The sequence below is a fragment of the Paenibacillus sp. PCH8 genome (assembly GCF_002968835.1).
In the GTDB taxonomy this organism is placed as follows: Bacteria; Bacillota; Bacilli; order Paenibacillales; family Paenibacillaceae; genus Paenibacillus.
Window position 1 is genome coordinate 230,687 of record NZ_PKQK01000004.1, and the last position, 230,686, is coordinate 461,372.

Genomic DNA, 230,686 nt, shown 5'->3' on the forward strand with positions numbered 1-230,686 from the left:
CGGGCTATTGCTTCTCGCTCGCAGGTAAACTGTGGAAAGTGGAAGAGGTCGATCACAAGCACAAAGCTGTATATGTGAAGTCCGCCAAGGGTAAAGTGGATACGTTATGGCTTGGCGCGGGTGGAGACATTCATACGACGGTAGTACAGAAAATGCGTGAAGTATTATCCGAATCGGTGATCTATCCTTACCTGTCTCCACAAGCGGTTAATCGTCTGGAACGAGCACGTCGCCTCGCACGCGAGAGCGGATTGCTGAAGCAGGTTGTCATTCCGGCGGGCGGAGATTCCATGTATGTGCTTCCCTGGGTAGGAAGCAAGTCATTCCGTACATTAGAGAGACTTATGAAGCATAACTTGTCCGGTAAGCTTGCTTTGCGCTCGGTTGTACCCATGGAGCCGTATTATTTTGTCGTATCCGGCAAGGTTGATGAACGGACTTTGTTGGCCGAGATCATGAGTGAGTGTCGAACGGCAGAGGACGCATCTGCGTTACTTGCGGAAGACGAAGCACCTTATCTCGGCAAGTATGATGAATTCGTGGCACCACCTTTGATTCGTGAGGCATTTGCCGTGGATGGACTGGACTTGGATGGACTAAAAGCAGGTTTGCAGCAAACACTGGAATGGGACTCCGCGAATTTCGCCCATGAACCAAAGGAATAAAGGTAATCTGGGGATAAAAGCGATCGGAAGATCGTACTGCAATCATAGTGACCCGATGTAATATTCCTAATTTAAATTAAAATAGTGCATAGGGTTGACAGCTTCTCACCTCCCATGTAATATATGAAAAGTCGTCACACACGGAAAACACCAAATTGCATATATCATTTCGTATAACCTCGCAGGCCGAAAGTGTACACAGGGCGAGGGTCTCTACGGGAAGCCTATACTTCCTAACTACGATGCCAAGGAATCAAGTTATTCCTTGCTCGTAGTTAGGATTTTTTGCGTTTGGCTGGTGTCTGTGACCTTGGCATGAACCCAACATGCGGACGTATTTTTCAATCATCAGGAGGTTTATTCACGAATGAAATATTATCTGTCCGTTCTCGCAGGAGCGATGAGCTATGGCATATTATCCACGATTGTGGTTCTGGCTTACGGCGAAGGATACCAACTTGGAGAGGTTGTGGGAACACAACTGATTACAGGTTTTCTCCTGTCCTGGATGCTAGCGCTATACACACGAGTTAGATCTAAACGCAAGTCACAGGCTAATGGTAAAGCATCAGCAGCCGTATCACAGGTGTTCAAACGCTTAACGTGGAAACAACGCCTGATTTTGATGGCTGCCGGTACACCAACGGTCATTACAGGTCTCGTCTATTATCAGTCTTTGCGTTATATACCAGCGTCTCTTGCCATTATTCTGTTGTTTCAGTTTACATGGATTAGCGTATTGATTCAGGCTGTAAGCAAGCGTCAACGTCCAGACAAAGTTACGTTCATGACGTTAATCATTCTGTTCGGCGGAACTTTGCTGGCAGCGGGTTTCCTGGAACAGGGACTGGGTGAGTTTAATGGTCTGGGTATTGCTCTTGGACTGATGGCAGCGGTAAGTTACTCCCTGTTCGTATTGTTCAGCGGCAAAGCGGTACCTTCCGCGCATCCAGCCTTCCGCAGTGCGTGGATGGTTACAGGCGGATTGATCCTGCTCTGCATTTTATTCCCACCGACCTTCCTCTTTAACGGATTGATCTGGAGCCAGTTGCTTGTGTTCGGACTGCTGCTTGGATTCTTCGGTGCTTTCATTCCACCCGTTCTATTCGCGATTGGCGTTCCTCATATTGGCGGAGATATGGCCGGAATTCTGGGTGCAGTGGAGCTTCCGATTGCAGTGCTGCTGTCCTCTATCGTGCTCCATGAACATGTCAGTGGATTGCAATGGTTCGGGGTTATTGTCGTGCTGATTGGTGTAGCCCTGCCAGAGTTGTATAAATTACGGATGAGACGTAGTCGAAGTACACCGTCATATTCCTGAGTGAAGTAAGAAGTGGATATTGCGGTGGTTGAACGGGAATACAAGGATAAAAGCCTGAGAAATCAGGCTTTTTCTATTGGGAGTTTCTGTTCGGCAACAATAGCCCAGAGGGGTCATTTTCTTTGTCATGCGAATCAGGTATGCTTAATGGGTACATCCATTTGTAGATTAATCATGATGGGACATTGAATGAGGAGTGTTTATATGAATAGCTGGTTTAGAAAAGCATGGCCTTTGTTAACACTGGGTCTGGCTGTTGTTGTATTGCTTGGATCATTTTTGGTTTATTTTATGGGTAAAGACGTATCCCCGGGATCGGGTAGCGCGGTAACTGCACAAGCCGAGACACCGGAGGATTTGAAGGGATATGAAGTCATTGATGTGGACGTGAGTAACGATGGTTTTGGACCAGACGTTATCGAGGTGAAAGCGGGTGTGCCGACCAAAATCAACTTTATTCTGACCCGGTCGGTTACCCATGTCAAATCGGTGGGATCACAAAAGCTTGGCATGGATCTATACATGCAAAAGGGACCCAATTATTATACTGTCGACAAAGATCTGCCTAAGGGAGAATACGAAATTCACTGTGGTATGTACATGATATACGCAACGATTAAGGTCGTATAAGCAGAAGGAGCATGGTTTCGGGTCCCCGAACTTTGCTCCTTTTTTTGGTGCGTGATATCATGAGGGAGTGAGTAAAATCGATCTGGAGGTGGCGGAATGAAAGCGCTATTTATTGGAGGGACAGGCACCATCAGTACGGCGATTACGAAAATGCTTGCGAAGCAAGGCTGTGAACTTTATTTGATTAATCGAGGTAATCATAATGATGAGTTGCCTGCGGAGGTTAACGTACTTCAAGCGGATATGAATGACGAGACACGCGTAGCGGAACTGATTGCTGATCTCGAATTCGATGTTGTCGCAGACTTTATCGCCTTTGTACCGTCTCAATTGGAGCGAGATTACCGTTTGTTCAAGGATAAAACGAAGCAGTTTATTTTTATAAGTTCGGCGTCGGCGTACCAGACACCTTTGGCAGATTACCGGATCACGGAAGGAACGCCATTATCGAATCCATACTGGGAGTATTCCCGTAACAAGATTGCATGTGAAGATTACCTGATGAAGCAGTATCGAGAGCATGGATTCCCCGTGACCATTGTGCGTCCAAGTCATACGTACGGGGAGAAATCGGTACCTCTCGGTGTTCATGGGGCTCAAGGCAGTTGGCAGGTTCTGAAGCGCATTCTTGAAGGCAAACCTGTTATTATCCATGGAGATGGCACATCGCTGTGGACTATTACGCACAACACGGATTTTGCCAAAGGATTCATTGGACTGATGGGGAATATCCATGCGATTGGTGAGTCGGTACATATTACCTCGGACGAGTCAGTCACCTGGAATCAGATTCATGAAATTATTGCTGGCGTGCTCGGTGTTAAGCTTCATGCGGTTCATGTACCATCGGAGTTCTTGGCCGCATGCAGTGAACAGGATCTTCGCGGGGGTTTGCTGGGAGACAAGGCCAATACCGTTGTGTTCGATAACAGTAAGCTGAAGCGGCTTGTGCCGGAATTTGTAGCAACGACAAGAGCTGATCAGGGCATTCGGAGTACGATTGAGCACATTCTGGAGCATCCTGAATTACAGACCGAAGATCCGGAATTTGATGGTTGGTGTGACCGGGTCGTTGGAGCATTGGACGAAGCGTTATTGAAAATAAGAGATGAGAAGTGAGGCGTCTATATGTCCCAAACCGGTCATCAATTTGTAAAAGAAATGACTAAAACCGTCACATTGGACTATTTGTTGCACATTCCTGAAACCGAGGCCCCCTCTGCTGTCGACCAGAAGTGGCCCGTCATTTTATTTCTACATGGTGCTGGAGGACGAGGAAATAATCTGGAGATGGTCAAAGAAAATGGAATTCCACATATTGCTGACCAGGACAAAAGCTTCCCGTTTATTGTCATTTCCCCGCAATGTCCAGTGAACGAGTTGTGGGCGATGCAGAAAGAGGTCGTTATGGCGATTGTGGAACATGTATTGCAGAACTATCCTGCTGATCAGAACCGGGTATATCTTACTGGACTCAGCATGGGTGGGTACGGAGCATGGCATTTGCCAATGGATTATCCTGACGTATTTGCTGCCGTGGCTCCGATTTGCGGAGGAGCAGATCCATCCAAAGCGGAAGAATTGCAGCATGTACCGGTCTGGGCATTCCATGGGGCCAAGGACGACGTCGTATTGCTTTCGGAATCAGAGGGAATTGTGAATGCGCTCGAAGCGTTAAACGCAGATGTGAAGCTTACGGTATACCCCGAAGGCAATCATAATGCATGGACCGAGACGTACGACAATCCTGAACTGTACAAGTGGTTTCTCAGCCATACTTTATAAACTAATTATTCATGAACTGAAGTGATTTAGAATTCTTGAGTATTTACTTTCCTTATTTGAATCGTTATAATCAAGAAAAAATGACACTTGTTAGGGGAGGCACCCCAACTTAGGACTTCGTTCCTTTGTTGGGGTGCCTCCCTTTTTTGGTGTGCCAAAAAGGAGAGCAGACGTTGAAAAAATCAGGAAAACGAGTGAAGAAACAAGCGGAACAGCTAACCAAAGTGGTTTTGGCGTTTGCTTTATTATCGCCTCAAGCCCTGTTGCTTGAATGGGGTGCGAGCACTGTCATGGCTGAAAGTATTGAAACCATCGGAATTGTAACCGATACATCCGGAATGAAGGCAGTGCAATCCTCCAAGGTGAAAGTGGAGATGAACAGTGATGGTAAATACAGAATCGTATTACTGCCGAACACCAATGTATTTTACGGTGGCGATACAGGGAATGTATCTACCATTATCGACCACAATGGATCTCCGGTGAACTTCAAATCGTTGCCGCTTAATTATTACCGAATCAACAATAATGTGATTGAAATGTCCCGGCAAAAGGACAATGTCGAATACATTTTACGTGTATCCATTGTGAATGCCACGTCACAGGGAGGGTACATGAAGGTTGAACTGGAAGCCATCAACCGTAGTGGATCGGCACTGAGTTTGGGAGGAACGTTTTATTGGGATACGATGGTGAACGGCAATGACGCTTCCCCGTTTGAAGTCATAGAGAATGGATGGCGTAATTACAGTGGAGGTGTTCAGGTCACAGCTTTTTATGCCAATACGTACAATGTTGTGAATGCAGATCGCATATATATGGGCCAGTACAGTAGCCCGGACAGCGCCCAGCTAACAGGAGGTTCATCGCCTTCTGCGTTCAGTACGGGTCAGATCGTTACGTCGAGTGATACAGCTGCACAATTTTGGTGGAATGCCAAATCAACGGAGAATCAGGCTTCACGCAAATTTTCAACGATCGTGGGAATCGGCCCCCAAAATGTTCCCCCTTCATTTACACTAATGGCACCGGCTTCAGGTCAAACCTACTACAAAGGAGAGCAACTTCAGATCTCCGGTACAACGCGCGATACCGATGCAGGTGATCTGTTGACTGTTAAATGGTCGATTGATGGTGGGGCTGAGAATACGCTGACACAGATGACGGCTACAGGTTCGAATCAGAATTTCAACACCAACTATACATTGCCTGACACGCTTACAGACGGTACACATACGTTACAAGTATGGGTGATGGATGACAAGGGTGGGGTGTCCTCGGCAGGAACGGTTAACTTTACAGTGAGAAGTTTTGTTGTGCCGGGAACGCCAACATACACACTAGTTAACTCTAATAACCTGACAGTGAACTGGGATAAAAAAGCGAATGATGCATCGGTTACGTATGAGTTGAAGAATATGACAACGAATCAGATTTTCGATGCAGGTACATCGAACAGCCGTCAGATGACTGGATTGACTGCTAATACCAGCTATTCTTTTGCTGTTCGTGCCAAGAATTCAAGCGGCTCTTTCACGGGTTACTCCAGTCCAACCTCCAAGTATACATTGGCTAATCCGCCCTCTGTTGCGGCAGTGACTCAATCGGGGAACTCCGTTATAGCGAGTTGGAATCCTAACGGCAACCCTGCAGGCACCCATTACAAAACGGAAATTCGCAACTCTGGCGGGCAGGTCCTTGTCACAGGAACAACCTCTTCCACACGTACAGAGTTTACTCTGACCGGACTTGCGGACGGAAGATATGAAGTATATGCGGCTGCGCTAAATGGAGAAGGGATACAGACTTCGTATATATCTGCTGGTGGAATGATCAAAGATACGACGGGACCAACGGCCCCTTCTGTTACAGTCACTCCGTCCTCATGGACGAAGGAAGATGTTCTTGTCACTGTGGAAGAGGGGAAGGATGGCTTAAGTGGAACTCAGAGGACTGAAGTTAAAGTCGGTCTGACAGGAGAATGGCGTGAATACAGCAACCCGTTCACCGTGAGCAGAGAAGGCAATACCTCTGTTATTGCACGCAGTATTGATGCTTTCGGCAATACAGGACAGGAAACGGCTGTAACAGCCAGGGTAGACCGGACGGCACCAACGCCACCTGTCATTTCACTGAATCCCCCGGATGGACTAAAGCGTCGGTCGTTGTCACGTTAACGGAGGGTACAGACGAAGGAAGCGGAATGGGTCTGACGCAGTATAGGCTTGGAAGCGAGGCTGAATGGATTGATTACAAGAATCCCTTTACACTAAGTACCGAAGGCGTAACCGAAATTTACGCACGAAGTGTGGATCGGGCCGCCAATGTCAGTGCTTCCACTTCGGCAACGGCCAGCATTGACAAGACTGGGCCCGAAGTGCCTAGAATTACATTAAGTGAGCAGGACTGGGCGAATCAGGATGTAACTATTGCAATAACCAGTGGTGAAGATACAGGCAGCGGACTTGCCAAAAGCCAATATCGACTACATGAACAAGGCCCCTGGATCGATTACACCGGGGAAGTGAAGGTTACGGATGAGGGAGAGACGATCGTGTACGCGCGCTCTCTTGACCATGTAGGGAATATAAGCACAGTGGCACAGGTTACTGTTCGAATTGACAAGACAGCTCCAACCGAGCCAGTCATTCGTTTGAGCCAGAATGGGTGGAGCAAAGAAGATGTTCGCTTTACCATCGCTGGAAGTATGGATGAACGAGCAATTTCGTATGAATATAGCCTGGATGGTGCCCCTTATATAACAGGGAGCACGGGTACGGTGAGCACAAATGGGGCTACGATCATTCGAGCAAGAGCCAGGGATGCTGTTGGGAATGTGGGCAAGGAGGTCAGTCGTACCGCCTATGTGGATCAGGTTGCTCCAACAATTGCATATACACTGAACGGACAAGAATGGACGGAAACGGATATAGTCACTACAGTTCATTATGCCGATGCCCACTCAGGGGTTCAGGAGTTGGAACGATTCTATCAAGTGACGAACAGTACAGAGGCACCGGATCATTGGCTTGAAGCTCGCTCTGACGAGCATGAGATTTCCATTGAATCGGAAGGCATCTGGTACATCCATGCCAGAACAACAGACAGAGCAGGAAATACATATCAAACAACATCCTCACCTTATCAGATCCAACGCAAACCCCAGCAACCAAGTCAGGTAAGAGTGACACAGATCGGTGAGACCTCGGCTGAACTTACAGTGGACTTGCCGACAGGTGAAAGGTATACCGATGGATATCAGTATGAGATTACGAATAGAACGACAGGACAGACATGGACACTGGAGTATCCTAACCACAGCGTAAGCAATCATTCCCTAACCGGTGGTCAAGTGTATGAATATGAAGTGAGAGTGAGGAATCATACCGGAGTAAGTGATGCAGTAACCGTTCAGGTCTTGACCATTCCTGCGGCTCCAGGAACACTGCATGTGCGGAAAGTGGATTCCCAGCCAGATCTGGCCGAAATTCAATTTGATTCGGTTCCGGGGGCTGACGCTTATCGCATCATTGCAGATACTTCAGACGGGATCCCCGTATTTGATCAGACGGTATCTGATATTGCAAACCTTCCTTATATCAGCAACCTCGTTCCTGGAACCATTCATACCATTTCCGTAACGGCTATGAATGAGAGTGGTACAGGTGCAAGTAGCAGAACCGGATTCCTGACACTACCGGCAGCGCCCGGAGAGTTTATGGCGGTTCAGATCAGAGAGCATGATATCTCTTTAGCTTGGGAGACGGTAACTTCTGCAACATACTATGGACTTTCGCGCGATGGTTCACCCATATATGAAGGAGAACAGACGGAATATCTGGATACGGGTCTGGATAGCGGAACGGATTACAGCTACGAGCTAATTGCTGGCAATGAAACAGGGCCTGGACCACTCGCTGGATTACCTTTGCTCAAGACGTTACCTGGGCCGGTGTCCAGCTTAAATCTATCGGATGCTACCAGAACGAGCCTTCGTCTGGATTGGAACGCAGTAAGAGGAGCTGATCGATACGAATTGTGGGTGAACGGAGAGAAGAAGGGGACCATTCCTGCGGGAACCCAGGAATGGACCTTTGAGGGACTGGATTCTGGAACAACATATCAACTGGATGTACAGGCAGTGAACGGAAGTGGACAAGGAGTTCGCAGCTCAGTCGCAGGAACAACACTACCCGAGAGCCCAGCAGGACTCCACGTTGTGCAGGTAACGGAAAAAGGAGCAATCTTGAGTTGGGATCCCGTTGCAGGAGCAACAAAATATCGTGTGGTCATCAATGGGCAGAGCCATGAGGTATCAGACACACAACTAACAGTCCATCATCTGTCCAGTAGTCGTCAGTACACTTATGAAGTGCAGGCAGGAAATGCTGCCGGGTACAGTGCATCTACAAGCAGTACGGTTCTTACCCTGCCTAGCAGACCGGAAGGACTGAATGTCACGTGGACGGGTGAAACGGGTATGGGACTTACATGGCAAGCTGTAGAAACGGCAGATATCTATGTTGTGAGAATCAATGGATCCGAGGTGGGCAGAACATCGGAACTTGCTTACACGGCTGAAGGGTTGTTGCCCGGTACGGAGTATGCTTTGGAAGTGCAGGCCGTGAATAGTTCCGGTACTGGTGAAACTGCACAGCTCATCCGACTATCCAAACCGATGTCGCCTTCAGACGTGCTGGTTGACCCTGAGGTACATCGTGCGAAAGTCTCCTGGTCTGTCGTGGAAGGGGCTGCTGAATACGTGATTGAACAGGGAGGCCGGGAGATTTACAGAGGAATGGAGAATGAGGCCTCTATTTCGGGACTCCAGGATGGAACGTGGCATCACTATGTCCTTTGGGCGGTCAACAGTCAAAAGACTCGTTCTGAAGCGACGGATATCTCCGTGTTGACTTTGCCAGGCAAACCCGTTGAAGTTCGAGTACATGATGTGACACAGAATAGTCTCAGTCTGGATTTCAGCAACATAGGTGTTCAAGGAGCAGATCATTATATCATTGAACGAGATGGGAGAGGAATCGCACGGATGGATGCGAATGTAACCCGGTTCGAGGACAGGGATCTGTCGCCAGGAACGAAATATGCTTACGTAATCCGAGCAGTCAATGCAAGTGGTGCGAGTGAGCCGCTAGCCTTTGATAGGATGACTCAAACTTCACCCCTGATTGCAGAAGGCATTACGATAAATGCTGGAACGCATACGCTGGATCTGACATGGGAAGCTGTGAAGGGAGCGGCCGCTTATGACATTCGCAATCTGGGAACCGGAGAGGTGGAGAGCGTGTCGGAACCTTCTGTACATCTGACCAGTATGCTGGACGGCACAGCATATGAATTCGAACTCATCGCTATAAATGAAGAGGGGCATCGTTCAGATCCCGTTCGGGTTCAGGTTTTGACGAAGCCCATATCGCCTCAGACAGCGGGCATTGCTCACATAACAGATCAGACGGCGGCTCTGGACCTGACTGGAAGCTCCACACGTGGAGCGGAGCAATTCATTATTATCCGGGACGGCGTTGAAGTGGCTAAGGTTCCAGCAGATCAGACTGCATTTCAAGATATCGGACTAACACCCGGAGAGAGCTACACCTACACAATCAAAACATTCAATGCATCCGGAGAGAGCGATTCCGGTTTCGAAGTTCAGTTAAGAACTTTGCCTGCAACGATTACTGAAGCTTTGAATCCACGTATGATCGGCGAAAAGGATGGGCTTATCTCTTGGCAGAAGGTACAAGGTGCTGAGGGATATATCATACGTATCGGAGATCAAGTCTTCGCCACTATTGAAGAAGAGCACATCACGGAAGTAAGGTTAACTCATCTGGAGAGTGCAACATTATATGATCAGGTACAGATTATTCCTTATAATACGGCCGGTGCTGGAAGCCCAATGACTGTGACACCATTTTACACTTTGCCTCATGTTGACTCTTTGGAAATGAAGCTATATCCAGAGACAGATCACGTTAAACTGGAATGGGAATTCCCCTATATTAACGAGACATACATCGTACTACTTGACGGTACCGAGATCTATAGAGGCAAACAAAGAGAGTATGTCGCAGATCAACTGAATGCCGGTAAGTGGTACCAGATAGAAATGTTCACGGAGAATGATCAGGGAGATGCGTCGGCGAAGCTGGCATATTCAGTTCTAACCAAACCGGCTTCTCCCTCCAAAGTGGAGTATCACTCGGCAAAGGACCGCATTCGTCTTCTATTGGATCAGAGTCAGGTCGAAGGTGCCGAACAATTCATCATTGAGCGGGACGGTGTGGAAGTGGCTCGTGTTCCAGCAGATGAACTGTTCTATGATGATGCGGGGCTCGAACCAGGTGTAAATTATATCTATACGGTTAAAACCATGAATAGTACGGGCAGTAGTGATGGTGGTTATTATCTTACTACAATGACCTTGCCTGGTGGCGCGATTTCTCCTCCAGTTGTAGAGGGGCGTTCCACATATGGTGCCGACATCGTATGGGAACTGATTCCGGGTGCTGCGGGTTATCGAATCTTTCGCAATGAAGAACTTATGGCAACGACAATGGAAACTTCCATACATGTATCTGAATTAAACAGTGCTGAGCATTATGCTGACTTTTCAATCATTCCATTCAATGAGGCAGGGGACGGTGAGTCAGTTGAAGTTCCGACATTCGAGACGTTGCCATCCGGGGATCTGACAGTCGCAGCAATAGCGCTAGGGACCAGCACGATTAGGCTGAACTGGGAACTGGAAGGAAAGAATGAGGTGATTGTGATCACTCATAAAGATCGTGAGATATACCGTGGCACAGAACGAAGTTATATATGGACCGGACTGAATGCGGAGCAACAGTATGAGGTGGCTGTATGGACGGAGAATTCGGCGGGGAAAAGAGTGTAATTAAGACGGCAACAGCCACGACTATTCCATATCCACCTCCCGCTTGGAGCGGTGGCAGCGCAAGTGGAAGCACACCCGACACATCGGATCGTTCTGATGAGGCAAATCCTCGACCTGAACCGATAGAGCCACCTACGACATCGACGAAAAAGAGTATTAAATTTATCGATATTAGCCAAACGTTCAACAGAGACCAGATTACCTGGCTGGCAGAACAGAATATCATTCAAGGTGTCAGTGAAACTCGATTCGAACCACGTCGTCCCATCACACGTGCGGAATTCACCGCATTGATCGTGCGATTGATGGGTATTGAACCCACATGGAATGACCAGCATGGTTTTCAGGATGTGAACGATGAGGATTGGTTTGCAGCTGAGATTAAGGCAGCCGTTAATCGTGATATGGTTCATGGCATGGGGAATGGAAGATTCGCTCCGTATGCGCTGGTGACGCGGGAACAGGCATCCAAGATTATAGCGAATGTTGTCCGTAAAATCAGACCGGAACCACTGAATTCCGGAAGAAGTTTTACCGACCAGACCGATGTATCGGATTGGGCCAAAGAAGAAGTGCAGGAACTGGCAGGTATGTTCATGATTACAGGATATCAGGACGGCAGCTTCCGTCCCATGCAACATCTGAGCAGATCGGAAGCCGCAGCACTCATTTTCCGTTTGCAGAAACTGATTCAAGTCATGGATGAGAAAGAATCAAACAGATCGAGTGACGAACGGATCAGCGCTAGATCGTCAAATCTAGATTGAATTGAACTAGGGCGTGTCTCAAAACTCGCTGAAGTGCATCTTTTACCGCCTTTTCGCCCCCTGCTGCGTCACTTTCCCTTGACGTGCCCCGGCACGCCTGCGAAAAACTTCCTTGCTTGGAACGAAAATTCGGCAAAATCTGCTTTCTTCGGAGTTTTCAGACACGCCCTAATCCTCCCTAAGAGTGACATTACCGCTCGATTTGTTTTTAATGCTATAATAGGTTGCTAATATGATAAAAAGGGTAATGAACAATGGTGATGAATAATGAATAATAAATTTATCCGAATTTACGAAGATATTGCAGAACGAATTCGGACGGGTGAGATTGAGGCAGGCACATTGCTTCAATCCGAATTGGATCTATCGGAGAGATATCAAACGTCTCGAGAAACCATTCGCAAAGCGCTAAAAATGTTATACGAAGAAGGTTACATCCAGAAGATTCAAGGCAAAGGTTCGATTGTACTGGACATTCGCAAGATCGATTTTCCCATCTCAGGTTTGGTTAGTTTCAAGGAATTGGCCCAAAAAATGGGACATCGGGCTCAAACGTATGTGAAGGTTTTTGAGGAACAACCAGTGGATCAGACGCTGTACAAGAAGATTAACTTTGGTCTGAATGAACAGGTCTGGGAGATCAGACGTGTGCGGAAAGTGGATGGAGAACATGTCATTCTGGACAAGGACTACATCAGCCAGCGACTTGTTCCAGGGCTCAGCAGAGAGATCTGTAATGATTCTATCTATGCGTACATCGAACAAGAACTGGGACTATCCATTTCTTTTGCCAAGAAGGAGATCCTGGTGGAAGAACCCACCGCTGAGGACAGGGAACTACTTGACCTTGAAGGGTTCCACAATGTGGTTGTGGTGAGAAGCCAGGTGTACCTGGAGGATGCCAGTCAATTTCAGTACACCGAGTCGAGGCATCGACCGGACAAGTTCAGATTTGTGGATTTTGCACGCCGCAGATGAATTTCCATCAAATTCAACCAAAGAGAGTACCTTTCACTGGATTAGCCAGTGGACAGGTACTCTCTTTGGTTGTGGGGGAATCCGAAGATCGTCCATCAATAACCGCTTAATGTCAATGTCCTTCCCCCATGTCGGAGCGTATGATCAACATATACACGAGGGCAGGGAGTGAGGAAATTGAATGACGTGACAGCAAAGTCCAACGTTCGCATATGGGAAGAAACCAGAGATATTCCAACCTACGGTACAGGTAAACCGGACAAGAATCCGATGTTTCTTGAAAAGCGAATCTATCAGGGGAGCTCGGGTAAGGTGTACCCGCATCCAGTAATCGATAAGATTGAAGATGAGGCGAAAATGCAGTCCTATCGATTAATTATCCTCGAAAATGAATATGTTCGTATAGAGATGATGCCCGAACTCGGCGGCCGGATCTATCGTGCGCTTGATCGGACTAACAACTACGATTTTGTATATTATAACCGTGTTATAAAGCCGGCACTTGTGGGTCTGGCAGGGCCTTGGATTTCAGGAGGAATTGAATTCAATTGGCCGCAGCATCATCGCCCAAATACGTTTGGTCCAGTTGACTGTACATTTGACAGCAATGAAGATGGCAGCGCTACGGTGTGGATGGGTGAGATTGATCGTATGTATGGAACCAAAATGACCGCTGGCTTCACATTACATCCTGGCAAAGCTTATCTTGAAATCCACGCCGAGGTATACAATCGCACTAGCGAGCCTCAAACGTTCCTATGGTGGGCCAATCCGGCTGTAGCCGTCAACGATCACACCCAATCCGTGTTTCCTCCTGATGTGACGGCTGTGCTGGATCATGGCAAACGGGATGTATCCCGGTTCCCCATCGCAACAGGCACGTACTACAAGATGGACTATTCCGAAGGTGTGGATATCTCCCGATACAAAAACATACCCGTTCCGACATCTTACATGGCGTACAAGTCGGATTATAATTTTGTAGGCGGCTATGATCATGGTGTACAGGCAGGGTTGTTGCATGTAGCCAATCACCATGTCTCTCCGGGCAAGAAACAATGGACATGGGGAAATGGAGCATTCGGGCAAGCCTGGGACCGCCAATTAACGGATGAGGATGGACCTTATATTGAACTAATGACAGGACTCTATACCGATAATCAGCCTGATTTTACGTGGTTACAGCCTTATGAAGCTAAATCATTCAAGCAATATTTTATGCCATACAAAGGAATTGGAATGGTCAAAAATGCGACGATCGACGCTGCGGTTAATCTGGAATTGGATACATCAACAGGAATAGTAACGGTACTGGTCTATGCTACTTCCGTTTGGGACCAAGTGACAGTTGAGGTAAAAGGGCGAACCACAATGTATCTTCAGGATCGTTGTAACATTTCACCAACGCAACTATACAAGAAGACATTCCGATGGGGCGGGAACGATGAATGGCATCAGCTCAAGTTAAGTGTGTGTACAGCCGAAGGAAGATTGCTTGTGGATTATCAGCCTGAACGAACCAAAATTCAGGAAGTCCCGGATACAGCCAAGCCACTTCCGCTGCCATTCGAGATTCGGACGAACGAACAACTATACCTGGCTGGTCTTCATCTGGAGCAATATCGGCATGCCACTTATGAACCTGAACCATATTATCTCGAAGGGCTGCAGCGTGATGCAACGGATATCCGCCTAAACATTGCTTATGGCACATTGTTATTGCGAAGAGGCTTGTATCCAGAGGCGGAGATTCATTTCAGACAAGCCGTACAATCGCTTACGTGGAAGAACACGAATCCATATGACAGTGAAGCTTTCTACCAGCTGGGACTGTGTCTGAAAATGCAGGGAAAACAGGATGAAGCTTATGCGGCCTTGTACAAATCAGTATGGTCTGCACAGTATCAGGATACGGGTTATCATACACTCGCTCAGATCGACACGGCGCAGAATAGATTGAACGAAGCACTGGATCACATCGAACGTTCGCTGATTCGTAATTCCAGAAATTATAAAGCACGCCACCTGAAGGTGGCTCTGCTGCGGAGAATGAATCGGGAGGAAGAGGCGATTCAATACGCTCGCGAGACAATGAAGCTAGGCCCTGTTGAATTCGGTGCTGTGCATGAGTTAGTCCTGATCTACAGCCAATCCGCTTTGTTGTCAGATCAAGAACAAGCCGAAGAAGCACGGGACCATTTCCATCGTCTCATGCGAAGAGACGTTCACAATTATCTGAATGTAGCCGCGGATTACGCCGAAAGTGGGTTGTGGGAAGAGGCACAGATGGTGTTATCCCATGTGGAAACCGAAGTTTCGCAGACGTATCCCATGGTTGGTTATGCTCAGGCCCACTTGAATCGACAGATGGGTCAGGAAGATCAAGCCCGGAAATGTCAGAAGCAGGGGGAATCCGCTCAGACTGATTATTGTTTTCCCAACACGCCATTCGAACTATTGGTGCTCCAGGATGCACTCGCAGCTGATCCGAACGATGCACGTGCTCACTATTATGTGGGCAATTGGTTATATGATCATAAACGCTATGAGGAAGCAATCGTGCATTGGGAGAATTCGCGCAAGGCCGATGCTGCATGTCCAACCATACACCGCAATCTGGGTCTGGCTTATTACAACAAGCTGAATCAATCGGATCTTGCATTGCAATCATTGGAGGAAGCATTCCGATTAGATACACAAGATGCCCGGGTCTTCTATGAGTTGGATCAATTACGCAAGAAGTTGGGATATTCCTGTGAGCATCGAATCAAACTGCTCGAAGAACAGATGGAGTTGGTTCATCACCGTGATGATCTGTATATCGAGTGGGTGACACTTTTAAATATGCAGGGAAGTCATCAGGAAGCGTGGAACGCTCTCCAGACCAGGCGGTTTCATCCCTGGGAGGGTGGAGAAGGTAAGGTTACAGGACAATATGTGATAGCACTGACAGAACTGGCGAAGCAAAAGCTGGAAAAACAACAACCTGAGCAAGCAATGGAATTGTTGCATAAGGCTCTGGTATACCCGGAGAATCTGGGGGAGGGCAAGTTAGATGGAGTCGGAGACAATCCGTTGTACTTTTATCTGGGCTGTGCATATCAGCAAATGAACAAGGTACACTCAGCTGAGGAGAGTTTCCGCAGAGCATCAATCGGTCAGAATGAACCCGCAAGCGCGATGTTCTATAACGATCAACCGCCCGAATGGATTTATTACCAGGGTCTGGCCTGGCAGAAACTCGGCAATGCCAAGGAAGCAAGCAGACGGTTTAACAAACTGATTGATTATGCAGAGAGACATATGCATGATCACATCCGAATGGACTATTTCGCAGTGTCTTTACCGGATTTTCTCGTATTTGAAGATGATCTGGATCAGCGAAATGAAGAACATTGCCGCTACATGCGGTCACTGGGTCTTCTGGGCCTTGGCCGGATAAGTGAAGCCGAGCTTGAATTGAAACGTGTACTTATGAAAAATCCGAATCATCAAGGCGCATTCATCCATCTCTAAACGACTCAAGCGTATCCCATTATACCGAAGGAGATATATTCCATGAATGATAGTGTAGCAGGGACCCATATTCGCTTTATCCTGGATGTGGAAGACAAAGACATTCGTGCTGGTCGTATGACCGGCAATGGCGGCAAGAATCCACTGGGAGAGTCTTATGACTTTACCAACTATTATATGACTCATAACAACAAGCCTTGTATTCCCGTGGTCGGTGAATTTCATTTCTCCAGATTCGCATACCTGCAGTGGGAGGAAGAATTACTGAAGATGAAGGCAGGCGGCGTGAACATCATCGCTTCCTATGTCTTCTGGAATTACCATGAGGAGCAGGAAGGGGAGTTCGTATGGTCAGGCAATCTGAATCTGCGACACTTTGTCGATCTGTGTGGCAAACATCAGCTGCCTCTGATCGTGCGTATTGGTCCATTCTGTCACGGGGAGGTTCGCAATGGTGGAATGCCCGATTGGTTATTCAGTTATGCATTTGAAGTCAGATCCAATGATGAAGGATACCTGTACTATGCCAAGCGATTATATCGTGAGATCGCACGTCAGCTCAAAGGGTCTTTTTATCAGGAGGGCGGACCCGTTATAGGCGTACAGTTGGAAAATGAGTACATGCACGCCGGTGCACCGATGGATGCCTGGGGTTATATACGCGAAAAATACATTACGTCCGGCCGGGACGGACAGGAACATCTGAATGCACTTCGTCATATTGCCGAGGAAGCGGGCATGAGACCCATGTTCTATACGGCCACAGCCTGGGGCAAAGCTGCTGTTCCTGAAGATCGAACGTTACCGATGCTGGCGGGGTATGCCTACACACCATGGATTCCCAATCAGCCCCCGAGTCAGGAGTACTTATTCCGGGATCTGCACATGAATCCTGTTGAAGAAGTGGATTATGACAGTCTGGAGTATCCTGCTGCGTATTGCGAACTTGCTGGTGGAATGCAGGTCAGTTATCACGCTCGTCCGATTGTAGATGCGGACAGTGTTGAGGCTATGACCATTGTGAAGCTGGCGAACGGCAGCAACATGGTAGGCTATTATATGTATCATGGCGGTACTAATCCGGTAGGGAAACATTCTTATATGAATGAACAGGCATTGCCGAAAATGACGTATGACTACCAGGCTCCACTCGGAGAATTTGGACGTATTGGCGAATCATATGATCGAATTCGTACCTTATCCATGTTCCTGGAAGCCTATGGAGAACTGCTTGCTCCGATGGGTTGTGTTGTTCCGGAAGATCAGCAATCGTTAACCTCTGAGAATACGATCGATCTGCGCTGGTCTCTTCGTCAACAAGCAGGTTCAGGATTTCTGTTCATGAATAATTATCAGGATCATATGGATATGCCGAATCGTGATGTTCGACTGGAGCTGAATACACGGAATGGAGCAGCTTCATATCCAAGAGAAGGAACGATGCAGCTGAAATCCGGTATGGCAGCAATTCTGCCTTTTCATATGAACGTGAATGGTATGAAGATCATTAGTGCAACCGTTCAGCCACTGACCCGATTCATGGTGAATCAGGAACTTACTGCTGTCTTTTATGCGCATGCTGGAATGACTCCCGAGTATGTGATTGATGCATTATCTGTTATGAATGTGGAGATGCCTGAAGGAACCGTATCTGAACAAGAAAAAGAATATGTTATACACCCCGTGGCAGGCAAGGATCATTCTCTACGGATCACAACGGTAGACGGTGTGGTTATTCGCATCATAACGTTAACCCGTGAGGAAGCATTGCATGCCTACCGTTTTCGTGTGGGAGGGGAAGAGAGGCTTATGATTAGCAGCAGCCATCTGTATATACAGAATGAAATGCTCATATGTACCTCAGTGGATCACTCGGAGATGGACGTATCCTTCTATCCGGTACCAGAACACATTACCGCTTCTGACTACGCTGTGACATCGCAGTCAACGAAGGGATTATTCGGCACGTTCAACTTCAAGGTCACACCTTACCAATCTGTTACAGAGATCGAGTACCCGAAAGAGAATGCAGCTACGCTGAGAGTGGATACAGAGTGGCCGGAACAGGTAGATGATCTATGGCTTGAGATTGATTATGAGGGAGACGTTGCCATAGCATATATTCATAACCAGATGTTAACGGATCACATTCAATACGGACATGCATGGATGATTGGTCTGAAGCAATCCCGTCATTTGCTGGCTGATCATGCGTTGCGCCTGTCGATAACTCCGATTCGGAAAGGGACGACAGAAAGTTATGTGAATCAAGCTTATGTTGAGCGATTTAATGGAATCGAGATTGGAAGGTTCAATCAAATTCGGGTAGTACCACATTACCGGGTCGGCTTGGTGCTGGCATGATAAGCGAGACCATTGGTTAGGTTCAAGAGTTGACTGAGGTGCATTACACAGCAGAAGGTTCTTTCTCCGAGCGTAAGTGAGGGGAGGGGGCTTTTTTGCTGTGAATGGAACCGGATTATTCCTAATCATGGTAAAAACAACTTGACCAGTAAGCGTTTTCAATTTAATATATATTTGTTACCTTAACGATAAGGTATTTATTACTCATTTTATATAAATGAATAAAGTAAAGTCTTTATATTTATTTTATAAAAATACTTAAATAATTGAAGGTTTTAGTTAACTCGTTGCCTGGAGCAGGGTTAATTAAAATAAATAAAAAAATACAGGAGGTTTCAAACGAATGATTGATCTGAAAAAGTGTACAATCTTCACCATTATTGCTGCACTCATGTTCATGGCTCTGGGGAGTGCTGCGCCCAAAGCATCTGCTGCCACAGGTTTTTATGTAAGCGGTAACAAACTATATGATTCCACAGGTAAGGCTTTTGTGATGAGAGGAGTTAATCACGGGCATTCATGGTTCAAAAATGATCTGAATACAGCAATTCCTGCAATCGCCAAAACAGGTGCCAATACGGTACGCATTGTTCTTTCGAATGGTATCCAGTACACCAAAGATGATCTGAACTCTGTTAAAAATATTATCAACGTGGTCAACCAAAATAAAATGATAGCTGTACTTGAAGTACATGACGCTACAGGCAAGGATGATTATAATTCGCTGGACGCAGCGGTAAACTACTGGATTAGTATCAAGGAAGCCCTGATCGGGAAAGAGGATCGGGTCATTGTCAACATAGCCAACGAATGGTATGGAACGTGGAACGGAAGTGCGTGGGCGGATGGTTACAAAAAAGCCATTCCAAAACTTAGAAATGCGGGAATTAAAAATACGCTCATCGTGGATGCCGCAGGATGGGGCCAATACCCTCAATCCATTGTAGATTATGGACAAAGTGTATTTGCGGCCGATACACAGAAAAATACGGTATTCTCCATTCACATGTACGAGTATGCGGGTAAAGATGCAGCAACCGTCAAAGCCAATATGGAGAATGTGCTGAACAAAGGGTTGGCCGTGATCATCGGTGAATTCGGTGGATATCACACCAATGGTGATGTGGATGAGTATGCCATCATGAGATATGGTCAGGAAAAAGGAGTAGGCTGGCTTGCCTGGTCCTGGTACGGTAACAGTTCAGGTCTAGATTATCTGGATCTCGCTACCGGTCCGAACGGAAGCTTGACCAGCTTTGGCAACACGGTCGTCAATGATACCTATGGAATCAAAAACACTTCACAAAAAGCGGGGATTTTCTAATCCGCCTATGAAAGGGGGACGAAGCAGAGATTCATTCTGCCTTGTCCCTTTCGTGTTTTATGCGTATATTCACCTTTTAAGACAACCCCTTTTTGATCAATTTTTTTTGCTGGTATTTGGTAGAATCCATCTTTTGAATTTTTCCGTTTATATTTAAAAACTTTTGTTTTCAAAACAAAACAAAGATGATAAACTCAGAATAGGAATAAAACAAACATTATCGGAGGGAAACGAATGGTACAAAGTTTATGGAATGCATCGCAGGCTTCTGAGAAAACAACAGGACTTGAGCAACTGGTCTACCGATCCAACCTGATTGGAACCGATCGCAGTGTATGTAACATATACGGTGGCAATACGTCCACCAAAACGACGGAAAAGGATTTTCGTGGTCGTGAGGTAGAAGTAATGTATGTGAAAGGAAGCGGCTCTGATCTCGGTTCCATGGAAGGGAAGCATTTTACCGGGCTTGGACTTGATGATATCAGACCATTAATCGAACGTGAATCCATGTCGGATGAAGAGATGGTTGAATATCTGGGACATTGCATGATTGATGCCAAGCACCCGCGTGCTTCCATTGAGACTCTGCTGCATGCGTTCCTTCCGTATAAACATGTGGATCATACTCACCCGGATGCGATTATCAGTCTGTGCTGTGCGGATAATGGCAAGGAACTGGCGAGAGAGATTTACGGAGATCGTTTTGTATGGGTCCCTTATGTACGCCCAGGATTTACGTTATCCAAAATGATTGCTGAAAGCGTATTCTCAAATCCGAATGCCGAATTGGTACTGATGGAGAAGCATGGACTCGTGACCTGGGGAGAAACATCCGAGGAATGTTACGCTCAGACAATCAAGATTATTAATGAAGCGGAAGCCTTCATTGAAGCACGGGTGGATGAAGGAAACTTGTTCGGTGGTGTGAAGCACCCGGCACTTGCTGCTGATGTTCGTCGTCAGATTGCATCACGTGTGATGCCAACGATTCGTGGAGCCGTATCGGACAGCAAAAAAATGATTTTGTCTTTTGATGATCAGGATGATGTGCTTGCTTTTGTAGGTGGGGCAGATTCCCTGCCATTGTCTCAGGTAGGTGCGGCTTGCCCGGATCATCTGGTACATACCAAAGTGGTGCCACTGTTCATTGACTGGACACCGGATGCGGACGATATCGAAGGTTTGAAAACGAAGCTTGTGGAAGGCGTGGCCGCCTACAAAGAGCAATATCAGCAGTATTTTGAGAGCAACCAAAACGAAGGTGACGTCATGTTCGAAGCTGCACCTCGCGTGATTCTCATTCCGGGTGTAGGCATGATTAACACAGGCAAGAGTTGGGCGCTTTCCCAAGTAAGTGGTGCATTGTATCACAGAGCTATTGCTGTCATGCGTGGTGCGACAAGCCTGGGCGAATTCGTATCGCTCAGTGCGAACGAGTCCTATAATGTGGAATACTGGCCGCTGGAATTGTACAAATTGTCCCTGGCTCCGGCAGAAACAGAGTTCTCCCGCAAAGTAGCGTTTATTACAGGTGGAGCAGGTGGCATCGGAAGTGAAACGGCGCGTAGACTCGTATCCGAAGGCGCTCATGTCGTACTCGCAGATCTAAATCTGGAGGGTGCACAGAAAGTAGCACAGGAGATCAATGATCAATACGGTGTGAATCGTGCCTATGCGCTCCGAATGGACGTGACGGATGAGGAAGCTGTTCAATCCGCGTATGTTGATGTTTCGGTGCAATATGGCGGAGTGGACATTATCGTGAATAATGCCGGTTTGGCTACATCCAGCCCATTTGACGAAACATCCCTGAAAGAATGGAATCTGAACATGAATGTGCTGGGTACCGGATATTTTCTCGTGGCTCGCGAAGCGTTCAGACTGATGAAGCAACAGGGTATTGGCGGGAGCATGGTATTTATCGGGTCCAAAAACTCGGTGTATGCGGGTAAAAGTGCCTCTGCCTACAGCTCAGCCAAAGCGCTTGAAGCACATCTGGCACGTTGTATTGCAGCAGAAGGTGGAGAGTATGGCATTCGTGTTAACACAATTCTTCCGGATGCGATCCTGCAGGGTTCGGCGATCTGGAACGGCTCTTGGCGGAACGAACGTGCGGCAGCATACGGTATTGAACCAGATCAGTTGGAAGAATATTACCGCAAACGGACGACATTGCTCGTGAATATCTACCCAAGAGATATTGCGGAAGGGATTGCATTCTTTGCTTCTTCCAAATCCGAGAAAACAACCGGTTGCATGATGACCATTGATGGCGGTGTACCGGCAGCATTTACACGTTAAAAAGGAGGGTTCTTGCGGATGGAAAACCAAGTCAAGCAAGCGTATGAAGCAGCCAAGTCATTGTATGCCCAGCACGGAATTGATACGGACGAAGTATTGAACAGACTCGCGGAGATCAAAGTATCTGTACATTGCTGGCAAGGCGATGATGTGAAAGGCTTCCTGAACAAAGACGGTGAGCTGACGGGAGGCATTTCCGTTACAGGTCAGTATCCAGGGGCCGCGACAACACCTGCGGAACTTCGAGCCGATTTGGAACAAGCTTTTGCCTTGATTCCCGGTAAACATAAGGTCAATTTACACGCGATTTACACAGATACAGACGAGCAGGTTGAACTAGACCAGATCAAGCCTAAGCATTATGAGAATTGGGTGAAGTGGGCCAAAGAACAAGGACTCGGTCTGGACTTTAATCCAACATGCTTTTCCCATGAAAAATCAAGTGACGGGTTCACGCTCAGTCATCCAGACCCAGAGATTCGTAAGTTCTGGATCGATCACTGCAAGGCGTCCCGCCGGATCGGCGCATACTTTGGAGAACAGCTTGGTCAGACCTGCGTAACTAATGTATGGGTGCCGGACGGATTTAAGGATAATCCGGTTGACCGCATGACACCACGTAAACGTCTCAAAGATTCGCTGGATGAAGTATTCGGCGAACCACTTAATCCAGCGTATAATTTGGATGCGGTAGAGAGCAAGCTGTTTGGTCTCGGTTCAGAAGCCTATGTCGTGGGTTCCCATGAATTCTACATGGGTTATGGATTTCAAAATGATACGTTAATCTGCCTCGATGCGGGTCATTTCCATCCAACAGAGGTTATTTCCAACAAATTGTCATCCCTTGCTTTGTTTACAAGCGGCATTCTTCTTCACGTAAGCCGTCCGATGCGTTGGGACAGTGACCATGTGGTCATTATGGACGATGAGTTGCTGGAAATTGCCCGTGAACTGGTGCGACATGATCTACTGGCAACAACTCACATCGGACTGGATTTCTTTGATGCAAGCATCAACCGTGTAGCTGCTTGGGTCGTCGGTACACGCAACACGATTAAAGCGTTGCTGCGTGCAATGCTGGAACCGGTGGATGCCTTGAAACAGGCTGAACTGGAAGGCGATTACACCTTACGGCTTGCCTTAACGGAAGAATTCAAATCCTATCCATTTGGTGCGATCTGGGACTACTATTGTGCCCAGCAGGAAGTGCCTGTTCGCGAAAAGTGGATCACCGATATCAAAACCTATGAACAGAACGTATTGTTACAGCGCGATAAATCATGGGTATAAAAGGTTACAAGCCTACATTTCTATCATGAACCGTTGCGAGGCATTTGTTGCATCTATCATAATTCTTCTTACAAACCACTTCGGAATGAATATTCCGTGGTGGTTTTTTGATTCATAACCCCTCTGAAATGCATAAGTAAGGCGATAATTTCCATACTAGGAATATAGATCAGTGTCGCACAAAGTATGCCAAACAAAGGAGGATGAATAGACTTTGAATCTAGCCCACAACAAACTGTATATTGTTGCACTTGGCGGCGTGAATGAGATCGGGAAGAACATGTATTTCATTCAGTACAATAAAGACATCATTGTGATTGACTGTGGTTCGAAATTTCCCGATGAGACTTTGCCGGGGATCGATCTGATCATTCCGGATGTGACCTATCTGTTGGAGAATCTGGATAAGGTAAGAGCTCTTGTGGTTACCCACGGACACGAGGATCATATCGGGGGCATTCCCTATTTGTTAAAGCAAATGAATATACCTGTGTATGCATCCAGACTTACACGCGGATTAATTGAACTTAAACTGAAAGAGCATGGGCTGTTGCGCAAGGCTGATCTGTACACGATCGATGCAGAGTCCAGCATTACGTTGGGCGGTATCGAGGTATCCTTCTTCGCAACCAGTCATAGTATTCCCGACTGTCTCGGTATTTTCTTTCAGACCCCAGTCGGCAATGTGGTGCATACCGGAGATTTCAAATTCGATATGTCTCCTGTGAACGGCCCTTTCCCTGATCTGCACCGCATGGCCGAGATTGGCAAACAGGGTGTTCATGTATTGCTCTCCGAAAGTACCAATGCGGAAAGACCCGGATTCACGCCTTCGGAGCGCGTTGTGGGGGACCACATTCTGGATGCCTTTATCCGTGCGAAACAAAAGGTGTTCATCTCCACCTTTGCATCGAATGTCAGCAGGGTACAACAGATTGTAAATGCTACATTTGAGACGGGACGCAAACTGGCTTTACTGGGCAGAAGTATGGTGAATGTGGTGTCTGTCGCTAGTGATCTGGGTTACCTGCAAGTGCCCGAGGGGTTATTGATTGATGCGGTAGATTCAAATCAATTCCCACCTGAACAGGTCGTTGTATTATGTACAGGCAGTCAGGGAGAAGCGATGGCTGCATTGTCCCGGTTGGCAACGGGGAAACATCCTCATGTGAGAGTGGAGGCCGGAGATACGGTCATTATTGCGGCAGGTGCTATTCCTGGCAATGAACGTAATCTTGCTCATGTGATTGATAACCTGTATGTTCTTGGAGCGCGCGTAATGTATGGTTCAAGCGGAGCAGCAGGGATGCATGTGTCTGGACACGGCAGTCAGGAAGAACTCAAATTGATGATGACCCTGATGAAGCCGAATTATCTGATTCCGATCCACGGGGAGTTCCGCATGTTATATCAGCACAGACTGCTTGCCGAGTCGGTTGGCATAGAACGGGAGCATGTGTTTATCGTGAATAATGGAGATATGATCCAGTACAAAGATGGTAAGGCTTCTCCGGGCCCTAAAATTACGTCAGGAAATAGTCTCGTTGACGGCCTGATCTTAGGCGATGTGGGTAACATTGTACTGCGTGATCGCAGGCAACTGTCTTCCGACGGTATGCTGGTGATTGTGACCACACTGAGCAAAACGGAAAAACAAATGGTTGCCTCACCTGAGATCATTTCTAGAGGATTCGTATTTGTTAAAGATTCGGAAGAATTCATGCGTGAGATTCATGAGCTGGTACTAAGCCGGATGAATGAGCTGACCGGAGCGGGTGTGAATCAGTGGAATGTGATCAAGAGAAAGCTAAAAGACGAGATCGGACACTACATTTACGTGCAAACGAAGCGAAGACCCATGATCTTGCCTATTATTATTGAAGTATAATTTCAATTGGCGAAACAGATACGAAAAACCTTGATTCATAGGGGTTTGAATGGAACTCGTGTTAGTAACGACCACCATCTGACCAACAAAAGTTCAAATTTCTGGTTCTTTGGGATTGTTGTTCATTGCAGATTCAAAATTCTGTACAAGATTTTCTTGCATTTCAGGCAACACATGAGAATATGTGTTCAAAGTTATACTCACGTCAGAATGGCTTAAACGCTCGGCGTACCGTAGATCTGAATGAGTTTGATGGAACGGTTGCGGAGCTGAGGGCCAAGTATCCAAAGAAGAGAGTGCCAGTGAAGGAGGACAAGCCAGTGACACAGGAGAGAGACATTAACTTACCAAGCAAGTGGGCAGAAGCAACATGGAAGGAAGTAACGGAGAAGGGGTTCTTCGATGGTACACGTCAGGCACGCCCAATACTCGTGAGGAAATGGGTGTTGTCGTCAGTCGGTCGTTGAAAAAGATTAAAGCATAAAGGAGATTTATAGTAGTATAAATTAAATCCGATAGCATCGATAAATAAAAGGCACTGCTGGCATATACGCTGGCAGTTCCTTTTTTTGTTTTAAAATGATAGTTGTGATAACAAGAACATTTCTATTGTTTTTTATATATTATTCAATGTATTATCAGGGTAATTAGACCTAAAAAAAGGAAGTGTACAATGTCCCTGAGATGTACGATAGAACAGCAACTAGAAGAAATAAACTTCAGAATAAAATATTTCATTCTTGAATGCTCTTCATTAAACTATTTGGAAGACTCCGATGCAATTGTTAGTGAAGGAGTTCATCTATGGAATGACCTGGAGGAAAAGAGTCGTGAGATTCAGTATTCGCTTTTAAACGACTATAGAGGTTTCATTAATCAAAATATTGAATATATAGATGATAAACTTAGATCCCATTTCTTCGAAAGTGTCGAGCATGTTTGTGTACATATTGAACAAAATGATTTTGTATGGCACAACAATTTAGAAGATGTCTACACAACAATACAGAGGGAACTAAAGGTGCAATTTTATTTATTCACACAATCATTAAGTGCTGGCAAATAAAAGATCATGAGTCCCGAAAAATAAATCTGGGTTTTCTATACCGAGTAGCTTTACTTCAATTGGAGCAATTCTCGTTCTTTTTGTCTTATCAGTTATCATCTCTTTAGCATAATTCTTCAGATAAAATTTTGGGTTATGTCAGAAGTGAAGAATTAAATATTCTTACCACTCAGAGTTTGCGCGGACGCTGTTAGTATTATAATTCGAGCTGTCGTTTTGATAACTGTTATGTCATGCCCATTAACAGAAGCTTCTTGAGCCGATGCAGGTACAGCTAATGTTGCCAACAAGAATACTGAAGCAATAGCAGTTATTATTCGTTTCTTCATCCGAATAACCTCTCTTTACAAGCGTGATGGATTTAATTTCTCCAAATAATTAATAAATTATTCCATTGTGAATTAATAAGCATTTTTGAATAGGTTGTTAACGAATTAGGAACTATAATCCCGGTTGCAAATAATTAATGAGGGGACGGTTTTTGATGGGAATATTAAGTGGGAATCCAAAAAATGAACCTATGCATTACGGTGAAATCTTCAGTGTATGGCAATGTTCAACGGTTGCTAAGGGGGCCCTTTCCTTTTACCAAGCATTTTTGAATCATGCAGGAGATAAAGATTTAAAAAAAACATTGGAGGCACTGATTGATCAAGCTAAACTTGAGATTAAAGAGTGTGACACCCTCCTCACGGATAACGGAATCGCTCCAACGCCTGCTTTACCAGAAAGACCTCCAGTAAAACTGGAAGATATCCCTGTTGGTGCAAGGTTTACAGATCCTGAGATAGCTGCCAAAATTGCGTCTGATACTTCGATGGGATTGGTTGCTTGTAGTCAAGTTATGGGTCAATCCATTAGAGAGGATATTGGAGCCTTATTTGCGAAATATCACGTTACTAAAACCGCTTTAGGCTTTCGTATTCTACAAATGAGTAAAGAAAAAGGCTGGCTTATTCCTCCTCCTCTGCAAGTGAAAAGGCCCGAAGCTGTGGAGGCTTGAAAATTTTAACAATCCTCGATGCTAATAAAAGCTAGCAGGGATCTTATGTTTAATAATAAGAACCCCACTCTCTTATAGCTCGCAATGCCTGCTCCCCGCTGTGGGCTGCGGGGAGCAGGCAAATGTAATGTAGGGAATCAATGTTACAAGTTTATAAAGTATGTTTGTAGGATAGAATTGTATGAGACTCCTATCTCCTAATTAGCCTTTCGGAATAAGCCGATGGGCTTTTTTTCTTGTTGTATAAAGAACATTTGTTCGTATATAATACAAACAAACATTTTTATCGGAGGGATAAACATGCCAGTGAAATATTTAGGTTGTTTGGTCGAGATTATTTACGAGGACCAAAGTGGGAAGATCACGAAACGCCGTATCCAGGTCAAAAGCATCCGATTCGGAATGATTAAAGCGGATGATCTATTATCAGGTCAGCCACGGACATTTCGCGAATCAGGGTTACTGGCATGGCATCCGATAAAAACAGGGGAAGGGGCATAAACATACTAACGGATTATGAACGTAAGGTATTGAGAATCGTATACAACTTCAATAGCGGACGGCGGCGCTTGCCCACAGTCCACGAACTTACGGTCAAAACAGGCAAGGCTAGGTCTGATGTCATTGCCGCTTTGGACGCTCTTATTACATTTGAATACATACACTGGGACAGGTCCGACACATCAAAGATCATTATCCTGGAGGATTGGGAACGCGAGTCGGAGAAGCCGGTTTTGGACGAACAGGAAGTGCAGCTGATTGAGGAAGCTATCTTGAATCGTACCAGGAATGCAGATCTATCACGTTGACCGTATTTAATCCGTTCGACGATGAAATTCTGCGTAGGGTTGTCACATTGATTGATAAGCCGAACAGGAAAATCAAGCTTGTACGTGGCAATGAGGATTACAGTTGGCCTAGGATAGAAGAGATTATTTCAGCTTCAATATAAAATTAATGATATGTAAGATCCGTCCTGATGAATGTCGGACATACTCCTCTATTGAATGCTACATTCCTATCAAGTTTTTGCAGTATAATCGGACTCCTTTAAAATTTGGCTTAGTATACGGAGTTGAATCAATTCGCCATGTGTTCGTGATTCGAAGTATAATAAAAGGTAAACCAGTTTATGAAAATAAGAGGAGTCTTTATGAATAAAACGATTTCTGATATCGCTCAGATGGCAGGTGTGGCGAAGAGCACCGTCTCTCGTTTCCTGAATGGCGGATCGGTTAGTGAGGATACACGCCAGAGGATTGAGCGCATCATCAAACAATACAATTACGTTCCTAACACATTTGCACAGAGTCTCAAGGCGAAGAAGACCAGTATTATCGGTACAGTTGTACCACGACTCGATTCTTTTGCGACATCCCAGACACTGATCGGAATTGACGAAGAACTGCGGAGTAATCAGTATCAGATGCTGATTGCGAATACGAGTCAGGACATGCAGCGCGAAATTGATGCCATCTATGATTTTGCAAGACAGAAGGTGTCGGGTATTATTCTGTTGGCTGCTGAAGTGACTGATGCACATCTGAAGGCTGCTGAGGATATAGGCATCCCGGTGTTATTGGTGGGACAGCAGCATGAACAACTACATAGTCTGGTTCATAACGATGATCAGGCAGGTTATGAGATGGGCAGATATGTCGTAGAGCAGGGCCACCGTGAGATTGTGTATATGGGCGTTAGCGAGAAGGATCAGGCGGTAGGCATCCATCGCAGAGAGGGGTTTCAGCGAGCAATCACCGAGTGTGGTGAATGTGAGGTGAAGTATTATGAGACGAGCTTCAAGATGTCTGAAGCCATTGCCACTGCTGAAACTATATTGAAAGAGAGCACACCCACAATCATCGTGGGGGCTACGGATAATATCGCATTAGGTGTGATGAAGATTGCGTTCTCCAAGAAGATCCAAATACCGCAAGAGTTGTCCGTTACGGGATTTGGCGGATACGATATTACGGAGATGATTCATCCCACGCTGACAACCGTAAAATATCATTATTTGCAGGCTGGCCAAGTTGCAGCGAATCATATTATTCGTTTGGTCAAAGGGGAGTTGGTGGAGAAACGAACCGTACTCGATACAGAGCTTATTCTACGAGAAAGCGTTGACAAAGTATAAAACCATCCTTTATGATAATTCCATAGAACCGGTTCCATTGCGAGTATCCAATTCGGATATGCGAACACGGGCAGGCAGGAATGCCATATGGAATTATTTTTTTATGTCTATTGGAACCGGTTCCTACATTTTGAATGGAGAACAGCTATGAAAATGACTAGAGAGCAGCGCTACAGACGAATTGAGCAAGCTGAGCCTGGCGAGATTGCAAAGCTTGAAGCACAGATATCCGAGTGTCCATGGAGACAGAGCTACCACATTCAGCCCATAACGGGTCTGCTTAATGATCCTAACGGCTTTGCATATTATCAAGGCTACTATCATTTGTTCTATCAGTGGTTCCCGCTTGGAACAGAACATGGCATGAAATACTGGTATCATACTCGCTCGAAGAATCTGGTGAACTGGGAAAATGTCGGTATTGGAATCGAACCGGGTGACACGTATGACTCACATGGAGCTTATTCCGGTAGTGCGATTGAAAAAGAAGGCAAGCTTCACTTGCTGTACACAGGTAATACGAGGGATGAGGCTTGGGTCAGACATCCGTATCAATGCTTGGCAATCATGGATGAGAGGGGTTCAGTAACCAAACTCAATTATCCCGTGATCTCTTCGGTTCCACCCGGATATACGGAACATTTTAGAGATCCGAAGGTGTGGCAACAAGGCGAAACGTATTATTGTGTAATCGGTGCGCAAAGAACAGACGAGACGGGATGTACGGTGATGTATCGCTCAACTGATCTTAGAAAATGGGAATTCCTTGGTGAAATTCGTACGCAGCTAACCTCCTTTGGTTACATGTGGGAGTGCCCGGATTATATGGAGATGGACGAGAAAGGTGTGCTCATCTTTTCTCCACAAGGGATAGAAGCAGCAGGAGATCATTATCAGAATATTTTTCAGTCGGGTTATCTGATCGGTGAGCCGCTCAATCTCCAGACGAGAGAGTTCAATCATGGTGAATTTCAGGAGTTGGATCGTGGATTTGACTTCTATGCTCCGCAGACGATGCAGGACACGGACGGAAGACGTATTCTGGTTGGATGGATGGGACTTCCCGATCTGGAATATCCGACGGACGATAGTGGTTGGGCGCATTGTCTGACCATTCCTCGGCAGTTGTCACTCCGAGAAGGGAAGTTAATCCAACAACCAGTTGCAGAAATGGAGCAATTGCGCAAGCAAGAGGAAGGAACTCATATTCATGCAACGATTGATAATGAGGTTCGATCTTTCGCTGGTATGGATGGGATTGCTTATGAGCTGAAATGTGAGATAAGTCATGTGGATGCAGAGATGGTTGGCATTGAATTTCGGGCGAATGGAGCTGAGAGAACGGTCATTCAGTATGATTGTGTTCAGCAAAAAGTTGTTCTGGATCGGACCCTGTCTGGTGCCGAACTGGCAGAACAAAATGGTACGATACGGAGTTGCACGCTTACTGCAGAAGTAATTAAGTTCCATCTGTTCGTAGATGCATCTTCGGTCGAGATCTTTGTAAACGATGGGGAAGAGGTCTTTACCAGTCGAATTTTCCCAAGCCGGGAAAGTGTGGATATTCGTTTCTTTGCACACGGTGGCAAGGCTGATTTTGAAGCAACCCAATGGGATTATTAAGTACTACGTGAGAGGAATGAGATAACATGTCGGAGAATCAACGCATTGCCCAGGAAGTCATTCATGCCATCGGGGGCAAAGAGAATATCGCATCTTTTGCACATTGTGCAACACGTCTTCGGATCATGGTGAAAGATAAAGAGAAAATTGATCAGAAAACGGTCGAGAATATCGAGAAGGTGAAAGGTGCGTTTTTCAACTCGGGTCAATATCAGATTATCTTCGGGACGGGAACGGTGAATCGAATCTTTGAAGAGGTTGAGAAGCTGGGAATCGAAGGGTCGTCCAAGGATGATGTGAAGAGTCAGGGGAAAAAGGAAGGAAACGCCTTTCAGCGGGCTGTCCGTACGTTTGGTGACGTATTTGTACCTATTATTCCTGTACTGGTTGCCACAGGTTTGTTCATGGGATTGCGCGGATTACTTACCCAGAATGAAATTTTGGCGTTGTTCGGTGCAACACCTGATGATATCTCATCCAATTTCCTGTTATTCACTCAGATTCTGACGGATACGGCCTTTGCCTTCCTGCCTGCACTTGTAGCATGGTCCGCGTTCCGTGTATTCGGCGGAAGTCCGGTACTTGGTATCGTACTAGGACTAATGCTTGTTAATCCGGCATTACCAAATGCTTACGCGGTGGCAGATGGATCAGCACAGCCGCTGCATATGTTCGGCTTCATACCTGTTGTAGGATATCAGGGATCTGTTCTGCCCGCGTTCTTTGTGGGTTTGATTGGAGCGAAGTTCGAGAAGGTTCTAAGAAGACGCATACCTGAAGCGCTAGACTTGATTTTGACTCCTTTTATTACGTTAACGGTTATGATTACGCTCGGACTGTTTGCCATTGGTCCTGTGTTCCACTCTCTTGAAGAATGGGTTCTGCATGGAACAACGGCTGTATTGGATCTTCCATTCGGCATCGCTGGTATTATTATTGGTTTCTTCCATCAGATTGTCGTCGTTACAGGCGTGCATCACATCTTTAATTTCCTGGAAATTCAGCTGTTGGAAAAGACCGGATCCAATCCGTTCAACGCCATCATTACCTGTGCCATGGCAGCACAAGGAGCGGCTTGTCTCGCAGTTGGTCTGAAGACCAAAAATACCAAGCTCAAAGCACTGGCATTGCCTTCGTCCTTGTCTGCATTTCTGGGCATTACCGAGCCAGCCATCTTCGGTGTTAACTTGCGTTATATGAAACCCTTTATTATGGGGCTCGTTGGTGGTGGCGTAGGTGGTTTCATCGCTTCGTTGTTCCATCTGCAGGGTACAGGTATGGCAGTCACGGTTATTCCCGGAACGTTGCTCTATCTGAACAGCCAACTACCACTCTACATCTTGTCCAACGTGGTAGCGATGGCGGTTGCTTTTGCACTCACCTGGTTCTTTGGATACAAGGATCAACCGGTTGCAGAGGAGTCGGTGAGCCATGACAACAGTGGAGTATCATCAGCTGAAGATAATGCAATGGATTCTAATCCGCGCGCGAATTCAGTTACCGATGCTGTCACAAGCCATCGTCCTAAGGTGGATTTGATCGAAATCGCTTCACCAATGAACGGTACTATCGTTCCTCTGGAGCAGGTTCCTGACCCGGCGTTCTCGGAAAAACACATGGGTGAGGGCATTGCTATTGAGCCATCAGAAGGTAAAGTGTATGCGCCGTTTGATGGTGTCATCGCTCATGTCATGAACAAGAGTAAACATGCGGTGATTCTAGAGCATGAGACAGGTGTACAGATGCTGGTTCATATCGGAATTAATACGGTTGGACTGAAAGGAAACGGTTTTACCGCGCATGTGAATAGCGGAGATCGTGTCACTGCAGGACAATTGTTAATTGAATTCGATATGGATGTCATTCAGGCTGCGGGTCTGCCTGTAATTACACCTGTGCTGATTCCGAGCGGAAACGAAACCATTGCGACTGTTACAGCAACCTCATCAGGTCTTGCACAAGCCAATGGGGAAGCAGTTCTGGTAGTGAAATTTACTGAACCTCAATAAGTGACGTTTGAGAAAGCAAAGCAATGAGACATGGATGTATAAAATAAAAATCGCGAAAGGAAAAACGTTCTGTCTGAGCCGGGTGCTCCAGACAGAACGTTTTCTGATTCCACGGGATGTAGATTGAGTTGAGAACCCTTATAATTACTAAGAAGTTACGCCAACAACGCTGGTTCCATTTTTCGTGATTTTGTACGTCATCACATCGCCGTTCCAGAAGTGGAACTTGAGGGTAACTTCGCCGTCATTGGTTTCATTGAAGAAGTTAGGTTTCAACTCGATCACATTGCGATCGTAATCTGGGCTGAATGTATAGGAGAACTCTTTGAACGAAGTCCAGTTCTGTGGACCGGCGTTCTCTCCGTTGGCATATGCTGCTTCCATGGTAGCCAGTTGATTGCCGTTAAACGTAGTCGGAATGGCAAATGCACTGGTTGTACCCGTTGCATTGTTCAACTTAGGTGTGTCATATTTAATGATATTGAAGTTCCAATCATTACCTTGGTTGAATCCAGCTGTGAGCGTGGCATTTACGCCTAAATCACCAGAGGTTGTCAATTTGGTTAACAGATTGGATTTTAACGTAAGCACATCTTTTTTGATCGTATAGTCTTTACCTCTTACAAGAGGGGTAGTGCCATTTTTCAACGAATTGAATTTGTTCCCATTCAGATTGAGTTTTACCTTCTTATCTTGAATGGCTTCATTTTGTTTAAGATATACGAGATCCGTTTCGGCTGTGGATGAGCGACCTGTCCAGCTGGCTTTCATGGTATCAAATAATTCCTGATCAGACCAAGTAAAGCTTGTGCGACCGAAGTGTTGACCGTTATCCCACAACATCGTTGTCATCTGTTTTTGACGCAGATATTGTCCAACAAATTCGAAGAATTTCAGTTTTTCGCCTTGCTCAATGACACCTGTGTGTTGGTCAAAACCAAGCAAGCCATACTCACCAACGATAACCGGAATGCCTTTCGCTGTGAAAGCGTTGTATACTCGATCAAATGTGTCGGTAACGTCCTTCTGTACTTCCTCGTTATACTTGGTGTAACCTGCTATGTTCACACTGAATGGCCAGAACCCGTAGTAGTGAACGGTTGCAATAATATTGGAGTCATTCAATTTTTGAATGGTTTTATTTAATTCATCCAGATCCGATTGAGCTGAAGAGGTATGCATTGTTGGAAGGACAAGTGGACGTGTCTCGTTGTTTCCACCCGAAGTTCTTACGATTTTGTGAAAGGAAGTATTCAACTCGTCCAGCATGCGATATCCAATCGCTGCATCCGTTGTCCCGCCTTCGGAAAAGCGTGGTTCGTTAACACTCTCGAACATGAGCTTATCGGATGCATCTTTGAATTGGTCCGCAATCTGAGTCCAGGCAGTGTTGTAACGTGCAAGCGCGTTGTCATGATCTTTCTCCATGTAACTGATCCAACGCCATGAATCATGGTGAAGATTAATCATGACATAGAGATCGGCATCGAGGGCCCAGTTTACCACTTCTTGAACCCGGTTCATGTAAGCGGAATCAATTATGTAGTCGGGTGCTTTACCGATGTGGGCTTCCCAAGTCACAGGTATACGGATACTATTGTAGCCCTCACTTGCGATTGATTGGATCAGTTCCTTTGTGATGCGCGGGTTGCCCCAGGCTGTCTCATCCTCACCAACGGCATCGAGAGAGTTACCCAGATTCCAACCAGGCTCCATGGCGTTAACATAGGACTGCATTTTGCTCGGTGCTGCTGAAGTGCTCGCCTGTTCGCTATTGTCAGTTGCGGCAGAAGCCATAGCGGAAGAGAACAGAGACAGAATCATGGCAGTCACCAGTGTAAGAGAGAGGACTGGTTTACGGTTTTTTTTCATCTACATAGTCTCCTTATACGATAGAATGATTGAACTTTTGATACTGAAATCACCACCGATTTATGCACTGAAAGCGTTTTCGTAATTTACTATATCATGATTTAATTTTGGACAATACCTGAATAATTGGAATAAAAATCATGTGTAAATCAGTGATTTTGTCATACTCATCGATTGTGTAGTAAGCATTCATCTCATTGGAAATGAAAATCAGATGGTTGCTTTTTAATGATAATTAGATTTAAATACCCTTGGAGGGATGTCATATGAAACTGGACGCACATCAACATTTCTGGGAATACAATGTCGCCGAGTATGGATGGATTGGAGAAGAGATGAAATCCATTCGTCAATCTTTTCTTCCGGAGCATCTTGAACCTGTATTGATCCAATCAGGACTGGAAGGATGTATTGCGGTACAAGCCAGGCAATCACTGAACGAAACCCAATGGCTTCTGCAGTTGGCAGATCGACACGACTTTATCAAAGGTGTTGTCGGATGGTTGGATCTATGTTCGGAGGATGTTCGGGATCAGCTTGAACTGTTCGCGTCTAATCCGGCTTTCAAGGGAGTGCGCCATGTCGTTCAGGATGAACCTGATCTTCGGTATGTATTGAGAGAAGACTTTCAGCGTGGAATTTCATTGCTCAAAGAGTATGACTTGGCCTACGATCTGTTGGTATCCAAGGAGCAACTGCCTTATGCCGTTGAACTGGTTAAGACGTTTCCTGAACAGCGATTTGTACTTGATCATCTTGCCAAACCCGACATAAAATCAGGTATACTCTCACCCTGGAAAGAAGCACTGGAGTCATTGGCCGCACAACCGAATGCGTACTGCAAACTTTCAGGGATGGTGACGGAAGCAGACTGGGGAACTTGGACTACTAAGGACTTCACACCCTATCTGGATATCGCCATAGAAGCCTTTGGTGCAGAACGATTAATGTTCGGGTCCGACTGGCCAGTAAGCAACGTTTCAGCTGCGTATGCTGATGTATACGGTCTCATCACGGCTCACATTCATTCCTTATCTGAGTCAGATCAAGAGATGATTCTTGGTGACACATGTGCTGCATTCTATCGAATATCGTAGTGAGCAATCCATTGCTTAACCGGTTTCAAGAAGTTGACAACGGTTCTGATTCTTGTTAAAGTTTTATCCAATCCGCATAATTATGATCTGGGAATGTTACCGATACGGGCATAACCTGAGCTGGCTTGTTTACACGTAATCGTGTACCCAGGCTGGTTCGGGTTTTTTGTATTTAAGTTGAACAAACAATTTTACACGGGACGACTGCGCGGCCAGAACAATCTTCCGATCGCTGTTATTCCCAGATTTTTTGATCCCCTCTTTAAAGGGGAAATCCGGTGATAAATGCAAGTTTATGCTTGCGAAGTAGCTTTCCATTGAAAGCTTTTAGCTTCGCTTCTCCAGATTTTTTCTGTCCTCTCCGTTTATGTGTAATTGTGCAGTTCAACTTAAATAGTTTGTCTTATTAATATTTCTAAGCGGGTAGCTGAACTACATATTTGGAAGGAGAATGATGATGACGAATTTTAAATTTCCTACAGATTTTATGTGGGGTGGAGCCATTGCTGCCAATCAGGCGGAGGGCGCGTATCTGGAGGATGGCAAAGGACTGAGTATCGTTGACTTGCTGCCTACAGGAGAGAAGCGCAGAAGCATTATGAAAGGTCATGTTCCGGCCTTTACGCCGCTCGCTTCCGAGTTCTATCCTTCTCATGAAGCGATCGACTTCTATCACCGTTACCCTGAAGATATTGCTCTATTTGCCGAAATGGGATTCAAAGCACTGCGTGTCTCCATTGCCTGGGCACGGATTTTCCCGACAGGAGAAGATGCGCAGCCGAATGAAGCAGGATTGCAATTTTACGATAACCTGTTTGATGAATTGTTGAAGAACGGTATTGAACCTGTGGTTACATTGGCTCACTTCGATGTGCCTGTGCACCTGATCGAGAAGTACGGCAGCTGGAGAAGTCGTGAACTGGTAACGTTATTCGAGACATACGCTACAACGGTATTCACACGGTACCAAGACAAGGTGAAATACTGGATGACATTCAATGAGATCAACATGCTGCTTCATCTTCCGTTCCTTGGGGCGGGACTAGCGTTCAATGAAGGGGATAACATCAAGGAGATTCAATATCAGGCTGCTCATCATCAACTGGTTGCAAGTGCACTGGCAGTCAAGGCATGTCATGAGATTATCCCAGGTGCCATGATTGGTTGTATGCTTGCCGCAGGAAGTTTCTATCCGTATACCTGTAATCCGGAAGATGTATTCCAGGGTATGGAAAAAGATAGAGAGTCCTATTTCTTCATCGATGTGCAGTCACGTGGGGAATATCCGGGTTACGCCAAACGTTTCTTCAAGGATCACGAATTGAACATCGTTATGCAACCGGGTGATGAGGAAATCCTGAAGAATCATACCGTAGATTATATCGGTTTCAGCTACTATTCAAGTCGTACAACGAGTACCGATCCCGAAGTTATTAAAAATATGACAAGCGGTAATGTATTTGGCTCGGTAGCGAATCCATATCTGGCGAAGTCTGAATGGGGTTGGACGATTGATCCCAAAGGGTTCCGTATTACCGCCAATCAACTACATGATCGTTATCAGAAGCCACTCTTTGTTGTTGAGAACGGATTTGGTGCCAATGACGTGGTTACATCAGAAGGTGAATTGAATGACGCGTACCGGATTGACTACTTGAAACGGCATGTAGCTGAAATGGGTGAGGCCATTCAGGATGGGGTGAATATCATCGGTTACACCAGCTGGGGACCTATTGATATTGTGAGTGCTTCCTCAGGTGAGATGAGAAAACGCTATGGCTACATTTACGTGGATCGTAATAATGAAGGACATGGTGAGCTGACACGACTGAAGAAGAAGAGTTTTGATTGGTACAAAAACGTGATTGCATCCAACGGAACAAACCTGGGTGACGAGTAGTTTATATTTTTCTGAATTAAAATGGTCTTGTACAGCAATAAAACATCGGAAGTTTCATCTATATAAATTGAACTAAACATTTTACACAAAACGAAGAGGACAGAAAAAAGCTGGAGAAGCGAAGCTAAAAGCTTTCAATGGAAAGCTACTTCGCAAGCATAAACTCGCCTTTATCACCGGATTTTCCCTATAGAAAGGGAATCAAAAAATCCGGGGATAACAGCGATCGGAAGGTTGTTCTGTCATCGGAGTAGCTAGTGTAAATATTCTCAAGTTCAATTTATATAACCATGGGACTTCCGCTTGTCCTCACATTGAAAGCGTTGACATATAGTCAGGTTCGCGCTATACTTGACGCAATTATATCGTTTCTGGGATTGTTACTACACGACGTAGGCAAAACCTAAGCACCAAAAAAAGCAGACCACGATGTCTTGTTTATTTTGTGATGCTTGAGGTTTTTTTTGTATGCCCAAAAGACGATGTATAACTGCCAAGAGAGTGGAACGTGACGGGGGGATTGAAGTGAAAATAGCAAAGGTTATCAACAATAACGTCATTAGCATCTATCAGGCGGATGGAGCAGAGCTTGTGGTGATGGGACGTGGGATTGCCTTTAAGAAAAAGCCGGGGGACAAAGTAGACGAGACCCGCATCCAAAAAGTATTTGCATTGAAAAACAAACAAACATCCGATAATTTCAAAATGCTGCTGCGCGAAGTTCCGATGGAACTGATTGAAATTGTGGAAGAGATCATCACGTATGCGCGTGATCATCTGGGCCGAAAGCTGAATGAGAACATCTATGTATCCCTTACGGATCATATTAACTTTGCGATCGAGCGTTATCGGGAAGGTGTGGAGATCAAGAACGCCTTAATGTGGGAGATCAAGCAGTTGTACAAGCCCGAATTCGGACTTGGTCTGAGGACACTGGAACAGATCAACACTCGTATGAATATTGAGCTTCCGCCAGATGAAGCTGCTTATATTGCCCTTCATATTGTTAATGCAGAGATGAATGAAGAAGTCATTACGACGATGAATATTACGAAGTTTATCCAGCAAATTATTAATATAGCGAAATATCATTTTAAAATGGAATTCGACGAGGAATCTCTCAGTTATTTTCGCTTTATTACACATTTGAAGTTCTTCTCACAGCGTGTGCTCAGCGGTACGCATTACGACAACAACTATGATCATTTCTATGAGATGATTAAAAAGAAGCATCCAGATGCGGCAGCGTGTGCGGAGAAAATTGAGATGTTTGTCAAAAAGGAATATAACCATGAGCTGACCAATGAAGAAAAATTGTATCTGACGGTTCATATCGAACGAGTAGTCAATCGATAATAATAAAATGTTGACAAAAATGGTTTAATTATAATAATATGTGATTAACAGGAATTGAATACGATTTAACTGGGATTGTTACTGGTTATGCAGGCAAAACCTAAGTCATGAGAAGGTCAGGACCATTGTGTCAGTGTCCCCCTTACTCAAGGCTTAGGTTTTTTGCGTGCAAAAAATTCGGTAAAGAGCCTGTTTGAGAAAAAGTGGGGGTGCAGATCATGAGTCAAGAGAAACTGGCCAAAGAGATTGTAGAACTGGTCGGCGGTGAGAAAAATGTGGAATCACTGGTTCATTGTGCAACACGGTTACGGTTTGTATTGAAGGACGATGCCAAGGCAGACAAAGCCAAGCTGGAGAAAACAGAAGGAATCATCGCAGTCAAAGAAAATGGTGGACAGTTCCAGGTTGTTGTGGGAAACAAGGTGCCTGAAGTCTATAGTGCCATTGGACAGATCAGTAACATTCTGGACGATTCATCAGGTAAAGAAAAACCCCGTAAAGCAGCCAAAGGACTCGGGGGTATCATTGATATCATATCCAGCATTTTTGCACCTCTTCTCGGCGTTATGGCAGGAGCGGGTATTCTTAAAGGACTATTGCTCATCGCAAGTAATATCGGATGGCTCGAGACAACAGAAACCACATATAAGATCCTGTATGCAGCAGCAGACAGCCTGTTTTATTTCCTGCCTCTGTTGTTAGCGGTTACAACCGCTCGCAAATTCCAAGGAAACATGTTTGTCGCGATGACGATTGCGGGTGCGCTAATCTATCCTTCCATTATTGCAATGAAGGCAGAGGGAACACCTGTTGATTTCTTCGGTATTCCTGTAATCCTGATGAATTATTCATCTACGGTTATCCCTATCATTTTGGCTGTAATTGTGATGAGCAAACTGGAGAAATTCTTTAATAAAGCTCTACACGAGAGTGTGAAAAACTTTGTTACGCCTCTATTTTTGCTAGTGATCATGGTACCTTTAACATTGCTTGTATTCGGACCATTTGGAGTATACGTTGGTAATGGGATTGCGGCCGGACTGGTTGCTGCATTCGGATTCAGTCCATTGCTCGCTGGAGCCGTGATGGGGGCAAGTTGGCAGTTGCTCGTCATTTTCGGGATACACTGGGGTCTGATTCCTGTATTTATCAATAACGTTGCAGTATATGGACAAGATGGTGTGAAGCCGGCTGCGACAGCTTCGATTTTTGCCCAAACGGGTGCCGCATTTGGTGTTATGTTGAAAACGAAAAACAAAAAGCTGAAAACGCTGGCGGGATCATCTACATTGACAGCACTGTTCGGTATTACAGAACCTGCCATCTACGGTGTGACGTTACCACTGAAACGTCCATTCATCGCAGGGGTTATCGGCGGCGCTGTGGGTGGAGCAATTATTGGTCAGGCGGGTACACTGGCATTTGCATCCGGTGCACCGGGATTGCTGACCTTGCCAATCTTCTACGGGCCGGGTGGACAAGGCTTCCCTGGATTGATCCTGGGTATCACGGTATCGTTTGTTGTGTCAGCTGTACTGACGTACATTCTGGGCTTTAAAGATCCTGTTGAAGAAGAAACTAAAACCGAACCTGCTCCATCCGCTCAGCAACCTGTTCGTGCAACGAATGCTTCGGACGAAATTGTATTTAGCCCAATCGAAGGAACAATTGTGAATTTGTCGGAAGTTCCAGACCCGGCGTTTGCATCCGGAGCGATGGGTAAAGGGATTGCAATTGAGCCAACTGTGGGTAGAGTGGTAGCCCCTTTTGATGGTACAGTTACCGTTGCATTCAAGAAAAAACACGCTTTGGCTGTTGTATCAGACACCGGTGCCGAAATATTGGTTCACGTAGGTGTGGATACCGTTAAATTGGACGGACAGCATTTTGTTTCCCATATCAAAGAAGGGGATCGGGTTAAAGCGGGTGATCTGTTACTGGAATTCGATATTGCGCAGATTAAAGCTGCTGGCTATCATACGGTGACACCTATCATAGTAACGAATTCCGCCAACTACGAGGATGTGATCCCACAGGCTACAGGGCAGGTTCATTGTCAGGAGCTTCTATTGAAGATAAGTAGTGGTAACGGTCAGGAACAAGAGAGTAATTGATGTACTGATCTGATACTGTAGTGTTATCATCCCTCCGTTGACAGGGTGGAATTGGAAAATTATAATTAGGATTATGCATGGATCACAGGCTTTGCCTGTGATTTTTTGTTTTTCTTATCACGATTTCAATTATATATAACGTTCAATACAGACTATTGGAGGTACTGCTATGATGACGTTACTGTTCTATTGATACGAGCTGGCACGATAAGCTCGTATCGATAGTAGCGTGCTTCGCTATCGATACGAAATAAATTTTTATTTCGGAGGTAGCGAATATGGAGAAGATATGTTTTGAATTAGAACAGGTTGAGATGACCTATATGGATAGATTGGTACTGAGTATTGAGCGACTGGCTGTGCATCAACTGGATCGCATCGGTATAGTAGGTGGGAATGGTCAGGGTAAAAGTACGTTATTGAAACTCCTTGCGGGACAGATTCAACCCACTGCTGGAAAGGTAAAACGTTACGCAGAGTTTGGATATCTGGAACAGGTTGAACCACCCCAGCCTAATGAAAATCTGGAAGTTGACCGGGCTTTACTGAGTAAATTATCTATTCCTCAACACGGCCAGTCAGGGAGTGGCGGAGAACAAACCCGTCTAAAACTCGCTCAAATGTTCACTCATTATCACGAAGCATTGTTACTAGATGAACCAACAACACATCTGGATCAGGAGGGCATTGCATTCTTACTGGATGAGTTGCGTTTTTATTATGGGGCAATGGTGCTGATCAGTCATGATCGTGCAGTTCTGGATGAACTGGTAACCACGATCTGGGAGATTCATCAGGGAGAAGTGCGTGTATATTCCGGCAATTACAGTGACTATCAGGTACAGAAGAGGCTTGAGCGTGAACAGCAAAACCAGGCCCATGAACAATTCTCGAAGGAGAAAAGACGATTGGAGCTGGCCGCCCGGGAGAAGATGAAGAAAGCCGAGAAAATAACGCAGGCTGGAAGCATGTCCAAAAAAGAATCCAAGGCAAAAGCAAATCGGATGTTTGAGACGAAATCTAAAGGCACCAGCCAAAAAGCAGTACACCGAGCTGCCAAAGCGATTGAACAGCGTATGCAACAACTTCACGAGGTAAAAGCGGTGCAAGAGGAGCGGCCTATGATCTTCCGTCAACCGAAGACATTGGAGCTACACAACCGATTCCCGATTATGGCAGATCGCCTTACACTTAAGATAGAAGGCCACGTATTGCTGGAGGATGTAAGTTTTCAGGTCCCATTAAAACAAAAAATAGCGATAACCGGAGCCAATGGCAGTGGGAAAAGCACGTTGCTTAACCATGTTTTCCATGGGAGAGATCAGATCACCATGTCTCCAAAAGCAAAGCTTGGTTATTTTCAGCAAATGAGCTATCGTTTCACAACAAAAGAGACCGTATTACAATTCCTGAAGAATCGTTCGGAACATGAGGAATCAGAGCTGAGAAGTGCGTTGCACGCAATGCAGTTTACAGGGAATGACTTGCTCAAGAATGTTGGGACATTAAGCGGGGGAGAAGCGATTCGTCTTCAATTATGTCACTTGTTTCTTGGACAATATAACATTCTATTGTTGGATGAACCGACGAATTTTCTTGATATGCATGCATTGAAAGCGTTGGAGCGTTTTATTAAGGCTTATGAAGGAACGATTCTGTACGTATCTCATGATCAGAGGTTTATTGAAAATACAGCAGATCTACAATTTCAGATTTCAGAGCGTCAATTGCTTCAGGTAACTAGATAATAAACGAATAGAGGAAGAGAAGTAACGAAAACCGCCAAAGTGATTTTGGCGGTTTCGTCGTTTTCAAAGATAGACAGATCGGATACCTTATGTAGCTTCTGTTATGCATCAGCTTTTACTATGGTTGAATGCATGTTACCTGTGAGACGTTGAGGCGGAAATACCATGCGAACTGGTGCAATGATGATCGCAGCAAATACAGCTTTGACCAGATCCCCAATAATGTAAGGATAGAACCCTTGAATCATGGCCTCAGGTAGGTCCATTTTGTATGCGTAAGCAAGCCAAGGGACACCCGAGACGTACACAAGTAGTGAGCCAAATAGTTCAAATACAACAAAAGCGAGAATGAATCCTGTGACACCTTTGATATTGATTCGTGCAAGCAGCAGTCCAATGAATAATGCGGAGATCGGCCACATCATCACATACCCTCCGGTAGGTCCGAGTAATACCGCAAGTCCTCCGGTCCCGTGGAGCAAGGGGAATCCAAGCGCAGTGAGCAGAACAACCATTGTGACACTCAGAAAACCATAGAGTGGACCAAGTAATCCTCCGGCCAGCATGACAGCCAAAGTCTGTAATGTTATCGGTACAGGGGAGAAGCCAATAGGAATACTTATGTATCCAAAAAGGACCAAAATTGCGGCCATAAGTGCACTGAATACAATGCCTCGCAAAGATAATTTCATGTTTGAACAATCCTCTCCATTTTGGTAATATGATTGTTAACCAATTCTAAATGAGCGGTTAACGATTAGGATCGTACCACATAACCATAGAAAGGGAAAGGACTAATTTACGATGCAAGGCAACCTGCCAATAATTATATTAGAAGATGCTAGAGTGCATTATGCTTCCGAAGGTGGTCAAGTGAGAAAAGCGCTCGATGGAGTTTCACTCACGTTACACCAAGCAGAATGGATTAGTATTGTAGGGGCGAATGGCAGTGGGAAAAGTACGCTTGCTGGGCTACTCATCGGATTCATTCCATTATCGGGAGGGATACGGAATATCTCCGATAAACTTACCGTTCGGGGTGTATTGCAGCAACCGGATGCACAGGTACTGGGCGATACGATTGAAGAGGAGTTTCATTTTGCGCTGTCACCATTGATGGAGTCTGTAGAAGAGCAATTGGAGCACAGGCAGGATGCATTACATACCGTAGGACTTCAATTTCCCCCGGAGAAGGCCATTGCACAATTATCCGGTGGACAGAAACAACTGCTTAATATTGCCGTAGCGCTCGCGGCCAAACCGGATGTCTTGATTCTGGATGAGCCGACAGCCATGCTTGATCCGGAAGCAAGAGACCGTATCGAGGCCATCGTTCAGAAGATCACCCAACAGGGAACGACGGTAATCTGGATTACGCATCATCTGGAAGAAGCGACCTTGTGTGATCGAATTATTGCTATTGAAAAGGGACGTTGTGTATACAACGGGATGCCTGAGTCCTTTTACTATGAAAAAGAGACGAGTGAGAAGACTACCAGGGAAAATGTACAGCTATCTCCCTGTGAACGGTTAGGGTTGGACCCTCCTTTTACTGTGAAGACTGCGTTATTGCTCAAGCAAAAAGGCATGCCGCCACAAGCCATGCCACTGCGACCCGAGCAACTGGCTAAGGAGGTCGCACGTTGGAGATCCAATTAACCAATATACGTATAGAAGCATCGGATTCGAGCAAACGTGCACTGCTCGAAGATGTAACTGTTCACTTGAACAGTGGGGAAATCACCTTGCTGCTGGGCTGTACGGGTTCGGGGAAAACGACTTTATTACAGACACTGGCTGGTCTGAAGCCTCCTGATGCAGGCAATATTACACTGGATGGCACGCCTTTCTGGCGAGAAGGAAAAGTGCCGCATTCGATTTTATTGCAAATGGGGCTGGTATTTCAATTTCCGGAACAACAACTGTTCGCCCGAAGTATTCAGCGTGAATTCACATATTCTCTGCGTCCTTATCGACTTTCCGAGAACGAACAACAAGAGCAGATCACAAAAGCTCTCAACCAGTGGGACCCGCCAGTATCTCCGGAGCTGGAGCGGCGATTTCATCTGGACAGGTCGCCATTTGCACTAAGTGGGGGAGAGAAGCGCAGGCTTGGACTTGCTCTCGGAAGTGTGACCAATCCGTCATGGCTTTTGCTGGATGAGCCGAGCGCCGGTTTAGAAGCGCAAAGTGTGGGGCTTTTACTGGATGCATTGGAGCAACATCGTCTGGCAGACGGTGGGGTCGTGGTAGCAACCCATGATCTGGATACATTCTTGCCTTGTGCGAATCGGGTATTGTTATTGCAGGAAGGTCGTCTAATTGCTGATCTCACACCGCGAGAACTTCACGATAGGCCTGAATTGCTGGAGCAGACAGGGATCGGACTGCCACCTTCGATGCGACTAGCAGAGCAGTTTAGGGCTGCGGGTCTTGATCTGCCTTTTACCGCGATGACCCCGGAAGAGATGGCGGAAAGCATTGTTCAGTCTACGTTCGTTGAAGTGGGAATTCAGAACGAATCAAAAGCGGCATCGGGAGTAGCAATTACGGTGGCAGAGAGCGATATAATGGAGAATATAGAAGAGGACGATCCGAAGCTTCTTCCGAACACCTTGACTCATTCAAGCGGATTATATGGCGTTATGGACCCGCGTCTGAAATGGATTTTGTATATTTTGCTGGTCACCGCAGCGATGCTTCAACAGCGCTGGCTGGGATTGACGTTAACACTGGTGCCGGTAGTGGCCGCACTTGCTGTGCTTCCGCGTCAGACTTTAGCTGGCTGTATGAAGTTAATGAAGCCATTATTATTATTTTTCATCATATCAACGGCGCTATCTGGGACCACCCTTTCAACAGAGGGAGGAGGTCTGCACTTTGGCTTTTCCCTCATACAGGCAGAAGGCACTTTGCTGAATGTGTATCGTTTGTTTATCGTCACGTTGGCAAGTCTATGGTTTTCACTGACAACGCCTTATGGGCGAATGGTAGAAGGGCTGAACTGGGTACTCGGTATCGGTAAAAAAATTAAGTTGCCTGTAGCTTCGTTTGCACTTGCTGTATCGTTAATCTTTCGATTTATCCCGATGATCTGGAGTGAGTGGCAGCGATTCTCACTGATCGTACGAGCACGTGGGAAGGCAGCTTTAAGACCAAATACCGTGCGAATTCGTGACTTGGGTCCGATGGTGATTCCCTTGTTAATGGCGCTATTCCAACGTGCAGAGGATATGACCATTGCGATGGAAATGCGTAAAGTTAGAGAGAACTCTTTGCTTGGTGTACGTTCTTCGTTATTGGTATGGTCCAAGCGTGACACCTGGATTGGCATGGCTGGCCTCATTGGTTTTGTACTATTATTATGGATTCGCCAATGATGATGCATAATTTCGTGAGCGCTCGCTCACAATAAGTGTGCGTTGATCATCTGGAAGCGGATTAGGAGGGGCGAACGATGAAAGATAAGTTTTTGCGTGAAGAACGGCAAGAATATACCGATGTGTCTACGGTGGAGTCGCAGCGAAACGATATCACACTTGAAGAATTTCCGGAGGGCCTTACGGTTCATCTTTGTTATCCGAGTCTCTTGGAAAGAGTTCTCCGTGGCGGGTAGATCAGCGATCTGCACATCGTTTTGATTATGAAAATCATGAGCTTCATGAAGGAGAAATACGGGATTATCCGGGTCAGGATGTTTTCGAGCAATCGGTTCCAGATAACGTGTCCAAGCCTCAACACCCGGAAGAATCGTAATGAGTATGGATACAAAATAGAGCGTAGCCTCCGACAGGTTTGGTCCTGTTCGGGGCTATTTTCGTTGTGTTTATTTTGAGAACAAATCTCCTCTAATTCCACATTATGGGTTATTATATTTGTAGCTCGAAGTAAAAAAATTGTTTAATAGGCGGAGGTTTCGGAATGAGAGAGATCGATTATAGTCAATATTTCTGGCAGGATGATAAGATCAGATTACGCGCTTTGCGTGAGGAAGATTGGGAAGACCATTATTATAACCGCTTTGATACACCTGCCCGTCGGTTATTGGAGTGTGCAGTAGAGTTACCGCCAACTCATGTTGAAGCTAAGAATTTCATGGAAAACTTCTCTGATTTTTCTGTAGCCAAAGGACGGATCATGTTTACCATTGTAAATATGGATGGTGAGAATGTCGGAGGTGTGAATCTGAACAGCATTGATGAGAGGAACGGTACCTTTAGCATTGGAATTCAAATTGACAGGGATCATCGAGGAAAAGGATACGGAACCAGAGCCGTTCGAATCTTGTTGAACTATGCCTTCTTCGAGCGCAGGCTCAACAAATTTAATGATTATGTACTTCAAGGAAATGAACCTTCCGCAGCCATGATGAGAAAGCTTGGATGTGTGCAGGAAGGTGTGCGTCGCCAAGTGATCTATACCGATGGAAAATACCAGGATCTGATCCTCTTTGGATTAACCAAAGATGAGTTTATGGTTAAAGAAGGGCTTGTTTGAAGTATAAGCTAATAAGCTGAAATCAAGTATATGGTAGGAGGAATTATGAACCAACCCGTTCCAAACAATGAATTAATCATCGATTGCAAGGATATTTATTTACGCGAGTATCGACTTGAAGATTTGGAGAAATTGCAGGAAATTACGTGGCAACCCGAGGTGTACGAATTCCTACCGGGATGGAATGCTACGATTGAGGAGAGGGCCCTCTGGCTTACTGACTATGAAATACCTGAAAATCAGCGTTTTAAACAAGCTGTTTTGGCGGAGGGGATATCGGAGATTTGTATTTACGTATGGCTATCGTACTCAAAGAAAATGACGAGTTTATCGGATGGTGCTGTTCGGGGATCAAGGACGAACTGCCAGCACCCAATCGGGAGATTATGTACGGTATTTCAAAACATTTCAGGAACCGTGGCTATACAACGCAAGCTGTGAAAGGGATGACGGAGTATTTATTTGAGTACACAAACGTCGAGTTACTGAATGCCATCGCTTTGATTACCAATCAAGCATCCAATAAGGTAATACAGAAATGTAATTTTGAACGGTTAAATTTGATCGAGATCGAAAATGAATCGTATCACAATTACCAACTGCGGAAGCAACAAGGTCATTTTTAGTAGAACATAGTCCCATTGAAAATAGCTATAACATCAACATTTCGGATCAGGTTAGACAGTTATTGCTGGCTGCCTGATTATTTTCTGGTTTTATTTTATGTAACTATGTTTCTTTCATCAAGCTGATGGGATCAAGAGGTTATAAAACGGTGGGCTTGGCAAAAGAACATGCTTTCTAACATAAGATGCGAAAGTTTAGTCTATAGGACAAGGCTTATATTAATAATTTTCTCCGCGATAATAACGTTCCAGTTTGTTATCCAAATGAACAAGCTGCGCTTTTTTCTCCTCGATATCATTCAGCAACTTTTGCTTTTGATCTTCAATCAGTTGGGTTCTTTGCTTCAGGGTGGAGGTTCCTTCATTTACCTGATCATAGTACTTTTTGATGTCTTCCACACTCATCCCGGTTTCACGAAGACATTTGATAAAAACCAGCCAGTTCAGATCATCCTCCGAATAAAGACGGTTATTCTGCTCACTTCGCGCAGCAGGTTTCAACAGTCCCTTTCTTTCGTAAAAGCGGATCGCTCCGATCGAGACCTCGACTTTTTTCGCTACTTCTCCAATGCTTAACATGTTAAACCCCTTTTATAAAAAAAATTTGACCTACACTAAGTGTAGCATAGTAACTTATACATTGTTAATTATAAATCAAATCAGGGAAAGAAGGATTCGCATGAAAAAGACTGTCTTGGTAACCGGAGCAAATAAAGGAATTGGATATGAAATGGTAAAGCAGTTAGGTGAAGCAGGATGGAAAGTTATCCTTGGCGCACGCAGTGTCGAACGGGGCGAAGCAGCTGTTTCCGAGTTAACTTCCAGAGGATTAGACGTAGAATTTGTACAAATCGACATGAGTGACTTGAAAAGCATTGAACAGGCAGCCGATACGATTAACAAGACTTATCCCGCAATAAACCTTCTGATCAATAACGCGGGTATGCCGGGTGCTTTCTCTCATTCTTTTACGGATACCCAAGAGGAAGATTTGCGGAACGCCTTTGAAGTCAATTTTTTCGGCACCTTCCGTTTGAATCAGCGATTGTTCCCGTTAATCAAAGATAATGAAGGCACAATCATTAATGTATCGACCGACATGGCTTCTCTGGACCATATGCAAAATGCGGAATTTACGTTAAATGCCTTCGACTATAACTCATCCAAAACGGCCAACAGTGCCATGACACTTTCGATGGCTTATGAAGTCAAAAATAGCAGGGCTCAAGTCTTTGCGGTGACGCCCGGATTCACATCAACAGATCTTAACGGCAATGCCGAAGGCGGTAAATCAAAAGAAGCCGGCGCTGCGATTATTGTGGGCTATGCGACAGATGGCAAACGCCATAACGGGGAGTTCCTAGATGAGAACGGTGTGTACCCTTGGTAATTGACCGTTGCCAAGAGTAGCGATAGATTGAGATGAGTTTTAGCGTGTATTGGTATGCTCAAGCCTAAGCTCGAACCCAAGCACAAATTCAAGCAGCTACTAAATAAATCCCCCATTCATTTCTCAACCGAAATGAATGGGGATTCTTTATGCAATGAAAAGCCAGAAGTAAGATGAAGGAAAAGCAGCGTTTGGAGAGCTTGACTAGGAGCTTACATAAGCTACAAGTAGATATTACGTAGAGCTACGTGTAACTAACTTATAACCTTCGTATAACCAACTTATCGCTTACGTAGAGCGAGCGATCCGCTCAGCCTAGACTTCTGCCTTATACAGCGGCATTGAGATCATAAATTCAGTTCCCGAGCCTACTTGACTTTGTACTGTGATTTTCCCACCATGCGACTCCACAATCGAGCGGGTAATGGCTAGACCAAGACCTGCGCCCCCTTGTTTTCTCGAACGAGAACTGCTCGTGCGGTAAAATCGCTCAAAGATATGGGGCAGATGTGCAGGTTTAATGCCTGTGCCGTTATCCTTCACTGACAATTCAACCTTATGGTGCGTGGCATACAACGCTATGGAGATGGCTCCATGCTCTGGATCGGTGTGCTGCACCGCATTATGGAACAGATTCAGCACGACCTGCTTCAGTTTGTAAGGGTCAGCCAGCACATGGACTTCAGCTGTCAGATCGAGTTGAATAGCTCTTCGTTGAGCCATCATGGCAAGCTGTGATTGCATTTCGAGCAGCAGACTGTCCAGTTGAATGACTTCTTGTTCCTGCTTGGGAGCTTGATCCAGCTTGGTCAGGAGCAGTAAATCTCCAACTAGCTTGTTAATACGCAGCGATTCGCCATGCATGCTGTCCAGTGCTTTATACAATTGCTCTTGATTGGTCGCCGCACCCCGCTGTAGAACTTCAATGAAGCCGTGAATGGAGGTAAGGGGAGTACGCAATTCATGGGAAGCATCGGATAAGAAACGCTGCATCTGTTCTTTTGATTCCCGCTCCGCTTCAAACGAGTTTTCAAGTCTTTCAAGCATGCTATTAAATGAAAGTGCGAGCTGATCCACTTCCTCTTGTCCCTGAACGACGGGAAGGCGTATTGCGAGACTGCCTGCATCGATCTGCTGTACTTTATTCACCATGTTGGACAGGGGAACCAGCGTCCTGCGTAGCAGCTTAGTATATAGAATAAGACCGGCTATCATGGCCAGAAGCGATAACATGATAAAGATCAGAAGCTGTTTAATAATCAGATCTCTCAGTGGCTTCGTAGCCGTACCCATCTGGACCATCGGTAAGCCGCGATTGCGTGGACCGGGTGAGGCAAATACAATCAATTGCTCATTACCTTGGCTATCCGTTACGATCCGGTAGGGAATATGTTTGTGTTCTTTTAACTGAGCTGTAATGTCCTGATATTCAACAGTTGATAGATGAGGGGCATTCAGACCGTCATCCCCAAAAACATCCTGGAACGTACCTTGGTTATCAAACAGAGCCAGGGACCGGTCCGGAATATACAGCACCCGGTTACCAGATCCATTTCCTGCCTGTCCACCGAAAGGATTACCGGGAGAGCCGCTACGTGAAGGGATTCCGAGCCAAACCGGGGGCATGGACATGAGTTGTTCTTCCATGGTTTTCGCCTGATTGCGGTAGAGAAAGCTTTCCATGATCCAGAATTGCAGAATACCGATTAACAATAGCAGCCCGGCAAGCACGAACAGAGAACGTGAGAGTAATTGAGAACGCAGTGAACGCGGCCAGATCCATTGCTGAAGACGTCCTGAACGAAGTTTATTTTTCTTTGGCAGCGAGTTCATCAGAGATCCACCCTGTACCCGACACCCCGAAGCGTGCGAATGAGTCTGTGCTCTTTATCCCCGAGTTTGTCGCGCAAGGAGCGAACGTATACCTCCACAATATTTTCTTCTCCGCCAAAATCATACCCCCACACCCGGCTCAAAATGGTCGCTTTGCTGAGTACAATCCCGTGATTAAGCACTATAAATTTTAGTAGTTCATATTCGGTTGGTGACAGTTCCAGCACCTTATCCCTATAGGTAATCTCTCTGCGTTGATCGTCAATTCGGAATGGACCGTGGGTAACGGCCCCGATTAACAAAGGGAACTGATTACGCAGTCTGGCCTGAATCCGGGCGAGCAGTTCATCGAAGGCGAAGGGCTTGATCATGTAATCGTCAGCACCTAGCCACAGGCCTTTAACGCGATTCTCGACTTCATCCTTTGCTGTCAGCATAATTACTCCAACCTCTGCTCCGGTCTTGCGCAGGCGCTCGACGACTTCGAATCCATCCATCTCCGGCATCATGACATCCAGAATAGCCATATGCGGCCGGAATTCAAGCGCGAGTTCAAGCGCAGCTGCTCCATCCGGTGCGGTACGTACATCGAAGCCTTCATTACTTAATCCAAGCTCCAGAAATTGCAAAATATGTGGTTCATCATCAGCCAATAGTATTCTTATTCCGCTGCTTAGCTTCATAAATAGACGTCTCCTCTATGCTTGATTCCAGTATTCATCTAAACTTGTCCCTTCCAGCGAAGGGCTATATGTCATATTATCGCTTGCCAAACTGAAATTTAGCTGAAAGGATTGCACATTATCCTCAGACAACATTCAGCGGGCACTCATCCCAGCTTTATTTTGGTATGGCACAATAATAGACACGAAGAACTTGAAGGAGTGATTACCATTGAATAACACCAAAAGAAGGATGGACCTTGTCCTTCTGCCAATTGTATTATTGGCGGCATTTCTGAATGGATACGGCATCTGGAACGACCAATATGCCAATTCCTATTATACGACTGCCGTGGGGAGTATGCTCAGCAACTTCCATAACTTTTTCTATGCATCCCTCGACTCGGCAGGCTCGGTAACTGTAGATAAACCGCCTGTTGTCTTCTGGATACAGACGGCCTTTGCCTACGTATTCGGATTGCATGGATGGAGCGTTATTTTGCCGCAGGTACTAGCAGGAATTGGTTCGGTACTCCTGATTTATTTCATGGTGAAACCTACATATGGCCTTGCAGCAGCACGAATCTCGGCACTTACGATGGCGACAGTGCCTGTCGTGGCGGCAGTCAGTCGGACCAACAATATAGACAGTATGCTCGTGTTTACACTGCTGCTGGGTTCATGGTTTTTGTTCAAAGGCAGCAAACAAGGCAGTGCGTGGCGTATTCTGGTTGCCTTTGGGTTAATTGGCTTAGCCTTTAATATGAAAATGCTTCAAGCCTACATGATCCTCCCGGCTTTTTACTTGTTCTACCTGCTTGCATTTCAGGCGAAATGGAGAAGGAAGATCATACTGCTGATCGGCAGCACAGCGGTTCTGGCCGTGGTTTCCTTATCCTGGGCGGTCACCGTGGATTCTATACCGGAAGATCAGCGGCCTTATATCGGAAGCAGTGAAACAAACTCGGTAATGGAACTGGCATTTGGATATAACGGTCTGTCTCGCCTAACAGGTCAACAGAACACAGCAGGTAATGCAGGTATGCCAAACCCCGCTGATCCGGGAAATAATCAAAGCGACAGATCTTCGTCAACATCCGCTCCCGAATCTACTTCCGATTCGACGGGGAACAGCTCCGCTCCGCCTGGCAACTCACCGGATAATGGTGGTATGGGTGGAATGAACGGAATGACTATCCCAGGCGGTGAAATGCCTAATGGAAGAGACTTCGGTGGAGGTATGGGCGGCATGTTCGGTACCGGGGAAAAAGGTCCTCTGCGACTCTTCCAGACTGAACTCTCGGGCCAAGCCAGTTGGCTTTTGCCAATCGTACTGCTTGGATGCATTGCTATTTTTGCAGGGTTGAGACGGAGAAATATAACCGATAAGCATAAGGAAGCTTTGTTCTGGCTGGCTTGGTTACTACCGGTTGCTGCTTTCTTCAGTGTGGCAGGTTTCTTCCATCAGTATTATCTGATTATGCTTGCACCTCCAATCGCTGCGCTTACTGGCGCAGGATTTGTAGCCATGTGGACGGCCTATCGTGAACGTACGGGCTGGCAAGCTTGGTTACTACCAGCGTCTGTACTGCTGACCACCATTTTTGGCTGGTACATCATGCAGGTGTATGACGACACCATCGGAGCAGGCTGGTCCATTAGTGAATTAATCGCAGGTATTCTGATCACGCTCATCCTGGTTGTGATGCTTAATCGTTCACATCCATGGAAACAGGGCTTGATTATCGCAAGCTTCATGGTGATGCTGATTGGTCCAACCTATTGGGCATTCACGCCAATTACCTATGGTGGTAACAGCATGATTCCGGCAGCGGGTCCCACTGGGATGTTTGGGGGAATGGGTATGGGAATGGCAATGGGTGACCGACAAGATAACGGCAATGGCACCATGACTCCACCGAATGCATCAGACGATACGGATCAACAGATTCCATCTCCAAACAGCGGATCGGATGCTGACAGTGCCGGTACGGAAGCGCCACCGACAACTGGTGGAATCAGCAGTGGTGGTATGGGGAATGGGGGAGGAATGCCTATGACTGGTGGCCGGGGCGGAGCTGGAGGTATGAACGAAGAAGTAGATGCCACAACTCTGAATTATCTGAGAGAACACAACACGGGCGAAACCTATCTCTTTGCAACCACCAGTTATAATCAGGCGGCACCTTATATCATCGACGAGAATGAAGCAGTGATTACACTGGGCGGTTTCTCAGGCTCAGATCCGGTGTACACAACGGAAGAACTGGAACAACTCGTCAAGAGTGGGCAAGTGAAGTACTTCATGATTAGTGGCATGGGTGGCATGGGTGACCGAGGAGCGAACTCGGACATTAACGATTGGATCAAAGAGCACGGAACCGAGGTTCCAACCTCAGAATGGAAGACAAGCACGGGCACGGATAACACAGACACAGGTTTCGGAGCTGGATTCGGATTCGGCGGACAGACCACCTTGTATGAAGTGAAATTGTAAGAGTGAATCAGATGAACCAACAAACTGACATGGAAAACGTGAACGAAGTCCATTGGAAAAGGGAGGGAACGAACATGGCTCACACATACCGTTACAGCATTATTATTCCCATGTACAACGAGGAAGCGGTGATCGAGGAGACCTATCGACGTCTGAAGAAGGTCATGGGCAGTACAGGAGAGAGCTATGAACTGTTGTTTGTCAATGATGGCAGTATGGATCGAAGTGCACAGATGATCCGTGACTACGCCCGTTGGGACGAGAATGTGAAACTGATTGATTTTGCCCGTAACTTCGGTCATCAGATTGCAATTACTGCGGGTATGGATTATGCAGCGGGGGATGCGGTGGTTATTATTGATGCGGATCTTCAGGACCCTCCCGAACTGATCCTGGGCATGATTGCGAAATGGAAAGAGGGTTATGAAGTCGTGTATGCACGTCGCACCAGTCGAAGCGGGGAAACCCGCTTCAAGAAATGGTCGGCAAGTCTGTTCTATCGTGTACTTCGTGCCTCAACGGATACGGATATCCCGGTGGATACTGGAGATTTCCGGCTCATGGATCGCAAAGTATGTGATGAGATGAAACGTCTTCCAGAGAAGAATCGTTTTGTTCGCGGTCTGGTCAGTTGGGTGGGATTTCGTCAGACTGCCATTGAATACGAACGTGATGAACGTCTGGCAGGAGAAACGAAATATCCGCTGAAACGCATGCTGAAGCTGAGTCTGGATGGCATTACTTCATTTTCGTATAAACCGCTTAAGCTCGCAGGTTATGTAGGTGCAATCCTGTCAATAGGCGGATTCATCTATATGTTAACGGTAATTGTTTCGGCCATCTTTACGGATTCAACAATTAAGGGATGGCCATCCATTGTGAGTATCATGCTGATGTTTAACGGATTCATCCTGATCATGCTGGGCATTCTGGGCGAGTATGTTGGTCGAATCTATGATGAGACCAAGGCGCGTCCGCTATACATTGTGAGAGACGTGGTTCAGGCTGATAGCCAGCAAGGGCAATCCCGATTGACAGCCCGAGTTGCTCACCATGACTAATCGTCTGGTCACACTCTTCAAGTTCGGTATTGTGGGTGTCGCGAATACGGCAGTGGATGCGGTGGTGTTTGCTTTACTCGCAGTGGTCGGTGTACCGGTTCTGATTGCTCAAGTAATCTCGTACAGCTGCGGCGTTGCGAACAGTTATTGGCTGAATGGCAGGTGGACTTTTCGAGATGCGGCACTAGGCGGCGATAGAGCGCAACTTTTTCGTTTTCTAATCACCAATCTCATCGTTCTCGCGATATCAGCCCTGATTCTGATGACTTTGCACGACATGCTGGGTTGGAGTGTTGTGATGAGCAAGATACTAGCGACTTTGATAGGAATGGTTCTAAACTATCTGGCCAGCAGATATTGGGTGTTTCGTATAGCTACTTAGCTGCACACAGTGTGTGGCAATATAAATTGGAAGATGGCAAATGAAAGGAGTTTATGATGAAATGCGAATAAAAAAAGCAGTCATTCCGGCAGCGGGTCTCGGAACCCGTTTCCTGCCAGCGACCAAAGCACAGCCCAAAGAGATGTTACCGATCGTGGACAAACCGGCCATCCAATACATTGTTGAAGAAGCGGTGAAGTCAGGCATTGAGAATATCCTCATTGTGACTGGACGCAACAAAAAATCCATCGAGGATCATTTTGATAAATCGGTTGAACTTGAACATTCTTTATATGCCAAGGGCAAACAGTCTTTATTGGAAGAGGTGCAGGCCATCAGCGAGATGGCAAATATTCATTTTATTCGTCAAAAAGAACCACTTGGCCTGGGGCATGCGATTGGGTGTGCACGGCAATTTGTAGGAGATGATGCCTTCGCTGTACTGCTCGGAGATGACATTATGGTGTCTGATCCGCCTGCACTTGCACAGATGGTCCATCTCTATGAAAAGACAGGTAACCAGATCATCGGTGTCCGTCAGGTAGAGGCTGCAGATGTAAGCAAATATGGCATAATTGATTCGAATGGTGCAGAGGACCGGGTTCACCGGGTCACTAATCTGGTCGAAAAACCTTCCCTTGCAGAAGCACCATCCCGAACAGCGGTAATGGGACGATACATTCTGAAACCTTCCATCTTTCCCATTCTGGATCAAATCGAGAGAGGGGCTGGAGGGGAATATCAATTAACGGACGCCTTGAAAGAAGTAAGTCAGACGGAGGAACTGTTGGCTCTTGAACTGGAAGGGCGTCGCTACGATATTGGTGATCAGTTCGGATATATTCAGGCGATCTTGGAGATCGGACTGATGCGCAAGGAATTACAACCCATGCTGACACCATATCTTCAGAAGCTTGTAACCCAGTGGGCATAGGGATTGAGATGTGAATCAAATTCATAATACCTTTGGCTGCTTCAATCAGGGCTAGAAATAGATCAAAATGATTCAATTTGTCTATATCTAGTTACATAAATCCATTTTAGTGAGTTATGAAATTGATTCATGTAGCAGAGGTCTAGATCTGCTGTAGGACGGGGTCTCCTCCGTGCCATGGTTCTGTCATAGACTCCAGCATTGTACATTGCTTCCTGTAACGCTACAATGAGCAAGAAGTTCAAGTTGCTCTTTGAGGGGTGAGGAATCATGAATGAATCTATCATCAGGGACCTTATTAAGTATATGGACGTAGAGGACAACGCCGCCATTCAGTATATTCAGACTGAGCATCGGATGAAACTGGGACTCTTTTGGGGAATCAAGGAAGGCAGCCGCGTTCTGGAAATCGGGTGTGGTCAGGGAGATACAACAGCCGTGCTTGCACATCTGGTGGGGGAGCACGGGTACGTTCATGGTGTAGATATTGCACCAGAGGATTATGGTGCACCGCTGACCGTAGGGGAAGCGGCAGCCAAGCTGCGGAGATCTCCGCTGGGTCATCGAATTCGAATGGATTATGATTTCGACATTCTAAGTGATCAAGTTCAATTCTCCGAGAATGAGTTTGATGTGATTGTGCTATCCCATTGTTCTTGGTACTTGAAATCGTTTGACGAACTCGCCCAGATTTTTAGCAAGGTTAGGACGTGGGGACATCAGTTATGCTTCGCAGAATGGGATGCACGAATTACAGATGTGAACCAGCTCTCGCACTGGTTATCCGTTCTGATTCAGTCCCAGGTCGAATGTTACAAGGAGAACAGCTTCTCCAATGTGCGCACGCTCTTTACACCGGAGGATATCCAAGAGCTTGTCTCTGCGGCAGGCTGGACGATTAAGGAAGAGGCTTCAATCCATTCTCCCGAGCTGCAGGACGGTCGCTGGGAAACCGAAATGACACTGGCAGAAGCGCCTGTGGAATTGAAATTGCTTCCGATCCCGGACAAAGTAAAAACACTTCTTCTGTCCGAACTGAAATTACTCAGGACACATCATATCTCGGGGCCTGGGAGTCCGCTGGGAACGTATGCGATTGTTGCCAAAAAACAGTAAGGAAATAGCTATTTGCAGCAAATTATAAGAAAAAGTTCTGTCGACTTACTTTCACAGAAGACAGACCGCGTTTAGCTGAGGTTTTTCTTGGGATAATTGAATTGTTCAGCTCCGCTGAAAACGTATAAATTCCATGATCTAAAAAAAATGTGTTTACTTCATCACGGTAATTTTGATATTATAATCGCAATATCAAATGCGACGAAGAGACGAGTAGATAAAATTCATTCTTTCAAAGAGAGCTCCGGCAGCTGAAAAGGAGTAAAGAATCTTTTATTGAATAAAGACTCAGAGCAGCACATCGGAACTTAGCATTAAGGGATGGTGTGACAGGAGCTCCTGTTACAGAGCTAGAGTATGAACGGGATACAGCTACAACATGGTTGTAATCCTTTACTTGAAGAGGCGGATATGGTGACATATCGGCGAATCTGGGTGGTACCACGAGAGTTCAATCTCGTCCCTGAGACTATTGTCTTGGGGATGGGATTTTTTTGTTTTTTTCGGAGCTGTGACTACACGCTTTGAAATTGCCTGAATAGTGTTAATTAAGGAGTCCATTTCATAATACGTTTTTGGTAAGTTATGAGATTGATTCAAAGGGAAGAATTACTCAAACCGAAAGGAAATGATGATTGAATGTCAGCAAAATTGAAAGTCGGTATCGTCGGAGGAACGGGAATGGTAGGTCAGCGTTTTGTGGACCTGCTCGATCAACATCCATGGTTTGAAGTTACAGCAATTTCTGCAAGCGCCAATTCGGCAGGTAAAACTTATGAAGAATCCGTACAGGGCAGATGGAAACTCGCTGTTCCCATCCCGGAAGCCGTTAAAAAGATTATGGTGCAGGACGCTTCGCAAGTTGAAGCATTTGCAAGCCAGGTTGATTTTATATTCTGCGCGGTGGATATGAAAAAAAATGAAATTCAAGCCCTTGAAGAGGCTTATGCAAGAACAGGAACACCCGTCGTTTCCAATAACTCGGCTCACCGCTGGACGGCTGATGTACCTATGGTTGTTCCTGAGATTAATCCAGGGCATCTGGACGTCATTGAAGCACAGAGAAAACGTCTGGGCACCAAAACCGGATTCATTGCAGTGAAACCAAACTGCTCGATTCAGAGCTATGTGCCAGCACTGCATGCCTTGCGTGAGTTCAACCCGACTCAGGTCGTGGCTTCCACGTACCAAGCGATCTCGGGAGCGGGTAAAAACTTTACCGATTGGCCTGATATGCTGGACAACGTCATTCCATACATCGGTGGCGAAGAAGAGAAGAGTGAACAGGAGCCACTACGGATCTGGGGTAGCATCGAAAATAATCAGATCGTCAAAGCTTCTGCTCCTTTAATTACGACACAATGTATTCGTGTTCCGGTAACGGATGGACATCTGGCTACGGTTTTTGTTAACTTTGAGAAAAAACCAAGTAAAGACGAAATTCTGGATCGTTGGTTGCAGTTCAAAGGTCGCCCACAGGAGCTGGCTCTGCCAAGCGCACCAAAACAATTCATTACGTATTTTGAAGAAGAGAACAGACCGCAGACGAAACTGGATCGTGACATCGAACGTGGCATGGGTGTTTCCACAGGCAGACTGCGCGAAGATTCTCTGTATGATTACAAATTCGTAGGCTTGTCCCACAACACGCTGCGCGGAGCCGCCGGCGGTGCGGTTCTGATTGCGGAACTGCTCAAAGCTGAAGGATATATCCAGCCGAAATAAAAACACCTCATGAGGAGAGGCGAAATTGCCTCACTGAATAGAATAGATTACATGAAAACCATCACTTGTTGATGGTTTTTTTGTGCCTAAGTAAGGTTGTTAAGGTCAGTCCTACGCTAACCTGTAGCAAGATCACAGAAGATATAGCGACGAAAAACGCCGACAGAATTGTCGGCGCCGTTTGGTACTTCATACGAAAAGACAAGACAAAAAGCCATTTTAAAATACAATGCTAATCTGTGCCCAGATGGCTCCTGCCGGGCATTGGCCCGAAGCTATGGTTACAGGCAGGCTGCGACTCTTCAATCGGGATGACGGGCAATAGTTCACATCCTCGCGATTGGTTTCCCAATTGACTGGATTGGTCATATCTGGGATGCGTTGCTCCAAAATAGCCTGAAAGTCGATATATAACCATTAATTGATTATTTTTAATATGCACAAATGAAGCTATAAGATGCTCTTGAGTTTGTCGCTATTGCGGCAATACAGGAGCATTTTATTAAATTAATATGGGAAATATTTCATTGTAAATTCATGAGAATTAAGGTATTTTTATTTACGGTAAACGTTTCTTCTGAAGTTCAGAAGGATATTTCCTTAGAAGGTAGATTTTTTAAAAAAAGATGAAGAAAGGAGGACTTTATATTATGCAAGCAGTTCCTAATCAAGCCTTACATAAAGCAGGACCAAAGCCCGTCAGTTTTGGTAGTTGGATGCTTACGTTGTTCCTTATGATGATTCCGATTGTTAATATTATCATGTTGTTTGTTTGGGCATTCGGGGATTCGAATCCTTCCAAAGCCAATTATGCCAAAGCAGCGTTGTTATGGGCAGCTATCGGAATTGTAATCTATATTCTTATCATGGTTTTGGGTTTAACAGCAGTCCTTTCAGAAACTAACTACTAGGTTTACGAAAAGTAGCAGGATCATAGAAAGTATAGCAATAGCAATGCCAAAGGGGCTGTCTCAACAGCCCTTCAAAAGAATATGGATGAAAAACCATAACATCAACGCATGAAAAAGGGACGAAGCAGAGATTCATTCTGCCTTGTCCCTTTCGTGTTTTGTTGAGCACTTTGGCTAACGAACTGAGGTGACCCTATTGGGTGCATTTCAGTCCATTTGAAAATGTAACGAATCTGAGAAGCGCTATTTTCATGTTTTATGCGTGAATTCGCCTTTTATCCCAGTTTTCGGACGTAATAGCGTCGCTGAGATTCGTTACGTTTCTCACCTCTCCCAAATCACTAAAATAAGGCGTGTGAGATCCCTTAGAACATGGCATGGTTCTCTATATGGCTGTGGAGATTTAGAGAAGTTCCAACTTAACTAGCTTAGGCGTATGGAGGAAGCCTTTTGAGACAACCCCTTTTAATTGTTGCAGTATATTTTATGCTGCGGACGATTTATCCGTCTTCTGTAGGAGCTGCGAACGGCGCCCCAGCAAATAACCGGTTAGAGAGGCCAACATTTGCTGGAACACCATTCCGAGAACGACTGGGACAGCAACAGGTGCCGGGAAATAGGTAACGGCCAGGACAGCTCCTGCGCTAATGTTACGCATGCCCCGTTAAACACCAGAGCAACCTGATCGGCCTCATTCCAGCCCAGCAGTCGGGCTATAAAGTAGCTCAGGGCATAGCCGAATGAAGCGAGGAAAACAATGATAACGGCAAGACCAGCCAATCTCCAGTTGATATCAGCCAAATAAGGTGCGACGACAGACCCGTTAATCGCAACAACTGAGGCCATAAACAGTTTGGATAACGGATTCAACCTCGGCCCCCAGACCGGGACAATTGCACCTTTAGTCCACTCATTCAAAAGCATACCGAGCAGGGATGGCACAACGATCATCCAGAACAGACTGCTCATCATGGCTGCCGTATCCAGTGTGACACTGGTGCCGATGAGCAAAGATAACACGCCGGGGACAACAAAAGGAGCAAGCATGGTATCAATCAGGATGATGGAAAGCGTAAGTGCAATATTGCCCCGATATATACTGACCCAGATGAAACTGCTTATGCCTGTTGGAATAACGGCTGCCAGAACAAGGCCTGTTATGGTGTAAGCGTCCGTGGGAAAGACCAGGTGACCCAGACCCAGAGCGATTAAAGGCATCGCGAGATGCAGAATAAACAGACATACAAACAGCGGGAATGGCTTCTTCAGCACATTTACAAAATCCCGTATTCCAAGACTGATACTTCCTGCAAATGTCATGAATGCAAACAGCCATGGCGATAGAAAGGTATAAGAAGAAAGAAAACTCTCGCATAACACGCCAATAATAATGCTGATTGGGGTAATCAGTGGCATGATGCGGTTCAAGCGTTGGTTTAAGGCTTGAAGCATAGTCATGACATCCCTTTACCGTGTGATTCTACTATTATACATGTTAATCACGCTGGCTGCCGCCACATTTGCAACGAAGCAGTCTGAACAGGTATCATGGACTTGGAACAAGGATTTCGATTAGGAGAAGGGGAGATGATCATGTTCATAAGAAAAAGAAAGCACACGTTAATGATGACAGGCCTTATTGCATCGAGTATTCTGTTGATCTCGGCCTGTTCTGTCGTGGAACAAGCGAATCAAAGTTTAAATTATGTTAGTGGGGCTACTGATTATATAGAACAAGTATCAAGCGCCGGGGCTGATTTGCAAGAACTCGCGTCAGGTGCAGTAAATAATCCGGAGATCACGACTCAGATTCAGGAGAAAATTGATTTGATTCAAGCGGAAGCAAGCGAATTTTCTCAGTTGACGGCACCTGCGATAGGGGAAAGCATTCATGAGAATCTGGTCAGCTATAATACTCAGTTAACGGAAGTTGTAGGGAATTTCGAGAATACGATTGCAGAGCAAGGTTTTACGACGGAGAATTGGGAGAAGACTGGAATTCCTGAACTCATCACCAACATCAACAACCTGAGAGATCCGCTAAGCGGACTGGGGAATGAATAACGGAATTAAACGTATTATTATGAGAGACCGTGCAGGTTGACGTGCTCATCCTTTGAAAAGGCGGGAGATCGGAATGATTGAGTTTACCGATATATTCGCCTTGTATTCTTTTTAGATCTACGATCAGCTTTTAAGACAATAACACAAACACATACATATTTAGCTTCACACTAGCAAGACTATATCATGCCTAGATACAAATGATATGAATTTATTCACATATAGGATATCGATTATTCTATGTTGTTTGACAAGGATGTGACAGAGGCGTATGATGATCATATTGGTTAATATAATATAGTTACTTACTATAAGTTTTATGCTGAATCTAAATATTTTTGCCAAAGGAGAACTGCGTCATGACTGAACACAATGGAAAAGTAATCATTATTACAGGTGGAGCAAGTGGTATTGGTAAAGAGACAGCACTTCAACTTTCGGATCAAGGTGCAACTATTGTTGTCGCTGACTATAATGAAGATGGAGCGAAGAAACTTGCCGCAGAGATTGAAGCAGCAGGTGGAACAGCAGGCGCGTACAAAGTGGATGTATCCAAAGGGGACGAAATTAAAGCCTTGGTTGATTGGACAGTTCAGAAATATGGAACGTTGAACGGTATTTTCAATAACGCAGGCATTGGACTTGTGAAGCCGTTTCTGGAGATGGACCCGGAATCCTATCACAGAGTCATTGATGTAGATCAGCACAGTGTTTACTATGGCATGTATTATGGTGCGAAAAAAATGGTTGAATTGAATGTACAAGGTACCATTGTTAATACAGCTTCGATCTATGGAAGTGTTGCCGCAGTAGGCAGCTTCAACTACAATGCAGCCAAGGCTGCTGTTGTCATGATGTCCAAATCCGGTGCACTGGAACTGGCTGAGCATGGCATTCGTGTAGTCGGTGTAGCACCTGGCTTTATCGAAACACCGATTCTGGGTGATGACAAAGCCATGAAGGATGCGCTTGCTACTCAACATATGCGTGGAGAGCTTATTCAACCGGAAAAGGTAGCCAGTGTGGTTACATTCCTGTTCAGTGATGCAGCAAGTGCAGTGAACGGGACAACCGTAGCCGTAGATGATGGATTCCTCAGCTTCAAAACCAAGTAAGTAATCCAACTAGATTTAAGGGAACTCATCTCAAAAAAGCAGAAATAAACGGTGCAGAACGATTTATTCGTTTTGCACCGTTTTTGTATTTTCATTATCAAGTAATCGTAGCATGTGAGATGGAAATAAGTATGTCGAATCGTCCCGAAATTTCAGAGATCATGATACAATTAGCGAGACGGTCTGTTTATCATTCTGTGGTGTCATATACAATTCGAACACCCAGAGAGCCATAGCTCTCTTCTTTGTATTGACATTGGGAACACGTTTTTGTCGAGCATAGCGAATCGCTATGCACTTGTAATTTTTCGTTGCATTGTGGACATTTATTTTCAAAAAGAGTCTTCAACACGTTAAACATGCTTAATCACTCATTTCGGATTAATTTACTTGGTTTTCATTATAACCGATAATATTCGCCGTGTATACTGCTTTTGATTTGTATCGGAATGAGATCTAAATTGCACGAAAGGAAGCGCATAACCGATGGATCTTCTGCTTTTTGTCATCATGTTCATACTGGGTCTGGTCGGTTCATTCTTCTCCGGGTTGTTGGGTATTGGCGGGGCCATTATCAATTATCCGCTACTGTTATATGTTCCACCCTTAATGGGATTGGAGCCATTCTCAGCACATCAGGTATCATCAATCAGTATGTTTCAGGTGTTTTTTGCCTCATTTGCCGGTGTGATTGCATTCCGCAGAAAAGTAAAAACGGGTAGAAATGGTGGGGCTATCGTCCACAAGGGCTTAGTGCTGTACATGGGTTCCAGCATTCTTGCTGGCAGTCTAATCGGCGGTTTCATATCCGGTTATCTGGATGGAAGCATTATTAATCTGATCTATGGTATTCTGGCGATCTTCGCCATTGTATTAATGCTGATTCCTGGTAAAGGCAAGCTTGAGACGGCAGCCCCCCTGGAGTTTAACCAATGGATTGCGGCAGGCACTGCTTTGGCAGTAGGCATCGTTTCGGGAATTGTGGGCGCGGGCGGGGCCTTTATCCTGATTCCTATCATGCTGACGATCCTCAAGATCCCTGTACGCACGACGATTGCTTCTTCGCTAGCTATTGTGTTCATCTCCGCCATTGGTGGAGTTATAGGGAAAATTGTGGGTGGAGACATTCCGATTGAACCCATCATCTATACAGTGATTGGGAGTTTGCTGGGGCATCCCTGGGTTCAAAAGTTAGTTCAATGATCAATGTGAGGATACTTCGATATGCATTGATTGTACTTATTGCTTTTACGGCAGTCAAAGTCTGGTCATCCATTTTGTAAAATCAGTGCGTTAACACCAAGAGTGACGATTTCGTAACCAAACGGTTCGATTGCCGTATATAGGTTATGAACATGAGCAGACTGCATTGGATGCACCATCTAATGAGTTCCGTTTTCGTCCATGGAGCACCTCATACTCCTTATGGATACATGTTTAACATTAATAGAAGTTGAGGTATCCATCCTATGAATAACGTACTTACAGAACAGGCTGATGCAGGATATCGGCTAGCTGAGCAGAAGGCATTTCAATATTTCACTTCTCTTCATCAGCAACTTATGGATCATACGTATACGGCAGCACTTACACAGGATATTCATGTGTGGCAAAAAAAACATATTCATCGTTTTGCATGGCTCTCTCATATATTACCGGGCAAAAGAAAACCGGATTCCCGGGATATTCATAAATATATCTATTGGTTGAATGCTACAGGCAAGCTGGACGATTACCTGGATCGGAGTATCTCATATATATATATGAGGGACTTGGGTCAAGCGCTCGATTCTCCAAAGACGCAGGCTCGAATTCAGCACGTAGTTCAAGATACCAAAAAGTACTTTGTACGCTCTGCCAGCGATCGGCAGCAACAGCCTGACTTCATCAGTCCGGCTGCATTGTACCGATGGGGTCAGAAGGAGCATATCGAAACAGCAGTCATCTGGGTGATGAACAAATTAAAGAACGTTGCCTCGAACATCCCTAAGGAGCTGGATGCAGAGCAGGCGCAGCGGAAGCTTATCAAGATTATTCTCGGGGTTGTCCTTCATGTGGACGATGAGATGAACGAGCAGACACCGCCGGAGGAACGGGCTCGAAGATTCGATGCGGCGATCAGACTCGGTTATTCATACGGCTTAACGTATCCTTTTGTGGATGACTTGCTGGATTCCCAGGCGCTGACTGTTCAGGAAAAAGAACAATATTCCTTGATGATCCGAAATGCACTTCTTACGGGTGTCGTACCTGATCTGGGAGATTGGAAAGGCAGTAACCTTGAAGTGATTGAATATGTGCATTCCGAGCTTCGCGAAGCATTTGAGTATATCAAGAACTACCAACGCCCCGAGACACAACGTACGTTCTTGGAGCAATCCTATGTGTTCTTTCAGTCTCAGGAGATCGATCGCAATAAGAAATTATCCAACGCGCATTATACGAATGAAGAACTGTATATTCCGATTATTATCAAATCTTCTTCCTCTCGCTTGATCGTCCGATCAGTACTTAGCGCTCCGATGGATGAAGGATTCGATCTGCGCACGTTCTATTACGGAATATACAATCAGCTCGCTGATGACTTTGCCGATATGTTTGACGATATGGAAGAAGGGGCAGTGACCCCGTATACGTACTATTTGAAATACCGTGATCTGCGTCCCGATCTGATTAATCCTTATGAATTGTACTGGGCAGTCATCTCGCATCTGATCCATGAGGTCTACAACTCGGACGCCAAGACTCGCGAGGTCATACTGGATCGTGCCATTAACGGGTTGAAGCGTTGCAAGGAACGTCTGGGTCAGGAGAAATACGATGAAGTGATGACGATCTTTGCTTCTGGACAGCCTGACTTCAATCAACTGATTCAACAGATGGTGCGCAAAGCGGATGATGTCGACTTCCTCGACAAATTGTTACGGGATCAGGTCGTGCTTCAACTGAAGAGTGACAAGCAGGAGAAACAGGATTTCTTGCAGACCATCCGTACCGTTCGCGAACAGATTAATGTGGAGCTGCAGATTGCGAAACCCGGTGGACTTCCGGAGATGAAAAAGACGCTTATTGATGCAGCCAATTACAGCTTGCAGGGAGACGGCAAAAGGCTACGCCCCATTCTGACTTGGGTTATGGGTGTGCGTGAGTATGGACTAACTGAATCGTCCATCGTTCCACTATTAAGGTCGCTGGAGTACATGCACACCGCTTCATTGATCTTTGATGATCTGCCAACTCAGGATAATGCGTCGACAAGGCGTGGGCGTTCCACGCTTCATCAGGTACACAATAGCGCCACAGCAGAACTAACCGGTCTATTTCTCATCCAAAAGGCGATTGGTGAACAATCCGCTTTGAATCAATTTGATGCGGCAACCGTGCTTACACTGATTCAATACTCGGCTGAAAAAGCAGAGGATATGTGCATGGGCCAGGCAATGGATCTGAACTCAAAAGGAAAATCGTTGACGCTGGAGCAGCTTAACATGATCTGTTTTTACAAAACAGGCATAGCCTTTGAAGCCGCGCTTGTCATGCCAGCCATTCTGGCGCAAGTGAAGGAACCGGAGATGGCAACACTGAAGAAGTTCGCTTATCATGCGGGGATCGCCTTTCAGATCAAGGACGACTTGCTGGATTTCGAGGGAGATCATCTTGTTCTTGGTAAACCTTCTGGTCAGGATGAGCGGAACAATAATTCAACCTTTGTATCCATTCTTGGGGATGAAGGTGCCAAGAAAGAGATGTGGGAACATTATTGTCTTGCCACAGATGCATTACAAGAGATGCCAAACCCAATTCCTTTTTTGAGACATCTGTTGGATTATCTCGTTGGACGCGAGCGCTGACCGTTTTTTCTTACCAATCAAAAGTTTCACAGTTTTATAATATATAAGCGACCAAGGTCGGGGATTCCATACTTCTGGATTCTGGCCTTTTTTGCTTTAATGTCACAGATCCTTAAAGAAGTCGTGTTTCAACGATTGTAGTAATGGGTATAAAGCAAATACTGTGTTTACCTTTTAATATATTAATACTCCAAAAGGAGAGCTGAAGATGCAAGTTCATAAGGTCGACCATCACGAATTGTTCGAACAGATCTATAATCAAGCACCTATTGGAATTGCACTCATCGCGCCAACGGGACTTTGGATGAAAGTGAATTCTGCTTTTTGCGCTATGCTTGGGTATACAAGTGAAGAATTAATGCTTCTAAGTTATCAGGATATCACTCATCCCGAAGATTCTGCACAGGATTTAATGTATGAAAGTGAGTTGTTTACAGGTAAATCGAAGGAATATAAATACGAAAAGCGCTACATTCAAAAAAATGGTGATGTTTTATGGGTTTCTTTGCATATTTCATTGGCCCGGGACGAAAAGACCGGTGAGCCTCTTTATTTTATTTGCCACGCTGTAGACATTACGGATCGTAAATCGTCTGAACAAAAGCTGCTTCATAGTGAAGAGATGTTTAAGCTTATTTCTGACAATGCACAAGAAATCATCTATATCGCTTCTCTGGATGGTACATGTCACTTCTGCTCTCCCTCCATAGACAAACTGCTCGGTTATACGCCTAAAGAGGTGGTTGGTAAAAACAATAACGCTTATTTCCACCCACAGGATCTGGATCGAATTTCGCGGATGAACTTGAATACAGGTAATCTGTTGAATATAAGAGTCCGCCATAGGGATGGACAGTATCTTTGGTTTGAAACCACATACAAGATGATCGGAGACCCGGAACACGAACAGCTAATTCTTGCAATTGGACGAGATATATCGGAGCGAAAGAAACATGAAGATATCAGCGCAGAGGCTGAACGCATTGCAATAATTGGCAGTTGGGAGTGGGACATGATCGGCGACAGCATTTCAATATCCGATCAGATATTTGAGATATTTGAACTCGACCGAAATAATAAATATTACCGGGCTGAAGAGGTTTTCCAAGCCATGAATTCTACTGATGTGGCATCTTTGAAAGAAAAAATTGAATGTTTGAAAAAAGGGGAACCCCTTGATTATGAATACAGGCATATATCATTAGATGGCAGTGATAAGTATCTTCATCTACGGGGATTAATGACCTTTGATGAAGATTATCGGCCCATCCAGTTGAACGGAACTTTGCAGGATATCACCGAACGTAAACGTATTGAATTTAAACTTCAGGAATCGGTGGAACGCTATACTTCGCTCAAGAAATACAATCATGATGCCATCATCTCGTTCAACATGGATGGGGATATTATTAATGCCAATCCTGTAGCCATGAAAATGACGGGTTGCCCGGTTGCTGATATGATCGGGACAAGCATATGTAGATTCATCGGATTAAGCAATCTAGGACTTATCCTGAATAGCGATTATGGGATGGCGGAAAAAGAGATTAATACCATTCAACACATTGACGGTCATGAGACTGAAGTGTTGGCTACGCTTGCTCCGATCATTATTAACAAGACTAACGTTGGCTTCTACTTGATTGCGAAGGATATTACCGAGCAGAAAAAGCTTCTTGTGGCCAAAGAAACAGCGGAGAGAATGAACAAGGCCAAAAGCGAATTTTTAGCCATGATGAGCCACGAAATACGAACCCCCATGAACGGTGTAATTGGAATGACGGATCTGCTCCTGGATACGCCTGGACTTAGCGGGGAACAAAAGGAATATATCCAAATCATCCAGAAGAGTGGAGATTCCTTGCTGGCGATTATTAATGATATTCTGGATTTCTCCAAAATCGAGTCAGGTAAAACCGATCTGATTGATGATCCTTTTGATCTTGGAGAAATTGTGACGGAGACCGTGCAAATCGTAAAGCCACTGGCTCGCGAAAAGAAGCTGGAGATTCGTTTGTGCATAGATGAGGCCATACCGACTCCGGTGTATGGTGATGCATATCGTCTGAAACAGGTACTTACCAATATCATCGGCAATGCGGTCAAATTCACTGCAGAAGGCGGCGTGGAGATTGAAGTTGGGATTAAGGATCGGTGCGATCATAACGTGGAGCTTTATTTTAAGGTGAAGGATTCGGGGATTGGGATTCCGGTTGAGCAGAAACAACAATTGTTTGAACCCTTCTACCAACTGGAGAACTTTATGACTCGCAAACCTCAAGGTACCGGCTTGGGATTAGCCATTAGCAAGAAGTTGGTAGAGCTCATGGATGGAGACATCTGGATCGAGGAAAGCAATGACCCGGGGACAACATTTGTATTTACTGCCTGCTTTAAATTAAACAATAGTGAAGAGAGTGACAGGTTAGATCAACAGCAAAAAAAGAACAAAACTTCAGCCTTGCGGATTTTAATTGCAGAAGACAATGAGGTGAATCAGCTCGTCCTTAGCAGGATGATCGAGAAAAAAGGACACGTTGTGGATCATGTAATGGACGGTGTTGAGGCGGTCGAGGCGGTCAAACACAATTCATACGATATTATCTTTATGGATGTGCATATGCCAAGGCTTGATGGATTCGAAGCAACAAAAGCGATTAAAGAGTCTTTGCAGCCAGAAACATGTCCATATATTATTGCGGTAACTGCAAATGCCGTAAGAGGAGACATGGAGGCATGTTTGAAGGCAGGCATGGATGCGTATGTAAGCAAACCGATTAAAAGCGAGTCCATTATGCAGGTGATGGAGACCTATTATATGAAGAAACAGATCAATCGTGCGTAAACGGGAAACACACCATGTGGACTAAAGTAGCTTCAAATGTGACTTTTAGAATGGTTAACACTTGATCGGCAATAGAGCCGCTAACTTAACGTAATTAAGTTAGCGGTTTTTTGTTTTTTGGAAAAAACTCTTTACGGATTCTTAATCCACAGTTGGGAGATGTCCATATAACCGAATTCCGCTGTCTGCATACCGAAGATGCTCTGATCCAGCTCAGCCTGTTTGTTCATGTGACAGCCATGCAAGATCCAGCAGTGATCACGCAGTAAGGCTTCTGCTTCATCCAGAAGCGCCGTACGGTCTGCCTGATAGAGCTGGGCGAAATGATCCAGTTTGTCATCCAATAGGGATTGGAAAGCAGGAGACATGCATATATGAAAATGATTGGACACGTTTTTGAAAAAATGAATCATACCGTACTGCCAGTCTTCCTCCAGTATCTCTTCAGCCAAAATCAATTGCGCGTTCGTCGTTTCCTCCGTGTTGAAATAATCCACAACAGCCTGCATGCTGATGTTCAGACCGATAGACTGCGCACGACATTGGAGCCATTCCGCAACTTCTGAATCCTTATTCTGTTTATAGGATAATGTTATTGGTTCGCCTTGATAGCCACAGCTATGCAGTAATTCGCGAGCATGTTCAAGAGAGGTGGCGCTCCAGTCCTGGGATGCACTTCTCCAGGGCAGGAAGCTGTAGGCTGGTGTGATCCGATTCCCGCCGAGATCTCTGACAAGGGCAACCGAATCATAGACGATACGCAGTGCTTGTCGAAATTGGAGGTGATGATGGATGCCTTTCTTGCGAAAGTTAAACAGCATATACTGACAACCCAGCGCCGGATAATTGATACTGTTGGTGTGATCACAGTCTGTTGCCAGGCTCAATCGATCTGTGCCCGGTAGCTCATAGTAGCGATCATTCGGACTCAGGTCGGGCACGAACCAGAAATGGACTTGATCCAGATGCGGACGGATGCCGTAGTATGCATCGAAAGCGGCAAGCTCCAGCACATCTTCATTCTGCTCTGTGATCTGAAAGGGACCAGTACCCATCAAGGTATGGGCTCCATTGTAGTCGTAGGGCAGGATTGTCATTCGAATGCAACTGAATAGATGCAAGAAGAAGCGATTGGGACGATGTAGAACAAACTTGATGCAGTAATCGCCAGCAACTTCCGCACGTTCAATGTCACGATACAACCATATGGACGGACTATCCATTTCGATCAATCGTTGTAACGTAGCTTGTACATCCCGTGACGTCATAACTCGACCATTGTGGAAACGTATACCTTTGCGGAGATAGAAGATCCACATACGATGATCCTCACTGCATTCCCACATATGGGCCAATGCGGGTCGGAAGGATTCGGTCTTGGCATCATACGTAATTAAAGTATTACAGACCTGCCCCAGAAGATAGGTTTCAAATGCAGTATATACGAACGCGGGGTCCAAATCGCCCAGTCGGCGTGACCTCATGATACGCAGGATATCCTGACCAGAGGCCGTTTCATTCTGGCTGTGAAACCCCATCTGTTGATGGAGGGAGAACATGAGCTGTTCCCGCAACGTATTATCCATCTGAATGGTTCCAATCAGTTCAATGGCATCTTTCATTTTGCCTTTACCCAGGAGATCCGTAAAACTAGCTTCCAGTGCTTCATTCATACTGCGCAGCATGGTTAGCTCTGAATGGTGTCCCCGACCACGGCCGGGTTGCCAGTGAATGAAGCCTTGTTCCTCGAGTTTTCTCAGAATGAATTTGACATTACGAGGGGTGCAGCACAAGGCGGCGGACAGGCTGTCGATCGTTACGGCTACAGGTTCATGAAGCTTGAAAGACAGTTCTTCGGCCCCGGCGAGTCTTATAAAGTGTGTATGTATGGTATCCATTATCATGACTCCTCCAATAAAGGTGAAAAGTGCGATCATATGTTTACACTTTTACTTCCCCCTTTTATCCTTACAATTATACATTAGTAGAGGTTGTTCAAAAAGTCCGCTTTTGATTACGAAAGATGCCTAGCGACATCATCAGCATCGAATATGGAATTCAGCCGAAATGTCCGTTGCTCACGTAGTTTTCCTACGCTCCGCTACTCCATTTCTAGCTTCATCCCATCTTCTTGGTACTGAAAACCGGACTTTTTGAACATGCATTAGTAGAGGTAGTTCAAAAAGTCCGCTTTGAAGCATTTAGAATGAATAGGAGAAGTTCGTATGAAGCAATATCTTAGGCAAATTCACCCCTTGGCATGGACGATCATTATCGGAACCATGTTTGGACGTCTTGTGACGTCAATGAGTATCCCATTTCTATCCATCTATCTGACACGTGTATTGGAGGCTACCCCTACACAGACCGGAATTACCGTTGCGGTGAGTTCGCTGGCAGGTGTAATGGTTAGCTTCTACGGAGGTTATATCTCGGACCGGATTGGCCGCAAGATTGTGATGTTAATCTCGGTATTTAGCTGGGCAGGTGTGTTTTTCATATTTTCGGCAGCGGAACATCTATGGGTGTTCTTTGTTGCCAACACGCTAAACGGATTATGCCGTGCTGTATTTGAGCCCACCTCAAGAGCGCTCCTATCCGACATTACTTCTCCACAGAACAAATTGTTGGTGTTCAACCTCCGATATGCTGCGATTAATCTTGGTGTGGTCTTTGGGCCGATTATCGGCTTTCAGCTGGGATCATCTGAATCGACGTTCCCGTTTGTGATTTCCGGAATGGTATACATCGCATATGGACTTGTATTATTTCTGCAATTCAAGCTACAGCATGCCAATCTGCCTGAGCGTCACCAGGCAACCGCACCACGTTTGAGAGAAGCACTGATGACCACCGGTCGCGACAGGGTATTTCTGCCGGTGTTGATTGGTACCACATTTTGTGTGCTTGGTTATGGGCACTTCAGCTCAACGTTGGCACAGTATCTGGCGAGAAGTCCGATCTTTGAGAATGGGAGCCAGATGTTCTCGTACATGCTTTCCCTCAATGCGGTGACCGTACTGATTATTCAGTATCCACTGGTGCGAACCTTCCGTAATGTTCCACCGTTGGTGCCTCTGATTCTGGGAAACCTGCTGGTCGCAACCAGCTTGTTGATGGTCGGATTCGCCGAAGGTGTTCTCATGATGATGATGAGTGTCATACTATTTACCATTGGGGAAGTGCTGCTGTTCACAATGATGGATATGCTCATTGATCGGATTGCGAAGCCGGAATGGAAGGGAACGTATTTCGGGACCATCGGTTTCAATAATATCGGTAGTGTCATTGCTCCTGTCATGGGAGGGTTGCTGTTAAGTCAATTTGGAGCGGAGAATGGACTTGCCGTCTTTGTACCGATTGCGCTGATGACTGCGCTAGGAGTGCCTTTTCTTCTTATAGCACATAGACGTCTTGTCGCCAGAGAGAAGCAAACAGAGCATTCATTAATGAGTATATAGCGGAAACTTTAAAGGTTAATGACATGAATTAAATAACAAATCAGTTAATATTATCTTGACGGATGTGGAACAAGCGAATACAATAAACAACAAATATGTGAAACGGGTGGGATGATGGTTATGTTCATGGCAGAGCAGTTTCTGAATCGATAACTGAATACGCATGAGCATAGTGACACGAATCCAATTTTGTTGAAATGATCGCGTTGGGACAGTCATGTTTGTGCACCCCTGTCGTGAACGCTCATCATTAGTGCGATGCAGAGGAGAGTTTCGGGAATGCCTGGCATATTTCCCCAGCTATCTTATGATTATAAGCTGTAGATGAACATTAGTTCATCTATGGCTTTTTTGCATGCATTCCACCAATCTGTTCACATGGAAAGGAGCGTTTGGAGCGTTGTTTTATAATACCAGAATGTAAAAGAAGGAGAATGTACAATGGTCAATACACATTGTAAACATCAATCATGGATGGTCAATGCGAATTTTAATGAAATTATGTATGACTCATCTTAGTGGTCGAAACGGAATTCAAAAATACAGAACAACTATATAAAACGAACTTAATAATTACACGAGAACGGAGAGGACAGAAATAACATGAAGAAGCTTAGCGCTCGCCTTTATCACCGGATTTTCCCTTATAGAAAAGGGATCAAAAAAATCTGGGGATAACAGCGATCGAAAGGTTATTCTGTCATCGTAGTTACAGTGTAATGTTCTTTAGTTCATTTTATATAAATAAACCGATGAAGAGGTGGGGCCTGTGCCCAAAACAGAGAAAAGCTCCATGTCGTGGCTGCTGCGGGTTATTCCCTGGAATACCACGGTAGTTTTGTTCGCTCTGGCAGTCACTGCAGTGCTCTTGCTGGGTGTACATTACTATATGGAAGGTCTAATCAGTATCGGAACTTTATTTCTGATCTACCAATACACGCAGATGCTGAATGATCCCATTGAGATGCTTGGAGATCAGGTGCAGGAGTTCCAAAAAGCAAAATCCGGTATGCTTCGCTCCAGAGAGCTGCTGTCCATGCGAAGTGAGATTGAAGAAGGGAAAGAGGAGCAATTGCCTCAAGGCCCGCTAGGTCTGGAATTCAGCCAGGTTCACTTCAGTTATAACCCGGATAAACCCGTATTGCAGGACATTAATTTTACGATTAAACCAGGTGAACGTCTCGGTATCATTGGGCGAACCGGTAGCGGCAAATCGAGTCTCAGTCGCGTTCTCCTTCGCCTGTATAATCTCGATCGCGGCACGATCCGTGTAGGTGGAACAGATATTACGGAGCTTTCTTTACAAGCGCTCTATCGTCGGGTGGGCATGGTAACACAGGATGTGCAGCTGTTTGATGGCACACTGCGTGACAACCTGACCCTGTTCAATTCGGATGTCTCAGACCACATGATTAAGGAGACCACAGACCGACTTGGACTCAGTCAATGGATTGATTCCCAGCCTCAAGGGCTCGATACGTATCTGGCAGCCGGTGGAGCTTCATTGTCGGCAGGGGAAGCACAGTTGTTTGCCTTAACCCGCGTATTCTTGACCGAACCGAGTCTGGTTATTCTGGATGAGCCTTCGTCGCGTCTGGATGCTGCGACAGAAGGTATGTTGCAATCTGCGATTGACCAGTTAATGAAACAATCTACCGGAGTCATTATTGCTCACCGACTGGCTACGCTGGAGAAAGTAGACCGGATTATGGTGCTCGGGGATGGCAAGGTACTGGAATTTGGAGCGAGAGAAGAACTTGCCAGTAACCCGGCATCGCACTATGCCAGACTGCTCATTACAGGCCGAGAGGAGGAATTGGCATGACTGTAGCAGGATTTATAGGCCGTTTGTTTCGATTCAGGCCATTCTTGTTTGTAATCAATGGATTGTTATGGTGTATATTTCATTCCTTGCCGTTAGCTATTGGCATCGGGATGCAGTGGTTTTTTGATCGGACGACAGCGGGTTCAAATGACTATATGTGGCTCGCTGTGCCGCTCATCTTTATTGCTTTGGTCCGAATGGCAAGGGTGGGCACCTTTTTTGTAGCCTTCTATGCATGGGTTACGTATCTGTATCATGTTCAGGCGATTTTGCGAACCAACATGCTCGCAGGGATCATGCGCTGGCCTGGGCGTAATCTTCCGGCTTCACCAGGGGAGGCGATGAGTCGCTTTCGGGATGATGTGGATGAAGTCGTGGAGTATGTAGAATCATGGGTGGATTTCTGGGGACGGCTCGTATTTGCTGTCGTGTCCATCATCATTATGGCGAACATCAATTGGCAGATCACCATGGTCGCCGTATTACCATTGGTGGTCGTGACCTTGCTCAACAATCTGTCGGGGAATCGTGCTCGGAAGTATGCGCAAGTTAATCGCGAAGCGACTGGGCGAATTACGAGTTTTATTGCGGAGACGTTTGGAGCCGTTCAAGCCCTGAAACTGGGTCAGGCCGAAGAGAATGTCTCTACGCGATTTAATCAGTTGAATGAAGATCGTCGCCAGGCTGCACTTCGAGACAATCTGTTCAAGCAGTGGATGAGATCATTGAATCAGCATGTTCTAAGTATCTGTACCGGATTGATTCTACTGATGTGTGCCGCTGAGATGAAAGCAGGGAACTTTACGGTCGGTGATTTTGCCTTATTCACCAGTTACCTGGCCAATATCGGATTTAGCATCTCATTATTCGGTTATATGGTGTTTCAGCACAAAAGGCTCAAAGTATCCTATGATCGTATGCGTAAGCTATTTCGCCCAGGGGAAGAAGATCAGATCATGGATTCGAGAGAAATCTATCTGTATGATGATCCACCGGAGCTTGTAAGTGAACCGAGAGACCCCAAGGAGAAATTGCAATCTCTCGAGGTGAATAATCTGACGTATCAATATCCGAATTCTACAAATGGCATACAAGAGATCAGTTTCCGTCTGAAACGTGGACAATTTCTAGTCATTACGGGACGGATCGGATCAGGCAAATCCACACTTGTACGAACACTTCTAGGACTGTTGCCCAAGCAGAATGGAGATATTCTCTGGAATGGAGAAGCCGTTGATCCGGCCACGTTCCTGATGCCACCTAGAGCAGCGTATACCCCACAAGTGCCTAGATTATTCAGCGATACGCTGAAAGAAAATATAGTACAGGGCAAGCAGGGGAACATCGAGCAAGCTCTTGAAAAAGCCATTCGTCTGGCTGTGATGGAAAAGGATATCTCGCATCTGGATCAGGGGCTTGAGACCTCAGTTGGTCCCAGAGGGGTGATGCTGTCAGGCGGTCAGATTCAACGTGCGGCTACAGGACGCATGTTAATGACGGAGGCGGACCTGTTTATCTTTGACGATCTGTCCAGTGCACTGGATGTGGAGACAGAACAACAAGTATGGGAAGGATTGTTCCAAGAACCGGATGTCACCTGTATTGCGGTGTCTCACCGTAGGGCAGCACTTTCCAGAGCAGATCATATTATCGTTATGAAAGATGGACGCATTGAAGCGGAGGGAAGCTTGGTTGAATTGCTTGCCACCAATGAAGAGATGCAACTGTTGTGGCAAGGAGAGCAAACCCCTGCCAAAGTCGGATAGCTGTTGAATGTAGAAAAGAAAGACAATAAACAACAATGTAAAACGAAAAAAAGCCTTACAGACGACTCTTTGAAAGAGTACAGTCTGTAAGGCTTTTGTCGTTATAACGAGTGGAACGATGAAAAGTTTTTATCTCATCATTTGAGCGATCAAAGAATACGCAATGATAACCAGGAAGATAATAGTGATATGGTTAATGGAGAAGATAAACATCCGTTTGGACCATTTCTCGGTTTGCTCCCGATCGAAGGTTGCCACACTAAGAATGAGCCAAGCCAAAGTAACCAGAAATGCCACAATAGCGACCAATGGACTCATCGGCCAGAATAAAAAGCTGGAGATCAATAACAGCACCAGATACACATTCGTCTGGATGTATGTCCGTCTGATCCCTTTAACTACAGGTAGCATGGGAACACCAGCAGCTTTGTATTCGTCAAAGCGACGAATCGCAATTCCATAGAAGTGAGGCATCTGCCACAGGAGCATGGTAACGACTAATGCCCAGATCTCAAAATGTCCGAGTTCCGGAGAAATGGCTGCCCAGCCGATGAGCGGAGGAACCGCACCTGAAAGACTTCCTACTTCCGTATTGTAAATCGTTGTACGTTTGGTCCACATGGTGTAAGGGAACACGTAGAGCAGCAGACCCAGAATACCAAATACGGCAGCTGAGGGAGATGCGATATACAGCATGATACCCCCGATGATCGTAATGGCGATACCCAGGATTAGACCTGACTTGGTATCTACACGTCCGGTAACGGTAGGACGAGTCTTCGTGCGTTCCATAATCGCATCAATATCACGATCATACAGATTGTTAAACACCCCGGCAGCCCCGATAATGAGGGAAGACCCGATAAAGGAAAGGAAAATCGGTACAATATTAGCTAATATTGAAGCATTAAATACATATAAAGCCAAACTTAAACCGGCAAACATGGCGATCAGGTTGGACTTGATGATTCCAATTTTGATCGTATCGAAGAAAACTTTCGGAATTGAACTGTATTCCAGGCTGATATTGGTCTGTGAACCATTATTCAATGTTTTCAAATACTCACTTCCTATATCTATACTTATATAATATGTCGTTATTATAGCATTCAATGCACGATGTGATTTAATTAACGTTTTAGTATTTAAAATAATGTCATTTGATTGTGAACAATTTAAAAACAAGGTTCTTTTTAATTGTTTAAAAGTAATTTCTGTGTTACAGGAGAGAAATTGCTATCGTTATCTGTTAACAATCTGTTAAATCCGAGAGGAGCATTGAAAATATCTCTTGTAAAATGTTGCTGATTTGTTTATTGTAGATATAAGATGTCTTTAATAGTCTTGTTTAAAGATTCTTATGAATCTCCGAAAAACCTTTCATGAAGAAAGAGACGGCGGGGATTATTTTTAAAAACAAATTAGAGATATTAAGTATCTCGAAAGGATGAATAGAATGAATAATAACAATCAACTTCTGGATGTACTTATAGTGGGAGGGGGACCAGCGGGGCTTAATGCAGCGCTTGTACTTGGCAGGGCCCGTAAGAATGTAGTGGTTATTGACGATGAGAAGCCACGTAATTGGGTGACGCAAGAAACTCATGGGTTTCTGACGAGAGATGGGGCCAGTCCGCGTGAGTTCCGCAAAGCAGCCAAGGATCAGATTGCAGCGTACCCTTCCGTTCATTTTGCATCAGATACGGTAACAGCGATAACAGGTTACGATGGCGATTTTAGGGTCACGACTGCCCTGGGAGCAAGTTATCACACCAAAAAGATTTTGTTTGCGGTAGGTAAGAAAGATCTGCCTTTGGATATTAACGGATTAACAGAGGTGTACGGCAAAAGTGCATTTGTGTGTCCGTATTGTGATGGATGGGAATTAAAAGACCAGTCGCTTGTCATCATCGTTAATGGCGATAAGGCATTACATATGGCAAAAGTCATATCCGGCTGGACAGATCGTTATACGATCTGTACGAATGGATCAGATTCCTTAACCGATGAACAGCGTGAAGAGCTGAAGCAGCATAATGTACCTGTATTCGATGCACCCGTTCAATCCATTGACTCAGAAGAGGGAATGGTAAAGCAAGTTGTACTGAATGACGGTACAGCGATTCCATGCACAGGCATCTTCTTCCAACCCAAACTGTTCACCGGATCAGAACTGCCTAAGGCCATCGGTTGTGATATTACAGAATCAGGAACGGTTATCGTGGATGAATTTGGCAAAACGTCCGTATCAGGTGTGTACAGTGCTGGAGATGCAGCATCCGAGTTGTATCAGGCAATCACGGCTGCGTCTCTGGGAGCATTGTCTGCGGTAAGTATAAATAATGAATTGAATTTCGAGAAGTGGGATGAGCCAAGTCATCATTAGACCAAATGAATAAGCGTCATAGAACTATAGCGTCTTAGGTTCATACATTAGGGGATTGCATATGCAATCCTCTATTTGTTGTTATTCAATCTAAACGTTGAACAGTTGAATGAAAGTAATTCAGGTCGAAGAAAATTTGATTTTAAATTAATTTTGGTTTATTGTAATATCAAATGATACAAATTACTATCAATTATACAATTATCAAAGGAGAGATCACTTATGAATGAAAGCAGAACAGCCATCAAATGGCTAACGGATACTTTAATCCACGGCGTACAGATAAGAGGTGATCATCATGAGTGATGCAACTTACATTCCACAGCCCAAAATGTATGGCCCACTTGGCAATTTGCCTTTGATTGATAAAGATAAACCAACGTTATCGTTAGGCGTTCTGGCTGAACAGCATGGACCGATATATCGACTTACCGTTCCCGGTTATTCCGGTTTAATCGTATCTGGACCAGATCTTGTCGCTGAGTTATGCGATGTGTCCCGTTTTGACAAATTTGTATACAATGAACTCGAAAACGTACGTGCCTTTGGAGGGGATGGGTTATTCACAAGCAGAACATCAGAGCCCAACTGGAAAAAAGCCCATAACATTCTGCTTCCCACCTTCAGCAAGCAGGCCATGAAAGGCTATCATCCCATGATGGTCGATATTGCCGAACAGTTGATCAACAAGTGGGCACGCTTCAATTCCAACGATACGATTGATGTTGCGGACGATATGACACGCCTTACGTTGGATACCATTGGACTGTGTGGATTCAATTATCGTTTTAACAGCTTTTACAGACAGGACCACAGCCCCTTCATTGAAAGCATGGTTCGGGCGCTGAATGAAGCGATGCAGAAGAGCTCACGTTTGAAAATTCAGAATCTGCTGATGGTGAAAACCAAACGACAGTTCCAGGAGGATATTCAGACGATGTTCTCTCTGGTAGATCAGATTATAGAGGAACGTAAAGCGAGTTCAGCACCCGGAGAGGTCGACTTGCTCGCACGTATGTTGAATGGTAAAGATCCGGAGACTGGAGAAGTCCTGGATGATGAGAACATCCGTTATCAGATTATTACATTTCTCATTGCCGGACATGAAACGACAAGTGGTTTGTTATCTTTTGCCCTTTATTTTTTATTGAAAAATCCAGAATCTCTTCAAAAGGCGTATGACGAGGTAGATCAGATATTGGTCAGTGACTCACCACAATACGAAGAAATTCTTCAGCTTCCTTATATTCGTATGATTCTCAGTGAATCACTTCGCCTATGGCCAACAGCTCCGGGATTCGATGTATACGCCAAAGAAGACACTGTCATAGGTGGCAAATATCCCTTGAAGAAAGGAGAAAGTTGCAGTATTCTTTTGCCCCAGCTTCACCGTGACAGAGAGGCATGGGGAGAGGATGCGGAACTTTTCCGTCCAGAGCGATTCGAAGATACGACTAAGGTGCCTCATCATGCCTATAAGCCATTTGGCAATGGGGAACGAGCATGTATCGGCATGCAGTTTGCACTGTATGAAGCAACACTTGTGCTCGGCATGGTCCTCAAACATTTTGAGCTGATCGATTATAGCAACTATGAGTTGAATGTTAAACAGACGCTAACGTTGAAGCCGGGAGATTTCCGCATCCAGGTGAAAGCGCGCACGACTTCGCAAACGATGAATAAGGCTACTGTATATGCAGAAGAGAAACCTGCTCCTGTTGTTCATAAAAGTGTAGAAAGTTACAACCAAATGGGAGATACCCTCGCCGTTGAAGCAGATGGTAACCCACCGCTCCTGGTGTTATATGGTTCCAATCTGGGAACAGCAGAAGGCATTGCCAGAGAGCTTGTGGAGAAAGGTCGTTCGTATGGAATCCCAAGTGAAGCAGGCACTCTGAATGAGTGGATGGACCGTTTACCCCGTCAGGGTGTCGTTCTCATCGTCACTGCGTCGTATAATGGTAAACCTCCACAAAATGCTACGGCATTTGTAGACTGGTTGAAGGGAGCAGAATCAGAGGAAGCACGGATTGTGAACTATGCCGTTCTGGGCTGTGGAGATCGGAGCTGGTCCGTCACGTACCAGAGCATTCCACGATTAATAGATGAGAAGCTTGAAGAATTAGGGGGTAAAAGACTGTTATCCCGAGGTGAAGCCGATGCCGGAGGTGACATGGAGAAGCAAGTCGAAGCGTGGCAGCACATGTTGTGGCCTCAGGTGTTGAATGCTTTGGGAATCAAAGCGGAAGCGGTCAAACCTTCCGTGCCAAGTACAAGCAAACTTCAAATGAAGTTTGTCCGCGAAAAGGCGGATATGCCGCTTGCACGAACTTATGACGCCAGCTATGCCACGGTTGTGATGAATAAAGAGCTTCAGGAGCCGGGAAGTGGGAGAAGCACGCGTCACATCGAGGTGTTACTGCCTGAAGGTATGAATTATAGAGAAGGCGATCATCTCGGTGTTTTGCCTAATAATCAGAAGCGGAACGTGGATCGGATACTCAGCCGGTTCGGACTAAGTGGGAATGTTCAGATCCAATTAACTTCGGACGTCAGCCACCTTACGCACCTTCCCCTGAACCGTCCCGTCAAGGTGCATGAGTTGCTCACTCACTGTGTGGAATTGCAGATGGCTGTTACCAGAACGCAGTTGCAGGAGTTAGCTAATCATACGGTATGCCCACCTCATAAGCGTGAACTGGAAGGTATGTTGGACGAAAATAGCTACAGGGATTATATTCTTGCCAATCGAATCACCATGCTGGAACTGTTAGAAAAGTATGAGGCGTGTGAGCTGCCTTTTGAAAGGTTCCTTGAACTATTGCCTCCACTCAAGCCCAGATATTATTCAATATCTAGCTCGCCAAGCCTGAATTCCGAGCAAGCAAGTATAACCGTATCGGTTGTAAGAGAGCCTGCATGGAGTGGTAAGGGAGAGTATCTGGGAGTTGCATCATCGTATCTCGCCGGTTGTCAGTCTGGAGAACGTATTCTGATGTTTGTACGCACGCCTGAATCTGAATTTCATCTCTCGGAAGAGGCTGATGTTCCGATGATCATGGTGGGACCGGGAACGGGTGTTGCGCCGTTCATGGGTTTCCTCCAGGCAAGAGCTGTCATGAAACAGAGAGGTTTGCCACTGAGTGAGGCGCATTTGTTCTTCGGTTGCAGGAATGATTCAGATTATATATATCGTCAAGAGCTTCAACAATACGACCGAGAAGGGATCGTTAAGCTGCACACTGCTTTTTCTCGTGCGGAAGGCAAACCCAAAACGTACGTACAGGATCTGATGAAAGAGGATGCCGAGCAGTTGCTTCACATGCTGATAAACAAAGGGAAAATTTACGTATGCGGGGATGGAAGTCAGATGGCTCCTGCGGTGGAAGAGACTTTGCGGCAAGCGTATCAGGAGGTGCAAGGAGCAACGATGCAGCAAGCGAAAGACTGGATCATACAACTTCAGGCCGAAGGACGCTACGTGCAGGATGTGTGGGCAGGTAAACGAACAAGTGAATCTCCTAAAGCCGTGCATCAGGAGGTACATTAAGACGGAAATGACTCCGATATCTACTTTATACAATCCTTAATATACTCATACTAACAAACAGCCGCTTAATCTGGAGCTTTGTATCCAAATTAGCGGCTGTTTTGGTAATCTGATCAAGAGAAGTCGCTTGATTTATTTTCTCCCTCCTTAACTGTTAACGTTTACATTAAAAATCGATATAAAAATGATTGACAGTGCATATCTGAACGGGTTTAATTATATAGACCGATTGTTATAATTATCTGAAGGAAGTGGCTCCATTGAGTGAAAAGTCTAATGCTAGAGAGTCCATTGTCAGCACAGCAGCGAGACTGTTTTTTTCACAAGGATATCATGCGACCGGTCTGAATCAGATCATCAAGGAGAGCAGTACGCCGAAAGGGTCGTTGTATCATTATTTCCCGCAAGGCAAGGAAGAGCTCGCGCACGAGTGTATCCAAAAAGCCAATGAACATATCCTGCAGAAGTTTGAAGAAACCTTTGCAGCCCATGATAATACGGGAGATGGCATTCAGCGATTTATACACGATATGGCTCATGAAACGGAGGCAGCCGGCTTTACCGGATTTCTGCCATTCAGCTTCTGGGCAGCCGTGGAGACATCCTGTATTAGCCAACAGTTACGCATTGCCTGTCAGGGTGTATTTGCAGATTGGCAGGATGTTATTACGAAACATCTGATTCTGGATGGCATTGGTGAAGTGAAGGCGCGAGAGACATCGCTTCTGGTCATTTCCTTGATGGAGGGCGCACTGATTATCAGCCTGACGAATCAGGATAAACAGCCACTGCTGACGGCTGCTGATTATCTGTCGGTTGTGGTGAAGAATGCCAAGGAACTTCAATAATTTATACCAAGAGAAAGAGAACGTTTGAAACGTTTGAGGAGGATGGGATCGTGGAGGTTTCCATGAAGGCTGATTCTGCACAGGATCAAGAAGAAACTAAGCAATACAAGGTATTTCCGATTTTGTTCGCGATGCTGCTGAGCGGCTTTATTGGCTTGTTTGGAGAAACGGCATTAAATGTAGCTTTGACACCACTTATGGGTCTGCTTGAAGTAGGACCTACAACGATTCAATGGTTAACCACAGGTTACCTGCTTGTGTTGGGAATTCTGGTACCGGTGTCCGGTATGCTGTTGCAATGGTTTACCACAAGACAGCTGTTTACCACATCTTTGATTTTCTCGATTGCAGGAACATTTGTTGCTGCACTTGCACCTAGCTTCGAAATTCTGTTGGTGGCACGGGTACTGCAGGCGATAGGTACAGCTCTGTTGTTGCCACTAATGTTTAACACCATATTGGTTATTTTCCCGATTGAAAAACGTGGCGCGGCCATGGGACTGATCGGTCTGGTTATCATGTTTGCACCAGCAAGTGGTCCGAGTATCTCGGGTCTGATTCTGGCTAACCTCAGCTGGCACTGGATCTTCTGGATTTCCTTACCGTTCTTCCTGATCTCACTGGTGTGCGGCTTGCTGTTCTTGCCGAATATTTCGAAATTGACCAAGCCCAAAATTGATGTGTTATCCATCATTCTTTCTACATTGGGATTTGGTGGTATCGTATACGGCTTCAGTAGCGCAGGTGGACACGGTGAAACCGGAGGTGGCTGGACAAGTCCGATCGTTGTTGCCACACTGGTTATTGGTGTGCTGTCCTTGTTGTTGTTCAGCATCCGTCAGTTGAGAATGAAACAGCCGATGATGGATCTGCGGGTGTTCAAGTATCCGATGTTTACAGTCGGTTTGATTCTGGTCTTCATCTGTATGATGATGATTCTATCCTCCATGTTGATCTTGCCGATGTATCTGCAACAGGGTATGGCTGTTACGGCACTGACTGCTGGATTGGTCTTGCTACCAGGCAGTCTGTTGAATGGAATTTTATCTCCAATCATGGGACGTTTATTCGACAAGTTTGGTCCGAAATGGCTGGTTATTATCGGGATGGCTGTCGTGGCGGTTGTCTTGTTCTTGTACACTAGCATTGAAGCGACGACTTCCCTGGGTACGATTATTACGTTGCATGTATTCATGATGGTCGGTATTTCGATGATTATGATGCCTGCGCAGACCAATGGTCTGAACCAGTTGCCACGGGAGTATTATCCACACGGTACTGCGATCATGAACACGTTGCAACAGGTATCTGGAGCGATTGGTACAGCCGTTGCAGTAAGTATACTAAGCGCAGGACAGTCCAGCTTTTTGAGTGGGGTAGCGAATCCGGAGAGTCCGGAGAATCAACTGGCAGGTTTCACGTCAGGAGTACAGAATGCATTTGTCTTTGCTTTGGTTCTGGCAATTGTCGGCCTGATCACTTCACTCTTCGTGAAACGGGTCAAAGTTGGTTCCACAGCAGGGCAAAAAGGTCCTTCGCATTAATTAACATCAACAACCGGATATCATATAAGAGCGATGTGTTCCCAGAAGGATGGGACGCATCGTTTTTTTTGGTTTCAGAGAAATACTTCATGTTCCGGCAATATTTTATATGTTCATATTAAATGGCATACTAAAACCCCAAAGATATCGGATTATCTTTGGGGCTTTTTTCAACATATTCAAGTGGTCTTGTCTTAGTTCAACGGAATTTTATTTCTTCACCAAGGCCATGATTTCATTGGCAACGAGGTCAGGGCGATATTGGTGGACGTAATGATCAGTATCTTTAATCGTTACCTGCTTGGCCTCATTTGACCAGGACTTAAATTCAACTTGGGTCTTATCCCATTCGGGCTCACTGGCTCCCAAGTAATCAGCCGTCAGTATGGTGAGTGGGAACGGCAGAGTTTGCTTGTTTGCTACTAAGACTTTGGCATTGGCCGCTATTTCACGTAATTCATCGATCGTATTTTCATTACCATAGTTGTGCAACAACGCAGTGGTATCCAATTTCTTCAGTTCGTCAGGCACAAGTTTCAGTTCATTACGACTGGCATTGGATGTATCGACAACAAGATCAGACTGCATGGACAAGCGGAACAGTCCGGTCTGGATACGGAATTTATTAGCAAAACCACCAATGGTATCTGCCAAGGAATCATCGTCCTTCGAATAATATTCGGGACTTCCGCCATCAATCATGACGATGCCTTTCACGAGCTCTGGGTACTTTTGTGCAAAGCGGAGTGTCTCCAGCGAGCCGAGTGAATGACCGACCAGAACGTAAGGTGGCTTTTGTCCAGATACCTCCAATAACTCGTGTAATTCATCAGCTATCGTATCGACATCACGTTTCTTATCGGTCTGATCACTATATCCGTATCCAAAGCGATCATATACCGCAAATTTTGTGTTGGGAGCGAGCTTTTCATATAATGGATAATAATCCACATAGGGATTAGCGGTACCCCAGCCGGAGGCAAGCACTACGGTTACATCACCTTCTCCACCGGTGTATAAATGCATGTTATCACCGTGGACCTTGTACAACTTACCAGGGGGGACAAGTATTTTGGCATCCTGTCTTATACCCACTTGTTGGTAGATCACGCCAGTACTCAGTAGCAATAGAACGATTGCGAGGTCAAATATCAAAAATTTAACTAATCTTTTGCGCCATTTCTTCATGTTTTCTCACACACTCTCTCGATGTATTTTCTCTATTATATATGCCCAATCTTATACGAGAGAAAACAGTGTCTTAATTCTAGCTTAATTGATGGTATTATGAACATACAGGAATGGGTGTGCTCTTCCGCGAATTGAATAGTAACGAACAATGAATTAAGATTAAATTTATTATACGAACAGAAGGTATATACAATGACAAAATACGAGAATCAGATCCCGACATCCGTCGGCATGAGCTTCAAGTCTCTGATCAGCATGTTGAAAGATTCCATGAACGGCAAAGTGGAGCGCAGGCCATCGCGCACGATGCCCATGGAGATCGTTGAACCTGTTGAATCATTCCATGCATCCGATAAACCACAGGTTACATGGTTTGGCCATTCGGCCTTTTTGCTTGAGATCGAGGGTCACCGGTTGCTCTTTGATCCGATGTTGGGGAATCGTCCATCCCCGGTGTCTTGGGTAGGTACCAAACGTTACAGCACCAAGCTGCCAATTCAACCGGAGGATTTTCCAGCTCTTGATGCGATTATTATTTCGCATGACCATTATGATCATCTGGATTATGATTCCATTCGCAGATTAAAGGATAAAACAAAGCGATTTATCGTACCGCTTGGCATACGACGGCGTTTAATTCAACTGGGCGTGCCTTCAGAACAGATTACCGAGCATAACTGGTGGGATGAGTTATCCTTTAAGGGTCTAACATTGGCTTGCACGCCAGCTCGACATTTCTCGGGCAGGGGCTTGTTTGACCGCAATTCTAGCTTATGGTGTTCATGGGTTATTGCGGGACAGGAAACGAAGGTTTTCTTCAGCGGTGACAGCGGGTACGGGCCACATTTCAAGGAAATTGGCAATAAGTACGGGCCATTTGACCTGACTTTAATGGAATGTGGGCAATATGATGAGCGTTGGCCCAACATTCATATGATGCCGGAAGAAACGGTACAAGCACATTTGGATGTAGGCGGAAAATTACTGATTCCCGTTCATTGGGCAGCATTTACTCTTGCTTATCATGCCTGGAACGAACCGGTTGAGCGGATTACCCAGGCGGCACAGTTGTTGAAGGTTAATATTGCAACTCCCAAAATTGGCGAGAAGGTTGTGCTGAATTCGGAGGATTATCCCACAGATCCTTGGTGGAGACCGTAACAAGGATCAACATAAAAAGCGTTCAGCTCATCCAATGAGCGAACGCTTTTTCTTTTACTTTTTACATGAGGATCGATAGGGCACTGTAGATTAACAAAATCCCCATGACCATATTAACAGGACGTTCGTATTTCAATAAGAAGTTCTGGAATAACAGACCACCGAATGCCCAGGTCATGTTGGCACTAATGCCAATCAAGGTTAGCAGGAAGGAGAATACGATCAGTTGAACATGGGACTGCCCGAGAGGTAGTACAAACACCGAGATGGCAGTAAGACCATACAGAATGACTTTGGGATTAATGAATTGCAGGGTGAAACCGAACAGAAATGAATACTGATTCTTGTTATTCTCCTCTGCATCTTTAGGTGTACTTCGCATCATCTTAATGGCCAGATAGAGCATATACACACATCCCAGCAGGTTCAGGATGGGAGTGATTCTTGGGATGTACTGATGAAGAATAAGGTTGAAATAACTGCACAGAAACATAATAAGCAGGCAGCCGGCTGCTACACCACCAATAAAGGGCAGGGTCTTTCTGAATCCCATATTTCTGGCATGTGTCATGGAGAGGATGTTGTTAGGCCCGGGTGTAAATGAAGCTATTATTGCGTATGTCACTAAAGGTATGATGTTCATGTATCCTCCACATTTTCGTGATTTGTATGTTATAATAGTTCAATATGAACGTTATAACGCACGTTCTTTATTATTGTACATTATGTACGCTATAAAGCACAATACAATTATCATAATGAGGGGGATGGATTTTGCAAAACATCAATGTTACCCTTGCCCAGAACTTGAAGCAGATCAGGGAACAACGAAAGCTTAGTCTGGATAAGGTTGCTGACATGTCTGGCATTAGCAAGACCATGCTTGGTCAGATTGAACGCGGTGAGTCTAATCCATCGATTGCAACCGTATGGAAAATTGCCAATGGTCTGAAGGTTTCTTTTACCACATTGATTCATGAGCCGGAGTCGGACACGACCGTTATAACGACCGCTGACACTCAAATATTGTTGGAGGATGAGGGGCGCATTCGGATTTATCCGCATTTTCCTTTTGAAGAGGCACGTCGTTTTGAAATGTACATGATGGAGATGGATAAAGAGTCATCTATGAGCGCAGAACCGCACATTCAAGGTGCCGAAGAATTTATTACCGTGTATGAAGGGAACGTTATGATTCGGGTTGGAGCAGAAGACTACATGCTCAAACAAGGGGAGTCGATCCGGTTCAAAGCTGATAAACCTCATGCCTATAGCAACCCAGGTGCCGGGACCAACAAACTAAGTATGGTCATTCATTATTCGAAGTGATATGCAACGATCAGGATGGGATTGCAAATGAATGAACTGCATCCCCATGGTTAATCGTGTCTAACAAATGGGATGCAGTTCAGAATATCGGCTGCTTTATTCGTGTGTACGCTATGAATTCACAGCTTGTTACAAATTCCGAATCAAGGTTTTTCTTTGGCCTGACGCTGAATTTCTTTGGCTGTTAATGCTGTATCATACACTCTTATGTTATCCATGGAACCTTTATAGAAAGGGTCAGCTGCATAACGACTCTTGCCCACAAAAGCTTCCGTCACATGCAGATCCTTAGGATTAAACGTGATCTCGCTGCTGCTTGCTACGGATTGTCCATTCACATACAGGGTGCCTGTATCTTTTTGGAGTGTAACCGCCACATGGACCCATTGATTGGAAGGCAGTGGTTTCGTTGCAATCAAGCTCTGATCCCGACCTTGATCATGAATGATGAATTGCAGCGCTCCGTTATGTTGCGATGGCGTGAGGAACATATGACGGGTCAGGCCATTTCCAAAGTCGAAGATGCGCTGCCAGGAACCGCCGCTTCCCCAATTAATCCAAGCGCTAAACGTGAAATCCGTTGTATCTGTAATCAGTCCAGGCAACTGAATGTAACTGTCTGTCCCATTAAATGTGGCAGCTTGATTCTTACCACCTGTGCCAGAGCTGACCACGTTATAGGCTTGACCATGATATCCATTTTGACTATAATCCTGTGCAACCTTCGCAAGTTTCTTGTGTTCGAACGTGTACTCGCCTAGCAAAGGACTTACCGCTTGCTGTGGAATGATAACGTTGAACGTTTTGGAGCTTACCACGGTTCCTTTGCGAATCGTTGCCTTTAAAGAGACTTTGGCATCGCCTTTACCGGTTCGTGGACGTTGTACTATGCCTGTAGCGGATAGAGCCGAAGTGTTGGAGGATGTCCACGTAATCTCTGCATCACTTGTTGCCTTCGTAGGCAGAGAGAGGTTGAAGTACACATCGCCCGCATTGCCGACGCTTAGCTCTTTTTTCACTGCATCCACAATGTCCTGATCACTCCGTTCAACACGTTGACTTCCCCAGATGGCTAGGCCAGAGGAGGAGAGGGCGCTAAAGGCGAGGACTGTACTATGGGAATCTGGCTCCCATTCATGGGTGAAGACGCCTTTATACACAACTTGATCCGATGTGATCTGAACCTGGTTGCCTGCTTCGAGACTCCATCTTCCTGTCACGGCACCACGTATCTGGCCATCAGCTGTGAATTGAACGGTCTCGGATGGCTTGATCTCCGCCGTGATTTCCTTACCGTGATTCAGCCATTGATACTGACCTGCGATATCCTGAGTTGTCAGTGGAGTATGAAACTCTGGTAAGGCTGCATATCGATACGGAGAAACAACAGGCCAACCATCCACATTCATATGTATCTCATGTACGCGAACTTCGTGTTCTTCACCGCGTCCCGGAAAGCGGGAATGGAAGATCAGAAATGATTTGCCGGTCTCAGCATCGTAATAAGCGGAGTTATGTCCTGGCGATACATAGCCAGTTCCCGGGCCTGTGCCCGGATCACCGATCTGCCTCTGGAACAGGAAGTTCCCCATTAATTTGACACCATAAGGCTCGATAGAACGATCATCAAACAGCGGTTTGTTCTTATCGGCTTTTACGTTGATCATGTCGTTTCCTTCGGCATCGAGGAAAGGGCCATCCGGCGCTTTGGAGCGAGCTACGCGAATGTTATAACCCCCATTAGCATCCAGTCCGCCGTAAGACAGATACAGATAATAATAGTCAGTTTCGGGGCTGTACAGCATGTAAGGAGCTTCAATACGACTGTGATTGCCTCCGGTCAGCTTTTTGCCATATCCCTGATTCGGAAGCGGTTTGCCTGTCGTCTCATTCATCTCCAGAATGAAAATCCCTCCGGAATAAGAACCATACACCATCCACAGCTTGCCGTGTTTATCATAAAAGACATCAGGGTCAACGACATTCGGATGTTTCGTGGCATCGTAGATGGTTCCATCCTCACTGATCTGATCCCACATGCCGGATTTCAGCAGAATACCCTGATCTTTGTAAGGCCCTTCAATGTTGTCTGCAACAGCAACTCCAAGCGCCGATCGGGGAGAGTCTCCTTTGCATGCATTGTAGTACATATAAAATTTGCCGTCTGCCAGCTGAATGACATCTGCCGCCCACAGCGTATCTGTCTGCGCCCATTGCAGGGCTTCGGCGAACTCCTTGGTTACATTGGGAACAACGGGGTTGTTATCTGTGACACCCGAGGCGACTAAATCCCAGTTCAGAAAGTCTTTGGACTTCGCGACTTGCAGATGAGAGCCAAAAATATAAAACGTATCTTCCACCTTAATGACGGAAGGGTCATGAACGGAAACATTTTTAAATGCTGGAGCAGCAAGTATACTGGAGGAGGAGATGGTTGGTGCGTGTTTTGCTGTAGCCCCCGAACTCTCTGCAAAAATGGTGACGGGTGCCAAAGTTGTTGCTGTAAGTAATGCGGTGCTTAGTAAAGAACGGTTAAGTACGTTTATCCAATAAGGTTTCATACGTTTCCCCTTTCCTGATTAAAAATCAAGCGATTTCATTTATTATAATATCAATCAATTTATATATTTGTAAACCATAATGATGTTGGGAACGGAATCATAGTTTAGTTGGAGCAGCTCTTCCCCTAAGCAGGTAGAATGAGAAAATAGCGCACTTCCGTAACGGAGCGCGCCACTTTCTAGTCGTCTGATTATTTGCGTTTTAATAATAGAACTCCACTGATGTCCGATGTTTTATGACGGTACACCACTTTGAAGCCGATATCATTGTCCAGCAAGCAGTTCAGTGCATTGATTAATCGAGCGCCTGGAACCAGTGTGAACGTACAAGGAAACGTATTACCAATTACACGTACACTTTGGATTCTGCGCGCAGAACCGGGGACGAGTGGATTTCTTGACCAATAGATTAATACAAGATCCGGTTGTGAAACAGCATTTACACGAGTCATCCTGATCATCTCATTTCTATTAAGGTTCTTAATAGTAAATGAAACGTAGATGAAAAGGTGCTAGACCAAAGACATGCTGTTCAATAAACAGACGGATGTAACGGCATCTACGAAGGTCAGCCGGGACATACTGGACATGGGATGTGTAGCCGTCTACACTGTATAGAACAGACACAATAAGAAGGGATGGCCGATCCAGACATGTTGCAGAAATTTGGGTTCACACAATATGAAAGTCAGGTATACGAGGCCATATTCGCCCAGGATGAACCGCTTGATGCGACATCGATTGTGAATCACTCCAATGTACCCAAAGCCAAGATCTATGAAGTGCTCAATCGGCTGATCGACAAGGGAACGGTACTGACCACCATGGATGGAAAGAAAAAATTATATATGGCAGTGGATCTTCAGTCCATTATTCATAAGATCAAGGCTGATTTTGAGAAGGATATTGAGGAATTGAAGAGTTATAAAATCAAACGTTCATTCACAGATGAGCATATCTGGACCTTAAAAGATGAGTCGTCCATCGCATCAACCATTGAACAGCTGATTGAAGAAGCGGATTCATCCATTCTTTTTCTAGCCTGGAATGAGAGAATGGAGAGATATCGTGAACTGCTGGAGCAGAAGGAAAAGCAGGGCGTGTACGTTGAGGTGCTTGCTGTAGGAGGGCTGGAGACATCCTTAACCCACAAGTATTCGTTATTTCCTTTGCTTGAGGAACTTGAACCATCACAGCTGCTTATTGTGGATCACACCTACCTGCTGTTTGCTGGTGTGGAGCATGCTTCCTGGAGAGCGATCAAAACCATGTCCAAACCGATTGTGAAAGCCATGACCGATTATTTCTATCATGACGTGGCTCTAACACAAATTACGAAGAAATATGGGGACCAATTGTTACAGGATGCGGAAATCGAACGTCTGCTTGCCCGATTAATCTATTAGAAACGATTCTCTTGCAGAATCGTTTTTTTATTTTCTTGATGTCTGGTCTATGTTTGAAAATAATTATGAAAATGAGCATTGAATTTTTCTTCTTCATGGGTTACTATCGTAGTTGTAACTTTTGAGGAGGATTTTAAAAATGAACAAGAAAGTGTATGTTTTGGCAATTGCAGCATTCGTGGTGGGAACCGTTGAACTGATTTTGGGCGGGATTCTGGACCTCATTGCTACAGATCTTCACCTTTCCTTGGCGAAAGCCGGGTATTTAATTTCTATTTTCTCACTTGTCTATGCGTTATCTGCGCCGATTTTACTGAATATGACGGCCAGATTTGAGCGTAAAAAAGTATATATGTATACGTTATTTGTATTTCTGATCAGTAATCTGATCTCTGCATTCAGCGCAAACTTCTATATGTTATTGGCAGGAAGAGCGCTGGGAGCAGCTACGGGTTCGTTAATTTTTGTGCTTTCTCTGACCCTTGCAGCTCGTATTGTGGAGCCCCAGTATAAAGGACGTGCAGTGGGAATCATTACGATGGGGGGCAGCGCATCACTGATTCTGGGGGTGCCTATTGGTATCTATGTAGGCAACCTGGCAGGCTGGCGTGAGGTGTTTATGTTGATCGCCGTTCTGACTGCATTGGTCATGGTAGCTATTGGCATAGCCATGGATCGTGTCCAGCCTATACCTGCTGTATCTCTGAAGAAACAACTTACGGCTCTGTGGAATCCGAAAATGCTGGCGATCCATGCTACGACGTTACTTGTTCTGGCGGGTCACTTGACGTTATATGCGTATTTCACACCATTTCTCCAAGAAACGCTGGGAGCCAGCGCAACGATGGTTACCTTTATCTATATGATGTTCGGTATTGCTGCTGTCGCAGGGGAGGAATCGGAGGCATGTTATCCGATCGTTTGCACCCTGCTAAAGCGATCATCATTGTGCTGATTCCCTTTATAGTGACCATGGCGGTCATTCCGTTCAGCGTAGGATTACCTTTGATCGCCTTCTTACTGTTGTTAAGCATCTGGAGTGCACTGAGCTGGACGGTCACACCTGTGCAAAACAGTCTCATTATCAAAACTTCGCCAGAAACAGCCGAGACGCTAATTAGTACCAACTCGGGTATGGCACACGCGGGTATTGCGCTGGGTACGTATATTGGCGGAATGGTCATTGACCAATCATCCATCATAAATACCGGATGGGTAGGTTCTATTCTGATTCTACTTGGACTGGTAACTGCAATATATGCCATTAATGTCAAGGAGAAAACCGTTCAGGCGGTTGCAAGAGAGATCGAGGTTTAGCATTAAAATGAAAAAAGACTTCCTCTGGATAAACGGCTCAACCATCGTGTTAACGATGCCTGGTCCTGTTCTGCCGGAGGAAGAAATAGATGAATTAGATATGACGTTCAAGTAAAACTATTCACTTGATACGTTAGTCATTAGCGTTTCAGGCTTTTCCCATTGCTACTAATCACTTCTTTGTACCAATGGAAAGACTTCTTGCGGTAACGTTCCAACGTACCTGAACCGTCGTCATGACGGTCTACATAGATGTAGCCATAACGTTTCTTCAATTGAGCAGTGGACGCACTGACCACATCAATACATCCCCAAGAAGTGTAACCCATAACTTCAACGCCATCTTCAATGGCTTCACCAACCTGAACCAAGTGATCGTTCAAATACTTGATCCGGTAGTCATCCTCAACCGTTTTCTCGCCATCCGCACCGGTGATCAACTCATCCACTGCTCCAAGGCCATTTTCCACAATGAACAGCGGCTTCTGGTAACGGTCATAGAACATATTGAGTACATAACGCAATCCTTGCGGATCAATCTGCCAACCCCACTCACTTGCATCCAGATATGGATTAGGGTAACCACCAAGCAAGTTTCCTTCACCGGCAATCTGTTTAGCTGGATCAGCAGTCTGACATAGGCTCATATAGTAGCTGAAGGAGATAAAGTCTACCGTATGAAGCAGCATTTCTTCGTCGCCATCTTCCATATGAATCTGAATTCCGTTCTCACGGAAGTAGCGTTTCATGTATCCTGGGTAGCGGCCTCTAACATGCACATCACCGAAGAAATAATTGCTATGTTCGAATTCCATTACCTGGATCATGTCGTCTGGATGCGGCGTCAGCGGATACGTTGGCATGCTGAGCATCATACAACCAATCTGAGCATCGGGAATAATCTCATGACAGAGTTTAACGGCAGAAGCACTGGCTACAAATTCATGGTGAATGGCTTGATACAGATCCTGCTTGCTCAGTTTCTCTTTGGGTGTGTATATACCTCCGCTCATGAATGGTTCTTCAAGAATGGAATTGATTTCATTGAAAGTCAGCCAGTATTTCACCTTGTTCTTATACCGGTTAAAGACAGTAGTTGCGTAGCGCTCATAGAATCCAATCATCTTGCGGTTCACCCAGCCGTCGTATTCTTTGGACAGATGAAGAGGGGTCTCGTAATGGGACAACGTAACCAATGGCTCAATTCCATATTTATGGCATTCGTCAAAGAGGTTGTCGTAGAATTGCAAGCCTTCTTCATTCGGTTCGAGCTCGTCACCTTTCGGGAAGATTCGGGACCATGCAATGGACGTACGGAAAACTTTGAAGCCCATCTCGGCAAACAGTTTCACATCTTCCTTGTAACGGTTGTACAGATCGATACCAATCAGTTTCATATTATCTTCAGTCGGCTCTTCCGTGATGGGACCCTTGATGCCTTGGGGAGCTACATCCTGAGTAGAAAGACCTTTGCCGCCTTGATTGTATGCACCTTCAGCCTGATTGGCTGCAATTGCGCCACCCCACAGGAAGTTTTCCGGGAATTGAAATTGATTCAGAGCTTTGCTCATGTGTAAACGCTCCATTCGTCATATATTGTTGTATTTTCATTCATTATGCTTGGCATAAGAGAAGCTTAAACGTTGTAACGGGTTACACGTCAAGTTTTACTTTTGACCTATTTTTAAGGCATACTATTATTCGAAGCAGGGTAACAAGAAGGGAGTCTCCGATGTCCAAGTTCGATGAAATTATGAAACGATCTGGTTACTCAAGAGCGACAGTGTCGCGAGTAATCAATCATTCTCCACATGTTAGTGACGAAGCAAGACATATCATAACGAATATTATGAAAGAGTTGAATTATATTCCGAACCGGAATGCAGTATCATTATCTACAGGCAAGACCAAACAAATTGGCATCATAACGTCAACCATTGACGATCTCAGTCTCACCTTCATGAATCAGTTTATGGAAACAGCGATGGATTTCGGGTTTCAGACGATCGTCTATACTTCCCGTGGAAATAAGGAAATTGAGTTACAAGGATTTGAAGATCTGCGTAGCAAGCGGGTGGATGGACTCCTAATAGTTACTTGTGTTAACGATCCTCGCAAATTGAAAATGTATATGGAATATGGTCCGATTGTATCCTGGCAGCGAATGGGCAATGACGAGATTCCCTCGGTAGCCATGGATCAGGCGGAAGGATACAGATTAGCTCTGGAACATCTGGAATCGCGAGGATACACCAGAATAGCGAACGTATTTGGCAGAGTTGAAAGTTTAAATACGCAGAGCCGCCGTCAGGCTTACGAATCTTTTATGAAGAGCAGAGGTTGGCCTGTATGGGCTGAAGCGTATCAATATTCCGTATTTAGCTCATCCGATGGAGAAGAAGCGATGCGAAGAATAGCGGAGGGTCCGGAGCTTCCCCAGGCCGTATTATGTTCGAATGACTATGCAGCCATCGGTATCCTGAGTGAAGCACGTAAACGCAATATATTGGTTCCCGAACAACTCGCCATTGTTGGATTCGATGACATTGAGCTTTCCCGTATTCTCGGGATCACGACTATACACAATCCGATTGCAGAACAATCGACTCAGGCTTTTCACCAGTTGTGGGCAGTGCTTGGTCAACAGGAGTTGCAGACGAAACAACTGACATATCAACTGATTGAACGGGCAACGACTTAATATAGAACGAACACCTGGTGCGATGCGTGGGATCAGGTATTACGGATTCAATAATTATTCAAATTTGAAGCATTTCTGAATCGGAGTCATGCGGTATACTGAATAGGATCTCTACAAAGTCAAATCCATACGAGATGAGACCTGAGGTATTCATATCATGTTACAAGTTACATATTTCACAAACAATCTGCGAGAAAGGTGAGAATCGACTTTATGAAGACAGTGACAGGACGTTTCAGAATAGCGGGCATATGGGAGGGTGTATCCTTACTTCTGTTGATTTTTATTGCAATGCCTCTGAAATATTTTGCAGATATCTCTTCCGCTGTAGCCGTAATGGGCATGATTCATGGTGTTTTGTTTCCTTTGTACCTTATTGCGCTAGTGCACTTGGCTGTGGTCAAAAAGTGGAAGATAACGCGCTGGCTGATGGGTGGGATTGCAGGTTTTCTGCCTTTTGGAACTTTCCTATTCGAATCTTATCTTCGGAAGAGAGACTGGAAATAAAATTTAATAATAAGAAAAATCAAAGCAGACGAACCGTTTGGACGTGATCCAAATGGATTGTCTGCTGCTGACACGGTTGAAAGGGCTGAACTACATGCAAGATCAAGATATGTATCGGTTAACATCCATGGAAATGATTGAAAAGTTGATTCAACAACATGAGTTGGTTTTTCTGTATATTTCTCGACCAGAATGCAGTGTATGTCACGCTTTACTCCCCAAGATCCAAGCGTTGCTTCAAGCATATCCAAGGGTTCGATTCGGTCACATTAATGCTAATGAAGTGCAAGAAGTTGCATCCAGGTTTCATGTGTTTACAGCTCCGACCATGATCATGTTGGTGGAGCAGAAGGAGTACATTCGAGCGGATCGTTTCGTTCGCATGGATCGATTGGATGAGCAATTGCAACAGATTTGTACGATGTATGTTGAGAATAAGGAATAGGATGCTGGACTATGGGCAGCTCAACCATGAGCTGCTTTTTGATATGTTGAGTTGGGAATTCAGGAGGGAATGTCCGGTCCGCTAAATTAAAGGTTGCCATGAAAACGGTTTTATGATAATTTAAATAATATAAAAACGTTTTTATAGCAAAGGACCAAAACTATGGCAAAGATAACGATTAAAGATGTAGCGAGGGAAGCCGGCGTATCCATATCCACGGTCTCGAACGCCTTGAACGGCGTGGATGTCTTAAATCCGGAGACGAAATCGCATGTTCTGAAGGTGGCAGAGCGGTTAAACTATGTGCCCAACCTGAATGGCAAGCTGTTAAAGTCCGGTCAAACCAAAATGTTGGGATTCTTCACCACAAGTGTATCGGGTCCATATTTCTATAAGTTGGTGGAGTCGATGTCTCGTGAATGTGACCGGCTTGGTTATGGGCTGAATGTATTTGTAACCAAGGATAAACAGGTGATTATGAGTAACATTCTGGGTCGCCGGGTGGATGGCGTCATTATTTACGAAGAGCTTCGCATCGATGAGCAGGATATTATTGCGATGGAGAAAGATAAGATCAAGGCTGTTTTTCTGGATCGGATCTTTCAGAGCGATATGATGGGAAGCGTTATTTTTGATTCGTATGTGGCGGCTTACGAAGCAACCAAGTATCTCATTGGGCTTGGACATAAGAAAATAGCTTATATTTCGGGTGTGGATACGATGTTTGACAGTGTGCAACGTAGGGATGGATATCTGGCTGCCTTGCGTGAATACCAGCTTCCGGTAGACGAAGATTACATTATACAAGGGTATTTCGAGGAAGAGAGCACATATAGTGCTATCAAATCCTTTCTTCATCTGTATCCAGGCAAGCGACCTGATGCTTTTCTTGCAGGGAACGATCTGAGTGCAATTGGCTGTATTCATGCATTGAAGTCTGAGGGCTTTGAAGTGCCGCAGGATGTAAGTGTTGTAGGTTTTGACGATATTGATATCGCTCCGTATTTTTCCCCGCCGCTTACGACGGTAAGAAACCAAATTGCAAGGCAGGGCATTCTGGCAATCAAACAACTGGTGGGCATGATCAAGGAAAAAGAGCAAGGCGTTGCTCAAAAATTAGCAGGTGAGCTTGTGGTTAGAGGTTCAAGTCATGTGAAGATCGACCGGAATGATTATCGTACATAAGCTGAGGTATCGTATCCGGTCTTTTTTTACTTCAATGTGAATGAAGGGAGTTTTTATGCCAAGAAATAAAAACGTTTTTATGACGAGAAATACAATGCGGAGGGGAGTACAAGTACGTGGATAAATTAGCCGTCGAAACATCAACAGGTAAAAACACGATACATCCCAATGGGAAAAAGCCCATTGAACAACGGGTCAAAGAATTCGTAGTGGATTATCGAAGACAGTGGGAGATTCAATCCATGATTATCCCTGGCATCATTTTCATGATTATTTTCTGTTATGTTCCGATCTACGGTTTGACGATTGCTTTCAAGAACTACACGGTTATCGACACATTGGCTACCGCTCCTTGGGTTGGGCTAGATAATTTCAGAATCATTTGGTCCGACAAATACTTCTGGGATGCTGTGGTTAACACGCTGGGGATCAGTTTTTTGAAGCTGGGCATCGGTTTCGTCATTCCCATCATTCTCGCAATCATGATATACGAGTTAAACAGCGGACGCTTCAAAAAGTTTGTGCAAACGGTTTCATACTTACCTCACTTTTTGTCCTGGATTGTACTCGGGGCATGCTGATCACTTGGTTCGCAACAACCGGGCTATTTAATCAGTTGCTTCTTAGCCTGGGTGTGATCTCGCAACCACAGAACATTCTGCTGGATGCAGGCAAGTACTGGTGGATCGCCACTTTATCGGATATCTGGAAAGAGGCAGGTTGGGGAACCATTCTGTATCTGGCGATCATGGCGAAGATTGATCCAACGTATTATGAAGCGGCCAAAATCGATGGTGCAAGCCGACTCAGACAGATCTGGAATATTACACTGCCCAACATGAAATCAATCATCAGCCTAAATCTGATTCTAACTGTAAGCGGTTTATTGGGGTCCAATCTGGATCAGACACTGGTGCTGATGAACTCGCAGAACCGCGACAAAGCGGAAGTCATCAATTCGTACGTCTATCGTATGGGGATGTCTCAGGGTGATTTTTCATACGCAACGGCGGTAGGTTTGGGAGTCTCGATCATCTCTGTCATTCTGCTCGTCACGGCGAACAAAATCACAAGCAAATTAAATGATAATCAATCTGTGTTGTAGAAGGAGGCACCCCGCGTGAATGGAAAGGTGGCTAAAGAAGATCTCGATAGTCGAATCTTTGATACCTTAAATATGATTTTGCTCATTATCTGTACGGTTGTTATTCTGGTTCCTCTATGGAATGTCATCATCTCTTCATTTAGTTCGGGCAAGGCGCTGGCGGAAGGTGGATTCATCTTCTGGTCACCCGAGTTCTCGCTGGAGAACTACAGAGCTGTATTCAACGATCAGGGCATCTGGCAGGCATTTTTCATCTCGGTTTCCAAAACAACGATTGGCGTTGTTACACACGTATTCTTCTGTGCCATGGTTGGTTACGGTCTGAGCAAAAAGTACATAAGGGGTCGTAAATTATATGTTGCCATGGGTGTTATTACGATGTTCTTCTCCGGCGGCATGATCCCAACATACCTGTTAATCAAATCACTTGGACTGCTTAACAGCTTCTGGGTGTACATTATTCCGGCGTTATTCAGCTTCTATGATGTCGTGATTCTAATGAATTTCTTCCGAAATGTCCCGGATTCCCTGGAAGAGTCAGCCAAAATGGATGGCGCAGGGGATTGGCATATTTTCCTGAGAATATTCATCCCGCTCTCCATGCCTGCGATGGCTACTATTGCGCTGTTTAACGGGGTCGGTCAATGGAACGACTTCATGACGACCAAGTTGTACATTACCGATCAGTCGCTCTATCCACTTCAGATGATGCTATATGAGATTATCGTGCAGTCCCAGACACAATCCATGCAAAATGTCGGAGGTTCGGCTGTTATCGAAACAACGACGAAAGGAGTGCAGTTAGCCACCATTGTCATCACAACACTACCTATCGTACTGATCTATCCCATCGTTCAGAGATACTTTATCTCGGGAATGATGCTGGGAGCGGTCAAGGAATAGAAGAAACAAACACCCCATTATGAGGAGGAACAAAAACATGTTGAAGTTGAACAAGGCATCAGGCAAAAAAGGGATTAAAATGTTGGCAACACTGCTCACGGCCGTACTTATGATTACAGGTTGCAGCGGTGGATCTGGGGCTCCAGTGAAGGAAACTGGGTATCCATTGAAGATCGCTATACGGTTGACCCGACTAAGCCAGCTTGGCAACTGGATACAAAGGAAGAGGCTACTGACCTGACGTGGTACGTCAATGCAGACTGGTGGAACACCGATTTTGGCAAGGATATTGTCACCAAGAAAATCAAAGAGGATCTGAATATCAATATCAAATTCATCACAGGTGATGATACCAAGTTAAACACCTTTTTTGCCGGTGGAGATATGCCTGACATGCTGACGGTATTTGACTCGAATTCTCCTGTTGTGCAAAAAGCAGCAACCTGGGCTATGCCGCTGAATGATCTGGCCGAGAAATATGATCCTTACTTCAATACCGTTGCGGCCGCTGATACGCTCAACTGGTTCCAACTGGCAGATGGTAAAACCTATGGATATCCGAACTATTCCAACACACAAGCGGATTATGATAGTGGCAACATTCCAGCCAAAACGGCATTTGTCATTCGTAAGGATGTATACGAAGCTTTGGGTAGCCCTGTCATTGGAACACCTGAACAATTCGCGAGTGTCATGCAAGAAATCAAGCAAAAGTTCCCGACACTGATTCCATTTGGCTTCAATGCAGTCGGGGAAGGAACGGGTTCACTCGGGGATACGCTACAGGATTTCATTGGCGTTCCGCTGGAGACCGAATCGGGAGAGTTCTATGATCGCAATCAGGATGAAGATTACCTCACTTGGTTGAAGACACTTAACACGGTATACCGAGACGGAAATATCAGTGATGACAGTTTTGCTGATGATGGAACGGCCTTTGAGGAAAAGGTGAAATCCGGCAAATATGCGACCATGCTGCTTGACGGTACACCTCAGCAGGGAGGCAACCTGCAGATTTACATGAGCGCCAATCCAGGCAAGGATTATGTCGCCATTGATGGACCGCAGAGCATCAAGGGCAATGCACCCACGCTGAATCAATCCGGTATTACGGGTTGGATGATTAATTATATATCCAAGGACTGTGAAGATCCGGCCAAGGCCATTCAGATTTTTACCTACTTGCTGAGTGAAGAAGGCCAGACACTCATGAACTATGGCATTGAAGGTGAGACCTACCAAACTAAATCAGATGGTACCGTTGAATTACTGCCAGCTGTGAAAGATCTGCAATTGAATAATGCGGATAAATTCAAAAAAGACTATCGGATGGGTGAATTCATGTTCTTTGGTCATGACCGTCACAAGGCGCTCAGTGCAGATGCTTTCCCGGAAGCCATTAAACAGATGCAGGAGTGGGGCAAGGGCAAGCTGAAACCACATTTCATTCTGGAGAATATTAGTCCCGACCAAGGTACACCCGAAGCCCGTGCGTTATCGGCGATCAACGCCAAATGGAATACAACGCTGGTCAGTATGATACGATCCAAAGATGACGCATCTTTGGACAATGCACTGGCTGCTTACAAGTCTTTTTTAGGCGAAAACCGGTGGGAAGAGATCGTGAAGGTTCGCAGTGAAAAGATGAAGCAGAACAAAGAGAAACTGGCTATTCAATAAAGAAATCTGGAGGGAATCATATGTCCACATATAGAATCTATAAGTCCACGGGAGAAGATGAATTGTTCGTGCCTGTGTCTCAGGAGCAATTGAAACCGCTCGACTCCGATAAAGGAACGACAACAATCCTACTGAATGACCAGCTTACGTATCAGGAGATCGATGGATTTGGTGCTTCTTTTACCGATTCATCCGTCTACCTGATGAACCAAATATTGACTGAGGAGCAGCGGGATAAAGTGATGTCCCGACTGTTTCATCCAGAGAAGGGGATTGGGTTGTCGGTCATTCGTAATCCGATGGGGGCTTCGGACTATGCCAGAACGGTGTATAGTTATAACGACATGCCTGAACAGCAAACAGACGCGGAATTAACCCAATTCAGCATTTCACATGATGAAGAGGATGTTATTCCTTTAACGCAACAGGCTTTGGCATTGAATCCCGAATTGAAGCTGTTTGCTTCACCATGGAGTGCACCGGGGTGGATGAAAACGAGTGGGTCCATGATTACTGGACAATTGAAGCATGAATGGTACGCCGCTTATGCCGAATATTTCGTGAAATATATCCAAGCCTATGCAGCACATGGATTACCAATCCATGCGATTACGCCACAGAATGAAGCGCTCTATGAACCGGAGCATTATCCGGGTATGTTGATGCCAGCGGAATCGCAAGCAGACTTTATCCAAAATCATCTGAAACCAGCCTTTGTCAGAAACGGAATTTCAACCAAGATTCTCTGTTACGATCACAACTGGGATCAACCGGACTATCCACTGACTGTGCTCGAACAGGCGGGAAAGGACGTTGACGGAGTGGCCTGGCATTGGTATGGAGGTGATGCCTCTGCCCAAACGAAGGTGTATGAAGCTTTTGCGGGTAAAGAAGTACACTTCACTGAAGGCTCAGGCGGGGAGTGGATTCCGCCATTCGAGCAAGCCTTCTCGAATGTGATGCGGACGGGAATTCAGATCCTTCGTAATTACAGCAAGTCATTGGTACTATGGAATATGGCACTAAATGAGAACAATGGGCCGACCGTTCCTGGGTTTGGTCGCAGTACATGCCGTGGGATCGTGCAGGTGAATCAGCAAACGAAGGAACTCACGTATACACTTGATTATTATGCTCTGGCTCATTTCAGTGCTATAATCCGTCCGAAGGCTGTTCGGATTGAGTCAACATCCAGCGATTCATCCATATATTCCGTGGCTTTCAGAAATACAGATGGTTCAGTGGCGTTAGTTCTCTTCAATGATAAAGAAGTGAAGGGGAATGTGCAGGTTAAGCTTCGAGAAGAAGAAATGCTGCAGTTCCAATTGGAGAGCCAAAGTGCCCTATCCATGTTGATTCAACACGATCAGTAAAAAGCAGAGCATCAGGACTTGCGCCTTACGTTGTTCGTACCGTTTGTTGTTTGCGGTACTCCGTGGGAGTAAGTCCTGTATGCTTTTTGAATTGTCTGGAGAAATAATACAGGTCACTGAATCCGAGATGTTCGGCGATTGCCGTAATTGTGCTCGGGGTGCAGGTCAGAAGTTCCTTGGCCTTATTGATTTTTTTACCAGCTATGTAGAGGATCGGAGGCATGCCGATCTGCTGTTTGAAGAATCGAATGAAATAATTCGGATGCATGTAGGCGATCTGGGCCAAGTCCTGGACTGAAATATTGTCTTCGATGTTGGCATCAATGTAAGCCAGTATGGCAGACAGTTTCTCCATGACAGGCACATTGATAAATGAGATCTGATCCAGATCAAGGCTCATGATGTAGTGGGAAAGTAACTCCGTCAGTTTGCTCTTAGCCATCATATGAGCATAGACTTCATCGGATTTCGCATAGGTAAGGATGTCGCTGAAGATTTCCTGAATGAACTCAGGACGATCCATGGTACAGATATGGGGGAACTTCAGGATTTGGAAGAGATTGATTCCCCCAACCTTTGCGCTGAAGTGACACCAGTATTTGAGAAAAGGACGATCATTCATTACGGAGTAGGACTGTTGTATCCCTTCCGGCATTAAAATCAGCTGATTTGGAGCAGGGTAATGCTCCTCATTCCCGACTTTGATCCAACCTTCACCTTCGCATATGAAATAAAACTTGCTGTAGTCGGGCGTGTAATCCAGATCCCGCCAATCTGTTGCACACCGATTATGATTGACCATGAAAAGTTCAACTTGCAGATTGGATAGGTAGCTCGTAAGCAATGTTTTGTGGTTAAACGTTTGGTGATTCATGTTCTTCAACTCCACACAAGGTTAGTATTGTCCATCTTAAAGTTAGTGTTCTGCATGTTTATCCTTACGGCGTAGCTCTACAATACAAGTGCAGACGATAACGGAAGGAATGAGAACAGTTCATGGACAAAAACGAATATTTACAACAGATTGAAGCAACAATTGCCAAGGGGAAATTTAAGGACAACTGGAGTTCGCTTAGCGCATTTCAAGTTCCAGAATGGTACCAGAAGGCAAAATTCGGCATTTTCATCCACTGGGGAATATATTCGGTCCCGGCCTACGATAGTGAATGGTATTCACGAAATATGTACATTCAAGGCTCCAAAGCCTATGAACATCACCTTGCGGTGTATGGACCTCATAAGGAGTTTGGCTATAAAGACTTCATTCCGATGTTTCGGGCAGAGAAATTCGATGCAGACGAATGGGCGACGCTATTCAAACAAGCCGGGGCCAGATATGTTATGCCTGTGGCTGAGCATCATGATGGTTTTCAGATGTACAAGAGCTCTATCTCTCACTATAACACATATGAAATGGGCCCCAAACGGGATCTTCTTGGGGAGATGAAGGCTGCGTACGAGAAGCAGGGGTTAACCTTATGTGTATCGTCCCACCGTGCCGAGCATTGGTTCTTCATGTCTCACGGGAAGCAATTCGATTCAGATATCAAGGAACCGCTGAAGCGTGGGGATTTCTACTGGCCTGCCATGCCGGAACCGGATCATCAGGATCTGTATGGCTCGCCTCCAACCGAGGAGTATCTGGAAGACTGGTTAATTCGCTGCTGCGAACTGGTGGATCAATATCAGCCAAGTGTCTTCTACTTCGATTGGTGGATTCAGACGGTTGCGTTCAAACCCTATCTCAAAAAATTCGCTGCCTATTATTACAACAAAGGCGAAGAGTGGGGCATACCGGTAGCCATTAATTATAAACATGAGGCTTATATGTTTGGCAGTGCCGTTCCAGATGTGGAGCGGGGACAATTCGCTGATCTCAAGCCTTACTTTTGGCAAACGGATACGGCTGTTGCTAAAAATTCATGGTGTTACACGGAGAATAACGACTATAAAACGGCAGAGGAGATCATCCGGGATCTCGTTGATATTGTAAGTAAAAACGGAAGCCTGCTGCTGAACATTGGACCCAAAGCAGACGGTAGCATACCGGATGAAGATCGCGACATTCTGCTGGATATCGGCAAGTGGTTGGAAGTGAATGGAGAAGCGATCTATGACACGTCCTTCTGGCGCACATTTGGTGAAGGGCCGACCGAGGTGAAGGAAGGGCAATTCACGGACGGGGATACGAAGGTCTTCACGAGTGAAGATATCCGGTTTACGGTCAAAGAAAGCAGCCTGTATGCCACGGTTCTTGTCTATCCAGAGGATGGCATTGTTCGTATTCAATCCCTGAAGGAAGGTTCTCATCATTTTCAAGGCATCATTCAGGACATTCAGGTACTTGGCTACGAGGAACAATCGCAATGGGAGAGAACAGCAGACGCTCTGACGATCACAACGACAACTGTGAAGAGTAATGCGCCAGTTGTTTTCAAAATTGAGTTGGATTAGGAGGTGGACGGAGTTCCTTTCATAAGAAGGGGAGACCCGAGGAGATGAAAGAGGTTACTTCTCACTGCTATTGAAATGAAAAGAGCGCATTCCGGGGTATGGTTACTCACCGGAATGCGCTCTTTGAGGGTTGATTCACTTTATCACAATAATCGATATCCTGTAATGAATTACACTCGCTTCCGGGTTCGAGTTGTGGACGGGCGAGATTTGGTGCCTCGCTTTTGGGATAATCGATGTATCTTCCGTCTGCGTTTGACTGTACGATGCGGGACATGACGGGGCATTTTTTTATCGATAGGTTGTGTAAGTGGTTGGAGTGCCGGCGGTTCACATGGTTCATCCTGTAGTTCCTTCAAAGCTGTGTAGCTTATCGGCAAGATATTCAATGCTTTCATTGTTCGGGGGATTTCCGCATTAATGAACACGGAAAGTTCACGTTCCCGAATGTCCGTCCATTCTGAAATTTGACGCAGAACGTCGTCTACATAGCCAGGGTGACATACAATCTCGGTGATTCCCTCAGGCAGAGAAACCAAATGATGAAGCAGTCGCTGTAAACCCTCATTGTCTCCATAAGTATCCAACAGAATCGTCTCGGTCATCCGGGGTATAGGCCCAATGGGGATGGGATGAACGATCTGAGATCTACGAAGAGGAACGTTTTCCCGAATTGCTTTTTCCGCCATAATTTCATATATCATGGGATCGTTCTGATGTAACAAGTGATGGGAATCCAAATGTGCAGGATAACGGGTCGTTTCTATAAACCGATTCCATTGTGCATCGAGTTCTTTGGTAATATCAACGGGATCTCTTACCAATGCACTATTTCCTTTATGAAAAGAACCATCCGGTCTCACTAGAGAAGGTACGCTACCCGGATTGGAAACAGGGTACCCGTAAGTGAGATTGAAATGTAGACCGATTCCGAGGTCCGGTGATGCACGGGCAGAACACACTGCATGATCGAAGCCCGGCATGTTGACCATCATCGATGTGCTCGTAATACCCCCTGCTTGATAGGCTTTCATAATCCCTACGTTAATAGCAGGCGAGAGTCCGAAGTCGTCCGCATTAATAATTACTTGCCTGCTCATATCCGTAACTCCCCTTTCTTGGATTGAGAACAAATCGAATATCATCTCCCCAATATATTAAAGGAACCAAGGTATGGATCGTTCATTCGCACAGGTCTGCTAAAAATCTTACTCCTATTGAATCAATATTCTTAGCCGTTTCGAGTCCGTCAAAGGTAGCCTGAACACCGCAAGATAAGTGGATGCATGTCCGCTCGCAGATAGAAATATTCAGCTCTTACTGCGAACACGTTCTCGAAAATATTTGCCAATCCCACTCCGCTCAATGTTTCACTCCTGATTGAGATACTGCGTAAATTGCTGGCCTTGGTCCATCATTCGGATTTGAAAAAGGAACCAAAAGCCTCATAGGTTTGGGTACGATTTCCAACGGAATAACCACTGGATTGGCTATTCCTGTAACTGCACAGACACGTCTGCTGCTGGTATTTTCCGCAACGGCAGCCGGACTCGTACTTGTGAATACGGTTGTCGGTTATGCAAGTGGAGGCGTGAATATCACCTGATCGGATATAATTCCTCATACGAACGGCATGAGAATTCTCATGTCGTTCTTTTTCTTGCATGATAAATTTGGGTATCAGGTCTTAGTCGTAAAGAACTGTTTGAATCTATTATTTATCAAGATCGTGCATGAATGCGAAAGAAGTAATAAAATACGTAAGCGACATCAGACATATAAAAGCATTTAATAGACTTATTTTCTATATTTTTCAATAAAGTGCTTGTATATATCGAATAATGATTTTATACTATACCAATAAAATACAATTAAATTCCTAATAGACTAGTATATGTAATTTAAAACGTTTTTCAATCACCCGAACCACGATCGGATTTCATATGCACTACTCCTTAGCAAGCGTTCTGCTAACGCTCCTGATTACCCTTCCACATGAATGCTTATTGACATTCACTCGCATGGCATAACCCAAACACCCAAACCGATCACTCTCATGGCTTAATCCGAGTTGTTCAATCTCCTAAACTTCCAAGCGAAAAATCATAGACTGATCTGCTATCTCTTCTGACTCATATTGTTCCCTAACCATACCTGTAAAGGAGGTGAGGCTTTATGTGAAACCCAGGGCGTCTATTTCGTCCGCAATAAAGGTTATTTTATCGTCTTAATTCGCAGAGAAGGGCACTTGTACCAGACTAAATTACAAAACCGGGTAAAGGGAGTGGAAAAGTTTGATAAAGATTAATCGGTTACGCAAGCCCATCTCCATGGGGCTCTCGCTTCTCCTTGCATTTTCGATCATTCATCCGGTTTCAGCTGAAAACTCCACATCATCGAAAATGGATATGAAATCTGGACTCGCCAAGGTTTCGGAATCCAAAGTAAACGCCAAGTTATCCAAAGAATTCGACGGTAGCGAATACGTTACCTATTTGGTGAAAATGAAGGAACAAGTGGACACGGCGGCCGTCTCCAAACAAGCCTTGGAAAAGGCGACCATCGCTAAACAAACGGCCTCAGCCACGAAGCTGTCCGTTCGAAGCTCGGTCGTCAGCTCTCTGCGGGAAACCGCCTCACGCACACAATTTACATTGGAAAATTATCTGGAAAAGGAAGTTGACCAGGGCAAGGTCAAAGAATATAAAAGCTATTTTATCATCAATTCATTGGCGGTAACGAGCACCAAAGAAGTCATGGAGCAGATTGCCCTGCTGCCTGAGGTGGAGAAGATTCTACCGAATGAGACACGATATCTGCAAAAAGCTGAAGTGAGTAAAGAGTCGTCAAGCGTTGCTCCTGCCAAGGGTGTAGTTGAAACGCCAGCACAATCTTCGGGCAATGATGCCAGCGTTGGTGTCAAAGACAAAGAGCCTGCAGTCAAAGATAAGCTGCTGACCGAGAATGTGGAATGGAACATTGATTATATCAATGCGCCAGCCGTATGGGATAGGGGCATTGATGGAACAGGAATTGTCGTTGCCAATCTGGACAGTGGTGTAGACTACACCCATCCGGCGCTTCGCAGCAAATGGCGGGGACTCGATGCTTCGGGCAATATTGTTGATCCCGAGCTGAGTTGGTATGATCCGCACAGTAACGCTTCCCTTCCTGCGGACGAAGATGGGCATGGTACGCACACCATGGGTACGATGGTTGGCTCCGAAGAGGATGGCACCAACCAGATCGGGGTTGCTCCCGGTGCGAAATGGATTGGTGTGCGAATATTCAATCCGGAAACGACGGATGCCATTATTCTGGATGGAGGACAGTGGCTTATCGCTCCGGTGGATGCTGAAGGCAATCTGCATCCTGAACTTGCACCGGATGTGGTTAACAATTCGTGGGGCGGAGGGGCAGGTCTGGATGAATGGTTCCGGCCTATGGTTCAAGCCTGGCGTGATGCGCAGATCTTTCCCGAGTTCTCTGCCGGAAATGTGAGATTGACGAATCCGGGTGGGCCCGGATCTGTCGCAAACCCTGCGAATTACCCGGAAAGTTTCGCAACAGGAGCGACAGATGTCAATGGTAATCTGGGTTCCTTCTCACTGTTGGGTCCATCTCCTTATGGTGAGATCAAACCGGAAGTGTCAGCCCCTGGGGTAAATATCCGTTCAGCAGTTCCAGGCGGTGTGTATGAGGGCGGCTGGAACGGTACATCGATGGCAGGCCCGCATACCACTGCACTCGCAGCACTGCTGCTTCAAGCTAACCACTCACTTACTGTGGATCAACTGGAGCAGATCATTATGGATACCGCGACGCCGAGAACGGACAGTCAGTATCCAACCACGCCAAACAACGGGTATGGTCACGGCATCATTAATGCCCTGGATGCTGTGGGTTCTGTAATGGAAGGAATAGGCACAGTATCGGGAAGAGTTGTTACAGCCGGAGATGATCTGGAAGAACCGGTGTTGCAACATACTCCCGTTAACTCTGCATTTACAGGTCTTGATATTCCTTTAACGGCACATGTGACAGATAACGTCGCGGTAATCTCCGTTGAGGCTTTTGCCAAAACGACAGGTACAAGTCAGTATGTCTACCTGCCGATGAACCGCATTGCCGGGGATAGCAAGGGTGGTACGTATACAGCGACCATTCCGGCATTTCTCATTGAGCCGCAAGGCGTAGAGTATTATATCCGGGTGAATGATTACGGCAACAACGGATTCGAAAGTCAGGTGTACAAAGTGGCTGTGTCCAATGGTGTTCAACCAGGATACATCCAGGATTTTGAAGAAGATCAACTGGGCTTCACGACGGGTGGAACCGGAAGTACATGGGTATGGGGAGCACCAACCAGTGGTCCTGGAAGTGCATACTCCGGTGATAAGGTGATTGCAACCAATGTGCAAGGGACATATGTTGCGAATAGCAATGCTTATCTGCTTGCACCACCTATTGATCTCACCGAGAGTCCAGAAGGGGCGTTATTATCCTTCAAACACTGGTATGACCTGGAGAATAATATTGATTTTGGTAAGGTATACATCGCTTCAGAAGATAGTGACTATGTGTTTGAAGAGTTGTTAGCCTTTACGGGCACGGGTGGTAGTTGGAAGACGCAATATGTGGACCTTCGCGAATACGCGGGACAGCAGGTGTTTATCAAATTCAACTTGACCAGTGATAAGTCGGTGCAAAAGGCTGGTTTGTACATTGATGATTTCGCTGTTGAGGAACTGAATGATCTTGCACCGGGAGCTCCTGCGGGATTAAATGCGACCGCTGATATTCTGGGCAATGTGACCCTGAGCTGGACTGGATCGAACGATGAGGATCTCGAATCCTATATCGTATATCGTTCCACAACATCCGGTACAGGCTATGAATCGATTGGAAGTACAGGAGGAACGACATTTACGGATACGGCTACAGTGACGGATTCGACCTATTATTATACCGTTGCCGCACTCGATTATAGTGGCAATGAAAGCGACAAGTCGAATGAGGTATCCATCACCGTGGAGGTCCCTGAAGACATGTACCTCGATCATTTCGATGGCGGTGATGACAACGGGTGGACACATTCGGGAACCAAAGACGAGTGGGAGCGTGGTACTCCGGTATCTGGACCTGCCAGCGCGGTTTCTCCGCCGAATGTATGGGCGACTGATCTCGACAATACGTACGAGAATGGTTCCAACTATTCACTTGTATCTCCGATCATTGATTTGACTGACGTGCCTGAAGGGACGCTCACGTTCAATCACTGGTACGAGATTGAGGGCGGCTATGATTATGGATATGTGGAAGTCACCAATAATGGTGGATCAACTTGGTCGGAACTTGGCAAATTCTCGCACAATACGAACGGTAAACAATGGACACCGGTATTCTATAACCTGGATGCACTGACAGGTAGTGAAGTACAATTCCGGTTCCGCCTGACCTCAGACAACAGTGTCGTGAAGACAGGCTGGTTCATTGATGACTTCCGGGTGCTGGGGATTGCAGCGGAGACGGTAACAGAGGACAATGCTGTCATACTTAACAGTGACAAGCCGAAACCATCCTATGATAATCCTTGGTACAAAATTTCACGAACGGACAAAGCGGAATTCAACCAAACGAAGCAACAACAACCGGATGTAGAAAAACCGGGAACCGGTTCGGTTAATCCACAAAGTCTGCCTGCAAGTGCAACGGTGACCGTACTGGAAACCGGACGTTCGGTGAAGACCGATTCAACGACTGGAAAGTACAGCTTCACACATGTGGCAGGTGATTACACGTTAAAGGCTGAGGCATACGGATATTATCCTCGAACTCAGCAGGTGACGATCACTGACGGTAGCGGAGCCAAAGCCAACTTCAATCTGGAGACGATCCCATATGGACAGATTGAAGGTGTAATCACGGATGAGCGGACAGGTCAACCTCTGGTGGATGCTTCCGTTCTAGTGGTGGAAGATGCTCAGGTAGGTGAAGTTCGTACAGGCTCAGATGGCAGCTTCGTTCTTCAGGTACTGGAAGGAAATTATAGCTTGTCTATCCGGGCTGCTGATTATTACAGTAAAACGGTTAGTGTAACTGTACCTGGTAATGGAACGGTAGAGGCAAATGTTGCCTTGAAACCGTTCATCGGTTTCCCAGGGGAAATCGCTTATGATGATGGAACTGCAGAGAATGCGAGAGCTTTTGTAGCTGCGGATAATGCCTGGGCAGTTCGAATGACACCAGAGCTAAAGACCGCCCAACTGACAGGTGCATCGTTCCGATTCTGGAACACGGAATGGCCAGTACCCGGGGGGACTGCATTCCAATATGCCGTATATGATGCATCCGGTGCTGGCGGAGCTCCTGGACGACAGCTGGCTGGACCATTCAATGGTACTGCACTTCGTAATGATCAGTGGACATCCGTGGATTTCCCGGAACCGGTAATCGTAACTGGGGATTTCTACATCGTGTATGTACAGAGCGTGGCTGGCACAAGCGCTCCAGGACTGGCAACCGATGAGAACAGTACCAATGCTGCACGAAGCTGGCAGCGTGTAGGTGGAGCATGGAGCACCGCACCTGCGGAAGAAGGCAATTACATGATTCGTGCAGTCGTGCAGTATCCGGTTCATGCGCCGGTACTTACGTCACCTAAGAACACGTATACGAATCAATCAACCTTCACCGTATCAGGAACGTCTCCAGCATCCGGAGCTCAAATCAAGCTGTACAATGGCAAGGATCTGGCTGGAACAACAACGATAGTAGATGGGAAATTCTCGTACGGGGTGAAGCTTCGTGCAGGAATCAATGCAATCACGGCTGAGGCAGTGGTCAACGGAAAAACAACGGATCGTTCGCTTCCCGTCGTCATCATTCTGGATCAGACCAAACCACAGTTGACGATTCTTACCCCGGCTCAAAATAGCCGAACTAATGCAGAAGTTGTTCACGTAACGGGTAATGTCGTGGAACAATTCCTTAATAAAGTAACCATCAACGGACAAACCGTACAAGTGGGCAAAGACAGAAGTTTCAGTCATCGCTTATTGGTTAGTCAAGGCGAGAACAAGATCACCATTACGGCAACAGATCTTGCTGGCAACCAAACAACCGTTAACCGCACCGTTTACGTGGAAACGGGGTTGCCTGAACTTGCAAACATTACTCCGGCAGAAGATGTGCGAATCACATCAGGTGAGAGTGTGACCGTTTCATTTGACAGCAAACCGGGACTTCAAGCATCCTTCCGGATTCAGTTACCGCTGAATCTGAATGCGCAGGAGGCAGGAGAAGTTCCATTGGTAGAAACCGAGCCTGGTCGTTATACAGGGACGTACAACACACCTTCTTCTCTTGTCCTTGAGGGTGGCGTCATTGTAATCCGTGCTCAGGATGCAGCAGGCAACAAAGTGGAAGTGAAAGCAGCGGGCAAGTTGTTCGTAAGTGCAGCACAAGAGCAACCTGCTCCAGAGGTAGATTCCAGCCCAGCAGAGTCGGAACTCACTGCACCTTCGACTGAAGACCTGCTGCCTTAATCACTCCCAATGTGACACTCATGACAATTTGTTCCACTATTCATACAATCAACCGACAAGCCAAAGTACCAGGGCTTGTCGGTTTTTCTTTTTCACGTCGAGTTGTTTCAGTTGTACAAATGATCTCTTTCTTCACATTAATGATATAACATGATATATTAGGATGTAAGACATACGAAGTAATGGTTGTTAATGGAGGTGCTCGTATTGGGGAAGGACTCGGCTTCCAAGCCGATGTATGAACAGATCTTTGAGTCGCTTAGAGAACGTATACAGCTTCATCAATATAAGGTTGGTGAGCGTGTGCCATCAGAGAAAGAATTATGTGATGAATTCGGAGTTAGCCGGATTACGACCAAAAAGGCACTGGAGATGTTGGCCAATGAACACCTGATTGTTCGTCAGCCAGGTCGCGGTTCATTTGTAGCGAACACTGCGCATGAGGGACTGAGCCGTCTATCTCAGCCTTCCGTAGGGAAAGAACAAGAGAGAAAGCTGCTTATCGGTCTCGTCATTACCAATTTTAGCGACATGTACGGTACGGAACTTCTATATGGCATGGAGGAAGCTTCCCGGGAACATGATTGTTTTCTTGTGTTAAGACGGTCCTTTGGCATTCCCGAACAGGAGGAGCAGAGCATTCGGGAGCTTCTGGAGCTGGGTGTGGACGGTTTAATTATCTTTCCTGCGCAGGGCGAGTATTTCAGTGATGAAATACTGAAGCTGGTCGTCAGCAAATTTCCCTTTGTCATGATTGACCGTTATCTGAAGGGTATTCCAGCCTCTTCTGTAAGTACGGATAATGCAGGCGCAGCAAGGGAAGGTGCGAATTATCTCTTTGATCTGGGACATCAACACATTGCATTTCTGACCCAGCCCCCGGCGAATACGACAGCAATTGAAGAACGAATTGAAGGCATTACAGAAGCTCATAATGATCAGGGCGTGCTAGTAAACAGGGAACTGTGGGTTGAATCCTTTCTGTCGTCATTGCCGAGTGAATTCGATCCTGAAGCCAAGATCCGTGATGTTCAGATGCTTGTGGAGCATATGCAAAAGTATCCCCAGATTTCAGCTTTATTTGCTGCGGAATATGATATTGCGTTGATTGCCGAACAGGCAGCGGAGCGACTGGGGTTGCATGTTCCCGAGGACCTGTCGATCATCTGTTTTGATAACCCGCACCGTTCTGAGAACTGCCGGATCACTCATCTGAAACAAAATCAGTTTGAGATGGGGAAGACCGCGTTTGAGATGGTTCTACAGAACATGAAGAACAATGAATCAACCGGGGTGAAAAGAATTCTTTTACCTGCTCGCCTCGTGGAGGGAACAACGACAAGTCACGTTAAAGGCTAAATAGTCTTATGACAGTATGATATACCATATGCAACACATTGGAGGGACTTCGATACAAGAAGTCTCTTTTTTATGTATTTTAATTTACTTTCATCCCAAAAGTTGTCATATCATTTAAAATTAACTTTGTACTTAACATGCTGATATACAAATAAATATATTGACATAACATTTAATTCGTTTTAGGATGATGAAAGCGGTTAACAAACATCAGTGACCAAGGAGGACATATGCAGATCACGAGAAAAGAACAAGATATTTCTCCCTCGATCTATCAGATGATAGACCAGATTAAGGAACGTATGCCGGAGCATCCCGAGCTTGTAGATATGTTCAGGAATTGTTTTACCAACACGATGGCAACGACCATTCAACGCAAAGAAGATGGAACCACTTTTGTCATTACAGGTGATATTCCAGCTATGTGGTTAAGGGATTCAGCGGCACAGGTCAGACCCTATCTCGTTCTGGCTTCACAAGATAAAGATGTGGCTGATATGATCGCCGGATTGGTTGAGCGGCAACTGAGCTATGTTCTGCTTGATCCTTATGCAAACGCTTTTAATGAAACAGAGAGCGGGAAAGGTCATCAGGCAGACCTGACACAAATGAATGATTGGATCTGGGAACGAAAATATGAGATTGACTCGTTGGCTTATCCGATCCAGCTTAGTTATCTCTTATGGAAAAATACAGGCAGGACCGATCAGTTCAATGATACGTTCCGTAAGGCAATCAAGGTGATTATGCAGTTATGGCAAGTGGAACAGCATCATGAGTCAAAATCTCCATATTCATTCCAGCGTTTGCATGCTCCTGTGACAGATACACTCGGCAGGGAGGGACGCGGTACAGAAACAGCATATACAGGCATGACCTGGTCGGGGTTCCGTCCGAGTGATGACCGCTGTGAATATGGATATCTGATTCCATCCAACATGTTCGCGGTTGTTGCGCTTAGGTATGTGCAGGAAATTGCTGAAAGCGTATATCGGGATGCAACGATGGGGAAACGGCCCGTATACTGGCCGAAGAAATCGACACAGGCATTCAGCAGTACGGGCGGGTGGAACATCCCGAATTCGGAACGATATATGCTTATGAGACGGACGGAATGGGCAATCACAATCTGATGGATGATGCCAATGTGCCGAGCCTGCTGTCCTTACCTTATCTCGGATACGTTGGGGAAGACGATGAAGTGTATCAGAATACACGGAAGTTCATTCTGTCCTCTCACAACCCGTATTTCTATGAGGGTACAGCTGCTTCAGGGATTGGTAGCCCGCATACACCTGAAGGCTATATATGGCATATTGCCTTATCCATGCAGGGTCTGACTACAACAGATGAGAAGGAGAAAATGCGATTGCTTCAGCTTATTCAACGGACGGATGCCGATACCGGGCTGACTCACGAAGGATTCTCAGCTGACAATCCGCATGAGTATACACGGCCATGGTTTTCCTGGTCGAACATGCTTTTCAGTGAACTTATGATGGACTATTGCGGATTTCGCGTACAGAAATAGGATGAGGAAACAAGAGGAAACCTGCGAGTAGATTATATCGTGCAGAGTTCAGTGAATTCTAGTGATTCTAGTGAATTCCGACCAAGAGGAGAGCGAACGATGAGAAAAATATCATTGAAATTGCCAGTAGCAGCAGTTATGACGTCCTTACTTATTCTTACTACAGCCTGTTCGGGTGGAAGTTCCAGTACAGGTACAACCAGTGATGGCAAGAGGGAAGTCACCGTATCATTCCGTTCTTCAGGATCAGAAGATACCCTTACGAAATTCTTTCAGTCTGGTTTGGTGGATCAATTTGAGAAAGAAAATCCGGATATCAAAATCAACATTGCACCCGTACTCGCCAGTGAAGGCGATTATACATCCAAAATGGTATTACAGATGAAATCACCCGATACTGCGCCTGATGTGATTGCCGAAGATACTTCCATTATTAAGTCCGATGCGGCAGCTGGATATTTGGAGCCCCTGGATGAACAGGTCAAAGGCTGGTCCGATTGGAATGCACATATTATCGATAATCTGAAAGCGGGTGTAACCGGGGAAGACGGCAAAATCTACGGTGTTCCAGCGACTTCAGATACACGGGGCATCTGGTATAACAAGGATCTGTTCCAGCAAGCCGGGTTGGATGTTCCGTTCAAACCCGCAAGTTGGGCAGAAGTGCTCGAAGCAGCTCGCACGATCAAGCAGAAGCTGCCGGGTGTGACGCCGTTGAACATGATTGTGGGCAAAGCCAACGGTGAAGGTGTTACGATGCAAACGCTTGAAATGCTGCTATATGGTACGGATGACACGCTGTACGACGATGCGAGCAAGAAATGGGTCGTAAACAGTCCCGGATTGCTGGATTCATTCAAATTCATTGACCAAGTGTTTAATACGGACAAAACGGGTCCGACCATGCAAGTTGCGCTGAATGGTCAGGCAGGAAGCATTGCATTCCAGCAGCAGTTCCCGCAAGACAAGCTTGCGATGGCTGTAGATGGCAGCTGGGCAGGATCGACGTGGGCAGAGAATGGAGCTGCACCGATCGCAAATGTCGAAGAGAAGATAGGCTTCGCACCATTCCCTACACAGAATGGACAGGAGCCAGGAGCCACAACCATGTCGGGAGGATGGGCATGGTCCGTTCCGGCCCAAGCCAAAGACAAGGAAGCTGCATGGAAATTTATCGAGTTCCTGATGAACAAGGAAAATGCGACTGCACGCGTGGTAGCCGAGGGTAGCCTTAGTCCGCGTGACGATTCCACCGAAGTCGAAGGGTATACGGATCGTCCATATACGAAGGAAGCACAGGAGTTGCTCAAAGTTGCTCACTTCCGCCCAGCGAATGATCAGTATGCTGCGGTATCAGCCCAATTGCAGAGCATCGTAGAGAGCATTGCCTCTGGCAAGCTGACTCCGGAAGATGCCATCCAACAATTAAAGGACAATGTATCCCGCTCCGTTGGAGCTGACAGCATCGAAGAAAAATAACGACATCGATATATTCGGAAGGGGAGCGCAGACTCCCCTTTTTCCGGTTCGAATGGAGAGTGACTTATGAAAAGGAAAGCCCCAGGCGCATTTCTGTTTCTAATGCCTTCCGTAATGCTATTGCTTGTATTTTTTATCATTCCTATCATTCTGACGATCTGCTTTGCCTTTACGAACATGGCTCTGACCGGGGCGGCAGCGAAGAGTCTTGAATTTGTCGGATTCCAGAACTTCATTAACATGTTCCAGGACCCGGACTTCCGGATTAGTGTCTGGCGAACATTGGTGTTCCTGATCTTCTCCGCCGTGATTGGACAGGTACTTCTGGGATTCATACTGGCTCTATTAATGAAAGAAAAGAATGTGACCTTCCGCCGGGTCATCGGAATTATCGTCATCGCAGGCTGGGTAACACCAGAGATCGTTGTAGCTTTTTGTATGGTTGCTTTTTTTAGCGACAGTGGTTCGCTGAATCAGATGCTTGGCTGGTTTGGAGTTAGCCCGATCTCTTGGCTGTTCAGCTTCCCGATGGTGAGTGTCATCATCGCGAATATATGGCACGGGACTGCGTTCTCCATGATGGTATACCAATCGGCACTGGATGATATACCTAAGGAAGTCGAAGAGGCTGCCATTATTGACAGTGCCACCGGATTTCAGATTATTCGCCACATTACCATTCCGATGGTAAAGGGCTCGATCGTCACGAACATGATGCTGGTTACGTTGCAGACACTCGGCGTGTTCACCCTGATCTATACGATGACAGGTGGCGGTCCGGGTACGTCAACGCAGACCTTGCCGATATTTATGTACAATCAAGCTTTTGTGAACTATCAGTTTGGTTACGGTACAGCCATATCGCTTGTGCTCCTGTTCATCGGAATTATAGCGAGTCTGTTCTACATGCGATCCATGAAAGTGAAAGTGTAACAATAAAGGAGGTGTGATCCCGATGGTCAAACACGGGCTTCAACGCAAAATCCAGTATGGGATTCTGGTCTTTCTGGGACTCTGCTTTTTATTACCGCTGCTCTGGATTATTCTGGCTTCATTTGATCCGAATGCACAACAGGGGATCAAGATGCCGAGTACGTGGACAATGCAAAATTTCAAAGATGTACTCGGGGATGAGAGCAATCTGCGCTCGTTCGGTGTTGGTCTGATTCTGTCGGGAGGACAGGCGGCGCTTGTTGTATTTGTATCCGTTCTGGCAGCCTATCCATTATCCCGGTATGAAATGCGATTCAAGAAGAGCTTTTTGTTATCCATCTTGTTCATGACTGCACTGCCTATTACCGCTGTCATGGTTCCTGTATTTCAGATGTTTCTGTTCTTCAAAATGCAAAACTCTATCATCGCCACCATGTTGTTTCTGACCGCTTCATCCCTGCCATACGGGATCTGGATGATGAAGAACTTCATGGACGCGGTTCCAATTGATCTGGAAGAGTCGGCATGGATCGACGGAGCATCGGTATGGAACAGTCTGCGCAGAATCGTGGCGCCGCTCATGTTACCTGGTATTGCCACGATAGCGATATTTACTTTTTCGGGGAGCTGGGGGAATTTCTTTGTGCCCTACATCTTGCTCCAGACACCGGACAAACTTCCGGCATCGGTCACCATCTATCAATTCTTCGGCAGTCATGGCATGGTTGAATACGGCAGATTGGCTGCGTTCTCCATGTTGTATACGATGCCCTCGGTAGTACTCTATATATTCTCCCAACGTTATATGTCCAAAGGTTTCAGTATGGGCGGAGCAACGAAAGGCTAAGACAGGAGGTACAACATATGACAAACCCAAAGACAGCACACCTGATCTCGCATACCCACTGGGATCGCGAATGGTATATGCCCTATGAACATCATCACGTATTACTTGTTGAACTGATGGACAAGCTGCTCGATACGCTCGATCAGGACCCGGAGTATCGTTATTTCCATCTGGACGGACAGACGATTATACGCGAGGACTATTTACAGGTTCGCCCGGATCAACAGGAGAGACTTGACCGTTATATTCGGGAAGGTCGCATTCATTTTGGCCCATGGTATGTATTGCAGGATGAATTCTTGACGAGCAGTGAGGCCAACTTGCGGAACCTGCTCATTGGTCATCGGGATGCCAAACCGTTCGGCGTAATATCCAAAACCGGATATTTTCCTGACTCGTTCGGAAATATGGGACAGGCTCCGCAGATTTTGCAACAGGCGGATATTCAGAATGCGATCTTTGGACGCGGGGTTAAGCCTACGGGATTCAATAACGCTGTAGTGGATACAGATTCGTATGAATCCCCGTATTCGGAGATGATCTGGCGTTCCCCGGACGGTTCGGAAGTGCTCGGGATTCTGTTCGCGAATTGGTATTGCAACGGGATGGAAGTTCCGGTTGATCCTGAGAAAGCTCGGGCGTATTGGGACAAAAACCTGGAGGATGCCGAGAAGTTCGCTTCGACTTCGCATCTATTGTTCATGAATGGGTGTGACCACCAGCCGATTCAGACGGATCTGCCTGAGGCACTCCGCGTAGCTTCCGAACTCTACCCGGATGTGGAATTTGTCCATTCCAACTTTGATGATTATATCGAGTCCGTGTCTCAGAATGTTCCTGAACATCTGGCGACGATTGAAGGGGAGCTGCGAAGTCAGCACACAGACGGTTGGGGGACATTGGTCAATACTGCCTCGGCTCGTGTGTATTTGAAACAATTGAATCAGCAGGGACAGACGTTGCTTGAAAAGGTAGCTGAGCCGCTGGCGGCGATGGCGCATGTGGCCGGGGTCAAAGAATACCCGCATCATCTGCTGACACATGCCTGGAAGATGCTGATGCAGAACCACCCGCATGATAGCATCTGCGGATGTAGTGTGGACGAAGTACATCGCGAGATGGTAACGCGTTTTGCCAAGAGCAGACAGTTGACGGAGAAGCTGGTATCCCAGACTTCACAGGCCATTGCAGAATCCATTCGTGGGCAACAGACGGAAGCCTGGGGTGAGGATGCGGTGTTGTTCACCGTGTTTAACACAGCGGGCTGGACGCGCAGCGGAGTTATAGAGCAAGAACTAATCGTGGATAAAGCGTTCTTCCCGGAAGGGCCTGATCCACAGACCCTCGCCAAACGATTGGAAGAGAAGGCATTGTCAGCGTATCAACTTGTTGATGCAGATGGGCGTACGACTGAGGCAGAAGTGGTGGATCTCGGGGCACATTTCGGTTATGAGCTTCCGAAAGATCGTTTTCGCCAGCCGTATATGGCGCGTAAGGTGAAAGTGATTTTCCAGGCGGTGGATGTACCTGCACTTGGTTACCAAACGTATGGTCTTGTACCTATTATCCAGAACACGGCGAACGCAGTGACAGCCGATTCATCAAGCGATTCGGTTGGGGTGGAAAATAACATGATGGAGAACCGTCATGTACGAGTCACTGTTGAGCATAACGGTACCGTAACCATCGAGGATAAAACATCGGGTGCTGAATATAAAGGATTGAATGCATACGAAGATACCGGAGATATCGGTAATGAATATGTGTATCGTCAGCCTGAGGGTGAAGGTTTGCTCACGACAGAGCATCTGAAGGCAGAACTGCGGTTGGTGGAACAATCCGCCTATCGTGCCGTGATGGAAAGTGTGCTGTATTGGGAGATTCCGGCGGGGGCTGATGAGCGCTTTGAGCTGGAGAAGCGTCAGATGGTTCCTTTTACAGAACGGAAGGCGCAGCGTGTTAAGCATACGGTTGCGTTGACGATCACGACAATGTATACACTGGAAGCAGACAGCACCATAGTGAAGGTACGGACCACTTTTAATAACCAAGCCAAGGATCACCGACTGCGCGCACTCTTTCCATCCGGATTGGTGACAGAAGATCACTATGCGGATTCCATCTTTGAAGTTGCCAAACGTTCCAATACACCGGCCAAAGAATGGGTGAATCCGAGTAATGCCCAGCACCAGCAAGCCTTTGTACATGTAACCGATGGCAGCCATGGGCTGATGATCGCGAACAAGGGTCTGAATGAGTATGAAATTCTGCAACATGACGAGGGAAGTACGATTGCGGTTACGCTACTTCGAGCTTCTTCGGAGCTGGGAGATTGGGGTGTCTTTGAAACACCGGAGGCTCAATGTCTTGGACCACAGACCGTGGAATATGCGATTATTCCATATGAAGGAGATGCCGCACAGTCAGGAGCGTGTGCAACCGCTTATATGTATCCGATCCCGTGGACGACAGTGCAGTTGGGGCCGCTCGCATATACATTTGAGCAAGAAGGTCATAATCGAGCTGATGAGCATAAGATTGAACTTCCATTAACCAAGCAATGGCTTGGTTGGAATGAGCAAGGTTCGACCCTCGCCTTCTCCACGCTGAAAATGGCAGAGGAAACCGGAGATTTGATTGCCCGATGGTATAATCTGGACTGCAATCCGGTTGAATTGAACGTGCAGCCTGGATTTGAATGTGTCTCCGTCTATGAAAGTGATGTACTAGAGCGGAAGAACGATATGTTGGAGGGTCACAGCCAGACGATATCGGGATATAAAATTATTACACAAGGTTATGCGCTGAGTTAATTATAGCGATTCAAAACAAATTAGAAATGTCTAGTTCACCATAACGTGGTATCGACGAACAGGGCAAAAATCCACTGAAATTCACGATTTCAGTGGATTTTTTTGTTTTATTGGAATAAAGTTCGTTCTAACCCTGAAGTCAAGAACAAGAGCTTGCTCCGATTCCTGAATAGGCATATTGATTCTCTATTCCCGATTACAGCTCAAAGTGGAGGAGAGACTTGTAAACACTTTTGCATAAATATAACTTTCCGAAACCCTGCATGTACTGTAAAAGGGCCAGATTTAAGTTCTTTTTGGATGACATAGCCGATTCGTTCATATAATTTTTGTGCTGACGGATTCGTATCCACAACCTCCAGATTAATTCGGGTTATTTGCTTATTTTTTGCAACTTGCTCCAGTTCGGTTAATAACAATCGGCCTATACCCTTGCCACGAGCTTCTTCAATTACAACAATAGGGTCAATGTGCATGACGTTCTCAGGATATAGATGAAATTTCAGATAGAATTTATACAGGAAAAATCGCCAAGTCGCTACAATCGGAGGAAAAACGTTCCGAAAAGCGATATGATTAGCTGGTGTGAATGCCTTCTTGCCTACATTGTATCCGAGGAATCCAACCACCTTTTCATCGCTTGTAGCATAGATGCCCTGTTCAAATTGAATGGATTGAGATAATAGTTTCACGGCTTGATCTTTCGTTTGGGCATGAAACCAAAGATATTTTACTTTCAATGGAAAAGCTTCATAAAATAAATGGGAAACTTGTGCTTGTTGATGTAGATTGAGCTGGTGTGTAATTATAATTTGTTTCATTCCGATCACCCCCATCTGTAATTTAGGATTCATCAAGGCTGTTGTTTCATATCTCCATTCTCCTAAAATGTATGGGGTTGAACAATGCACATTTCTTAGTGTTACGGGTAGATTTCTTAGAACCTGGTACTCGTGCAAGTCGCCTAATATCAGTTGGGTTTGAATGAGAGGTGGAGATAACGGATGCATAGCATGAAAGATTCGATCCCCAATGATCCTATTAAAGTACAGTTTCTACATGTTAAGGATGAGCCGTTTCGATGGGTTAATTCTATAGAAGTGGTGATCGTACTGGAAGGCAGTATCCAGGTGTCCATTGCAGATGAGCAGAGGATATTAGGTTCGGGTGCAATAGAAATTTTCAATATCAATCAAGTTCATCGTCTATGGCAGACCCATGAGAACAATGTAATACTCCAACTCAACATGGATGCGGAGTTCGCAGAGGACCATGTACCTGAATTGCCTAAAGTCTGGTATGTTCACGAATTTAACGCTGGAAGTTATTTGGGTTCAGAAAGAACCAAAGAAATCATTAAAACGATCTGTACTTCCATATCTCCAATGATATACAAGAGTGAAGTGCCGTGGAAAACGTATAAGGAGACAGTCAAACGCCTGTTAGAGCTACTCTTGGAAAATTTTGATTTTAGGAGAAAATACCAAGGGAATCCGACAAAGCTGCAGCGAATAGAAAAAATATACGATTATTTATTTCATAACAGGGGGTACATCAACAAAGTGTCTCTGCATGATATCTCCAAAAATACAGAGGAGTATCTGAATCTGGATTATTTATCATCACAGTTCAAGCTATTGATAGGAGATACCTTTCAAAATTTACTGCATTACTTACGAATTGAGCACGCCATTAAACAATTATTAACGACAGATCTCAGTCTGGTAGATATTTCTATGGAGAGCGGATTCTCTGCGCCCAGATTCTTTTATCAGCAATTTAATAAAATGTTCCCCGAGGGACCGAAAGAGTTTCGCAAGCAACACAAAAAGAAGCAAGAGGTGATAGAACACAGCAGGATAACGTTAGATCCAACAACGATAATTCAGCGGCACAGGGAGTTGTTTGGTAACTATGAGGTAATAGAAGTTGAGCACAATAGGTGGATTAGATTCGATCTATTCCGAACGGAGAATTCAAAATCTGCTTCCATGTATATGATGGACATTCCGAAACTGCTTCAAGATAACTCACGTGAATATCTTGAAATGATTCTTCAGGTGAATAATGTAGATCCATCCAACGTGTTTGGATTTGGAGACACTTCGGATCTGCTGTACAGAGATATTGAAGTGTTGACATGGATTATGGACAGATTGAGGGAGAATAATGTTTTTCCGGTATTTATCATCGATACGAGCAGTGGAGCTATTCCCGAACGGATGACATCACTACAGCGACTATTCAAGCACTATGCGTATGTAAATGGTGAAGAGTATTTAAAGGGGTGGAAAATAGAATTTCAATAAAAATGTGCGTGGATATATGAATGTCTACAACAATAAGATGTCGTGATATTATACATTTAATGTCGTAAGTACCTATTAAAAATAGATGAAGTCTATGATAACTTATAGATAAATGTCAGAATATTATATAGTATGGAGGTAAGATAACAGTGACCATTCGAATTGGAAAAATTAGCTTGTGGCATGTGCATGCCTGGGATTATATTAAACAGGCGCAGGAACATGAAGATACGGTGATTGCGGCCGTGTGGGATGAAGATGTGAAGCGGGGTCAGGAAGCAGCTGATCGCTTGAATGTACCATTCTACGCTTCGCTCGAAGACATGCTGGCGAAGGGCGATATCGATGCCGTTATTGTTGATGCACCAACCCGTAACCATGAAGAAGTGATTACTGCTGCTGCACAAGCAGGCAAACACATTTTCACCGAGAAAGTGATTGCTTCAACACAATCGGAAGCGGCGATAATTCTGAATGTGGTGCAGGCAAACAAGGTCAAAATGACGGTCTCCTTGCCACGTCTGAATGCAGGCTATACGTTAACAATTCAGGATGTGCTTCATCAGGGGTTATTGGGTAAAGTGACTTATGTCAGAGCGCGTTTATCCCATGACGGAGCGATTACCAACTGGTTACCTGAACACTTCTATGATCTGAAGGATTGTCAAGGCGGAGCACTAATTGATCTCGGCTGTCATCCCATGTGTCTGGCTAACCTTTTCCTTGGTCAGCAAGTCACGGCTGTCAACGCGAACTTCGGTTATATTACAGGAAAAGAAGTGGAAGATAATGCGGTGGCCACCTTGTTTACGGATTCTGGAGCGATCGGCGTCGTTGAAGCAGGTTTTGTGAACAGCCACTCTCCATTTACGATTGAGGTTCATGGTACGGAAGGCACACTTCTGTACGGAACACCGGACGATAAACTATTGATACGCACGAAAGCAGCGCAGGGGCCATATCAGGAGTGGACTGAACTTCCTTTGTCAGATCAAAGAGAAAGCGCATTCAATCAATGGATTGCACATATCCAAAACGATACAGAGGCAACTGAAAATGTGCAGATCGCAATGGAGCTAACTCGCTTGATGGAAGCGGCTAATCAGTCTGCCAGAGAAGGGCGTAGAATCGCGCTGAATGAGTTGAAGGGTTAGGTTTCTGAATGAATTAAAGAGTTAGGTTCATGAAGGAGGTGTACAATCTTGAGCCTGTACGTTTATGAGAAAATGCTTGAACGGCAGGATCTTCTGGAGAGACTGGATATTTCAATCGTGTGGGGACATTATGAGATTCGCGTGATGCGATTTCATCTGACCTCCTTTCCGGCAGGCCGGATTGTGGATTTCCATAATCATGCGGAGTTCGAGTTCCATTTTATTCCGAGAGGGAAAGGTAAAGTCATTCTTGATGATCAGACACATGCACTCTCGGAAGGTATGCTGTATCTGACTGGACCCGGCGTCGTTCATTATCAGGAGGCAGACGCCCAAGAGGATATGGATGAACTATGCCTCCATGTGGATATCATTTACAAGCCAAGAGAGCATGTCGATCCATGGGAAGCCGCTGAATCAGAGGAAACCATGGAGAAGTTGAGAACGCTTCCACATACGCCGGTGAATGATTATCATCGGGCGATGTATTGTTTTTTGGAAGCCTATGAGGCGTGTGATCACAAATGGATGGGGTATTATACGTCGATTAAACAACTGGTTATTAGCATATTACTCAAAACCGTGAGAGCCTATGATACCGGGGGAATACGACCGGAAGCGCCTGTCCGGGATATGTCGGTGTATCGCTATGACTATGCTGTGCAGTATATGGAAGCGAATCATCCTACAGTGGTCACGTTGGAGCATGTAGCGGAGAAACTTCATATCAGTAGCAGGCAGTTGCAGCGGATCTTCTATCAAGTACAGCCAGATATTCCGTTCAGCCGCGCACTTGAAGATATTCGTCTACGCGCCGTGTGCCGCAATCTGGAGGAAAGTAACGTGTCCATTGAACAGATCGCTCTTGCTTCAGGATTTAACAACGCCAATTATTTGCATGCTGTTTTTCGGAAACGGCTGGGGATGACCCCGTCGACTTTTCGTAAAATGAAACAACCAATACTGAAGTGAGGGTGAATATATATGAGTAAAGTATATCGTATCGGAATTATCGGCTGTGGTGGGATCGCGAATGGTAAACATCTGCCGAGTCTGAGTAAACTGGATAATGTTGAACTGGTGGCTTTCTGTGACATTGTGGAGGAACGTGCCACCGAAGCTCAGCAGAAATATGGTTCTTCGGAAGCCAAAGTATACACGGATTACCTTGAATTGCTCAAGGACGAGTCACTGGACATTGTGCATGTGCTTACACCGAATATTTCTCATGCCGAGATTTCCATTGCTGCTCTGGAAGCAGGTAAACATGTCATGTGCGAGAAGCCAATGGCAAAGACATCTGCTGAAGCACAACTTATGCTGGAAGCGGCAGAGCGTACCGGCAAGAAACTGACGATTGGGTACAATAACCGTTTCAGAGAAGACAGTCAGTATTTGAAGAAAGTGTGCGAAGCGGGGGATCTGGGGAATATTTATTTTGCCAAAGCACATGCGATTAGACGTAGAGCGGTACCAACCTGGGGTGTTTTCCTGGATGAGGAGAAGCAAGGTGGAGGTCCACTGATTGATATTGGTACGCACGCACTCGATCTGACGCTCTGGATGATGGATAACTATCAACCGAAAGTTGTTCTGGGCACGACTTATCATGAACTTTCGCAACGAGAAAATGCGGCCAATGCCTGGGGCCCGTGGGACCCGAAACAATTCTCGGTAGAGGATTCAGCTTTCGGTATGATTGTAATGGAAAATGGAGCAACGATCATGCTGGAATCCAGTTGGGCACTTAACTCACTGGACGTGGATGAGGCCAAATGCAGTTTGAGCGGCAGCGAAGCGGGTGCGGATATGAAGAACGGACTGCGCATCAATGGTGAGAAATTCAGCCGTCTATATACCAACGAGATTGAACTGAGTGCAGGTGGGGTAGCTTTCTATGATGGTAAGAGCGAGAGCGCACCGGATGTGGAGATGAGAAAGTGGATTGAAGCCATTGAGAACGATCATGAGCCAGTGGTCACACCGAAACAAGCGCTGGTTGTATCTCAGATCCTGGAAGCACTCTATGAATCTGCTCGCACAGGCAAGGCTGTATACTTGAATAACGGCAGTGAAGCCTAGAAAAGAACAGAAAAACAGAAAAGAACAAAAAAACAGAGAAGAATAGATTACGGAACCCGCTGTCCTGTTATATGGGACAGCGGTTTTTTTGGTGTTATGGATACTGGCTATTGGTCCATACCAGACTCTATTTCGGCACATATGATGAGAGAAAAATGAGCTGAGAAGAGGTTGTGTCTTGACTAAACACAAAACGGGTTACGGTGTTTCCATTGTTGTATGTACCAATCGTCCGCAATTTTTTGAAAACATCCTGCAAAATTACAGTCGACAGCATTATCGAAGCAAAGAGCTTATCATTATCCTGAATCATGACCGTATGAATCTGGCATTATATCAAAAGCGTGTTCGAAATCTTGCCAATGTTCATGTATATCAAGTCCCGGAGAGTATTTCATTAGGACAAAGCCTGAACGCCGGAATAACAAGGGCTCGCTTTTCGTTAATTGCCAAATTTGATGATGATGACTACTATTCGCCGTATTATTTAACAGAACAGGTAAGAGAACTTAGACGGACCAAAAGTGATATTGTGGGCAAACATTCGTGCCTGGTCTACTTGGGCGCGTCCAAGACACTGCTGGTCAGATCTCCTGCTGAAAAAAATAAACCAGTTGAATTTGTACAAGGGGGTACTCTCCTGTTCAAAAGGGAGGTCTTGAAAAAAGTCCGCTTCACGGACCGTTCCATTGGGGAAGATGTAACCTTCCTGAGACAATGCAGGAAAAGAGGATTCAAAGCATATGCGACCTCACCGTTCAATTATGTCTATCACCGCAGACAGAATAAAAAAAGTCATACGTGGAGAGCGGATGACAGCTTCTACCTGGAGGGAAGTACCAAGCTTGCAATTACGGAGGATTTCAGACCCTTTGCTAATAAAAAGTTATAGAGGATACCACCAAATAGCGAAAGGGAAGATGCATCTGCTGTGTGTAGATGCGTCTTTTTTGTGCCAAAATGGTTCAATTTGGATGTGGTGAAAAAAATATTTATGAATTTACTTGAAAAAAGTATTGCATATAAGTTTAGTCGGAATTATATTAATGGTATAAGGTCTAGACCATATACAGATCGGAGTGTTTAGATGTCCAGTACGTTTTCATTTCGTTTTGAGAAAGTATCCACGAAAAAGGTCAGTGAATTCATTAGGGAACAACTGGAAGAAGCGATTATTTTGAAAGAGTTAATGAGCGAAGAGCAACTTCCAGCCGAGCGAGATCTGGCAGAAATTTTTAATGTAAGCCGTATTACCGTTCGCGAGGCACTCTCTTCATTGGAAGAGAAAGGTTTGATTGAGAAAAGAGTGGGTGCCAAAGGTGGTACGTTCGTACTGCCTCTGACAGCCAATTCGCATAAACGTACCAGAGAAGAAATTAAACGGGATTGGGCACAGATGCTGAAGGTGTTTGAATACCGAACCATCATTGAACCAGAGGGAGCTTTTCTGGCTGCTGAGCGGATCACTGCAGGCGAACTGGAGCTGCTGGAGAGTTATATGGAACAAAGTATAGAGCCAGACTGTACAAGGGAATGGTTCAGGGCGCTGGATGTGAAATTTCATCTGACCATCGCCAAAGCATCGGGGAATCCATATTGCGAGACAGCCGTGAGGCAGATTCGGACCAAAATTAATCCGGCGCTCGACTTGATGCCTTACGATGACCGGATACGTTCCGTCAACCACGGTGTACATATGGAGATTCTTGAAGCACTGAAAGCACATGACAGCATGAAGTCCCGAGAGACGATGAAAAGACATATCGAATTCTCGGCTGACGCGATCTATGCCCGTTTGGTTTCTGAATCGGACGAAAATGAAGGGAATGACAGCGAATGAATCGTTCAGAATTGATACAGTTGGCTCAGCCACTGCAAGCCCAGTTAAGCGCCTGGCGCAGAGATTTGCATCGCCATCCGGAAATCGGTTACGAGGAGCATCGCACATCCGCTATCGTAGCTGAGCATCTGGAAAGCCTCGGACTGGAAGTTACACGCAATGTCGGACAGACCGGGGTTACGGGCTTGCTTCGCGGCGAAACAGATGGACCAACCTTTGCCTTGCGCGCAGACATGGATGCATTGCCGATCCAGGATCAGAAAGCGGTGGAATACCGCTCGCAAGTGGAAGGCAAAGCGCATCTGTGTGGACATGACGCCCACACCTCCATCCTGATGGGAGCAGCTCAACTTCTTACTGGCCTTGGAAAACCGAAATCAGGCAATATCAAATTCATTTTCCAGCCTGCTGAAGAGGGACTCGCAGGAGCAAGAGCCATGATTCAGGACGGTGTTTTGGAGAATCCCAAGGTTGATGCCATCGCAGGGTTACACATGACCCCTGGTCAAGACACGGGAACCTTGGGCGTAAGTCAGGGTGTTGCATTCGCATCAGCTGATCCCTTGATTATCAAGGTGTTCGGCAAGGGTGGCCACGCAGCTCGTCCGCATGAAGGCATTGACGCGATTGCGGTATCCGCTCAGGTCATCACTGCATTGCAAAATATCGTCAGTCGCATGGTCGATCCACTTGAACCCGCTGTGGTCACCATTGGCAAAATCACCGGAGGTTATATGGGAACAGCCATTGCCCCGGAAGTGGAGATGATCGGTACGGTTCGAACACTCTCACCTGTCATTCGGGAACGGATGCCAGCTTTGATTGAGCAGGTAGTTAAAGGGGTCTGTGATTCTTTCGGAGCAGGATGCGAAGTCGTCTACGGCGATGGATACCCTGTGGTTGTGAATGATCTCGGCATGGTTGACCTGCTAACAGAGACTTGTGATCAGGTTAATGCGGAGAAGGGATGGAGCTATATCAAACCCTCCACAGGGGCGAGGATTTCGCTTTTTATTGTGAACAGGTTCCGGGTGTGTTTTTCAGACTAGGATCTGGGAATGATGAGGAACGTACTCGGTATCCACTTCACCATCCCATGTTTGATCTCGATGAAACAGCGATGCCTTATGGCGTGGGCATGTTGTCTGCAGTAGCACTTGAATTTTTGGCAAGAAATACAACTTCTGAGGGGGAGCAATCACAATGAAAAAAAGACAATGGACAGGCATGTGGATCACGTTACTGGCAATCGTAATGGTACTCAGCGCTTGCGGAGGAAAAACAACTAGCACGAATGATAATTCCGCAACAGAAGGAAAAGGCAGTGGGAGCGCAAGTACAACACTGACCATTGCAGCAGCAACAGATATTGAGAGTTTCGATCCGCATAACAACAACAACACATCCAGTGAGGCGGTTCTGGTTAACGTTTTTGATTATCTGATCAAAAATGACAGTGAACAGAAAAAAGTTGCAGGACTTGCGACATCATGGGATCAGGTAAATGATACGACATGGAGATTCAAGCTGCGTGAAGGCGTAACCTTCCACAATGGTGATCCCTTTACTTCAGCAGATGTAAAATATACGCTGGAGCGCGTAGCCAAGGACGAGACACTGAAACAAAACAGTTATTTCAAAAACATCGTGGAAGTTAAAGCGGTGGACGAATATACCGTAGACGTTATTACGGACGGTCCAGATCCGCTATTGCTGAATCGTTTGTCCAAAATGGGCGCTGGTATTCTGCCTGCAAAATATATTACGGATAACGGGTTCGATGCTTTCCTGAAACAACCGGTAGGAACTGGCCCTTACAAGTTCAGCAAATGGACCAAAGATGATCGTGTGGAACTCATGAAAAATGAGAATTATTTCGACGGTGAACCGAAATGGAATGAAGTGGTATTCCGGGTTATTCCTGAAGCCTCCACACGCGTATCCGAATTGCTTGCTGGCGGTGTAGATGTTGCGGCTTCTATTCCACCCACTGACATTGCCCGGATCGAAGGCGAAGCAGACAAGAAGATTGTCAAAGCGCCAATCCAACGTGTACTTCAATTGATCTTCCGCCAGACGGAAGGCAGCATCACGGCTGATCCCAAAGTCCGTGAAGCGATTGACCTGGCTATCGACAAACAAGGAATCGTGGACAGCATTGCCGGTGGAGCAGGTATCGTAACTCGTACGTCCGTAACACCAGGCAACTTCGGTGCTGATGCTTCATTGTACAAAACCTCACTTTATGACCAGGAAAAAGCAAAACAGCTCCTGAAGGAAGCCGGATACGCCGAGGGTGAAGCCGAGATGACCATCTCTGTTTCCGCACAGTACAAAGAACAGGCGGAAGTTGTTGCAGCGATGCTGGAACAAGCCGGATTCAAAATCAATTTGGATGTGCTTGAAGCAAGTGCTTTCAGTGAGCGTTACAGTTCCAAATCTTTCAAAGAAATCTTCATGATCGGTATTGGTAACTCCTTGTTCGATGCTTCGAACAACTACAACCGTTATATGCTCGAAGAAGCCAAAGGGGAGTCGGATTACAACAATCCTGAAGTGGAGAAACTGTTGCAATCTGCATTGGTGAATATGGACCCTGCGGCTCGCGAGAAAGAGTATCAGCAAGTACAGCAGATCTTCTCGGAGGAACGCCCAGCCGTATATCTGTACCAGATGGAAGGTGTTTACGGCACGAATGCGAAAGTGAACTTCGCACCGCGCAGTGACGAGATGTTCTATGCTGACGAGATTACACCTGTTGCACAGTAACATGGGGTATAACAACCTTTCATTGCAAAGATAGGCGTGAACGGCAGGGACTGGATAACCATGTTCCTGCCGTTCTTTTTTAAAAGAGGAGGTGAACAAGGAATGGGCAAATACGTACTCAAGTCATTATTGCAGATCATTCCGGTGCTGTTCATTGTTTCATTAATCGTGTTCATATTGGTCCGCGTCACGGGTGATCCGGTTGCGCTGATGTTGCCCGAAACGGCTACTGCTGAAGATCGTGCTGTCTTGACGCAGGCACTTGGTCTGGATCAGCCACTATATACGCAATACATGAAGTTTCTCGGTAGTGCATTACAGGGAGACTTTGGGCAATCATTTCGTTACAATCAACCCGCACTAGAGCTTGTGCTGGAACGATTGCCTGCGAGTTTTGAACTGGCGGTAGCCGCCATGTTTTTTGCGGTTCTTATGGCTGTGCCGCTGGGAATCATCTCAGCTGTGAAACGAAATACGTTTACCGACCTCATCATTTCAGGAATATCCGTCATTGGTAAGGCGATGCCGAACTTCTGGATGGGGATTATGCTGATTCTGTTGTTCTCCGTCATGCTGGGGGTATTGCCGGTATCGGGTCGCGGAGGATTGTCACATCTGATCTTGCCTGCGTTCACACTTGGTGTCGGATTGGCAGCGCAGATGACTCGTCTCATTCGTTCCAGCATGCTGGAAATTCTGAGCCAGGACTATATCCGAACAGCCCGCAGCAAGGGACTTGGCCGAATGGTTGTCATTGGAAAACATGCGTTTCGCAATGGACTGATTCCGGTCGTGACGATCATGAGTTTGCAATTCACAAGTCTGATTGGGGGGACCCTGATCACGGAAACGGTGTTCTCTTGGCCTGGACTGGGTCAGTTGTTGGTCGTTGCAGTCAATACACATGATATGGCAATTGTACAGGCAGCGGTGTTTGTCATTGCCGTCATCGTTGTGGTAGTCAACATTTTGACGGATGTATCCTACAGGCTGCTTGATCCGCGCATCAAATATGACTAGAAGGAGGTGCAATCGATGACAGGCAGCAATGAAATGCCGATTCCCGGTACAGAACAGGATCAAAAGGGTGGACGTGCACCAACGGGATTCCGTTACATCTGGCAGCAACTAATCCTCAGCAAGACCGGAATGTTTGGTGCTGTGCTCGTTGTGTTAGTTGTGTTAATTGCCATAGGTGCACCTCTACTGACAAGTCATGATCCGGGAGCGGTTAACCCGTTGAACCGTCTTAAACCGCCAGCATGGCTGGAGGGCGGAACAGCCGAATACTGGCTGGGTACGGACAATCTTGGTAGAGATATGTGGAGCCGAATGGTATACGGTGCGCGCGTTTCGTTAATCGTGGGTATGGGTGCGGTGATCGTGTCTGGCATGATCGGAGCTATTCTGGGACTGTTGTCCGGATTCTACGGAAAATGGCTGGATGCCGTAATCATGCGGGTAGGCGATGCATTCATGGCGATTCCGACGATTCTGTTTATGTTGGTCGTAATGGCGATTGTTGGGCCGGGGATTACGACGTTGATTTTGGTAATCGGTGTAACGAACTGGGTTCCATTTACCCGTGTGGTACGAAGTGAGGTTCTCAGTATCAAGGAACGGGATTATGTCCATGCGGCGAGATCGATCGGTGCCAAGAATGGAAGATTGATTCTGAAACATATTCTGCCGAATATTATGTCATCCTTTATCGTGATCTGTGGCATGAACGTAGGTACAACGATTATTATGGAAGCTTCGCTCAGTTTCCTGGGCTTGGGTATCAAACCACCCGATGTATCCTGGGGAGGGATGCTCAGTGATGGCAGACAATACGTTGCAACAAGCTGGTGGGTCGCTACATTCCCGGGACTAGCCATTACATTTACCGTACTCGGTGTTATTTTCCTTGGAGATTGGCTGCGTGATGTGCTTGATCCACGTACGGAGACAACCCATAAATAAACGGAGAAGGGAGCCATCATTATGAATCAAAGACCAATGATGCCGGAGGATCTGGTTCACTATCGTTCGATAAGTCAGCCAGTAATCAGTCCGAACGGACAAGTGGCTTATGTGGAACAGACTATAGATCAGGATAAAAACGAATATAACACGCAAATTCGAGGCATCTCGCTCGATGGCGATGAAGATATTGCACTTTCGGATGGAACGAAGGATTCCTCTCCTGCGTGGTCGCCGGATGGGACACAGCTCACATTTATTCGCTCAGTGGATGGTGGCAAAGGATTATGGACGCTCCATTCAGAACAAAAAGAGCCGGTCATGCTGATATCTCCCGCACATAAAATATGGAGTTATATCTGGTCACCGAACGGGCAGTACATTGCGTTTACCAGCAAAGTGAAACCGGAGAACCAACAGAAGAAAGCTGACGTCCAACAGGAGTCTGCACCTGTGCTGCGAGGTAAAGTCTTCGAGCGTACAACGCCGAAGGCGGAAGGGGCTGGCTGGTGGGATGGTCAATACAGCCATTTGTTTGTATATGAGATTGAAAGTGGGCAGATCACGCAGGTGACTTCCGGGCTATGGAATATCAGTGCTCCGGCATGGTCGCCAGATAGCCAGCACCTTTCCTTCATATCCAAGCAAGTGGAGGATGAGGAACTTGATGCGGATCTGCTGTACTTTACGGATGTATACAGCATTCGATTGGGAGAGAGTGATCTCTTCAAAGTGACGGATTCCAGTCTGGCGATTAGCCAGTTTTCCTATTCACCCGATGGACAGCAGTTGATCCTGATCGCCAGTGATCGCGATTACGGAAGTGGGAGTCACAACAGATTATATGCAGTCCCCGTTCATCGGGGTGTACCCAGGTCAATCGCACCGCAAGTAGATATACAGATTGGTAACGCAGCACTGGGAGATATGAAGTCGGCAGGTACATCACCTTCTCCTATCTCGGATGCCCATCATCCGGAACGTGGTGTATACGTACTCGGAACGCATAACGGGAATGTGGACGTGTACCGTATTCAAGAAGATGGGGCCTGTCAATCGGTGACGGGCGCTGGTGAAAAGGATGTGTATCAGTATACCTTAACGCCGGATGGTACGTCGCTGGTTATCGCTGCGTTGACTGCTGAACATCCTGGAGAGTTATATCGCGTGCATGTTGAAAGTGGTGAGTTGTCCAGACTCACCCGGCGAAATGATGAATTCATGGCTGAATTAGTTGTTAATGTGCCTGTTCGTGTTGAATTCACGTCTTCCGATGGATGGCCGATTCAAGGTTGGTTAGCTACACCCGCAGTACGTTCATCCAATGGGAAGCTGCCACTGATTTTGCAAATTCATGGTGGACCTCACGCGATGTATACGGGAACATTCAGTCATGAGATGCAGACACTCGTTGCGCAAGGATATGCTGTGTTATGGGTCAATCCCCGCGGAAGCATGGGATACGGTCAGGAGTTTGCCAGAGCATGCCGTGGTGACTTTGCCGGAGGCGATTACCGGGATCTGATGGAAGCTGTTGATTATGCCCTGGCTACCTATGATTTCCTTGATGCATCACGTCTGGGTGTCGCAGGTGGCAGTTATGGTGGGGTGATGACCAACTGGATCGTAGCGCATACGCACCGTTTCAAAGCGGCTGTCACCCAGCGTTGCATCTCCAACTGGTTGTCCATGTATGGAACGAGTGATATCGGAATTTCCTATGTCCAGGGAGTCATTGGCGGCAATCCGGCGGAAAACGCTGAATTCCTGTGGTCCCGCTCACCTCTTGCCCACGCACATCACATTGAGACGCCACTTCTGATCATGCACGGAGAGCAGGACTATCGGACACCAATTGCGCAAGCGGAGGAATTATACACAACGCTCAAACGATACGGCAAAAAGACCAAACTGATTCGTTATCCAGGCTCCAACCACAGTGTGCTCAAAAGCGGTAAACCTTCACTTCGGATCGATAGCTTCGAACAGGTGAATGCCTGGTTCAATCAGTATCTCGGGAATGAGGAGGGCGAGCAATGAGTCGAACTCAGCTGTCCATTCCTGTAGGCCTTCTTGTAGAGAATGTTCTGACAAGTGGGGTACCGGGAGAAATGATTATTGAATGGTTACAACGTCGAGACTACTCCCAGTTGTTGCCTTTGGTTAAGGAATCCGCGATGGATTTCGATGAAAGACTACAGACAGCAACAGATATCGGAGACGATTGGGAAAAGGCGATACGTCAAGGTTATGAGTTCAAGTTTTTGCATATTAACGGGTTGAAGCGATTGCTCGATTTCCGGTTTGACCGTAAGGTGGATCGGGATTATGTTCAAGATGAACTGTCACTGAAACATATTCATCTGACCGCACAAGAGATTGAATTGCTGCAATCGTTAATTGGCAGACAATGGCTCGTGCAAGTAGAAGAAACAGAGGCAGCAGAAGAAGGCAGAACAGAGATCGAGTCATTCTCCCACCTTCCTGTCCGTATTCAATTGAAATTCCCATAATATTGACCAGCAGAAGCCGCGATGATCGCGGTTTTTTTGGTATGTGCGTGTAGAAATGTGCGTGAGGGAATGAAAAGTTGAAATCGAACTCCGTATGATTTATATTTGTATTAAATGATATTTTAATCTATCAAAATACGAGTATAAAGAGGAGGGCATGGGATGTCCATTCAAAATATTCTGGGAAAAATTCAAATATCGGATGATGTGATCTCCAAAATTGTTGGCAAGATCGCGAATACCACCAGTGAGATTTCCTCCATGTCGACAGGACTTGTAGAAGGGATTACCAAAAAGTGGAGCGGGAAAAGTCTGCAAAATGGCATTGCCATCCGCAAGGTAGAAACTAGACTGGAGATTAACTTAAAGGTTGTCGTTCGTTATGGAACGAAAGTGCATGAAGTCTGCAGGGAATTACAAAATAATGTGAGAGTGCATGTGGAGCAGCTGACGGGATTAACCATTGATACGGTGAACGTGATCGTTGAGGGCATATCAATGAATCAACCTGATGCCAGGTTCTAGTCCAATTTCATCTATTTATAGGAGTGACAGCGATGAATAAGATTTCCATTATAAAAGCCAGTCCACAATCATTAGTCGGCGGGCAACTAAATCAGATGGCACTTGAATATATGGCATATTCGCTTGCAGGTACCAAAGATAAAGGCATTATAGAGAAAACATTCAATAAGTTATGGCGTTCGAATCGAAACCGATTCAGTCACCAATACGCATTTGAAGCTAAAATGGGTAGCCAGACGCTAGGCATGGTTATGTGTTTTCCAATGACTGTAATGAACAAACTTGCTTTTCCAACGTTCTCCAAACTGCTTGAACTTCGTAAATGGAGCCTGATCAAGTATAATCTTCAACATTGGAAAGAGTTCTACTCCATGGTGACATTGAAAGAAGGAGAGAACGATGAGTACCATATCGGAACATTGGCTACCTTGCCTGAAAGCAGAGGACTTGGCGTGGGGACGCAGCTCATTCAATTTGCTGAGCAGCAAGCTGTAGTACAAGGTCTGTCCAAATCTTCGCTCACGGTTAAAAAGGAAAATGCACCGGCTATCAAACTGTATGAACGTTTGGGATACCAGAGAGTAGGGGAAATCAATAAACCTGCGCTATCCCTGTACAGGATGTCCAAAAAACTGGTGTAAACTTTCCACCAATGCTTCTTGTGTGACCCAGTCTGTGCAGGTCTGACAGGTGGGGTCTTTTTTCATTTTTTGACAGTCGGGAGAGGAACGAGAGGTGTTTTTTTATAGGTGTAATCCAATGGTTTTATAAAAAAGAGACTTGACTTCCCTTGGCGTTTAAGCAGGTACTTGACAAAGGTGTGGTATAGTATAAAAAGTTGTTTTAATGGTAATAGCCTTCATAAATAAACAAGATGGGGTGTAATTTGTGTTTCAATATAAGGATCAGGAATATGAAGCAGTACATTTTGAGGGACGCGATCTGCGATATGGAGAACTGATAAGCTGTGTTTTCAAACAGTGTACTTTCATGAATGCTTCTATGGAAGAAATCGAGACAAGTAACTGCCGTTTTATCGAGTGTGACTTCAAAGGGGCTTCCATGAATGGTTCGATTCATACGGAATCGGCTTTTGAAAACTGTACCTTTGGTGGTGCGAATCTCTTTGCTTCCAAATTCAGCTCTTGCAAGATGACAGGCTCAGACTTCTCAGGTGCGCAAATGGATGGCATTACCCTGAGTCAGGGCGACTGGTCTTACACGAATCTGAGACATACGCGTTTAGGGAAACAGGACCTGCGAGGAATTCGTTTCTATGAAGCTGACTTTACGGACACGGATTTCACCAAAGCGGATTTGAGAGACTGTGATCTTACAAGAGCCGTTATGAGCAGAGCCAAGTTGCAAGGGGCCGATTTTAGAGGGGCAAACCTGGAAGGGATCGACCTGAAATCACTGGATATCAAAGGCGTACGTTTGGATCGAGAACAAGCCGTTCTGTTTGTACGCTCTTATGGTGCTAAAGTAGACTAATAATGACAGGCCATGTCCATAACTAAAAAATCGACACCAGGAAACCGCTCATCAAGCGGTTTTTTTTGGTGTCGATTAGCTACGGTACATTTAGATCACAGGTTCAATCCTCTTCTTTGGATAACATTCTAACGACCAAATAAATAAAAGTGATGCCGATTAATATAATAATTCCATTGGTTATTGGAAACCACATAACCGAATTCACCTCCATTTTCGAGATGGAATAAGTTTAGATTTAACCTTCCGCAGTTTGATTTTTTGCTCGTTTCAAGCGTACGGCAACCCAGCTCATGATCAGAGCAGCAATGAACAGAAATACAGTTACACCTGCGATGACGACAAAGAAGGATTGGTCAAAAGCAGCAAATGCAGCGTTTTTGAGTGATTCAGCAGACGCGGCAGGAAAGCTTTCGGCGGCGATAAGCGCTTCATCCAGACTGTCCTTCGCATTGGCCGGCACACGAATCCCCGGAGGAATCTTCATAGCCAGTGTGTAGAAAAGGGTCGACATGCTTCCGATGATCGCAATACCGGATGCTCCGCCCAGCTCATAACCTACTTCCTCAATGGATGCTGCCATACCCGCTTTGTGAGGTGGAGCATAACTCATAATGGAATGGGATGCAGCAGTCATCCCTGATCCAAGACCTGCACCAAGCAGTGCCAAACCGAGAATCTGCCCGGTAAACCCTGCATTGAAATACATCAGATACGTCCCCATGCCAAGGGCAGCGATCAAGAGAGAGAAGCTTTTGATATATACAACATCCACACGGTGCATAATGGCCCCCGTAACAGGCCCGGTAATGAGTGCTGCAACAGGTATGGATACGGTGAATAGTCCAGCCTGAAGCGGTGACATGCCTTCCACAAGCTGAAGCCGCTGAGTGACCATATATTGCACACCCATTTGTGCAAACAAGCCGACTAAAGCGGTAATAAAGCCAGTGCTGAATCTTGGGATTTTGAACAAGGACAGATCCAGAAGCGGGTTGGAACTACTGTTCTGACGGCGAATAAAGATAATAAGGGACAGAACACCGATCACAGCAGCAATGATGGCTAAGGTCAGAGATCCTTCGCGTCTTGTAAATTCCTTGATGGAATAGATAATTCCGACCATGGCAATCATGATCTGAATGGAACTGGTGAAATCCCACTTTTTCGACGCATCTCCTTGATGTTTAGGGATTATTTTCAAGGCGAATACAAACGCGATAATGGCTATGGGCAGGTTAATCAGAAATACAGAGCCCCACCAGAAGTGTTGAAGGAGCAGTCCCCCGACAATTGGTCCCAGTCCTGCACCACCGGATGCAATGGAACCCCATATGCCGATCGCGAGTGCGAGTTCTCGTTCATTCGTAAATGTAACCCTGATGATCGACAATGTCGCTGGCATCATCATGGATGCGCCTACGGCAAGAAGAATTCTGCTCATGACCAGCACAGCCGGTACAGGAGAAAAGGCAGCAGCAAGAGAAGCGGCAGAAAAGACGAGCAATCCCAGAGTAAATATTTTCTTATGACCAAGACGGTCCCCAAGTGTTCCCATTGCAGGCAGCAAACCCGCCATGACGAGGGAGTAACCATTCAGAATCCATAATTTCTCTGAAGCTGATGCACCGAGTTCATGGGTCAAGCTGGGTAAAGCGGTATACAGGATGGTCATATCCATCACAATGAGTAATAGTGCACTTGAGACAATAACAAGAATCATCCAACGTTTGAATTTTGACATGTTTCCCTCCGACGATATGAATAACTTACAATTCTAGACTAAACTATCGGGTAACCCTATAGTCAAACTTTTCTTTACACACTATAATGCATTTATACGGATAGAACTTAGATCACACTTGTACACGGAGGGCCAAAGATGGCTGGAAACCACGCACAACACTTTACAACCAGTGAATTTGCCAAGATCTGCGGAGTGACCAAACATACCTTGTTTCACTATGACGAGATTGGGCTGTTAAAGCCTGAATATACCAATGCCAAGGGCTACCGTTATTATGGTGTTCAGCAAACGTATGTGCTGGATGTCATACATGTGCTGAAGAAGGCAGGAAGCTCACTCCAGGAGATTAAGTTGTTTATTCAAAATCAAAATACACCATTACTAATCGAGCTGTTTGAACAGAAATTGATAGAACTGGAGCTAGAGCAACAACGAATCAAACGCATGCAGAAGCTGCTAAGTGGTGCCATTGAAATGACGAAACAAGCCGCGGATGCTTCGCATGAAGGGCTGAATATTGAACAATGTGAGCTGGAGTATTTTATTGCTGTTCAACTGGAGCATGGGGATGGAGATAAGGAATTCTCCCGTAAGTTTATTGAATATCGCAGCCATTGTGATGAACAGATGATCGACTATGAGTTTCCAGTATGGACGATCTTACGTCAGGAGCACTTTGAGGCAGGGGAATACTATCCCGATTACTTTGGCAACAAAATAAAAACCCCGATTCCAGGGGAAATGATATTGATTAAGCCTAAAGGAATGTATGCCGTCATGAATCATCGAGGGTCATACGAAAGCATGCCGAGTACGTATTCCATCATGAAAGAGGATATAGAAAGAAAAGGACTGCAAGTCTGTGGACATGTGTATGCACTGGACCTGCTCAGTTATTTCGCAGAAAGTAATCCCGATGAGTACATCATCAAGATTTATGTCGAGGTGTGTAAGGCTGATAACATAATGGAGTGAAGGGGAAGGACGTGGAAGAAGTGATTGAGGTTGCCGAATGGCGGCTTTTCGTTTTACTGGTGAGGAAGTATGCTATAATTTTATAGTCTTAACCAATCATATGATGGATGATCAGATCAATTGTTGAACTATACTCGCTAAGAGGTGTACTACCAATGAAAAAGGAAATGACAACAATCAAACAAACCAGGCTTCATTCCATTTTGGACGAGGCCACCAAGTTGCTGATTGAAAAGCCGAATGCTTCAATGAATGAAATTGCAGAATCCGCCAATATCGGAATTGCGACACTGCACCGATATGTGGAGAGCCGCGAACAACTTATGATTTATCTGGGATTACGCGCAATTGAGGTGGTCAGTGAGACCATGCAACAAGTCCAACTGGATGAGGAACATTGTGAACAGTACATACCTGAGCTAATTGAGGCACTTATTCCATTAGGTGACAAAATTTATTTTCTGGCCCATGACACAACCATTAACTATAATCCCGAGATCGAGGGTGCAGATCAGAAATTGAGAGAGCCTGTACTACATGCGGTCAGTCTGTTACAACAGAAAGGATATTTCCGCTCTGATCTTGATAAAACCTGGATTGTAGATGTCCTATATTCGATTATGTTTCTGACGTGGCAGCAGGTTGTAAGTGGTCATATCGCCAGAAAAGCCGCACCTGCACTTGTGGTAGATACGTTCTATCATGGGTTTGTTGCGAAGTGAGTGTGAAGAGCGAATCAGCAGATTTGGGTCATGATGTTATAGGGGAATACACACCAAAAGCCGCAGAAACTGCGGCTTTTTGGGTGTTCCTAAGGGGAGAGTATAGGATAGGATGTACATCTGGTTCTCCTGCTTCTGGTATTATAGTACAATCTTTGCTTTTAATTGCGCTGATGCTGGCATCAGCGGCAGGCGCAACTGATCGGAAGCGATGATGCCTTGTTTGACAAGCAGCCATTTGAGCATTGCAGGAGCAGGCTCCTCGAAGATATGTTTAATAAATGGAATCAGTTGATTGAAGAGGTCAAGGGATTCTTCCTTCTTACCAGCAACAAAACGCTCATACACCTCAATGTACTGATTCGGATTGATACTGGCAGATGCCATCATACCTCCGGCTGCGCCTTTGGATAACATATCGTAGAAGAACGTATCATCCCCGCACAAGATCGGCTTGGACCCGCTGCGTACCAGCTCGGACATAAGTTCGAGGCTGTTCGTACTGTCTTTAAGACCAATAACTCCGCTCAGGTTCATTATTTTTTTCATCATATCCACAGAGACTCGTACACCTGTACGCGCTGGAATCTCATACACGATAACGGGCACGCCCACTTCAGCCGTCATGCGGAAGTGCTCATATATGCCCTCTTCCGTAGGTCTGTTGTAGTATGGAGTAACCACAAGAACAGCATCAGCCCCGAGCGCTCCGGCTTTCTTCGTTCTCTCCATCGTTGATGCCGTATCATTGGTCCCGGTTCCAACAACAATCGGTATCGACGAATGGATGCTGCTTAACGTTTCTTTGGCAACTTGCACGAGCTGTTCCACTTCATCCCACGTAACGGTAGGTGACTCTCCCGTTGTACCGTTAATTACGAGACCGTGAATACCGCTCTTCGCCATAACCGTAATATAGTTTCGAAAGGAAGCCAGATCGAGCTCACGATCCTTCGTAAAAGGGGTGATTACGGGTATATAGATACCTTGAATCTGTTGTTCGGTTAACATGATAGTAGCCTCCATTTATGTTGAAATTCCATTGAAATCACTTTACCATGGGGAGAGGTATCATAGTTAACTATAATAGTTGATGACTATTATCAATAATTTCGATGATGAAAGGAAGCTAATTATGGATTTGAACTATTTTCAAACCTTTCGTGAAGTGGCTCTGCGGCAAAGTTTTACCAAAGCAGCCGAAGAGCTTGGCTATGCACAATCGAGTGTCACCACACAGATTCAAAAGCTGGAAAAAATCTATAAGGTCAAACTATTCGAACGATACAATAACAATAAAATCCGGCTTACTTCCGCCGGGGAAGAGCTGTTCAAGCTCTCCGGGCAGATCCTGGAGATTTTTGAACATTCGCAGGAGAAACTGACCAAGCAGGGCGGGGGTTCACTTACGATTGCAACGATGGATTCTCTCGCCTCCTATTTTCTGCCTGCACCCATTCAGACCACACGCAAGCAATACCCGGAACTCGGCATTCGGCTGCAAACAGATCGTGAAGACCTCATTTTGCAAAAGGTAAGGGAAGGAGAAGCAGATGTAGGACTTATTTTGGCTAAAGCCTCACCCGAGTCAGGCTTGCAGTGGATCACGATTCGGGAAGAGCCGCTGGTGCTCATTGTCAACTCAGACCATCCGCTTGCGGCTAAACCGAAGATTGAATTAAGTGATCTGGCTAATGAGGAATGGATTATGCCCGAGGATTCCTGCAACTACAGGCAGCTGCTTGAGAGAGAACTGAGAACGAATGGAATTCCGTATAAAGTGGGTCTGGAACTCGGAAGTCCTGAGGCGATCAAACGAAGCATTATGGCTGGGTCAGGTATTTCGCTTTTGCCACTCATGATCGCGCTGGACGAGATCCGGCGGGAGGAACTCACCGTACTGCCACTGAACCATACCGAATTCACACTGGAAATCCAGTTAGTCATCCATACCCGTAAGTGGATATCTCACGCCCTGCACCAATTTATCTCGAATTTGGGAGTGAGAGAATCCGAGTGGTTATCGGCTCGGACGAGCAGTTAATAGGTCATATAATCTAATCCATGCAATTCATACACCTCTTGGTGTGTCAACCGTATTCACATGCGGAAGATCACGCCGGGGGTGTTTTTGTGTTCCCTAACAAGAAGGAATTCGTTTGAGCGAGCTATACTTCGGTGTCTGCCGAGATTCAAAATTTAACAGAAGTTCAGAATTTAAGATTTTAAGTTTACAAAAAATGATATAAATTTCTAGTAGATTCAAATCATTACCAAATAAAGACATAAATTTCAAGCAAGGGAGGCCGGACAGCAACACCTGCATTTGCCAAAGTTCGAATCAGCTCATGTACTCATTCCATCAACCCAATCAGGAGGGATTCCATGCTTTACACCATTATTGTGCCAGTCAACCAGGACTATAACATTCTGAACCTGTTCACAGATTCACTGCTCCGGACGGTAAGCCCATCGACTCAGATTATTTTTATCAACGACGGTTCCGGCTCGGCAGTGTATCAGCATCTGGATAAACTGAAGCAAGAAGTTAGAGAAGGTGTGACCATCGAGATTCTTCAACATGATTTTCCACTCGGTTGCGCGGTGTCGATTAATAGTGCACTGAGCCTTGCGAAGGGGGAATACATTTTCTTCCTGGATTCCGACACGATTCTTCAACCAGACTGGCAACCGATGATGAAAGAGACACTGGATAGCGATATTACGATCGGCATGATTGGAGGTGTTCTGTTGTATCCGCAGACCGGAGGCGTACAGCATTGTGGTATTGCTTTTGCGGATACAATCGGCCGACACCTGTTCCTGAACGCATCCCCTGAAGATATCCCGAAAGAAACATTCTCCGTTCAATTGGTGGTGTTCGCCATGTTCGGCATGAAGCGTGAGGTCTACGAGACGATCGGTAACCTCGACGAGAAATTCTTCAACGGATACGAGGATTTCGATTATCAGATGCGGGCACGAGCTGCCGGATATGATACGGTCATCAACCCGAACATTCAGGCGTATCACTGGGAGCGCAGCAGCGGCATTCACCGTAACTTCAACCGCAAGAACAATCTGGCACGTTTCTGGAAAAAGTGGGGAAGCCAGATCGAAGCTGATGTATGGCCATTCGTATTCAGTCATCTGAAAGCGCAGCTGGACAGTCAAGGCGAATACCAGCATCTGCCGATTGTGGGTATTGATCTTGCCGAGGTACGCAGTGATGCCGATACGTTCTGGACCAAGCTGGAGGAAGCCGACATTGCGCCTGTTGCCGAGGTACGTGATTACTCCAATCGCTTTAATTCCAATGGAGCGATCTGGTTGCCACAGGTGCTGGGCAAAGAACTGATCCATAGTGAGAATCGATTACTGTTTCTGGTAGATAATTTCGCCCGACTGCTGGAGAATCGGTACTGGATTGAGATGAGACACGCTCATCGGGCTAAAGATCTGATTATAGATTTGTACGGCAATGTAATTACGATGGATCGCATCTACGATGGATGCTGGCCTGGAACCAAAGTTCGATAAGCTAACCCATACAACCAAAGTTTATAGGGAGGTACTTCAAAGTGAGCGATACAAAGAGCACGCTGGATCGTGCCGTAAGATTTACCCGGAATCTGGAGTGGCTGGAGCAAGTCGAGAAGGTTATTCCGAGCGGATGCAGTACGTTAGCCAAAGCACCTGAGCGTTTATTCCCGGGGCATACGCCCGTGTGTTGTGCAGAGGCTTACAAATCCCGATTTACAGATATCGATGGTAATGAATGGCTGGATTGCGAGATGGCGATGGGAACGGCGCCATGGGGCCATGCCAGACATGAGGTCCAACTTACCGTTATTCATCAGCTGAAAAAAGGGACAAGCTTCTCGGTTCCGGCTGACATTGAGCTTGAATGTGCGGAGTTGATTCTGGAGCGGTTCGAGGGACGCTACCCGTCACTACGCTTCACCAAGAGCGGAGCCGATGCAGTGAGTGGAGCGGTGCGGCTGGCCCGTGCTGCAAGCGGCAAAAGCAAGGTCATTGCAACGGCGTATCACGGATGGCATGATTGGTCCGCCTACGGGTATTATGGTGGCCAAACGAAAGAACGTGGCATCCCGGTAGATATTGAGCGTTCAACGTTGTGGGTAGACAAGCCTTCTGCCGAGCGAATCGAGGCCCTGATTGCTTCCTCTCCAGAGGACATCGCATGTATTGTGCTGTGTCCCAATGAGTGGAAAAAGGAGTCGCTGGAGGACGTGGTAACACGATGCCGCGCCCTGGACATCATTATCATCTTTGATGAGGTGACTTCCGGTATTCGAATGGGCAAGCAGGCTACAGCAGGAGAATATGACATCTGGCCTGACCTGCTCTGTATCTCCAAAGGCATGGCCAATGGGTTGCCGCTCGCAGCCGTCATGGGGCCACAGCATTTAATGTCCCTGTCGGGACAAGTCCGGTTCAGCAATGCTCATTCCAGTGAAACAACAGCACTCGCGGCTGCCATTGCCTGTGAACGGTTGATGAAAAATGCGAAAGTATGGCCAACCTGGCGTGATCCGGCAACCCGAATCATGGATCGTCTGGAATCTGAACTGGTGTTGCTTGGATTAACGGATGAATTGGCATTGAAGGGGACTTATGCAAGCTTCTGCATTCATTCCCTGACCGAGGATAACTTCCAAGCTGATCCTTTCCGTGAGTTCATGGTGAAGAAGATGGCGCACTTCGGCATTTTCACCAAAGGATACTTTATTTTCTCCGATGCTCATACACGGGAGGAATTGGTCTGGGTCGAGGAAGCTCTGCTGCAGATTCTGTCGGACTGGAAAGAGATTCAGAAGCAGGAACATTTGGAATCCATGAAACTTGCCAAAACGCATAAAGCTTAATTCTGTAATGTGAATCTAATAAAATCGTTAATCGACAATCGACTAGGAGGAATATTCAATGAAAGCACTCGTATACCAGGATCTCAAACAGGTGGCTTACCAGGATATTGATGAGCCAAACATTCAAAAACCAAATCAGATTAAAGTGAAAATCTATGGCTCAGGCATCTGCGGTACAGATCTGAATATTGTCAAAGGCAAAGTCCCTGCGAATAAAGGAACGGTTATTGGTCATGAAGGTGTGGGCACAGTCGTTGAAGTGGGCGACGAAGTTCGGGGTTTCAAGGTAGGCGATCGCGTATTGGTTGACCCGACCCAATCATGCGGAACCTGCTCATACTGCCGGGAAGGGTTATTCATCTACTGCGAGAACTTCGATGACTACCAGGTAGGCATGACCACTCACGGAACCTTTGCAGAATATTTCGTAGGGGACGAGAAGTATATCTACTCCATCCCGGATTCCATGAGCTGGGAAACGGCCATGATGATTGAACCGCTTGGATGTGTTCTGCAGACGTTCATGAAAGCAGGAGTGAAGCCAAGTGACTCTGTACTCGTGCTCGGTTCCGGTGCAATTGGTTCCTTATGTCAGCTAGTAAGTAAACGATTGGCAAGGCTTACGGTAGGTACGGAAGTGGACCCATACCGTAAAGAGTTTGCTTCTGGTATCTCGGATCATGTCTTCTATCCACAGGACCTTACACTCGATAAAGTGTACGAGATCAACAATAACAAGAAGTTTGATCTGATCGTTGATGCCGTTGGAAATCAGCTTCATGTGGGATTTGAGTTGATTGCCAAAGGCGGCAGAATCATTCCGATGGGTTATGACGACAGCTATGAGGTGACGTTCAAATCAACAGCCGTGATTAATGATGGGATTAGTATCATTGGTGCGGTGGCGAATCATTCGATGATCAGTACGGCATTGAAATTTGCACAGAGTATTCCTGAACTGGAGCAGATGGTGACAGCCAAGGAATTGTTGAGCGATTATGAACAAGCCTTCAATGGAACGATCGGATATAACTTGCGGACAGGAGAGACTTTACCCATGAATTCGGTGAAAACAGCTCTTATCTTATAAGCATGTAGACATTAGCGGGTTCGCCGCTGCGAGAAGTAGGAAATCGCAGCGGTGAAAACCCCAGAAAGAAGGGATATGGATTGAAACTGCTTCAAGATTTGCCGAAGAATCCGCGGTACTCCATTTTGCTCGAACCGGTATGGGCCATTCCGGGCACGATCGTTCTCTTTTATGCTCCTTTATATATGAAGGAAGCCGGACTTTCGGATATTGAAATAGGTATAATCAATTCGGTAAATCTTTATTTTGCCTTTATCTTTCAACTGTTTGCAGGTTCCATTACGAATAAGCTGGGGCGCAAGCGAACAACGCTGATCTTTGATCTGATTGCCTGGAGTGTACCCATGTTCATTTGGGCCTTCTCCCAGAATTTCTGGCTGTTCATGATAGCCTACTTACTGAATGCAACGTCCAAGTTTGTCACGGTCGCGTTTAACTGTCTCATCATTGAGGATGTCGAGGAACACAAACGATCCAAAGTGTTTGCCATACTCAACATGATTATTACAGGGGCTGGGGTACTCACTCCTATTGCCGGGGTTGTCATTGCTGACTTTGGTATTGTGCCTACACTGGCGAGCATTTATTTTGTCGGGGGCATTCTCATGACGGCCATGTTCTTCATTCGTAATCGATATACGGATGAGACCGAAGTCGGTAAGGAACTTATGGGATTGCATAGTAAAACCCGCGTGCTTCAAAGTCTGGGTTCCAGTCTGCGCCTGTTTGGCAAATCGTTCTACAAACGAAGACTCCTTCCGATTATTCTGATTACGGTGTTGTCCAATCTGATCCTGCAACTGAATTTCTTTCAGGTGATTTTCTTCAAGGAACAGTTGAAGTTCGATGACCGGGTCATTTCGTTTATCCCGGTAGTCACCGCAGTAACTGTCATGCTGCTCTATCTGGTCATTATTCCACGGCTGAAACGGCGTTCGGAAGAAAGGTATGTTGGATTTTCCATCGTGGTCAGTACAGCGGGGGCCATTCTCTTTCTATTGATTCCTGTGGGGAATATAGCGATGTTGTTTCTCACGTTAATCGTACTTGCTGCCGGCAATTTCATTTTGCAGACGTACCGGGATTCTCTGCTGATGAACCGATTGGGTACGCATGAGAAAGCCGACATGTTCTCGGCCGTGCAGACGGTCATGACATTAACAGCCATTCCGTCCGGTTACCTCACGGGATTACTCTATCATCACAATCCCACGCTGTTGTTCGGCGTCATTCTTGCCCTGTATCTTATACTGATGGTCATTATGTTATTCCTGCGTGATCCGCAAGAGCACTCCCAAGTGTTGGAGGCTTACAAAAATATGTAGAAGAAGGGCTTTTATGTATATGGAGCGAATATGTAGTACAGAAAATACCTTGGGAGGCTAGAAGATGACTAACGTAATGACAACAGAAGCACGGAAGCAATGGAACTGGATGAACGAACCTGAGACCTGGTCCTATACGGATGAGGGAGGTGTGCTGGTGGAAGCACAGGCGGATACGGACTTTTTCCAAGATCCAGCAGGGAAGCACATTCGTGCAACTGCTCCGTTCTTATCCATGCCTGTGCATGGAGACTTCGAAATTACAACCCAATTAACGGTGGATATGAAAAATCAATATGACTCTGGATGTCTGATGGTGATGGCGGACGATCGTAACTGGTGCAAAATTTGTTTTGAATATGATGGGAAAGCACCTACGATCGTGTCGGTGGTCACACGTGACGGGTCATCCGATGATTGTAATTCGGTTGAAGTCCCCGTATCTGATCCCTATCTGCGCATACGCAAAGTAGAGGACTGTATCTCATTCTTTTATTCACCCGATGGGGCTGATTGGAAACTAATTCGTTATTTCGGCATGCCGATACAAGGGGAACTTCGAGCTGGATTAGTTGTTCAGTCGCCGACGGGAACGGGCTGTACGTGTCACTTTTTATCGGTGAACGTGACACTTCCAGACTTGACTGCACGCTTCTAATCCAATCCCCGGCCGAACATTGGAGGGAGAACAGATTCATGGTTAAAGCTTTTATTTTTGATTTTGATGGACTCATTGTAGATACGGAGACACCTTGGTACTATGCTTTTCGGGATATCTATGAGGAACACGGAGTTGAACTTGGCCTGGAACTGTGGTCGAAAAATGTGGGGACTTCCTTTGAGGAGTTTCATCCGTTTCTGTATCTGGAGCAGGCGCTCCAAACAAAGATAGATCATGACCAGATCAAGCTGCTCTCGGAACAGAAATATGAAGTATACCTGGGACAAGCCGCAATTCTTCCCGGGGTGTATGAATTGCTTCAATCTGCCAGGAATAAGGGGATTACGCTCGCTGTTGCTTCCAGCTCTACCCGGGACTGGGTGCATGGTTACTTGCAGAAATTAGGCATTTTTGATTATTTCGCAGTCATTCATACATCTGAGGATGTGAAGCGAGTCAAACCTGATCCTGAACTGTACCTTCTTGCTCTCCAAAGCCTAGGGATTGAGGCTTCCGAAGCCATTGTGTTCGAAGACTCACCTAACGGACTGAAGGCTGCCAATGCCGCAGGGATTCGTTGTATCATCGTGCCGAACGAGGTAACCCGAGGTCTGGAATTCGCAATGCATGATCTGCGGTTATCCTCGCTGGCCGAGATAGATATGGAGATCCTTTAACCCAGGTATTGCTTGCGTAGCTCGATCGGGGAGATCCCTTCGTATTTTTTGAATACTGATCCAAAGTAACTGGCACTGTTGAAACCAACCGCTTTGGCTATTTCATGAGCCGTAGTGGCATCATTTTCAATGAGCATTTCCTTGGCTTTCAACAACCGATATCGCATCAGGTACTCCAATGGAGTCATTTGATATTCTTTATTGAATATGCGATTCAGGTGCTGTTCGGTTACATCCATCTGTTGAGCCAACATGGTGAGAGAGATATCCTGATGATAATTTTGTTTGATAAAAGTAACGAGTTCAGCCAATCTTAATCGGGCATCAGAACGTTCATAAACACTATAGCGTTCACCTTCAATGGTTAATCTGACCAAAAGCATATACAGTAACGCGGATACGTGCCAGATCTGATCCTTGTGCCGGGACTGCAGCGCCAACGTAATTTCATGCAACAGGATATGAAGCATTCCATCCGGCTTGAAGGCGCGCAGCTCCCCGATCTGCAAGGTATGCAAGAACCGTGGCAATAAATAGCCATTGAAAGACAGACAATTGAATCGTAATGAATCACTCAGATTGTGGTAACGATAGGTCACCTCAGGAAACATGATGAGAGCGGTTCCTTTATGGATCATGAATTCATGATTCTTCGCTGTGATGCGCCCTGTTCCTCCGATACACTGTACAATGCTGTAATCGCGTGAATGGTCGTTCCAATTCATCAATTCATCTACGGTCAACTGGTTTTGCCCTGTAATCATGAGTGGCATATCGGTATCCAGCGGATTCCCCATGCTAGGTTTCGGCATCGTCGTGTTATTCCTCTTTTCGTTAAAGGATCGTGTGCGTTAGTGGCGTGGTTACAGCGTTAAAAGAAACCTAGGAAGAATTATATTACATAAATGTAATTAATTTAAATGTATTACGATCAACAAAAAGAGCTTAGATATAATCAACTCCAGATTTTCTGGCAGATGGAACAGCGATGAAACGATTGGCACGACCAGCTTCGATCCATGGATGTGAAGGTAGGGCTGCCTTGCCAACAGAATGCGAAACAGTATACGCTATAACAGATGAGTATTTAAGGAAAGGGATGCGATCATGAAGAAAGTCATCGTAGTCGGAGCGGGAATTCTGGGGCATCCACAGCCTATCAATTAGCCAAAATGGGTGCAGAGGTACGGATCATAGACCGGAAAGATATAGGACAGGCGACGGATGCAGCGGCTGGTATCATCTGTCCATGGCTGTCTCAGCGCCGCAATCAGGATTGGTATCAGCTAGCCAAGGCTGGTGCACGATTCTACCCTGAGCTTGTTGCGGAACTTGAGAGTGGAGGAGAAACGGAGACCGGTTATGCTCAAGTAGGAGCGCTCAGTATTCATACGGATGTGGATAAAATCAGCAAGATGGAAGAACGGGCACAGCTTCGAAAAGCAGATGCACCAGAGATTGGTGAGATTACACCTCTGGATGCCAAAGAAACCCGTGAGCGTTTTCCTCTGTTGGAGGAAAGTTATCAATCGGTACATATCAGCGGTGCTGCGCGTATAGATGGACGTGCACTTCGTGATGCATTCATCCGATCAGCAGAGCGTAACGGGGCTAGACTGATTCACGGGGATGCCACACTTCAATACGAAGCTGATCGGGTCATTGGGGTAAACGTTAATGGCCAGAACTTTCTGGCAGATGAAGTCATCGTCTGTGCAGGCGCATGGGCGAATGCACTACTGAAGCCGCTGGGCATACACTTTAAAGTGCACTATCAAAAGGCACAAATTATACATTTACAAGTCACGGATGCGGAGGATACAGGCAGCTGGCCTGTAATCATGCCACCTTCTGACCAATATCTGCTGGCCTTTGCTGATCAGAAGATTGTCATTGGGGCAACTCATGAAAATGATGTAGAGGGCTATGATACAAGAGTAACCGCAGGGGGCATGCAGGAAGTTTTGAATAAAGGACTGGAATTGGCACCGGGTCTGGCAAATAGTACTTTCCAGGAAGCAAGAGTGGGTTTTCGTCCATTTACACCCGGTTTTCTGCCCGTCATGGGAACTGTGCCGGGTTGGCAGGGTCTGATCACAGCGAATGGCCTTGGAGCCTCCGGTTTGACAATGGGTCCCTATATCGGGAGTCAACTGGCCAAATTGGCTCTCGGCATGGAACTGGATATCGATATGCAGCCCTATAATGTTGGCAAAGCAATGGATGTAATTGAAAGAGGTGAATCATGACCTATTCACAACGTTTATCCGAGGGAGCTAACTCGTCTGATATCGTATATCTGGAGCATCAGATTGAGGTGACGAAAGAAGAATTGCAATTCGCTTCTGAGATACTGGAAAAGTCCGAACGAGAGTTGGCAGATCTGAAGTCTTCATCAGTCGAAAGTAATGTGCCGAGCGACCCCTCTGACGATTCGGATGAGCAAGCTATCATGGAGAAATCAAGCCAGACGCGAGCGACCATGGAGACTCTGTCTACACAGCTGGAGCAGCTAGAGGAAGCATTAGCGAAGCTAGGAGATTAATCTGGATACTTCGGCCCCAGGGCAGTTGTTGACCCATCTGCCAGTGAAGATCATTGGCTAAGAGAAAGGTTTCATTATGATTGGATATACAACCCAAAAAAAGCGGCAGATCAGACGTGAACGTCTTGATCTGCCGCTTTGGTATGCCCGTATGAAGATGGACGATTTAATTCGGATGTATGGAAACGTTCTGTCTCACAACCGTTTTGAATTCTTCCTCTTTGGCTTGTTTGGTACGTGTGATGAAGAAGGATAGAATCAATCCCAGTACAGCAATACCGATGATCACCACATAAGCATCATTGATACCCTGGATCATGGATTCGGTAGCCAACTGCTGCTGACTCAGGCCATTCGCTGCACCCGTTGCTACCATATCTTGCACATGTGCTGTTGTACGGCTGGTCATTACACTTACGAGCAAGGAAGTACCTACAGCGCCAGCAACTTGTCTGACGGTGTTGGAGATTGCTGTACCGTGTGTGCCCAGTCTGGGTGGCAATTGGTTAAGACCCGCAGTTTGAATCGGCATCATGAGCAACGCCATCCCAATTCGGCGGCCGGTGGACATGAGTACGAGGTAACCATAACTGGTCGAATCCGTTAAGTCGATGAAGCCAATGGTCGTGACGATGGTAATAGCCATACCGATCACAGCCAGCCATTTCGCTCCATATCGGTCAAACAATTTTCCGGCTACAGGCATCAGGAAGCCCATGACAAGAGCGCCTGGAAGGAGCAATAATCCGGACTCCAGTGGAGAGTAGCCGCGAGCGTTCTGAAGATATAAAGGAAGCAACATCATGTCAGCATACATAATCATGGTGATCGCGATACTAATAATTGTCGTTAGGGAGAACATGCTATACTTGAAAGCTCGCAGATCAAGCAGCGGGTTCTCGGAAACGAGCTGACGCCAAGTGAACAGGGTGAGTCCGATGATTCCTGCAGTAATGCAGATGAGTACTTCTGCACTCGACCATCCCAGACTTCCAGCTCTGCTGAAGCCATACAGCAATGCGCCAAATCCGATGGTGGATAGCACCACACTGATCGTATCGAACTTGGTGTTGACCCGTTCAGATACATTCTTCAGATATACAAAAGCAAAAGCAATGACAATGAGGGTTAATGGAATCATACCGTAGAACATCGTTTGCCATGTATAGTTCTCCAGAATATAACCGGCAAGGGTAGGTCCGATTGCAGGGGCAAATATGATGGCAAAACCAACCATGCCCATGGCAGATCCTCTTTTTTCAGGAGCGAACAAGGTTAGAATAACATGCATTAAGAGCGGCATGATAATGCCGGCACCTGCAGCCTGAATCATGCGACCCGTCAGCAATGTACCAAAATTGTTTGCAAGAGCGGATACGATCGTACCGATCAGGAAAATAAACATGGACGCTTGGAATAATTGCTTGGTGGAGAAGCGTTGCATGAAGTAGGCTGTGATGGGAATAAGCACCCCATTAACCAGCATGTAACCCGTTGTTAACCATTGTGCTGTTGCGGCGGAGATGTTAAAGTCACCCATTAGCTCCGGTGTAGCGACACTCATGATGGTTTGATTCAACGTTGCAAGGAAGGCTCCCAAGATCATAATAAAGAGGATGGGGCCTTTCTTTACGGATAATTCATCTTGAACTCTGGCTTGACTCAATCTTGTTCATCCTTTCAATCCACACGTGACTAAATTTACAACGTGTTGTATAGTTTACATTGTATTTATTGAATTATATACATATTCGGACAGAATACAATTTACGTTTTGGCGTATTTTCGTTGTTTATTTAACAAAAATACAAATTATGTTGTGTAACATTAGAATAAACGACTAATTATACAAAATTGTAATGTTACAAATTTGAAGGAGAAGGTGCGCATGAAAAAAGAAAAAAAATCTGCTACAGATCCTCGAATACTTAGGACAAGAAAGTTGATTCGTGATGCATTTGTTGACCTCTTGCAGGAAATGGACATCGAAAAACTGTCCGTTAACCGGATTGCTGAAAGAGCAACCATTAACCGAGTAACCTTTTATCTGCATTATCGTGACATTACAGACATGATGGAGAAAATGGCTGATGAAATGATCGAGCATATTGAACAGATCATAGAAGAATATGCTCCTCATTTCGAGAGTGGCACAAGTGATGAGGGGTGGCCAGTTCTTGTGAAAGTGCTTGAGCACTTTGCTGAACATTCGAAGTTCTATAGAGTCGTTCTCGCTTCCAAAAGAACACCCATCTTTACAGAGCGCCTTTTGAAATTGCTCACAAGACTCGTTACAGCCAAAGTTGAGAGGGAGGAGGTGGGAAGCGCTCTTGCCGAAGCTGGTATTCATAAGGAAATTGCTATCTGGTACAGTTCCTCAGCCCTGATTGGTACCATAATAGCTTGGCTTCGTAAGGACATGCCTTATGCACCGCATTTCCTAGCCAAGCAGTTTTCTTTAATTCGAACGTATTCTTATGATGACTTGATATGACAAAAAAACATCTGTCGATAGTCAGCATCAACTACATACAGATGTTTTGCAACAATTAACCAATGTCTATTCTCTTGTGCGAGTCCTTAATATCATATACAGCCCGATGAGTGCAGCCAGAACCCCGAAAAAAATGCCGGACAGTCCATTATAAAAGGTTGGATCTCCTTTATAGGCAAAGGACATAATCGCAGTTTGTGTTAATGAAAGTGAGATTAAAGATGAAGAGAAATTCGTCAGTTTGATGGCTTCAATGACAGGCTCATTATTCCGTCTTGCTATGACAACGCCTCCGAGAGAAACCGCGATCTCTGTAAACGTCACAGCAGCTATGATGAAGGCGACATATTGAGGGTAATGTGTTCTGCTGCCAGCAACAAACAATAGTTTACTGCAATAAATGACGTACACTACACTTGATGCAAGTACAATATTGCCGATAACGTGATATGCTGCATATTGCTTTTTTTGGATTTCCTCCGGACTGGAATTACCGAGACTTGAGTCTTTATGTGCCTTGGCTGCGTAATACTTGGCAACGGCGATGCCGATATTATAAAAGGCGTTAATACATAAAAAGAAGGAGAGCGAGAAGATTCCCAAGAGTAGTTTTCCCACTGCAATCAGGGCATTGAGTGGGATGGACAATTTGGCAAAATAGATAATGCGATTATTTTTAACTTGTAGCGCAGATTCTCCCGTATTAAATTGACGTGTCCAATTCACTGTATCTCCTCCAGAACGAAACCCCGATGTACAAAGAACGAGTTCGGTGTTCAGCATACCACAGTAAACGATATGGTCCACGTATTAAATTTAGAAATGTTCTTGAAAAAAGGTGTACAAGAAGATTAGGTGAGGTGAGTTTGCGTCGAAGTCACGGAATGATCTTCACTACTATGCATGACGTGCACAGTTTCCTTCGGAACAGACCCTTGATGAGCAATACGTTGCTGTTCCGAGATGAGGAATTCCACTTTGTGGTTCAGATGCTCCAGTTTCTTATCGTAATGCTTGTAGGTATAGAAACCGATCACAGCCTTAATCGCAAAGAAAATGACAGCTGCCGCAATAATCAATATATAGTTAGAAGCAATATGTTTGATCCAGCTATTAACTTCATTCATCACCTATAACCTCCCTTTCTAAGAACGCAGATTACTTTATTCATTGCCTTCACTATAGGAAAGGTTACATGGGAAATGTTCTCAAATTCATAGTTGCATTTGGAGAGCTAAACAATCTGTACATCAACGGTGCAGAGAAGTTAACGTAGGATGACAACTTTTGAGCCTTGCTTTTTACAAATACAATCATATAATGATTAACGACTACTTGAGATAGAAAAGAGGAAATCTATGCCTACAATACTGGTTGCTGACGACGATGTGAACATTCGTGAACTTGTCTGTTTATTTCTAAGGAACGACGGATTCGAAACCGCTGAAGCTGCCGACGGCCAAGAAGCATTGACCGTTTATGGCTCAACGCATATTGATCTGGTTGTACTCGATATCATGATGCCCATTATGGATGGCTGGACGTTATGCAAGGAGCTGCGAAGAGCGAATCCTGATCTTCCGTTACTCATGCTGACTGCGCGAGGTGAGACTTGGGAGAAGGTCAAAGGCTTCGAACTGGGCACAGATGATTATTTGACGAAACCATTTGACCCATTGGAGCTGACCGCCCGTGTCAGAGCGCTGTTGAAACGCTACAAGATTGGTTCGACTCAGATGATTCAGTTCGGTCAGGTTACTCTGGATCGGCAGAGTTATAAAGTGGTCATGGGTACAGAGTCGTTAACCTTGCCACTCAAGGAATTCGAGTTACTATACAAGCTTGCTGGGACGCCGGGTCAAGTCTATACGCGTGAGCAGTTAATTGATCAGATCTGGGGGATTGATTACGCCGGAGATGATCGAACGGTGGATGTACATATTAAGCGACTCCGCGAACGCTTCGCGACGACATCGGATTTTCAGATTCAAACTGTTCGTGGTCTGGGATACCGGCTTGAGGTTAACGGATGATTAAATCTTTATATATTCGTGTAGTTCTGACCTTTCTGGTATCGGTTATTGCAGGAACGGCCATTTCTTTTATGGTGTCAACCTTAATATTTGAAGATCAATTAAACGAAAATGCTCAAATTAACATACGCAACTTTGGCCAGGACGTTGTGCAGATTTATAAGACACTGCCTGTTGATGAAGCAGAATCATTCGTTAGTAGAATGAAACAACTTGATTCGTATCATATTCGAATTTATGATGCAACGGGCAAGTTCCAGTCTTATGGGAAGCTTAACGAACATAAATCATCCGCCGTATCGACGGATCAACTCAAGAAGGTTTTAAACGGAGGGGTCGTGCAGGACACACCTAAAGGTATCGCTACCGTTCTTTTGGGGCTACCGATCAAGACGGAAATGGGCACAAAAGCGATGTTTCTAGAAACACTCTCACCGCCCTCAGCCTCTTTTGTGGTCCAGTTTGGCTTGATTTTTGCAAGCTGTTCGTTGATTGCAGGAAGCTTGTTGATTCTGGTTGCTTCTGTATATCTGGTTAGACCGATCAAAAAATTGACCAAAGCGACTAAACGGATTGCAGCCGGGGATTTCAACGTCAAGTTGAATATTAAGCAAACGAGTGAGATCGGTACGTTGGCTCGTAGTTTCGAAGAAATGATGCATGATCTCCAGCAATTGGAGCAGATGCGCAGGGAATTCGTTACGAATGTGTCGCACGAGGTTCAATCTCCGCTCACTTCGATATCCGGTTACGCTCTAGCGCTCAAGCAAGTAAATCTCGCAGATCACGAACGGAGTCGTTATCTGGATATTATCATCGCTGAAGCGAATCGAATGTCCAAAATGAGCGATAGCCTGCTCAAGCTGAGCATGCTTGAATCGCAGTCACAGCAACTGAGCCTTATCCCATTAAGCCTTGATGAACAGATTAGACGAGTCATCGTGGCACTTCAACCGCAATGGTCTGCTCGTAACATTCATTTCGAGCTTGATTTGGAGAACGTGAAGGTAACGGCTGATCACGATCAGTTAAATCAGGTATGGACAAACATCATCGGAAATAGCATCAAGTTTTCCGAGGATGGCGGTATGATTAAAGTCAGTATCGAAGAGGACTTCAAAAATGTGACTGTTCGAATATCCGACACGGGCATTGGAATTCCCCTGGAAGATCAGAAGCGTATATTCGACCGTTTTTTCAAGGCAGATCGTTCCCACAGCCGCAAATATGACGGGAGTGGTATGGGACTTGCTATCGTTAAACAGATCGTGTCCCTTCATCAGGGTGACATCCGAGTGGAAAGCGAACCTGGTCAAGGCACGACCTTTATTGTCACGTTGCCCATCCATCCACCAACGGATAGTTAGGCTCACAGGATAGGGTCAATGAATAGAATATCCATCGGATTATCTAAACCGAATGTTCATGTCCTATGTAACATGCAAGCTTCCTTGTATGTTACATAGGACATTTTTTTTGCTTGTTCATACTCCGTTCATATTCCGGTCATGGGGAGTACATCTTTCTTGATTAGGATTTCTTAAGCAGCCTGCCAGGCCAATATACAGATTAGGATAGGAGCAGATGAATGTGAATCAACAAGCAGACAGAGAAGTCCAGAGTAAGAGCAAAACCAAGAAAGTGTTAGGCATTTTGTTTAAAGTACTATGCGCAATCATTATAGCAATCTTACTTTTTGTAGCTATCGTATATACCGCCAATAAAATCAGCAGTTATTCGGAGCAAAAAAGAATGGAACCGTATGGTCAACATGTATCCGTAGACGGAAAAAATATGAATGTGTTCATTCAAGGCGAAGGCGAGGAAACGATTGTGCTTCTGCCTGGTTTTGGAACAGCGGCACCAGCGCTTGATTTTAAACCTCTTATCTCCGAGTTATCTCCATATTATAAAGTTGTCGTTGTTGAGCCCTTTGGTTACGGATTGAGCGATCAGACAGAAAAGGAACGCAGCACAGCAAATATCGTCAGTGAAATTCATGAAGCGTTACAGCGTCTACATATTGATCGTTATATCCTCATGGGTCATTCCATTTCGGGGATCTATAGCCTGGATTACGTGAACAAGTATGCAGATGAAATAAGTGCATATGTTGGGCTGGATAGCAGTGTTCCAGCGATAAGTGAACAGAAGATTGATTCATCAGATACACAACCGATTAAATGGTTCCGCAACTTAGGTTTTGCCCGAGTGCAACTGAAACTGAGTGCTGACCCTTATGATGGACTGCCTTATGATGAGCAAACGAAAGAACAATTGAACATTCTGATCCGCAAAAATATGTATAATACCACGCAATTAAATGAGGCAGAAAGTATGTATTCCAACTTTAAAGCATCTGAACAGCTAACTTTCCCTGAGAATCTTCCAGTTCTTTTCTTTGTTCAAAAAAATCATCCGGCAGCGGACAATTGGGTTCCCGAACACGAGAAGTTAATAGAGAACTCTGTGCGTGGTGAAGTGGTGTTGCTGGAAGCAAATCATTATTTGTATCGTTCCCATGCCAAAGAAATTGCTGAAAAATTCAGGGGATTTATGACGCAGCAGTAAATATAAATGAATTGGCTTGTTCATATTCAGTTCATATTGACGTCACGGGGAGTACATTTTCATTGGATAAGATTTCATTAGCAGCAAAGAAGACAATCGAACTATCAGTTCAAGACGGGAGAAGATAACACTGACGACGCAGCCAGCGGAAAAGAAAACAAAGAATAGATCCAGGGCCAAAAAAGTGAGAAACATGATACTGAAAATAGTAGGAGCAATCGTAATCGCTATTGTTCTGTTTCTAGGTATTGTTTATATCACAAATGTGATCAGCAGTAATTCTGAGGCGAAAAAGATCGATTCTTACGGTCAGCATGTATCTGTAGACGGAAAAAATATGAATGTGCTCATTCAAGGTGAAGGCAAGGAAACGATCGTGCTTCTGCCTGGTTATGGAACAGCAGCACCAGTGCTTGATTTCAAGTTGCTTATTGATCAATTATCACCATATTACAAAGTTGTTGCTGTTGAGCCATTCGGTTATGGATTAAGTGATGAAACTGAAAAAGAAAGAACCACAGAGAATATCGTAAGTGAAATTCATGAAGCTCTGCAACAACTTGATATTCATAAGTACATGCTCATGGGTCACTCCATTGCAGGCATTTACGGCATTGATTATGTGAATAAATATCCGGATGAAGTAACTGCATTCATCGGAATTGATAGCAGTGTTTCAACACAACCGGGTATGGATGCTAAATTACCTGTAAAAATGTTCAATTTCCTTAAAAAATCAGGTCTGCAAAGATTGGTGGTCAAATTTAGTGGTGACCCCTATGCTGGTCTCGCATTTGATGATCACACCGTAGAGCAAATGAAAATGTTGTCGAATAAAAACTCGAACAGTTCCACGACATTGAATGAGATGGATCATATCTCTTCCAATTTTAAGGAAGCTCAAGGTTTAACTTTCCCTAAAGATCTTCCACTTCTTCTCCTTATCCAGGCGAATAATACAGGCGTAAAAGGGTGGATACCGTTGCACGAAGGACAGATCAAAGACTCGGTACATGGAAAAGTAATCACAATGGATGGCGAACATTACTTGCATCATACGTTATCTAAAGAAATAGCAAAGGACGTTAGAGCATTCATGAACGAAGTGAAATAACTTTCTTGTGAAATTGTACGCATGAGTTCACAGATAGGTATGAACGAATATGAAAAACCTACCTGTAGGGCGGATTCCACAACATGATCAATCCCGCGGTTGCCGTGATGAAAGAGAGAGAGGAATTCAATAATGAGATTATTTGAGATACTGTTAGTTCTATCCTGTTTCGCGTTACTCATAGACCTACTATTTATTAAAAGAAGTGCAAAGAAAATAGGCTTGGGTTTGGGTATAGGAAGTAGCGTTATATTATTAGTTCAATTGTTTGTTGAGGGATACAGATGGCAGTTGCTTGTGGTATATATCATGACGGCTCTATTCATAATCATCGTTTTATTCAGACATTCCGAAAAGATGATGAATCTTAAAATAGGGAAGTTCTTGAAATATAGTTTATCTTCCTTAATCGTTATTCTGCTTGTTGGTTCTACCGTCTTGTCTGTATACTTACCTGTTTTTGATCTGCCGAAGCTTGATGGTCCAGAGAAGGTGGGGACTCAAACATTTCATTTAACAGACCAGAACAGAGACGAAATCTTCACTGAAGATCAAAGCGATAAGAGAGAACTAATGGTTCAAGTTTGGTACCCTACTGAAAATAGCAATAACAAAAAGCGTGACACGCTGTTTCCAAATAATAAAGAAATGTTCAAAAAATATATTCAGAGCTTCTCTGCTTCTTTAAAACTGCCCGAATTTGTGCTCGACTACTGGAAGTATAGTCGGACCAACTCTTATGAAAATGTAGAAATAATACCTTCTGCAACTCCTTATCCCGTGGTACTGCTATCTCATGGTATGGGAACCAGTAGAGTTCTACAAGCATCACAGGCGGAGAATCTGGCCAGTCATGGGTTTATCGTGGTCACCATCGATCATACGTATAGCACCTTTGCTACCCTTTTTCCAGATGGCCGTGTAACGGATTACAAAAAAAGTACGACTACACTAGATGAACGTACAAAAACAGGGAGTATATGGACGAAAGATGTGGAGTTTGTAATCGATCAAATCGAAAAGCTGAATTCAGGTGAAATTGAAAGTCAGTTTAAAGGAAAAATCGATCTAGATCACATCGGCGCGATGGGGCATTCTTTTGGGGGTGCAACCGCGTTTAATGCAACGTATTTAGATCAGAGAATCAAGGCCGGGTTAATATGGATGGGTCACTATATGAAGTGGAAAATAGAGATGATATAAACAAGCCGTTTATGTTCATCCGATCGGGAAGTTTTGAAGACTGGTTAGCCAATTTTGAAAATGATAGAAATTCGGATGACGAAGTAACTAAATTTCTTTCAGATGAGCTGCACATTATGAAAAATGTTATTGAACATGGGGGAATGTGATTTATATAGAAGGAACCCAACACTTCAATTTCACAGATCTTCAATTCTATTCGGAGCTGGTTAAACTGTCAGGGATTACAGGAGACATCAATGGTAAAAGAGGGTCAAATATCGTAAATCAATATGTACTCGATTTCTTTAACAAGCAATTGAAAGGAACGGGTGGAGATCTGATTCAGGGGCCGAGCGACAAGTATCCAGAGGTGAAATTTATAGACCCGGAAGAACTCTAATCAACAAAACATTTAAACTCAGGAGATGATGTGAATGGGACGACAAGAGGGAAGACAAATGAGAGTAGTTACGAGGAAAGCCCAAAAACGAACTTCAATCGCCGCGTTAACCCTGGTGTTAACGATGTTAGCTCCGATGTCCGTAATGGCTGCACCGGCAGCAAGTAACAGCAGTAATCCTACGTATGCTATGACCCAAAATGCAGTAGTGGAGAAAGCCAAGTTACTCACCGAGACGTATGGAATAACTAGCGTGCAATATGCCCTTATGGATGGCGGAGAGATTGTGGTGTCTGGTCAGACAGGCAAGAACGATCTAAAAGATAAGGCGCCACTTACTTCAAATACGATCTATGGTATAGGATCGACTAGCAAAATGTTTCTTACAGCTTCTGTTATGAGGCTTGTTGACGAGGGAAAGATTGATTTGGATCTGCCTGTAGTGACCTATTTACCTGATTTTAAGATGAAAGATAACCGCTACACACTAATCACACCACGTATGTTGTTGAATCATTCCTCCGGTCTGTTAGGCAGTACCGGAAGCAATGCCACATTATACGGGGATAACGATACGTATTCACATGACACGTTTCTGGATCAATTGGCGAATCAAAACCTGAAGGCAGATCCTGGCGCATACTCGGTGTATAGTAACGACGGGTTTACGTTGGCTGAGATTATGGTTGAACGTGTTAGCGGCATGAGATTTACAGCTTTTATACACCACTATTTTACGGAACCTCTGGACATGAAACATACCAAAACACCTCAGGATGTCGTTGACCCAGCAGCAATGGCGGGTATCTATTCTCCTTTGGTTAAGGATCAGCTTCCACAAGAGAATTATAATATCATTGCTACTGGAGGCATCTATTCTACTGCTGAAGATCTGTTGAAATTTTCACAAATCTTCACGGGAGAAGTCGATGGCATTCTATCCAGTAAGTCGGTAGAAGCCATGGCGCAAGAAGAATACAAAAGAGGTATGTGGCCGGAGGATAGCGACACGTCCATTTCTTACGGGCTAGGGTGGGATAGTGTGAACTTGTTCCCATTCAGTGAATACGGCATTAAGGCCGTTACGAAAGGTGGAGATACCATATCGTATCATTCATCATTAATCGTACTGCCGGAATACAATCTGGCTGCAGCCGTTACCTCATCAGGTGGGACAAGTGCCAAAGATCAGTTCATTGCGAGTGAATTATTACTTAGCGCACTTGAGGAAAAGGGTATTATTACAGAACGGAAGCCGGAAAAATCATTTGGCGTGCCAGTGAAGACAGATATGCCTAAAGAAATATCCACGTATGCAGGTATATATGGCGCCAATAATTCGGTTAAGAAGATTGAAATGAACAATGCTGGACAAATGACTGTATCCTCACTCACAGCTCCGAGTAATCCGGCTCAAGAATACACATATACAACGGATGGTACTTTTGTTAACGATGCAGGTACAGAAAAGTTGAAATTTGTTACGGAGAAGAATGGAAGTACGTATCTGTGGTCTCGGTCTTATATATCCTTGCCAGGACTTGGGCAGTTGGCATTCTCAGAATATACAGCGGAGAAGCTGGAAGCCAATGATTTATCCCGGGATATTACTGCCTCGTGGGAAAAACGTGAAGGTAAAAGATATTACGTGGTCAATCAGAAATATACATCAACGGTTTATCTTAATTCGTCACCAATCCTCTCTTTTCATATGAACGAAGAGACTCCAGGGTACATGTCCAACAATAAGATTATTGGAGCAAACGAAGCAGTCACGGACCTGCAAATCCCAGGCATGGCTGGACGTGATGCAAAGGAAATTTATTTCTCTAAAAAGAACGGAGTAGAATACATTACAGCCGTAGGTAGCGTATTCGCCAGTGAGGAACTTGTACAACCACTCTATTCGGGTAGACAATCTGCAACAACGATTCAAGCAGATGGATATGCCAGATGGTATTCGATACCAGCAACGATGAAAGGAAAAGTCATGACTGTTAACATGCCTTCAAATGGCGCCTTTGCCGTATATGATCAAAAGGGTGTTTGTATTAATCACACCGTGGTCAGCGGTAAGAATGAGGTTGTCTTACCAGAAAACGGCCGTATTGTATTTGCAGGTGACATGGATTCCAAATTTGAAATTTCATTGAAATAGACGCTTACCTCAGTTGGATATTTGTTCAATCTTAATGAAGGCGAAAATTTCGGTCCTAATTTTAAGGCAGTTAAAAGCTTGTCCTTCCCTAAAGTGAAATAAAATAGTGTCTCCAACAAAAGAAGTCGCGAAATCGCGGCTTCTTTCTGTTCAAGAGATGATGAACATACAAGCGCAGTTACTTTATTGGAAAATTAAGGTTGACACCCCTTGTCATCGCGTATACAATCGTATACATGAATACGTTGTATACAAATGTATACGCGTAATGGAGGTGGCAAAAATGAGAGATCGTGATATGAATGAAACGGATCGAAGTGTACGTCAAGGTGAACGTCCGAAACGTGATGTGAGTGACAGCGAGCAACGTGGAGAGCGTTCCAGACGTGGCAGAGGACATGGTGAACATCAGGGAAAACGGGGCCATGGTGCGCAAACATTCCGTCGCGGCCGGATTCTTTTATTTCTGGAACAAATGCAGAATCGAAGAACGACGCTTGTCAGACAACTTGGACAGGAGGAGTACGAACATATTCGCCCAATGATCAGTGGGGAGTTGAAAGCCATTGATCAGGTCATCGACGAGTATATTCACCTTTTCGAGTTGCAAAATGAAGATTTAACCCCCAATAAGGATCTGGAGAGTGAGCGTGAATAAGTATGATTCGTCGTTTTTTTTCGTATTATCGTCCCTATAAAAAACTGTTTTTAATTGATTTTGGATGTGCTGTCATCGCAGGTTTGCTGGAGCTTGCTTTCCCACTTGCCGTCAGCAAATTCATTAATGAATTGTTGCCAGGTCAGGATTGGCCTCTCATTATGCTTGCCTGCGTAGTGCTGTTATCCATCTATGCACTTAATACCGTATTGAACTATGTAGTTACATATTGGGGACATATGCTAGGCATTAACATTGAGACCAACATGCGAGAGAAGATGTTCGCTCACTTGCAGAAGCTGTCCTTCCGGTTCTTCGATAATCGTAAAACGGGCCATCTGATCGGTCATCTAACGAATGATCTGAACGATATCGGCGAGGTCGCTCACCATGGGCCTGAGGATGTTTTTATTGCGATAATGACATTGATCGGATCGTTCTGGCTTATGGCTAACATTAATCTTGAGCTTGCGCTGCTAACCTTTATCATCATCCCAATCATGGCTTGGGTCATTATCGTATTTGGTGGCCGGATGACGAAGACGTACCGGAGACTCTTCGGAGATGTCGGCAATTTCAATGCTCGTATTGAAGACAACGTAGGTGGCATTCGTGTTGTACAATCGTTTGCCAACGAAGAACATGAGAAAGAGCTTTTCTCCGTAGATAACGAGAATTTCCGTAAAACGAAACTGCTTGCCTACAAAACGATGGCGAAAAGTATCTCGGTCAGTTATATGATGATGCGACTGGTTACGGTATTTGTCATGATTAGCGGAGCCTGGTTTTATATCGATGGCAGAATCAATATGGGTGAATTTATGGCCTTCTTGCTCCTGTCCAATATCTTCTTCCGTCCAATTGAGAAAATCAACGCTGTGATTGAAAGTTATCCCAAGGGCATCGCGGGTTTCAAGCGTTATCTGGAGATCATTGATACAGAGCCTGAGATTGCGGACAGCAAAAGTGCCGTTGAATTGAATAACGTGAAGGGGAATATTCGCTTCGAGAACGTCTCTTTCGGTTATGAATCCAGTCGGCGGATTCTGAATGATATCAGTTTGTCCGTTCGACCAGGGGAAACGGTTGCTTTTGTCGGTCCGTCGGGTGCAGGTAAGACGACCATCTGTAGCCTGCTGCCCCGATTCTATGAGGTAGAAGAGGGACGAATCACTGTAGATGGTGTGGACATTCGTGACGTTAAGCTTCAATCGTTACGGAAACATATCGGAATTGTGCAACAGGATGTATTCTTGTTCTCGGGTACCATTAAGGAGAATATCGCTTATGGTGATCTGAGTGCAACGGATGATCAAATCTGGGATGCCGCTCGTCGTGCCTCCTTGGAGGAATTAATTCTCACGTTGCCTGGAGGCATGGATACCGTCATTGGAGAGCGTGGTGTCAAGCTGTCCGGAGGACAGAAACAACGGTTATCTATTGCCCGCATGTTCTTGAAGAATCCACCGATTCTTATTCTGGATGAGGCAACCTCTGCCTTGGATACAGAAACGGAAGCAATGATCCAGCAATCGCTTGCTGAGTTGTCCGTGGGCAGAACCACACTTGTGATTGCTCACCGTTTGACGACCATCAAGAATGCGGATCGAATCATCGTAGTGAATACAGAGGGTATTGCGGAGCAGGGCAATCATGAGGAACTGGTCGCCGCTGGAGGAATATATAGTCGTCTTCATCAGGTGCAATATAGTCACTCTTAATCCATATAAATTAAATTTACACTGGCAACTCCGATGACAGAACAACTTTGTATCTGAATCAAGTAAACCTTGCCGCGCATATGCGCGGCTTTTTAATTTGGATTAAAAAGAGGTTATAAAATGTTAAGCAAAATATAATGTTGACAACGTCCACTAACCTGATTATTATAATGTTGACAATGTCCACTAAAAAGGAGGGTTTGACATCGACTCTCAATACATAAATCCAGATATACTGGCTGACATGCGACGTTTTAACCGTTTTTATACCAACATACTTGGGGTACTCGACAAGCATATTCTCGGAACAGGATATTCCTTTGCAGAAGTGCGGGTCATTATTGAGATTGGTATTCGGGGAGAGAGCATTGCGAACAATTTAGTCGATACACTGACCATTGATCGCAGTTACATGAGCCGAATCGTGAACAAGCTGTCCAAGGAAGGACTGCTAGTGAAAGTGAATTCTGCTGCGGATAGCCGGGTCAGCCTGATTCGTCTAACTGCCAAGGGCGAGGAACTGTATGCTGAATTGAATGATCGGTCTGATCAACAGATTCTGAAGCTGATGCAAGAATTGAATGAAGAAGAGATTCAAGAGGTATACACCTCGATGATGAACATCCAGGAGAAGTTGAACAAGAAGGCAGGAGAGACAATACGATGATACGATTTGAATGTGATTATAACGAAGGTGCGCATGAACGTATTCTGCAAAGACTAATGGAAACCAACATGGAACAGACAAGCGGGTATGGCACGGATGTACACTGCGAGCGTGCAAGAATGCTTATTCGGCAGGCCTGTGATAGCGAGCAGGCAGATATTCATTTCCTGGTAGGGGGTACACAGACGAATACAACGGTGATTGCATCGATTTTGCGTCCATATCAAGGGGTGATTGCTGCGACTTCCGGTCATATCGCGGTGCATGAGACGGGAGCTATTGAAGCAACTGGGCATAAGGTACTCACTGTTCCGAGTGTGGACGGAAAGATTACATCTGAGCAGGTCAGGGCAGTCTATGATGCACACATGAATAATTCGTCACCGGAGCATGGTGTTCAGCCAGGTATGGTCTACATATCTCAACCGACGGAGAACGGAACCATGTACAGCAAGGCAGAACTGCAAGCTTTGCATACCGTCAGCAGAGCGTGTGGTCTTCCATTTTTTGTTGATGGAGCACGTCTTGGGTATGCGCTCGCCTCCCGAGATTGCGATATGACACTTGCTGATCTTGCGCGGTTGTGCGATGTATTCTACATCGGTGGAACCAAGATCGGGGCGTTGATGGGTGAGGCGGTTGTCATCCTGAATGATGCGCTCAAACTGGATTTCCGTTATATGATCAAACAAAAAGGTGGTTTGCTTGCCAAAGGCAGACTGCTGGGCATTCAATTCGAAACGTTGTTTGAAGACGGGCTGTACCTCGATATTTCCCGTCATGCAGTGGACATGGCCTTGAGAATTCATGATACCCTGGAACAGCAAGGGGTGCAGTTCCTGTACGATTCACCAACCAATCAGCAGTTTCCGATTCTACCGGATCTTCTGCTTGAGCAATTACGCAGTGACTATACCTTCTCATTTTGGGAAAAGGTTGACGATAGACACAGTGCGGTTCGTTTCTGTACCAGCTGGGCAACCCGGCAGGAGAATGTGGATTCACTGACTCGTGATATCGTTCAATTATTGCAGGCAGAGATGCAGGTTCCGGAACGAGTCGAAGCTGTGGTCTAATCTTTGAAAAATGGGAATCCGTCTCCCGTCAATGTTGATATATTGAGAAAGGACAACCCGTTACAATCCGTGGTTGTCCTTTTTTATATGCCGCTCAACCAACTCACTCAGTTCCCGTTTCTGTTGGAATAACTCTTAGGTCCTGTGAGAGGATCAGGCAAGCATGTAAGACTATTGATATACCGCTGAAGAATGATAACTGGGCATAATAATAGTAGGTTAACAGGATTAGGCGAATAGAGTTTATTTGAAGAAGGGTGAACCCGGTGATGAAAAGGTTATCGAAATATGTGAGACGAATCTTGATCGACAGATTGGAATCTCAGATCAAGTTGGAAGAGAATCCTGTATATAAAGATCTATACTTTAGATGCTGGTTAGAATTCATTTCCGATGAAATGAAGACCACATCCTCTCGCAGAACAGGTTCAAGGTGTGGGTGAAGCATAGGAGCAGATGATCTTGGTCGTAAAATACAGACATTATAAAGTGAATTGACATTCACTTCGGATTAAAGTTATTATAGACACATTAGATCCTTAATTAAGGAGAGATTAATGGTTATGAATAACGGAAATGCGTCTGGCCTCAGGAACGAATCGATGATTGGTAAGACCTCCGCTGTGGCAACGTTACAGGAAACCCATATCCTGTCATTGCTCCAACCGTCCCCTGGAGAACGAATCCTGGATGTAGGTTGCGGAAATGGGAATCTGACAGCCCAAATTGCAGCAGCAGGTGCACTGCCTACAGGCATAGATCTGTCAGAGGAGATGATTAGGCAAGCTCAGGATCAATATCCCGATCTGAATATTCAAGTGGGGGATGCATGTCATTATCGGACAGACGAACCATTTGATGCTGTCTTCTCTCATGCCGCTTTACATTGGATACAGGATTCTTCTGCTGTTATTCAGACCATACAGTTAGCGCTCAAGGAGGGTGGACGGTTTGTGGCTGAATTTGCCGGTAGTGGCAACATTGCTACACTCACCGGGGCGATTCGGGAGGAATTGCATGCCCATGGATATGGATGGGAAGCACGTAATCCATGGTATCATCCGACAATTGGCGAATTTGCGAGTCTGTTGGAGCATAACGGACTCCGTGTCACCCTGGCTCAACACTTTGATCAACGTCCACACCTCAAGCCAGGCATCAGAAAATGGTTAAACAGCTTTGCTGTTTATTTCTTCAAGGATATCGCACCTGCGGAACAGGAAGTCATGATGGATGCCATCGAGAAGAAGGTACAGTCACGCCTTATGCGTGATGGGCAATGGTTTCCTGACACGAGCCGCTTGCGAGTCGTAGCGGTTAAGGAAGGGAGGAATCTATTATGAAAATGGACCCTCCCAAGATACAGGAGCATTTGCTGGAATTGGAAACGATTCAATTCCTGGAATCCAAGGTAGAGTACAAACATAAATTAATCGAGAACACTATGCTGGATCAACAGGAAGCCAGTAAAGTTTCATTTGAGAACGTCGTATTCAGACATGTGACAATCTCGGATTCCACGTTGGATCAATTTGAATTTACAGATGTCCGGTTCGAACACTGCGACTTCTCCAATGTTAATCTTTCAAGTGCGTTTATGCACCGTACAGAATGGAGCAACTGCAAGTTTGTTGGAACAGATTTTTCTAATAGCCGATTGCAAAATGTTCATTTCACTCATGGCTTAGGAGACTATAGCAATTTCCGATTTGCCCATCTTAAACAGGTCTCTTTTTCCGAATGCACGTTAATTGGTGTGGACTTTGCCTATCTGGCTTTGCAGAAAATCGCCTTGGATCAATGTAACATAGATCAGGCGTCTTTGACGGGAACCACAATGAAGGGTATGGACCTTAGTACTTGCAATTTTGATTCTTTGGTGCTGACTATGGAAGATCTTCACGGATGTGTAATCTCACCATATCAGGCGGCTACGTTTGTTGGGTTAATGGGCATCGTCATCAAATAAAAAATATCAGTGTGTTGAAAGAACGAGGTTGCCAAGAAAGTAGAAATGTGTATAATTGGAGACACATTAGAATATAAGAGGTTTTCTAGGGTTCCGCGACGCATGCGTCGGTCTGGTCCGAGAGAAAACCCGCAACCTGTTGGTTGTGCCACGGAGGGACAAAAGCCTGGGAGATGAACTGCTACAATGCAGTTTGTTTCCCGGGCTTTTTTGTTTTTCTGCTAATGAACCCTTACGGGTTGCAAAACAATATGGATAAAAGAAGGAGTGTTACAGGGATGAACAAAACCTGGATGTCGGTCATGATTGCTGCGCTGTTTGAAGTAGGTTGGGTCATTGGATTAAAACATGCCAGCGGTCTGCTGGAGTGGGGGCTTACATTGATCGCCATCATGGTCAGTTTCACCTTGATGATCTCGGCAGCTCGTTCGCTTGATGTAGGTACGGTATATGCTGTGTTCGTTGGTTTGGGTACAGCGGGTACTATTCTGGCAGAAATTATATTGTTCAATGCTACCCTGCAAATCGGCAAGATGGTGCTTATTGGCGTGTTATTACTGGGTGTCATCGGCCTGAAAATGTGGAGTAAAGAGAAAACAGCGAAGGTGGGTCAGTCATGAATTGGGTATTTCTAATTTTGGCAGGGGTATTCGAGATGATTGGGGTTGTCATGATTAACAAGCTTCACAAAGATCGCAGCCTGATCGCTATCCTATTGCTGATTGCAGGTTTTGGGTTAAGTTTTCTGTTCCTGTCTCTGGCCATGCGGACTCTTCCGATGGGAACAGCTTATGCCGTATGGACGGGAATAGGAGCCTCCGGTGGTGCTATTCTGGGCATGATGTTTTACGGAGAACCTCGAAATGCATGGAGAATTGTCTTTATCGCGATGGTGCTCGGATCAGCAGTAGGTCTCAAAATGGTCGGTTAAATAGATTTAAATAAAAAGATGATATACAAATTACGTTTTTAATGGTATCCTTATACGTTACGTGTGAAATAAAAGATACGTCTTATTTATATATGTACGTAAATGAAGGAGATAACATGACATTTAAGGACTTGAATATCATCCCCCCTATTCTGGAAGGGTTAAGCAAAGCAAACTATACGAACCCTACGCCTATACAGGAACAGGCTATTCCGGCGGTACTCGCGGGCAGAGATTTGCTGGGATGTGCACAGACAGGAACAGGTAAGACAGCAGCATTCTCGGTGCCAATCATTCAATTATTAAGCGAAAGTTCCAAAGGTTCCAAGGCCGCGCGTCATATTCGCTCATTGATTCTAACACCGACAAGAGAACTCGCGATTCAGATCGCGGATAACATTAAGGCATATAGCCGGTATACGGACATTCGTTGTACTGCCATCGTGGGCGGTGTTTCGCAAAAGGTTCAAGAGCGGGCACTGAATCAAGGTGCAGACATTATTATTGCAACACCCGGCAGATTGAACGATCTGATTAATCAGAAGCGTATCGATCTGAAGATGGTTGAGATTTTGGTTCTGGATGAAGCAGACCGGATGCTAGATATGGGCTTCATTCATGATGTGAAACGGATCATCGCCAAGATGCCGAACAAGAAGCAGACCCTGTTCTTCTCAGCCACGATGCCTCCTGAAATCACCAAGATGGTTAAAACATTGCTGGTTGATCCAGTGAAGGTAGAAATTACGCCTGTATCTTCCACGGTAGACCGTATTGAGCAGTCTATATATCTGTTGGAGAACGGCAAAAAGCAGAACATGCTGAACCATATTTTGGAGGACAAATCTATTGTTTCCGCACTGGTGTTCACACGCACGAAGCGTGGTGCTGATCGCGTTACACGTGATTTGTCCAAAATAAATATTACAGCTCAGGCCATTCATGGCAACAAGTCTCAGAACGAGCGTCAACGGGCATTGAACAACTTCAAGAGCGGAATTACGCGAGTACTGGTGGCGACGGATATCGCGGCAAGAGGAATCGACGTCGAGGAACTGTCACATGTCATTAACTTCAACTTGCCTAATATTCCGGAAACCTATGTTCACCGTATTGGTCGTACAGGTCGAGCAGGGAAAAGTGGTATGGCGATCTCGTTCTGTGAGAAGGATGAACTTCCGTTCCTGAAGGATATCGAGAAAGTAATTAAGAAGACGATTCCTGTAGTGAAAGGTCATCCATACCCGATGACAGGTGTGCCTGTGTATGTAAACACGGATAAAGCACCGAAAGCAGCAGGCAGCAAATCGGCATATAACAAATCGTCTGCAGGCAAACCGGCGAAGTCCAAAGCGAACCCGGCACGCAAGCCGAAATCCGAATGGTTTGCTAAGAGTGGCCAAACGAACAACGGTCGATCCAATGACGGTAGACCAAGTCGATCTAATGACAGTAGACCAAATAGCGGTAAAACTAACAGCAGTAACAGCAGCAAAACGAGCCAATTCAATCGCAGCAGCAAAACACGGAGTGACAGAGCCAACTAAGCAGTTGAATTAAAAAACTGTAAAAGCCAGACCAATAAACCCTTCTCCATACTGTGGAGGGGGTTTTGTTATGTAGAATCGTATTTACATACAAACATACATTCGGTATTATAATATCGTTCATTGCTGAAAGGAAGGTATCGACATGAAGAATACGATGATTGAATACGGCTTGAGCAAAAAAGGTGCGACGAAGGATTATCCGTTCGGACCAGATCCAGTCGTCCTGAAGGTGGAGGGCAAGATGTTTGCGCTTATTTTTGAAGACAAGCAGGAGAACTGTCTCCTAAACCTCAAATGCGATCCCATTGTTGCGGAGAACCTGAGAGAGCAGCATGAAGCCGTTCGCCCAGGATATCATATGAACAAAAAGCACTGGAATACGGTAACATTGGATGGATCTCTGTCAGAAGAGGATGTGTTGGTCATGATGGATCATTCTTACGATATGGTTGTCAAAACTCTTCCGAAAAGGATTCGGGAATCTTTGAGCTAATGTGGTCGCCTAATGGCGGCTTTTTTTGATTCATGAGTTTCTTCAGAAGTCATGCTTCTTCAACCCAAGCTTCTGAGCTTGCGGGTGTGTTAATAAAATAGATGAGGGCCGTCTTGAGATTACAACGAGATCGTTAAGGGTAAGGGTTGTTAATTAGAGGAAATAATGAACAATAACAGGAGGTTTATGATGAACTATTCTACAAGTCCAACCGATATCGCAATTCTTGGCATGGGATCAGCTCTACCTGCACACGCCGTAGCACAGTCGGATATTGCAGAGCTTATCGCTTCTTCCCTCCAGCATCGGCCGGATCTGGCCCGTTTTGCCAAGCGCATATTCAGGTCCTGCGGCGTTGAAACACGGTATACCGTGGAACCCAGCTATCTTGGATCGCTGGAAGAATGCCGTTATCTGCCCTCTGAAGACCTATTCGACATCCCGACAACCGAAGAACGAATGAATACATACCAACGCGAGGCGCTTCCGCTCGGGATTGAGGCGGCAGAGAAAGCACTGAAAGATTCAGGTGTATCAGCTAAAAGTATCACACATGTCATAACGGTCAGCTGCACAGGACAATATCTGCCCGGTTTGGATGTGATGTTGATCCGTGAGTTGGGTTTGTCAGCCCGTGTCAATCGACTGCCTCTGATCTTTCAAGGGTGTGCTGCCGGCCTGAAGGCCATTCAGATGGCACGAGATGTAGCACAGGGGGCACCTGGATCACAGGTACTTGTTGTCTGTGTGGAGTTGTGCACACTTCATTTCCAGCCTGTACAGGATAGAGAAGCCCTGTTCGCAGCTTCGTTCTTCGGTGACGCGGCTTCTGCTTGTGTCGTGGGTACGCCGGAATCTCAGCATATGCATGTTCTGAGTTTGGGAACTGGTTATTCTGTTCTGCTACCTGATTCGACAGAAGATATGACCTGGGAGGTGGGGAACCAGGGCTATGACCTGTATCTGTCTCCTCGCATTCCGAAGTTGCTGGGTATTCATCTGGAAGAGGAAACAGAAGGTGTAGCCATGGCATTCGGGCCAGGACTCACTGCGGAGCTAATGAAATTCACTTACGTACCGTCCTTATCGCCAGTGTTGGAGGAGCGGGATCATGTCCTTCTTTAGAACGTTGTCCATTCGGGCCAAAGAAGATGAACTGATGGATGACTTCTCTCTGGGAGGAGAGGAATTGCGTGAAGCGCTCCGTCACCTGAGACGTTTGAACAAAATATTCGCAGCTCCGGGACCAACGCTGGCTGGTGTGGAGAAATTATGGAGATCCATTGGCATGCCGGATAGGCTGACGCTGCTTGATGTTGGAGCGGGATCAGGGGATGTGAACCAAAAACTGTTGCAATGGGCAGACCGCCACGGAATTTATCTGCACATCACCCTCGTAGATCTGACGGAAGAGGCGTGTGCGGAAGCGAGACAACTCTTCCTTGACGAACCCCGGGTTCGGGTGCAGCGTGCCGATCTGACTGAACTGCCGGATCATTCCGCAGATATCGTGACAGGCTCCCAGTTTATTCATCATTTTGATGGAGATCAGCTGGTTGATATGGTGTCTCATATGCTGCGAGCATCCAGACATGGTGTCGTCATTAATGATATTCATCGGCATCCTGTATCGTACAAAGCGGTCTGGATCACTACCCGCATGATCTCGCGTAATCGATACATTCGTCATGATGGACCGCTGTCTGTTGCCAAAGGTTTCACGGGCAGGGATTGGCAGGAGCTCAAACAACGGTTGAATCACGATACGATGACCTATGAATGGAAACCGCTATTCCGTTATTCTGTCGTTATTCCAGCGCGTAGTTCGCTAACGTAAGCCGGATTACGTGCAAGTGAACGTCTAATTCGTTGAACAAGTAAAGGCAGGTGTTAATACGTGTCCAAATCGGAATCGGTAGATGTTATCATCATCGGAGCCGGCATTGCCGGCAGTACCTGTGCAATACAATTAGCCGGGCAGGGTCATCGGACTCTGCTGCTGGATCGGCAGGAGTTCCCACGTCACAAAACCTGCGGTGAATTCATGTCACCTGAAACCAAAGAAATGCTGGAATATCTCGACATTCAACTTCTGGACCAGGAGAAAAAGCCCAGTACGATGGATCATGCCCGAATCATTATGCCGCAGGGCGGAGAGATTGAAGCACCGCTATCGGGATTCGCTTATGGAATTAGTCGTTATGAACTGGACCAGATTTTGCACCAGAAGGCACTTGACGCGGGAACGGAGATTGTTACAAAAGCCAACATCATGAGCATCGAGCAGCTGGAGGATCGCAGTTATGAGGTCGAGGTGAAACAGGGAAACGAGCGGATTCGTTACCGTGCGAAAGCCGTCATCGGAGCACATGGCAGCAAAAAGCTTCGTGGGATGTCTTCCGCAGCTGATCTGCGGGATCAGACCGTGTATGTTGGCGTGAAATCCCACTTCAGCGGGATAGAGATTCCCGCACGGGTGGAGTTATATTTTTGTGAAGGCGGTTATGTGGGCATTTCCCCCATCGAGGAGGGTACGGTGAATGTTGCTGCATTGCTGACGTTGGATACGGTGCAGGGGAGTGGCAAGTCGGTTACCAATATTATGCAGGCGGCATCCAAGACAAACGTGAGACTGGCTGCCCGTTTAGCTGAAGGAAGTCCTGTAGAAGGAACGCAGGTGTCGATCGCACCGCTTCATCTGTCCAATGTTCCTGAACCGTGGTCCCAATACCCGCATATCGGAGATGCCATGCTGGTCATACCTCCACTGTGTGGAGACGGAATGTCCATTGCACTTCGCTCCTCGCTCCTGTGCGCCCGTTGGACCGATAAGTATCTGCAAGGTGATATTGAACATGCCGATTGGCAGAGTAATTATACACTGGAAGCGAGCCGTGAATTCACCCAACTGCTGAGAAGGGCTAGAAGAATTCAGAAGCTGGCTTTTGCCAAAACGAACAGATTCTATCCTGGGTTGGCCCGAATGTTTCCCGGTTTAGCCGCTTATGTCGTGAAGGCAACACGGTTATCCGAGATCAATGCAGCGCGATAAATAACCAAACATTACAGAATAATGATGAGTAGGGGTTGCGAATAGCGGCCTCTTTTTGGCGATTACCGATTAAATTTGGAACAGATAGTTTGGAAATCCGGCAAATGCTCGTATAATAGTATCTAATGTAACGATAGAGATATAATTCAGATCAGATGTCGGGAGGCACTATTTAAGATGAACTATTCATTTTCCAATCGTATCGCAGCACTGCAACCATCCATTATTCGTGAAATCCTGAAGGCTTCTTCGGGTCAAAATGTTATTCCTTTCTCAGCGGGAAACCCCGCTCCAGAGACGTTTCCTATTGAGGCGATTCGCACCTTCACTCAATCCATTCTGGAACATGACCCGATCACGGCTCTGCAATATGGAATTACGGAAGGGTATATTCCTTTGCGCGAAGCATTGACTCAGCATTTGAAGACCCATTTTGATACGGGTGCAGCATCCGATCAATTGTTCATCGTATCCGGGGCACAGCAGGGGATTGAACTTGCTTGTAAAGTGTTCTGTAATGAGGGAGATACGATTATCTGTGAGAGTCCGAGCTTCATTGGTTCGTTGAACTCCTTCCGGGCCTCGGGTGCCAAGCTTGCCGGTGTTCCCATGGAAATGGACGGTATGGATATAGAGAAGCTGGAGCATGCGCTGCAAACCGAGCCAAATGTGAAACTGATCTACGTAATCCCAAGTTTCCAGAATCCGACGGGTGTGACGACTAGCCTGGAGAAACGTAAGGCCATCTATGAGCTGGCCAAGAAATATGGGGTTATGATTCTGGAAGATAATCCGTACGGTGAACTTCGATTCAATGGAGATGATGTGCCAACCATCAAGTCAATGGATGATGAGGGTCTGGTCATCTACGTTGGATCTTTCTCCAAAATTCTCTCAGCCGGACTACGAGTTGGTTATGTACAAGCGCCACATGAAGTCGTGGAGAAGATGGTTGTCGCCAAACAGGGAGAAGATGTACATACTGCCATGCTTCCACAGATTCTGGCATACAAGTTCATGACAGACTATGACTATGCCGGCCACATTAATAGCATTCGTGAGGTATATCGGAGAAAAGCGACGTTGATGATGGATAAGTTGCAGGAACACATGGGCGAGTCCATTACGTACACACAACCGGATGGTGGGTTATTCCTCTGGTGCGACCTGCCAGCACATGTGCCTATGCTTGAGTATGCGAAGACTGCGGCAGCCCAAGGGGTTGCCGTGGTACCGGGTAATGCCTTCCTGGTGAACGAGCAAGATCCTTGTAATGCGATCAGACTTAATTTTTCGACACCTTCAGACGAACAGATCGTGAAAGGTATTGCAATTTTGGGACAGGTATTGAAAAGCTATAACGTATAACCTTGTACAAGTGATACTGTGAGAAGCCGCCATTGTGCGGCTTTTTTTGCCTTGTTCTAATCCATGCTCCATGATCAATTTTAATTAAATTATTAATTATCGATTAATGCGCTCAATTCGGCCTGAAATACTTTTTGATTCTTCTGATTGAACGTGCTGAGCAACACGGTAACGATGCCATTTCCTTTTCGTCTGGGAAACAGCGCTATAACCTCTGCAATCACATGAAGTTCATCATCCGGAAAGACAGGCTTCATGAATTGGATGTTGTTCATACCGGTTCCCGCCACGACATGCTCTCCATAGATCCCCACTTCAATCCATAATTTGAAAGAGATATTCATCGTTTGCATGCCGGAGGCAATAATGCTGCCGAAGCGACCCTGCGCGGCCTTTTCTTCATCCAGATGCATGTACTGTGGATCATAGATCTTGGCAAAATCAATCATATCACGCTTGGATAATGTCATGGATTTGGTCTCGTAACGCTGTCCTAGTTCATATTCACTGAATCTCATGGAGGCACCTCGGTTTCTATCATGTGGTTTGTCATGTTAACGGACTTTTTTACTGATAACGGCTCGTAAGAGACATGACTGGACTGACGTGTTAAAATGCTAGTGTACGATCCTGATATGTAGTACTGTTATCCTGAAATTCGAAAAGAAAATAGATGAAACTGTCTCTGAGGTGTATAGATCATGATAACCATTAAAGATGTCGCAAAGATGGCTGGTGTGGCCAGTTCCACTGTATCCTGCGTGCTCAATGATAAAGGTAATGTAAGTGAGTCGACAAGGCGGAGGGTTCTCGCAGTAGCAAACGAACTTAATTACGTGAAGAACGGCCCAGCTTCGGAATTAAAACGAAAGACTACTCACACCATTGATGTTATCGTGCATGACATGTCCAGTCCGTATTTCTCGGATTTGGTGACTGGAATAGAGTCTATTGCGTTGAGTCATGGATACGATCTGATCGTATGCAGTTCGTTGGGTGGAGAGAGATCAACAGCCCATCGTTACATTCGCGAAAGACGGATAGACGGAGCTATTGTGATCGCTCAGAATATTCAGGATCAGTTGCTCAGGGAAGCCTCTGAATCGGGGTTTCCGATTGTTGTCATGGATCGGGATCTGGATGCTCCACATATTGTAAAGGTTTTGATGAGTGATAAGCAAGGCGGTTACCTGGCAACCCGTTATCTGATCGATAAAGGACATCGGACGATAGCTTATATTAGTGGCCCAACCGATTCGGAATGCAATCTGCATCGTTACCAAGGTTACCTGAAAGCCCTGAATGAGGCTGGTATGGAAGAGAAACAAGAATGGAAGATCGGCGGACAATACGTGAAGGAAGATGGCTACCATGCAGCGAAGAAGCTGCTCGAAGGTGAGCTGCCATCAGCGGTATTCTTTGCCAACGATGAAATGGCCTTTGGTGGCTTGGATGCTTTCAGAGAGCATGGAATTTCAATACCCGAACAATTATCCGTAATTGGATTTGACAACATACCTGCATCTCCATATGTTCATCCACCCCTAACCACATTTCGCCAACCGAAATCGGATGCAGGCCAGCTTGCGGGACATGTTCTCTTCCAGATGTTGAACGGAGAGCCTGTAGAGTCGCTATATACACTGGACATCCAATGCGTGGAACGTGATTCCGTTCGGCTCCTCAACCTGAGTTGAGGAGTTTTTTTCGTTGAATTCAATTTTAAATATTCAAAAAGAAAGGAGAGTAGCTATTCATGCATAATAATAAAGACGAGAAGATTCTTCGTATGGAAAAAAGAGAGGAAGATATAAGATGGGTGTACCCACTTTTATGGAGACAGGTCATATGGCAGAAGGTTTTCCCATTCGGGTGATTCATACAGGCAAGCAGTTCAACTACGCTGCACACTGGCATGACGAGGTTGAGCTGGTTATCGTTAATGGTAAGAGCGCAAAAATTGGCGTAAATGACCATGTCTGTGAGCTGGAACAAGGGGATGTACTACTGATTAAACCAGGAGATGTTCACTGCTTTTTGCCGGGAACCGAACACTTGACCATTATCTTGTTCCGACTCGAATTATTAACAGGCAGCTTCACAACCGAAGCCGAAATTCAGGATCTCGGAGAACTTTTTAACCAAACAACGGTCATTCCATCGAATATGGGGAGTCAGAACAATCTGTTTCAGTATATAGATATCATCATTGCCGAGAAGAAAAGTCAAAAACCGGGCTATCGATGGTTAATGGTTGCCAGGTTATATGATCTCATGGTTCTTTTGTTACGCACGAAGCCACCGGTTACCGATGAATCAACGCCTTCGGGTTGGCCCTGTACCTCGTCCAAAAAATTCGAATTCCTTGAATCGGTCTGTGAATATCTGGAGGAGCATTACGCTGAGCCCATCAAGCTGGAACAGGTGGCGGAACATATTAAATTCAGCAAGTTCCATGTATGCAAGTTATTCAAAGAGATCAAGGGAGTAACAGTGATGGAATACTTGAATCATTTTCGAATTATCAAATCAGAGTGGGCGTTATTGTTCCGTCAGGATTCCATCCTGGATATTGCCATCGGCCATGGGTTCAACAATGTGAATTCCTTTAATCGTCTTTTCAAAAAATATAATGTCTGCACACCCTCCGAATTTCGCAAAAAGCACCGGACAAATATCACAAAATATGAAGGGTAATGCACAATATTTGTGGAGAAAGCCCTCTCCGAAATCAATATACTCTAATAAATTGTAAGCGTTTCCTTTTTGAAGGAGGGGGCCTATGAAGAAGTGGTTTATGCCAACTATTGTATTCGTATGTGCAGTCATGTTGTTAGCTGGTTGTGAGCTCAGTCCGTCGAATCAAACCAAGCAACAGGAAATTACCGTGTGGAGTTTTACGGATGAAGCAGGATATGCCATCGAGAAATTCGAACAGAAATATCCAGATATCAAAGTGAACTTTGTGAACATCCCCGGCAACTTCTACATCACCAAGCTTAAATCTGCGCTCCAGACGACCTCCAAAGCTCCAGACGTATTTATGATTGAGAATGGCAATATTCGAGAATTGATTGACGTTCCATATCTGGAGAATTTATCGTCTTCGCCGTATAACGCGAATGAGCTTCTCCAGGAACAATATGCTTTTGTGCAAGCTAATGAAAAGGACAGTGACGGAAATGTCAGAGCTATAGGTTATCAGGGAACACCGGGAGGCATCTATTATCGTCGGGATTTGGCAAAAAAATACCTGGGTACCGATGACCCTGAGAAAGTGGGTTCACAGATCGATACATGGGAGAAGATCTTCGCGATTGGAGAGAAAGTACAACAACTTAGCGGAAATAAAGTACATGCTTTGGCGAATTGGAACGCCATATCGAATTCGTATGACGGTATCCCCTGGGTGAAGGACGGCAAGCTCGTCATCGATCCAACCTACATGGAAGTGCTGGATCTGGTACGTGAAGCGCGTGAGCGACATGTATTTGCCGAATATGAAGAGGGGAGTGCCGGTTACGCTGCATCCATGCAAAAAGGAGAGGTCATGTTCTATCCAGGTGCAACCTGGGCATTGCAATTTACGTTTAAGGCGAATGCGCCGGATACCGAAGGCATGTGGGGCTTGGCTCCGGGACCATCAGCCTTTAGTGCGGGTGGAACGTACATCGCAATGTACAGCAAAAGTGACAAAAAAGATCTGGCCTGGAAGTTTATTGAGTTCTACAATTTTGATCATGACTTTCTGTCTGAATTGGCGAAAGAGCAGGATTATTTTACAAGCAACATGGTTGTGAATGATGAACTTGCTCCATCGCTTACATCGGACTATTTGGACGGACAGAAGCATTTTGAATTTTTCTCGGACGCCGCGAAGCAAATTCCCGTATATGAACGAACCAAATACGATGGAATCATCACCAATGATATTTACAAAAATGTTCTTCAGTTGTATCTCAATCGCGATATTCAGACCAAAGAAGAAGTGGTGAAGCGGATCAAACGTGATGTCACCTTGAGATTTCCGGAGCTGGAAGTGGATTAGCTTAGAAGTAAGCCAATAGTTGTACACATCCTAAGATAACTGGGGGGACAGAACATGTTTGCCGAAACGATTCGCAAGGACCATTACGGCTACTACTTCATTGCTCCGTTCTTTATTATTTTCACCATTTTTGGGCTCTATCCCATTGTGTATTCGCTATACATCAGCTTCACCAACTTTGATGGGATCACCACACCCGACTTTGTAGGGATCGGTAATTACGTCGCGGTATTACAAGATCCGTTGTTCTACAAAACCTTGTTCAATACGTTATTCATCTGGGGAGTCTCTGTGGTTCCACAGCTGACGATCTCCCTTGTGCTGGCTTTTATCCTGAACGATAAGCTGCTCAAAGGGCGGGACTTTTTCAGAGCCGTATACTTTTTTCCGAATATCGTTACAGCTGCATCACTTGGATTGCTTGTCAGCCTGATCTTCGACTGGCAGTCCGGCGGACTGAATCATTTTTTGGTGCAAATCGGGATCATCCAAGATCCAATCAATTGGAAAAACGATCCCTGGTTTATGCGGCTGATTGTGTCATCCATCCTGTTTTTTCAATATTTTGGTTATTCCATGGTCATCTACCTTGCTGGTCTTCAGGGCATTGACCCGTCTCTGCTGGAAGCTGCCCAGATGGATGGCGCCAAAAAGAAACATATTTTCATCCATATTATCGTGCCGATGCTCCGTCCGATTATCCTGTTCCAGATGATTACATCCATCATTGGGGGCATCCAGATTTTCGATCAGCCATTTACACTGACCAATGGAACAGGCGGCCCTGACCGGGCAGCCATGACCAGTATTATGTATCTCTATAATGTCGCATTTCAGAGCACTCGTTTTGGTTACGGCGCTGCCATTGCATTTTGTCTGTTCATCATCATCATATTGTTGTCCGTTGCATCCTTCATCATGACCAAGCGGAAGAGCCGTTCATAGGGAGGGGAGTTCCAATGCAAACTGCAAAATCAACTGAACAACCACATGCGGCGATTCAGCAGTATACCGGTGTCAGGCAGCTGACGGCAGGCAAGATCATGATCTATCTGTTGTTGATCGGTCTTGCCGTGCTCTGTATCATTCCATTCTATCTGATGCTCATCTACTCCACACATAACAATTCAACGATTGCTTCAACATTCACATTCCTGCCCGGATCATCTTTGGTCGATAATTATATGAACATGGTATCCAAAATCAACATTTGGCGAGGGTTTGCAAACAGCATTTTCATCGCCGGAACGTCGACCGTGTTATCTCTGTATATTGGAGCTTTAACCGCATATGGTTTCGCCAAATTTAAATTCAAAGGTCGGAACTGGTTGTTTCTGTTTCTGTTAGCGACCATGATGGTGCCAGGTCAACTGGCTCTGATTGGAGTCTATCGGCTATTCAGTATGTTGGGACTGCTGGACAGTTATGCTGCCATTATTTTGCCTGCCGCGGCTAACGCGTTTAATGTCTTTTTTATCAAACAGTTCATGGAGAGCAGCATCCCGGATGAGATTATTGAATCTGCGCGGGTGGACAGTGCGGGCGAGTTTCGGACGTTCAATCAGATTGTACTACCTATTCTGGGCCCGGCGATCTCGGCCCTTGGTATATTCACATTTATCGGCTCATGGAACAATTTCCTTACACCGCTCGTTCTGTTTTTCTCCCTGGATAAATATCCACTTCCGGTACTGGTTGCACTCGTTCAAGGTTATTATGGAATGGATTATGGGCTGTTGTATCTGGGGGTTGCGATCTCGATCTTGCCCATTATTATCGTATTCGCTGTATTCTCCAAACAGATTATTGGCAGTGTTGCATTGGGGGCAGTGAAAGGATAGTGACTAATTGCATACCTGAATATCAGGGAGATTCAAAGGGTCTGAATTTCTAATTATATCTTCAGGGTCGCTCAAGAGGGCGGCTCTTTTGCTATTCACTATTTTGCGTATATATCCCAACTTATAAGTAAAGGATACCTTTAACTGAGAGTATCTGGACGGAGCATGCACAGAAAGGGGAGGGCGGTATGGACACATCACCGATAACACAACAGAACCTGCCGTTAACCGGATATCTTGCTGTTGATCACGAAATGTTAAGCTCCGTTTTTGCAGGTTGCTCGGATGTTGTGTTTCATACATTCCAAACTGCGTGTCATACTTCAGCGCTATGCGTATATTGTGTTGGTTTATGTGATACGGAGCGGTTGGAACGACAGGTATTAACGCCCCTTCAGGAGACGGGGATTGAAGCTGCGCAAGTTCCCCTGGCTTCGGTTAAGAATGTTGAAACAACCACTCAGGCGGTACAGGCGATATTAGAGGGGGAGGCTCTGTTGCTGCTGGAGGGTTCAAAAGTTGGAACAGTATACCCTTTATACAAAGCAGCAAATCGTTCAACAGAGGAACCATTAGCTGAATCGACCGTGCGCGGTGCGCGGGATGGATTCACAGAATCGTTGACCATGAATATGTCTCTACTTCGCAAACGGATCAAGACACCTGCATTGAAGCTTCATGCACGTAACCTGGGAGACCGTACGAATACCAGTATTTCACTTGTATACATGGAAGGGATTATTGATCCCAAACTTGTAAAGGAAGTGGAGACACGCCTTGATGATTTAAAACTTCGAGACGTACTGGAGAGTCAGTACATTGAAGAAGGCATAGTTGATCAGCGATATTCACCATTCCCACAGATGATTGCAACGGAACGTCCGGATGTCGTTGCTTCCAACTTGCTGGAAGGTCGATTTGCTATTCTCGTTGACGGAACGCCGTTCACCCTTATCGCGCCAGTAACCATTTTTGCTATGTTACAATCCCCGGAAGATTATTATCAAAATGTATTCATGAGTGTATTTGTACGCTGGTTACGATACATTTTCTATGTTTTATCCATGCTGCTTCCATCGGCATATGTAGCGATTACGACGTTTCATCAGGAGATGATTCCGACCGTATTGCTTCTCAGTATTGCGCGGGCAAGAGAAGAGATCCCTTTTCCTGCACTGGTGGAAGCACTCATTATGGAAATTGCCTTTGAAGCACTGCGTGAGGCTGGCGTCCGGTTGCCGAAGCAGGTCGGATCAGCCGTCAGTATCGTGGGCGCATTAATTATTGGACAAGCGGCGACGAGTGCAGGAATTGTATCAGCTCCCATGATTATCATTGTCGCGATTACCGGTATCGCCTCCTTTATGATCCCTCGCTACGCTGCCAGCATTGCGACACGACTATTGCGCTTCCCTATGATGTTTCTGGCCGGAACGTTGGGACTCACAGGTGTCATGCTGGGAGTCATCCTGGTTGTCATTCATCTGAGCAGTCTTCGTTCATTCGGAACACCTTATCTGTCACCTGTAGCCCCTACGATGAGCAAGGAACTCAAGGATGTATGGTGGCGACCAGCACCAAGGAACAAACCGGACTAGAACAACCCATACTCAAGCAATCAAGGGAGCGGGATTACACATGTTGACTGACAAAGGAAAAATATCGGAGACTCAATTGGCATTCTTGATCTTTCCCGCCATTCTAGCGACCGCCATATTGTCTGTGCCGGGTATTACAATGCATTATGCGGGCCATGACATGTGGCTCTCTCCGATTATAGGCTCCATCGTTGGTTTTGCAGCGATAGCGGTCTCCATTGGATTAGATCGCCTGTACCCTGGGAAAACGCTCATTCAATCGAGCGTATCGATTGCGGGTCGTATCCCAGGGAAATTAATTGGATTGGTATATATCATTTTTTTGCCCCATTTGACAGGCTTGATTATACGGACGTACGGAGAATTTATTGTTAACAATGCACTTCCGCGAACCCCGCTATTTGTGGTGATGGGGACTATGGTTGCGGTGTGTGCGCTTAATGTCAGACTGGGAATCGAAGTGGTTGGACGCACCTCTCAAATTTTTGTGACCATTCTAATCGTGCTGCTTAGTCTGATCTTCATTCTATTGATCAGGGATCTGAATCCAGCGGAATTATTCCCTTTCATGGAGACTGGACCACTCCCTAGTATCAAAGGAGCCCTTGCACCTGCTGCATGGTTTAGTGAATACATCGTAATCGCCTTCTTGCTTCCTTATGTCAATCGTAGAAAACGCACAACACGAGTCATGTTGGGTTCCCTTTTAATAACGACAACCGCGATGACGGTCATCAATCTGTTTTGCCTGTTTTTAATTGGAGATCTGACGGATAGCTTTGTATATCCGGTTATGATTGCCGCAAGATACATAACCATTGCAGACTTTCTGCAACATATTGAATCCCTGATTATTGCCGTTTGGATTTTTGGAATCTTCGTCAAAATTTCTGTTTTTCTTTATATTTTTGCGACATCCACAGCCGAATGGTTCGGTTTGAAGGATTACAAACCCGTTGTTGTCCCCCTTTCGTTTCTGTGTATGGTTTATGCCTACTGGGTTGTGGCCGGCGGATCGGGTACTTCCAGTCTGGTTGGCCCTTCAGCTAACTTGTATACGATCAGCATTTTATTAATCCTTCCGGCTATGATCTACGGTGTCGCATGGCTGAAGAAAGGGTGGGCACATTTTCGAAAGAATCAAGCGAACACCTGATTGATGGGGGAGGAGCACTTGCGAATATATAGAGTACTACTGATGCCAATATTGTGCTGTTTGCTTTTAAGTGGATGCTGGGATCGCATCGAGATTAACGATTTGGCTATTGTGCTGGCTACTGGTATAGATTACGAAGATGGCAAAGTACAACTGACTTCACAGATTTTCATCCCGCGAAAGGCGAGTGCAGGAGATAGCAGTGGGAGTGGAGGCAGTCCGAGCGGAGTCACGATGATTCGAACAGCGGAAGGACGAACGATTGCCGAAGCGCTGAATCGGCTGCAACGGAAAGTCCCCCGAAATATGTTCTGGGGCACTGTGAAGTCATTGTCATTAGTGAACAAGCTGGTAAACGTGGTATTCGGGAGTACATCGATTTCTTTCTTCGCTACCCTCAGTTCAGGGAACATGCATATGTCTTTTCCAGCGAAAAGGCGGCGAAAGACATCCTTGCCTTACTTGATCCTCTGGAGCGAAGTTCTGCAGAGTCGTTGCGAGAAATGGCCAATCTGAAGCTGGGTACACGGATTACCGCTCTTGAACTAGGTAAATCAATTGAAGGTCCAGGTAGCTCCGTCATCTTGTCTCGCATGTTAATCTTACCCCCGGAGCCCGATCAGGATAAACTGACAACCACGCCATATGTAAAAGGTCTGAGCTTGTATAAGGAGGATCGCTACGTCAAGACGGTCAAAGAACCACTAAGCGTAGGTGTATTATTACTTGCAAAAGAATTGAACAACATTATCATGCCTGTTGAATTCAAGCCGTTAAAAGGTTCTTTTTCGATCCAGCCCATTGAAATTCAAACTGTCTTGAAACCTCGGATTGTAAACCAACAGTGGAGTATGAAGGTCGACGTCCAAACCAGGGGAGAAGTGGTGTTAAATACGACCGATGCCGATCTGACTGATCCTGCTGTGATAACTAAATTGGAACAGGAATGGTCAGCTAAGCTTACAACTCTGGCTCATGATGCTTTAGACATGTCCCAGAAGGAGCTACGCACCGATCTCTTCAAATTTGCCGTTGAATTCCGCAGATACTATCCGAATCATTGGAAGAAGCAGGAGAAGAACTGGGAAACCATCTATCCTGAATTGGATGTGGAAGTCAAAGTGGAAGCCCATGTAGTACGCACCGGAAAATCAACAGGACCACAGGGGATACCGAATGAGGACGAAAATTGAACAGAGATCGCTCCTGTTACAAGCCTGAGAAATGAGGTGATTGCATGAAACTAAGCTCAATCCTTGGAATTTTGATGCTGGCGGCTGCGATAATGTATGGAGAGTGGAAGAGTAGCAAAGAGAAGCGAGCCAGAATAGTGAGTGCGGGAATTACTGTGGTCGCTGCAGTAATTGGGATCATTCTTCTCATTCAGCCCCGTTTGCCTGGTCCTACCCAGGTCATGAAGCTTTTATTTGGAAGTGTGGATAAAATTATGAAGTGAGAAGATGGGAATAGAAGGACCACGTCTCTACGTACCAGAGCTGTGGTCCTTCTTTACTTTAGGTGAGAATTAGACTTGTCTAAAGGAATTTATTCTTTGATGACAGAGGCATTCATGGCATCTTCCATCTTTGTGTTGTAGGAACGGAACAGACCCAGGCGCCAGAAGGCTGCTCCTTTGAGGTCATAACGTTTGGCAAGACCCAGCTTATCATCTACAGAGGAAGGGGTCTCACTGCTTAAACTGATACCATGCAATAATAAGATCATCAGCAATAGAGGCAAGTGTCTTGTAATCATACCCTTTATATGCATTATTTAATGGTGGAACAGCCAGGGACAAAGTTGTGTCTTGCGGTAACGAACTCTTTAACTGCTTCACGTAAACATTAAGTAACTTTCTCCACTGATATTTGGGGTGCTTCCAAGAACAGATAAAGCAATTACGGTAACCGCAGCGATTTTTCCTGCACGTCTAATGAACATGGTTTGTTTCCTCCAACTCCGTACATCGTAGTAGAATCGTATTATTGAATCATAATCTAGCATATGTAGCATAACAAAATTTTCATATCGTTCCAATATACGAGTTGATAGACTAGGCATACTCGCAGTAGGAAGAGTAATATACTTCACTATACATTGCGGAAGGAGTGTGACTTTTGCCAAACTCTACGGGTCTTATATATAATCCGTCAACCGGCGGGACGCAGTCTACCCAGCTCATTGTAACTTGTATTAATGACTCGCTTAATGCGCCTGTCAATGTTGAGCTGGAGGTGTTCAGGTGGGATACAACACAATTGGCGCGCATACCTATTGGTCATGATTTATTCGAATTATTGCCTCAAGCGACAAGAACATTAATCTATCCGCTCATTAACGCCGCTTTTTATGAGGTACAAAGCGATTATTTCAGTGCTACAAGCACAGTCATCCATGTATTTGGTGTTGATTCTACAGGTCAGACCATTCAACGTGTGCTTCAATCCGAAATGACATTGATCGACCGATTTACTAACATCCCTTAGAGAAAAGAGGTGATCAGATTGGCCATTGTGAATATTACTGGAGCCTTAGCAGGCAATCAGTTTGAACCCTCGATTGCAGTGAATACACTGAATCCGAATATCATGTGCGTGGTTGCCGTAGACACCAGTACGGGAGCTACATTAACTGGCTTCTATCGTTCCATTGATGGAGGCAGCACATGGTCGACCACTGTACTTCCTCAACCTGTAGGCTACGCAGGAGCAGAAGCACCGACCATAGACTACACGTTTCCGCAGACCTTTATCATCACAGTACACTTGTTTAACGGGATCAATGATGGAACGATTGCAAGTTATACCTCATTTGACGACGGGGCAACTTGGCAACCGCCCGTAATCGTACAGCCGGGATACGGTACAATTGTTCACAATGACGAGCCTTTCATTGCCGTAGATCGGTCACCAGGCAGTCCGTATAGAGGGCATGCATACGTCGGATATACCCCGCTTGCTACAACGTCTTCTGCTATATTTACGCAAAGATCTACAACCCAGGGAATCACATGGGAGCCTCCCGATCGATTGTCGAATCCCCGAGGCATACATGATCGGGCAGCAATAGCTGTCGGTTTCTCGGGTCAAGTCTATGCAGGATATATCATTACTGGCCCGGCCAGTCCTTCGGCACTATTACGCATATCCTATGATGGGGGATCACTTATCAACCACCGATTGAAAGACAGGCAACGTTCATCTCATCCGTTGTACCGGCGCCTTCACCCTTGCCTGTACCCAATTACGCATTTCGAGTACAGACCAATCTGAGCCTGGGAGCGGATATATCGAGTGGACCTAACAGTGGAGCTGTGTATGCGACCTGGAATGATGCTCGAGCCGGATATACCGATGTCTTACTCAGTGAATCTCCGGATGGACTTCTCTGGTCAGACCCGATCAGTATTACAGGCGCACCACCGGGTACACAGAATTTCTTCCCATCCATTACCGTGTCACCATTTGCCGGGACGATCAGGGTTATTTATTACTCCAATCGAATTGACGGGTTTCTGCTGGACGTTTTTGTAGCAGAATCTTTTGATGGAGGTGCGAGCTTCAGCAACCGTCGAATCACTACGACATCCTTCAATCCCAATGGCAACTCCCCGGTACCTACCGTGCTGATTGGAGACTATATTACTGCGGCCACGTTTGCTCCGGATAATCTGGCAGCCGTGTGGATGGCAACAACCCCGCCCACGGGAAAGCTGGATGTATATTATGGAACCTGATTCAACGTAAAGAAAACACCCCCATACCTTTTAATCCTATGAACATAAGATTAGCGGTACGGGGGCGGACATATATTTTATACTAATCTGAAACGATAAATCCGTCGAAACTCTCCGGGCCAACCCGGACGGTTCCAAGCAGGTTGGTACTAATAAATGCAGAGTAGGTCAGTTGGGGCAAGATCGGTGGGTTATAGTCATTGGCAGAGAAGACAATAACTTCAGGGTTAGGTTGACCGTTCAGGCCAAATGTGAAGTTTCCGGAGTAAATAATCGGATCTGTTGGGACCGTACCTCTTATAAGGGTAATCCGTACTTGAAACAGAGCTAGAGGTAATTGCACTGTAATAGTCCCTTTTAGCGAAACTCTTGGATTGGCTCCGGCTCCGGCGGTCTGAAGACCAATCTGGGCGAATAACTGTGGCGTGTTAATCACCGGAATGGGTATCGAGATGGAATTGAAAAAGCTGGCATTCAGCGATACTCTTGCATCAAGAAATTTTGTCATCATATACCTCCTATCTGTGTCAGATAGAATAATATATTCATCATTCACACGTTCGCATGGACGTTGGGTGCAATACTGGAAATATTAAATACAAACTGACTTCCCAAGTGACTGGTCTCTTTAAGCCATACAACTCCACCCATCAATTCAGAGAGTTGCTTGCAGATGGAGAGCCCCAGTCCTGCTCCCGTATACTTACCTGAGTTACCATGCATTTGAGAAAAGGATTGAAATAACTGGTTTCTACGATCCGTGGGAATGCCTATACCCGTATCCCTTATTTCGAAGGAGGCATGGAGTTTACCTTCTGGATCTGTACATATCTGTGTCGAGATACATACCTCTCCTTGTTCAGTGAATTTGAGTGCATTCCCAACGAGGTTGATCAGAATCTGACCCACTTTATGCCGATCGCCTACAAGTGTCAGATGGTCATTGAGATTATATTCTGTATATAAACGGACACCTTTGGTCTGTGCTTCCGAAGAGAATAATTGTAATACATGATTAATTACTTCAGTGACACGATAAGGATTGAGCTCCAGAGAAATCGCACCGGCTTCCACTTTGGAATAGTCCAGAATCTGATCCATCATGGATAGAAGGCTGGCGCCGCTTTCTTCAATAACATTAGCATATAGCGCTTGATCTTCATCCAGCGTGGTAGATTGCAGCAGATTAGCCATGGCAAGAATTCCGTTCATGGGCGTACGGATTTCATGACTAAGGATGGCAAGCAGATTGTTTTTCTCTTCCAACACTTTTGCAGCGGTTTCTTCCGCATGTTTTAACTGTTGCAGGGTCGTTTCCATCTCAAGAAGACTCGTGAAAAAGGAGGACAAGGAGAGAAGTAAATCCACGTCCCGCTGTTGATAAGCGTAGAAATCCTGATCAAATGAACAGAGGGAGCCGTAAATTTCTCCATTCTCATGATGTATAGGCACACCGATGAACGAACAACCGCCTACGAATTCGGTAGCGTCCATATCTCTGGTTAATGGATGGGTCAGATTATTATGAATTACCAATGGGCCTTCGGTATGTTCAGTGACAAGCGCACAGTATGACTCGGCGTTGTCAACGACCAGCCCTTCGCCCAAGATTAGTTTTTCCCGATTATAAACGTTGAGAACCTTGGTAGATAGATGATCCAATTGAGCAATGCAAAACGTATTAGCAGGAATTAACCTGCTTGCCGTATCCATCACATTTGCAGCAGAATCATATAATTTATGTGAGACAACGGATAGTACATCAATGAATTCTGTTTTCAACATATTGATTAAACGCCTCCTGATTGTTAAGGATTCGTTGTGTACTTGTATTATATTATATATGAATTCAAACAATAGAGCATGCATAGTTTTGACAGTAGATGAATGACATGAGAAAATATGATGCACTGAAATACGTACATATTAAATAAAATGTTGGAGGCAAAGGAATGAATCAGCGTTTTCGAATAACCAGATCCATGCAGGAAAATAATACGGAGCCATCGATCTCTTTGGAAGAGTGCCAACTTTACTTCGCATCGAAGCCCGAATTTACCTATTCGCCAATTCTTAATATTATCGGTGCTGAGAGTACGATGTCCATCGATGGGGACTTCTTTATGTGGGATCTTGAGGGGGCACAGATTGCTTTTCGTTTGTACATGGGAGATCTGTATGTAGCCATCTCTAACGAAGGTATCGTGCCTAAAATGATTGAAATTGCGACAGATCTGCAAGCAGATATCGTTGAAGGATAGAAGAAAGTTGTGTTATAACGCAGCATCAGACATAAATATACAAAAACAGTCATAATCCATCAAATATTACACTGTAAAATGAGACCAAAGATTCATTTATATTACATATATTACAATGTAATATATGTAATATAAACATTTTACAGGAGAGTGATTTGAGTGAAAAAGATGAAGTTATTAGTAATCACATTGATGAGTATGATCCTTGTATTATCGGTCCCCGGCATCGGCCAAAGTTCAAAGGCTTCTGCAGCAACAGCACGTACCCCAGTAGTATTGGTCCATGGACTGACAGGTTCAGATAGTAATTTTCGAGCCATTGAGAGCTACTTGCGTAGTCAAGGATGGTCCAGAGATGAATTATTCTCAATTGATCTTCCAAGCAAACAAGGGAATCAGCTATTGAATTCTGCAGCGATCAGTCGGTTCGTTGATGATGTACTGCGTCAAACCGGTCATACGAAGGTTAATATTGTTGCTCATAGCATGGGCGGGGCGAATAGTCTATATTACATATTAAATCGTGGAGGCGCTTCCAAAGTGGACAAATTGGTGACGCTTGGTGGGGCTAATCGATTGACCACAACTACAGCTCCGAGTGGAATTAAGGTGACTTCGATCTATTCCACCAGTGACACGATTGTGTCCCCGGCACTTTCCAGGTTGAATGGGGCGAACAACATATCGGTATCCCTCGTATCTCATATCGGTCTGCTGTTTAATTCACGAGTAAACGCATTGATCAAAACCGCGTTGAATGAGTAGGTAATGCAGAGAATCTTGTAAAGTATTCGATACAACACGGAGTGATCAAGACACGATTGACCATCCTTGGTCAGTCGTGTTTTGAAAATTAAGAAATGAAACAGAGAAGAGGTCCCTGCTGAACGCAAGGATCTCTTTTATTATTTTAATGTGAAGTTGAATGGCTTGCTGAGGTAAGATTCAAAAATAGGTACATCTGTTCTATAATTAGAAAACAAAATGAATCATAGAACAAGCTAAGGGAGTCTGTATACATGAAATCTCAACCGAATGATCGAATTAAAGTTCATCCAGGCTTTTGGGCTGGATTACATCAATTAGGGATCGGTGCTGACGACGTAGCTCACACTGCAAAACTGCCTCTTGAGGTAATCAATCAAGCTGTTGTGACACAATCTCAGTACTTTGCAATCTGGCAGGCCTATTCAGACCTTATTGGGGACACTGCCGAAGGCATCATCAAACTTGCAACCGGATATGAGATATCGAAGTATCCTCCGTCTGTTCTGGCGATGTACCATGCTCGAGATTATCGCGATGCATTGAATCGAATGGTCCGTTACAAGCAAATGTGCCCTCCCGAGAGCTTGCAGATTATCGAAGCAGGGGAGCAATGCATCATTGAACTCGAATGGTTACATACGGAGCAACCAGGTCCGCCATTGCTGGTGGGTATTACGCTGGCATTCTTGATCGAACTTGGACGGAGGGGCACTGGACAGCTCTTGACTGCAAAAAAGGTTGAATTCTCGCAGCCCATGGGTGACGCAGACACTCTTGAAGTTTACTTCGGCTGCCGCGTCGACACCAATTCCAACTATAATCGGCTGACGCTAGAGCGAAAGGATCTGGAGATTCCATTTCTCTCATATAACGAGGAGTTACTGGAGATTCTGACCCCGGCACTGGATCGGTCGCTGGACGAACAGGAGAGCAGTCGTTCCATGACTGAAGTGGTCAAATGGATCATGAAACGCAGCCTTACTGGAAAGCGCCCTGACATTCAGACGGTCGCCAAAGAGCTTCGCATGAGTGATCGTACTTTGCAGCGGCGACTGACGGAGGAAAACACGAACTTCAAGCAATTATTAACCGAGACCAGACGTGAGCAAGCCCGAGCGTACCTTGCAGATCCATTGCTCGATATCAAAGAAGTGGCATTCCTGGTTGGATATGAAGACCAAAATTCGTTCTATCGTGCGTTCCGAAATTGGGAAGGAGATACACCTTCAAATTGGCGTGTAAGGCAATAATTCTGGCGCAAAGTGCTAGTTACGAGTCCCTTCAGAGCACGTAATATTATACCTATCCGGGTGCATGAAGCTGTTGGTAATGTTCAAGGAGCCGCTGCCGGATAGTTGTAATCAAGAAGGAGAAATGCAGGATGGATATGGGACTAAAAGAAAAAACAGCATTAGTTACAGGATCAACAAAAGGAATCGGTAAAGCAATTGCTTTTGAACTCGCCCGTGAAGGTGTTCATGTTCTGATTAATGGACGCAAAGATGAAGAGGTGGAACGAACAGTTCGTGAAATCAAGTCCACTTATCCGGAGACATCTCCGCAAAAGGCCACGGCTGATCTTGTGGACCTAGAGCAAAGACAAGCTTTATTCGAGAAGTTCCCTAAGGTTGATATTTTAGTGAATAGCATGGGCATATATGAAATTATGAGTTATGAAGATGTGAACGATGAAGTGTGGGATAAATATATCCGTACCAATGTTCTGGCTGCCAATGGTTTGTCTCAATTTTATTTACCAAAAATGGTGAAGAACAATGACGGTCGTATTATTTTCATAGCCAGTGAAGAAGCAATGATGCCCTCAGGCCAGATGCCGCAATATTGCATGACCAAGTCGATGTTGCTGTCATTATCCAAAAGTTTGTCCAAACTGACAGCAGGGACCGAGGTTACCATCAATACGATTCTTCCAGGGCCGACACTGTCGGAAAATGTACGTGAGATCATTGAGGGTATATACCCTCATGAGACGCTGACTTTCGAGGAAAAAGAGAAAGATTTTATGAAGAGAAATCTGCCGCAGTCTGAATTACAGCGATTCATCAAGCCGAGTGAAATAGGCAGACTCGCGACTTTTGTATGCAGCCCGTATGCTCAAGCCTTTAGAGGATCTCCCATACGGATGGACGGGGGAATGGTTCCAACCATATTTTAAAAATGCCAGGATACAGCATATGTATCGATAAGAAGTCGCCAGTATTGGCGTCTTTTTTTATTTGTAAATGATCTATGCGAGGAGCATCAATCGAGTTTATAATACAGGTATGATTTTTCGAAAACGGTTTCTATTACTTGAAAGCGATTACTTGTATTGACCATATGAATCCAAAAGGGGACTTTATCATGATAGCTGAAATAAATCTGGAGGGTATCTGGAAACTGCAACTCGATGAACATAAGGTGGAACGTGGTCAGAATTTCTCAGATGTCATTACACTGCCAAATACCACATCTCATGCGGCCAAGGGCAAGAAAAACGAGAATGTATTAATCAGTGCGCTGACGGATGAATATTTATTTGAAGGTTATGCCTGGTTTTCACGAGAGATTGAAATTCCCGAACACTTGGCTGGCAAACGTTGTTTCTTGCATCTGGAACGAACACGAGTTACAACGCTTTGGATCGATGGGGTGGAATGGGGAACACAAAACAGTCTGAACACACCTCACCGTTACGAGATTGAGGCAGGGCTAACTGCTGGCACACATACAATTACGATTCGAGTGGACAATACCGATTATCCAACGAAAGGTGGGCACCTTACATCCGAAGATACACAGACGAATTGGAACGGGATCACCGGGAAGATGGAACTTCAGTTTTTTGAGCGTGTTTTCTTGGAAAATGTTCAGGTGTACCCGGATGTTGCCAGTCGTTCTTTTGAAATTAAGGCAGCACTTGTCGGTGACTTGCAGGGAGGACGAATCGTTGTCTCCTCTATTGCCGTCAGTGCAGATCCGATTCAACCGATTGAGGAACAGAGTTATATCTCGAATTCGCAGGAAATCCACCTGATATATGAGATTGGCGAAGAGGCGATGTTATGGAGTGATGATGACCCTAATATGTACAAGCTCCAGATCCGTCTTCTAGATAACACTGGCGAAGTGCTGGACTCCACAGAAGTATGGACGGGTCTACGTGAGTTTCGTGCAGCCGGTGACAAGTTCACCATTAATGGTCACCAAACGTTCCTTAGGGGCAAACATGATGGCCTAATCTTTCCGCTAACGGGATACGCACCAACAGAAGTGGAAGAATGGATCCGTATTCTCTCCATCTCCAAGTCCTACGGTATCAATCATTATCGTTTTCATACCTGCTGTCCTCCCGAGGCTGCTTTTATTGCAGCGGATCTGCTGGGAATCTACATGGAACCTGAATTGCCGTTCTGGGGGACCATTACGGATGAATCCATGGATGGGCACAATCAAGCAGAACAAGATTACTTAATCAGCGAGGGATATGCCATGCTGCAAGCTTACGGTAATCATCCTTCGTTTGTCATGATGTCCATGGGGAATGAACTATGGGGCAGCAAGGACAGACTGAATTCGATTCTGAAAGCGTATAAAGCGTATGACTCTCGTCATCTGTACACCGAGGGGTCTAATAACTTTCAGTTTGTGCCAGACATTCTGGAGGAAAGTGAATTCTTCTGCGGGGTGCGTTTCTCCAAAGAGCGCTTGTTCAGGGGATCGTATGCGATGTGTGACGCTCCGCTTGGACATGTGCAGACCGACTTGCCGAACACATTGAAGGATTATGATTCGAACATTGTACCAGAGTTAGATAGCAATGCGGAACATTCCGGTCTGACTGCGGGCCAAGAGATCCAGATACAGTATGGGACAGGCACCAAAACGGTACAGGGCGAAGTCGGAAATGAGCAATTCGTCCCCCAGGTACCCGTGATCTCACATGAAATTGGACAATATGCCATGTTTCCCAATTTTGAAGAGATTGATAAATATACAGGTTCTCTGAAAGCAAAGAATTTCGAAGTGTTTCGAGAACTTCTTGAAGCCAAAGGTCTGGGACATCTGGCTGAAGCGTATTTCAGAGCCTCGGGTAAACTCGCTGTGGCGTGTTATAAGGAGGAACTGGAAGCCGCTTTTCGTTCGAAGCAACTAGCCGGGTTCCAACTGCTTGATCTTCAGGATTTCAGTGGTCAGGGTACAGCGCTGGTAGGCATTCTGGACGCCTTCATGGACTCCAAAGGAATGATCTCACCGGAGGAATGGAGAACGTTCTGTTCAGATGCAGTATTGTTGGCAAGATTTCCGAAGTATAACTATGAAGCTGGAGAATGGTTTGGAGCCAAGATTGAATTAAGTTATTTCCGCAGACAAGCTTTGGATGGACTAGAGCTGAAGTGGGAGCTGGTTAGTAAGGATACCAATCTCGCAGAAGGGACTGCAGACTTGCCTGCGATTCATGGCGAACATTATCTGAATATAACGGATCTCCGCATTCGTATCCCTGGTGTCTCCGATATGTCGAAAGTAGAGCTGCGACTGTCCATTCCAAGTACAGACATCCGTAAGTCTTATGACTTGTGGATCTACCCTAGACAAGTGCAGGTGGACTTGACCGGATTGAATGTCTTTACTGAACTTTCGGACCATGCCGTAGAGTTACTTGAGCGGGGAGAGGATATTATGTTGTTTCCGAATCCCGAGCAGACTCAACATGCGATCCAAGGGTTCTACAGTACTGATTTTTGGTCGTTCCCTATGTTCCGTTCCATTTCAGAGAATATGAAAAGAGAAGTTCCCGTTGGCACAATGGGCTTGTTAATTCAGAAGGACCATCCGGTATTCGAACATTTTGTCACAGAAGAACACTCGACGTATCCGTGGTGGAGCATCGTATCCGAGTCGTCGTCGATCATTATGGACGAACTGGATGTAGATCTGAGTCCGATCGTGCAGACTATTGATAATTTTGAGCGAAACCACAAGCTTGGACTCTTGATGGAGTGTCGGGTACGGAAGGGGAGAGTACTGATGGGGGCTCTGAATCTGGCGGCTCTGATGACTACAATTGAAGGAAGACAGCTGTTGTACAGCTTCCAGCGTTATGTACAAAGTCCAGCGTACCAACCCGCCACTCTCCTGGAAGTGGATGAACTTCGTCAGTTGCTGGTGTAGTATATAAAAGTTAAAGAAGCTCTATATAGCGAACATTATCACCCTACTATACGCCGTTAATAAGCCTCTTCCGTCCGTGGAAGGGGCTGGGTGTGTCTAATTTTACACCTGTACGGTTCAGGCTGATGCATTTCAGGGGTGAACTTATGCATTTCATCCCACATCCGCCCTTATGAGAATGGTAGAATAGTATATTTGAGAGTAAGATTCAGAGTTGATACCCATGAAAGGCGGATCTATTATGTATAACGTTGCCATCTGTGATGACGAGGAACAACAGAGAGAGCATGTGAGAACGATGCTCGTTTCCTTGTCACTAAAGACCCATATTGATTTTCATATCACATGTTTCACATCGGGTGAACACTTGCTCTCTCATTACAGAGAGGCTGGGGATACATTCCATATGCTCATCCTGGATGTAGAGATGGGTGGAATGAATGGCATTCAGACCGCCAAAGAAATCAGAAATAGGAAAGCTTTAGACGTACAGATCATGTTCCTGACCAGTTACCCGGAGTATATGGTGGAGAGCTTCGATGTAATGACTTTTCAATACCTGATTAAGCCCATCCAGCCGAGCGTTTTTGAAGAGAAGATGATTAAGCTCTGCCAATATTTTCAGGCGATGGACAAAAAGTATATGCTCATTAAGTCGGATTACGACGAACTGTTACTGAAATATGATGATATTCTCTGGATTGAGGTCGTCAAGAGTCTGACGATCAAGCACAAATTGAATGTGGTGACCGAGGAAAAGTCGCATGAGACCAAAGGCATTCTATCCAGCTATGCTACCGCCTTGAAAGATCATGGATTTTTGCAGATCCATCGGTCGATCATCATCAACCTGATGCATGTTCAGAAGTTCGCCGGCAACCAGGTCGTTATGTTGAATGGGACCGAACTGCCCATAGGCCGATCCAAGGTTAAGGAAGTTAAGGATGCGTACACCAAATACATGATCATGAGGATTCAATGAGATGAGCACATATATTATTTGGTCCGTCATCTTCGTTACTTTACTCATGGCATATCAGGCGAACTTTTATTTTGATTCGGTGCTGGGCAAGTCCAAGCGTAAACCACACAGAGCGATCTATTTCATGCTTTTTATCGTGTTGGACTTTTTTTATTTGGTTTCTTCCTTCTCAGACATCGTTTCGTCTGCTGTTGCTCTGCTATTAATCTTCAGTCTGGCACAATCCTATGAGGTGGAGTTCAAAATCAAGCTTGCTTTTACCATCCTGTACGCGGTCCTGATTACGACGACGAATATCATTGCCATCTACATTCTCGGTGTTCTGGAATCCACGGATTACAACTCGTGGCACCAGTTCAAAGGAGAAGACCACTGGGTTCTCGCCAAGGTCATGTTGCTTGGATGTAGCATCATGTTCATTGTCATTCAAATTGTCCGCCTGATTGCCAAACGCAGAAGTTTTGCCGTGCATTATCGTTATTATTTCCTGTTTCTGATCGTACCCACCATTACAATCTATCAGATCAATGTAGCCTCCATATATAGTGAAAAAAATGTATTCTACATCGTCTCCGTTCTGGGCTCTCTTTTTCTCAACGTGTTCATTGTCTATGTATTCGATAACATGGTTGAAAAGGTGCAACTCGCGCATGAAAATGCCCAATTGCAGCATCAGATGGACTACCAGGATGCGAACTACGAGAAGACCGTGCACAGTTTCAAAAATATGAAGAGCATCATCCATGATATCAATCAGCAATTTCTATACATTGATGAATGCATCCAACGGAATGAACTGGTCGCGGCAGGTGATCATATCAAGTCTACATTAAATACGATTGAAGGTGCATACCAGCGAGTGAACTCCGGCAATCTCGTGATTGATGCTCTCGTTACGAATACGATTGCCATGGGGCAGGCAAACGGAATCAAAATCGACACCAGAATACAGCTTCACTCGCAGCATGTGCAGATTGATCGATACGACTTGTGTGTTGTGCTTGGTAACATGCTGGATAATGCCATTGAAGCATCCAAAAAGGTTAGACAGGCGGAGGATCGATATATTCTGATTGCCATTCATTCCACGGCATCTGCACTTGTCATCCAGATTATGAACCATATAGAGCAACCCATAACTGACTTGAAGAGTGAGAAGCCGAATCCGGAATATCACGGGATTGGTCTGACTAATATATCGAGAATAAGCGAGAAATATGGTGGACATATGAGCATTGAGCAACATCATCGCACATTTAACAACATGGTCGTGATCCCGTTTCACACGAACAATCCCTGAACATGCCGTTCAGGGATTGTTTTTTTCCATTCAGGGTTCATTAGCGTTCTATAGGGCTCTTCCCGGATATGATGAATTCAATCAAGCAGAACGTAAAGGGAGGAAATTAGGATGAAGAAATTAATTACGATGTTATGTACGGCTGCACTTGTGGTTGCCCCGATGACAGGCGTTAGTGCAGAAACAAACCAAAGCACAACGATTGAGGCTCGGGCGGAGCAGATTGCTGCAGGATTGCTGCAAAATTACGGTGTTACAAGTCTGCAATATACGATCATGAATGAAGGAAAGGTTGTTCTGTCGGACAGCGCGGGACTGCATGACAAGGTATCACAGAAGCGAGTAGACAAGGATAGCATGTATGGCATAGGCTCAGTTAGCAAAATGGTTGTTACGACAGCCACCATGATGCTGGTAGATTCTGGTGAAATTAATCTGGATGAGCCAATTACTTCGTATATTAAAGACTTTAAGATGGCTGATGACCGTTATACGCAAATCACGCCACGTATGCTCATGAATCATTCATCCGGACTCTACGGCACACATTATGGGAACAGCATGTTATTTGAAGATAATGACACCCGCAATCATGATGAATTATTATCCAAGTTAAAGAATGAGCAGCTAAAATCGGACCCGGGAGCCTATTCCGTATATTGTAATGATGGCTTTCAGTTGCTGGAGATTCTGGTGGAGCGGGTAAGTGGATTGAGCTACAGCGATTATATCGCCAAGTTCATCAGCCAGCCATTACAGTTGGAAGCAACGAAGACCCCGCTGGATTCATTTGATAGAGATCGATTATCCGAAACCTATTGGCCTACGCTTGAGTCCAAGATGCCAGTAGAAAACGCAAATATTCTCGGTACTGGCGGAATCTACTCCACCTCCGATGAATTGAGCCAATTCGGTGAAGTATTGATGGGGAACCGACCGGACATTCTGTCCGAATCTTCAGTGAAGGCCATGCAAAATCCTGAATATCGCCAGGGCATGTGGGTATCGGATGAGCAAAACACACTGAATTACGGCCTGGGATGGGATGCTGTTGACCTAGCACCGTTTAGCGATTATGGTATTACGGCTCTTGCCAAAGGCGGAGATACGATGTTGTATCATGCCGTATTAGTCACCATCCCTGAACATGATATTTCGATGGCTGTTCTTTCTTCAGGAGGATCTTCCGTGTATAATCAGATGTTTGCCAGTAAAGTGCTGCTGGAGGTACTGGAAGAGCAAGGGATCATTGACGAAGTTAAACCAGACCAGACATTCACGCCACCCGTTAAAGTAAAGATGCCGACGGAATTGAATGCATACTCAGGTCTTTACGGTACAGTAGGTGAAACGCTGAATATTGCCATTAAAAATGGGGAGATGGAACTGCCTGCTTTACTGAGCGGACTTATACCAGAACAGAACTATGTGTACACAGGTGAAGGACATTTTACCAGTGATGATGGTAGTGTGAAAGTGAGTTTCGTGAAGGAACGCAATGACAAGATTTATGTTAAAGTGCAGGGCAACATAACGTTACCCGGTTTAGGCCAAACCGTGATGAATACCTATGATTATCAAAAACTTGAACAAAATGCACTGGACACAGTAACAAAAGAGAAGTGGGCAGCCCGCAACAACTCGAAATATTACGCACTGGATGAAAAAATAACGTCTATCTTCTATCTGCTTCCATCGATGCTAATCAAGAACCTGTCTGTTGATACAGAGAATGGTTATGCGAATGGAACAAAAGTGATGAATGCGAACAACGCAGTGAATATCGCTGAGATTCCTGTAATGAACGGAAGAGATGCGTTCGATCTGAAATTCTACACGAAGAATAATGCTGAGATTTTGATTCAGGATGGACAGGAATACATGGCGGAAGATGCAATTACTCCGATCTTTGGCGGAAAAACAGGTATAACGACCATTCCGGCTAATGGTCAAGCCCGGTGGTATGCCATTGATGCGCGTTCAGCGAACAAGTCGATAACGGTGGATTCTCCGGCGAACGGAGGCTACGCGGTGTATAACGAAGAAGGTGAGATGCTAGATTTTTCCGTAGCAACTCATCAGCCATTGGTGAAGCTTCCAAAACGTGGTTTTATTGTTTTTGGCGGTAACGCAGGTGAGGTTTTCAAGATCCAATTAAAGTAAGGAAGAGAATAATAATCAAGTTGAATGAAAGACCGGATGATGAGCATAGGTTGCTCGTCATCCGGTCTATATTATTTTTGCGCGTAAAATACGGCGAAGTCCAAATACTTATACATACAGTCCGTAATGCCAAATCCAGCTTCTTCCAACCACACCAACTGATCTTCTAACGTGGCATTAATATCTACTTTACGACGTTCAATGGAAGCCGAGATGGCTTCATCAGACAATCCACTCCGTTGGATGGCATCCAGCCAGCGCGTGCGGTAATAGGCGTCTGTTACTGGCATTCTTCCCTGCACCTGATCGGCGTTAATAAAGAGTCCGCCAGGCTCCAGTAACTCATATACACTACCATACAGGTTTTTCTTCTCAGCGTGGCTTAGATGGTGAATAGAAAGAGAGGAAATAATCATATCGTAAGAACTGGTGAATGTATGATTCGCGTAGTCTCCAACCACATACTGTACTTGTTCAGAATTAGCAAATCTATTGCGTGCCTCTTCAAGCATTTTTTCACTAATGTCCATCAGGGTTAACTGTGCATTGGGATATTTTTGCAGTACCATTCCTGAGAGAAGTCCCGTTCCGGCGCCCAGATCAAGAATGCGTGGGGTCTCCACGGAGCTTTCCATCAGATCAAGAGCGATACCATAGAAATCATCAAAACAAGGTATGAGCTGCTTTCGCTGCATATCATAATCCTGGGCTACTTTATCAAATAACTGCTTTACTGAGGCGTTCATGTAATCATCGCTCCTCAAGGTTTTCTCCATATTTTATAAAAAGAATGGCATTAGGTGAAATATTCATTATGGATAAGTTAATAGGTTAAAACTATGGGTCCCAAATTTTGCCATGGGTAATAACCTGTAAGCATAGGGTGAAGGATTTTCCTTGTACGTATTCGAGAAATTCTGACCTCGTCCTACCCATTTGACTTAGAGTATACTCTAAGGTGTAGACTTGCTGTAGATTGAAGAATCGATTGCTAAGGAGATGAACGTGATGACACAGGAAAAGAATGTAATAACCTTACAACATAAAATAAACTCTGGATTCAACCATCACAGCACAGCGGAGGACGTATTAAGGGATATGGATCTATCAGGACGTTTTGCTATTGTAACGGGAGGATATTCTGGCCTAGGGCTGGAGACGACTCGCGCGCTTGTAAATGCTGGAGCCCATGTCGTTGTTACAGCACGTCGGCCAGATGTTGCTGAAGAAGCACTGTCAGGGTTGTCAGGTGTTGAGATTGAAGAAATGGACCTTGCTGATCTATCCAGCGTTCGTGCTTTTGCCGATAGGTTCCTGGCAAGTGATCGGAGCATCGATATGCTGATCCTTAACGCGGGAATTATGGCTTGTCCAGAGACACGGGTAGGTGATGGATGGGAAGCGCAATTTGCCATCAACCATCTGGGGCATTTCGCCTTGACGAATCTGTTATGGCCTGCACTTACAACGCAGGGAGGCGCTCGCGTAGTCTCCGTTGCATCCACTGGACATCATTTCTCCCCGATCCGTTGGGATGATATCCAATTTGAGCATGGATATGAGAAATTCCCTGCCTATGGACAGTCCAAAACAGCGACGATTTTATTCAGCGTTGAACTGGACAAACGTGCGGCTGAGCATGGAGTACGAGCATTTTCGGTCCATCCGGGCGGAATTATGACACCGCTGCAACGTCATATGCCCAAAGAGGAAATGGTTGCTCTGGGCTGGATTGATGAGTCTGGACAAGTGGCAAATCCTTCGTTCAAAACACCTCAGCAGGGAGCTGCGACGCAAGTCTGGGCAGCTACTTCTCCTCAGCTTCAAGGAAAAGGCGGTCTCTACTGTGAGGATGTTGATATCAGTGACATGGCTCCTGAGGATGGCAGGTTCTACGGCGTTAAGCAGTACGCGATTGACCCCGAGCAAGCTTCGCGTCTATGGAAACTGTCCGTTGAGTTGACTGACACGGATATGACAATCTCCTAAAGATGCTTTTGTTTGTTGGAGAGAAAACGGTAGTGCATGAAAAGTGCTTTGCGGGTTTCAACCAGCCTTGATGCTGGTTCCGCAGGGCATTTTTTCTTTAACAAGACATCTGCTTCTGTTCAATCTCCTTCACCACCGCTATTTCCCATTAGCCAATCCAAGCCATCTCATTGATAATGAGACGATAAGTTCCAAAGGGAGGATGGATAGCAGTGAATAATAAGGATCTGATGATTGGATCCCATGTATCCTTTGGCGGGAAAGAGATGCTTCTTCAGGCCAGCAAAGAAGCCGCTTCTTATGGCGCATCCACTTTTCTAATGATACCGGAGCTCCGCAGAATTCGAAACGGAAACCCGTTTCGGAATATAATATAGAAGCAGGGCATCTGCATATGAAACAACATGCCATTTCCAATATTGTCGTGCATGCCCCATTCCTGATTAATCTAGCCAACAGCTGTAGGCGAGAGGTATTTGATTTTGGGGTACAGTTCCTGCGGGATGAGATCGAGCGAACGGCATCGTTAGGATCACACCAGCTCGTTCTTCACCCTGGGGCCCACGTCGGAGCTGGAATAGATATCGGCATTCAGCATATCATCAAGGGGTTAAATGAAGTCTTGCAGGACAACCGTTACCCGGAGGTACAGATCTCGTTGGAGACAATGGCTGGAAAAGGAACGGAGTGTGGAACAAGCTTTGAAGAGTTGGCACAGATTCTCCATGGCGTACACCGGAATGAACAACTTTCGATATGTCTGGATACTTGCCATGTTCATGATGCCGGATACGATATCGTTCATGATTTTGATGGTGTGCTGGAGCAGTTTGATCAGGTCATCGGCCTTGAGCGATTGAAAGTTATACACATTAATGATTCAAAGAATGAACGGGGATCGCGGAAGGACCGTCATGAGAACATTGGACACGGTCATATCGGACTGCGAACCTTGGATTATATCGTGCATCATCCCCAACTCACTTCTCTTCCCAAATTGCTTGAGACGCCATCCATCGGAAAAATCAAATATAAAAGTGCTCCTTATCGGCATGAAATCGCCCTGTTAAGAAGAGAATGTTCCGAACCTGTGAGCAAAGAAGAGATGTTCTAAAGTAAACAAACCAAAAGAGCAATCTCCAATGAGGTTGCTCTTGTTGTTATAGATTATGTCGTCTAACGGTGTATACACAGCTTCTTTCAATATTCCATATATCGATGGACTTGTATTTGTTGCATTTCTTTGTTGAAAAAATAGATGAATGGATCTTACAGAATGAAAATCTTCAAATTGATTGTCATGAAAATGGCATTTTCTCAAACAAAATCTCCTATTAAGTATATAATAAAGAAGCATCTCTATTCGCTGATGGTGCAATCATTTCTTTATGAACTCAGGGAGAGAAAATCATGAATATTTTTGAGCATCAGATACCTATGGAAAAAGTGAAATTCAATGAACCGTTAAAAAATCACACGCATATAAAAATTGGTGGGAATGCAGATATACTCATCCACCCCACAACGAAAGACGAAATCATCAAAATCGTAGAGATCAGCAAAATACATCAATTGCCTCTGACGGTTATTGGCAAAGGATCAAACGTCATTATTAAAGATGGTGGCATCAGGGGAGTAACGGTTTCGTTAAGCCATTTTGATCAGGTGAAAGTCAGTGAGGACACCCTCATTGCGCAAAGTGGTGCCGATATCATTGATGTCTCCAGGCTTGCATTGGAACACAGCTTGACTGGTTTGGAGTTTGCCTGTGGGATTCCCGGGAGTACAGGAGGCGCCTTATATATGAACGCGGGTGCTTATGGCGGGCAGATCGCAGATGTTGTTGAACGCGCGACTGTGATTACCAAAGACGGCAAGGTAGCGGAGATCCAACGGGAAGAGATGAAGTTTGGTTATCGAAACAGTCTCTTCAAAATGGATCAATATATCATACTGGAAGCTGAGTTTGGACTCAAACATGGCAACAAGAATGATATTTCAACGAAAATGAACGAATTAACATTCCTGAGAGAATCCAAACAGCCGCTTGAATTCCCTTCCTGTGGAAGTGTGTTTAAGCGCCCAGAAGGATATTTTGCCGGAAAACTGATTCAGGACTGTAATTTGCAAGGCACTCGCATCGGAGGGGCCGAAATCTCTATGAAACATGCCGGGTTTATCGTCAATGTGGACCAGGCAACTGCCCAGGATTACATGGATCTGATCCAGTTCATTCAGAAGAAGGTTCATGACACCTTTAATGTTGAACTGGAAACAGAAGTGATCTTCCTTGGTGAATAACTGCATATGAATTATCTAAAGCCGCCATTGGCGGCTTTTTCAATTGGATATGTTGAAGATTCCAAAGATATCGGATGGTTACATTTCACAAAGTAAACCCTGCTTGATATCCAATCATACAACGGGGATTCAGATGTTTAGCTCAACTACGGCCCACCGGTGGTTCGATTGGCTTTCACATACTTGAGCTGGGCAACGATGATGACGCTTATAATCACGAGCAGGAACCACGAACTGATCTTGCTAAAACTAACCAGTTGCCAAGCGTCGTGCTGGTCAGGATATTTCCAGCCATTAAAGAATGTGGCAATATTCTCAGCAGTCCAGATGAAAAATCCAACAATGAGAAAAGCGAGCGATAATGGCATTCGGTAGGTCTTTGTTCGTACCCGGTAGATAATCCATGTTTTCCAGAAGACAATGAATACAAGTGCCGTCAGCCACCAGCGAAAATCGGGAATATAATGATGGGTGAAAAAGTTGAGATAGATGGCTGCTCCAAGCAGGGCGGAAGGTACGAATCCAGGCCATCCGGTCATGTCCATCCGTAGTCTTCGCCATATCTGACACATAAAACTGGCTACACTTGCATACATAAATCCACTATATAGAGGTACACCGAGGATTTTGGTAATTGCCGGTTCAGGATATGACCAGGAGCCCATCCATACTTTATAGATCTCCAGCACCAGACCAATGATGTGAAATACACAGATGACCTTGATTTCATCCCGGGTTTCCAAGCCGCTCCGATACATCAGATACTGCACAACAAGCAATACGAGCAGAATGGCATCATACCGATGAAGGAAAGGGACATGAACTACACTGGATAGGGCCAATGTTCCAAAGATAGCTACAGGAAATATGCAGCTCATGGCCTGATGATATCCAAAATGTAAAAGTTGTATTAGTGCTTTCAAATCGAGATGATCTCCTTTCCCGAAAATGCTGTTCACGATCCGATGTGTATGCCTACATTTATAATATAGATATGATTCATTCTTTAAAATAGAAAAAAACACCGAGAGATTTTCCTGTTTTATAAATCTACACCGTAGCTTCTATAAAGAAGTCTCCATAGAAGGCGACTCGGTCACTCCATGTATATTCTCTCGTGGTTATGTTAAAATGAAATTCGTACAATTACATTAGACAAGGAGGCCGCCACGCATGCAGCCGATACAACCACAAGATATTCAACTCCGGATCGATCAACTTGCTGATCAGGACATATACGTACACCTTGAGCTTACTTCAGGAGCGTATGCACATCACTATGACAGTTCGAAGCATCCGGCATCGGCATTCATTTCCAATGCGGCCATACGATATACGCAGGGGTCCATTTCCGGTACGGGTCCATACCGGGTTGGTCTGAAAACCACCCAAGGATGGATATATGCCGAAGGACTTACACATATGGATGAGCTGGAAAAAGAAAGACTAATCCTGGCTGGTCACGACAGCCAAGGCAAACTGGTTGTGGCGTTACAACTAAGCCGGGAGATGTTCTAATGAAAGCGGAGGATCAAATAACCATGAAACCTACACATAACGAGCATGAGCGCATATTGGTGGTGTACCCTCATCCTGATGATGAAGCTTTCTCTGTATCCGGAACTTTAGCTAAGTACATAGAAGGTGGTGCCCGCGTAACCTATGCTTGTCTGACACTGGGCGAGATGGGACGCAACATGGGGATTCCTCCTTTTGCTAACCGCGTCACGTTGCCTGTGATTCGCAAACAAGAACTGATTGAAGCTTCCGAAGCGATTGGAATTCAAGATTTAAGAATGCTCGGTTTCCATGATAAAATGATCGAGTTCGAAGACCCGCAGCTGCTCGACGATAGCATCATGGCACTGCTCAAGGAATTGAACCCATCGCTGGTCATTACCTTCTATCCGGGATTCAGTGTTCATCCCGATCATGATGCTACGGGAGAAGCCGTCATTCGCACGATTAGTCGTCTTCCTGTGGGAGAGCGTCCACTGGTTCATTGTGTTGCATTTGCTCATAACCAGGAACAGTTTATTGGTAAAGCGGATGTGATTGTTGATGTGACCGGATTTTTGAAACAAAAAATGGCATCCATACGTGCCCATCGTTCACAATTTCAGGCAGCGGAGCTTGTCGGAGATCGAGAATTGAATCAGGAAGAAATCCAGGCTCGTTTCGGCAGAGAAACATTCTGGACCTATCCATTTGAATAACATGATTACGTAGAAGTCGCCAATTTGGCGGCTTTTTTTTGTTCACATCACAATATGGACACATCAATGAGCCATCTATAGCCTAACTGAGCTATATGGAAAAAAACGCTTTTTATGTACACTATGATCAGGATTGTGAACGCTTTATTAATTTGCTTTGCTGTTCAGTGGAGATGAACACCGAGGATATATTCTGTGTGGAAAGGAGGGAATGCTGTGCATAGCACAATGCCGCAACAACAACAATCTGCACTAAGGAGCCAGCAGTGGGCGAGAAGATTATGCATGAGAAGTTTGGTTCTGGGCGTGATTTTGCTGACAGCTATAATGACGGTTCTATTATCATTCCGGCATGATACGGCCTTAGCCACCTCGGGACACCGTGATCTCATCCCGCTTCAGCCTATGATTGACCGTTCTGCTCCTGGAGCCGTCATTGTACTTGAATCAGGCCGTTATTCAGGTCCTGTAACGATTGACAAGAATATCACCATTCAGGGTGATTCGACGGTCGCCATATTCAATACGGAAGAAGCAACATCCACCATAACCATTCGTTCGGATGGGGTGAAGTTGAGTGGATTTACGATTGAACACGAAGCGAATGAACCAACCGCAGCGATTCAGGTGGAAGGGAAGAACAGTGAGATTACGGATCTGCATATTCTGACCCAGGGATTTGGGATGATTATTCGCAATTCCAGTCATGCGACGATTCAGAGGAACGCAATTACTTGGGCTGGCTCTGATTCTGCTTCCAGTAGCCAGAAGGGGAATGGGATTGATCTGTACAACTCGCATGATAGCTACATTGAAGCCAATGAGATCAACGGCATGAGGGATGGAATCTATCTGGAGAATAGTCGCAAGTCTACTGTGAAGAATAACAGGCTGTACCATACAAGGTATGGCATTCACTGTATGTACATTGACGGTTCATCTGTTCTGGACAATACCGGAGAGGAGAATATGACAGGCGCCATGATCATGGGTGTCAAGAATACGATTATATCGGGAAACTCCTTTCGCAAACAAAGTTCGAATGTTCATTCACAAGGGATTTTGTTGTATGACGTACATCAATCCTCTATTCACACCAATGTGGTGGAGGGGAATCGTGTCGGCATGAACATCGCGGAATCCTCGGGAAATGAGATCCGTGGCAATGCGGTGCTTCGGAATTTCATTGGAATTCAGCTGGTTCTGGCAGAAGGTAACGAGTTTATACGTAATCAATTGGTGTCCAATGTTATTGAAGCTTCGGCAATCGATAGCGCGGATAATATCTTGACGGAGAATTACTGGGATTCCTTTCAAGGACTTGACCTCAATCGGGATGGAGTCAGTGAAATATCCTATGCAATTAATCCTTTTTATGAGCAACTGGTAAGTCGAAACTCTGCGTATCAGATCTTTTTTCAATCACCCGGTATGGTCTTTCTGAGTGACTTGTATACAGAAGGACGAGAACAATGGACGACCGATAAGTCGCCACAAATGAGCATGGATATGGAGTCCGACCTGCAATCCGACCTGAAATGGTCAGCGGAAAGGGCTACACATTCGAATGTGGTGTGGGTGATCGGACTAATTCTGCTGGGCATGGCAACTTTAATAATCATCTATATGGGGTATTACGAAAATGAACAAAAGATGGACAATGATCATGGTACTTATGATGGGAATGGTACTGTTAACCGCTTGTGGACCCAAATATGAAGCATTGCCGATTAATGAAGATGTGGATATCTGTGCGATCTGTAAAATGCAGGTGAAAGATGATGCTTATGCAACACAGCTCACAACGAAAGACGGCCAAAATTACAAGTTCGATGACATCGGCTGCATGAACCAGTGGAAAACAGAAAATGGCATAGACAACATCGGCATGGACTATGTTCGTGATTATAATGACAAAGAATGGATTGAATACAGCAAAGCCACGTATGTATATGATGCTTCATTGCGGACACCGATGGCTTATGGAATTCTCAACTTCAAGGACAAGCCTTCAGCTGAAGCATTCGTTGCAGAGCAAGGTGTCGGAATCATTATGACGGCCGAGGATCTCGCCTCGCATGATTGGAAACAGAATACAGAGAATATGGACATGATGGGTGAACACGGGCATGGTGAAGAAGGCATGAGTGAAGGAACACACCAGGAAGGTGAAAAGAAAGAAGAGTCAGGCCACTAGGGATGACAATAGAAAATGGTGATCAATGATGGCAGATATGATACAGATTGCAAGGCGTGAAGTGAAAATGGGATTTCGCAATCCCTGGGCGTATTCGTTTCTGATTCTTTTTTGCACATTTAGCTTGAGCTTGCTGCTCCTGAATTCACAGAATCCGGTTCAAGGGTATTCGGGCACAACAGGTTCCATGTTGAATCTTATTCTCTACCTGTTGCCATTAATGACGCTGTTCCTCGGTTCCTTCTCGTTAACTTCCGAAAAGGAAGATGGCAGCTGGCAATTACTGTCCACCTATCCAGTCGGCACGATGTCCTTTATTGTTGGGAAGTATGTCGGGCTGTCGATCGTCTTGATAACCATTGTGACGTTTGGATATGGCTTGATGGGGGTTATTAGCGGGCTCATTGGAAGTGCAATGGATGTCATGACCTATCTTCTCTTTCTGGCATTCTCCTGTGGACTGGTGTTGTTATTCCTGACCCTTGCTTTGTTTATCGGTTCGTTATCAGGAAATCGCTGGCAGGCATTAACGATCTCCGTGACGGTATGGTTTTTCGCGGTCATTGGATGGCCTACGCTACTACTCTCTGTGCTGGGAATGATGCCCTATCTGTGGGTTAAGCCGCTGCTTATTTTGCTAACCTTCATTAATCCCGCAGAACTGGTACGTTTGTTTGTTGTGATCAAGCTAGGCGGTGGCTCCATACTGGGACCGGAATATTATCAGTGGGTGGAATGGGTACAGCAACCGAGTGGAAGTTGGATCTTCATCACAATCTGTCTGCTCTGGATTAGCTGTTCTGTCCTGGCTGTATACTGGATCTGGGAGAGGGGGCGTTCTCATGGATAAGGTGGAAGTTGAAGTGATTGGATTGGGCAAATCCATCAAAAAGCAACCGATTGTAGAGGATATCTCCTTTCACCTGACTTCAGGCCAAGTGCTCGCTCTCTGTGGAGGGAATGGAGCAGGGAAGAGTACTGTGCTGCGTATGATCGCTGGAATTCTTCGGCCTACCTCCGGTGATGTCATTGTGAACAACGTTCGTTGGTTGAAGGAGCGCAAGCGATATTCGGAACAGATCGGATATATGCCGGATGACTATCAATTTAGTCAGGGCTTGAGCGCAGAGGAAGCACTTCTGTTCTGGGCTTCACTGAGGAAAGTTCCGAAGAAGCGAGTACAGGAAGTGCTGACCATGGTAGGGTTAGAGGGTCATAAGAACAAGCGAGTCACGACGTTCTCCAAAGGCATGCGTCAACGTGTGTTATTTGCCCAGGCTATACTGGCCAAACCTCCGCTTCTGATCATGGATGAGCCAACCAATGGATTGGACCCATTTTGGATGCAGGAATTGGCTCAGTTGCTCAAGGACATCAAGCAGCAAGGCCATATGGTCATCTTCTCCACCCACCAACTGGAGATTGCAGACGATATTGCGGATCAGGTTATATTCATGAACCATGGACGTAATGTTGGGGAGGGTTCTACCCATGACATTCGGAGGGAATTCGGCTCGCTCCATGCGGCGTTTCATCAAAGTCTTGGATTAAAGTGAAGGTGAGTGTATTGCAGAAGAAGATGTTTAACAGTAGAAGAGTGCTTACAATCCTGATTGGCGTGGCTGCTTTGCTCACAGGTGCATGGGCCATTTACCAAAATGTCTCACCATCCGAACCCCAGGGGAGCAACGCTATTGAAGCAGGTGCAGAAGCCCCTGAGTTCACAGCGGTTAATTCAGCAGGAGAAGAAGTCAGATTGTCCGATTATCGCGGGAAAGCTGTCATGATTAACTTTTGGGCTTCGTGGTGTACGCCCTGTGTAAGGGAGATGCCGTTGGTTCATCAGATCGCTGAGGCTCATCAGGACGATGTGGTCACGCTGTTTGTGAATGTAGGGGAGTCGAAGGGAACAATTCGAGAATTTATGGACAAACAACAGTTTGATTTTCCAGTTATCATTGATGTGACAGGTAAGATATCCAGCCTGTATCGTATTACGGGATTACCGGCAACGATGGTCATGGATAGAGAAGGGGAGTTTCGTCACATATTGCTTGGTGAACTGACCGAAGATATACCGTTACAGCAATGGCTGGAAGAGAGTATCTAATCGCAAGAGTTGGAATGATATTAAAAGGGGTAAGAACATCCATGTCCCACGTGAACTGAATGTATCATCACAATAGGAAAGCCGGGCACCCATTAAACATAGGGGTGCCCGGCTTTGTATTATTGCGAATATCACTGCTTCGTAGTCGATTACAACACAGCAGCTGTAGCATGGTTTGCGCGAGCGATTCGGGTTGCATCAACCATGTTGCGCAAGGAAGCCACCGTTTCTTCAAGTCCGCGGGTTTTCAGTCCGCAGTCCGGATTGATCCAGAATAACTCTGGATCGAGAACACGCAAGGCGCGCTCAATCATGCTGCTCATTTCCTCTACGCTTGGAACTCGTGGGCTATGGATATCATATACGCCGAGTCCGATCCCCAGCTTGTAAGTGTTGAGCTCGAAGCTGTGAATCAGTTCGCCGTGACTACGGGATGTCTCGATGGAGATCACATCCGCATCCATGGCTTCAATGGAATCAATCATGTCATGGAATTCGCAATAGCACATATGTGTGTGAATTTGGGTCGTTTCTTGTACCGTGCATGTGGAGATACGGAATGCTTTGACTGCCCATGCCAGATAATCGGCTTGTTCATTTTCTTTCAGTGGAAGCCCTTCGCGAACTGCCGGTTCATCCACTTGGATCATGCCAATACCAGCCTGTTCAAGTGCTTCTACTTCCTGTCTCAGCGCATACGCCAATTGATAGGCAATCTGCTCACGGGCAATGTCTTCGCGAACGAATGACCAGTTCATGATGGTAATGGGGCCGGTCAACATACCTTTGACAGGACGTTGTGTCTGCGATTGAGCATATTTCGTTTCTTCGACTGTCATTTCACCGATAAAGGCAACATCTCCAAAGATAATAGGAGGTTTCACGCAGCGTGAACCATACGATTGTACCCAGCCATATTGTGTGAAGGCAAAACCGTCTAGCTTCTCGCCAAAGAATTCGACCATGTCTGTACGTTCAAACTCACCGTGCACCAGCACGTCAATGCCAATCTCTTCCTGAATCTTGATCCAGATATCAATTTGCTCCCGGATGAAAGCCTCATATTGTTCGTTGTTTAGCTCGCCTTTGCGCCATAACTGACGTGCCTTTCTGACTTCTGCTGATTGCGGAAAGCTGCCGATCGTTGTTGTGGGGAAAAGCGGCAGTTGCCATTTGTCCTGTTGGGCTACATGACGCTCGGCAAAAGGTTGTGAGCGATTCGGTTCTTGCACACTGATGGAAGCCACGGCTTCCTGCACCGCAGTACGATTACGATCTTCGGAATGCTGGAGCGCCTGAAGCTTACGCTCTGCTTCGTTTATCTGAGCCGTAATCTCTGCATTAGGTGACGTTAAGCCTTTCGTCAAAAGAACAATTTCATCCAGCTTCTCATCGGCAAATGCAAGCGCATTTTTCAGTTCAACTGAAAGTTTAGCTTCACGTTCTGTCGTAACTGGCACATGCAGCAAGCTGCATGACGATTGTACAATCAGACGTTCAGGTGTAACGAGTTCAGCGAGCGTATGAAGCAATTTCAGTTTTGCCTGAAGGGAAGCCTTCCAGATTCCACGTCCATCAATAACACCTGCACCCAACACCTTATCTTCGGGGAAACCGGATGTTTCAATGGATTGGAGGTTCCCAGCGAGGCCATGTACGAAATCAAGCCCAATCCCTTGAACCGGTAATGAAACAACGGTCTCGTAGTTCTCGACAGATTCAAAGTAAGTCTGCAACATGATGTTCAAGCCTGGAACAGCAGTTGCTAATGTGCTATATATTTTATTCAGCCGCTGTACATCAGCGTCGTTCAATTTGGTTACCAGAATAGGCTCGTCTACCTGTACCCACTGAACACCTTCATCCGCAAGCTCCTGTAATACCTGAGTATAGAGTGGAAGTAAGCGATCCAACCAAGCGTCCGTTTCGGATTGATCATATCCTTTGGAGAGCTTCAGGAAGGTCAGTGGTCCAACGATGACCGGTTTACCTTCAATGCCGAGCTTTTCTTTGGCTTCGCGATAGGCGATCAGTGGTTTATTCTCCGTCAGGGCCGGGGAAACATCATTAAGTTCAGGTACAATATAGTGATAGTTGGTGTTAAACCATTTGGTCATTTCACTTGCTGCAGCATCTTTCGTACCACGCGCAATTCCATAATATACAGACAGCGGTACGGAACCGCCATTATAGGCAAATCGTTTAGGAATAATACCAAACATTACAGCTGTATCCAGAATATGATCGTAATAACTGAAGTCATTGACCGGAATAAGATCGATGCCTTTTGCTTGTTGCTTGCGCAAATGATCTAACCTAATTTCTTGCAAACGGGCATGGAACTCTTTTTCTTCCAGCTTGCCTGCCCAGAATGCTTCCAAAGCTTTTTTCCATTCCCGATCAGCACCGATACGCGGATATCCCAATGCACTACTTTTTGTCATTAACAAAAACCCCTCTGCAATGTGTTAATAACAATTTACCACAATAACACGGCTATAATGTAATTCCCTTATATTATATCTAGTTATAGCCTTGGGCTATATCAGAGTGGGTATGAAGTATAGAATATATTTGAAATAGACACCCCTAATGTTACAATGGATAACTATGTTCATATGAATGATGGAGAGGAAGGCGACACTGTGAATCTGTATCATATTCTAACCACCGTGTACGGAATCAACAGAGTAACATCATTCCTGGAGGACAACTTTATCGGTATCGCCTGGTCAGGTCTAGGAGATCTGGAGCATACGCCCCCGGAGCAATGGAAGGAACAATTGGTTCAACACTATAGCTTGAGTGAGACGGAACTGACAAGCGCACTTGCGACACTACATATGTTTGCTATCCTTATGCAGGATGGGGATTATGTATTAATAAGCGATGATGAGTGGACGTATGTTGGGGATATCGGGGATTATTATTATGACGATTCCTCTGGCACGGAAGACGACTTGATCTGCCACCGCCGCGGAGTCACATGGTTGGGACGTATTCCACTCGCAGAATTGAATGATAAAGTGCAGGTACTGCGGAACGATTCATCGATTCTCGCGAAGTTTGAGCATCCCATTTCAGAAGCTCAGCTGGATCGCGGACTTGCGGTCAGCGTAGCATCCGAAGCAAACAACGTTCACACAACAAAAGTAGACGAAGCCACGGTCCAAGCAGCTCTTCATGTGCTGAAAGAAGCGTTACATAGCGAGGAAGAAGAACTGCGGGTTCGTGCGGCTTCAGCCATTTTGCAGTATGCCAAACTATAACTTTTGGTTAACTTTTATCATTCCTGACTAAGTCTTAGGATCTGTTCATTAACATTCACATGACTTAGTCCTCCGTGGTAACAAACTACAGATGCAATGTCGAGGTCTACAAACTTGTTCAATGAGAGACGAGCCGTCTCCATATCTGGTGTGGTAGGGGCATGAATGCCTCCAAGTAGGCCGTCTACACTGTACATTGAATCTCCGGCGATGAGTATCTTGCTCTGCTCTAAATAAAGACTGATATGACCTGGCGTATGGCCAGGTGTATGAATAACGCGAATTCCGCCACAAAACGGCAGTTCTTGACCATCCATTACGATGTAATCTACCTTTCCCTTCGGAGGGTTTGTAATATGACTGTCTTTGAGGAGAGGGAGCTGCCCCTCTATATATGGCTTATCCAGTCCATGTGCATATATGCTGACATGATTCCCACACGCCTGCAAAATCTCAGGAAGACATCCTATATGATCTATATCCTGATGTGTCAAAATGACAGCTTGCAGTCGGTCTATAGGTACGCCTATCTCGTCCAGTGCGATGCGTAAATCTTCAAATTGCCCCGGGAAACCGGTGTCTATTAACACAGACATTTCTTCATCCCACATCAGAATAGGGTGAATCACATTCCCATGAAAATGGAGATGAAGCATCTCGATTCCTTTGGAAATTTCCATTGTACCAGACCTCCATATGATAATAAGTATAAGTGCGATTGCTCAAAGGATTTCTTATTGTAAACGAACGAAGTCTGTAAAAAGATACGTTAGCCTATTTTCATGATAAAGAGTTGATGGTTAGGCGAGGAACTAAACGTGATCTCTGGCGGCATTGACTTATAGAAATATTCAATGGGTGAGGGAATTGACGATTGCGTATGGGAATGATAATTTATATACATCAAGAAAACCAATAAGTCCAATAAGATAAAGGGGTTATGAGGATGACACATATCGTGCATGCGGCAGCAGAAGATATACGAAGCGAGGATTCGCTGCAATTGATCAAGGAACTGAGCGATGAACTCGGTCTGTTGTATGGCGGAGATGGAACAGCTGGGTTTCAACTGTCAGACGTTGAGGTGCCACGGGCGGCCTTTATAGTTGCCAGAATCGACGGGTATCCGGTCGGTTGCGGAGCGCTCAGACCCCTTGATGAAACATCGGTAGAGGTTAAACGCATGTATACACGTGGTGGCTACCGTCGAAAGGGAATTGCACTAGCCATTCTGGCTGAAGCGGAACGACTTGCGAACGAACTGGGTTACACCAACCTGAAACTGCAAACAGGTCCTTTGCAGCCGGAAGCAGCCGCGCTGTATGAGCGTGTGGGTTATTATCGAATCCCCATTTTCAGTGGCAACTGGGAAAAGGTCCTTGCATACCAGAAAGACTTGGTACACGAAGTCGTTTAATACAAGGAAGTACAGCTTCAGTTTATAGCACGGGAACAAGAGCAGAAGACCAACACAAAGAAGGTCGCCAACCGGGCGACTTTCTTTGTGTTAATGTGCAATTTAATGCAAAGTTATGGACCATTGCCTTGATTCCTGATCGGAATGAAAATGGGTTACTCTTGGTATTGGGTGCCCCATTCACATAGTCCTTCCAGAACGGGTAATAGCGTTTCGGCTTTTGCTGACAGTCTGTACTCGACCTTAGGAGGAACTTGAGGGTATTCTTTTCGTTCCACCATGCCATCCGCTTCCAATTCCTTCAGCTGGGAACTTAACGTTCTATACGTGATTGCACCAATTTGTCTTTTCAATTCATTGAAGCGGACGGGCTGGTTTTCGGCAAGAAGATATATAATCACCATTTTCCATTTGCCACCAATAACGGACAACGTATATCCAAAAGGCGTATCTTGAATATTCTTAACTTTACCTTGATATTCAGCCATACTCATCATTTACACTATCCTTCCGGGTAGTACCTATCATTAAAGACCATACTATTTATTTGTTTGGGCTCAGTTTATACTAACCTTACTTTGATGTAAAGGAGAGCGTCTAATATATCAAGATACTGATATATTAGATCATAATACAGGAAGATCACGGTTGAAAATATCAATATCATTATATAGATCGTTGCATGAAAAATAGAAATTAAACAATATAAGGAGAATACACCCAGATGGTCACGTTATTGCTAATTATTATCTATCTCGCATTTATCGGACTTGGATTGCCGGATGCCTTACTTGGCAGTGCTTGGTCCATTATGAAACACGATATCCATGGTACCGCTGATTCTTCTTGTTCTGTTCGTTGTGATGTTTGTGGCTACAGAGCTGGTTAATAGAAGGAGCATGGATACAGGTCTTACAAGTCTAGTCTAGCCTTAACTAATCATAGATATGGCTCTGCAACTACACAACAAAAGGAACAACCATCGCTGGTTGTTCCTTTTGTCATACGAATTATTTATAAAAAGATCAGTAACAACGTACCTGCGGCAAAACAGTAATACGAAAAGTATTTCAGATTGCCTTTAGCCATAATGCCCATGAACCATCTCATCGAGAAGTAGGTGACGAAAAGGGTAGTGATGAATGCGATCAGATAAGGAATCGCGAGTTGAGCACGGTTTGGATCATGCGCGATATCGGATGCGCCCATAATAAGTCCACCAATGCTTATGGGAATATATAGCATAAAGGAGAACTTCAAAGCCGTTTCCTGTTTCATGCCGACAGCTATTGAGGCAATAACAGTTGCCCCTGAACGGCTTATACCTGGAATAAGAGCTACCGCTTGAGCTAAACCAACCAGCATTGCATCTTTGGCAGACAGGTCTCCATCTTGCTTGCGGCCCCTAAGATTACGAATAAGCCATAAGGCAACCCCGGTGATCAATAATGCGATCGAAACGGTGTAAACAGACGAGAAAATCTCCTCAATCCGATCCTTGAAGAGGACCGCCACGACAGCAGCGGGAATCGTACCAATTATTATGTACAAGCAAAACATAAAGTCTGCTTTATATTCTTCTTTACGAGTACGAAGGTAATGTAGTGCACCAACAATCAATTTTTTGATATCTTCCCGGAAAATAAAAACAATCGCGATCAGGGATGCCGTGTTCGTTAGAATCTCAAATGACAATCCATTCTGCTTGATGCCCATCAGCCTCTGAGCGATAATCAGATGTCCACTTGAGGAGACGGGAATGGGCTCCGTCGCACCTTGAACAATACCTAGAAACAAATATTTTAACCACAATATAATCTCTTCCATGTTGTCCTCCTTGAATCGTTTCATTGGCTTTCCAATGAATTCTCTTTGTATGAAGTGTTTGGTCTACTCTATTGATGATAGCTGTTTAAGTTGGTGACTTGCAAGTTAGAATTCATAGACAGGGTCACAGGAGATCACCGTGAAGCCTTATACGACAGTTAAAAATGGATTATAAACATTATGAAAAACGTTCTTGTCAAATTCATTCTGGCATGATATCGTTGATAACGATTATCAATATCAATGAAGGGGTGAGTTGATTTTGCGTAAACAGAGAAGTTCGATATGCGTATGGATGGCACTCGTTGTGCTGCTTATATTAAGTGCATGTGGCCAATCTGCATCAACAAATAGTACAACCGGGAGCAACACTGACGCAGCAGCGGAGACAGAAACCAAAGCCGTTTCGAATTCAGCTTCTACAGTGGATACGGCCGCAAATGCCGAAGAGGAATTTGTTACATATCACTCTGATGGGGGTGAGGTAAAGGTACCCAAAAATCCTAAGCGTATCGTTGATTTGACGTCATTCTCGACAGGATACTTTGTTGCCCTGGAAGCACCTGTAGTCGGCGCTTTATCCGGAGCGATCAACAACAAGTATATCAAGGATCAACTTGCGGCAGCAGGCACCAGTGATCTGGGTGAAGCACCTACCCCAGAGAAGCTGATCAGCTTAAAACCCGACCTCTTTATCGTGTACACGGGCACAGAGGGGATCGATAAGCTGGAGCAGATTGCACCTGTCGTACAAATTACATTTGGCAAGCGCGATTTCAAGGATCTGATGCTTGAAATGGGTAAGCTCACCAATAGAGAAGACGCAGCTAAAGCCTGGAATGCTAAATGGGAAGCGAAGATCAACGAACTGAAGCCTAAGGTTCTGGAAGCTGTAGGCGATCGCACGGTTTCCATCTTGAATCCGTATGCCAAAGGATTATTTGTATTTGGTCATAACTACGGTCGAGGCGGTGAGATTATTTACGGTGAGTTTGGTCTCAAGGCACCAGCTAAGGCCCAAGCTGAAGCCATTGACAGCGGAACTGGATGGGCTTCCATCTCCATGGAATTATTACCGGAGTATGCGGGTGATATCATCTTCACCAGCCCGTGGTCGGGAGATACAACCGATCCCAAGATCGTATATGATAATACGTTATGGAAGAACTTGCCTGCAGTGAAGGCAAATCATGTGTTCCAGCTTGATTCAACGTCAGACACGTATAATGATCCCGTATCACTCGAAGGACAACTGAAGTTTATTTCGGACAGCCTGCTTTCGGCGAAGTAAGGTTGAACCATACACATAGTAATACTGGAGCATTTCCGAAACGTCGCTACAAGACGGGGAAATGCTCTTCTTATGAGCGTAGAATTTCATATACGTCGATCTTGGTTGGATTTTGACCAATGTAATTAAGCTTGATACAATAGGATAACTGCTGATGAACATTAAATATCAAGTGGGGTGATCTAGATGCAGCAAAAAAGGGAACGTTTGAATGTATGGTTGTCTTTGTCTAACATTCATACCCAACTGAACGAGAAGATTGAACAAGCTTTGCTTCAAGAATATGACTTATCTTTGAAGGAATTTTATGTTTTAAACTTTATATTTAATGCGGAGGGTAAGGAATTGCGCCTGCAGCAACTTCAAGAACTGGTGGGGTTGAGCCAAAGTGCTACTTCCAGACTCGTCGTAAGGATGGAAGCCAAAGACTGTGGGGCTCTGGAAAGACACGCATGTGAAGATGATCGGCGTGGCATTTACACTCGAATTACGGAGCTTGGGGAGAATAAATACAAGAAAGCACTTCAAACGTTTAATCAGGTCTTGCAAACTGAATTGGAACAGGATGGATTTGAGACTCGATTAGAGAATCTTACTAAAGAATTGTTCTAGGGCTGGGGGAATATAGGGTAATGTACTCATTTACCCTATAAGAAGACTTGACACTCAATAATATATCCGTTAAATTAAATGCATGCGCATGCTTATATTGTGGATGCGGTGATTCCTTTATAAGGAGGGGATTCTAATGAATTACGATATCAAAAGAGTTAAGAGAGGGATTTACAATGATTATGTTGATGCTTTTGACATTCATATTAGGTATCTTCATCGTTGTACGTCAATTTTGCCCATTACGCAATCTTGAATATATTGATTATCAAGTATTTCTCAGACAAGAGAGTGATTTTCGGCAGTATAAAGTGATCGATATTCGAGATGCGACGGATTATTGGGCTAATCCTACCCCGGATACGATTAACATCTCACTGGGACGTCTCGCTTTCACATGGGAAAAATACCTTCTTCGAGAAGATAACGTCATTATAATGTCTCCTGGTATGCTTCAATCCAAAAAGGCTGTCCGTATTTTGCGAAAGCATGGATTTGAATGTCTTTATGTGATGAAGTAATAGATTCATGTGATTGCTTAATCATACGGAATTAATAATCGTAGGTACTATTTTAATGCTTGCGCATGCATTTTATTAACTTGATTTATGAAAAGGGGAGTTTTATTTTGATGACAGATTTGTTTAGTCCATATTCTTTTAAAAACCTAGAGCTTAAAAACCGTGTTGTAATGGCTCCGATGTGTCAATATTCAGTTGAGCAAAAAGATGGTATAGCAACAGATTGGCATTATATGCACTACGTTAGTCGTGCCGTGGGAGGTACGGGGTTCATTATCATTGAAATGACAGATGTGGAACCGGATGGCCGAATTTCAGATTATGATCTTGGATTATGGTCAGATGAACAGATCCCAGCCCTGAAGCGGATCGTAGATGCGTGTCACAGTTATGGTGCCAAGGTCGGCATTCAGATTGCTCATGCGGGACGTAAAGCAGAAGATGCCGAGGTTCCAGTAGCTCCGTCAGCGATCGCCTTTGATGAGAATTCCAAGCAACCTCGAGCGCTTACAACGGACGAAGTTAAAGGAATGGTTGAGAAATTCCGTAGTGCAGTAGCTCGTGCAGTAAAAGCTGGATTTGATGCGATTGAGCTTCATGGTGCACATGGTTACCTGATCCATCAGTTCCATTCTCCACTAACGAACAAGCGCGAAGACGAATATGGTCAAGAGTTAACTTTGTTTGGCCGGGAGATCATTCAGGCTGCGAAGGCAGAAATGCCCAAAGACATGCCCTTAATCATGCGTATTTCAGCAAAAGAATACGTCGAAGGTGGCTATGGAATTGACGAAAGTTCCGAGTTTGCCAAGGCATATCAAGAGGCGGGCGTAGACCTGTTCGATATCTCATCTGGTGGCGAGGGACCTATAGCTGCATGGGGCAGACCAGGAACTCACGCGGCTTATCAAGTACCTCTCGCTAAAGCAATCAAAGAAGCTCTTGGTGTGCCCGTGATTGCTGTTGGAAGATTGGACGATCCGAACTTGGCGAATGCAGTCATCGGAAATGAAGAAGCTGATCTCGTTGCAATCGGAAGAGGGCTGTTAAGAAATCCTTACTGGGCATTGGAAGCTGCGTCTGCTTTGCGCAAGATAACGGACGTTCCAAAACAATATACGACTGGTTTTTAATGATCATTAAATATATGGATAAGAAAGGACTCCGACTGACCAAACAGAAGGAGTCCTTTTTTGGTTAAACCAAGCGAAGTGAAGGAACGATATTAGTGAGTAACCAGTCAGGAGTTGGGAGCCGTTTCATCAGTTTTACCTCTCAGACGTTTAATATCTTCCCGGGGCGGAAAACCGAACATGCGGGAATATTCACGACTGAACTGAGAAGGACTTTCATAACCCACTCGAAACGCAACATCTGCCGCATCTGTTGACTCGGATAACAATAACCGACGGGCTTCCTGCAGCCGCAGTTGTTTTTGGAACTGAATCGGACTCATCGCAGTCACTTCTTTGAAATGTCTATGCAGGGAGGCAGTACTCATATGTGCTAGTTCTGCAAGTTTCTCAATCCGAAAATTCTGTTCTATGTGATTCATAATATGGTCAATGACGTTCCGAATTCGATATGTGTGGCTTCCCTCAATTGTGATTTGCTCCAGTGTATTTCCGTGTGGTCCCTTCAGTATTTTATAGAGAATTTCCTTCTTAAACAGGGGACTGAGTATCGGAATATCTTCCGTATTTTGCTTCAGTAAACGGACTAATCTAACCACCGCATCCAGCAGAGATGACTCGGTCTGGCTCACATACATTGCTCGTCTCACATTTTTCTGGGGTCTTGCTGGAAAATGGGAATGATTCAATACCTCTAGAATTTCATTGGATGAGAATTCAAGTTTTAGCGCCAGATAGGGAGCTTCAGAAGAAGCCTGGATGACTTGTCCACTAACGGGCAAGTCAACGGTAGCCACAATATAACTCCCTGGGCCATATCGGAAACGATCCTGTGCCAGCAGAATTTCCTTTTCACCTTGAACGATTATACAAAAGGAAGGCTCATTAACTCTGTATATGGGTTCTGTCACAACAGATTCACGGATTAAAAATAACGAAGGAATAGCTGTTGGATGGACACCATCCTCGTCAGAGTGGTGCTCAATAAGTTGGGCCAATTCAAGCTGTTGTTCAACGATTTGATCAGACATGCGTAGTTCTCCTTTTTTTACATCATCATAATGATATTCTATCCGATATGGACTCCATTCGTAAAAAAATAACAGGATTAGGCAATCATCTGATGTGAATAGGATAGGAGACAAGTCAGTGCGTATATTATTTACTGATCGTTCCCGTTGTGATACATTAATCTGGGGAGGGAATGGACATGGCTAGAAGCAAAGAGTTTGAAGTGAATGAAGTGTTGGATAAAGCAATGAAGATCTTCTGGGAACAGGGTTATGAGAAAACATCGATGAGTGATCTGGTTGAACATATGGGAATTCATCGCAGAAGTATATATGATACATTTGATGACAAACATTCGCTGTTTCTGCAAGCAGTGGATCGTTACATTGGGAAAATCAACGCGACACTGCTCGCAGAAGTCAAAGCGTCCAAGACAGCGGTAGAAGCTGTGCATAAAATTTTTGGTTTTATGATTAGCGAATCAGAGGATGTGCCATCGGGTTGTTTAATCGTAAATGCAGCGGTAGAACTGGCCCCACGGGATACGGATGTGGACACCAAATCTATTGAACTATTCACATCGGCAGAGCAGATGTTTGAGCAGATTATTTTGTGGGGACAACGAGATGGAGAGTTTTCCTCTGATCGCGATGCCAAAGAAATGGCAGAATACCTTCATAATATATCTGTTGGTATAAGAGCCATGGCAAGAACCTCGATAGACAAAGAGAAATTAAACCGGATTGTTAATGTATCAATGAAACTTTTGGAACATTGATGCATTATTTTTTTGACGTAATAGAATGATCATTCCCATTGTGTGAACCACATACTAGGTTATCGTTTTGTTCATATTATTTCTTAATCCTATGCATACAGCACCCAATACTAAAGATATCATTCCTGCGATTACCATATATGGCGTGCCCATCGTCAATATTAACAATCCAGCAAGGCTGGCACCCAGTGTGGTTCCCAGATTCGCTGAGGTTAAGAATAAACCATTCGTGAAGTCGGAAGCTTCAGGGGCAGAAGTCATCATCCAATATTGATTAATATTCGCGCCAAGACCACCAAATATCCCCCATACGAAGGTGATAATAATCATTGGAATGGTAAACTGCCCGAACCAAAATAAGAAGATGTAGACTATACCTAGCGCAAAAGGAAAAATAACTACAGATTTAATGGCATGATTCGTAAGTAATCTCCCAGCCACAATATTCCCAATAATATTCGCACCCCCATAGATGAGTAACATCATGCTAATCATATTCAAGGATACATTCGTGACGGAAGTTAGATACTCAGCAAGAAAACTGACGATGGGTACACCGATAACCATCCCGGCAGATACACCAATCATAACGTTGGAAACAGCTCTTGGCGCTTCTTCACGGCTAACGGTACTTGCTGCTATGGTGAACGCTAATGAACAATATATGGGATGAAAGAAAGCCGGGATGACACGAGTAATGAGGGCAAGCGTAAAGTTGGACGTATAGATGGAGACCATATTACTTATGATGAACACGCCAAGTACAAGCAACATGGCCTTTTTTCGATCGACACCAGAGAACAATAGCGGCATGGTTGGACCAGCAATAGCGACACAAAGGGCAAAAAGACTTACAAGCAATCCCGCTTTGGACACACTAACATCAAAATGATCGGCAAGCGCAGGCAAAATCCCAATCACACCCATCTCGGTGTTGATAATGCCAAAGACACCCGTGGCGAGTATGAAAATTAGTAAATGGTTACGTCTAGTCATTATTTTCTCCTGTTCCTTAATCATTATTATCTTGGAGAAAGTATAAAGGCTATAGTCGACTCTAGGACAAGAGGGAAAGTTGCTAAACGGATTGCAGGTCGAGGGAAAACGAATGTAGTCGTGAATTTGCACCAAAAAAAGCGAAAAAGCTAGAAATCCATTAGAGGACTTCTAGCTTTTTCCTATAGATCTGCTCCATATGAGGACAGACAGAGTATAGTGACATCTTTTAATTGGTCATGCGACTTCCAATATTATTGACTTTGTGAATCTGTTCCGTTCCGGCTTCCAGCGCCATCCTATAGTAGTCACATTTATGTTCAATAACTTCCATCGTCTTACGTAACTCTTCCATCTGTGCTTCGACGCTGGCTTTACGCTCGTTAAACATATCAGATCTTTGCTTCAAGGTGGCGTCCCCTTCAGAGCACCATTCAATAAAATCCCTGATATCCTTAATTGGCATCCCGGTCATTTTCAAACATTGGATGATTTTTAGAAAATCGATATCCGAGTCTTTGAACAATCGTGTTCCGCTCGTGGTGCGTTCTATAAAAGGCATTAGCCCTTCCTTGTCATAGTAACGCAATGTATATACGGTAAGGTCCAATTTCTTAGCAACTTCACTAATTGAATAGGTCATCTTCATTAATATCCTTTCAACGGGGGATAGACTTCGAGTTAACTCTAGGGTTGATCCGAGTGAATTCTATCATGGTGTATGGCTATATGTCAAAGTGGGTGAGGAAAAAATAATATAAACATTTGACCTAGAGTTAACTATAGGGAGTAAACTAATTTTGAACTCTAAATTACTAGGAGGTTAACCATTGATTATAGCTAAAGCCAGAGCAGTTGACGGACCAGACCAACAATTTC

The 230,686-nt window shown here is 45.3% G+C and carries 188 protein-coding genes, 10 pseudogenes, 2 riboswitches and 1 other annotated feature (2 of these 201 cut by a window edge); of the genes and pseudogenes, 161 read left to right on the top strand and 37 right to left on the bottom strand.

Annotated elements, in window-relative coordinates; all coding sequences use genetic code 11:
- From C0Q44_RS22655 to C0Q44_RS22730, 16 genes are all read left to right on the top strand, one after another.
- Positions 1-665, top strand: partial view of a DEAD/DEAH box helicase gene (locus tag C0Q44_RS22655; protein ID WP_105409489.1) — the final stretch only. The gene continues 1,564 nt to the left of window position 1, outside the view; the window shows 665 of its 2,229 coding nt (coding positions 1,565-2,229); the start codon falls outside the window, past its left edge; its stop codon occupies positions 663-665.
- Positions 666-814: 149 nt separating this feature from the next.
- Positions 815-925, top strand: a riboswitch (purine riboswitch).
- Positions 926-1,032: 107 nt separating this feature from the next.
- Complete coding sequence (locus C0Q44_RS22660; protein WP_105409490.1) at positions 1,033-1,986, top strand: EamA family transporter; 954 nt, start codon at positions 1,033-1,035, stop codon at positions 1,984-1,986.
- Positions 1,987-2,190: 204 nt separating this feature from the next.
- Positions 2,191-2,616 carry a cupredoxin domain-containing protein gene (locus tag C0Q44_RS22665; protein WP_181151138.1) on the top strand — a complete coding sequence of 142 codons (426 nt, stop codon included), beginning with the start codon at positions 2,191-2,193 and terminating at the stop codon, positions 2,614-2,616.
- Positions 2,617-2,712: 96 nt separating this feature from the next.
- A complete protein-coding gene (locus C0Q44_RS22670; RefSeq protein WP_105409492.1) occupies positions 2,713-3,735 on the top strand; it encodes an SDR family oxidoreductase in 1,023 nt (340 codons plus the stop codon).
- A 9-nt stretch (positions 3,736-3,744) separates the two neighbouring features.
- On the top strand, positions 3,745-4,401 hold the full coding sequence (locus C0Q44_RS22675; RefSeq protein ID WP_105409493.1) for a carboxylesterase family protein: 657 nt from the start codon (positions 3,745-3,747) through the stop codon (positions 4,399-4,401).
- Between the two features lie 173 nt (positions 4,402-4,574).
- A complete protein-coding gene (locus C0Q44_RS22680) occupies positions 4,575-6,578 on the top strand; it encodes an OmpL47-type beta-barrel domain-containing protein (RefSeq protein ID WP_105409494.1) in 2,004 nt (667 codons plus the stop codon).
- A gap of 26 nt (positions 6,579-6,604) precedes the next feature.
- Positions 6,605-11,317 carry a fibronectin type III domain-containing protein gene (locus tag C0Q44_RS22685; RefSeq protein WP_105409495.1) on the top strand — a complete coding sequence of 1,571 codons (4,713 nt, stop codon included), beginning with the start codon at positions 6,605-6,607 and terminating at the stop codon, positions 11,315-11,317.
- Positions 11,284-12,084 (top strand): S-layer homology domain-containing protein, encoded by an 801-nt coding sequence (locus C0Q44_RS22690; protein ID WP_105409496.1) that lies wholly within the window; start codon positions 11,284-11,286, stop codon positions 12,082-12,084. The genes C0Q44_RS22685 and C0Q44_RS22690 overlap by 34 nt, the downstream gene beginning before the upstream one ends.
- A 267-nt stretch (positions 12,085-12,351) precedes the next feature.
- Positions 12,352-13,062 carry a trehalose operon repressor gene (treR, locus tag C0Q44_RS22695; protein WP_105409497.1) on the top strand — a complete coding sequence of 237 codons (711 nt, stop codon included), beginning with the start codon at positions 12,352-12,354 and terminating at the stop codon, positions 13,060-13,062.
- A gap of 177 nt (positions 13,063-13,239) precedes the next feature.
- Positions 13,240-16,578, top strand: coding sequence for a tetratricopeptide repeat protein (locus tag C0Q44_RS22700; protein ID WP_105409498.1), 3,339 nt, complete (start codon positions 13,240-13,242; stop codon positions 16,576-16,578).
- A gap of 42 nt (positions 16,579-16,620) precedes the next feature.
- Positions 16,621-18,942 carry a beta-galactosidase gene (locus C0Q44_RS22705; RefSeq protein ID WP_105409499.1) on the top strand — a complete coding sequence of 774 codons (2,322 nt, stop codon included), beginning with the start codon at positions 16,621-16,623 and terminating at the stop codon, positions 18,940-18,942.
- Positions 18,943-19,333: 391 nt separating this feature from the next.
- Positions 19,334-20,266, top strand: a complete 933-nt coding sequence (locus C0Q44_RS22710; RefSeq protein WP_258166523.1) for a glycoside hydrolase family 5 protein — start codon at positions 19,334-19,336, stop codon at positions 20,264-20,266.
- A 234-nt stretch (positions 20,267-20,500) separates the two neighbouring features.
- Positions 20,501-22,570, top strand: a complete 2,070-nt coding sequence (locus C0Q44_RS22715) for a bifunctional aldolase/short-chain dehydrogenase (RefSeq protein WP_105409501.1) — start codon at positions 20,501-20,503, stop codon at positions 22,568-22,570.
- An 18-nt stretch (positions 22,571-22,588) separates the two neighbouring features.
- Positions 22,589-23,860 carry an L-rhamnose isomerase gene (gene rhaA / locus C0Q44_RS22720; RefSeq protein ID WP_105409502.1) on the top strand — a complete coding sequence of 424 codons (1,272 nt, stop codon included), beginning with the start codon at positions 22,589-22,591 and terminating at the stop codon, positions 23,858-23,860.
- A gap of 214 nt (positions 23,861-24,074) precedes the next feature.
- Positions 24,075-25,748 carry a ribonuclease J gene (locus C0Q44_RS22725; RefSeq protein ID WP_105409503.1) on the top strand — a complete coding sequence of 558 codons (1,674 nt, stop codon included), beginning with the start codon at positions 24,075-24,077 and terminating at the stop codon, positions 25,746-25,748.
- Positions 25,749-25,873: 125 nt separating this feature from the next.
- Entirely contained in the window at positions 25,874-26,215 is a 342-nt protein-coding gene (locus tag C0Q44_RS22730) for a hypothetical protein (RefSeq protein ID WP_105409504.1), read from the top strand.
- Between the two features lie 751 nt (positions 26,216-26,966).
- On the opposite strand, the gene C0Q44_RS30375 is transcribed toward C0Q44_RS22730, so the two are convergent.
- Entirely contained in the window at positions 26,967-27,143 is a 177-nt protein-coding gene (locus tag C0Q44_RS30375) for a hypothetical protein (protein ID WP_181151139.1), read from the bottom strand.
- Positions 27,144-27,298: 155 nt separating this feature from the next.
- Between C0Q44_RS30375 and C0Q44_RS22740 the strand changes: the two genes are divergently transcribed.
- The 6 genes from C0Q44_RS22740 to C0Q44_RS22765 all read left to right on the top strand — a co-directional run bounded on the left by C0Q44_RS22740 (position 27,299) and on the right by C0Q44_RS22765 (position 33,586).
- On the top strand, positions 27,299-27,817 hold the full coding sequence (locus tag C0Q44_RS22740) for a DUF3231 family protein (RefSeq protein WP_105409506.1): 519 nt from the start codon (positions 27,299-27,301) through the stop codon (positions 27,815-27,817).
- 300 nt (positions 27,818-28,117) lie between these two features.
- On the top strand, positions 28,118-28,318 hold the full coding sequence (locus C0Q44_RS22745; protein ID WP_105409507.1) for a hypothetical protein: 201 nt from the start codon (positions 28,118-28,120) through the stop codon (positions 28,316-28,318).
- 29 nt (positions 28,319-28,347) lie between these two features.
- Positions 28,348-28,626, top strand: a complete 279-nt coding sequence (locus tag C0Q44_RS22750; RefSeq protein ID WP_181151140.1) for a hypothetical protein — start codon at positions 28,348-28,350, stop codon at positions 28,624-28,626.
- 344 nt (positions 28,627-28,970) lie between these two features.
- Positions 28,971-29,954, top strand: coding sequence for a LacI family DNA-binding transcriptional regulator (locus tag C0Q44_RS22755; RefSeq protein WP_105409508.1), 984 nt, complete (start codon positions 28,971-28,973; stop codon positions 29,952-29,954).
- 147 nt (positions 29,955-30,101) lie between these two features.
- Positions 30,102-31,577, top strand: a complete 1,476-nt coding sequence (locus tag C0Q44_RS22760) for a glycoside hydrolase family 32 protein (RefSeq protein WP_105409509.1) — start codon at positions 30,102-30,104, stop codon at positions 31,575-31,577.
- A 26-nt stretch (positions 31,578-31,603) separates the two neighbouring features.
- Positions 31,604-33,586, top strand: coding sequence for a sucrose-specific PTS transporter subunit IIBC (locus tag C0Q44_RS22765; protein ID WP_105409510.1), 1,983 nt, complete (start codon positions 31,604-31,606; stop codon positions 33,584-33,586).
- Positions 33,587-33,733: 147 nt separating this feature from the next.
- Here the strand turns inward: C0Q44_RS22765 and C0Q44_RS22770 are convergent, their stop codons facing one another.
- Positions 33,734-35,458 (bottom strand): cellulase family glycosylhydrolase, encoded by a 1,725-nt coding sequence (locus C0Q44_RS22770; RefSeq protein WP_105409511.1) that lies wholly within the window; start codon positions 35,456-35,458, stop codon positions 33,734-33,736.
- A gap of 266 nt (positions 35,459-35,724) precedes the next feature.
- Between C0Q44_RS22770 and C0Q44_RS22775 the strand changes: the two genes are divergently transcribed.
- The 5 genes from C0Q44_RS22775 (at position 35,725) to C0Q44_RS22800 (ending at position 43,673) form a co-directional block, all read left to right on the top strand.
- A complete protein-coding gene (locus C0Q44_RS22775; RefSeq protein ID WP_105409512.1) occupies positions 35,725-36,555 on the top strand; it encodes an amidohydrolase family protein in 831 nt (276 codons plus the stop codon).
- 457 nt (positions 36,556-37,012) lie between these two features.
- On the top strand, positions 37,013-38,455 hold the full coding sequence (locus C0Q44_RS22785; protein WP_105409514.1) for a 6-phospho-beta-glucosidase: 1,443 nt from the start codon (positions 37,013-37,015) through the stop codon (positions 38,453-38,455).
- Between the two features lie 525 nt (positions 38,456-38,980).
- Positions 38,981-39,811 (top strand): BglG family transcription antiterminator LicT, encoded by an 831-nt coding sequence (licT, locus tag C0Q44_RS22790; RefSeq protein ID WP_105409515.1) that lies wholly within the window; start codon positions 38,981-38,983, stop codon positions 39,809-39,811.
- Positions 39,812-40,029: 218 nt separating this feature from the next.
- On the top strand, positions 40,030-41,925 hold the full coding sequence (locus tag C0Q44_RS22795; RefSeq protein WP_105409516.1) for a beta-glucoside-specific PTS transporter subunit IIABC: 1,896 nt from the start codon (positions 40,030-40,032) through the stop codon (positions 41,923-41,925).
- A 278-nt stretch (positions 41,926-42,203) separates the two neighbouring features.
- Entirely contained in the window at positions 42,204-43,673 is a 1,470-nt protein-coding gene (locus C0Q44_RS22800; protein ID WP_105409517.1) for an Msr family ABC-F type ribosomal protection protein, read from the top strand.
- A gap of 101 nt (positions 43,674-43,774) precedes the next feature.
- Here the strand turns inward: C0Q44_RS22800 and C0Q44_RS22805 are convergent, their stop codons facing one another.
- Positions 43,775-44,365, bottom strand: a complete 591-nt coding sequence (locus C0Q44_RS22805) for a biotin transporter BioY (RefSeq protein ID WP_105409518.1) — start codon at positions 44,363-44,365, stop codon at positions 43,775-43,777.
- A gap of 181 nt (positions 44,366-44,546) precedes the next feature.
- Between C0Q44_RS22805 and C0Q44_RS22810 the strand changes: the two genes are divergently transcribed.
- From C0Q44_RS22810 to C0Q44_RS22830, 5 genes and pseudogenes are all read left to right on the top strand, one after another.
- Positions 44,547-45,332, top strand: a complete 786-nt coding sequence (locus C0Q44_RS22810; protein WP_181151141.1) for an ATP-binding cassette domain-containing protein — start codon at positions 44,547-44,549, stop codon at positions 45,330-45,332.
- Entirely contained in the window at positions 45,317-47,053 is a 1,737-nt protein-coding gene (locus C0Q44_RS22815) for an ATP-binding cassette domain-containing protein (protein ID WP_105409520.1), read from the top strand. Before C0Q44_RS22810 ends, C0Q44_RS22815 begins: the two co-directional genes overlap by 16 nt.
- A 77-nt stretch (positions 47,054-47,130) precedes the next feature.
- A pseudogene (locus tag C0Q44_RS22820) lies at positions 47,131-47,429 on the top strand (hypothetical protein).
- Between the two features lie 165 nt (positions 47,430-47,594).
- The gene (locus C0Q44_RS22825) at positions 47,595-48,170 is read left to right on the top strand and encodes a GNAT family N-acetyltransferase (protein ID WP_105409521.1); all 576 of its coding nucleotides are present in this window, start codon (positions 47,595-47,597) and stop codon (positions 48,168-48,170) included.
- Between the two features lie 45 nt (positions 48,171-48,215).
- A pseudogene (locus C0Q44_RS22830) lies at positions 48,216-48,796 on the top strand (GNAT family N-acetyltransferase).
- A gap of 219 nt (positions 48,797-49,015) precedes the next feature.
- Here the strand turns inward: C0Q44_RS22830 and C0Q44_RS22835 are convergent.
- Entirely contained in the window at positions 49,016-49,375 is a 360-nt protein-coding gene (locus tag C0Q44_RS22835) for a MerR family transcriptional regulator (RefSeq protein ID WP_105409522.1), read from the bottom strand.
- Positions 49,376-49,475: 100 nt separating this feature from the next.
- Here C0Q44_RS22835 and C0Q44_RS22840 point away from each other — a divergent pair, with 100 nt between their 5' ends.
- Positions 49,476-50,186, top strand: coding sequence for an SDR family NAD(P)-dependent oxidoreductase (locus C0Q44_RS22840; RefSeq protein ID WP_105409523.1), 711 nt, complete (start codon positions 49,476-49,478; stop codon positions 50,184-50,186).
- A gap of 315 nt (positions 50,187-50,501) precedes the next feature.
- Here C0Q44_RS22840 and C0Q44_RS22845 read toward each other — a convergent pair whose 3' ends face one another.
- Positions 50,502-52,019 (bottom strand): sensor histidine kinase, encoded by a 1,518-nt coding sequence (locus C0Q44_RS22845; RefSeq protein ID WP_105409524.1) that lies wholly within the window; start codon positions 52,017-52,019, stop codon positions 50,502-50,504.
- Complete coding sequence (locus C0Q44_RS22850) at positions 52,019-52,702, bottom strand: response regulator transcription factor (RefSeq protein ID WP_105409525.1); 684 nt, start codon at positions 52,700-52,702, stop codon at positions 52,019-52,021. Before C0Q44_RS22850 ends, C0Q44_RS22845 begins: the two co-directional genes overlap by 1 nt.
- A 232-nt stretch (positions 52,703-52,934) precedes the next feature.
- Between C0Q44_RS22850 and C0Q44_RS22855 the strand changes: the two genes are divergently transcribed.
- From C0Q44_RS22855 to asd, 6 genes are all read left to right on the top strand, one after another.
- Positions 52,935-55,178, top strand: a complete 2,244-nt coding sequence (locus C0Q44_RS22855; protein ID WP_374955142.1) for an ArnT family glycosyltransferase — start codon at positions 52,935-52,937, stop codon at positions 55,176-55,178.
- A 74-nt stretch (positions 55,179-55,252) separates the two neighbouring features.
- Positions 55,253-56,239 carry a glycosyltransferase family 2 protein gene (locus C0Q44_RS22860; RefSeq protein ID WP_105409527.1) on the top strand — a complete coding sequence of 329 codons (987 nt, stop codon included), beginning with the start codon at positions 55,253-55,255 and terminating at the stop codon, positions 56,237-56,239.
- Positions 56,232-56,621, top strand: coding sequence for a GtrA family protein (locus C0Q44_RS22865; protein ID WP_105409528.1), 390 nt, complete (start codon positions 56,232-56,234; stop codon positions 56,619-56,621). Before C0Q44_RS22860 ends, C0Q44_RS22865 begins: the two co-directional genes overlap by 8 nt.
- A 61-nt stretch (positions 56,622-56,682) precedes the next feature.
- The gene (gene galU / locus C0Q44_RS22870) at positions 56,683-57,555 is read left to right on the top strand and encodes a UTP--glucose-1-phosphate uridylyltransferase GalU (protein ID WP_105409742.1); all 873 of its coding nucleotides are present in this window, start codon (positions 56,683-56,685) and stop codon (positions 57,553-57,555) included.
- 270 nt (positions 57,556-57,825) lie between these two features.
- Positions 57,826-58,671: a class I SAM-dependent methyltransferase gene (locus tag C0Q44_RS22875; protein WP_105409529.1), complete on the top strand. Its 846-nt coding sequence runs from the start codon at positions 57,826-57,828 to the stop codon at positions 58,669-58,671.
- A 192-nt stretch (positions 58,672-58,863) separates the two neighbouring features.
- Positions 58,864-59,139: a binding site (T-box leader), on the top strand.
- A gap of 171 nt (positions 59,140-59,310) precedes the next feature.
- Entirely contained in the window at positions 59,311-60,396 is a 1,086-nt protein-coding gene (asd, locus tag C0Q44_RS22880) for an aspartate-semialdehyde dehydrogenase (RefSeq protein ID WP_105409530.1), read from the top strand.
- A 219-nt stretch (positions 60,397-60,615) separates the two neighbouring features.
- Here asd and C0Q44_RS30380 read toward each other — a convergent pair whose 3' ends face one another.
- Positions 60,616-60,765 (bottom strand): hypothetical protein, encoded by a 150-nt coding sequence (locus C0Q44_RS30380; RefSeq protein WP_181151142.1) that lies wholly within the window; start codon positions 60,763-60,765, stop codon positions 60,616-60,618.
- 281 nt (positions 60,766-61,046) lie between these two features.
- Here C0Q44_RS30380 and C0Q44_RS22885 point away from each other — a divergent pair, with 281 nt between their 5' ends.
- Positions 61,047-61,307, top strand: coding sequence for a hypothetical protein (locus C0Q44_RS22885; RefSeq protein ID WP_258166510.1), 261 nt, complete (start codon positions 61,047-61,049; stop codon positions 61,305-61,307).
- Positions 61,308-61,791: 484 nt separating this feature from the next.
- Here the strand turns inward: C0Q44_RS22885 and C0Q44_RS22890 are convergent.
- Positions 61,792-62,759: pseudogene (locus C0Q44_RS22890) on the bottom strand (bile acid:sodium symporter family protein).
- A gap of 141 nt (positions 62,760-62,900) precedes the next feature.
- Between C0Q44_RS22890 and C0Q44_RS22895 the strand changes: the two are divergent.
- The 5 genes and pseudogenes from C0Q44_RS22895 (at position 62,901) to C0Q44_RS22915 (ending at position 71,182) form a co-directional block, all read left to right on the top strand.
- Positions 62,901-63,371, top strand: coding sequence for a DUF6376 family protein (locus tag C0Q44_RS22895; protein WP_146113504.1), 471 nt, complete (start codon positions 62,901-62,903; stop codon positions 63,369-63,371).
- A 359-nt stretch (positions 63,372-63,730) separates the two neighbouring features.
- Complete coding sequence (locus tag C0Q44_RS22900; RefSeq protein WP_105409532.1) at positions 63,731-64,486, top strand: SDR family NAD(P)-dependent oxidoreductase; 756 nt, start codon at positions 63,731-63,733, stop codon at positions 64,484-64,486.
- Positions 64,487-64,972: 486 nt separating this feature from the next.
- Positions 64,973-65,769, top strand: a pseudogene (locus tag C0Q44_RS22905) (sulfite exporter TauE/SafE family protein).
- A 186-nt stretch (positions 65,770-65,955) separates the two neighbouring features.
- Positions 65,956-68,337 (top strand): polyprenyl synthetase family protein, encoded by a 2,382-nt coding sequence (locus C0Q44_RS22910; protein WP_105409533.1) that lies wholly within the window; start codon positions 65,956-65,958, stop codon positions 68,335-68,337.
- A 208-nt stretch (positions 68,338-68,545) separates the two neighbouring features.
- Complete coding sequence (locus tag C0Q44_RS22915) at positions 68,546-71,182, top strand: PAS domain S-box protein (protein WP_105409534.1); 2,637 nt, start codon at positions 68,546-68,548, stop codon at positions 71,180-71,182.
- Positions 71,183-71,313: 131 nt separating this feature from the next.
- Here the strand turns inward: C0Q44_RS22915 and C0Q44_RS22920 are convergent, their stop codons facing one another.
- Complete coding sequence (locus C0Q44_RS22920) at positions 71,314-73,080, bottom strand: ABC transporter substrate-binding protein (RefSeq protein ID WP_105409535.1); 1,767 nt, start codon at positions 73,078-73,080, stop codon at positions 71,314-71,316.
- A gap of 327 nt (positions 73,081-73,407) precedes the next feature.
- Between C0Q44_RS22920 and C0Q44_RS22925 the strand changes: the two genes are divergently transcribed.
- The 3 genes from C0Q44_RS22925 (at position 73,408) to C0Q44_RS22935 (ending at position 78,234) form a co-directional block, all read left to right on the top strand.
- Positions 73,408-74,643: an MDR family MFS transporter gene (locus C0Q44_RS22925; protein ID WP_105409536.1), complete on the top strand. Its 1,236-nt coding sequence runs from the start codon at positions 73,408-73,410 to the stop codon at positions 74,641-74,643.
- Between the two features lie 769 nt (positions 74,644-75,412).
- Positions 75,413-76,468, top strand: coding sequence for an ABC transporter ATP-binding protein (locus tag C0Q44_RS22930; RefSeq protein WP_258166511.1), 1,056 nt, complete (start codon positions 75,413-75,415; stop codon positions 76,466-76,468).
- Positions 76,465-78,234, top strand: coding sequence for an ABC transporter ATP-binding protein (locus C0Q44_RS22935; RefSeq protein ID WP_105409537.1), 1,770 nt, complete (start codon positions 76,465-76,467; stop codon positions 78,232-78,234). Before C0Q44_RS22930 ends, C0Q44_RS22935 begins: the two co-directional genes overlap by 4 nt.
- Positions 78,235-78,363: 129 nt before the next feature.
- On the opposite strand, the gene cyoE is transcribed toward C0Q44_RS22935, so the two are convergent.
- Positions 78,364-79,293: a heme o synthase gene (gene cyoE, locus C0Q44_RS22940; protein WP_105409538.1), complete on the bottom strand. Its 930-nt coding sequence runs from the start codon at positions 79,291-79,293 to the stop codon at positions 78,364-78,366.
- Between the two features lie 397 nt (positions 79,294-79,690).
- Between cyoE and C0Q44_RS22945 the strand changes: the two genes are divergently transcribed.
- The 4 genes from C0Q44_RS22945 (at position 79,691) to C0Q44_RS22960 (ending at position 86,562) form a co-directional block, all read left to right on the top strand.
- Positions 79,691-80,620, top strand: coding sequence for an NAD(P)/FAD-dependent oxidoreductase (locus C0Q44_RS22945; RefSeq protein WP_105409539.1), 930 nt, complete (start codon positions 79,691-79,693; stop codon positions 80,618-80,620).
- Positions 80,621-80,918: 298 nt separating this feature from the next.
- Positions 80,919-84,170 (top strand): bifunctional cytochrome P450/NADPH--P450 reductase, encoded by a 3,252-nt coding sequence (locus C0Q44_RS22950; RefSeq protein ID WP_105409540.1) that lies wholly within the window; start codon positions 80,919-80,921, stop codon positions 84,168-84,170.
- 260 nt (positions 84,171-84,430) lie between these two features.
- On the top strand, positions 84,431-85,018 hold the full coding sequence (locus C0Q44_RS22955; RefSeq protein ID WP_105409541.1) for a TetR/AcrR family transcriptional regulator: 588 nt from the start codon (positions 84,431-84,433) through the stop codon (positions 85,016-85,018).
- Positions 85,019-85,080: 62 nt separating this feature from the next.
- Positions 85,081-86,562, top strand: coding sequence for a DHA2 family efflux MFS transporter permease subunit (locus tag C0Q44_RS22960; RefSeq protein WP_105409744.1), 1,482 nt, complete (start codon positions 85,081-85,083; stop codon positions 86,560-86,562).
- 210 nt (positions 86,563-86,772) lie between these two features.
- On the opposite strand, the gene C0Q44_RS22965 is transcribed toward C0Q44_RS22960, so the two are convergent.
- Entirely contained in the window at positions 86,773-87,750 is a 978-nt protein-coding gene (locus C0Q44_RS22965; protein WP_105409542.1) for an alpha/beta hydrolase, read from the bottom strand.
- Between the two features lie 195 nt (positions 87,751-87,945).
- Here C0Q44_RS22965 and C0Q44_RS22970 point away from each other — a divergent pair, with 195 nt between their 5' ends.
- Entirely contained in the window at positions 87,946-88,914 is a 969-nt protein-coding gene (locus C0Q44_RS22970; RefSeq protein WP_105409543.1) for an MBL fold metallo-hydrolase, read from the top strand.
- Positions 88,915-88,975: 61 nt separating this feature from the next.
- Here C0Q44_RS22970 and C0Q44_RS22975 read toward each other — a convergent pair whose 3' ends face one another.
- Positions 88,976-89,557, bottom strand: a complete 582-nt coding sequence (locus C0Q44_RS22975; protein WP_105409544.1) for a LysE family transporter — start codon at positions 89,555-89,557, stop codon at positions 88,976-88,978.
- A gap of 131 nt (positions 89,558-89,688) precedes the next feature.
- On the opposite strand from C0Q44_RS22975, the gene C0Q44_RS22980 reads away from it, so the two are divergent.
- Positions 89,689-90,243, top strand: coding sequence for a helix-turn-helix domain-containing protein (locus C0Q44_RS22980; RefSeq protein ID WP_105409545.1), 555 nt, complete (start codon positions 89,689-89,691; stop codon positions 90,241-90,243).
- 143 nt (positions 90,244-90,386) lie between these two features.
- Here C0Q44_RS22980 and abnB read toward each other — a convergent pair whose 3' ends face one another.
- Together abnB and C0Q44_RS22990 are read right to left on the bottom strand one after the other, a co-directional pair.
- A complete protein-coding gene (gene abnB, locus C0Q44_RS22985) occupies positions 90,387-92,804 on the bottom strand; it encodes an arabinan endo-1,5-alpha-L-arabinosidase AbnB (RefSeq protein WP_105409546.1) in 2,418 nt (805 codons plus the stop codon).
- A gap of 191 nt (positions 92,805-92,995) precedes the next feature.
- Positions 92,996-93,256: a hypothetical protein gene (locus C0Q44_RS22990; RefSeq protein ID WP_105409547.1), complete on the bottom strand. Its 261-nt coding sequence runs from the start codon at positions 93,254-93,256 to the stop codon at positions 92,996-92,998.
- 201 nt (positions 93,257-93,457) lie between these two features.
- Here C0Q44_RS22990 and C0Q44_RS22995 point away from each other — a divergent pair, with 201 nt between their 5' ends.
- The 3 genes from C0Q44_RS22995 (at position 93,458) to C0Q44_RS31585 (ending at position 95,527) form a co-directional block, all read left to right on the top strand.
- Positions 93,458-94,210 carry a TrmB family transcriptional regulator gene (locus tag C0Q44_RS22995; RefSeq protein WP_105409745.1) on the top strand — a complete coding sequence of 251 codons (753 nt, stop codon included), beginning with the start codon at positions 93,458-93,460 and terminating at the stop codon, positions 94,208-94,210.
- Between the two features lie 139 nt (positions 94,211-94,349).
- On the top strand, positions 94,350-95,165 hold the full coding sequence (locus tag C0Q44_RS23000; protein WP_308737457.1) for an MFS transporter: 816 nt from the start codon (positions 94,350-94,352) through the stop codon (positions 95,163-95,165).
- A complete protein-coding gene (locus tag C0Q44_RS31585) occupies positions 95,117-95,527 on the top strand; it encodes an MFS transporter (RefSeq protein ID WP_308737458.1) in 411 nt (136 codons plus the stop codon). Before C0Q44_RS23000 ends, C0Q44_RS31585 begins: the two co-directional genes overlap by 49 nt.
- Before the next feature lie 140 nt (positions 95,528-95,667).
- Here C0Q44_RS31585 and C0Q44_RS23005 read toward each other — a convergent pair whose 3' ends face one another.
- Entirely contained in the window at positions 95,668-97,098 is a 1,431-nt protein-coding gene (locus C0Q44_RS23005; protein ID WP_105409548.1) for a glycoside hydrolase family 1 protein, read from the bottom strand.
- 161 nt (positions 97,099-97,259) lie between these two features.
- Here C0Q44_RS23005 and C0Q44_RS23010 point away from each other — a divergent pair, with 161 nt between their 5' ends.
- The 8 genes and pseudogenes from C0Q44_RS23010 (at position 97,260) to C0Q44_RS23045 (ending at position 105,426) form a co-directional block, all read left to right on the top strand.
- Positions 97,260-98,228, top strand: coding sequence for a LacI family DNA-binding transcriptional regulator (locus C0Q44_RS23010; protein WP_105409549.1), 969 nt, complete (start codon positions 97,260-97,262; stop codon positions 98,226-98,228).
- A 213-nt stretch (positions 98,229-98,441) separates the two neighbouring features.
- Positions 98,442-98,735, top strand: a complete 294-nt coding sequence (locus C0Q44_RS23015) for a DUF3817 domain-containing protein (protein ID WP_105409550.1) — start codon at positions 98,442-98,444, stop codon at positions 98,733-98,735.
- Between the two features lie 43 nt (positions 98,736-98,778).
- Entirely contained in the window at positions 98,779-99,180 is a 402-nt protein-coding gene (locus C0Q44_RS23020) for a thioredoxin family protein (RefSeq protein WP_258166525.1), read from the top strand.
- Between the two features lie 162 nt (positions 99,181-99,342).
- Entirely contained in the window at positions 99,343-100,365 is a 1,023-nt protein-coding gene (locus C0Q44_RS23025) for a LacI family DNA-binding transcriptional regulator (protein ID WP_105409551.1), read from the top strand.
- Between the two features lie 116 nt (positions 100,366-100,481).
- A pseudogene (locus C0Q44_RS23030) lies at positions 100,482-101,470 on the top strand (ABC transporter permease).
- A 15-nt stretch (positions 101,471-101,485) separates the two neighbouring features.
- Positions 101,486-102,373 (top strand): carbohydrate ABC transporter permease, encoded by an 888-nt coding sequence (locus C0Q44_RS23035; RefSeq protein WP_105409552.1) that lies wholly within the window; start codon positions 101,486-101,488, stop codon positions 102,371-102,373.
- 120 nt (positions 102,374-102,493) lie between these two features.
- The gene (locus C0Q44_RS23040; protein ID WP_258166512.1) at positions 102,494-104,053 is read left to right on the top strand and encodes a type 2 periplasmic-binding domain-containing protein; all 1,560 of its coding nucleotides are present in this window, start codon (positions 102,494-102,496) and stop codon (positions 104,051-104,053) included.
- 20 nt (positions 104,054-104,073) lie between these two features.
- On the top strand, positions 104,074-105,426 hold the full coding sequence (locus C0Q44_RS23045; protein ID WP_105409553.1) for a glycoside hydrolase family 30 protein: 1,353 nt from the start codon (positions 104,074-104,076) through the stop codon (positions 105,424-105,426).
- Between the two features lie 25 nt (positions 105,427-105,451).
- On the opposite strand, the gene C0Q44_RS23050 is transcribed toward C0Q44_RS23045, so the two are convergent.
- Positions 105,452-106,300 carry an AraC family transcriptional regulator gene (locus C0Q44_RS23050; protein WP_105409554.1) on the bottom strand — a complete coding sequence of 283 codons (849 nt, stop codon included), beginning with the start codon at positions 106,298-106,300 and terminating at the stop codon, positions 105,452-105,454.
- 122 nt (positions 106,301-106,422) lie between these two features.
- On the opposite strand from C0Q44_RS23050, the gene C0Q44_RS23055 reads away from it, so the two are divergent.
- Complete coding sequence (locus C0Q44_RS23055) at positions 106,423-107,880, top strand: alpha-L-fucosidase (RefSeq protein ID WP_105409555.1); 1,458 nt, start codon at positions 106,423-106,425, stop codon at positions 107,878-107,880.
- Between the two features lie 170 nt (positions 107,881-108,050).
- Here C0Q44_RS23055 and C0Q44_RS23060 read toward each other — a convergent pair whose 3' ends face one another.
- Positions 108,051-108,980, bottom strand: coding sequence for a carbohydrate deacetylase (locus C0Q44_RS23060; RefSeq protein ID WP_181151143.1), 930 nt, complete (start codon positions 108,978-108,980; stop codon positions 108,051-108,053).
- Positions 108,981-109,333: 353 nt separating this feature from the next.
- Between C0Q44_RS23060 and C0Q44_RS23065 the strand changes: the two genes are divergently transcribed.
- The 8 genes and pseudogenes from C0Q44_RS23065 (at position 109,334) to C0Q44_RS23100 (ending at position 124,389) form a co-directional block, all read left to right on the top strand.
- A complete protein-coding gene (locus C0Q44_RS23065) occupies positions 109,334-109,486 on the top strand; it encodes a hypothetical protein (RefSeq protein WP_308737459.1) in 153 nt (50 codons plus the stop codon).
- Between the two features lie 688 nt (positions 109,487-110,174).
- Positions 110,175-115,427 (top strand): S8 family peptidase, encoded by a 5,253-nt coding sequence (locus tag C0Q44_RS23070; RefSeq protein ID WP_105409557.1) that lies wholly within the window; start codon positions 110,175-110,177, stop codon positions 115,425-115,427.
- A gap of 198 nt (positions 115,428-115,625) precedes the next feature.
- Positions 115,626-116,786 carry a GntR family transcriptional regulator gene (locus C0Q44_RS23075; RefSeq protein WP_308737465.1) on the top strand — a complete coding sequence of 387 codons (1,161 nt, stop codon included), beginning with the start codon at positions 115,626-115,628 and terminating at the stop codon, positions 116,784-116,786.
- A 230-nt stretch (positions 116,787-117,016) separates the two neighbouring features.
- Positions 117,017-118,317 (top strand): annotated as a pseudogene (locus tag C0Q44_RS23080) (glycoside hydrolase family 125 protein).
- A 99-nt stretch (positions 118,318-118,416) separates the two neighbouring features.
- Complete coding sequence (locus C0Q44_RS23085) at positions 118,417-119,796, top strand: extracellular solute-binding protein (RefSeq protein WP_105409559.1); 1,380 nt, start codon at positions 118,417-118,419, stop codon at positions 119,794-119,796.
- Between the two features lie 66 nt (positions 119,797-119,862).
- Positions 119,863-120,729 (top strand): carbohydrate ABC transporter permease, encoded by an 867-nt coding sequence (locus C0Q44_RS23090; protein WP_105409560.1) that lies wholly within the window; start codon positions 119,863-119,865, stop codon positions 120,727-120,729.
- 22 nt (positions 120,730-120,751) lie between these two features.
- Positions 120,752-121,576, top strand: a complete 825-nt coding sequence (locus tag C0Q44_RS23095; RefSeq protein WP_105409561.1) for a carbohydrate ABC transporter permease — start codon at positions 120,752-120,754, stop codon at positions 121,574-121,576.
- Between the two features lie 17 nt (positions 121,577-121,593).
- Complete coding sequence (locus C0Q44_RS23100) at positions 121,594-124,389, top strand: alpha-mannosidase (RefSeq protein WP_105409562.1); 2,796 nt, start codon at positions 121,594-121,596, stop codon at positions 124,387-124,389.
- A gap of 203 nt (positions 124,390-124,592) precedes the next feature.
- On the opposite strand, the gene C0Q44_RS23105 is transcribed toward C0Q44_RS23100, so the two are convergent.
- The gene (locus C0Q44_RS23105) at positions 124,593-125,243 is read right to left on the bottom strand and encodes a GNAT family N-acetyltransferase (protein WP_181151144.1); all 651 of its coding nucleotides are present in this window, start codon (positions 125,241-125,243) and stop codon (positions 124,593-124,595) included.
- A gap of 150 nt (positions 125,244-125,393) precedes the next feature.
- Here C0Q44_RS23105 and C0Q44_RS23110 point away from each other — a divergent pair, with 150 nt between their 5' ends.
- The 15 genes and pseudogenes from C0Q44_RS23110 to C0Q44_RS23180 all read left to right on the top strand — a co-directional run bounded on the left by C0Q44_RS23110 (position 125,394) and on the right by C0Q44_RS23180 (position 141,040).
- Positions 125,394-126,698, top strand: coding sequence for a helix-turn-helix domain-containing protein (locus C0Q44_RS23110; RefSeq protein WP_105409564.1), 1,305 nt, complete (start codon positions 125,394-125,396; stop codon positions 126,696-126,698).
- A gap of 149 nt (positions 126,699-126,847) precedes the next feature.
- Complete coding sequence (locus C0Q44_RS23115; RefSeq protein WP_105409565.1) at positions 126,848-127,852, top strand: Gfo/Idh/MocA family protein; 1,005 nt, start codon at positions 126,848-126,850, stop codon at positions 127,850-127,852.
- A gap of 48 nt (positions 127,853-127,900) precedes the next feature.
- Complete coding sequence (locus C0Q44_RS23120; protein WP_258166513.1) at positions 127,901-128,824, top strand: AraC family transcriptional regulator; 924 nt, start codon at positions 127,901-127,903, stop codon at positions 128,822-128,824.
- A 12-nt stretch (positions 128,825-128,836) separates the two neighbouring features.
- Positions 128,837-129,934: a Gfo/Idh/MocA family protein gene (locus C0Q44_RS23125; RefSeq protein WP_105409567.1), complete on the top strand. Its 1,098-nt coding sequence runs from the start codon at positions 128,837-128,839 to the stop codon at positions 129,932-129,934.
- A 178-nt stretch (positions 129,935-130,112) separates the two neighbouring features.
- Complete coding sequence (locus tag C0Q44_RS23130; RefSeq protein WP_105409568.1) at positions 130,113-130,826, top strand: glycosyltransferase family 2 protein; 714 nt, start codon at positions 130,113-130,115, stop codon at positions 130,824-130,826.
- Between the two features lie 195 nt (positions 130,827-131,021).
- Positions 131,022-131,774: a FadR/GntR family transcriptional regulator gene (locus C0Q44_RS23135; RefSeq protein ID WP_105409569.1), complete on the top strand. Its 753-nt coding sequence runs from the start codon at positions 131,022-131,024 to the stop codon at positions 131,772-131,774.
- A pseudogene (locus tag C0Q44_RS23140) lies at positions 131,771-132,981 on the top strand (M20 metallopeptidase family protein). The gene C0Q44_RS23135 and the pseudogene C0Q44_RS23140 overlap by 4 nt, the downstream one beginning before the upstream one ends.
- A complete protein-coding gene (locus tag C0Q44_RS23145) occupies positions 132,978-134,543 on the top strand; it encodes an ABC transporter substrate-binding protein (RefSeq protein ID WP_105409570.1) in 1,566 nt (521 codons plus the stop codon). Before C0Q44_RS23140 ends, C0Q44_RS23145 begins: the two are co-directional and overlap by 4 nt.
- Before the next feature lie 102 nt (positions 134,544-134,645).
- Entirely contained in the window at positions 134,646-135,563 is a 918-nt protein-coding gene (locus C0Q44_RS23150; RefSeq protein WP_105409571.1) for an ABC transporter permease, read from the top strand.
- Positions 135,564-135,578: 15 nt separating this feature from the next.
- A complete protein-coding gene (locus C0Q44_RS23155; protein WP_105409572.1) occupies positions 135,579-136,508 on the top strand; it encodes an ABC transporter permease in 930 nt (309 codons plus the stop codon).
- Between the two features lie 21 nt (positions 136,509-136,529).
- On the top strand, positions 136,530-138,548 hold the full coding sequence (locus tag C0Q44_RS23160) for a S9 family peptidase (RefSeq protein WP_105409573.1): 2,019 nt from the start codon (positions 136,530-136,532) through the stop codon (positions 138,546-138,548).
- A complete protein-coding gene (locus C0Q44_RS23165) occupies positions 138,545-139,021 on the top strand; it encodes a hypothetical protein (RefSeq protein ID WP_105409574.1) in 477 nt (158 codons plus the stop codon). Before C0Q44_RS23160 ends, C0Q44_RS23165 begins: the two co-directional genes overlap by 4 nt.
- A 162-nt stretch (positions 139,022-139,183) precedes the next feature.
- Entirely contained in the window at positions 139,184-139,546 is a 363-nt protein-coding gene (locus C0Q44_RS23170; RefSeq protein ID WP_105409575.1) for an Asp23/Gls24 family envelope stress response protein, read from the top strand.
- A 32-nt stretch (positions 139,547-139,578) separates the two neighbouring features.
- Entirely contained in the window at positions 139,579-140,187 is a 609-nt protein-coding gene (locus tag C0Q44_RS23175; protein ID WP_105409576.1) for a GNAT family N-acetyltransferase, read from the top strand.
- A gap of 247 nt (positions 140,188-140,434) precedes the next feature.
- Positions 140,435-141,040: a pentapeptide repeat-containing protein gene (locus C0Q44_RS23180; protein WP_105409577.1), complete on the top strand. Its 606-nt coding sequence runs from the start codon at positions 140,435-140,437 to the stop codon at positions 141,038-141,040.
- Positions 141,041-141,278: 238 nt separating this feature from the next.
- On the opposite strand, the gene C0Q44_RS23185 is transcribed toward C0Q44_RS23180, so the two are convergent.
- Entirely contained in the window at positions 141,279-142,784 is a 1,506-nt protein-coding gene (locus C0Q44_RS23185; protein WP_105409578.1) for an MFS transporter, read from the bottom strand.
- Positions 142,785-142,922: 138 nt separating this feature from the next.
- Between C0Q44_RS23185 and C0Q44_RS23190 the strand changes: the two genes are divergently transcribed.
- Entirely contained in the window at positions 142,923-143,762 is an 840-nt protein-coding gene (locus C0Q44_RS23190; protein ID WP_105409579.1) for a MerR family transcriptional regulator, read from the top strand.
- 155 nt (positions 143,763-143,917) lie between these two features.
- Positions 143,918-144,484: a TetR/AcrR family transcriptional regulator gene (locus tag C0Q44_RS23195; RefSeq protein WP_105409580.1), complete on the top strand. Its 567-nt coding sequence runs from the start codon at positions 143,918-143,920 to the stop codon at positions 144,482-144,484.
- Between the two features lie 141 nt (positions 144,485-144,625).
- Here the strand turns inward: C0Q44_RS23195 and dapA are convergent, their stop codons facing one another.
- The gene (gene dapA, locus C0Q44_RS23200) at positions 144,626-145,495 is read right to left on the bottom strand and encodes a 4-hydroxy-tetrahydrodipicolinate synthase (RefSeq protein ID WP_105409581.1); all 870 of its coding nucleotides are present in this window, start codon (positions 145,493-145,495) and stop codon (positions 144,626-144,628) included.
- A gap of 82 nt (positions 145,496-145,577) precedes the next feature.
- Here dapA and C0Q44_RS23205 point away from each other — a divergent pair, with 82 nt between their 5' ends.
- The 7 genes from C0Q44_RS23205 to C0Q44_RS23235 all read left to right on the top strand — a co-directional run bounded on the left by C0Q44_RS23205 (position 145,578) and on the right by C0Q44_RS23235 (position 153,126).
- Positions 145,578-146,528: a LysR family transcriptional regulator gene (locus C0Q44_RS23205; protein ID WP_258166514.1), complete on the top strand. Its 951-nt coding sequence runs from the start codon at positions 145,578-145,580 to the stop codon at positions 146,526-146,528.
- A 341-nt stretch (positions 146,529-146,869) separates the two neighbouring features.
- Complete coding sequence (locus C0Q44_RS23210; protein WP_105409583.1) at positions 146,870-148,024, top strand: glycosyltransferase family 2 protein; 1,155 nt, start codon at positions 146,870-146,872, stop codon at positions 148,022-148,024.
- A gap of 41 nt (positions 148,025-148,065) precedes the next feature.
- Complete coding sequence (locus C0Q44_RS23215) at positions 148,066-149,373, top strand: aminotransferase class III-fold pyridoxal phosphate-dependent enzyme (protein ID WP_105409584.1); 1,308 nt, start codon at positions 148,066-148,068, stop codon at positions 149,371-149,373.
- A gap of 58 nt (positions 149,374-149,431) precedes the next feature.
- On the top strand, positions 149,432-150,463 hold the full coding sequence (locus C0Q44_RS23220) for a zinc-dependent alcohol dehydrogenase (RefSeq protein ID WP_105409585.1): 1,032 nt from the start codon (positions 149,432-149,434) through the stop codon (positions 150,461-150,463).
- Between the two features lie 80 nt (positions 150,464-150,543).
- A complete protein-coding gene (locus C0Q44_RS23225; protein ID WP_105409586.1) occupies positions 150,544-151,788 on the top strand; it encodes an MFS transporter in 1,245 nt (414 codons plus the stop codon).
- Positions 151,789-151,852: 64 nt separating this feature from the next.
- The gene (locus tag C0Q44_RS23230) at positions 151,853-152,446 is read left to right on the top strand and encodes a DUF1349 domain-containing protein (protein WP_105409587.1); all 594 of its coding nucleotides are present in this window, start codon (positions 151,853-151,855) and stop codon (positions 152,444-152,446) included.
- 38 nt (positions 152,447-152,484) lie between these two features.
- On the top strand, positions 152,485-153,126 hold the full coding sequence (locus tag C0Q44_RS23235; protein ID WP_105409588.1) for an HAD family hydrolase: 642 nt from the start codon (positions 152,485-152,487) through the stop codon (positions 153,124-153,126).
- On the opposite strand, the gene C0Q44_RS23240 is transcribed toward C0Q44_RS23235, so the two are convergent.
- Positions 153,123-153,938: an AraC family transcriptional regulator gene (locus tag C0Q44_RS23240; RefSeq protein ID WP_105409589.1), complete on the bottom strand. Its 816-nt coding sequence runs from the start codon at positions 153,936-153,938 to the stop codon at positions 153,123-153,125. The genes C0Q44_RS23235 and C0Q44_RS23240 overlap by 4 nt on opposite strands.
- 295 nt (positions 153,939-154,233) lie before the next feature.
- Here C0Q44_RS23240 and C0Q44_RS23245 point away from each other — a divergent pair.
- A pseudogene (locus tag C0Q44_RS23245) lies at positions 154,234-155,375 on the top strand (NAD(P)/FAD-dependent oxidoreductase).
- Positions 155,372-155,671, top strand: coding sequence for a hypothetical protein (locus tag C0Q44_RS23250; RefSeq protein WP_105409590.1), 300 nt, complete (start codon positions 155,372-155,374; stop codon positions 155,669-155,671). Before C0Q44_RS23245 ends, C0Q44_RS23250 begins: the two are co-directional and overlap by 4 nt.
- Before the next feature lie 166 nt (positions 155,672-155,837).
- Here the strand turns inward: C0Q44_RS23250 and C0Q44_RS23255 are convergent, their stop codons facing one another.
- Positions 155,838-157,277: a DHA2 family efflux MFS transporter permease subunit gene (locus tag C0Q44_RS23255; RefSeq protein WP_105409747.1), complete on the bottom strand. Its 1,440-nt coding sequence runs from the start codon at positions 157,275-157,277 to the stop codon at positions 155,838-155,840.
- Between the two features lie 282 nt (positions 157,278-157,559).
- Here C0Q44_RS23255 and C0Q44_RS23260 point away from each other — a divergent pair, with 282 nt between their 5' ends.
- A complete protein-coding gene (locus tag C0Q44_RS23260) occupies positions 157,560-158,165 on the top strand; it encodes a TetR/AcrR family transcriptional regulator (protein ID WP_105409591.1) in 606 nt (201 codons plus the stop codon).
- A 66-nt stretch (positions 158,166-158,231) separates the two neighbouring features.
- Here C0Q44_RS23260 and C0Q44_RS23265 read toward each other — a convergent pair whose 3' ends face one another.
- Both C0Q44_RS23265 and C0Q44_RS23270 read right to left on the bottom strand, forming a co-directional pair.
- Positions 158,232-158,891 carry a hypothetical protein gene (locus C0Q44_RS23265; RefSeq protein ID WP_105409592.1) on the bottom strand — a complete coding sequence of 220 codons (660 nt, stop codon included), beginning with the start codon at positions 158,889-158,891 and terminating at the stop codon, positions 158,232-158,234.
- Positions 158,892-159,016: 125 nt separating this feature from the next.
- Positions 159,017-159,292, bottom strand: a complete 276-nt coding sequence (locus tag C0Q44_RS23270; protein WP_105409593.1) for a hypothetical protein — start codon at positions 159,290-159,292, stop codon at positions 159,017-159,019.
- Positions 159,293-159,523: 231 nt separating this feature from the next.
- Between C0Q44_RS23270 and C0Q44_RS23275 the strand changes: the two genes are divergently transcribed.
- The 21 genes from C0Q44_RS23275 to C0Q44_RS23370 all read left to right on the top strand — a co-directional run bounded on the left by C0Q44_RS23275 (position 159,524) and on the right by C0Q44_RS23370 (position 181,111).
- Positions 159,524-160,198, top strand: coding sequence for a response regulator transcription factor (locus C0Q44_RS23275; protein WP_105409594.1), 675 nt, complete (start codon positions 159,524-159,526; stop codon positions 160,196-160,198).
- The gene (locus C0Q44_RS23280; protein ID WP_105409595.1) at positions 160,195-161,565 is read left to right on the top strand and encodes a sensor histidine kinase; all 1,371 of its coding nucleotides are present in this window, start codon (positions 160,195-160,197) and stop codon (positions 161,563-161,565) included. Before C0Q44_RS23275 ends, C0Q44_RS23280 begins: the two co-directional genes overlap by 4 nt.
- Positions 161,566-161,782: 217 nt before the next feature.
- On the top strand, positions 161,783-162,769 hold the full coding sequence (locus tag C0Q44_RS23285; RefSeq protein ID WP_105409596.1) for an alpha/beta hydrolase: 987 nt from the start codon (positions 161,783-161,785) through the stop codon (positions 162,767-162,769).
- A gap of 193 nt (positions 162,770-162,962) precedes the next feature.
- A complete protein-coding gene (locus C0Q44_RS23290; protein ID WP_105409597.1) occupies positions 162,963-163,883 on the top strand; it encodes an alpha/beta fold hydrolase in 921 nt (306 codons plus the stop codon).
- Between the two features lie 384 nt (positions 163,884-164,267).
- Entirely contained in the window at positions 164,268-165,086 is an 819-nt protein-coding gene (locus C0Q44_RS31225) for an alpha/beta hydrolase family protein (protein ID WP_258166515.1), read from the top strand.
- A 145-nt stretch (positions 165,087-165,231) separates the two neighbouring features.
- Complete coding sequence (locus C0Q44_RS31230) at positions 165,232-165,468, top strand: hypothetical protein (RefSeq protein WP_258166516.1); 237 nt, start codon at positions 165,232-165,234, stop codon at positions 165,466-165,468.
- A 58-nt stretch (positions 165,469-165,526) separates the two neighbouring features.
- On the top strand, positions 165,527-167,626 hold the full coding sequence (locus C0Q44_RS23300; RefSeq protein WP_374955138.1) for a serine hydrolase domain-containing protein: 2,100 nt from the start codon (positions 165,527-165,529) through the stop codon (positions 167,624-167,626).
- A 283-nt stretch (positions 167,627-167,909) separates the two neighbouring features.
- Complete coding sequence (locus C0Q44_RS23305) at positions 167,910-168,284, top strand: hypothetical protein (RefSeq protein WP_105409599.1); 375 nt, start codon at positions 167,910-167,912, stop codon at positions 168,282-168,284.
- Positions 168,285-168,286: 2 nt separating this feature from the next.
- Positions 168,287-170,005: an ABC transporter ATP-binding protein gene (locus C0Q44_RS23310; protein WP_105409600.1), complete on the top strand. Its 1,719-nt coding sequence runs from the start codon at positions 168,287-168,289 to the stop codon at positions 170,003-170,005.
- 244 nt (positions 170,006-170,249) lie between these two features.
- Positions 170,250-170,672 carry a MarR family winged helix-turn-helix transcriptional regulator gene (locus C0Q44_RS23315; RefSeq protein WP_105409601.1) on the top strand — a complete coding sequence of 141 codons (423 nt, stop codon included), beginning with the start codon at positions 170,250-170,252 and terminating at the stop codon, positions 170,670-170,672.
- Positions 170,669-171,748 (top strand): threonine aldolase family protein, encoded by a 1,080-nt coding sequence (locus tag C0Q44_RS23320; protein WP_105409602.1) that lies wholly within the window; start codon positions 170,669-170,671, stop codon positions 171,746-171,748. The genes C0Q44_RS23315 and C0Q44_RS23320 overlap by 4 nt, the downstream gene beginning before the upstream one ends.
- 602 nt (positions 171,749-172,350) lie before the next feature.
- On the top strand, positions 172,351-173,091 hold the full coding sequence (locus tag C0Q44_RS23325) for a class I SAM-dependent methyltransferase (protein ID WP_258166526.1): 741 nt from the start codon (positions 172,351-172,353) through the stop codon (positions 173,089-173,091).
- Entirely contained in the window at positions 173,088-173,717 is a 630-nt protein-coding gene (locus tag C0Q44_RS23330) for a pentapeptide repeat-containing protein (RefSeq protein WP_105409603.1), read from the top strand. Before C0Q44_RS23325 ends, C0Q44_RS23330 begins: the two co-directional genes overlap by 4 nt.
- A gap of 74 nt (positions 173,718-173,791) precedes the next feature.
- A riboswitch (guanidine-I (ykkC/yxkD leader) is annotated at positions 173,792-173,892 on the top strand.
- A 103-nt stretch (positions 173,893-173,995) separates the two neighbouring features.
- Positions 173,996-174,337: a DMT family transporter gene (locus C0Q44_RS23335; RefSeq protein WP_105409604.1), complete on the top strand. Its 342-nt coding sequence runs from the start codon at positions 173,996-173,998 to the stop codon at positions 174,335-174,337.
- Positions 174,334-174,648: a DMT family transporter gene (locus C0Q44_RS23340; protein ID WP_105409605.1), complete on the top strand. Its 315-nt coding sequence runs from the start codon at positions 174,334-174,336 to the stop codon at positions 174,646-174,648. Before C0Q44_RS23335 ends, C0Q44_RS23340 begins: the two co-directional genes overlap by 4 nt.
- Positions 174,649-174,764: 116 nt before the next feature.
- Positions 174,765-176,195: a DEAD/DEAH box helicase gene (locus tag C0Q44_RS23345; protein ID WP_105409606.1), complete on the top strand. Its 1,431-nt coding sequence runs from the start codon at positions 174,765-174,767 to the stop codon at positions 176,193-176,195.
- Positions 176,196-176,340: 145 nt separating this feature from the next.
- Positions 176,341-176,691 carry an MmcQ/YjbR family DNA-binding protein gene (locus C0Q44_RS23350; protein WP_105409607.1) on the top strand — a complete coding sequence of 117 codons (351 nt, stop codon included), beginning with the start codon at positions 176,341-176,343 and terminating at the stop codon, positions 176,689-176,691.
- Between the two features lie 189 nt (positions 176,692-176,880).
- Complete coding sequence (locus C0Q44_RS23355; RefSeq protein ID WP_105409608.1) at positions 176,881-177,816, top strand: type III polyketide synthase; 936 nt, start codon at positions 176,881-176,883, stop codon at positions 177,814-177,816.
- Positions 177,803-178,528 carry a methyltransferase domain-containing protein gene (locus C0Q44_RS23360; protein ID WP_105409609.1) on the top strand — a complete coding sequence of 242 codons (726 nt, stop codon included), beginning with the start codon at positions 177,803-177,805 and terminating at the stop codon, positions 178,526-178,528. Before C0Q44_RS23355 ends, C0Q44_RS23360 begins: the two co-directional genes overlap by 14 nt.
- Before the next feature lie 60 nt (positions 178,529-178,588).
- The gene (locus C0Q44_RS23365; protein WP_105409610.1) at positions 178,589-179,743 is read left to right on the top strand and encodes an NAD(P)/FAD-dependent oxidoreductase; all 1,155 of its coding nucleotides are present in this window, start codon (positions 178,589-178,591) and stop codon (positions 179,741-179,743) included.
- A gap of 177 nt (positions 179,744-179,920) precedes the next feature.
- Positions 179,921-181,111 carry an aminotransferase-like domain-containing protein gene (locus C0Q44_RS23370; RefSeq protein WP_105409611.1) on the top strand — a complete coding sequence of 397 codons (1,191 nt, stop codon included), beginning with the start codon at positions 179,921-179,923 and terminating at the stop codon, positions 181,109-181,111.
- A gap of 92 nt (positions 181,112-181,203) precedes the next feature.
- On the opposite strand, the gene C0Q44_RS23375 is transcribed toward C0Q44_RS23370, so the two are convergent.
- Positions 181,204-181,629, bottom strand: coding sequence for a MaoC family dehydratase (locus C0Q44_RS23375; protein WP_105409612.1), 426 nt, complete (start codon positions 181,627-181,629; stop codon positions 181,204-181,206).
- A gap of 183 nt (positions 181,630-181,812) precedes the next feature.
- On the opposite strand from C0Q44_RS23375, the gene C0Q44_RS23380 reads away from it, so the two are divergent.
- The 9 genes and pseudogenes from C0Q44_RS23380 (at position 181,813) to C0Q44_RS23425 (ending at position 191,210) form a co-directional block, all read left to right on the top strand.
- Complete coding sequence (locus C0Q44_RS23380) at positions 181,813-182,808, top strand: LacI family DNA-binding transcriptional regulator (RefSeq protein WP_105409613.1); 996 nt, start codon at positions 181,813-181,815, stop codon at positions 182,806-182,808.
- A 118-nt stretch (positions 182,809-182,926) separates the two neighbouring features.
- Positions 182,927-183,808, top strand: a complete 882-nt coding sequence (locus C0Q44_RS23385; protein WP_105409614.1) for an AraC family transcriptional regulator — start codon at positions 182,927-182,929, stop codon at positions 183,806-183,808.
- A gap of 85 nt (positions 183,809-183,893) precedes the next feature.
- The gene (locus tag C0Q44_RS23390) at positions 183,894-185,159 is read left to right on the top strand and encodes an ABC transporter substrate-binding protein (RefSeq protein ID WP_105409615.1); all 1,266 of its coding nucleotides are present in this window, start codon (positions 183,894-183,896) and stop codon (positions 185,157-185,159) included.
- Between the two features lie 54 nt (positions 185,160-185,213).
- Entirely contained in the window at positions 185,214-186,104 is an 891-nt protein-coding gene (locus C0Q44_RS23395; protein WP_105409616.1) for a carbohydrate ABC transporter permease, read from the top strand.
- Between the two features lie 14 nt (positions 186,105-186,118).
- Entirely contained in the window at positions 186,119-187,000 is an 882-nt protein-coding gene (locus C0Q44_RS23400) for a carbohydrate ABC transporter permease (protein ID WP_105409617.1), read from the top strand.
- 188 nt (positions 187,001-187,188) lie between these two features.
- Positions 187,189-188,598, top strand: coding sequence for a spore germination protein (locus C0Q44_RS23405; RefSeq protein WP_105409618.1), 1,410 nt, complete (start codon positions 187,189-187,191; stop codon positions 188,596-188,598).
- 40 nt (positions 188,599-188,638) lie between these two features.
- Complete coding sequence (locus C0Q44_RS23410) at positions 188,639-189,754, top strand: GerAB/ArcD/ProY family transporter (RefSeq protein WP_181151145.1); 1,116 nt, start codon at positions 188,639-188,641, stop codon at positions 189,752-189,754.
- Between the two features lie 42 nt (positions 189,755-189,796).
- A pseudogene (locus C0Q44_RS23420) lies at positions 189,797-190,947 on the top strand (Ger(x)C family spore germination protein).
- A gap of 44 nt (positions 190,948-190,991) precedes the next feature.
- Positions 190,992-191,210, top strand: a complete 219-nt coding sequence (locus C0Q44_RS23425) for a hypothetical protein (RefSeq protein WP_105409622.1) — start codon at positions 190,992-190,994, stop codon at positions 191,208-191,210.
- A gap of 89 nt (positions 191,211-191,299) precedes the next feature.
- Here C0Q44_RS23425 and C0Q44_RS23430 read toward each other — a convergent pair whose 3' ends face one another.
- Positions 191,300-191,479: a hypothetical protein gene (locus C0Q44_RS23430; RefSeq protein ID WP_374955139.1), complete on the bottom strand. Its 180-nt coding sequence runs from the start codon at positions 191,477-191,479 to the stop codon at positions 191,300-191,302.
- Between the two features lie 392 nt (positions 191,480-191,871).
- On the opposite strand from C0Q44_RS23430, the gene C0Q44_RS23435 reads away from it, so the two are divergent.
- Genes C0Q44_RS23435 through C0Q44_RS23445 form a run of 3 tightly spaced genes read left to right on the top strand, consistent with a single transcriptional unit; the run spans position 191,872 to position 193,490 of the window.
- Positions 191,872-192,240 (top strand): hypothetical protein, encoded by a 369-nt coding sequence (locus tag C0Q44_RS23435; protein WP_105409623.1) that lies wholly within the window; start codon positions 191,872-191,874, stop codon positions 192,238-192,240.
- 18 nt (positions 192,241-192,258) lie between these two features.
- Positions 192,259-193,026 (top strand): sialidase family protein, encoded by a 768-nt coding sequence (locus tag C0Q44_RS23440; RefSeq protein ID WP_105409624.1) that lies wholly within the window; start codon positions 192,259-192,261, stop codon positions 193,024-193,026.
- Complete coding sequence (locus tag C0Q44_RS23445) at positions 192,984-193,490, top strand: hypothetical protein (RefSeq protein ID WP_146113506.1); 507 nt, start codon at positions 192,984-192,986, stop codon at positions 193,488-193,490. Before C0Q44_RS23440 ends, C0Q44_RS23445 begins: the two co-directional genes overlap by 43 nt.
- 82 nt (positions 193,491-193,572) lie before the next feature.
- Here C0Q44_RS23445 and C0Q44_RS23450 read toward each other — a convergent pair whose 3' ends face one another.
- Positions 193,573-193,998 carry a hypothetical protein gene (locus C0Q44_RS23450; protein WP_105409626.1) on the bottom strand — a complete coding sequence of 142 codons (426 nt, stop codon included), beginning with the start codon at positions 193,996-193,998 and terminating at the stop codon, positions 193,573-193,575.
- Positions 193,999-194,042: 44 nt separating this feature from the next.
- A complete protein-coding gene (locus C0Q44_RS23455; protein ID WP_105409627.1) occupies positions 194,043-195,275 on the bottom strand; it encodes a GAF domain-containing sensor histidine kinase in 1,233 nt (410 codons plus the stop codon).
- Between the two features lie 167 nt (positions 195,276-195,442).
- On the opposite strand from C0Q44_RS23455, the gene C0Q44_RS23460 reads away from it, so the two are divergent.
- The 8 genes from C0Q44_RS23460 to C0Q44_RS23495 all read left to right on the top strand — a co-directional run bounded on the left by C0Q44_RS23460 (position 195,443) and on the right by C0Q44_RS23495 (position 206,139).
- The gene (locus C0Q44_RS23460; RefSeq protein WP_105409628.1) at positions 195,443-195,751 is read left to right on the top strand and encodes a hypothetical protein; all 309 of its coding nucleotides are present in this window, start codon (positions 195,443-195,445) and stop codon (positions 195,749-195,751) included.
- A 168-nt stretch (positions 195,752-195,919) separates the two neighbouring features.
- Positions 195,920-196,516 (top strand): esterase/lipase family protein, encoded by a 597-nt coding sequence (locus C0Q44_RS23465; RefSeq protein ID WP_483874456.1) that lies wholly within the window; start codon positions 195,920-195,922, stop codon positions 196,514-196,516.
- A 254-nt stretch (positions 196,517-196,770) separates the two neighbouring features.
- Positions 196,771-197,769 carry a helix-turn-helix transcriptional regulator gene (locus C0Q44_RS23470; RefSeq protein WP_105409630.1) on the top strand — a complete coding sequence of 333 codons (999 nt, stop codon included), beginning with the start codon at positions 196,771-196,773 and terminating at the stop codon, positions 197,767-197,769.
- Positions 197,770-197,900: 131 nt separating this feature from the next.
- Positions 197,901-198,695: an SDR family NAD(P)-dependent oxidoreductase gene (locus C0Q44_RS23475; RefSeq protein WP_105409631.1), complete on the top strand. Its 795-nt coding sequence runs from the start codon at positions 197,901-197,903 to the stop codon at positions 198,693-198,695.
- Between the two features lie 188 nt (positions 198,696-198,883).
- Complete coding sequence (locus C0Q44_RS23480) at positions 198,884-201,694, top strand: glycoside hydrolase family 2 TIM barrel-domain containing protein (RefSeq protein WP_105409632.1); 2,811 nt, start codon at positions 198,884-198,886, stop codon at positions 201,692-201,694.
- Positions 201,695-201,935: 241 nt separating this feature from the next.
- Entirely contained in the window at positions 201,936-202,676 is a 741-nt protein-coding gene (locus C0Q44_RS23485) for a LytR/AlgR family response regulator transcription factor (protein WP_105409633.1), read from the top strand.
- A gap of 1 nt (position 202,677) precedes the next feature.
- A complete protein-coding gene (locus C0Q44_RS23490) occupies positions 202,678-203,976 on the top strand; it encodes a sensor histidine kinase (RefSeq protein WP_105409634.1) in 1,299 nt (432 codons plus the stop codon).
- Between the two features lie 111 nt (positions 203,977-204,087).
- On the top strand, positions 204,088-206,139 hold the full coding sequence (locus C0Q44_RS23495) for a serine hydrolase domain-containing protein (RefSeq protein WP_105409635.1): 2,052 nt from the start codon (positions 204,088-204,090) through the stop codon (positions 206,137-206,139).
- A gap of 71 nt (positions 206,140-206,210) precedes the next feature.
- On the opposite strand, the gene C0Q44_RS23500 is transcribed toward C0Q44_RS23495, so the two are convergent.
- Positions 206,211-206,885 carry a class I SAM-dependent methyltransferase gene (locus C0Q44_RS23500; RefSeq protein WP_105409636.1) on the bottom strand — a complete coding sequence of 225 codons (675 nt, stop codon included), beginning with the start codon at positions 206,883-206,885 and terminating at the stop codon, positions 206,211-206,213.
- A gap of 262 nt (positions 206,886-207,147) precedes the next feature.
- On the opposite strand from C0Q44_RS23500, the gene C0Q44_RS23505 reads away from it, so the two are divergent.
- The 3 genes and pseudogenes from C0Q44_RS23505 (at position 207,148) to murB (ending at position 210,429) form a co-directional block, all read left to right on the top strand.
- Complete coding sequence (locus C0Q44_RS23505) at positions 207,148-208,128, top strand: SDR family NAD(P)-dependent oxidoreductase (RefSeq protein ID WP_105409637.1); 981 nt, start codon at positions 207,148-207,150, stop codon at positions 208,126-208,128.
- A 230-nt stretch (positions 208,129-208,358) separates the two neighbouring features.
- Positions 208,359-209,242: pseudogene (locus C0Q44_RS23510) on the top strand (deoxyribonuclease IV).
- A gap of 296 nt (positions 209,243-209,538) precedes the next feature.
- The gene (gene murB, locus C0Q44_RS23515; RefSeq protein WP_105409638.1) at positions 209,539-210,429 is read left to right on the top strand and encodes a UDP-N-acetylmuramate dehydrogenase; all 891 of its coding nucleotides are present in this window, start codon (positions 209,539-209,541) and stop codon (positions 210,427-210,429) included.
- Between the two features lie 146 nt (positions 210,430-210,575).
- Here murB and C0Q44_RS23520 read toward each other — a convergent pair whose 3' ends face one another.
- A complete protein-coding gene (locus C0Q44_RS23520) occupies positions 210,576-211,352 on the bottom strand; it encodes a DUF817 domain-containing protein (protein WP_105409639.1) in 777 nt (258 codons plus the stop codon).
- 250 nt (positions 211,353-211,602) lie between these two features.
- On the opposite strand from C0Q44_RS23520, the gene C0Q44_RS23525 reads away from it, so the two are divergent.
- From C0Q44_RS23525 to C0Q44_RS23555, 7 genes are all read left to right on the top strand, one after another.
- Positions 211,603-211,947: a YojF family protein gene (locus C0Q44_RS23525; RefSeq protein ID WP_105409640.1), complete on the top strand. Its 345-nt coding sequence runs from the start codon at positions 211,603-211,605 to the stop codon at positions 211,945-211,947.
- A gap of 23 nt (positions 211,948-211,970) precedes the next feature.
- Positions 211,971-212,645, top strand: coding sequence for a bacillithiol biosynthesis deacetylase BshB2 (gene bshB2, locus C0Q44_RS23530; protein ID WP_105409749.1), 675 nt, complete (start codon positions 211,971-211,973; stop codon positions 212,643-212,645).
- A gap of 216 nt (positions 212,646-212,861) precedes the next feature.
- Positions 212,862-214,364, top strand: a complete 1,503-nt coding sequence (locus C0Q44_RS23535; RefSeq protein WP_258166517.1) for a right-handed parallel beta-helix repeat-containing protein — start codon at positions 212,862-212,864, stop codon at positions 214,362-214,364.
- Positions 214,321-214,842: a nitrous oxide reductase accessory protein NosL gene (locus tag C0Q44_RS23540; RefSeq protein ID WP_258166518.1), complete on the top strand. Its 522-nt coding sequence runs from the start codon at positions 214,321-214,323 to the stop codon at positions 214,840-214,842. Before C0Q44_RS23535 ends, C0Q44_RS23540 begins: the two co-directional genes overlap by 44 nt.
- A gap of 28 nt (positions 214,843-214,870) precedes the next feature.
- A complete protein-coding gene (locus C0Q44_RS23545; protein ID WP_105409642.1) occupies positions 214,871-215,692 on the top strand; it encodes an ABC transporter permease in 822 nt (273 codons plus the stop codon).
- Complete coding sequence (ccmA, locus tag C0Q44_RS23550; protein ID WP_105409643.1) at positions 215,685-216,398, top strand: heme ABC exporter ATP-binding protein CcmA; 714 nt, start codon at positions 215,685-215,687, stop codon at positions 216,396-216,398. The genes C0Q44_RS23545 and ccmA overlap by 8 nt, the downstream gene beginning before the upstream one ends.
- A 41-nt stretch (positions 216,399-216,439) precedes the next feature.
- Positions 216,440-216,952 carry a TlpA family protein disulfide reductase gene (locus tag C0Q44_RS23555; protein WP_258166519.1) on the top strand — a complete coding sequence of 171 codons (513 nt, stop codon included), beginning with the start codon at positions 216,440-216,442 and terminating at the stop codon, positions 216,950-216,952.
- A 149-nt stretch (positions 216,953-217,101) separates the two neighbouring features.
- Here C0Q44_RS23555 and metE read toward each other — a convergent pair whose 3' ends face one another.
- Entirely contained in the window at positions 217,102-219,396 is a 2,295-nt protein-coding gene (metE, locus tag C0Q44_RS23560; protein ID WP_105409644.1) for a 5-methyltetrahydropteroyltriglutamate--homocysteine S-methyltransferase, read from the bottom strand.
- 156 nt (positions 219,397-219,552) lie between these two features.
- On the opposite strand from metE, the gene C0Q44_RS23565 reads away from it, so the two are divergent.
- On the top strand, positions 219,553-220,221 hold the full coding sequence (locus tag C0Q44_RS23565; RefSeq protein WP_181151146.1) for a hypothetical protein: 669 nt from the start codon (positions 219,553-219,555) through the stop codon (positions 220,219-220,221).
- A 17-nt stretch (positions 220,222-220,238) separates the two neighbouring features.
- Here the strand turns inward: C0Q44_RS23565 and C0Q44_RS23570 are convergent, their stop codons facing one another.
- Positions 220,239-220,901, bottom strand: a complete 663-nt coding sequence (locus C0Q44_RS23570) for an MBL fold metallo-hydrolase (protein WP_105409646.1) — start codon at positions 220,899-220,901, stop codon at positions 220,239-220,241.
- Between the two features lie 266 nt (positions 220,902-221,167).
- Here C0Q44_RS23570 and C0Q44_RS23575 point away from each other — a divergent pair, with 266 nt between their 5' ends.
- Positions 221,168-221,638 (top strand): GNAT family N-acetyltransferase, encoded by a 471-nt coding sequence (locus C0Q44_RS23575; RefSeq protein WP_181151147.1) that lies wholly within the window; start codon positions 221,168-221,170, stop codon positions 221,636-221,638.
- 155 nt (positions 221,639-221,793) lie between these two features.
- Here the strand turns inward: C0Q44_RS23575 and C0Q44_RS23580 are convergent, their stop codons facing one another.
- Positions 221,794-222,132 carry a winged helix-turn-helix transcriptional regulator gene (locus tag C0Q44_RS23580; RefSeq protein ID WP_105409752.1) on the bottom strand — a complete coding sequence of 113 codons (339 nt, stop codon included), beginning with the start codon at positions 222,130-222,132 and terminating at the stop codon, positions 221,794-221,796.
- Positions 222,133-222,362: 230 nt separating this feature from the next.
- On the opposite strand from C0Q44_RS23580, the gene C0Q44_RS30385 reads away from it, so the two are divergent.
- Positions 222,363-222,527, top strand: a complete 165-nt coding sequence (locus tag C0Q44_RS30385; protein ID WP_181151157.1) for a hypothetical protein — start codon at positions 222,363-222,365, stop codon at positions 222,525-222,527.
- A gap of 125 nt (positions 222,528-222,652) precedes the next feature.
- Here C0Q44_RS30385 and C0Q44_RS23585 read toward each other — a convergent pair whose 3' ends face one another.
- On the bottom strand, positions 222,653-223,465 hold the full coding sequence (locus C0Q44_RS23585) for an undecaprenyl-diphosphate phosphatase (protein ID WP_105409648.1): 813 nt from the start codon (positions 223,463-223,465) through the stop codon (positions 222,653-222,655).
- Between the two features lie 262 nt (positions 223,466-223,727).
- On the opposite strand from C0Q44_RS23585, the gene C0Q44_RS23590 reads away from it, so the two are divergent.
- From C0Q44_RS23590 to C0Q44_RS23605, 4 genes are all read left to right on the top strand, one after another.
- Positions 223,728-224,756, top strand: a complete 1,029-nt coding sequence (locus C0Q44_RS23590; protein WP_105409649.1) for an ABC transporter substrate-binding protein — start codon at positions 223,728-223,730, stop codon at positions 224,754-224,756.
- A 186-nt stretch (positions 224,757-224,942) separates the two neighbouring features.
- A complete protein-coding gene (locus C0Q44_RS23595) occupies positions 224,943-225,368 on the top strand; it encodes a MarR family winged helix-turn-helix transcriptional regulator (protein ID WP_105409650.1) in 426 nt (141 codons plus the stop codon).
- Positions 225,369-225,562: 194 nt separating this feature from the next.
- The gene (locus C0Q44_RS23600) at positions 225,563-225,889 is read left to right on the top strand and encodes a rhodanese-like domain-containing protein (RefSeq protein ID WP_181151148.1); all 327 of its coding nucleotides are present in this window, start codon (positions 225,563-225,565) and stop codon (positions 225,887-225,889) included.
- 110 nt (positions 225,890-225,999) lie between these two features.
- Positions 226,000-227,022: an NADH:flavin oxidoreductase/NADH oxidase gene (locus C0Q44_RS23605; RefSeq protein WP_105409652.1), complete on the top strand. Its 1,023-nt coding sequence runs from the start codon at positions 226,000-226,002 to the stop codon at positions 227,020-227,022.
- A gap of 107 nt (positions 227,023-227,129) precedes the next feature.
- Here the strand turns inward: C0Q44_RS23605 and C0Q44_RS23610 are convergent, their stop codons facing one another.
- A complete protein-coding gene (locus tag C0Q44_RS23610) occupies positions 227,130-228,053 on the bottom strand; it encodes an AraC family transcriptional regulator (protein ID WP_105409653.1) in 924 nt (307 codons plus the stop codon).
- A gap of 179 nt (positions 228,054-228,232) precedes the next feature.
- Between C0Q44_RS23610 and C0Q44_RS23615 the strand changes: the two genes are divergently transcribed.
- Positions 228,233-228,811, top strand: a complete 579-nt coding sequence (locus tag C0Q44_RS23615; protein ID WP_105409654.1) for a TetR/AcrR family transcriptional regulator — start codon at positions 228,233-228,235, stop codon at positions 228,809-228,811.
- 54 nt (positions 228,812-228,865) lie between these two features.
- Here the strand turns inward: C0Q44_RS23615 and C0Q44_RS23620 are convergent, their stop codons facing one another.
- Complete coding sequence (locus C0Q44_RS23620; RefSeq protein ID WP_105409655.1) at positions 228,866-229,807, bottom strand: MFS transporter; 942 nt, start codon at positions 229,805-229,807, stop codon at positions 228,866-228,868.
- Positions 229,808-230,036: 229 nt separating this feature from the next.
- The gene (locus C0Q44_RS23625; protein WP_374955140.1) at positions 230,037-230,450 is read right to left on the bottom strand and encodes a MerR family transcriptional regulator; all 414 of its coding nucleotides are present in this window, start codon (positions 230,448-230,450) and stop codon (positions 230,037-230,039) included.
- Positions 230,451-230,637: 187 nt separating this feature from the next.
- On the opposite strand from C0Q44_RS23625, the gene C0Q44_RS23630 reads away from it, so the two are divergent.
- Positions 230,638-230,686, top strand: partial view of an NAD(P)-dependent alcohol dehydrogenase gene (locus C0Q44_RS23630; protein WP_105409657.1) — the 5' end (the start) only. It continues 992 nt past the right edge of the window; the window shows 49 of its 1,041 coding nt (coding positions 1-49); it begins with the start codon at positions 230,638-230,640; its stop codon lies beyond the right edge, outside the window.

Excerpts from the sequence above, each read along its gene's own strand:
- C0Q44_RS23110 (WP_105409564.1), top strand. The coding sequence starts at position 125,394 with ATGCATAGCATGAAAGATTCGATCCCCAATGATCCTATTAAAGTACAG.
- C0Q44_RS23375 (WP_105409612.1), bottom strand. The coding sequence starts at position 181,629 with ATGAGATTCAGTGAATATGAACTAGGACAGCGTTACGAGACCAAATCC.
- C0Q44_RS22960 (WP_105409744.1), top strand. The coding sequence starts at position 85,081 with ATGAAGGCTGATTCTGCACAGGATCAAGAAGAAACTAAGCAATACAAG.
- C0Q44_RS23355 (WP_105409608.1), top strand. The coding sequence starts at position 176,881 with ATGAACTATTCTACAAGTCCAACCGATATCGCAATTCTTGGCATGGGA.
- C0Q44_RS23595 (WP_105409650.1), top strand. The coding sequence starts at position 224,943 with ATGCAGCAAAAAAGGGAACGTTTGAATGTATGGTTGTCTTTGTCTAAC.
- C0Q44_RS23495 (WP_105409635.1), top strand. The coding sequence starts at position 204,088 with ATGAAGAAATTAATTACGATGTTATGTACGGCTGCACTTGTGGTTGCC.
- galU (WP_105409742.1), top strand. The coding sequence starts at position 56,683 with ATGCGAATAAAAAAAGCAGTCATTCCGGCAGCGGGTCTCGGAACCCGT.
- C0Q44_RS23425 (WP_105409622.1), top strand. The coding sequence starts at position 190,992 with ATGAAACTAAGCTCAATCCTTGGAATTTTGATGCTGGCGGCTGCGATA.
- C0Q44_RS23325 (WP_258166526.1), top strand. The coding sequence starts at position 172,351 with ATGATTGGTAAGACCTCCGCTGTGGCAACGTTACAGGAAACCCATATC.
- C0Q44_RS22945 (WP_105409539.1), top strand. The coding sequence starts at position 79,691 with ATGAATAATAACAATCAACTTCTGGATGTACTTATAGTGGGAGGGGGA.
- C0Q44_RS23290 (WP_105409597.1), top strand. The coding sequence starts at position 162,963 with ATGATACTGAAAATAGTAGGAGCAATCGTAATCGCTATTGTTCTGTTT.
- C0Q44_RS22745 (WP_105409507.1), top strand. The coding sequence starts at position 28,118 with ATGCCAGTGAAATATTTAGGTTGTTTGGTCGAGATTATTTACGAGGAC.
- C0Q44_RS23395 (WP_105409616.1), top strand. The coding sequence starts at position 185,214 with ATGTTTGCCGAAACGATTCGCAAGGACCATTACGGCTACTACTTCATT.
- C0Q44_RS23580 (WP_105409752.1), bottom strand. The coding sequence starts at position 222,132 with ATGAGTATGGCTGAATATCAAGGTAAAGTTAAGAATATTCAAGATACG.
- C0Q44_RS23100 (WP_105409562.1), top strand. The coding sequence starts at position 121,594 with ATGACAAACCCAAAGACAGCACACCTGATCTCGCATACCCACTGGGAT.
- C0Q44_RS22670 (WP_105409492.1), top strand. The coding sequence starts at position 2,713 with ATGAAAGCGCTATTTATTGGAGGGACAGGCACCATCAGTACGGCGATT.
- C0Q44_RS22835 (WP_105409522.1), bottom strand. The coding sequence starts at position 49,375 with ATGTTAAGCATTGGAGAAGTAGCGAAAAAAGTCGAGGTCTCGATCGGA.
- C0Q44_RS23005 (WP_105409548.1), bottom strand. The coding sequence starts at position 97,098 with ATGAGCAAAGCTCTGAATCAATTTCAATTCCCGGAAAACTTCCTGTGG.
- C0Q44_RS23170 (WP_105409575.1), top strand. The coding sequence starts at position 139,184 with ATGTCCATTCAAAATATTCTGGGAAAAATTCAAATATCGGATGATGTG.
- C0Q44_RS23460 (WP_105409628.1), top strand. The coding sequence starts at position 195,443 with ATGAATCAGCGTTTTCGAATAACCAGATCCATGCAGGAAAATAATACG.
- C0Q44_RS22795 (WP_105409516.1), top strand. The coding sequence starts at position 40,030 with ATGAGTCAAGAGAAACTGGCCAAAGAGATTGTAGAACTGGTCGGCGGT.
- C0Q44_RS23315 (WP_105409601.1), top strand. The coding sequence starts at position 170,250 with ATGCGACGTTTTAACCGTTTTTATACCAACATACTTGGGGTACTCGAC.
- C0Q44_RS23570 (WP_105409646.1), bottom strand. The coding sequence starts at position 220,901 with ATGGAAATTTCCAAAGGAATCGAGATGCTTCATCTCCATTTTCATGGG.
- C0Q44_RS23585 (WP_105409648.1), bottom strand. The coding sequence starts at position 223,465 with ATGGAAGAGATTATATTGTGGTTAAAATATTTGTTTCTAGGTATTGTT.
- C0Q44_RS22895 (WP_146113504.1), top strand. The coding sequence starts at position 62,901 with ATGTTCATAAGAAAAAGAAAGCACACGTTAATGATGACAGGCCTTATT.
- C0Q44_RS23500 (WP_105409636.1), bottom strand. The coding sequence starts at position 206,885 with ATGAACGCCTCAGTAAAGCAGTTATTTGATAAAGTAGCCCAGGATTAT.
- C0Q44_RS22865 (WP_105409528.1), top strand. The coding sequence starts at position 56,232 with ATGACTAATCGTCTGGTCACACTCTTCAAGTTCGGTATTGTGGGTGTC.
- C0Q44_RS23390 (WP_105409615.1), top strand. The coding sequence starts at position 183,894 with ATGAAGAAGTGGTTTATGCCAACTATTGTATTCGTATGTGCAGTCATG.
- C0Q44_RS23195 (WP_105409580.1), top strand. The coding sequence starts at position 143,918 with ATGAAAAAGGAAATGACAACAATCAAACAAACCAGGCTTCATTCCATT.
- C0Q44_RS23360 (WP_105409609.1), top strand. The coding sequence starts at position 177,803 with ATGTCCTTCTTTAGAACGTTGTCCATTCGGGCCAAAGAAGATGAACTG.
- C0Q44_RS22965 (WP_105409542.1), bottom strand. The coding sequence starts at position 87,750 with ATGAAGAAATGGCGCAAAAGATTAGTTAAATTTTTGATATTTGACCTC.
- C0Q44_RS23135 (WP_105409569.1), top strand. The coding sequence starts at position 131,022 with ATGTCCAGTACGTTTTCATTTCGTTTTGAGAAAGTATCCACGAAAAAG.
- C0Q44_RS22705 (WP_105409499.1), top strand. The coding sequence starts at position 16,621 with ATGAATGATAGTGTAGCAGGGACCCATATTCGCTTTATCCTGGATGTG.
- C0Q44_RS23105 (WP_181151144.1), bottom strand. The coding sequence starts at position 125,243 with ATGAATCCTAAATTACAGATGGGGGTGATCGGAATGAAACAAATTATA.
- C0Q44_RS23015 (WP_105409550.1), top strand. The coding sequence starts at position 98,442 with ATGAAGACAGTGACAGGACGTTTCAGAATAGCGGGCATATGGGAGGGT.
- C0Q44_RS23145 (WP_105409570.1), top strand. The coding sequence starts at position 132,978 with ATGAAAAAAAGACAATGGACAGGCATGTGGATCACGTTACTGGCAATC.
- C0Q44_RS23370 (WP_105409611.1), top strand. The coding sequence starts at position 179,921 with ATGAACTATTCATTTTCCAATCGTATCGCAGCACTGCAACCATCCATT.
- C0Q44_RS23155 (WP_105409572.1), top strand. The coding sequence starts at position 135,579 with ATGACAGGCAGCAATGAAATGCCGATTCCCGGTACAGAACAGGATCAA.
- C0Q44_RS23085 (WP_105409559.1), top strand. The coding sequence starts at position 118,417 with ATGAGAAAAATATCATTGAAATTGCCAGTAGCAGCAGTTATGACGTCC.
- C0Q44_RS23480 (WP_105409632.1), top strand. The coding sequence starts at position 198,884 with ATGATAGCTGAAATAAATCTGGAGGGTATCTGGAAACTGCAACTCGAT.
- C0Q44_RS23475 (WP_105409631.1), top strand. The coding sequence starts at position 197,901 with ATGGATATGGGACTAAAAGAAAAAACAGCATTAGTTACAGGATCAACA.
- C0Q44_RS23575 (WP_181151147.1), top strand. The coding sequence starts at position 221,168 with ATGACACATATCGTGCATGCGGCAGCAGAAGATATACGAAGCGAGGAT.
- dapA (WP_105409581.1), bottom strand. The coding sequence starts at position 145,495 with ATGTTAACCGAACAACAGATTCAAGGTATCTATATACCCGTAATCACC.
- C0Q44_RS22675 (WP_105409493.1), top strand. The coding sequence starts at position 3,745 with ATGTCCCAAACCGGTCATCAATTTGTAAAAGAAATGACTAAAACCGTC.
- C0Q44_RS22990 (WP_105409547.1), bottom strand. The coding sequence starts at position 93,256 with ATGACTCGTGTAAATGCTGTTTCACAACCGGATCTTGTATTAATCTAT.
- C0Q44_RS23095 (WP_105409561.1), top strand. The coding sequence starts at position 120,752 with ATGGTCAAACACGGGCTTCAACGCAAAATCCAGTATGGGATTCTGGTC.
- C0Q44_RS23280 (WP_105409595.1), top strand. The coding sequence starts at position 160,195 with ATGATTAAATCTTTATATATTCGTGTAGTTCTGACCTTTCTGGTATCG.
- C0Q44_RS22740 (WP_105409506.1), top strand. The coding sequence starts at position 27,299 with ATGGGAATATTAAGTGGGAATCCAAAAAATGAACCTATGCATTACGGT.
- C0Q44_RS22710 (WP_258166523.1), top strand. The coding sequence starts at position 19,334 with ATGTTCATGGCTCTGGGGAGTGCTGCGCCCAAAGCATCTGCTGCCACA.
- C0Q44_RS23305 (WP_105409599.1), top strand. The coding sequence starts at position 167,910 with ATGAGAGATCGTGATATGAATGAAACGGATCGAAGTGTACGTCAAGGT.
- C0Q44_RS23255 (WP_105409747.1), bottom strand. The coding sequence starts at position 157,277 with ATGATCTTGGGAGCCTTCCTTGCAACGTTGAATCAAACCATCATGAGT.
- C0Q44_RS23025 (WP_105409551.1), top strand. The coding sequence starts at position 99,343 with ATGGCAAAGATAACGATTAAAGATGTAGCGAGGGAAGCCGGCGTATCC.
- C0Q44_RS22775 (WP_105409512.1), top strand. The coding sequence starts at position 35,725 with ATGAAACTGGACGCACATCAACATTTCTGGGAATACAATGTCGCCGAG.
- C0Q44_RS23060 (WP_181151143.1), bottom strand. The coding sequence starts at position 108,980 with ATGAGCAGGCAAGTAATTATTAATGCGGACGACTTCGGACTCTCGCCT.
- C0Q44_RS22755 (WP_105409508.1), top strand. The coding sequence starts at position 28,971 with ATGAATAAAACGATTTCTGATATCGCTCAGATGGCAGGTGTGGCGAAG.
- C0Q44_RS22825 (WP_105409521.1), top strand. The coding sequence starts at position 47,595 with ATGAGAGAGATCGATTATAGTCAATATTTCTGGCAGGATGATAAGATC.
- C0Q44_RS22995 (WP_105409745.1), top strand. The coding sequence starts at position 93,458 with ATGTTGCAGAAATTTGGGTTCACACAATATGAAAGTCAGGTATACGAG.
- C0Q44_RS23470 (WP_105409630.1), top strand. The coding sequence starts at position 196,771 with ATGAAATCTCAACCGAATGATCGAATTAAAGTTCATCCAGGCTTTTGG.
- C0Q44_RS23150 (WP_105409571.1), top strand. The coding sequence starts at position 134,646 with ATGGGCAAATACGTACTCAAGTCATTATTGCAGATCATTCCGGTGCTG.
- C0Q44_RS23490 (WP_105409634.1), top strand. The coding sequence starts at position 202,678 with ATGAGCACATATATTATTTGGTCCGTCATCTTCGTTACTTTACTCATG.
- ccmA (WP_105409643.1), top strand. The coding sequence starts at position 215,685 with ATGGATAAGGTGGAAGTTGAAGTGATTGGATTGGGCAAATCCATCAAA.
- C0Q44_RS23090 (WP_105409560.1), top strand. The coding sequence starts at position 119,863 with ATGAAAAGGAAAGCCCCAGGCGCATTTCTGTTTCTAATGCCTTCCGTA.
- C0Q44_RS23260 (WP_105409591.1), top strand. The coding sequence starts at position 157,560 with ATGAAAAAAGAAAAAAAATCTGCTACAGATCCTCGAATACTTAGGACA.
- C0Q44_RS22690 (WP_105409496.1), top strand. The coding sequence starts at position 11,284 with ATGGACGGAGAATTCGGCGGGGAAAAGAGTGTAATTAAGACGGCAACA.
- C0Q44_RS23285 (WP_105409596.1), top strand. The coding sequence starts at position 161,783 with ATGAATGTGAATCAACAAGCAGACAGAGAAGTCCAGAGTAAGAGCAAA.
- bshB2 (WP_105409749.1), top strand. The coding sequence starts at position 211,971 with ATGAAACCTACACATAACGAGCATGAGCGCATATTGGTGGTGTACCCT.
- C0Q44_RS23160 (WP_105409573.1), top strand. The coding sequence starts at position 136,530 with ATGAATCAAAGACCAATGATGCCGGAGGATCTGGTTCACTATCGTTCG.
- C0Q44_RS23045 (WP_105409553.1), top strand. The coding sequence starts at position 104,074 with ATGTCCACATATAGAATCTATAAGTCCACGGGAGAAGATGAATTGTTC.
- C0Q44_RS22770 (WP_105409511.1), bottom strand. The coding sequence starts at position 35,458 with ATGAAAAAAAACCGTAAACCAGTCCTCTCTCTTACACTGGTGACTGCC.
- C0Q44_RS22910 (WP_105409533.1), top strand. The coding sequence starts at position 65,956 with ATGAATAACGTACTTACAGAACAGGCTGATGCAGGATATCGGCTAGCT.
- C0Q44_RS23335 (WP_105409604.1), top strand. The coding sequence starts at position 173,996 with ATGAACAAAACCTGGATGTCGGTCATGATTGCTGCGCTGTTTGAAGTA.
- C0Q44_RS23240 (WP_105409589.1), bottom strand. The coding sequence starts at position 153,938 with ATGCCGAAACCTAGCATGGGGAATCCGCTGGATACCGATATGCCACTC.
- C0Q44_RS23620 (WP_105409655.1), bottom strand. The coding sequence starts at position 229,807 with ATGACTAGACGTAACCATTTACTAATTTTCATACTCGCCACGGGTGTC.
- C0Q44_RS23010 (WP_105409549.1), top strand. The coding sequence starts at position 97,260 with ATGTCCAAGTTCGATGAAATTATGAAACGATCTGGTTACTCAAGAGCG.
- C0Q44_RS22975 (WP_105409544.1), bottom strand. The coding sequence starts at position 89,557 with ATGAACATCATACCTTTAGTGACATACGCAATAATAGCTTCATTTACA.
- C0Q44_RS23465 (WP_483874456.1), top strand. The coding sequence starts at position 195,920 with ATGAAGTTATTAGTAATCACATTGATGAGTATGATCCTTGTATTATCG.
- C0Q44_RS23330 (WP_105409603.1), top strand. The coding sequence starts at position 173,088 with ATGAAAATGGACCCTCCCAAGATACAGGAGCATTTGCTGGAATTGGAA.
- C0Q44_RS22800 (WP_105409517.1), top strand. The coding sequence starts at position 42,204 with ATGGAGAAGATATGTTTTGAATTAGAACAGGTTGAGATGACCTATATG.
- C0Q44_RS23310 (WP_105409600.1), top strand. The coding sequence starts at position 168,287 with ATGATTCGTCGTTTTTTTTCGTATTATCGTCCCTATAAAAAACTGTTT.
- C0Q44_RS23350 (WP_105409607.1), top strand. The coding sequence starts at position 176,341 with ATGAAGAATACGATGATTGAATACGGCTTGAGCAAAAAAGGTGCGACG.
- C0Q44_RS23055 (WP_105409555.1), top strand. The coding sequence starts at position 106,423 with ATGGACAAAAACGAATATTTACAACAGATTGAAGCAACAATTGCCAAG.
- C0Q44_RS23320 (WP_105409602.1), top strand. The coding sequence starts at position 170,669 with ATGATACGATTTGAATGTGATTATAACGAAGGTGCGCATGAACGTATT.
- C0Q44_RS23205 (WP_258166514.1), top strand. The coding sequence starts at position 145,578 with ATGACTATTATCAATAATTTCGATGATGAAAGGAAGCTAATTATGGAT.
- C0Q44_RS30380 (WP_181151142.1), bottom strand. The coding sequence starts at position 60,765 with ATGACCAATCCAGTCAATTGGGAAACCAATCGCGAGGATGTGAACTAT.
- C0Q44_RS22950 (WP_105409540.1), top strand. The coding sequence starts at position 80,919 with ATGAGTGATGCAACTTACATTCCACAGCCCAAAATGTATGGCCCACTT.
- C0Q44_RS23220 (WP_105409585.1), top strand. The coding sequence starts at position 149,432 with ATGAAAGCACTCGTATACCAGGATCTCAAACAGGTGGCTTACCAGGAT.
- asd (WP_105409530.1), top strand. The coding sequence starts at position 59,311 with ATGTCAGCAAAATTGAAAGTCGGTATCGTCGGAGGAACGGGAATGGTA.
- C0Q44_RS23235 (WP_105409588.1), top strand. The coding sequence starts at position 152,485 with ATGGTTAAAGCTTTTATTTTTGATTTTGATGGACTCATTGTAGATACG.
- C0Q44_RS22805 (WP_105409518.1), bottom strand. The coding sequence starts at position 44,365 with ATGAAATTATCTTTGCGAGGCATTGTATTCAGTGCACTTATGGCCGCA.
- C0Q44_RS22925 (WP_105409536.1), top strand. The coding sequence starts at position 73,408 with ATGAAGCAATATCTTAGGCAAATTCACCCCTTGGCATGGACGATCATT.
- C0Q44_RS23385 (WP_105409614.1), top strand. The coding sequence starts at position 182,927 with ATGGGTGTACCCACTTTTATGGAGACAGGTCATATGGCAGAAGGTTTT.
- C0Q44_RS22760 (WP_105409509.1), top strand. The coding sequence starts at position 30,102 with ATGAAAATGACTAGAGAGCAGCGCTACAGACGAATTGAGCAAGCTGAG.
- C0Q44_RS23300 (WP_374955138.1), top strand. The coding sequence starts at position 165,527 with ATGAGAGTAGTTACGAGGAAAGCCCAAAAACGAACTTCAATCGCCGCG.
- C0Q44_RS23380 (WP_105409613.1), top strand. The coding sequence starts at position 181,813 with ATGATAACCATTAAAGATGTCGCAAAGATGGCTGGTGTGGCCAGTTCC.
- treR (WP_105409497.1), top strand. The coding sequence starts at position 12,352 with ATGAATAATAAATTTATCCGAATTTACGAAGATATTGCAGAACGAATT.
- C0Q44_RS22765 (WP_105409510.1), top strand. The coding sequence starts at position 31,604 with ATGTCGGAGAATCAACGCATTGCCCAGGAAGTCATTCATGCCATCGGG.
- metE (WP_105409644.1), bottom strand. The coding sequence starts at position 219,396 with ATGACAAAAAGTAGTGCATTGGGATATCCGCGTATCGGTGCTGATCGG.
- C0Q44_RS23000 (WP_308737457.1), top strand. The coding sequence starts at position 94,350 with ATGAACAAGAAAGTGTATGTTTTGGCAATTGCAGCATTCGTGGTGGGA.
- C0Q44_RS22920 (WP_105409535.1), bottom strand. The coding sequence starts at position 73,080 with ATGGATACCATACATACACACTTTATAAGACTCGCCGGGGCCGAAGAA.
- C0Q44_RS23615 (WP_105409654.1), top strand. The coding sequence starts at position 228,233 with ATGGCTAGAAGCAAAGAGTTTGAAGTGAATGAAGTGTTGGATAAAGCA.
- abnB (WP_105409546.1), bottom strand. The coding sequence starts at position 92,804 with ATGAAACCTTATTGGATAAACGTACTTAACCGTTCTTTACTAAGCACC.
- C0Q44_RS22785 (WP_105409514.1), top strand. The coding sequence starts at position 37,013 with ATGACGAATTTTAAATTTCCTACAGATTTTATGTGGGGTGGAGCCATT.
- C0Q44_RS23540 (WP_258166518.1), top strand. The coding sequence starts at position 214,321 with ATGATGGGAATGGTACTGTTAACCGCTTGTGGACCCAAATATGAAGCA.
- C0Q44_RS22935 (WP_105409537.1), top strand. The coding sequence starts at position 76,465 with ATGACTGTAGCAGGATTTATAGGCCGTTTGTTTCGATTCAGGCCATTC.
- C0Q44_RS23185 (WP_105409578.1), bottom strand. The coding sequence starts at position 142,784 with ATGTCAAAATTCAAACGTTGGATGATTCTTGTTATTGTCTCAAGTGCA.
- C0Q44_RS23050 (WP_105409554.1), bottom strand. The coding sequence starts at position 106,300 with ATGAATCACCAAACGTTTAACCACAAAACATTGCTTACGAGCTACCTA.
- C0Q44_RS22855 (WP_374955142.1), top strand. The coding sequence starts at position 52,935 with ATGGACCTTGTCCTTCTGCCAATTGTATTATTGGCGGCATTTCTGAAT.
- C0Q44_RS23125 (WP_105409567.1), top strand. The coding sequence starts at position 128,837 with ATGAGTAAAGTATATCGTATCGGAATTATCGGCTGTGGTGGGATCGCG.
- C0Q44_RS23605 (WP_105409652.1), top strand. The coding sequence starts at position 226,000 with ATGACAGATTTGTTTAGTCCATATTCTTTTAAAAACCTAGAGCTTAAA.
- C0Q44_RS23190 (WP_105409579.1), top strand. The coding sequence starts at position 142,923 with ATGGCTGGAAACCACGCACAACACTTTACAACCAGTGAATTTGCCAAG.
- C0Q44_RS23545 (WP_105409642.1), top strand. The coding sequence starts at position 214,871 with ATGGCAGATATGATACAGATTGCAAGGCGTGAAGTGAAAATGGGATTT.
- C0Q44_RS22885 (WP_258166510.1), top strand. The coding sequence starts at position 61,047 with ATGCAAGCAGTTCCTAATCAAGCCTTACATAAAGCAGGACCAAAGCCC.
- C0Q44_RS23565 (WP_181151146.1), top strand. The coding sequence starts at position 219,553 with ATGGATAACTATGTTCATATGAATGATGGAGAGGAAGGCGACACTGTG.
- C0Q44_RS23455 (WP_105409627.1), bottom strand. The coding sequence starts at position 195,275 with ATGTTGAAAACAGAATTCATTGATGTACTATCCGTTGTCTCACATAAA.
- C0Q44_RS22660 (WP_105409490.1), top strand. The coding sequence starts at position 1,033 with ATGAAATATTATCTGTCCGTTCTCGCAGGAGCGATGAGCTATGGCATA.
- C0Q44_RS30385 (WP_181151157.1), top strand. The coding sequence starts at position 222,363 with ATGGTCACGTTATTGCTAATTATTATCTATCTCGCATTTATCGGACTT.
- C0Q44_RS23275 (WP_105409594.1), top strand. The coding sequence starts at position 159,524 with ATGCCTACAATACTGGTTGCTGACGACGATGTGAACATTCGTGAACTT.
- C0Q44_RS23175 (WP_105409576.1), top strand. The coding sequence starts at position 139,579 with ATGAATAAGATTTCCATTATAAAAGCCAGTCCACAATCATTAGTCGGC.
- C0Q44_RS23210 (WP_105409583.1), top strand. The coding sequence starts at position 146,870 with ATGCTTTACACCATTATTGTGCCAGTCAACCAGGACTATAACATTCTG.
- C0Q44_RS23165 (WP_105409574.1), top strand. The coding sequence starts at position 138,545 with ATGAGTCGAACTCAGCTGTCCATTCCTGTAGGCCTTCTTGTAGAGAAT.
- C0Q44_RS23450 (WP_105409626.1), bottom strand. The coding sequence starts at position 193,998 with ATGACAAAATTTCTTGATGCAAGAGTATCGCTGAATGCCAGCTTTTTC.
- C0Q44_RS22875 (WP_105409529.1), top strand. The coding sequence starts at position 57,826 with ATGAATGAATCTATCATCAGGGACCTTATTAAGTATATGGACGTAGAG.
- C0Q44_RS23270 (WP_105409593.1), bottom strand. The coding sequence starts at position 159,292 with ATGAATGAAGTTAATAGCTGGATCAAACATATTGCTTCTAACTATATA.
- C0Q44_RS23230 (WP_105409587.1), top strand. The coding sequence starts at position 151,853 with ATGACTAACGTAATGACAACAGAAGCACGGAAGCAATGGAACTGGATG.
- C0Q44_RS22850 (WP_105409525.1), bottom strand. The coding sequence starts at position 52,702 with ATGAAGCTAAGCAGCGGAATAAGAATACTATTGGCTGATGATGAACCA.
- C0Q44_RS23430 (WP_374955139.1), bottom strand. The coding sequence starts at position 191,479 with ATGATCTTATTATTGCATGGTATCAGTTTAAGCAGTGAGACCCCTTCC.
- C0Q44_RS30375 (WP_181151139.1), bottom strand. The coding sequence starts at position 27,143 with ATGAAGAAACGAATAATAACTGCTATTGCTTCAGTATTCTTGTTGGCA.
- C0Q44_RS23525 (WP_105409640.1), top strand. The coding sequence starts at position 211,603 with ATGCAGCCGATACAACCACAAGATATTCAACTCCGGATCGATCAACTT.
- C0Q44_RS23410 (WP_181151145.1), top strand. The coding sequence starts at position 188,639 with ATGTTGACTGACAAAGGAAAAATATCGGAGACTCAATTGGCATTCTTG.
- C0Q44_RS22915 (WP_105409534.1), top strand. The coding sequence starts at position 68,546 with ATGCAAGTTCATAAGGTCGACCATCACGAATTGTTCGAACAGATCTAT.
- rhaA (WP_105409502.1), top strand. The coding sequence starts at position 22,589 with ATGGAAAACCAAGTCAAGCAAGCGTATGAAGCAGCCAAGTCATTGTAT.
- C0Q44_RS22900 (WP_105409532.1), top strand. The coding sequence starts at position 63,731 with ATGACTGAACACAATGGAAAAGTAATCATTATTACAGGTGGAGCAAGT.
- C0Q44_RS23505 (WP_105409637.1), top strand. The coding sequence starts at position 207,148 with ATGACACAGGAAAAGAATGTAATAACCTTACAACATAAAATAAACTCT.
- C0Q44_RS22860 (WP_105409527.1), top strand. The coding sequence starts at position 55,253 with ATGGCTCACACATACCGTTACAGCATTATTATTCCCATGTACAACGAG.
- murB (WP_105409638.1), top strand. The coding sequence starts at position 209,539 with ATGAATATTTTTGAGCATCAGATACCTATGGAAAAAGTGAAATTCAAT.
- C0Q44_RS23400 (WP_105409617.1), top strand. The coding sequence starts at position 186,119 with ATGCAAACTGCAAAATCAACTGAACAACCACATGCGGCGATTCAGCAG.
- C0Q44_RS23485 (WP_105409633.1), top strand. The coding sequence starts at position 201,936 with ATGTATAACGTTGCCATCTGTGATGACGAGGAACAACAGAGAGAGCAT.
- C0Q44_RS22840 (WP_105409523.1), top strand. The coding sequence starts at position 49,476 with ATGAAAAAGACTGTCTTGGTAACCGGAGCAAATAAAGGAATTGGATAT.
- C0Q44_RS22715 (WP_105409501.1), top strand. The coding sequence starts at position 20,501 with ATGGTACAAAGTTTATGGAATGCATCGCAGGCTTCTGAGAAAACAACA.
- C0Q44_RS23610 (WP_105409653.1), bottom strand. The coding sequence starts at position 228,053 with ATGTCTGATCAAATCGTTGAACAACAGCTTGAATTGGCCCAACTTATT.
- C0Q44_RS22845 (WP_105409524.1), bottom strand. The coding sequence starts at position 52,019 with ATGAACTCGCTGCCAAAGAAAAATAAACTTCGTTCAGGACGTCTTCAG.
- C0Q44_RS23250 (WP_105409590.1), top strand. The coding sequence starts at position 155,372 with ATGACCTATTCACAACGTTTATCCGAGGGAGCTAACTCGTCTGATATC.
- C0Q44_RS23345 (WP_105409606.1), top strand. The coding sequence starts at position 174,765 with ATGACATTTAAGGACTTGAATATCATCCCCCCTATTCTGGAAGGGTTA.
- C0Q44_RS22685 (WP_105409495.1), top strand. The coding sequence starts at position 6,605 with ATGGGTCTGACGCAGTATAGGCTTGGAAGCGAGGCTGAATGGATTGAT.
- C0Q44_RS22665 (WP_181151138.1), top strand. The coding sequence starts at position 2,191 with ATGAATAGCTGGTTTAGAAAAGCATGGCCTTTGTTAACACTGGGTCTG.
- C0Q44_RS22970 (WP_105409543.1), top strand. The coding sequence starts at position 87,946 with ATGACAAAATACGAGAATCAGATCCCGACATCCGTCGGCATGAGCTTC.
- C0Q44_RS23405 (WP_105409618.1), top strand. The coding sequence starts at position 187,189 with ATGGACACATCACCGATAACACAACAGAACCTGCCGTTAACCGGATAT.
- C0Q44_RS23340 (WP_105409605.1), top strand. The coding sequence starts at position 174,334 with ATGAATTGGGTATTTCTAATTTTGGCAGGGGTATTCGAGATGATTGGG.
- C0Q44_RS23625 (WP_374955140.1), bottom strand. The coding sequence starts at position 230,450 with ATGACCTATTCAATTAGTGAAGTTGCTAAGAAATTGGACCTTACCGTA.
- C0Q44_RS31585 (WP_308737458.1), top strand. The coding sequence starts at position 95,117 with ATGTTATCCGATCGTTTGCACCCTGCTAAAGCGATCATCATTGTGCTG.